Source organism: Granulicella cerasi (assembly GCF_025685575.1).
Classification (GTDB): Bacteria; Acidobacteriota; Terriglobia; order Terriglobales; family Acidobacteriaceae; genus Granulicella; species Granulicella cerasi.
Map to the genome: position 1 here is coordinate 288,358 of NZ_JAGSYD010000003.1, position 230,686 is coordinate 519,043.

Sequence of the window (230,686 nt, forward strand, 5' to 3'; positions counted from 1 at the left end):
GGAGCAGCCCTGGGCCGTCGCGTTTGAGCGAGAGATCTATCTCAAGGAGAACGCAGCGTGGCTCCTCGAGCAGGAACTGCGACGGTTCGACGGCAAGTATGAGATCGCGATCGGAACCGCAACCGATCCGTATCAGCCCATCGAGCAGCGCGTAGGCATCACGCGTTCGCTGCTGGAGGTACTTGCCAAGCGCGAAGGACTCGGCATCAGCATCGTGACCAAGTCGAGGCTGATTGAGCGCGACGTAGATCTGCTGCGCAAGATTTCAGAACGCAATCAGCTCACGGTTCACCTTACGATCACGACGACGGACACGTCACTCGCGAGGTTGCTGGAGCCGCGTGCGCCTCGGCCTGATCTGCGTTTTCTGGCGCTGCAGAACCTGCGCCGTGCGGGCATCCCCGCCGGCGTGCTCTGCTCGCCACTCATGTATGGCCTGAATGATTCGCAGGCATCTATCGACGCCGTCGCCGAGCGCGCCGCCGACGCTGGAGCCTGCTTTCTGCGGGGAGCCCCGCTGTTCCTCAAGTCGTGCTCGCGCCCTACGTATCTGAGCTTCGTTCGCGAGCACTTCCCGCAGCTTTCGGCAGAGTACGAACGCCGGTTTGCCACCATGGATTTCGCCGACCCGGCCTATCGCCGCCTGATGAGTCAACGCATCCAGTCAGCCTGCCGCCGTTACGGCCTGGAGCGCGCTGAAGAACTGGAGCGCCAGCGCAAGGGACCAAAGGCCGAGCGGTACGCCAAGAGCATGATGCAGACCGCCTAGCTCAGACCCTCCTCGCAACAAAGAAGATTTTCAGCCCCTCCCTTGGATGGGCTGTCTTTTGCTGTGTTCACTGCCAAATTTGCTGTAGAAATTACACTTCTACGATTTTCTTTGACAATCGTATAGCGATGCACATATTCTGGTGGCGGTCACCTTTGACCATTTTCTTGACGGAGGACATACCAATGCGCCCCGCTTTCTTGTTTGCTCTTGCTCTTGTAACACCCGCAGCCTTCTCCCAGACTCACGCCATGACGGTGAGCACGGACAAAGGCATCTCGCCGTCGATCCACGCTGCTGCTGCAGCCAATCCCGGCACAGCAGTCAGCCTGCCGCACAACGTTTTGCACCAGCACGTCAGCATCGTTGTCGATAAGGACTTCGCCAATCCGATGATGAATACGACCGGTGGCGATCTAAGCATCACCTTCGGCGCTCCGAACTCGCAGACCGCTCCTCGTCTTCAGACTCTCACCGGACTTTCGTTGACCCCGGCTCAGGTCGCGGCCGTTCCGCAGAAGAGCGAAGTGGATGTGCGAGTGCTCATCGATGAAGCTGGCCTCGCTGAGGCCCCTTCGGTTACGGCTTCAGCTGGCAAGACGATTGATGAAGCCGCTTTGCGCATGGTGCGTGACCTTCGCTTCGAGCCTGCAACGGTCGAGAGCAAGCGTGTCGGCGCGTACGCCACGCTGAAGATCACGGTCGAGAAGCAGTAAGACTTCGCACCGGACAAGACATAAAAGACAAGCGAGACAGAGAAGCTCGCGTTTGCTGCCAGATAAGGGCGCACCTCCGGGTGCGCCCTTGCTGCGTCGAGCGATTCAACTGGCGCAATAAAAAGCGGCCCACCATCACTGGCGGGCCGTTCTTTGCCTCCGAAGAGGCGGAAGTTATGCGACGACGTCGATGCCCATCGAGCGAGCGGTGCCGCGGATGGTCTTCGCTGCGGCTTCGATCGAAGCTGCGTTCATGTCCGGCATCTTCACCTTGGCGATCTCGATGATCTGAGCTTCGGTGACCTTGCCCTTCTTCTCCGAGTTCGGCTTGCCCGAACCCTTTTCGATGCCAGCGGCCTTCAGCAGGAGCACGGGAGCCGGCGGCGTCTTCGTGATGAACGAGAACGTGCGGTCCGCGTACACAGTGATCACGACCGGAACGGTCATGCCCTGAACTGCCGGGTCCTTGCTGGTGCGATCGTTGAACTGCTTGCAGAACTCCATGATGTTGACCTGAGCCTGACCGAGCGCGGGGCCGACGGGGGGTGCAGGAGTTGCCTTGCCTGCGACGATCTGGAGCTTGACGTAACCAGTGATCTTCTTCGGTGCCATGTTACTTACCTCATTGTGCGCGTCGTACGCGCGAATTTTGTGCTGCAGGGCCAGGAGTTAGAAGGTCCGGAGAAGCGTCCGGGCTGGTCTCCTGTGTGAAGGACAAGGGCAAATCAAAGTCTGCGAGTTAGCGTCGACAGGTTCTTTGGATTTGCATTTCGTCCCTCGAATCTCTTTGCTTACTCGACTGCCTTTTCGACATTCGAGAAGCTGACTTCGGTAGGAGTCGGACGGCCAAAGATCGAAACCATGACCTTGAGGGTCTGCTTGTCTTCGTTGATGTCGTCCACTGCACCGTTGAAGTTGGCAAACGGGCCTTCGGTGATGCGGACCGTCTCCCCCTTCTCAAACTTGAGCTTGAGACGCGGCTTCTCGCGCGTAACATCCTGGCGGTTCAGCATCGCGCTGACTTCCTGCTCGCTCAGGGCGTTCGGCTGGTCGCCGGTCTGCAAGAATCCCGTCACGCGCGGCGTGTTCTTCACTACGTGCCAGAGATCATTGTCGAGAGCCATCTCGACGAAAACATAACCCGGCAGGAACACACGATCAATCGTGTACTTCTTGCCGTTGCGCATCTCGGTGGTGGGTTCGGTCGGGATCTCGATACGACCGACCTTATCCTCGAGATGGTAAGCGCGAACGCGGCTTTCGAGCGATTCCTTCACCTTGCGCTCGAAGCCCGAGTACGCATGGATGATGTACCACTTGAAATTCTCGTTGTGCTCCGGAGCCGCTTCTTCAGCTGCTGCTTCTTCACCGGGCAGAGCGATGTGATCGCCCTCAACCTCACCGGCCATCAGCACTTCCGCTTCGAGATTCTCGTTGTTGTTGAACTCTTCTGCCATCTTGGGTTCTCTCTGAAAAGATCTCGTGAAGCTAGCGGGTAGCGTGAATGAAGAGCTTGTCGATCAGCTTGCCGATGCCAAGGTCTACGAGTTCGAAGTACGCGGCAAACACAAAAACCGTCGCGATCGTTACGATCGTTCCGTTCTTCACTTCTTCGCGGGTCGGGGTGGCGACCTTTTCCATTTCCGAGCGCGTGTCGCGCAGGAACTGCATAAAGCGCTGGGGCGCGGAAAGGTGCTGGTCGACTTCGACTTCGGTTTCGTGGGTTTCGACGACTGCGTTCGCCATGGTGCTCCTGAAACATGCGACGCTTCACTGCTGAAGACGTCCGGGGTGCGCTTAGAAAAGTTTGGCAGGGGAGCTCGGATTCGAACCGAGAAGTTCGGTTTTGGAGACCGACAGTTTAACCGTTGAGCTTACTCCCCTGTGGGAGAACGGACCGAAGCCCGTTCGCTCGCGCTTACAAGGAGTTTACTTCGTTTCCTTGTGATCGGTGTGCTTGCGGCACGTGTTGCAGAACTTCGAAAACTCGAGGCGACCGGTGGTCGTCTTCTTGTTCTTCGTGGTCGAGTAGTTCTTGTTCTTGCACTCGGGGCACTGCAGAGTGATGATTTCGCGCATGTTTTTAGACTCCTATCGTGGCCAACCGCTTCGGTTGGCTAGCAGCGTGGCCGGAGTAGCTCCAAACACGCCGCGACGCAGGGCTTGAGTCCCCTGCTGACCTTTGTACCTGAGTTTTACTGCTGGAACCGTGCGGTCAGGCTCACGCATGGCTTCATTCATTATCCACGAAAACCGCAAAAAACAAAAGAGGGCGATGAACGCCCCCTTTCGATGGGATTTTCCCGAGGCATTTGCGCTTTAGTGCGCCGTGGTGGAGAGCTTTACCGGCGTCTCCGCGTAGATGCGATCAAGCTTCGCCAGCACCGCCGGCGAGAGCCCGATGTCCGCCGCGGCGAGGTTCTCGGCAAGGTGCGCCGTCGACGACGTGCCGGGAATCAGCAGCATGTTTGGCGAGCGGTGCAGCAGCCAGGCCTGCGCCACCTGCATCGGCGTTGCGCCCATTTCGGCAGCGGCCTCGCTCAGCAAGCCCGACTGCAGCGGCGAGAAGCCGCCTAGCGGGAAGAACGGCACCCAGGCAATGCCCTGTGCGGCCATCGAGTCCAGCAGCGCGTCGTCGGCACGATGCGCGAGGTTATAGAAGTTCTGCACGCAGACGATCGGCGCAATTTTCTGCGCTGCGGCGATCTGCTCAGCGTTCGCATTGCTGATGCCAATGTGCTTCACCAGCCCCTGCTGCTGCAACTCGGCGATCGCCTCGATGCCGGGGCGGAAGTCGAAGCCTGCCTGCGGCGCATCGAGTCCGGCGCCGCGCACGTTCACGACATCGAGCGCATCGACGCCGAGGTTGCGAAGATTGTCATAGACAGTGCTGTGCAGCAATGCCTTGCTGTGGTCCTGAAACCACTCGCCCTTCATGCCGCGATACGCTCCAACCTTCGTGACGATCACGAGGTTCTTTGCGTAAGGATGCAGCGCTTCCTTGATGATCTGGTTGACCACATGCGGGCCGTAGAAGTCTGCCGTGTCGATGTGGTCCACGCCCGCGTCAACCGCGGCCTGCAACACACGCACGCACGCTGCTCGGTCCTTCGGCGGACCGAAGACATGCGGACCTGCCAGTTGCATGGCGCCGTAGCCCATGCGGTGCACCGTGAACTCTGTGCCGGGAAAGGTGAACTTCCCTGCCAACTTTGTAGCTTCTGCCATTTGCTTGCTCCTTTGCCGTCTGGTCGGCATCTGTATCGTTAGATGAAGAAAGCTTCAGGTTTGGAGTTCGCATTTGCCAGCACTCGTAGCCCCTCTCGAAAAGCAGCGTAAACAGCCGGTCCAGGCGCGTTCCACGGCCACGGTGGATGCGATCCTCGATGCATGCCTTCAGGTTTTGGTGCGGGTTGGCAAGGAGAAACTGACTACGACCCTGGTTGCGGCGCGCGCAGGAGTCTCCGTCGGAACGCTCTACCAATACTTCCCCAATAAGCGCTCGCTGCTGCAAGCGACGCTTCGTCTGCATCTGTCGCACGTCAGCCAACTCTTCGTTTCAGCATGTGCCGCGAATGAAGGACGGCCTCTCTGCGAGATGGTCACGAACGTGGCAACGATCTTCTTCGCCGCGAAGATGAAGCGACCGCAGCAAGGGCTGGCGTTGTACTCGGTGAGTGCGGACATCGACGGCATTCGACTCACCGAAGATCTCCGCGAGCGCAATGCACAGGCGTTTGAGGCCATGCTGCGCACCTCGCCGGAAAAGCTGAAGGTGGATGCCGCGCAAGCGGCCTTCATTCTGCAGTCCACGATGATCGGCATCAGCCGCCTTATCCTTGAGGCTCGTATGCCGGCGAGCGAACATGCGGCGATGCTGGAGCAATTACTCGTGATGCTCTGCGGCTATCTCGACGGTGTGCGTGTAGCGAAGTAAGCATCGCAAAGTAAAAGGCTGGCTGCGATCATTCGCAGCCAGCCTTTCGACTAGAGACTAGTGGTGTCCGCCACCACCGCCGCCCATGTGTCCGCCGCCGCCACCACCGGGGTGACCGCCGCCGGAGAAGCCTCCCATGTGCTCGCCACCAGCCGGGTGGCCAGCGTTGCCGATGTGACCGCGGCCATCGCGCGCCTCATTGCCCTGGAAGTGACCGAAGGGCTGAGCACCGCGATCCGGGAACGGACCATGGTAGCCGTAGTGCGGGTCGTAGCGGTTATCTACGTGGCCATAGAAGCCATGCGGGCCGTGGAACCACGGGCCAGCGCCAATGAAAACGCCACTGTTGAACCAGTCCGGACCATAATACCCATACGGAGCGCAGTTATACGGCGCGTAATCGTAGTAACCATAGGGGCATCCCGGTTCCACACCAATGCCGACCGAAATCTGTGCTTGTACAGGTGCTGCCGCCACAGACGCGACAAGCGCCGCGCTTACTACCGAAAGTTGTGCCAATCTTTTTACGAACATTTGCGAACCTCCGTTCACTGTTCATAGGAGTGAACACTGTTCGTACAAGGTTGTTTCGGAAGAAGCGATTACCGCTACCGCGTTCGCTTTGACGAGACCGCTACCTCTTGCGTGCGGCGCGCTTCTGCGCTTTCGCTACGGCTGCGGATTGAATGTTCAACGCATTCACGATCGCACCAATCAACCCAGGGTAAAGCGCATCCACTTCAACGCAGCGCGAGGTGTTTTGCACCTCCACGCCGCGGCGCTCGCTGCGAATCAACCCGGCTTCCCGCAGGATCTTGAAGTGCTGCGAGAGCGTGGACTTCGGAATCGGCTTCTGCAGCACATGCGCGAAGGACGAGCAGTTCTGCGAACACGTCTGCTCCGAGAGGTCCGCCAGAATCGCCACCCGGACGGGATCAGCGAGCGCATGCAGAATCGCTTCCACAGGCACATCGGCGATCTCGGGATGGAAGAGCGGACGCATCGTTCTCTTATCTTAGAGCTTTCAACGCACTGAAAGATTCTTTGTTCATTATTCCCGAACTATTGAATCTTGCACCGCGAGCGCCACATCACATTCCACGAACGCAGCAGAAAGCTCGCCGTTCGAGGAGAAGAGTCATGGGAAAGCTTGAAGGAAAAGTAGCCGTCATCACCGCCGCCACGTCAGGCATGGCGCTCGCCACCGCAAAGCGCTTCGTGGAAGAGGGCGCTTACGTCTTCATCACGGGCCGTCGGCAGGATGCGCTCGATAAGGCCGTCCAGGAGATTGGCCGCAACGTCACCGGTGTGCAGGGCGATGCCAGCAACCTCGCCGACCTCGACCGCCTCTATGCAACCGTGAAGAGTGAGAAGGGCCACATCGACGTTCTCTTTGCCAGCGCGGGACGCGGTGAGTTCAAGCTGCTGACCGACGTCACCGAAGAGCATTTCGACGAGACCTTCGACCTGAACGTACGCGGTACGCTCTTCACCGTGCAGAAGGCGCTTCCGCTCTTCCGCGACGGCGGATCCATCATCCTGAACGGCTCGATCGCCGGCATCAAGGGAACGCCACAGTTCGGCGTCTACAGCGCCACCAAGGCCGCAGTCCGATCCTTTGCACGCACCTGGTTGGTGGAATTGAAGGATCGCAACATTCGCGTCAACGTCCTGAGCCCCGGACCGATCGACACCGCCGCACTCTCCCCGCTCGGTGACGACTTCAAGGCCGCCATGGCCTCGCAGGTGCCGCTCGGCCGCCTCGGCAAGTCGGAAGAAATCGCCAGCGTCGCCCTCTTCCTCGGCTCGAACGAGTCCACCTTCGTCAACGGCATCGACCTCTTCGTCGACGGCGGCATGGCGCAGATCTAAAACCAGTAGCGCCTGAACCTGTAGCGCTTGAACCTGTAGCGCCTGGTGGCCGCCTTTCTGTGGCGGTCCATCAGGCGCGTACACTGGCGCAGTGAAGCCATCGACCAAGCTCCCCGATCCCCCACAGGAACGCACCGCGCAAGGCCGCGCCCATCGCAAGACCATTGCGCGACAACAGCTAACCGAGTGGGATCCCAAGCTACGGAAGCGCGAGCCGCTGTCGCTGCTGGACGCCGCGATGGAAGGCCGCGTTCCTTCCCTGCTCGCGCTCAAGAATCAACGCATGGCTGCGTCGCCCTTCAGCTTCTTCCGCGGCGCATTGCCGATCATGGCGTACGACCTCTCGCTGACGCCGCACACGATCATCGTGAACCAGATCTGCGGCGACGCGCATGTGCAAAATCTCGGCGCCTATGCGGGCGAAGACGGTCGCCTCATCTTCGACATCAACGACTTCGACGAAACCACGCGAGCGCCCTTCGAGTGGGACATCAAGCGCCTGGCTACGAGCATTCTGCTTGCAGGCGAGCAAGGCGGCGTGCGATCAGGCGCACGCTCGACTGCAGTGAGCGCGTTCCTGCGCGAGTACAGCACCTTGATCGTAACGCTCTCTCAATTGCCCGTCATGGAAGTGGCGCGCTACAAGGTGCATGGCATCGGTAGCGCTCAACCGATCTCCGACATTCTGCGCAAGGCGGAACGCTCGAACCCGCTGCACTCGATGGAACAGTTGCTCGAGCCGAAGACGACACGCTTTCGCTCGGAGCCTCCTGTACTGCGGCGCGTGATGGGTGCAGAGCGGCGCGCGGTGCTTGCGGCGCTGCCGATGTATCGCGAGAGTCTCGCGCCCGAACGACAACACTTCTTCGATCAGTTTCGACCGATTGACGTAGCCTTCAAGGTCGTCGGCACAGGCTCTGTCGGCCTGCGCGACTACTGCATCTTTATGGAAGGCAATGGCCCTGGTGATCCGCTTTTTCTGCAGATCAAGCAGGAGCACGCCTCGGCCTTCGCGCCGTACTTGCCGGTACCGCGCAAGCGCCTTCGTTCGGAGCTGCATCAGGGACAGCGCGTCGTAAATGGCCAGCGCAGCATGCAGTTCCAAAGCGATCCGCTGCTCGGCTGGACAAGCATCTCCGGCGAAGAGTATCTCGTGCGCCAGTTGAACGACCACAAGGCGACGCTCGATGTCACGACGCTCGACGCCGTAGGCCTGACGGAGTACGCGGAGGTCTGCGGACGCATCCTCGCGCATGGGCACGCTCGTTCCGGAGATGCCCAGCGCATCGCGGGCTACATCGGCAAGGGCAAAGCGTTCTGCAGCGCGATCTCCGAGTTCGCAGAAGCTTACGCAGACCAAAGCGTTGCTGACTGGAAGCTGTTGAAGCAGCGGCAGAAGAAGAAGTAAGTGGCGGCCTGCAAAATCTATCCCGCGATGCGTTACCCGCGCGATCAATCGACCTCCCAACACGCACGAAGGCCACCGATTTCTCGGTGGCCTTCGTGGTTTGCTGGGCCCTGGGCCCTAAGCCCTGGACCCTGCCGTTGCCTTACTTGATGATCTCGGAGATCGCACCAGCGCCGACGGTACGGCCACCTTCGCGGATCGCGAAGCGCAGGCCCTTCTCCATCGCCACCGGCGTGTGCAGCGTGACTTCCAGCGCGATGTTATCGCCAGGCATCACCATTTCGGTGCCTTCCGGCAGCTTCGCCGAACCGGTCACGTCCGTCGTACGGAAGTAGAACTGAGGACGGTAGCCGTTGAAGAACGGGGTGTGACGGCCGCCTTCTTCCTTCGACAACACGTACACTTCGCCCTTGAACACCGTGTGCGGCGTGATCGAACCAGGCTTCGCAAGCACCATGCCACGCTCCACATCGTCCTTCGCCGTACCGCGGAGCAACAGACCCGCGTTGTCGCCTGCAAGACCTTCGTCAAGCTGCTTCTTGAACATTTCAACGCCGGTTACCGTCGTCGACTGCGTGTCGCGGAAGCCCACGATCTGTGCCGCTTCGCCCACCTTGATCTTGCCACGCTCGATACGGCCCGTCACCACCGTGCCACGACCCGAGATCGAGAAGATGTCTTCGATCGGCATCAGGAACGGCAGGTCGACCAGACGGTCAGGCTGAGGAACGTTGTCGTCCACGGCCTGCATCAGCTCGTCGATCTTCTCTTCCCACTGTGCTTCGCCGTTCAGCGCGCCCAGAGCCGAACCACGGATCACGGGAACGTCGTCGCCCGGGAACTCGTACTTCGACAGCAGCTCGCGAACTTCCATCTCGACCAGGTCGATCAGTTCAGGATCTTCCACCGCATCGCACTTGTTCAGGAACACCACGATGTACGGCACGCCAACCTGGCGAGCCAGCAGAACGTGCTCCTTGGTCTGCGGCATCGGGCCGTCAGTGGCCGCCACCACGAGGATCGCGCCGTCCATCTGCGCTGCGCCCGTGATCATGTTCTTGATGTAATCGGCGTGGCCCGGGCAGTCAACGTGAGCATAGTGACGGTTCGCCGTCTCGTACTCCACGTGCGAGGTCGAGATCGTGATACCGCGCTCGCGCTCTTCCGGAGCGTTGTCAATCTGGTCAAACGACTTGAACGCGTTCTTCGGGTTGTGCTTCGAGAGAACCTTCGTAATCGCCGCCGTCAACGTCGTCTTGCCGTGATCGATGTGACCGATCGTGCCTACGTTTACGTGCGGTTTGCTACGGTCAAATTTTTCCTTCGCCATGTCTGTCTCCGTCTTTCATTCAACTGGCCGTTGCAAGGAAGCAACGGCCAGAGTGATATCTGAAAATTTTGCGCTGAGGACAACGCCTCAAGCAGAATAAACGGCTTTCGCCGTTCGCGCTCTAGTAGTACGCGTAAATCTTGAAGTACTTGTCGCGCAGATCGGTCGAGACCTTCTCGAGCGATGCGAGATAGTGCTCGCGGATCATGCCCTGGTCGCCATCGTTCAACTTGGCGTAGTTCGCTGCGGTGTCTGCGCCGAGCTTGCCAGCCTTCGCCACTACCTCGAACTCGCGGATGCGAAGTCCTGCCTTATCGAGCGACTTGAGATAAGCCTCAATGCCCTTGGCCGAGAAGTGCGAATCGATTGCGCCCTTGACGGCGCCAAACGTGGCTGCATCAGCCACCGGAATCAATGCCTGCTGAAACGTTGTGCTCAACGACTTGTCCTGTCTGTGGGAATGGGGCGGGCGAGATACTTGGAGCGGGAGACGGGAATCGAACCCGCGACCAACAGCTTGGAAGGCTGTGACTCTACCACTGAGTTACTCCCGCCTGTGAGCAGCCGCTAAGCGTCTAGCCGCCCTCGATTTGTTCTGGAGCTGATGGAGAGGATTGAACTCTCGACCTCTCCCTTACCAAGGGAGTGCTCTGCCACTGAGCTACATCAGCTTCCTTGTACAACTTTACCGCAAAACTCGTTTAACGCTTCCTACGCATTGCCAGCCAACCCATGATCACGCGGAAGGCGAAGAATGCAAGCAGCAACCAAACGACTTGCTGAAACTTGCCTGGCTCCATCGTTCGCCAGACAAGAACCGCCAGCAGTCCGAGAACTACCAGCGCAACGGCCAAACGGCCAGTGGAAGCAGGAGCCATACTCACTCGGCTAATGCCTCCGAAAAAGGAATGGTGCACAGGGAAGGATTCGAACCTTCGTAGCGACTAGCGCGGCAGATTTACAGTCTGCTGCCATTAACCACTCGGCCACCTGTGCCCAATTGTTCTTGAGATTCTGTCAGAACGACACTGCAAGGCAGGAACGACCGGACTTCTCTCGCTTCACGTGTGGGGTAGAAAACTGGAGCTGGCGAAGGGATTTGAACCCCCGACCGCCTGATTACAAATCAGGTGCTCTACCAGCTGAGCTACGCCAGCCCACACAGCAAAGCGCGCTGCACGAACTACCGCAGCGCTGTCTCTGACTGTACCACAGGCCGCCGCCAAATTTCTAACCGGTCGGTGGAGAACTCCGCAGAAACTACGGGCGCCTCCCCTCAGCCGGGCAAACTTTCCACGGCGCAGCGAAAGCGGTTCTGCGATACACTTCCGTTCATCCTCAGAACACCCATTTTCTTTTGTAGAGAAGGACCTTCCCATGCTCTTCCCCCGTCGCGCACTTGCGTGCGCGGTCTTCTGCATTTCCTCCGCTCTGGTCGCACAGTCCCCTGCACTCGATAACGCTGCCGTCGTAAAGCTTGCCAAGGCTGGTCTCGGTGAAGACCTCGTCGTGACGACGATCAATAACTCGCCCGGCCACTACGACCTCAGCGCCGACAACATGATCCAGCTCAAGAAGGACGGCATCACCGACAAGGAACTTGCCGCGATGCTGTCCAAGAACGTGAACCCGAACGGCCCTGCCCAAGCCTCTGTTGGTGCTGGTTCCACGCTTCCTGCGGGCGTGGATGAAGTCGGGGTCTACTACAAGGACATCACCGGCAAATGGACAGAGTTCGCGCCAGAGATCGTGAACTACAAGTCCGGCGGCGCACTGAAGAGCGGCTTCACCTATGGCATCGTGAAACAGGATAAGAATGGCCATATCCCCGGGAAAAAGTCGCCGACGGTGCTGACACGTCCGATCACAGTTCTTATTTACACGAGCGAAGGCACGGCCCCAAACGAGTATCAACTACTGAAATTACGTGAGAACTCGAACAATCGTGAGTTCCGGTCGGAGACCGGCGGCGTCATCCACAAATCCAGCGGCGCAGAACGTGATCGCAAGGACTTTACCTCCACCAAAATGGGGCCGCGCCTCTACACCTTCGAAGTAGGGATGGATGAAGCACCTGGCGAGTACGGCATCCTGCCTCCGGGTTCCATCACCTCCTCCAATGCAGCAAGCGCCGGAAAGATCTACAGCTTTTCCATCAAGGAATAGTTGCGACGCACAGTCGGGAAACGAGCGGAGCCGATCGCTGTTGCGATCGGCTTTCTCGTTTGCGCGCAATGCCTGCGGTGCTACCATCGTCTCCAACACGTCGCACGGCTCCCGGCCTCGGCGTTACGAGAGACTTTTGAGACACCCCACTCGCAAGCGCGGCATCGTCATCACGGTCGTCCTCCTCGTTCTGCTCGCCGCCATCGGCGCGGCTCTTCTCATTCGCGCAAAGGCCCCGCCTGAGGCCGCGCGCCTGCTGCCCGAGTCCGACGCCATCGTCTACTTCCAGCTCAAGACGCTGCGCACCGCCACGCACTTTGATCAACAACCGCTGACGCGCTCCGCCGACTTCGCGCACTTCATCGCAGCTACGGGCATCGAGCCGGAGCGTGACATCGACTATGCTGCGTTCGCGCTGCATCACATGTCCGATCCGCGTGGGCCGAACGGCCCCGTCGCGTACTCCGAGGTCTTCATCGGCCGCTTTGACGGAGAGCGCCTCGCAAACTACCTCGCATCCATGGCGACCGCCAAAGAGAACTATGCCGGGCACGATGTCTATACCGTGCCCGTGGAAGGCCGCGCGCTGCGCGTAGCGCAGCTCGGCTACGACACCGTCGTCGCCTCCAACATGCCTACCGCGGAGCAGATTCATTCGATGCTCGACCGCTGGCGCGCGTCCGCGCTTGGCACACCGGGTTCGTCGCTGCTCTCGCGTCGCTACAGCGACGTGCCTGTGCTGTCGCAGGCCTGGGGCATCGGCCACATCGGCTTGCCCTTTGCGGAGAACGGCAAGATCACGCTCCTCGGCCTGGAACTACCCGTGCCGTCGGACACCGAGCTCGTCGCCAGCGTGCGCTACGAGGGGAAAGTGCAGCTCCGCGTGAAGGAGTTCGCTCCCAGCGAGCAGGACGCCGCGACCACTGTCGAAGGCATGAACACCATGCTGAACCTCGCGAAGGGTCTCGCTGGCGCCACGCAGCAACAGGACGCCAGCGCTGTAGCCATGCGACAGATTCTCGACTCCGCGAAGGTCGAGCAGGACAAATCCTCCGCCGAACTCACGGCCTCCGCAAGCGTCGATCAACTGCGCGCGCTTACGACCTCAGCACCTTCAACCAAGTAGCTGCATCCAAGAGACCATGCGAACCCACACGATCGCCCTCGCACTCAGCTTTGCGACGCTTGCCACGGCCGCGCACTCGCAAACCGCTCCGGTTCTTACCGGTCAAGCGGCCTTCACCGACTACAGCAAAGAGAAGCCCGGCGTTCGTCGCCACTTGACCCTGGCAGACCTGCCCAAGCCGATGCCCGAAAGCTCGGTAACGAATCGACCGGAGCTCGTGCCGCGCCCCGAAGGTGCGTGGCCACAAGCTCCCGCAGGCTTCAAGGTGACCGAGTACGCGACCGGCGACTTCGTGATGCCGCGCCTCGTGCGCCCTGCGCCGAACGGCGACATCTTCCTGGCTGACTCCGGCGGCGGACGCGATGAAGACAACGGCCGCGTCATCGTGCTGCGCGGCGTCGGCGCAGACGGCAAAGCAGCTCAGCGCGAGGTCTTCGCCACGAACCTCGATCATCCCTTCGGCATCGCGTTCTTTCCTGCCGACAACCCGAAGTGGGTTTACGTCGCAAACACGACCTCGGTGGTGCGCTTCCCCTACAAGGCGGGCGACATGAAGGCGAGCGGCCCCGCTGAAGTTGTGGTGAGGGAGCTGCCCGGCTACGCCAAGCTCACCGGCGGCGGCCACTGGACGCGCGATGTTGTCTTCACCAAAGACGGCCAGCACATGCTCATCAGCGTGGGTTCTGCGTCGAACGTCGATGACAGCGATACGCATCCCACCGAGTTCCACCGCGCAGACGTGCTCGAATTCACGCCTGACGGCAAGTTCGAGAAGATCTATGCCGCCGGCATCCGCAACTGCGTTGGCGAAGCGATCAATCCGATCACCGGTGCGCTATGGTGCTCCACAAACGAGCGCGACGGCCTCGGCGACAACCTCGTGCCGGACTACATCACCAGCGTGCCCGAGGACAGCTTCTTTGGCTGGCCGTGGTGGTACATGGGCGGCCATCAGGACCCGCGTCACGCAGGCAAGCATCCTGAACTGAAGGACAAGGTTCGCACGCCGGATGTGATCCTCGAACCGCACTTCGCATCGCTGCAGATGTCGTTCTACCCGAACATCAATAAACGCGACGCGGATCATGCTGGCAACGATTTCCCTGTGGCCTTTGCTGGCGATGCCTTCGCCGCAGAGCATGGCTCGTGGAACCGCTCCAAGCGCACAGGCTATGAAGTGATCCGCGTGCCGATGAAGAACGGCAAAGCAACTGGTGAGTATGAAGACTTCCTCACCGGCTTCGTGACCGCAGATGGCAAAGTATGGGGCCGCCCTGTCGGCGTTACGGCGGCGAATGACGGCGCGCTCATCGTCACCGATGACGGCTCGAAGACCGTATGGCGCGTTGCTTACGTCGGCAAGAAGTAAGCTCTCGACAGACATGACGAAGGCCCGGATCACTCCGGGCCTTCGTCATGTCTGCGCTATGAGATGAGGTCTTCCGCGAGATGATCGAGCGTGCGTTGCGGATCGCTCGTCAGCCCCGTTCGCACCGGTGAAATCTGAATCATCGTGCTGCGCGGCGAGGTCAACCACTGAAAGCGTTCGCTCATCGAAAGCTTCGCGATCGGCCCACCATCAGCCGCGCCCTCGCAAATTTTCATCGCCGCATCGAGATGCTTGCAAATCGCCTCCATTGGCGTCTCCGGCCACAGCGAGCGCAGCTTCGCTTCGTTGACGCGCACACGCATGCCGAGGAACTTGTGCTGCTGCGAGTAGAGAATTACGCCCGCGTTCACAAACTCATCACGCTCCACGCGCGGCACCACGCGGATCACGGCGTAGTTATAGGCTCTGCGTTCGGACACGGCGAATCTCCTCTTCAAAGATAGCCGAGTGCTTCAATCGCTCCGCAAAAAATCGGGAGTACCCTTCGCGCTGATCAGCGACCGAAACGCCATCGTCCTCGGGCAAAAACTCGTCCGGAATCGCCGCGATCAGTTCGTCCAGAAACGAAGGCGTCAGCCGTTCATGCGCCCATGCCGAAGCCGCTTTTATCTCACTCGCGAACGGCAGCAGAATGTGCTGCGAGATCGGCGCGAACGCATCCACGGCCTTCTGCGGAGCGCTCGGCCAATGGAAGTGAAAGATCATCGACGCGCCATGATCGATGAGCCACAAACGCCCATCCTTCATCAGCAGATTCGCATTGCGCGGCGTGCGGTCTACGTTGCGCGTAAACGCATCGAGCCACACCACACGCGACGCCTCCTGCGCCGACACACGATCACCCGCGACAGGATCAAACACCGTCGACTGCGGCAGATACTCCAGACCAAGATTCAGCCCCGCCGAGCGCTGAAATAACTCGCGCACCTCAGGGTCAGGCTCGGACTTGCCGAACATCGCATCGAGCTCAATGCCCGCGAGATGCGGCACACGCAGCTCAAGCCGCCGGGCGATTTCGCCGACAAGAAACTCCGCCGCCAGCACGCGCGGCCCTTGCCCAGCGCCGCGCAGCTTCACCACATACTGGCGATCATCATCCGCGCCGAGCAGCGCAGGCATCGACCCGCCTTCACGCATCGAGAGCATGTAACGGTTCGCGTGTGTCCGCTCCAACATCATGGCTTCAGTGTAGCGTCAGCCCGCCTCAAGCATTCGCGCCTGCTTCTGTTTCAACTCACCCAAAAGACGCTCCACCTTTTCGTCCCGCTCTAGCACTGCGAAGCGATCTTCCAACGATTCATTCGAGAAGCTTTCGCTGGTCAGCATCTCGCGGCTTGCAGCGTTCTCGGCTTCCGCGTTTTGCAGCTTCGCCTTCAGGCGTTGCAGTGGCGACGTGCGCTTCGTCGCCGCATCGGCAGTCGCAGCCGTAGCCGCGTTCGCCTTGCTCACCATGCGCGCGCGACGTGCCTGCGCAGCCATCATCTCGCACTGCGCTTCGGTCTGCTTCAACTTCGCCTCAAGCTTCGTGTACGTCACGCGCAACGCATCTGCCTCTGCGGTTTGATCGACATACTGCTGCGCAAAGCCTTCGCCCATCTGCGTGTGCGAGAGAGAACGCTCCAACGCCGCGCGCGCCAGATCATCCTGCCCCTTGCCTACCGCAAGCTCGGCCTTACGGCTCCACTCACTCGCAAGATCGTCCTGCTCCTTGCGTTTCTTCTCCAGCAAATGCTGATCGGCAATCGCGATGGCGACCTGCGTCTTCACCTGCAACAACTGGTTCTCCATATCGAGCACCAACTGCCGCAGCATCTTCTCCGGATCTTCCGCGCGATCAATCAGGTCATTCACATTCGCGCGCATCAACATGGCAACACGTTCCATCAGGGCCATCGCAATCCTCCTTGCAAGCAGCGTGGCCGCGAAGCAGTTTCGCTTCGCGGCCACACGGGGTTAGCTTTCCTTCTTCTCGCCCTCGATCGTGGGCTTCACGCTGGTCGGCTTGTCCGTGGGACGCGTCGCCATCTCCTTCACGTTCGACATGAGATCGCTCATCTTCATGCCGCTCAGCGCCTCAAACAACGCAGGCACCTGTGCCGCAATCTCGGTGATCTCGCCGGTGAGCTTGTGCGCGCCCACCGTCTTGCCGTCGCCTGTCGAAACGATGGTGATCTTGTCCACGTTCGACAGCGGTTCCGCCATCGCACGTACGACTTCCGCCATGTTCGTCAGCAGCTTGTCGACAACCGCAGCCTGCGACCATTCCTGATACGCTTCGGCCTTCACGTTCATCGCCTTCGCTTCCGCCTCACCCTTCTGGAAGATGATCGAAGCTTCCGCTTCACCCTGCGTACGAATCGCCTGAGCACGACCTTCGGCCTCGGCAACGATACGAGCACGTTCAGCGTTTGCCATGTTCTCGATGCGCTGCTTCTCAATCTCCGAACGCTTCAAGACAGTCGCAATCAGCTCCTTCTCGTTACGCGCAATCTCGGCTTCCTGCACCTTGACCTGCGCTTCCTTCTCGACCTGCTGCACCTTCACCTGCTCGGCGATCACCTTCTGCTGCATCACATTCGTCTGCAGTTCGTAGGCTTTATCGGCCTGCGCTTCCTGGCGACGTGCAATCTCAGTGAACTGAGCCTTCTGCACATCCAGATCACGCTGCGCTTCGGCCTGCTTGGCCAACGACTGCGTCTCCGCAAGCACGCGCTCCTGGTCCGCAGCGGCCTTCGCTACAGCCGCTTCACGCAGCGCAATCGCGCGACGAATCGCCGTATCGCGCTCAGCTTCTGCAGCCGCAATCTCAGCGTCGCGACGAATACGAGCCACGTCCGGACGACCCATGTTCGTGATGTATTCATTCTTATCGCGCACCTCGCGAATCGTGAACGACACCACCTCAAGGCCCATCTTGCTCAAGTCATCCGAGCAGGTAGCGCGCATACGCTCGCCGACCATCTCCGGCTCTTTCACAATCTGCTCGACCGTGAGCTGACCGATGATGCCGCGCAGATGACCTTCCATCACGAGACGAATCAAGCCTTCGCGTTCCGCAGGCGACTTCGCCAGAAACTGCTCTGCGGCCGTCATGATGCTGGCGTTGTCCGAGCGCACCTTGATCTGCGCGACAGCTTCCACCGTCACCGCAACGCCTTGCCTCGTGTAGAGGTCCTGCGACGGAGCCACATCAAAGCTCATCAATTCGAGCGAAAGCAAGCGCGTATGCTGCACCACCGGGTACACCACCGCACCGTGGCCGATGATCACCTTCGGTCCGCCAAGACCATAGCGAATCAGCGCCTCGTTCGGGCCAGCCTTGCGATACATGCTCGCGGCAACGGCCATCAGGCCGACCAGTACCAACACACATAATCCAACAACGATCACAATCGTGTTCGACATTTACGTTCTGCCTCTCAATGCAGAGAACAACAAGAAAGTCGGTTCGGAAGCGCTGCATGTTTGCCTGCAACTGCTTCGGGTTATCGTTACGCAAGCGACCTCTGGTTCGCTCGCAGGACATCTCTATTCGCGCTCCACCGGCGTCGCTTCGCCTTCATCCATCAGGCCGTGCTGAAACTCATCCCAGCGACGTACCTGCGCGATGCCGCGCGCAAAACTCATCACAATCACCTCAGTGCCCTTCGCGATCTCGGCACCATCTACACTGCGCACGCCGACGGACCGCCGTGAGCCGTTCTGCGTGTAGAGCATCTCGCCCACGCCGCCTTCGCGCACCGGCTGCGAGATGCGTCCGAGCACGCCGACGATCTCCGTGTCCTCCGGCTCCAGCGTGCGCTCATGCTTCAACAACACGCCCGTAAGGAACCACAGCAGAATGCCCGCACCAGCAAGACCTGCAAGAATCGCGAAGCCCAGCACGACGATCGCCGTGAAGACATGCGCGCGGTGGAAGAGGTAGCCCGCGCCCCCAAACCAGCACAGAAAGCCTGTGATGGTGAACGCGTTCAGCCATGACATCGCATGGTGCTGATGCCCCGCGCCATGCCCATGACCGAAGTGAAAATGGCCAATGTGCATGTGCATCGAGCCCGAAACCACCGCGAGCAAACTGAACGCGAGTCCCAGCACAAAGCACGTCAGGTACAGCGTGTTCCAATCGAAACCGTTCATCGACTCACTCCTCTTTTTGTCGACTTCTTTGCAACGGACTTCTTCACAGCTCGTTTCACCGGAGCCGCGTCCAACGCAGCTTGCTGCGCCTTCGCCCGCTCTCCGGGATGCAGTACTTCCAGCAATCGCTCCGTCAGCCCGCCGGTCGCGAGAATGCACTCGAGCAGCAGCAAGCATTTGCGCGAGTCAGGATGATGCGAGATGGCCAACAGCGCTCGCCGCAACTCCGGGTCACGCCGAAAACGCTCGGCGCCGCCCACAAGCCAGATGTCGAGGGTGTCTTCCTGCAAGCGCACATCGCTCATCAACTCAGCGTGATAGCCGTCAGGATCATCCACGAGATAGCCGGGGTGCACCTTGAAGAACTTTGCCAGCAGCAGACGTGTGTTATTGGTCAGGTGGGGCCGCGCGCCGGACTCGATCTGCGAGAGATAGCTCTGGCTCAGCGCCTCGCGCGTTTCCGCAGCGATCGCCTTCACCAGCTCGCCCTGGGTCATGGCCCGACCCAGGCCACGCAGGCTGCCTTCCACCTCGCGCAGATAACGAATTTTGTCAGCCAACTTCATGGCTCGATCCGGCTCCATTGCGGATTGCAATCAATATATCGCAAATTGCGATATATTGCAAGATCTAGGAAAAGCCGCGCTCTGCAGCGCGGCTTCATCGTCTCTCTTAGCCTCCGGTGCCGGTGGCGCCGCCAAGTTGCGCCATCGTCGTCCGTAGATATTTATGCGGGTTCACGGCATTGCCGCGCACCTGTACTTCGTAGTGCAGATGGTTACCGGTCGTGCGCCCCGAGTGACCGACGAAGCCGATCACCTGCCCCTTCACCACCGTCTCGCCTGCCGAAACATTCCAGCCGGAGAGGTGACCGTACACGGTCTTGATGCCGTTGCCGTGGTCGATCTCGATCTCGCGACCATAGCCGTTGCCCATGCCTGCCTTCACCACGCGGCCTGGTGCTGGAGCGTGCACCGGAGTACCAAGCGGCGAACCGATGTCTACGCCCTTATGAAACTCACCCGTCCCCCCACCGATCACCGGATCTTCACGCTCGCCGAAGCCCGAGTTGATCGGGCCCATCACCGGCCACATATCGGGCGTGGCCGTGCCGGTCGCAAGATCAATCGCGCCGAGGCCGCTCAGGCCGCTGCGAATTCCGATGCTCATGTCCGGCGTGTTCGAAGGCATCAGCGCGCCGCTGGCGGCGGTGTTCTTCAGCGCGTAGAAGGTGTCCAGAGACTTGTAGTAGCTGTCGTCGGTGAAGCTCGCGGTGTCGTCCTTCAGCTTCGCATCGGCGACATTACCGACCGCATTCTTGCGACCGATGCGCAGGCCGTGGCCGAGCGGTAGCGTCAGCTTGCCCGCGGTGAGACCGTAGATCGCCGAGACCTCACTGGCCAGCGAACCAAGGCTCGCCACCTGGACGTCCTTGTCGTGCGTCTGCTTTTCGAGATGCGCGTAATCTTTGCGGCTGTTCGCGAGTTCGTCGCGGAGGTGGTTGATCGTCTCCGCTTTCGCCAACATGCGGCTGTAGGAGCCAGCCATGCCTGCGATCGTGAACATCCCCGTTATCGTCGCCGCGAGAAAAACGTAAACGTAGCGCATCGGGATGTTCACCTCTTCAGAGGTGCCATCCTCGTTCCGCGTCACGTAGACGAAATATCGCTTGCGCAATCGAATCCTGACCGGGCCGCCGAGCCGCCCTGCACCGCCAGGGGTGCACCTACTATGTTACCCCGCTGAGTTGTGACCGAACAACCAGCGGTCGATTCGCTTTCATCGCAAGCGCAGTCTCTTCAACCACATGCAACCGCCTTGCGCACGTTGGTATCCTGAGCACGATGCCGAAGCCTACCAGTACGCCCCGCGGCGAGTTCGCCCTGATCGAGCAGATCCGCCGCCGAACCGCTGGCGTGCGTTCGTCGGCAATCAGGCTTGGCATCGGCGACGACTGCGCCGTGATCGCGCCGCCCGCAGGCAGCGAGATCGTCGTCACCACGGACTTTTCGCTCGAAGGCAGGCACTTTACCCGCGATCGTCACACGCCGGAGTCTGTCGGCCATCGGCTGCTGGCACGCGGCGTTAGCGACCTTGCTGCGATGGGCGCAACGCCGCTCGCGGCCTTCCTTTCGCTCGCGCTGCCAAAGAGCCTCGCGAACAATCAGCGCTGGCTCGACGGTATGCTCAGCGGATTCGCCGCGCTGGCAAAGGACACAAGAACACCGCTGGCGGGCGGCGATACGTCACAGTCGCCCGATGACCTGATGCTCGCCGACATCATCCTGCTGGGCCACGTTCCGCAGGGCACGGCCCTTCTGCGTTCAGGCGCAAAAGCGGGCGACGCTATCTACGTCACAGGCGCTCTGGGTGGCGCAGCAGCGGAACTCGAAGCCACGCTCGCCGGCAAGCGACTGCGAGGCGACGCGCATCCGCATCTCTTCCCGCAACCTCGCTTGAAGGTTGGTGACACGTTACGCGCAAGGTCGCTGGCGACCGCGTGCATGGACATCTCCGACGGTCTCTCCAGCGACCTGCCACACCTCTGCGAACGTTCTGGCGTCAGCGCTGAAATCGAGCTTGCAAACCTTCCGCTGCACACGCTGACGGCCAAGCGCAAAGACGCTCTTGAACTCGCCCTGCATGGGGGCGAAGACTACGAACTACTCTTCACTGCGAAGCCATCGACGCGCATGCCGAGTTCGATCGCAGGCGTGTCGCTCACCCGCATCGGTACGATCACACGCCCCCGCAAGAACACACCACTCGTCACTGCGATCGCCGCTGACGGCACGCGCACCCCGCTCGAACGCGGTGGATGGGAGCACCTGCGATGACCGCTGAAGTTCACCTGACCTGGCCCGCAACCTGGAGCGCCAAGGTGCTGCGCACGCCGCCGCTCATCGCCCCCGCACGACAGTTCATGTACCCGCAGTACATTCCCGGCGAGGAAGACGCGATGACGCGCGGTGCCATGCTCGTTGAAGTGAAGCCGGCAAGCGGCGGCACGTTTCTCGCGACATGTGCGCGTGGCTTCGAATCGCCTTCTTTGCCGAGTGGTGTGTGGTCGTGCCCAAACGCCGATGCGATGCTTGCAGTTGCTGGCGGCTACGCGTACCTGATCCACATGATCGAGCCTGCGAAGTGCCTGCATGTAGAACAGCGCCCCGTCACCGAAGTGCTCGTCGCGCAGGACGCAGGCCTGATCCTCCTGGCGGGATTCCAGAACATTGTCGCGCTCAACGCCAGTGGCGTTGCGTGGACGAGCGCACGGCTCACCTGGGAGGGCATCACCCTGGGCGAAGTGCGCGATGGCTCGCTCCACGGCACGGGGTGGAACATGATGGATGACCGCGATGTGCCGTTCGTGCTCGATCTCGCCACGGGCCAACATACCGGCGGAGGCTTCTAAACAGCAGTCCGCAGGCGGTGAAGCATATCTCGCTTCTGAGGTATGTGTTTGCGGGATTCGCCTGCGGCTCTACTCCGCCGCTTCTTCCGCTACGCGATAAAAGCTCAACACCGCATCGCCTTGCTCGAGCAGTCGAAAACGCGACAGCGCGCCCACTCGCTCGGGCAAAGGCTTCTTGCGCGTATGCTCGGCGACCACGATCGCACCGGCGTTCAGCAGCACATCATGCTGACGCGCCAACGTGCGTAGCGTCGCGTCATACTCCTCGGCGGCTTCGTAGGGCGGATCGAGGAAAACGATGTCCGCGCCCTGTGCTCGTCCCAGCTTTGCTGCAGCCTTTGCCATGTTCTCCAACGCACGCGCTACGCTGCGCGTTTCAAGCTGCGTGCCTGCGGAGATCTTCAACATCGCTAGATTCTTGCGGAGTGCCGCCAGGGCTGGCGGCGCGTTCTCGGCGAAGATGCACGAGGCAGCGCCACGACTCATCGCCTCAATCCCCACCGCTCCCGAGCCGGCGTAGAGGTCTACAAAGTGCGCGTCCTGTACATACGGCGCGAGCACGTTGAAGAGCGTTTCACGCAGGCGATCACTGGTCGGCCGCGTGTCCATTCCCTTCGGCGCGTCCAGCAGGCGCGAGCGATACGTTCCAGCAATAACCCTCATCACGCATGAGGATACCGCAGATGCGAGGTCCGAACGCGAGACGCGAAGCTGCAAGCCGCCCCGCTCCTGGAGCAACTCATATCTGACCTCTCACCGACATCATCCCCCACCACCTACAATGAGAGATGATGTTTCGCTCGTCTATTCCGCTTGGCCGATTCTTTGGCGTGCATGTGCGTGTGCACCTTTCGTTCCTCCTGCTGCTCGCGCTCTTCGCGGGCTCCGCGCCTCTGCTCGGATACACGGTACTGCGCGGCCTCGGCCTGTGGCTCGCGCTGGTAGCTGCGGTCATCGTGCGCGAACTCGCGCGCGGCATCGCTGCAGCGTACGTCGGCATGGACCTGCGAGCGGTATTCCTCTTCCCCATCGGCGGCGTTATGGCGCTCGCGCAGGACGGCGCGCAAGCCGACAAGAAGAACCAGCGCATCATTGCCATGGCCGGGCCCGCAGCGAACGTCCTCGCCGTGCTCATCATGGTGGGCACGGCTTACGCCTTCCAGCCTGGCTTGCATCTACTCCAGCAGCCGTGGCTCACCTTCGCGCACATCCTTCGTGCGTTTGTGTGGATGCAGGTCGTCATCGCCATCACGGGTCTGTTGCCCTCCGCGCTGCCCAACCGCAAGCTGCTCGCGCGCCGCGGCGAAACCGATGCGCCGCGCAAGCCGATGGCCAGCACCACGCCACCGTTCCATCTCGGCTCGATGGTCGCGCTTGCCGTAGCACTCGCGGGCATCGCCATGATGAACCCGTGGATCATCGCCTTCGGCGGCGTTATCTTCCTCATCGCGCAGGTGAACTTCGCCAGCAAGCCGCAGAACATTCCGCCAGCCATCTCGCCGCTCGTGCACGAAGTGATGCTCACAGACATCAAGCTCATCAGCAGCTCCGACACGCTCGCGGGGGCGCTCAACGCTACCGTGCACTCCATGCAGGAAATCTTCCCCGTCGTGCGTGGTGAGCAGCTCGTCGGCTCCGTCACGCGCGACACCATCATCACGCAACTGCGCGTGCATGGCGACGGCTACGTGCAGGGCGTTATGAGCAAGACGCTGCACTTCGCCCAGCCCCAGGAAAAGCTCACCACCGCGCTCGAACGCTCTGCACAACTCGGCGCCAGCGAGTTCATCCCGGTCGTCGAAGAGGACGGTCGACTGCTCGGCATCCTCACCCCCGGCAGCCTCGCGCGTGCCGTGCAACTGGTGCGCGTAGCTACGCCCGAGCGCGGTGACGCCTGATGCAGCTTGAACCCAAACCCATCGCACCGGGGCTGTACCTCGTCGCCACGCCTATCGGCAACCTCGACGACATGACCCTGCGCGCGCTGAACGTGCTGACGAACGCCGACCGCATCGCCTGCGAAGACACGCGCCAGACCGCGAAGCTGCTCTCGCACTTCGGCATCTCGACGCCCACGGTCAGCTACCACGATCACAACGAGCTCTCCCGCTCTACGCAACTGCTCGAGCAGCTCAAACAGGGCGCGCGCATCGCCGTCGTCTCCGACGCCGGCACACCCGGGATCGCCGACCCCGGCGCGGTGCTCGCGGCTGACGCTATCGCGGCGGGAATCGCTGTCTTCCCTATCCCCGGCGCGAACGCCGCGATCAACGCATTGATCGCCAGCGGACTCTCTGCCGAGGCCTTCGCCTTCCACGGCTTCCTGGCCGCGAAAGAAGGCGCACGCCGCACGCAGCTTGAAGAGCTACGCACACAGCTCGCCGCCTCAAAGAGCGGCGCAACGCAGATCTTCTACGAGACGCCGCACCGCATCCTCGGTGCGCTCGAAGACGTGCGCCTCGTCTTCGGCCCCACGCACCGCATCGCCCTCGCACGCGAGCTCACGAAGCTGCATGAAGAGTTCCTCCGCGGCACGGTCGCCGAGCTCGAAGCAACGCTCTCCGCCCGCGAAAACATCCGCGGCGAAATGGTGCTGATGATCTCCGGCACGGTGCAGGAAGAAGCTGCCGTTACAGGTTCACTCGCAAAGGAAGTCGCCGCGCTCATCGCCTCCGGCGTCACCGAAAAAGACGCGCTAAAGCAAGTTGCCAAGGCACGAGGCCTTGGCAAGAGCGAAGCGTATCGCGAGTGGCAGCGCGTGAAGCGCTAGCCCATTGCATCTCTCATGAAAACGTCACCATGTTTGTCCAGCTTAGCGTGGACCATTTCCCGTTCTTCTTCTCAAGCGCGACCCACTCCCAGTTGCCGCAAAGCCCACCGCACCACATCCCTTGATGCACGAGCGCTAGCGTGTGCTGTGGATTGAAGTAGACCTCGGAAAATTCATGCAGCCCCGCAGCATCGGGAAACTCAACGACCTCGTTCTCCGCGTGGCGTCTGAATTGCTGCGCCTGATAACGCTTCTTCGCCGCTTCATCAAGAAGATGCACCGGAAGCACATCCCTAAATTTTCCACCATCCAGCGCAATGACGTCATGACAATGAGCATCGTAATCCGCCATCACCGCATCCCACTCAGCCTTGCGATCCTCCGGTGGACGAACCGCAGAATGTGGTCCGGCCCCGAGTAGTTTCTTGCCCTCATCGCAAGCGAAATTCATCGGCAGCGCGTAGGTCGTGGCCTCGAGTAACCATTGCTTGCGGGGAGCACTTCTCCCCTCAATGGGTCCCTGCTCAAGCAAGTACGAATAGATCACGTAGCTATCGTCCGACCGCTCCGAAGACATCACTTGAGCCTGTGCAAACTTGGGCTCCGCCTGCTTCGGAGCCTGCGCACGCCCGCGCAGCCAAAAAACACAGAGAACGACAGAGAGGAGCACCAGCTTTTTCATAAGAGAACTCCGAAAGATCTTCGCTACGGCAAAATCCTACAGATGCTCGCGCATATAGCAAGAAGAAGTTCCACCTCAAAGACAGAAACCCCGTTCATGCGCCAATCAGGCACATAAACGGGGTCTGCGAGATCTTCAGAAAAATCCTAAACGTGCTCACGCCCGCGCAGGCGATCGTACATGTACACATCGCTCGTCGTGCCCATCGCTTCGTTGTACAACACCAGCGCGCCTGCGGCTTCCTTCAGCTCTTCGCTGAACTGATGAATGGCCCGCAACTGGTCGGCCGTTGCCGGAATCTCCAGCTTCGACGTCTTCAAAAACTTCTGATACCCGCGATCGAGGATCAGAGCGATCTCGCCGTTCAGCACCCAGCCGCCCTTCACCAGCAGACGTACCGCAGCGCCCTTCTCTGCCGAAGGAGCGATCTCTGCCGCGCAGCCGTACTTCGACACGCGACGCGCGCCAGCCGAACGATTTGCACCCTCGGTCGCCGGCGAAACATCAAACTTCTCGTTGCCGAGCGTGGAAAGTACTTCATCGAACGTGGGTTGCGTCTTCGTCTTGGCCATCGGAAATCCTTTGCTCGGGGGCGAACCGTGGGTTCGCCTGTTTCAGCTACACTCAAACCACTGTCGCATAGATGGCACAGGCGCTTCAAACGATGACTGCAAACGACACCAAGACTCTCGGCTCCGCACTGCTCGAACGCGTAGGAAATACGCCCCTCATTCGCCTCGATCGCCTCACGGCTGATCTGCCAGGCGTCCAGATCCTCGGCAAAGCCGAGTGGGCCAACCCCGGCGGCAGCGTGAAGGACCGCGCGGCCTCGGCTATCGTCGCGGACGCGCAGGCCAAGGGCCAGCTCGCACCCGGCAAACATCTGCTCGACGCGACCTCCGGCAACACCGGCATCGCATACTCCATGCTCGGCGCCGCCATGGGCTTCCCGGTCACGCTCTGCGTGCCGTCGAACGTCAGCCCCGAGCGGAAGCATATCCTCGCAGCCTACGGCGCGAACATCGTGTGGACCGACCCCGCCGACGGCTCTGATGGTGCCATCCGCATGGCGCGCAAGCTCTTCGCCGAGCAGCCCGAGAAGTACTTCTACGCCAACCAGTACGGCAACGACAACAACTGGCGCGCGCACTACAACACCACCGCGAACGAGATTTGGCAGCAAACTGATGGCCGCGTGACGCACTTCGTCGCGGGCCTCGGCACCTCGGGCACCTTCGTCGGCACCACGCGCCGCCTCAAGGAACTGAACCCGAACATCCAGTGCTACTCCATGCAGCCCGACTCGCCGTTCAACGGCCTGGAAGGCCTCAAGCACATGGAGACGGCCATCGTTCCGCCGATCTACGACGCCATGCTCGCCGACCGTGACATCCCCATGGAGACCGAGCGCGCCTACAGGATGGCCAAGCGCCTGGGCCGCACACAGGGCCTGCTCGTCGGCGTCAGCGCGGCCGCCGCGGTCACCACGGCGCTCGATGTGGCCAAGGAAGAGGCCGCCGCCGGACGCGAGGCCGTTATCGTCACGATCCTCTGCGACTCCGCCGACAAGTACCTCAGCGAGCGCTTCTGGTCGGACCCGCGCTACGACGAGATTTCGTAGCAGTTACACTTTTCATCAAGACAAACGAACAAGGAACGACGTGAGCCTTCTCCTCTCCCAAGCCCTTTACGACGAACTTCGACAGCACGGCGTGGAAACCTATCCCTACGAATGCTGCGGCATCATGCTCGGCAAGGCCGTGGGCGAAGGCCTGCGTGTCGAGAGCCTCATCCGCGCCGGAAACACCCGCACCGACTCTGCGCACAACCGCTACAACATCGCGCCGCAGGAGCTCATCAAGGCCCAGCGCGAGGCCCGCACCGCCGGCCTCGACATCATCGGCTTCTACCACTCGCACCCTGACCACCCCGCGCAGTGGTCCCAGACCGACTTCGCCGAAGCCCACTGGTTCGGCTGCGCCTACGTCATCACGGCGGTCGACCACGGTCACCCCACGGCGACGAACAGCTTCCTGCTCAGCGGCACCAGCGAAGAGGACAAACAGTTCCTCCAGCAGCCCATCGCGGTCGAGTAAGCACCCGCACATTCCGCGCAAACCACAACGCCCGCCACGAATTTCGTGGCGGGCGTTGCATTTCCTAACCGACAGCCGCGTCTACGGACGCGCGCCGATCTTGTTCATTTTTGATGCCAGCGCCAGTGGCGCGACAACCGGCGTGCCGAGGCCGACATACATAACAATCGGGCCGGAGCTTGCGCCCATCACAGCCACCCACACGTTACCGGAGCCGTCGATCGCGATACTGTTCGGCGCGCCGATAGAGGTACTCACTGGTCCAGCCGTGCCTCCCGTCGTTCCCGCAGTGCCTGTGAATCCCGACGTCGGCGTCAAAGCAACACCGGCACTCGAGAATTTCGAGATCGAACCGCCTGTCGTGTTCGGCACCCAGGCATTGCCTGAGCCATCAATTGCGATGGTTCGCGGAGCCTTGAGTCCGCCACCGGTGTAGGGCGGTTGCATCGTGTACGAAGTTCCCGATCCTGTAAATTTCACCAGCGCGTTGTTCGCACTGTCGACGACCCACACACTGTTGCTGTGGTCGATCGCCAGCCCCGACGGTGTTCCAATGGAGTTCGTATGGAATCGAGCATACGTATTCGGGTTTGCCTGCGAAAACACCGCCACGCCCCCCGGATTGCCGCCATTGACCAGATCGATCCAGACATTGTTGTTTGAATCCACAGCAGCGTCCGGCCCAACCATATCTACAGGCAATCCATTCTGATAGTCCGTGTAGTCCCCTGAAAGGATCCTGAATCCCACACTGCTCGACAACGGTGTCGGGCCAAACGCGATCACTTCGGCACCGGCTTGAGAATTCAACGCGCACTCAGTGGTGTCGTTCTGATCGATAGCAAGGCTATAGCTATTCGAACAAAGGTCTTCGTTGTACGCCGAGGCGCCGTTGACAGGAAGCTGGTGAAGATAGGGCCCAAAGGTGTAGTCATAGTCAGTCATGTACACGTTGTGTTTGGAGTCCACGGCGACCGTAAGTAGATAGTCCCCGCCATACCCGTCCGCTACAGCCAACAAGCTCCCTGCATATCCGGCCTTGCTGCCAGCAAGGCGACCTGCTGATGTGTAATAGCTGTTGGAGAAGCGATAGAAACCTGCTTGACCAACCCATACGTCGCCGTTCCAGTCCGTTGCAAGCACATACGGATCTGCGGCTTTGCCGTAGTCATCCACAGGAAGCTGCAGGCTGATTGCAAGCGTAAAGTCGTTCGGCGCTGTCGCGAGCGTGGGCTGGAATGGAACCTGCGACGGCATATCGCTGTACAGCTTCGCTAGCGTCACCGGCGAGGTCGAGACACCCACGGGGTTATGGGCCAGATTCATCATGGCCGTCACGGTATCTGCCGTGGTCGGCGTACCCGTAAAGGCATACAGATCTGCGCAGGGCGTGCTCGTAACGCCTGAAGTCTGAATGCAGTCCGCCATGATGTCGGCAATGGTGTTGATTGTTGCCGTGGGAACGGTACCGTTGCCCGCAGGCGTTTTGGTGAGCGCCGTGCCCGAGCCTTCGCTCACGAGGTTGAATACGTTGGAGAAAGCATTCGCCATGCCTGTGACAGCCTGCGCCTGAGTCGTGTTGCCTGTCACACCTTCGTCGTCGGAGATGTGCGTGGAATCCGTCGCGAAACCCGCCACAGCATAGGCTGCGGCCACGGTAGACACCTCATTCACGTTCACAACCGTCGCCGACGTCACGGTCGAGCATTCGCCGAGCACCGCCATCACAGCCGCTGTTGCGTTCACACCGTTCACGCCGCCGCTCTTCGTCGGGTCGCCGCCCATCGTGTTGCCGCCCAGCGCGTAGACATACAGCTGCTGCCCCGTTGTACACGGGCCCCACTTGCCCGTCAGGACGAAGCTGCCATCGGCGCCGCTGGTGACGTAGTAGTTGCCGTTCGTGTCCACGCTCGTGCCCGTGGTGCTCTTGATCAGCGAGACAGACTTGTTCGTCGTAGCCGCTGCCAGCCCGGGACCTGCGTTGCCGGCAGTGCCTGCCGCAAACAGATACACCTTCGCGCCGTTGACCGGAATGTTGCCGCCGATCACCTTGCCGGAGATCGCAACGTTATGCGCATCAACGATGTCGCCGCTCGGCGCACTGAGGTTCGACATACCGCAGCCCGTCAGCGCCAAAACGCCCAACAAAGCCGCAGAAGCCAGTGAAAGGTTGAACCACCGCGAACGATGATTTTGCGGAGAGCCACTCGATGAAAAAACGCAGCAATTGAACATGAGGATCCTTGGGTTTTATGGGTAAGAGGACGTCTGAGGAAATTCAAATGCAAGCGTTTGCCTAAGTCAACGCAATTCCGTCGGAGAAAGATATTTCCGCAAAGCGCTCGCTGGTGCGGAGTAAGCCACCAATCAACTCGCGGGTGACAGGAGTTCACTTCCGACAAGCCGACTTCACGGTACATGTACCCGTCACTTCGCAAGGCACCTGATGAAAAAGGTAGATGTGGACTCCGACCTTAGTACAGCCTCAGCCGGACTCGTCTTGCGGTACGCTTCCAGAATGGCGAAGAAGAAAGATCTTCAGGGTGTCGCACACGATATTGCCCATCATGCAGGTAGCGGATTGAGCTATCTTTCACCGCATCTCGCCATGGCGATGAGAGAAGCATCCAGACAGACTGTCACAATCGATCTGTCACGTGAAATGCCCTACCCGCAAGATGTAGCTGAGGTAAAGCCCTTGCGGCTGGCCCTTAAAGCTCTCCATTTGAAAGCGTCAGAGATTCTCAAGGGGTATGGCTTTGAATTTCGTGACCTGAGTTGCCTCATCCTGTTTGTCACACCAGACGCCAGCGATCAAGCCGGGTACACACTTCACACCAGGACGGTCATCGTTTGTGAGAGCAAGCAGTTTGACTCGGGCTGGCTCTAGGCGTCTGCGCCATTCCATAACGTCGTTGGCGATGTGGCTTCGCGGACGGACAGATAGGTCCTGCTAAACGCCCTTGTAGGAAGAACAGGTGCTGACTCATCGGCGTGCGGCCTAGAAGCAGCTTGCACACAACATGAGAGAGCGCCGCTCCAATTTCGGCAAAGATGCGGCCCGGTCGTCGCTATGCGCCACCTGAGGATGAATCCTGACGCAATCCTCGCGCATCTCGTAGAATGGAAAACAAATGAAGATCCACATCCCCACACCGCTGCGCGCTTACACCGACAAGCAGGAAACTGTTTCCGTCGATGGCGCCACCGTGGCTGAAGGGCTTGAGGCGCTTACCGTCGCGTATCCCGCGATCAAGCAGCACCTCTTCTCCCCCGACGGCAAGCTGCGGAGCTTCGTCAACGTGTACCTTGACGACGAAGATGTCCGCTACCTCCCGGAAAAGGAAGCCACCACCGTAGCTCCCGAAGCCGAACTCACGATCATCCCTTCCATCGCTGGCGGCTGTTGTAGCCCGCTGGCTGCCGGCTGTTGTCGCTAGGCTAAGCTCCACCAGCCGCGAGAACCCGCAGCCCCGTTCCCCCTACAATCTGAACCAGCCTCTGCGTCGTGAGCCGTTGCTCGCGCTATCGCCTACACGAAGGAACCCGATGCCAGCCACCTTTGAAGCACCCACCGCCACCGAGCTGCCGAAGCTCTCTAACGAAGAAATCGCCCGCTACTCGCGGCACCTCATCCTGCCCGAAGTCGGCATGGAAGGCCAGCAGAAGCTGAAGGCCGCGAAGGTGCTCTGCGTCGGCACCGGCGGTCTGGGTGCGCCGCTGGCGCTCTACCTTGCCGCCGCGGGCATCGGCACCATCGGCCTCGTCGACTTCGACGTCGTCGATGAATCCAACCTGCAGCGCCAGATCATTCACTCGCAGTCCACCGTCGGCAAGCTCAAGGTCGACTCGGCCGAGATCATGCTCAAGGGCCTGAACAAGAACGTCAACGTCATCAAGCACAACACGATGTTGACCTCGGCCAACGCGCTCGAGATCTTCAAGGACTACGACGTCATCGCCGACGGCACCGACAACTTCCAGACGCGCTACCTCGTCAACGACGCCTGCGTGCTCACCGGCAAGCCCAACGCCTACGGCTCCATCTTCCGCTTCGAGGGCCAGGCATCGGTCTTCGCCACCGAGGAAGGCCCCTGCTACCGTTGCCTCTACCCCGAGCCGCCGCCCCCGGGCCTCGTCCCGAGCTGCGCTGAGGGTGGCGTGCTCGGCATTCTGCCCGGCCTCGTCGGCGTCATTCAGGCGACCGAGGTCATCAAGCTGATCCTCGGCATCGGCGAGCCGCTCGTCGGCCGTCTGCTGCTGGTGGACGCGCTGAACATGGGCTTCCGCACGCTGAAGCTGCGTAAGAACCCCGCCTGCCCGGCCTGCGGCACTCGCGAGATCAAGGAACTGATCGACTACGACCAGTTCTGCGGCATCGCTCCGCCGACCGAAACCGGCCCGCTGGAAGTGTCTTCCTTCGGTTCGGTCGCGGCCGCCAACGTCGTGGACGGCATCCCGCAGGTGACGGTCGAAGAGTACAAGGCGCGCCTCGATAAGGGCGACAAGCCCTTCCTGCTCGACGTCCGCGAGCCGCACGAGTACGCGATCGTCAACCTCGGCGCACCGCTCATCCCGGTGGGCCAGGTCGGTTCGCGCCTTGCGGACATCCCCGTTGGCAAGGACGAGGAAATCCTCGTGCACTGCAAATCTGGCGGACGCTCGCAGAAGGCCGCACTTGAGCTGAAGGCCGCAGGCTTCACCAACGTGAAGAACCTCGCCGGCGGCATCACAGCCTGGGCCGAGCGCGTCGACACCAGCCTGCCCAAGTACTAGTCCCCCGAAAGACGCATCCAACCTAGCGACTGCCGCGATACACTCAGGCAGTCGCTTTTACTTTCTCCGCCGGGGCCCGCGTGACGACGACCATCGCTTCATCTCCGCAACTCGGCATAGAATCCCTCGAAACGCTGCAGCGCATCCACATGGCACTGCTCGAGGACCACGACCCCGATACGCTCTGCCAGTCCATCTACGCGCCGCTGCATGAGCGCGCGGGCGTGGACGTCTACTTTCACTTCCTCACCGCGCCCGATGGCGCCCACCTCGAGCTGGTCTCCTCCGCTGGCAGCCAGGCCGTGCGCGCGATGCTTGGCACACGCCTGAACCTCGGCCAGGCGGTCTGCGGTTTCGTCGCCCAGCACCGCGAGCCGATGCGGCTGGAGAACATCGAATCCCGCAACGATGAGATGACCTCGATGGTGCGCGAGGCCGGTGTGCGCGCCTACGCCTGCTTTCCGCTCATCCGCCGCAATGAGGTGCTCGGCACCATCTCCTTCGGCAGCACGGTCTACTCCAATTTCACCGACGAGCAGTTCGAGCTGTTCGCGCTCATCGCCCACGGGATGGCCCTCGCCACCGAGCGCCGCCGCCAGACCGAGTATCTCCGCACCATCGAGCAGTTTGCCGCCGCCGGACGCATGAGCGCCATCCTCGCGCATGAGGTCAACAACCCGCTCGAGTCGCTCGCCTCCGTGCTCTATCTCCTGCAGGACGAGGTTCCCTCTCCGCACGGCCGCGAGTTGCTGGAGATGGCCAACTCGCAGGTGACGCGTCTGGCCGAAACCGCACGACGCATTCTCGAGACCTTCCGCGGCACCGGCGCCACGCCAAAGATCACCGACATCTCGGCGCTCACTCGCGAACTTGTTGCGGACATCTCCCTGCCCCGCGACGCGCACCTCGTCACGGAGATCACCGACGGCCTTTGCTGCAAGGTCATCGCTGGCGAAGTGCGCCAGGTGCTCTTCAATCTGCTGCTGAACGCCGCACAGTTTTCACCCCTCGGCGGCCGCGTGCGTCTCTCGGTACAGCCCTGCGACGGCTATGCGGAGATCCGCATCAGCGACGAAGGCGATGGCATCAGCGAAGCCAATCGTGGCAAGGTGTTCCAGCCGTTCTACACCACGCGGGCCAAGGGCGGCACCGGCATCGGCCTGTGGCTTTCGCATGAGCTCGTCGAACGCAACGGCGGCACACTGCGCTTCGAGTCTACGGCCACGCCCGGACACGGCACGACCTTCGTCGCACGCCTGCCGCTGGTGGACTAAGGCTTCGCGAGCGCAGCCTTCAACGGCCCCAGCTCGCCATCGGTCTTCCCCGGCTTCAACTGCAGAATTTTCGCCACGAAGCTATACACGTCGACGTTGTCAAAGCTCTCAATCTTGGTACCGGGCTTCACGTCAGGGCCTTCCGCGTAGAAGATCGCCTTCATCTCCGGCGTCGCCATCGCGTTGAAGCCGTGGCTGCCCACGTACGGGTGCCCCGAAGGCTTCCGCGGATGCCACATCACGCTGTACGGCGCGTTCGGCACGATCACCGGATCGCCCTCGCGATCGTTGTCACGGTAGTAGAGCTCCTTCGGCAGATCATGGCGGCGATAGACGCTGAAGCGCGGGTCGTTTTTCGCCTTCAACTCGCGATAGATGCGCTCTTTCTCTGCATCCGACTTGGGATACACGAACGGCCCTTCGGTGCGCGCTCCACGCAGATCGACCATGGTGTCCAACACTACCGGCGTTTCGTCGAGCTTGATCATGCCGTGGTCGGCGGTGACGATGAGGTCCACCGGCAGCCCCGTCGACTGGATGCCCTCACGCAACTCGCCGATCAACGCATCGACATGCTCGACCGCTTCCTTCGCCTCCGGCGACTCCGGCCCATAATGATGCCCCGCATCATCGGTGTTCGCGTAGTACAGCGTGAGGAAGTGCGGGCGCTCGGCCTCGGGCAGCTTCAGCCACGCGATGATCTGCTCCACGCGCTTGTCGTCGTCAAGCTTGCCGTCGAAGTGCAGATAGTACGAAGGCCGCTTGCCCGCGATTTCCGCCTCCGACCCCGGCCAGAAGAAGCACGCCGAGCGCATGCCCTGCTTCTCTGCCAGCGACCACAGCGGCACGCCGCGATACCAGCTTCCATCCGAGTTCGTCTTCGAGTCCGAGTAGAGATAGCGCTCGTGCCGCGCAGGGTCCCAGAACTCCATGCCGACTAGGCCGTTGTGCTCCGGTCGCAGACCGGTCACCAGCGCGTAGTGGTTCGGAAACGTGATCGACGGATACGAAGGCCTCATACCCTTGGGCGTGCTCGCGCCGTCTGCGGCCATCGCATCGAGATGCGGCGTCGCGTATAGGTGCGAGTAGTCGTAGCGGAAGCCGTCGAGCGACACCATCACCACGTAATGCTTGGCGAGCGTCGCGCTTGCGTTCGGTGGATTGTTGGCGTGGATGACCGGCGTGATGTCCTGCGCAAACAGGACGGACGCCGATGCCATCGCCGCACTCAAGAGCCACGAACGCAAACGCATACTCACCTCACAAAATTAGTCGGTCGCGTGATCGTCGCTGGTGAGAATCTGCAGCACCAGCGGCGCTTCGAGCATGTACTCCAACGCCGCGATCTCGGCCACAGCCCTTTCCAGCGTCGAACGCAGGCAAGGCTCGGTCGTCACCACGAACGGCAGCTTCTCCGCCGCGTATCCACGATGCTGTAGCAGCGAATCGATGTTCACGTTGTACTTCGCCAGCGCGCCTGCGATCGCCGCAACGATGCCCGGCTGGTCCGCCACCACGAAGCGAATGTAATGCGGCGCGGTCACGTCGCCGTCTACGCTCGAGGCCGTCGCCGGGAAGCGCACAGCCGCAGCGCCCGCTGCAATGCGCAGCACGTCGCTCGTCACCGCCACCGCCGTCGGATGACCGCCAGCACCGTGGCCCGAGAAGACCACGTCGCCGCCGAACTCACCGCTCGTGACGACCATGTTCTGCGTGTCATGCGACCACGCAATCGGCATCTCCTTCGGCACCAGCATCGGACCGACTCGCGCGTGAACCTTGCCGCCCGCAACCTCTGCGCGCGAGACCTGGCGCAGCGTGCAGCCGAGTTCCTTCGCGTACGCAAAATCAATCGCCGCCACCGTCGAGATCGTCTGCGCCGGAACCTCATCGGGGTTCAACTCCGCACGCAGCGCGAGGCGCGACAAAACACACAGCTTCGCGCGTGCGTCGAATCCATCGACGTCCGCCGACGGATTCGCTTCCGCATACCCGAGGCTCTGCGCGGTCTTCAGCACGTCGGCGTATTCTGCGCCCTTCTCCATCGCACTCAGAATGAAGTTGCAGGTGCCGTTCAGAATGCCCGAGATGCGCGTGATCTTGTCGCCGCTGAGGCCCTGCGTGATGCCCGGAATTACCGGCACGCCGCCAGCCACCGCAGCGTTGTAAAGCAGGTGGACCTTCTTCTCCGCAGCCAGCGCCAGCAGCGTCGCGCCGCGATACGCAATGAGCTGCTTGTTCGCCGTCACGATGTGCTTTCCAGCATGGATCGCCGTCGTCAGCCAGCCTTCGATCGGCTCAAGCCCACCGATGACCTCAACGACCACATCAACATCTTCCGCAGTCACCACTTCGGTTGCGTCCGAGGTCCACTTCACCTCTGCGCCGACAAACTTCGCGCGCTCGTGCGATTTCTTGCGCTCTACGTCGCGGTTAAAGATGCGTGTGATGCGAACATCTGCGCCCGTCGCTGCAAGCACCTCTGCAAACGAACTACCGACCGTGCCAAAACCCAAAAGACCAACGCGCAACGCCACTGCCTCCTGCATTTAGTACTCCACCTTGAAGGGACTCTTCTCCCAGGCCGCAAAGCTCTCCCACGCCTCGGCGGAGAGCAACGGCTTGATCGGCTTTTCGCGCTCCTCGTGCGGGCGCTTCAGTTCTTCGTAGAACGCCGCGTCGTCGAAGCCGACCTTCGCCGCATCTGCTGCACTGTTGCCGTAATAAATCGTGTCGATGCGCGCCCAGTAGATGGCCGCCAGGCACATGGGGCACGGCTCGCAGCTCGTGTAGATCTCGCAGCCGTTCAGCATGAACGTGCCCAGCGCGTTGCAGGCGTTGCGTATCGCGGTGACCTCGGCGTGCGCCGTAGGATCATTGCCCGCCGTCACGCAGTTCGCGCCCGTGGCAATCACTTCGCCGTCTTTCACGATCACAGCGCCAAACGGCCCACCATTGCCGCTGGTGACGTTGGTGGTTGCAAGCTCAATCGCCTGCTGCATGAAGCGCGGTTCTGCCTTGTGCTCACCCATCGATTACGTATTTCCGTTTCCGGCCTTCCGGAAGGAGTTTCAACGGCCCAGTCTGGAAGGCATAATCAGAAGTTAATGGTACACGCTATCCGCAGCCGCCGTGTGGTCACGCCCGAGGGCGTTCGTGATGCTGTCGTCGTCATCGACGGCGAATGCATCGTTGCCGTCAAGCCGTTTGCAGAGCTTGCCCCCGGCACGCCTGTCGAAGATCTCGGCGACGTCGCACTGCTCCCCGGCCTCATCGACGCACACACGCACATCAACGAACCCGGTCGCACCGAGTGGGAAGGCTTCGCCACGGCGACGCGCGCGGCCGCTGCCGGCGGTTTCACCACGCTCATCGACATGCCGCTCAACTGCCTGCCGGAGACGATCAACGTCGCCTCGCTCGAGATCAAGCGCGAGGCCGCCAAAGGGCAATGCCTGGTCGACTACGCGCTGTGGGGCGGCGCGGTCGATGGCAACGAGCATGAGCTCGAGCCGCTCGCCGTCGCCGGCGTGCCCGGCTACAAGTGCTTTCTCATCTACCCCGGCTGCGATGGCTTCACCTCCATCGATCGCGAGAACCTCGAACTCGCGCTGCCGCACATTGCGAAGACCAGGCTGCCGCTGCTCGTGCACGCAGAGCTCGCCGCCCCCATCGACGCAGCCGTCGCAGAACTCAACAGCAGCGGCGCAAACTGGCGCGAGTACAAGACCTATCTCGCCTCGCGCCCCGACGAAGCTGAACTGCAAGCGATCGAGATGCTGCTGGAGTTGCAGCGCAAGTACGGCTTCCGCCTGCACATCGTGCACCTCGCCACGGCGAAGGCGCTGCCCATGCTGCGCGCAGCGAAGGCGGAAGGCCTGGCGCTCACCGTCGAAACCTGCCCACACTACTTGCATCTTGTTGCTGAAGAGATCGCCGATGGCGCCACGCTCTTCAAGTGCGCGCCACCGATTCGTTCTGCTGCCAATCGCGATGAACTCTGGCAGGCCCTGCTCGACGGCACGCTCGACCTTATCGCCACCGACCACTCCCCTTGCCCGCCAGAGATGAAGCGCCTCACGGCGACCGAACCCGGCCAGGAGTGCGGCCGCTTCGACGAAGCCTGGGGCGGCATCGCCTCTCTCAGCACCGCGCTGCCTGTGTTGTGGACCGAATTTGCGCGCCGCGGCATCGGTCTTGAAAAACTCGCGCAGTGGATGTCACTCGCGCCCGCGCAGCTTGCAGGGCTCAGCGAATCCATCGGCTCCATCGAGCCCGGCAAGCACGCGAACTTCGTCGCGTTCGACACCGAAGCCAGCTTCACGCTCACCGAAGCCGATCTGCATTATCGCCACAAAGTCTCGCCGTATCTCGGCGAAACGCTGCAGGGCGTGGTGCGCGGCACCTGGCTGCGCGGCGCAAGACTCTACACCAACACCAGCGGCAGCGGTGTGTTCGCCGACACAGCGAACGGCCGCGAGTACGCACTATCCTGTGCTCTCGACTAATCTCGATCTATGTCTTTGAACTTCACTCCATCCTCGAACCCGATTCTGGAAGCATGGAACCGCACTGAGCAGGACACGGCCACGCAGACCATCCTGCCCTGCAATGGCTCGCGCGCGTGGGCCATCGGCGTTGTGAACGACTACCCTTACGACACGCCCGAGCAGCTCTTCGCTTCGGCCGACAAAGTCTGGTGGTCGCTCGACGCAGGCGCATGGCAAGAGGCCTTTGACTCGCATCCGCGCATCGGCGAAGCCAAGGCCAAAGCGGCCACCGAGAAGTCGCTCTCGTGGAGCGAAGGCGAGCAGGCAGCCGCAAACCCTGACGATCTGGTGAAGGCACAACTCGCCGCCGCCAACAAAGAGTACGAAGCAAAGTTCGGTCGCATCTTCATCGTCTGCGCGACAGGAAAATCTGCCGCAGAGATGCTCGCCATCCTTCAAAAGCGCATGAGCAACGACGCGGCCACCGAGCTCCGCGAAGCCGCTGAACAACAACGCCAGATCACACAGCTTCGCCTGCGCAAGTGGCTCGAACTCCCGCTCGATTATCCCGCTGCGCCTGCGATCAAGGAAGCAAAGTAATGGGTCTCTCCACACACATTCTCGACGTCAATCTCGGCAAGCCCGCAGCGGATGTTTCGCTCGTCCTGAGCTGCCTCAACGAAGATCAATGGGACGAGCTCGGTCGCGGCTCCACCGATGCCGATGGTCGTTGCCGCACGCTGCTCGGCGATCATCATCTCGAGGTCGGCACCTACAAGATCCGCTTCGCCACCAGCGAGTACTACGCCGCGCAACACATCACCGGCCTTTATCCTTACGTCGAAATCGTCTTCAACGTTCGCGAACCCGAGCAGCATTACCACATCCCGTTGCTGCTGACAGCGCACGGCTACTCGACGTATCGCGGCAGCTGACACCACTCCCCCGAGAAGCAGATCCACACGAAAGAGGAAACACATCGATGGCAATCGCAAAACTCGCTGACAACCGTTATGGCAAATCGCTCGTGCGCATCGTGCGCGTCACCAAGCACGAAGACCACCACGACCTCGACGAATGGACCGTGCAGATTCTGCTCACGGGCGACATGGAGACGGCGCACACCGAAGGCGACAACTCGAAGATTCTGCCAACGGACACGATGAAGAACACCTGCTACTTCGTCGCCAGCGAATCGAAAGCCACATCGATCGAGGAGTACGCGAAGGCGCTCATCGACTACGTCCTCACGCGCCAGTCGCACATCACCAGCGCCGAAGTCATCGTGAAGTCGCACCTCTGGAAGCGCCTCACCGTCGACGGCAAGCCATATCCCACGGCCTTCATGCGCGGCTCAGAAGAAGTCGCTACGACGCGCGTCGTGCGCCAGCAGGGCGGCGAGTTTGAAGTCGTCAGCGGCCTCGATGGACTCTTCGTGCTGAAGACCACGCAGAGCAGCTTCGTCGGCTACATCAAGGACCACCTCACCACGCTGCCCGAGACCACCGACCGCCTCTTCGGCACCGTCGTAAAGGCCGAGTGGACCTATACCGACGACGTCAATATCGCAGGCTTCGACTTCAACGCCACACGCGAACTCATCCGCGAGACGATGGTTCAGACCTTCGCCAAGCACGAATCGCTGAGCGTGCAGCAGACCCTCTTCCAGATGGGCGAAGACGCGCTCGCCGCGACCGACACCATCGAGAGCGTCTACATGCTGATGCCGAACAAGCACAACCTGCTGATCGACCTGAAGCGCTTCGGCCTCGAGAACCCGAACCACATCTTCGTCCCCACCGACGAGCCGCACGGCACGATCGAAGCCACAATCGTCCGCGCGTAAACACCACCTCCGAGTGCCCATCTCGCTCACCACGAACGGGTGCCCCAGGTCTCGCTTCTGAGACCTGGGTTCGCAGGATCCCTCCACCAGCAAGCTCTCTCCTCACCGAGAGAGCTTTGTTCTTTACTCACCACGAACGCCATCGCGCACCGTAGCGCCCTCCGCAGTTTCCTTTCCTTCCCCCGCCCCACACGCAACCACTACAATCCCCCCATGACCCCGAACGACCGCGCCGAACGCATCATCGCTCGTTGCCGCGAACTCGCACGCATCTCTGACGTCGAAGGCGAAACCACGCGCCTCTTTCTCTCGCCGAAGACCCGCGACGCGCACACATTGCTCTCCTGGTGGATGCGCGAGGCCGGGCTCGAGGCGCGCACCGACGACATCGGCAACCTGCGCGCCGTGCGTCGCTCGGCACACGACGACGCGCCCACGCTCGTGCTCTTCTCGCACATCGATACCGTGCCCAACGCTGGCGCCTTCGACGGCCCGCTCGGCGTCATTCTCGGCCTCGAAGCCATCGCCGCCCTCGCGCAAACGCCGCTCCCCTTCCATATCGAACTCATCGCCTTCAGCGAAGAAGAAGGCGTTCGCTTCGCGTTCCCGTTTCTCTCCTCACGCGCCGCAGTGGGCGAACTCACCGACGAACATCTCGCCCACACCGACAAAGACGGCATCACAGTCGCCGACGCACTCCGCAACTTCGACCTCGATCCGGCACGCATCGCCACGACCGCGCCCTTCGCATCGAACACCTTCGCGGCAATCGAGGTGCACATCGAGCAAGGCCCGGTGCTCGAAAGCGAGAACGCCTTCATCGCCGTCGTCGAAGCCATCGTAGGCCAATCGCGCCTCTCCTTCACCTTTGAAGGCCAGGCCAACCACGCAGGCACCACGCCCATGGCGCTACGGCATGATGCGCTTGTCGCCGCCGCGCACTTCATCATCGAGGTCGACAACTACGCGAGCAATCATCGCCAACTCGTCGCCACCGTCGGCCGCATCGAGGCCCTGCCCGGTGCGATGAACGTCGTGCCCGGCACCGTGACCTGCACGCTCGACGTGCGCCACCCGAAGGACGAGTCACGCCACGCTGCCGTTGCCCACCTCGTCACCAAGGCCCAGGCCGCAGGCGAGCATCGCGGCGTCAAGGTGAAGGCCACGCTGCTCAGCGAGCAACGTGCTGTGCCGATGGACCACGCGCTCACGCAGAAGCTCCACGCGGCGGCCGAGCGCGCGGGCCACGACGCACTGCAACTCTTCTCAGGCGCAGGCCATGACTCCATGATCGTCGCGTCGCATGTGCCGACGACGATGCTCTTCGTGCGCTCCCCCGGCGGCATCAGCCACAACCCCGCCGAGGACATACGCGCCGAAGACGTCGAAGCCGCGCTCGGCACCCTCGTTAACCTGCTGCTGCACCTGCATCCGCACCAGTGAGTCGCAGGTTCTAAGTTCTACGTTGTAAGTAGGACGTCGGCACCAGCCAAAACTTACAACATAGAACGTACAACTCAGAACCACTCCGGCTCCGCTATACTCACTCCACCTATGCATCATCTTGGACACACGACCAGCTCGAACAAGCGCGACCACCTTCTGCTCGCGCCCGACACCTTCATCCGCACGCCGATGCCCGGCATCACGAAGGGCTTCGCCATCGTGCATGTTGCGCCGCAAGCAGGCGCGGCGTTTACGCAGATGACCGTCGAGCTGGACGCCAACGGGACGCTCACGGAAGGCCCGACGCAGCGCCTCATCTACGTGCTCGAAGGCAAGCTGACACTGCAGGAGCCGAGCTCCAAGAAGCAGCACCAGCTCGCGCCCGGCAGCTACGCCTACCTGCCGACGGAGCATCCGCACACGATCACCGCGAAGACCAAGGCGCGCCTCGCCGTCATCGACAAGCCATACATGCCGCTCGAGACCGAGCCGAACCCGGAGTTCTTCATCGGCCGCGAGCAGGACCTGAAGCCCACCGCGCTCAACGGCGACCCCGACCTCGAAGTCCGCGCGCTCATGCCCGACTCACCGCAGTTCGACTTCGCCTGCAACACGATGACCTATCAGCCCGGCGCGTCGTTGCCACAGGTGGAGATCCACTACATGGAGCACGGCCTGCTGATGCTCGAAGGCGGCGGCATCTACCGCCTCGGCGACGCGTGGTACCCCACCCAGGCCGGCGACTTCATCTGGATGGCTCCGTACTGCCCGCAGTGGTTCGGCGCCATCGGCAAGAAGCCCGCAAAGTACCTCATCTACAAGGATTTCAATCGCCACACGCTGGCGTAGAGACGACCGATGACTCTCACCATCAACACCGACCGCCTCCTCGCCGAACTGCATCACCTCGCGCGCATCACCGACTGCCCGCCGACCACGGACACGTCTCTGCCCGCACCGACGCAAGCCGTCACGCGCATCGTCTTCACGCCGCGCGACCTCGAAGCGCGCGCATGGCTGAAGCAACTCGCCACCGACACGGGCTTCACCGTCCGCGAAGACGCCGTCGGCAACACCTTCCTGCGTTGGGAAGGCTCTGACCCGACGCTCGGCGCAGTCGGCACCGGTTCGCACACGGACGCCATCCCTCACGCGGGCATGTACGACGGCACCGTCGGCGTGCTCGGCGGACTCGAAGCGATGCGCTCGCTCAAAGAGTCCGGTTTCAAGCCGCGTCGCTCCATCGAGACGCTGATGTTCACCAGCGAAGAGCCCACGCGCTTCGGCATCGGATGCCTCGGCTCGCGGCTGCTCGGCGGCGTGCTCGATCCCGATGCGGCCGACGCACTCCCTGACCGCCTAAGCGAAACCGAAGCCGACGCGCCGAAGGGCCTCACGTTGCAGCAAGTGCGCGCGCAGGCCGGCTTCACCGGCTCACTCGCCAGCGTGAAGCTTGCCAGCGACTACTACGACTCCTGGGTCGAGCTGCACATCGAGCAAGGCCCGCTGCTCGAGCGCGAAGGCATTGACCTTGGCATCGTCACCAACATCGCCGCGCCTGCGAGCTATCGCTACACCGTCGAAGGCTTCGGCGGCCACGCCGGCGCGCTGCTCATGCCCGACCGCCGCGACGCGCTCACCGCCGCCAGCGAACTCATCCTCGCCATCGAACGCTTCACCCGCGAAGCCAACGCCCAATCCGCAGCCGCAGGCCAGACCGGCGTCGACTCCGTCGCGACCGTCGGCAAGGTAGATATCTTTCCCGGCGCGGTCAACTCTGTGCCTTCGCGCGTGCAGTTCATGCTCGACATTCGCGACACCGACGTCGCGCGACGCAACAACAGCATGACGCGCCTGCGCGCAGAGATCGACCGCGTGAGCCGTGAGCGCGGGGTGAAGATCACCGAAGAGGTCATCAACTCCGATGAGCCCGCGATCTCCGCGCCGAAGATCCTCGACGCGCTCGTGGCCTCTGCAAAAGCCGAGAACGCGAGCTATCGCATGATGGTTTCGCGTGCGTACCATGACTCCAACTTCATGGCCCGCGTCGCGCCCATGGCGATGCTCTTCATCCCCTGCCGCCACGGCGTCTCGCACAGGCCGGACGAGTACTCCACGCCAGAGCAGATCGCGCTCGGCACACGTGTGTTGGCTCGCACCCTGGCCGCGCTGGCATCGTAAAGCGCAGTAAACTGTTGGCACGATGGCAATTGAGTCTCGCAATCCCGCAACCGGCCAGCTCCTTCGCGCATACGACGCGCTGACTCCCGACGCGCTCGAGCAACGCCTCGCCCTTGCCCAGCAGGCCTTCCGCAACGGCACGCGCATGGAGGATCGCATCTTCTGGATGCGCCGACTCGCCTCGCTGCTCGACCAGGACCGCGACGAGATCGCAGCGCTGATGACCAGCGAGATGGGCAAGACCCTTGCCGCAGCCCAGGCCGAGGTGGAGAAGTGCGCCGTCTGCTGCCGCTTCTACGCCGAGCATGCCGAGAGCTTCCTCGCGCCGGAGATGATCGAGACTGAACGCAGCGCCAGCTTTGTGCGCTGGGACCCGCTCGGCGTCGTGCTCGCCATCATGCCGTGGAATTTTCCACTCTGGCAGGTCTTCCGCTTCCTCACGCCCGCGCTGATGGCCGGCAACGTGGGCCTGCTGAAGCATGCGAGCAACGTGCCGCAATGCGCGATCGCGATCGAAGCGCTCGTACGCCGCGCAGGCTTCCCGCGCGGCTGTTTCCAGACGCTGCTCGTCGAAGCGCGCCACGTCGAAACTATCCTCGCCGACGATCGCGTCGCCGCAGTCACCGTCACCGGTTCGGAAGCTGCAGGCCGCGCGGTCGCCGCACAGGCGGGTTGGCTCATCAAGAAGACCGTGCTCGAACTCGGCGGCTCCGATGCGTTCATCGTGATGCCCTCCGCCGATCTCGAAGCCGCCGTCACCAACGCCGTAAAGGCGCGCATGATCAACAACGGCCAGTCCTGCATCGCGGCCAAGCGCTTCCTCGTCCATGAGAAGATCTACGCCGAGTTCCAGAGCCGCTTCATCGCCGAATTCGAGAAGCTCAACGTCGGCGACCCGATGAAGCCGACGACCGACATCGGCCCGCTCGCTACCCCGAAGCTCGTCGATGATCTCGAAGCCCAGATCGAGGCCTGCAAGACTGCGGGAGGCCGCATCCTCAGCGGCGGCGAACGCATGGTCGGCAATGGCAACTACTTCGAGCCAACGTTGATCGCGGAAGTGCCACGCACCGCAGCCGTCGCCAAGGAAGAAACCTTCGGCCCGCTCGCATTGCTCTTCCGTGTGAAGGACCTCGACGATGCCATCGCACTCGCGAACGACACGCCGTTCGGCCTCGGCGCAAGCTGCTGGACGAACGATCCTCGCGAACAGGATGCCTTCGCGCAACGCCTCGAAGCAGGGAGCGTCTTCTTCAACGCGCCCGTCGCCAGTGACCCGCGCCTGCCGTTCGGCGGTGTGAAGAAGTCCGGCTACGGCCGCGAACTTGCTGCTGCAGGTATGCGCGAGTTCCTCAACGCGAAGACCGTCGTCAAGGCCTGAGCCTCGATCCAGAAACAACAGGGGCGCGATCCGTGTGGATCATGCCCTTGTCTGCATTGCGTTTCGCGCTAGAAGTTAAACGAAGCCTGCACGGAGATGCGCTGCAACGAGTTGTTGCCCGTGTACGTTCCGCCTGCCAACTGCGTGCTCTGGCCGAAGTTCGGCGAGCTGATGATGCCCACCGGCGACGAGTAGTCGTGGTTGTTGAACAGGTTCATCACCTGGAAGCCAACCGCGAGATTGTACTTCTGGCCGGTGCTTGCGCCACCGCCACCCATCATGCCGCCGGGGCCGCCACCGCGCGAACCACCACCGCCACGCGAGCCGCCACGGCCACCGCCCGGAGGCGGTCCACCTTGACCGGGACCACCATCGCCACCGCTCTGCACGTCGGTCTTGTTCTTCGATCCACCGAAGCCGAAGGTCTTCGTCACGCGGACGTTCGTGGTGAACTGTGCGGGTCCCGAGCAATCGTTGATCGGAGCAATCGACATCGTCGCCGCGTTCGCATTCGACGCCGTGCGCGAAAGGAACGAGCCGCAGCCTGCATACTTCACCGAGTTCGGCGTGCCGTCCGCTACGAGGTACGGGCGATCGTTGAAGACGCCGTCCTTGTTGACGTCCTGGCCTTCGAGGATGTTCACCGGGTTGCCGCTCTGCGCGATGATGAACGGCGAAACCGAGATGAACTTCGGCAGTGTGATGCTGCCCATCACGAACGCGCGCTGACGAACGTCATAGGTCGTGCGGCCGATGTCAGCATTCAAGTTGCCAGGTGTTGAAACGAACGAGCCCGCGCCTGAAGCGTTGCCGCGCGCCGAGTTCAGCATGTAGAAGCCGAAGATCGAGAGCCACTTCGTCGTCTGCACACGACCGTTCAGCATGAGCTGGTTCTGATGGAACGCGCCCTGGCTGAAGTACTGATCGTTGAGCGTGCCCGTCGTGCCGCAAGTCTGTCCCACGGCGAGGATGCCGCAGCTTGCGTTCTGAATCGCAAGCTGATGCAGGCCAAGCGAGTGAATGTAGTTCACCGACATTGTGCCGATCTTGCCGAGGTTGCGGTCCGCACCGAGTGCAAACTGCTGCACATACGCTGTGCGCAGGTTGCCTGCGGTGGAGTACTGCGTCGAACCGGTCGTCGACGATGCTGCGCAGTTGGTCGCCGAAATCGGCAGCGTCGGTGTGCAGTTTGTCGGGTTCGTCAGCGTGTAGATCTGCTGGTTCTGTCCGTTGTAGCGCAGCGTGTTCAGGATGTTCGACTGGCCGAAGCGATCGTAGAAGATGCCGTAGCCGCCACGCAGCACAACCACAGGCTTCTTCGGATCGCCCACACCATAAGCGAAGGACAAGCGCGGAGCCACGTTGTTCGAGCTGCTGAGGTGGTTCTGAATTTCGTAGCGAACGCCGTAGCTGATCGTCAAGTTGCTCATCGGCTTCCAGTCATCTTCCGCATACAGACCAACGTCCGCCAGGGTGAACTTCGTTACCGGTGTGTTGATCACCGTGCGCGAGAACTGGCTCAGCGTGGGCGTGGCACTCGCGTAGTTGCCGATGCTCGAGTACGTGAATGCGCCGTTCGAGCCCGCGTAGGAGCTGATGGCTTCACGCGTCGTGCGCAGACGCCCACCGAAGCGCAGGAAGTTCTTCTTCAACTGCACCGAGGTGTAGTTCTGCACTTCGAAGTGGTCCTGGTGATCGGAGCTGTACTGCCCCGTGTAGCCACCGGTGGTGAAAGCACCCGAAACCATAATATTTGCCGCCGTGGAGAAGGGCGTCGTCGCCGTATGCTCGCGCTCATACTCGAAACGCGTCTCGTTGATGACGTGCGCGCTAAGCGTCTGCGTGTCGCTGATCTGCACAATGTTGCTTTGGCTCGTCTCGTTGTAACCGGCAGACGGCAGGACGAAACCAGAGATGCCCTGGTTGTTCTGATCGTTCTGGTTGAACTGGTAGCGGATCGTCAGCACGTTGTTCGCGCCGAGCGCGAGATCCACACGCGGAGTGAAGTCCGTACGCGACTGCGGCGTCTTCGTCGCTACTGTCAGGCCGGTCGTGATGCAACCTGTTGCTCCCGGCGAGCACGGCGTGATCGAACCAGCAGCCGTCGTGTAGATCGTGCCGTTGGTGATGCCGAGGTCCTGGATGTCACGGTGCGAGCCGCCGATGGAGAACGACGCCCACTTGCTCAACGGTCCCGTGATGCTGCCGAATATGAAGAGCGTGTGGTACGGCGCCTGGTAGGTATTTGACGAGATCAGCGGGTTCGCCGTGTTGAACTGCGACGGGTTGTAGTTCGTCTGGAACTGACCATGCAGCTTGTCCGTGCCGGGCTTGGTGAAGACCTCGATGCGGCCGTAGCCGAGCTTGTCATACTGAGCCGAAAATGGGTTCTGGTTGATGCGGATTTCGCGGATCGACGACTTCGGCGGAAGCTGTCCGCCGGTGAAGCCGTCCACGTAAATCTGGCCGCCGTTCGGTCCTGCGGAAGGCCCGGCCAGCGCCGACAATTCGCTCGAAAGCTCATCGGGATCGTCCGACAGCGCGTCGAGGTCCTTGCCGCTGAGGATCATGGCGCTCGCGTTATTGTCCGGGTCCACGCTTACCTGCACCGCGCTCGCGTCCACATTGATGACCTGCGTCGTCTCGCCAACCTTCAGCTTCGCATCCAGCGTCGTCGCGGCCACGGCGGGAATCTTCACACCGGTCGCCGAGTAGGACGAGAACCCCTTCATGGACACCACGATCGTATACAGGCCCGGCGCCACCGACAACGAATACGAGCCGTCAGCGCCCGCCGTGGCCGAAATGCCATTACCCTTGCTGGGCGTCAGGTTTACCGTCGCGCCGGGGATCGGGTAGCCGTCCGGATCGCTAATGGTGCCGTGCACCTTGGTGCCGCCCAGTTGCGCCGACTGCGCACCGGTGCCCAAGGACTGAATCGGCGAGCTCACGGCCTCCGCCGGCGAAGGCTTCTGCGTCACCGTCACGGGTACCTGCTGTTGACCGGCCGTCGCGGGGACGTTCGCCGGGGTGGAGGTCTGGGCAGCGCTGATCAGCGGCAGGCAGACTGCCGCAGTACACACGACCGCGCTATACCATTTGTGGTGCAAAGGCATGGAATGCTCCTGAATGTTTTGCAAGAGGGACTGAAGGCTGGGTGAGCCCCTGCTCTTTTGGATTCCTACTGTGAAAGACGGGTGGGAGCGGAAAAAGCCGCCAGAAATAGTGGCAAACCCTCCCACCTATCGAAAGATAGTCAGCGGCATTCAACGAACTGCCGTCAGCGGCTACTGCACGCCGCCTGCGGCTTCGGCTCCGCTGGAGCCGCCAAGACCCCACGGCGAGAGCGTCATCGTATCGCCGCTCGGTGCCGTCAGAATCGCGTCCACGCCGACCAGCATGGTTACCGCGGAAGGCGTCGTCGAGTCCGCCGACGACTGTGTCGCCACGATCATCACGGCTTCACCGGTCTTCAAACCGCTGAGCGTTTCCGTCGGCAGACGCTGCATGATGCTGCTCAGGCCCGAGCCTTCACGCTGCGAACGAGCGCGGGCATCGCCGCCTTCGCCGCCACCGTTCCAGCCGCCCGCAGGACGACCGCCGGCAGCAGGAGAGCCCGCAGCTGCAGCACCCGAAGGTGCCCCAGCCGAAGCCTGTCCCTTCAAACGCATCGCAATCATCTGCGCCATCTGCGGCGGCAGACGGCGCACGTCGCTGTCCTTGGTCACCTCGACCTTTACGACTTTCTTGCTCGCGAGGTCCTTCAGCGTCACCGCGCCCGTCGCCGGATCAATCGCCGTCACCAGGCCCGAGAAGTTGCGGAAGGTACCCGCGACCATCTCATCCGCCGTCAGCGCCGTGCCGTCCGGAGACTTCGTGCCGCGTACGCGAATCTGGTCACCTACGCCGATCGAGCCCAGCGTGCTCACGGTCGCATCCGCAAAGCGCACAGACCCGCCCGAGTAGCGGCGCACGATCGTTGACGGCGTTGTCGAAACCGCGATCATTTTCTGGCCGCTCGCCACCATCAGCTTGCCCGTCGTGGGATCCACAGACTTCACAATGCCGCCGATGCCCTGCGTCCACGCAGCTTCTTCGGCAGCGTGCGCTGTTTCAATCGCCGCGGACTTCATGACGATCACGCGCAGCACCGACGGAGTCGCCGGAGCGGCCTCCGGGGTCGCCGTCACCAGCGCGCGGTCACCCACGGAGATGTCCGTAGCCGCACCCGGTATGGCCGACTTCAGGTCTTTGCTCCCCGGTGCAACCAGCAGAATTTTGGCCGCGTCCGGCAGCGTCAGCGCGACGTCACCGTTGGCAGAAGTGATCACCAGCGAGCCCGCACCTACAGACTTCACTGTGCCCGTGACCTTGAGCGAAGTAGCCGCAGCCGCTGGCGCAACCTGCGCGAAAGCTACGCTACCCAGCGAAATCGGACCGAGAGCTACCGCCGTTGCCAGAATCGCGGATCGAAAACGAATCATTGAATAAACTCCTTGGAAACCGTGCCGCACTGCAATGCCTCTATTGCACACATCAACGCTTAAGACGCGCTGAAGTTACCGTGCCGTACCAGATACGTTCCAGCCACGCGCAAAGTCGCAAACACATCCAAGGATACTGACAAATTTTCCTTACGGCAGAGTGACCGTATCCGGCACGTTTACATCGAGATGCGACGGATATCGCGCCGAGCCGAAGATCGTGATCGTCTGTTTCTGATACGCCTCCGCCGGAGCCGTCATGATGTTCGGCACCCAAGTCTGCGGATTGCGGTCATACAGCGGGAACCACGTTGACTGCACCTCGACGCGGATGCGATGGCCCTTCAGGAACGTGTGGTCCACGCCGTGCAGGCTCCACTTGTACTCGGCTACCTCTCCCGGCTTCACCGCTTCGGGCTTCTCGAAGCTCTTGCGATAGCGTCCGCGCAGGATCTCGCTTGCGACCATCAACTCATACCGCTGCGTCTTCGGCGCATCCTCTGCCGCGGTCGTCGGGAATCCCGTGCCATCGGGGTAGATGTCAATCAGCTTCACGATCCAATCACCATCGCTGCCGGTCGTCGCCGCGTACAAATCCGCCAGCACGTCGCCGGTCACCGTCACATCTTTGTCGAGAACCGGCGTGTCGAAGTTCGCCACATCCGCACGGTCTTCGACGAAGCTCTGATCTTCCACCAGCCACTGACGCCAGATCGAGTGATCACCATACGTCGACTGCACCGGACGATGACGATACGGCACCGGGTTCGCCGGATCGCTCACATAGCTGCCCGCGCGGCTCTCGACGGAGTTCTCCTTCACCTCGGCCGGCGCCTTACCCGTCAGCATGTGGTTCGCTTCCAGATAGAATTTCGCGGGCTTGAAACCCTGCACCGGCGGCCACGCCGCATAGCGATGCCATTGGTTCTCGCCCGTGCGGAAGCTTGCCGTGTCTTCCAGATCAAAGCCCTTGCGGTCCTTCAGATACCACTCAAAGAACGGCGCTTCAAACTGCGTGCGGTACTGTTGTCCTGTCGCTTCAACAAACTGCGCGCGGCCGAAGGTGTTGCCCAGCGAACTGCCCGGTCCGCGCGCCCAACCGCCGTGGTTCCACGGTCCCAGCACCATGAAGACCTTGTGCTTCGCGTCGCCGGCTTTCTCCTGCGCGCGCTGTGCGGTGTACTCCGCCTGCGGGCCAAACATGTCTTCCTGATCCCAGAAGCCACCGACCTGCAGCACCGCCACCTCGGGCGCGCGAAGCTGGCGCAGCTCGCTCTTGTCACGCCAAAGCTGCGTGTAGTTGGGGTTGGTCAGGAACAACTGCGCCGTCGGCAGGTTCGTCATGCCCGCGCTCGCAGCCGCATCGGCAAAGTTCGTGTGCTTCAGGAAGAAGTCGTACTGGTCTTCGCTCGAGTCCTGACGCTTGTCGGTCTTCTGCGCCTCAAGCTGCTGCACGTAGTCAAAGCCATACGTCTCGCGGAACGCGCCGTTATGGAAGAAGTCGTCGCCCAGCCACACATCGCCCATCGGCGCCTGCGGGCTCACAGCCTTCACCGCCGGATGCGCATGAAGCCCCGCCATCATCGCCAGAAATCCGGGATAGCTGATACCCCAGGCGCCGACGCGGCCGTTGTTGTTCGGCAGGTTCTTCAGCAGCCACTCAACCGTGTCATACGTGTCGGTCGTCTCGTCGATGTCCTGCTTCGTCTTGTGCTCTACGACCGGGCGCATCATCACAAACGTGCCGCCCGACTTGTAGCGTCCGCGAATGTCCTGAAAGACCCAGATGTAACCACTCGCGGCGAGCTCCGGCTTGCCGCCGGTGATCGTGATGGCCTCATAGCCGTCCACGCCATACGGCGTGCGCTGCATCATGATCGGCAGCTTCGGCCCGTTCGTCTCGCTCCCCTTCGGCCGCAGGATTACGGTATGCAACTCGACGCCATCGCGCGCCGGAATCATCACCTCAGTGCGCACATACTCCGGCATCACCACGCCTGCAGGCTGCGGATTGCGCTGCGCGGAAACCGAGGCTCCCGCAGAGAAGACGATGATCGCGAACACCCGCAGCACTCGATGCAATGAAGCCTCCTATGCGGCTCAGGGCCGCGTAAAAGTAGTGAGTGGTTAGTCGTTAGTCAGAGACTCCGCTCGCAAAGCGAGCGAAACCGCTGCCGACTAACCACTAACCACTTGTTTCTCTTTACTGCCCGGTCAGATTGCCTTCGGGCTTCGTGTTGCACTGCCATCCCTGACGCGCATGAGCGCCGTCGCAGAACGGACGCTTCTCGCTCAGGCCACAGCGGCAAAGGCTGACCGCAGGCTTGCCCGTCAGGTCCCACTCCGCGCCGTCGGCGTCCTTCAGTACGATGTGTCCTTCGACACGCAGCGGTCCGTTAGGACGAACCGTAATGTGAACTGCTTCATCTGCCATGTGTGTTGCCCTCCCAACCGGCTCAGAATAGCAGCCGTCGCCGTGGATGACGCGTCCGCTAGTCGAACTCGACCATCACCTCATCGACATAGCACCATCCCCAGCTCTCGCCGGGCTCCACGGAACGGATCGTCGGATGCTTCACCGCGTGGAAATGCTTGGTCGCATGTTTGTTCTTCGAGGAGTCACAACAGCCCACGTGCCCACACTCCAGACACTCGCGCAGATGCAGCCATCCATCGCCCATCGCGATGCACTCCGCGCAGCCCTTGGCGTGTGCGGCCTTCGCGCTGTCGTTGATCTCAATCGAATCGAAGTGATGACAAGCCATGCAGGACTCCTTTAGTTCGAGCTTTCGCCAACAACCTTGAACATCACGTGCGTACCGTCATCAAAGAGCAGTTCGTACTGACGCGAATACCAGCCCGCTTTCGACTCGTTGATCTTCAACTCGCGGCAGCGAAACTCTCCCGGATGCAACATCCCCGAGGCGTTTGTCTTCAGCTCATACTTCGTGCCGTCGATGATCGCCTCCACATGCAGCTCCGACGAACCGGCGCCTTCTGCCGCGCCCATCACCGGCACCAGGAACGCGTGCGTCACATGCGCAACCAGCGGGTACTGCAACTCCACGTCGCCTGAGGACGAGTAGCGCGACTTCTGCGCCGACGCCGCCAACGGCAGCATCATCCCCAACGCCAAAACACCCATCAACACTCGACGCATCGTTACACCGCCCTCTGCAAGCATTCCTGCTGCGCCTTCAACAACTGCTGAATTCCCGCTTCCGATACACGCAACATCTCATCCAGCTGCGCCCGCGAATAAGGCTCGCGCTCGGCCGTCGCCTGCGTCTCCACAAATCCGCCCGAGGCCGTCATCACCACGTTCATGTCAACCTCCGCACGAGCATCTTCCTCGTACGCAAGATCCAGCAACACGCGGCCGTCGACGATCCCCACCGAAGTCGCCGCCACCATCTCGCGCATCGGCGAAGCCTTCAGCGTGCCCGCAGAGACCAGCTTGTTCAGCGCAATCGCCAGAGCAGTCGCCGCACCGGTGATCGCCGCCGTACGCGTACCGCCGTCGGCTTGAATCACGTCGCAGTCCAGCACAATCGAACGTTCGCCCAACGCCTTCAGGTCCATGACCGAGCGCAGCGAACGACCGATCAGCCGCTGAATCTCATGCGTGCGCCCGCCAATCTTGCCGCGCTCGCTCTCGCGTGGTGTGCGCGTCAGCGTCGCGCGCGGCAACATCGAATACTCTGCCGTCACCCAGCCCTTGCCGGAGTTGCGCATCCACCCCGGCACCGTCGGCTCAATGCTCGCGTTGCACAGCACGCGCGTATGGCCAACCTCGATCAGTACCGATCCCTCGGCCGTCTGCACAAAGTTCGGCGTCATCTTCAGCGTGCGAGCCTGGTCGGCTGCACGGCCTTCACTACGAAAAAGTTCTTCCACTGCCATCCCGTAATCCTAGCCCACCCACTACCGTCGTCGCACCGCCCATGCACGGCGGTAACCGCCGCCAGTGCCCAGTGCCATCCCCCAAACCGGGAAACTTGCCAGTTCAGAACCACAGTGGTTACCTTTTCCCGCACCAAAACGATTCAGTAGGAAGATTTCACCACCGGAACGCGGGAAAATATTCCCAATACCGGAATAAAAACCAAATCGGGAATTCGCTCTTGCGGGAATTTCGCCCCATTTTCGTGCAACCGGTCGCGTCCAGCCCATATTGGGAAAATACGGCGATCATCATGCGTTACTCTCAAAATCGTAAGACATTCATTTCAGAACACTTGACCGCAATGTTCCACTTTGGCACGCAACGTGTAACCAAGGAATCACAACACCGGTAACCACATTTCCTACAACCCGGAGAACCCTATGCAGGCGCACTCGCTGAGCAACAGAGCCGCAAGCACCCCCCTCCCGTTCGCCGTCGCCGACACGTCGACCGCTCACGAAGTCACATCCTCCATCGCAGAAGGCGCAGGACTCGCGCACGACGCCAACAACCTTCTCGGAGCGCTCTCTCTTTATTGCGATCTGCTGGACGCGCCCGGCGTCCTTCAGCCCGAACACAAGCACTACATCGAAGAGCTTCGTCTGCTCTCGGCCCGTTCGAGCAGCCTGATGAATCGGCTCGTCGCCCTCTCCGACGACCGTGACCGCGTCGTGGAGAGGGTTCCCGGCGAAGCGCCGGTGACCCTGCCGACACAGCCCGTCGCCAGCGATGTCCTGCACGCGCTTCGCCCGCTGCTGGAGCCACTTGCTCGCCCCGCGCAGCTTCGCCTGACCACCCCCAGCCGCGCGACGCTGCCTGCCGCGCTTACAGCCGAGATGCTGGAGCGCATGGTCGTCAACCTCGTTCGCAACTCCGCCTCGGCGCTGCGGCGATCGCGGCGCCTCTCTCGCCACATCGACATCACGCTTACGGACTCCTGCGGCCGCTTGTGGCTTACCGTGGCCGACAACGGCCCCGGCATGGAGATGGTTACGGCTGCACGCTTCGCCGGTTCCACCGAGGACGCGAAGCCCGGCCCGCGCGGCGGCCTCGGCCATCGCATTCTGCAGGAGCTTGCCGCGGCCAGCGGCGCACGTATGGAACTCACCGTGCATCCCGGTCAGGGCACCATCTTCGTCTACTCCTGGGCGCGCACCGACCTCAGCGAGCAAGTCTGCCAGGTCATTTCCATCGAAAGGAAGTGCACCTCATGCTAAGTGGACGTCCCGCTCCGCGAGATGCTCGCCCCGAGGCCCCGCGCCGCACCCCGCTGACGCAAACCGCCGCGGAACGTGTCGCCGCCGCGGGCACGCCGCCCATGGAGGTGCTCGTCGTGGACGACGACGCCTCCGTGCGTCGCGCCTGCGCCGAGATCGCCCGCACTCTCGGCTTCCAAGTCACCGAAGCCGCTGACGCGCTGCAGGCCCGTGCGGCCCTGGCCGAGCGCGCTACCGACCTCCTGCTGCTTGACCTGCATATGCCCGGCGGCAGCGGACTCACGCTGCTCGACGAAGTCCGCACCGCACATCCATCGATGATCGTCGTCGTGATGACGGCGTACGCGTCGGTGAAGACCGCCGTAGAAGCCATGCGCATCGGTGCAGGCGATTACCTTACCAAGCCCTTCACGCTGGAGGAGCTGACCACTACGCTCGAACGCGCCGCACAACGCCGCACCTTCGACGCCGAAAGCCGCGCGCTGCGCGAGAAGCTGCGCACCGGCAACGGTCTCGGCATGTTGGTCGGCAAATCGCCCGTGATGGAGAAGCTGTATCGCATCCTGAGCAAGGTCGCCTACACCACACACCCTGTGCTCATCCTCGGCGAGTCCGGCACGGGCAAAGAGCTCATCGCACGCTCGATTCACCAGAACGGCCCCAACAAGTCACGGCCGTTTATCCCCGTGGACTGCGGTGCACTCGTACCCACGCTGATCGAGAGCGAACTCTTCGGGCACGTGAAAGGAGCGTTCACCGGAGCCAACCGCAGCAAGGTCGGTCTGCTGGCCGCCGCCGAGCGTGGCACCGTCTTCCTCGACGAGATCGGCGAGCTTCCTCTCGACCTGCAAGCGAAACTCCTGCGCGCGCTGCAGGAGCGTGAGGTGCGTCCGGTCGGCGCAACGCACTCGGTACCCATCTCGGCGCGCATCGTCGCGGCCACGAATCGCGATCTCGCACAGATGGTCGAGCAGGGCCGCTTCCGCAAAGACCTCTTCTTCCGCCTGAACGTCGTGAACATCCGCGTTCCGCCGCTACGCGAGCGTAAGAGCGATATTCCGCTGCTGGCCGCGCACGTGCTCGACCGCATGAGGCGCGAGAACAGCATGAACTACACCTTCGCCGATGATGCGATCTCGCTGCTGATGCAGTATGACTGGCCTGGCAACGTGCGCGAACTCGAGCACGCCATCGAGCGTGCCTGCGCGCTGTCGAGCGGCCCGGTGCTGCACCTCGGCGACTTCCCCACGCAGATGCAGGACCACCGTTTCCACCTCGCGGGCGGCCAGTCGCAGTACCTCGAGCCACACCACATGCCCACCGCCGTCCCGGGCATGACGATGGCCGCCAACGGCCAGCCCGTTGTGCAGTCCATCGCCGAGATGGAGAAGCAGGCGATCCTCAACACGATCCGTCAGCTTCGCGGCGACAAGCTGATGGCTGCCAAGCTACTCGGCATCGGCAAGACGACGCTCTACCGCAAGCTCAAGGAGTACGGCCTCGGCGATGACGCCGACCTCCGCTAACGCCACCAGAAAGGAACCGCCACGATGCCCTACCCCATCCTCATCGTTTCGCCCGAAGCCAGCGGCCGCCCTGTCGCCGACGCGCTGCGGCGCGAGCTTGATCGCGCGCTCGAGCTTGCGCCGAACCGTCGCGTCGGACTCGCGCAACTGCGGCGCAACGAGTACAGCGTGGTACTGCTTGACGAAGAGCTGACCGCGCCCGATCAGGAAGCCACCGACGCGCTCTATCAGAACGCAGGCGGCGCGATCGTGCTGGAGATGAGCTTCTCGCTCACCGGCGTGCCACGCATCGCGCGTCAGGTGAAAACCGCTCTGCGTCGCCGTGCGCATGATCAGCAGATCGCGCATCAGCAAGCGGCGATCGCGCTGCAAAACGAGTTGAACGCCTCGCTCACCGGCCTGCTGCTGGAGTCGCAACTCGCCCTGCGCGAAGCCACACCGGCGACCGCGCCGAAGCTGCGGCATCTCGTCGAACTCGCGGGCGATCTGCGCGACAGGCTGCGAGCACTATAGCGTCCGCGCATCGCACGAGTGCGCGATATTCGTGCGGTGCGCGGCGACTCCTCTCACTTTTGCTGTGTAAAATCCGCCTTGAGAGACACGCGCAGCAGAATGTGCGTCTCATCCAGCAGAGGAGAACGCATGATTACATTGACCCCCGGTAAGCTTGCAGGACTCAAGGCCGTTTCCGACGCGCGCGGCGTGATCGCTGCAGCCGCCATGGACCAGCGCGGCTCGTTGCAGAAGTCGATCGCCAAGGAGCGCGGCGGACAGTCAAGCAGCCACGATCTCGAAGTCTTCAAGACCAACGTCACCGACGTACTGACCAAGCACGCATCGGCCATCCTGCTGGACCCCGAGTACGGTCTGCCCGCTGCGCAGAACCTGAACGGCAAGGGCCTTCTGCTCGCCTACGAGAAGACCGGCTACGATGCAAACACGCCCGGCCGCTTGCCTGATTTGCTCCACGTCTGGAGCGTCCAGCGCCTTAAGGAAGCTGGCGCGGACTGCATCAAGATCCTGCTTTACTACACGCCCTTCGACACCAAGGAAGTGAACGAGTTCAAGCACGCATGGATCGAGCGCATCGGTGCAGAGTGCAAGGCTTTTGATATTCCCTTCTTCCTCGAGTTCGTCGGCTATGACGCCGAGGGCGGCGATGAGAAGACCGTCGAGTACGCAAAGAAGAAGCCATCCATCGTGCGTGGTGCCATGGAAGAGTTCTCCAAGCCCCGCTACGGTGTAGACGTGCTGAAGGTCGAAGTGCCGATCGTCATGGAGTTCGTGCAGGGCACGAAGGCCTTCAAGGGCGAAGCCGCTTACACGCGCGAAGAAGCGAAGGCGCTCTTCGTGGAAGTCGCTTCGGTCACCGAGCTTCCGTTCATCTATCTCTCGGCTGGCGTATCGAACCCGGTCTTCATCGAAACGCTCGAACTCGCAGGCGAATCTGGTGTGAAGTACAACGGCGTTCTCTGCGGTCGTGCAACGTGGAAGGACGGCATCTCGATCTATGCGAAGGACGGCGAAGCAGCCTTCCGCCAATGGCTCGAAACCACCGGCGTCGAGAACATCGAGAACGTGAACCGCGCGCTCGCCTCTGCAACGCCATGGACCGAGAAGGTCAACGCATAACTCCGAATCGTCTTCCTGAAAGGGTTCCACGACAACGAAAGAAAGCCCGCCATCACGGCGGGCTTTCTCTTTTCCGCATGATCCGCTACTGGATGTACCAGAGCCCGTACAGCCCCGCGTCAGCGTCATAGAGCACGTCGTAGTGATACAGCGCGCGAAGGCCCGTGTTGATGAATGTGCCGTGCGACGGATTCGCATAGCTCACGCTCGTCGGTGTTGCGCCACTCGTTCCGCCAACCGTGATGATGTAGTCATGCGTGCCGACGTACACGGTGATCTGCGTCCCGCTCGCCACCGTGCCACTCGAAGCCAACGACGAGTCCTCGATGATCATGTTCAGCAGGCCGGTATCAACGAGCGAAGTGCCGACCAACTCACTGCCCGTACCGATCGCAAAGCCACCCGTCGGCGTCACCCAATCGTTATGCGTACCCGAGGCTGGCGTACCCGCGCTGGTCAACTGCTGCGTGCCGAAGCTATCACCCACCGTTGATGGCGTGAGCCCGAGATACAGACCTGCGCGCTTGATCAGATAACCACGCCGCATCGTACCCGCAACCATCTCGGTCAGGTTCAGTGCTGCGTTATACGGAGGCGAAGTCGTCAACGTCGTGCCGCGGCCGAAGCCGATGCCCAGCATATGGGGAATCGCGCCGGTACAATTCGCCGAGTTCACACCAGTACCGAGGCACGTTCCGCTCGTTACGGCCAACACAGGAATCGTCGCTGTGGCTGCTACGCTGCTACCGCTCTCATTCGTGGAGTCCGGAAAACTCACCGTCACGGTGGACCACGTTCCCGTCAGCTTCAACCCGCTCGACGAATACGTGATGCTTCCCGCCGTGCCCGCAGGCAGGTTCGGGATCTCGCTCGCCGGCAGAATCATGCCGACCGATCCGGTGTCGACCGTGAACGAACTCACCGTGCCACCATTGGCCTGCGCATGAACCTTCAGCGTGCTTGTCAGGTTGGAGAAATCGGGCGAGCCGACAAACGGCACCTTATAAAACTGCGAGTAGTTGCTGTAGTACGTGCTCGCAACCGAGGGCGTCGCGATCTTCGTAATTCCACTGTTCGAGGCAAGGGGCCCAGCACCGCATCCTACGGTTGCCATCACTACCAAAGCGCTACAAATCGATGCCACCAACGACTTCTTCTGCATCAGGTATGTCCTCCGTGCGGCGAGTGTATGTCGACGCACGAAGGATCGCTGCATTACGAAAGGATGTCGTCTACTCTGGTCGCAAACCTGCGTAGCCACCATCAGCGTCGAAGAGATAGTCGAAGTGCCCCAGCGCGCGCAGGCCCGTGTTCATGAACGTGCCATGCGAAGCGCTGGCGTAGCTCACGCTCGTCGGCGTCTGCACGCCGCCGTCGGTCACCGCAAACGAGTAGTTCTGGTTGCCGATCGTCACACCCATCTTCGTGCCCTTACTCAGGGTTCCGCTCTGCGGCAGGCTTGCATCTTCGACGATCATGTTCAGCAAGCCGGTATCCAGCAGAATCGTTCCCGAGTAAGGCCCACCGCTGCCTACTGTAAAGCTGCCACTCACCGTCGTCCAATCATTCTTCGACCCCGAAGCGGGTGTGCCCGCGCTCGTGAGCTTCTGCATCGCGAAGCCGGACGCGCTCGTCGTCGTAATGCCGAGTGTGATGCCCGTGCGCGCAATCGAATATCCACGACGCATCGTGCCTGCGGTCATCTCCGCAAGGTTGAGGAACGCGTTATACGGCGGCGACGTCGTCAGGTCTGTGCCGCGGCCATAACCCACGCCCAGCATGTGCGGAATCGCGCCCGTGCAGTTCGCGGAGTTCACGCCGGAGCCGGTGCAAGTGCCACTCGTCACAGCAAGCACCGGTACGTTCGCCGTCGCGATACGCGATCCACCACCGGAGAAGGTCGCCGAGGGGAAGCTCACAGGCAGGGTCACCCAGGTGCCCGTCAACTTCAGGCCACTCGAGGAATACGTCAGGCTACCGACCGTGCCGTTGGACGGCAGATTCGGAATCTCGCTCGCAGGAACGACCACGCCCACCGAGCCGGTATCGACCGTATAGCTCGAGGTCGTGCCACCGTTCACCTGTACGCTCACCTTCAACGTCGTGGTGAGGTTGCTGAAGTCGGGCGAGCCCACATACGGCACCGTGTAAGTCTGCGAATAGCTGCCGTAGTTATCCGTATATGCGCCCATGGACGCGGTGTTTGAGTTCGACGAGCAGCCCGAAAGCGCTGCAATACATGCGACCGCAGAAAGTCGTGCAAGGGTAGAAATCATTTGTAGGAGCCTTGACCACAAGCATACCCAAATCAACCTCTCTGAACACGACGAGTTCGAGAGAGATATTCTGTGTGCAGCGATATCCGCACATGATCTCATCGTCCGACACAACACGCGCCGACATCAGCATCGTTATGGCCACGTGCTCGCGCGCACCGCAACTGCGCGAAGCGTTAGCGTCGCTGTTTGCGCAGCAGGACCTCGACGATGTGAAGATCGAGATGGTCATCGTCGATGATCAATCCACGGACAACACGGCCGAGATGCTCGCAGAACTCGCACAGCATGCACGCTTCCCTATGCGCTTGCTGCGCGGCGAAAAGCGCGGCGTGGCTGCAGCACGTAACCTGGCCGCGAGCAATGCTGCGGGCACCTGGCTTGCCAGTTTCGACGATGATGAAATCGCCGAGCCTGACTGGCTCGTACAGCTCTATCGCTGCGCGCTGCAGCATGATGCAGACTGCGTAGGTGGCTCAACGCTGCTTCGCTTGCCAGCACCGCACATCGCCGCACACTACGGCACGCGCGCGCGACGCCTGCTCGGCGAGACCCTCCCCGGCGGCAGCACGCGGATCTATCCGCAACGTCAACTCCCCGCCACCAACAACGCGCTCATGCGGCGCGAAATGTTTCTCTCACTCGGTGGTTACGATGAACGCTTCACCGAAGGTGGCGAGGACACCGACTTCTTTCTCCGCGCACGCAATGCTGATTTTTGCCTCTGGCTTGAACCCTCCGCCATCGCGCATCACGTTATTCCCGAGCGCCGCACCAGCATCGCCAGCATCGAGCAGACAGCCATGCGAATCGGCGTAGCCGAAGCGCGCATCACCGAACTGCGAGAGCCCGCCACGCGCGCGTGGGCCACGATCCTCTCGCGCAGCATGCTGGGCTTATTGCGTGATCTTCCTCAGCTCATCGCAGCCAGGATCACGCGAAGACAGTTGAACGCAACAGATGCGCGCCTGAGCCTGCTGTATACCCTCGGCTTCACGCGTGCGACCGTATCGCGCGGCGCTCGTCGCGATGCTCTACGCTCGCGTATGGACTTCCGCATGAGGCATGGCGAGCGCGACGATCCGACGCGACGCTAACGCACGCGCAACAACGACAACGTCTGCGCGCGATCGCTCGCATTCGCATACAGCGACTGCCCAACCACCTGGGAACGGTAGAAGCTCAACACCACATCGTTGTCTTCGAGGCGACCATCGCCCCACTCGGCCCACTGCGGGTACTGTGCCCAATCCCAGTCGATGTAGCAGAACGCCTTGATGCCACGTGAGGAACGCAACAAGCCGAAGTAAGGTGCGAACCACGCATCCACACTCGCTTGCCCACCACGCACGGAGGCCGCGCGCGGCGTTGATTCGCCAACCATCACCGGGAAGTGTGCTCGATCCGCATCGTCAAGGAACGCTCGTGTGACCGCCGCAGCAATCTCCTCCGGCTCGAAGAGATCGAGCGACCACCAATCCACCGACGCATCGCCGGGGTAGTATTGCTGCCAGCGCGCTCGAGCCGTAGCAGCGTCATCCCTGCCGCTTTGCGTATCCAACTCCGCGCGAGGTGACCAGTTCCACACCATCGCTATCTGCGGCGAGCAGCTATGCATCGCCGCAGCAATATGCATAAACGAGGCACGATACGCTGCCGCTTCGTAGCCATTCCACGCGCCGTTGAACTCGTATCCCACGCGTAAGAACACGGGCCGGTCCAGCGAACGAATCCCCGCACAGAGCGCCGCGAGACGAGTATCATCCACACCGCGTGCGGTCTCGGCTTCATAGTGCGTCGCCGCATTGCCTTTGTTCAGCGAGAGCCCGATCTGCGGCACGAGGAACTCATGATGAGCTTCCAGCTCCGTCTTTGTGCGAGCGAAGAATGCCGCAAGATCATCGCGCAGATCTACATACTTCATCGTCAACATCGGGCGCGCTGGGCTCAACGCCGCAGTGTAGTTGTTGAATGAGCCTTCATCGCTCTGCCCCGCGCCGTGCAGGATCACGTTCGAGCCCGGCTCCAGCCGGCGACCATAGAACGCACGCGGCACGGCCTTCGCCACCGCAAGACGCTCCGCTGCAGCCGCATCGCGCGAAGCATCGCGACGCGTGTGCCACAGCCACGCCGCAGCTACGAGCGCGAGGACCGCAAGCAGCACAAGCACACGCCGCATCACGGCTGCGCCTCCGCCGCATTTGCCTGCAACGAACGCTTCCACGCAGCATGAAGCAGCGCGTTCGGCATCATCGCGATGCCGATGAAGAAAGCCCACTCCAACATGCCCGGCGACGAAACCCGCATCTCGCGATAGATCGCACGCAACCCGCTCCAGTCGCCCGCCCGCTTCGCCTTCAACGCAACCTTCGTGCTGAGAAACGACGCCGCTGCGCGGCCCCCAATCCACGCACGATACTGCTGCAGCCATGCCAGCGAATCCTGCCAGTTCATGCGCCGCGAGCGTGAGACGCCTTCAGTGTCGATGTTGTAAAGCGCCAGCGTGTCCCACACGAACTCAACACGCGCGCCCGCGAGATGCCATGCTTCCAACAGCCACGCCCAATCCTCATGGTCGCGGTGAGAGGTAAACGGCACCTGCTGCACGAGGCTGCGATGCATCAGCATCGATTGCAGCGAAAGCACTCCAGGCCGCGACAGCAACCCTGGCCGCAGCAGAATGTAATCGGCCACATCTTCATCAGCGCCGATCGGTCGCTCCGGATGGATGTCATCGCGAACGCCGTGCCGATAGACAACGCGGCAAGCGATCATGCGCTTCGGTTGAGCACGATCTGCGAGGCGCATCTGATGCTCAATCTTCGTCGGCATCATCTCGTCATCATCGTCGAGGAACGCGATCCATTCCCCGCAACTCAGGCGTACCGCAACGTTGCGCGCTTCGGCAGGCCCGCTGTTCTGCGCCAACTCGTAATAGCGCAAACGCGAATCCATGCCTTCGAGGATCGCGCGAGTCTCCGCGTGAACACCATCGGAAACAACGATCACCTCAAGAGCGCGATACGTCTGCGCCAGCGCCGTCTCTACCGCGCGCAGTACCTCCTGCGGCCGCCGATACGTCGGGATCACCACAGACACCAGGCCCGCTTCCACGTCGGAACAGAACGGCGGCAACTCGGTGATGACGCTCATGCGCGACCTCCCGCCAGAAGCTTCGTCGCCTCTGCGTGTTGCTCGGCAGGCAGACGCTCCAGGTCCGCAGGCGTCAGCGTTGTGACGAACTCCTGTTCGCCCACAAAGGCATCCGCATCCTTCTCCGAACCTGCTACGAGACACATCTTCATCACGCACGCATAGGCCAACAATGTTGGCAGATACGCATCAATCGGCGCAGACTCCGTGAGTCCTTCCAACGCAAGCCAAGTGAGCAGCACAGCGATCAGCAGCGCGCCCGCATCGCGGCTCGCGCGATAACGCCGCCACGCCGCGGCACACGCCCACCACAAGACCATCGCATAGAAGAACGCGCCCACCACACCCAGCGAAAGCACCTGGTCGAGATAACTGTTGTGCGCATGAGGCACCGTCCAACCCTGGTCCGCAGAGATGCGCGCCACGCGGTCGGCGTTCCAGAACGCTTCATAGCCAAAGCCCAGCAAAGGCTTCTCCGCAATGCTTTCGCTCAGCTCCTGCCACAGCGGCATACGGTTAGAAAGGCTCGCAGTATTCTGCGTATCATCACGCCCCAGCATGAACGCCGTCTGCACCGCGCGACTCCCCTTGCTCACTGCCACATAAATCAGCGCGGGTAACACCACAGCCACAGCAGCGACCACGATCATCGCGCGAGACGCTGCCGACCAGCGCGTACGCGCATGGCGCACCAGCATGAAGAAGACCATCACCGTACCGAGCACAAAGCTCATACGCGATCGCGTCATGAACAGGAGCCCCCACGCGATCACAGCCATCGCGCTCAAACGCCCTGTCCATGAAGGTTTGCGGTCCATCAATGCGGCGATGCAGAAGAGCAACACGCAGAGACTCATCGCCTGAAAGTTCGCCGTCGTCACGCCTTGAAAGCGGTACTCCGCATTCGATGGCGAGAAGATGCGCTGCATCACGACATCACTGTAAACCGCGAGCGCTGCGACGCTGCCGGTGGCCATGAAGCCCATCAACGCCAGCTCCATCGTGGAGAAAACGCGCGCCACCATGTACGCGAAAAGAAGGTTCAGCAGAAAGACAACGATGCGCTTCGCTGAAAGCGCCGGGCTCTCGCTCCAAGCCACGCTCATCACGGCCCACACAATGTACGCGATGACGAAGTAGGCCATCCGGCCACCGACGCGGCCTCGCTTCGGTAGGCGCCACAACAGGAAAACTGAGAGCACTCCGACCAGTGGCATCGCAATCTGACGACTCAGATTGCCCGCCTGCGCATCGTTCGCTGCAGACGCTGCACGGTCCAACGAATTACCCGGTACGAACGGCAATACATACGGGACCGAGTACCAGAACGCGACAGCAAACGCGATCATACAAAGCAGCTTCAGCAAGCGCACGCGGAGCGCTGCACGCCCCAGCTCCACGCGCAGTCGCTCGCTGCCTGCGGCAGCCATCCATCCAGCCGCGACGCTCATGCGCGCCTCATTTCGCGGCTATAGAAAATTTGTCGCACGATCACAACCACTACGCTGCCGATCGCAAGCGCTGCGGCGGCGCCAGGCAAATGATAAGCGCGCACCAGCCAGAGGATCACCACCGCTTGCACCAACATGCCGATCACATTTGCATAGAAGGTCAGGCCTGCGCGATCGATCGCCGTCAACGCATAGCTCTGCGACATCGTCATCGCAAACGCGATGAAGTTCAACGCCAGCAGCACGAGAATGCTGCGCGCATTCGCCGGCGCACCCTTGAAGATGAACTCCGCCACCCAAGGCCCCAGCGCGACGATGCCCACGGAGAAGGCGACTGCGCCCAACAACAGCAGACGATCGAAGCGAGTCACCGCGCGACGCAAAGCGGCCTTGCCGCCCGCGTGATACTCCCGCGCGAGCACCGGTCCCAGCGTGTTCTGCAGACTCGTCAATGCCACGCGCGGGATGTTCACAACGCTCTCGCACTTCGTATACGCGCCCACACTCGCGCCGCCCATCACCGAACCGATCACCCACGGGTTGCACTGCGAACTCACCATAAAGACCATGTTCGATCCCAGCAACCAGCGTCCCAGCCGGAAGTTGTGCGCGAAGTCGGCCACTACTTCCTGCAGACGAACCGTGAATGACTTCCACTCCGTCGCGAGCCAGTACAGCGACACCACGATGGCTCCGAGCGACAACGCCCACAACGTATGCGGTACGTCGAGCGCATGGCGATAGTACAGCCACTCTACGCCTGCAATCTGCAACCCGACGGTGGCGACATCGGTCCAGAACGCAGCCTTGAAGCGCATGTACGAGAAGTACGCGCGCCGCGTGAACTCACGAAAGAGAATGCCAATGCTCGCCAGTGCCAACGGCGCAAAGGTGTCGCGATACAGCACGTGCGCCGACGCATTCGACCAGATGCCAAGCCCCCACAACAACAGCGCCGCCAGTACGCACGCGATCACCTGCTGCAGAATCAGGCTGCCGTAGTAGCGTGTTCTGCGCTCCTCTGCAGTGCCGGGCAGATGGAACGTGAACGGCGCCCAGAGGAACACGTTGCAGAGTTGAATCAATACATCCATGCTGCGTTGCGTGAGGATGTAAATTCCAAATTCGCGCGACGCCGTGTGACGGCTCAGCAGCGCGGCCACGACCATATTGCCGAAGCTATAGATGACCTGATCGCACAGCGCATATCCCGCTCGCGCTCCCGCCATCGCACGCAGCCGCTGCCACCCGCTCTGCGGAGCGGACAGCAAAACCTCATCGGCTTCAAGGCCGATGCCAGCTTCGGGCAGTTGCGTCATGCGCCCATGTTCTCACGTTGCGAAAGCTGGCGGTATAGCGCGTTGACGTAGTCACCGTTGCGCTTCCACAAAAAGTCTCGCGCGCGTTCGGTGGCGGCAAAACTCATCGCCAGCATTACCTCTGGCTGCTGATACAAGCGCTCCAACGCGTCTCGCCAGGCCTCCACAGCTTCGCGTGGGTTGCTCACCGCGATCTTGATGCCGCACGCCTGCGTGACGATATCGCCCACGCCCTGGTGGTCGAAGCACACGACCGGCACACCGGCGGCCAACGCCTCCAGCACCACGTTGCCGCTCGTGTCGCGCAGGCTCGTGAAGCAAAACACATCGGCCTGCTGCATCGCAGCGACGGCCTCCGCAAACGGCAAGCGCCCGCGAAAAAATACACGATCCTCCAGCTTCAGCTTTTGCGCTTCTGCTTCCCACAACGACCGCATCGGGCCGTCGCCAAGCACCGTCAACCGAAACGGCATATTCGTCTTCGCCAACGCACGCAGCAGGATCGGCAACGCCTTCCGTGTTTGCAACTCGCCACTCCACAGCAGCTCTAGCGGTCGAGCCTCTCCGGCAACACGCTGCGCAAAGCGCGCACGATCAGGCTCCTGCACCGCAGTGAGGCCCGTCTCCAGCAACAGCTCTACCGGCCGATGCCACGCGCGTTCATAGTCGCGCTGATTCGTCGAATTCGAGGCCAACACCACCTTCGCTCCATGCGCCGCCGCCAGCACACGCCGATTGCGGCGCAGCGTCCACTCGTTCACCACTCCGCGGAGGAACTCCTTCGCCGCTTCCTTCCACGGAAGCATCGACAGGAAGCTGCGCGGAAAGTTCTGCGAGCCGCCCACAGGTCCCCAGAGAAACGGCGCGTCCAGCTTCCAGCCGTAACCTGGCTCGCGAAACGTGTTCACCGTCACCTGATGCACGATGTCGAACCGCTGCTCCCAGTGCAACTGCACGATCAACTTCTGCGCGAGACGCTGCCAGTGGTGATACGCCGCATAGTCATAGGCGAACATGCCTGCGTGAGGATCTTTGCGCCGTAAGCGATCATCTGGCGGCGGTGTATGCAGACGCACATTCGCAGGCAGAAAGCCTTCACGCGTTGCTTGCTGCAGTGCCTTGAAGTTCTCTTCGCTCGTGACGACGTGCACCTCCGCTACGCGCGCAGCCTGTAGCAAACGACCCCAGCCCACGGCCCACTCGGAGCCGCGGTACGGACTGCACTCATACGCCATCAGCAGGATTTTCACGCTTGCGTTCTCTTCTCTACGGCAAAGCTTGCGGCGCGTATCGGCGCGCGTTGCATCAACGGACGATCGAATAGCCGTTCAACGGCTGCAGATACACGCCGAGATTCATCGTCTTCACAAAGCGGCCGATGCTCTCCAGATGATCATGCCCCACGAGGATCGCATCATCCGGCTGCAGCACCATATCGTTCTTTGCCATCGTCGTGCGGTCGTAGTGGCTTAGCTTCAACACATGCACTTCGCTCGTATCCGCGTTGATGCGGCGGAAGAGCACCACACGCCCCATCGCCGCGATCTCCTTCGGTCCGCCCGCAGCCATGATCGCCTGCATCGCCGTCGTCGGCTTGCGCAGATCCTGTCGCCCCGGCGTGTTCACTTCGCCGGCGATCGTCACATGTGGCCGATCGAAATCCTTCAACAGCACCGCCACATCCGGGTTCACCAGCTTCGAGGTCGAGCCATGCTCGATGTTCTGCTGCAACGCATTCAGCGTCAGTCCGGCCGCCTGAATCGGCCCGGTGCTCTTCAGCACCACGCGGCCATCAGGCCCCACCACAGCTTCGTCATTGAACTCAGGAGTGTAGCGGAAGACGACGTCGACCGTATCGCCTTCATGCAGCGTGTACTCCCCTGCACTCTCGGCTGGACTCGTCATCGCCGCAGTGTTGTGCACTCCCGTCAGCGCGCTGCCCGCTCCGCGCTGCTGCGCCAGCGTCGGCAAGCTTACGGAGACGAAGCACGCCACCAACCCGCGAAGAATCGAGAGAGTTCTCACCCGTCCAGCATCGCGCAGTGCCACGTTCGTGGAAAGAACCTACTTAGGCACACCTGTCTTGTGCGGGTCCAACAGACTAGCCGATCAGCCCGTAGATCCACCGCGGCACTGGATACGTCCGTCGCGTCAGTACCCAGCCCAGCAGCGGAGCCGTGATGCCGGTGAGCGCCGCGTTCATGCCCTCGATATTCTGCTTGCGCGCATAGCCCGCGCCCACCACCGCCACATAGCCGTCAATGGTGCGCGCCAGTTCAGGCGCCAGCGTCGAATCCTGCAGGCTCGGGCAGTCGATGAAGATGAAGTCGAACTCCCGACGCGCTTCGATCAGCATCGGCCGCAGACGCGACGAGAACGTCTTGTGCAGGCTCGTCGCGGCGGTCGTCTCTCCCGCACCAACGCTCAGCCCAGGTTCAGCGATGTCGAGCACCCAGAAACCGCGCTCCTCATCATGTCGAACAGCGAACGTCAGGTCCTCTTCCGTCTCAAACTTCCGCAGCAGGAGACGCGCGTCCAGAACGGCCACCTTGTGGAAGCGCTCACGGCTCGCCTCGCTGGCCAACTGCGTGGCCAGGTGCGAAGAACCCTCTCCGCGTAGCGCAGAAACGAACGCCACGCAGTACCCCGCCAGCGATCCGTCCTGCTCCGCCGCCGTGTGTCCGGAGCGCCCGCCGCCCTGCACATCCAGGCGAGACTCCAGCCCCTGCCGAATCGCCAGCAGAATCCGCTGGTACTCCAGCCGGTTCGCCTCGGAGACGCCACCGTCTTCCTCGGCCAGCGTGGCGATCGTCCGCATCCCCGTGCGCTGGTCCAACTGCGAAGGGTTATAGACCTGCTCACCCACCGTGTCCGCGTACAAAGCGGCCAGGATGCCCAGCAGCAACGCCGCCACCGTTCCCGCCGCCATATAAACGACCGGCTTCGGGCGCACCGGCAGACTTGAAGCCATCGGAGCCTCTGCCAGCGACACGTTGAACATCCGCGCCTTGTCGAGCGCTTCGGAGATGCGGGCCTCATCGCGACGCTGCGCATAGAGCGTGAAGTCCGCCTGCGCCTGCGCCAGCTGCCGCTTCAGCTCGTTGTACTCCGCCGTCGCCTGCTCCAACTCTTCCAGACGTCCTTGCGCCGACTTCATCTGCGCGCGAATCTCCGCCACCTGCGCGGATTCCGCACTTGCCTCGCCCTGCGAAAGCGCCACCGCGGAGCTCAGCTGCTGATACACCGGGTTGACATCCGTCGTCGTCTCCGCCGCCGGGTTCTCACCCGCCTGCGCGATCGCCGCACGCGTCGTTGCGATCTTCTCGTTGGCCTCAACAACCTGCCGGTCGGTTGGCGGATAGCGCTTCATCAGCTCCGTACGGCGGTTCTCCAGGTCCACAAGGCTCGTGCCCAGCCGCTCCTGCGAGTACTGGTTCGTCGCCGTGCGCTCCACCGTGCGCGAACGCGCCGGCGTCAGGCTCAACTCGCGCTTGTTCGCTGCCGTCCGGCTGCGCTGTGCGGCAAGCTGCGCCTCTGCCCCGCGCATCTGCGCCTGCAGACCGGAGATGCTTTCCACCTGCAGCTTCTTCTGCTCGTCCAGATCAGCGATGCCGTGGTCCACCTCGAACTGCGTCAACTTCTGCTGGTCATCGGCGATCTGCTGGTTCTTCGCTGCCGCCTGGCGATCGAAGAACCCCGCCGCGCCGCTCGAAATCCCGCTGCCGCCGCGCTCCTCGAAGTACGCGTTCAGCACCCGGCGCAAGGTGGCGGTCGCGTCAGCCGGGCTCTTGCCCACCATCTCCACATGGATCAGGTTCGTCTGGTGGACGGCGTCCACGGTCAGGTGCCGCTCCAGCGTCTGCGCGTCCTGCTCCTCGCTGCGCGACTGCGGCGCGGTCAGGCTCTGGCCCAGCGCCCGGCGGGCCACGCCCTGGCTTTGCAGCAGCGAGACCTCGCTATTGATCTCCTCGGGCGAAACCTGATTTGCTGCCACCAAACGATCCGTCGGCGTCGTCGTTAGCGGCCCGGTCGCTCGAACCGGCTGCACCATCAGGCGCGCCTCAGACACATATCGCTTTGGAATCGCGAAGCTCGCCAGCAGCGCCAAGCCGAAAACCACCAGAAAAACACGCCAAAACACCGTCTTCCGGCGGAAGACAGCTTCGGTAACCATCTGGCGCAACTTCGGCGGCGTGAGTCCGGTCATAAGAAAGTGCTGTGCCGCCTCTCCATGCGGCCTACCTGAGAATCAGTGGGGCTGTCCAGCCAAGTGTATCAACGTGGTTATTGCCTAGCGAGGAAATTACTCCAACAAAACCCTGCAAAAACAGGGAATAATACAGGACGATGGATCATTGACTACAATCACAACAGGGTAACCAAATCAACAAGTTACCAAAGGTCATGACCCCTTCGCGCTACGACACTCACCGGTTTGTACGATGAACTCGCCACCGAAACATGATGTTCTAACGTCACGATCGCTGTAAAAATCCAAGCAACCGAGCCGAAAGGCATTTGCTTGATGGAAATCAGGTGAGTTGAGTGCACGCGCAAACCACGTCTCCCATCACGATCCCCGCAGGCCTTGCCGCAGAACAAGCGGCCGCTTCGTCGTGGTCCTGGTACAGCCCTCAATCTCCGGCATCGCTGGTGCGTCGCATGTGTTCGTCTGCCGCCCGCGTTGCTGACCTTGCATCTCTCGCCATCGCCCTGATGCTGGCGCTACTGGCCTCTGACGCAGGCAATGCCTTCTCGTTTGCCCACCTCTTTCAGGTCCGTTTCTCGGTCGGCTCGCTCACCATCGCCGCCATGCTCTTCGCCGCCTGGAAGGCGGTCTTCTGGATGAGCGGCATGTATGAGCCGCGTCTCAATCGCACCCCCGGCGCATTTCTCTGGCGCGTTCCGATGGCGATGAGCTTCTGCGCTGTCGTCGCGCTCGCGGTCTTCCGCTTTGAACTGCACAGCTTCGTCGAGGCCGCTCGCTCCGCAGGCGTCTTCTGGTTCGCGGGCATGACGCTGATGTTTGCGGTGCGCATGGCCTACGTCACCTACGACGAGTACGTCCGCCCCTCGCGCCGCGAGCCGCGCAACCTGCTCGTCATCGGCACCGGTGGCCGCGCGCGCTCCATGACCATGGCGCTGGCCTCGCACCCCGAGTATCGCTACCAACTCACCGGCTTCGTGGACTCCGATCCGCAGCCCGGCTGCGCTGGCGTCGCTCCCGTTCTCGGCGGAGTCTCCGACCTCGAGCGCCTGCTGATGCAGCAGCCCATCGACGAAGTGCTGATCGCCCTGCCCGTCAAGAGCCGCTTCGATGAGATTCAGGAAGTCATCTCGATCTGCGGTCGCGCAGGCGTCACCACCCAGTACAACGCGGACTTCGTGAACACGACCGTGGCGAAGCATCAGACCTATGACCACGCGACCGGCTCGCAGGTCGTGGAGATGGTGCACGACGATCACCGCCTCTACCTGAAGGAAGCCTTCGACCGGTCCGCCGCAGCCATCGGCATCCTGCTGCTCGCGCCGGTCTTCGCGGTCGTCGCGCTTGCGATCCGTCTTGAGAGCAAGGGACCGGTCTTCTTCATCCAGAAACGCTACGGCCGCAACAAGCGCACCTTCGGCATGTTCAAGTTTCGCTCCATGGTCGTCGACGCAGAGGCGCAGATGGTGAACCTCGAAGCGAAGAACGAGAACGACGGCCCGATGTTCAAGATGCGCAACGATCCGCGCATCACTCGCGTTGGCCGCCTGCTGCGCCGTACTTCGCTGGACGAGTTGCCGCAGCTGCTCAACGTGCTCTTCGGCCACATGAGCCTCGTCGGTCCGCGCCCCCTGCCCAACCGCGACGTCGAACGCTTCAGCGAACTCGACGCCACGCGCCGCTTCTCGGTGAAGCCCGGCATCACCGGTCTGTGGCAGGTCTCGGGTCGTTCGAACACAAACTTCGAGCAGACCATCCAGCTCGATCTTCGCTACATCGACCGCTGGAGCCTTCTGCTCGACACGAAGATCCTCGCGCGCACGCTCAGCGCGGTGCTGCGCGGCTCGGGCGCGTACTAGGCTCGGCAGATCCCCCAACAACGGACACGGCTTCGGCCGTGTCCGTTGTCTTTTGCGGTGATACGAGTCGCAGGGACTACACTAAGAAAGCAATGGCCTTCTCGTTCTTCAACCGGCGCAAAGATGAGCCGGAAACTCCCGCAGCAGAGTCTTCCCCCGAAGCCAATGAGCCGCGTTCGCTTTTTGAGCGGATGCGCTCGGCCGTCACGCGTACCCGCGAGTCGCTCTCGACGACGCTCGGCACCGTCGTCGCGCTTACGCGCGAAGTGGACGACGCCTCGCTCGACGACCTCGAGTTCGCGCTGCTCGCCTCCGACATCGGCGCGCCAACGACTAACGAAATCATCGGTCGCCTCCGTGACCGTGCGCTGCGCCAGGGCATTGCCTCCGGCGCCGAACTGCGCGAACTGCTGAAGGCCGAAATCCTCCGCATCCTCACATCGGTCGCCAAGCCTGTTTACGCTCCGTCGAACCCGCCTGAAGTCGTCATGATGGTCGGCGTCAACGGCACCGGCAAGACGACGACCTCCGGCAAGCTCGCCGCGCTCTACCGCCGCGAGGGCCGCTCTGTGCTGCTCTGCGCCGCCGATACCTTCCGCGCCGCCGCCATCGAGCAACTCGAAGTCTGGAGCCAGCGTTCTGGCGTCGACCTCATCAAGACCAAGCAGGGCGGCGATCCCTCAGCCGCGCTCTTCGACGCGGCCAGCGCTGCGAAAGCACGCGCCACCGAAATTCTCCTCGTCGACACCGCGGGCCGCCTGCACACCAAGGCCGACCTGATGAAGGAGCTCGACAAGATGGTGCGTACTTCGGACAAGGTTGTCCCCGGCTCGCCGCACCAGACCCTGCTCGTCATCGACGCCACTACGGGCCAGAACGGCCTGCAGCAGGCCCGCCTGTTCACCGAGGCGGCCAAGGTCACCGGCATCGTGCTGACGAAGCTCGACGGCACCGCCAAGGGCGGCATCGTCGTCGCCATCGCGCACGAACTCGGCCTGCCGGTCCGCTATGTCGGCATCGGCGAAAAGATCGAGGACATCATCGAGTTCGACCCGGTCGCGTTTACCGAATCGTTACTTGGTTGAAACAACGTTCATCTGACACAAAAGCCCCATATCTGCCCCCGGTGGAGGCATCGCCAACTCTAGTTGGTGGCGTCTATCGTCATGTTGTGTCCTGCAGCGATGCACGAAGTCGCCAAAGGATGCAATTCTCCGATATAGTCCTGCGGGCGGTCAGATATCATGCATTTCCTCACCGTATTTTTCGCGTTTCTCTTCACCTTCGGCCATGCGCAGTCAGCACAGCGCTCTGCAGTGCACGACGAGTTCGTTCCGCCAGCTGAATACGCTGGGACCATCGAATACGCTGTGCCGTCGCATCAAGACATCCTCAACCGCACGTATGCTGTACAAGGATGCCCTGGCTGCCAGATGACGAACGCTTCCTACACCACGCGCTAACGCTCGCCGCGGACGCTGCTGCGTTCGCCTCACCGAACCCCGCCGTCGGCTGTGTGCTGACGACTGCCTCGGGACAGGTGCTTGGCGAAGGCGCACACCACTACGACCAACGCGACCACGCCGAGATCGCCGCGCTAAAGCAAGCTGCGGCTCTCGGGCGAAGCGTCCAGGGCGCCACCGCCTACGTCACCCTCGAACCTTGTTCCATCACCGGTCGTACTGGCCCCTGCGCGGATGCGCTCATCTCTGCAGGCATCGCTCGCTGCGTCATCGCGACCGCCGACCCGAACCCCGCCGTCCACGGCAACGGCATCGCGAAACTCCGTGCCGCTGGCATCGAAGTCGAAGTCGCCACCCCAACATCCCCACTAGGCCAGCAAGCCCGCCGCCTCAACGACGCATTCGCCTTCAGCATCGTTCACGGACGCCCCTTCGTGACGCTCAAAGCCGCGCTTTCCACCGACGGCAAGCTCGCTCCTCCGCCAGCAAGCCGCATGTCCACAGCGCCGCACTGGCTCACCGGCGAAGCCGCGCGAGCCGACGTCCAACAACTCCGCCACGCTTCCGACGCGATCCTGACCGGCATCGGCACCGTGCTCGCTGACAATCCTTCGCTCACCGACCGCACCGGCTTGCCGCGCCGCCGCCCGCTGCTTCGCATCGTGCTGGACTCGCAACTGCGCACGCCGCTCGACTCACAGCTCATCCGCACCGCGAGCGACGACCTGCTGCTCCTCGCCAGCCACGATGCCCCACAGGCCAACGAGCAGCAACTCCTCGCAGCCGGCGCGCAGATCTTCCGAGGCACCTTCGCCGAAGCCCTCCAACACCTCCACACGCTCGGCCTCCGCAGCCTTCTCATCGAGGCAGGGCCTACGGTCAATGGCGCGTTCCTGAATCTGCAACTCGCGGACAAGCTCGTCCTCTACTTCGCCGAAAGCGAACTCGGGCCGCAAGCCGTTCCCTTTGCCGCGAATGGCCTCTCACCCTTTGCGCTACAGGAAACGCTCACAAGCCCCACCCGCACCACCTTCCCCCACGGCAACGGCGAGGACATTCGCATCACCGGCTACCTGCACGATCCGTGGAAGTAAGAACGGTATCCCAGAGAAATCGATGGAAGCCCAGAGCGCTGGCAGTCGAACCTCCTCGCTCTCCCACCTCTCCAAAAATCGGGACGTGGGGCACCCGGCGTTTGTGGCTCTTCGACAAGGAAGCTCTCATGAATCGGAAGCGCATCCCACCGCGCATCCTCCATTGCTGCAAACCATCTAAACTAGAACCATGTTCACCGGCTTGATCGAAACCACCGGCACCGTTCTCTCGCTCTCCCCCGCAGCAGGCGGAGCCATGCGCCTCATCGTCGCCGCGCCCGCCCTTGCGGGCCGCTGGGAGACCGGCGACTCCATCGCGGTCAACGGCACCTGCCTCACCGCGATCCCCGTGCAGGACGCAGGCAACGAGCATCCTGGCCGCTTCGCCGCCGACCTCGCCGAAGAGACGATCCGGCGCACCACGCTCACGCGGCTTGTCCCGGGCTCGCTGGTCAACCTCGAGCTTCCTACACCGTCCGGTGCGCCCATGGGCGGACACGTTGTGCAGGGCCACGTCGATGGCGTCGGCACGCTCATCGCACTCGAGGCGCTGAACGCCGACCTCGACCGCACTGACTGGCGCATGACCGTGCAGGCCCCGCCAGCGCTCGCGCCCAGCATCGTGCAGCAAGGCTCCATCACCATCGACGGCATCTCGCTCACGGTCGCTAAGCTCCACCCGACCGCAGCCGACGGCAGCGCACGCCTCGAAATCGCGGTCATCCCGCACACCTACAAGTCGACCAATCTGCGCTCGCTGCTCTCTGGCGCCGAGGTGAACCTCGAAACCGACGTGCTCGCTCGCTACGCCGCACGCCAGGCCGAGTTCGCCGCGGTGCAAGCGCCCATGATCGACTACACCCTGCAACCCGCAGCCCCCAGGCCCGGCGGGCTCACCATCGCGTCGCTCATCGCGCGCGGCTACTAAGAAGCGTGGTAAGTGAAAAGTGAAAAGTCGTAAGTTCCTTGACTCGCTTCGCTCACCAAACCGCTTCTCGTAGCGAAGCAATCACTTACTACTTTCCACTGAAGACTTTCCACTTATCCTCTGCACTCTCCCAAGGACCTTACTCTTGAAACTGACCATTCCCCAAGGCGACTTCGACGCCTACCTCTTCGATTGCGACGGCACCATCGTCGACTCCATGCCGCTGCACTACGTGGCCTGGCACAAGATGCTCGCCGAGTACAACTGCCCCTTCCCGGAAGAGCAGTTCTACGCCTACGGCGGCCTTCCCGTGGAGACGATCCTCGAAATGCTCAACGAGCAGCACGGACTTTCCATGCCCGTGAAGCAGGTCGCGCACGAGAAGGAGCTCTACTACCAGGGCCTCGTACACACCATCGACGGCATCCCCATGACCATCGACCACATCCACGACAAGCACGGCAAGATTCCCTTTGCCGTCGTCAGCGGCTCGCCGCGCAAATCGGTCGTGGATAGCCTCGAAGCACTTGGACTCCTCGACAAGTTCGAGGTGCTCGTCTGCGCCGGCGAATACAGCAAGGGCAAACCACACCCCGAACCGTTCCTCAAGGCCGCCGAGTTGCTTGGCGTCGATCCGAAGCGCTGCCTCGTGTTTGAAGACGCCCAACCCGGCATCGACGCCGCAGAAGCCGCAGGCATGCAGTGGGTCCGCGTCCCGCTGCCGAAGGAACGCCTCGCCGCCGCAGAAGCCGCGCGCTAAATCATCTACAGCCAAAGGCAAGAGCCACTCCTACAGGAGTGGCTCTTCTTTTCTCCAACCACGAACGAGTGCCCCATGTCTCGCTTCTGAGACATGGGTTTGCAGGAAGTCTCCGCTCTCCGGCTCAACACTTCACCACAAATTTGTCATCCTGAGGGCAGTGAAGGATCAGTTTGTCGTTAGCGCAGGCAAGCCTCTTACCGAGGCGATCCACTCAGTCGTCAGCCTTCCCGACAACACACGTGTAGCGCAGGGAAATATGCGTCACATGCTTCTCTGCCGCCGCTTCAGGGTCCATTGCTATATAGCCATCAATATCCCAAGGCTTCGCCTCGGGCGTTCCTTCAAAGCTCGTAGCGTGGAAGCCGTCCGCACAATACGCATAGAAGGCAAACCCGCCTGTCAGCATGTACGACGCATAAGCCTGCCAAGGCGTCAGCTTTCGACCGTGGCTCTCAATCTGCGCATGAACAGGTTCGTCAGCGCCATAGTGAAAACGCATTGACACGACGTAACTCCGGATTCCCTTCGAGGGCTTCGCATGAGAATAATCAGGAAATACGGACTGCAGCTTACACTCACCTACAGGTTCAATCGACGCGACCTGTTGGTATAACTCTGCTGAGAAATACCCTGTCCCCGTAATCCCCAGCACACCCTTCGTCGTTACCCTGCAACCACGCAAGCGCTGCATCCGCTGAAGCTGGCGCCTAGCTGCCACCTCAGCGTCAGAAAATTTCGGCAAAAGCTGAATGACATCCTCACCACATACTTTGTGATCCAGCTTCAGCTCAAACCATCCACGTATGTCGTTATGGAAAGTAAGCTCGCCCTTGAGCTCACGAGAAATCGAGTTCGTCAGCGGCCCATCAGAATGGGCGACGGGACACTCTTGCCCACGCAGAGGCGCAACAGCGATCAACAACACAAGCACCAAGAGCCAACGCATGGCGCAACACTAGCACGCTTCGCGATCACCGTATAGAAACAAGAAGGGCGCAGGCCTCCGCGCCCACGCCCTTCTCTCCAGCCGAGCCCGCGATCTCTCGCGTTCCCGTATTCATCACTCCATTAGAGCGACGACATGTTGTGCAGGAACTCCTGGTTGTTCCTCGTCTTGCCGAGCTTGTCCGAAAGCAGTTCCATCGCTTCCACCGCCGAAAGCGGGTTCAGCACCTTGCGCAGAATCCACGTGCGCTGCAGGTCGTCCTTCGGGATGAGCAGCTCTTCCTTACGCGTGCCCGAGCGCTGGATGTCGATCGCCGGGAACACACGCTTGTCGACAAGCTTGCGGTCCAGGATCACTTCCATGTTGCCCGTGCCCTTGAACTCTTCGAAGATCACTTCGTCCATGCGCGAGCCAGTATCGACCAGCGCCGACGCGATGATCGTCAGCGAGCCGCCCTCTTCGATGTTGCGGGCCGCGCCGAAGAAGCGCTTCGGGCGCTGCAGCGCGTTGGAGTCCACACCACCCGAAAGCACCTTGCCGCTCGGCGGCACAATCGTGTTGTACGCACGTGCCAGACGCGTGATCGAGTCCAGCAGAATCACCACATCGCGCTTGTGCTCGACCAGGCGCTTCGCCTTCTCGATCACCATCTCCGCGACCTGTACGTGACGCGCTGCCGGCTCGTCGAAGGTCGAAGAAATCACTTCGCCCTTCACCGAACGCTGCATGTCCGTCACTTCTTCCGGACGCTCGTCGATGAGCAGAACGATCAGCACCACCTCAGGATGGTTCGCCGTGATCGAGTTCGCGATCGACTGCATCAGCACCGTCTTACCGGTACGCGGCGGAGCGACGATCAGACCACGCTGGCCCTTACCGATGGGGCAGAGCAAGTCGGTGACGCGGCCCGAGATGTTCTCGCGCACGGTCTCCATCTTGATGCGCTCTTGCGGATACAGCGGCGTCAGGTTGTCGAACAGAATCTTGTTGCGCGTCTCTTCGGGCGACTCAAAGTTGATCGCTTCGATCTTCACCAGCGCAAAGTACTTCTCACCCTCGTGCGGCGAGCGCACGTTGCCGGAGATCGTGTCGCCGGTCTTCAGATCGAACTTGCGGATCTGGCTGGGCGAGACGTAAATGTCATCCGGGCCGGGCAGGTAGTTGTAATCCGGCGAGCGAAGGAAGCCGTAGCCATCCGGCAGGATCTCGAGCACACCTTCAGCGAAGATGTGTCCTTCCTTCTCGCTCTGCGCTTGCAGAATCTTGAAGATCAGGTCCTGCTTGCGCAGACCGCTTGCGCCGGGGATGTCGAGACCGCGCGCGAGCTTACCCAGCTCCGCAATGCTCTTCTCCTTGAGTTCGGAGATGGTCATGTCCTTCGCGATCGCTTCGGGCTTTTCGGTTTTTTCGGTCTTGGGGGAGGTCGTTTCAGTAGGCATGTTTTTCCAGAAAGTAATTCAGGCGTGAGGTCGGGTGCACTGCGAAGAGGGGAAGCTTCGAGGTAGGACTGAAACCGCGCGCAGGCGGTCCGGAGGTGTTGCAGGGAAAAATGCGGAACAACTTCGAACTGCGGAGTAGATGGGTACAGCGTAGCAGAACGCTCGCCGTGGAAATCCGGGGTGAAACTCGGTTGGCCTTTCCAGCTTCGGGCGAAGTCTCGAAGGCCAACCGTAAAACTTGTTTAGGCGACGGTGAGTTCCTGGTCCACTTCCACGTTCATCGGAACCGTGTCCTTAAAGCGGTCAAGCACTTCGTTCGTCGTGTCCTGCAGACGCGTGTTCGGCTTGTGCAGCTTGCGGGTCGCCTTTGAGGCGAGTTGGCAAAGCTTGTAACGGTTCTGCACGTGCGTAAGGGCACCAAAAATCAGGTCAGAGCGCATCAGTTTTCTCCTTGGAGAGTTTGCGGCAAGGTGTCGGGTCGACTGATGGGCCGGTATTTCGGCGCTGCGTCGTTCCTGACATCCACCTGCGAGCGTTTGGAAACACGTCCACTGCGCGGGGCTCGCTTCCGGCAGGGTTTTTCTGCTAACTCATTACATTAGACGCACCAGCAATCCTATAAGGTGCATCGCTCTACGATTCTGCTCCATGCAACACAAATCACAGGGTTTAGCTGCGGTTTGCACCGTGGATTCGAAGCTGATCTGTCAGGATCGGGGAGGAATCCGGCGGCTCTAACGGCCACCCAGGAGAGAAACACAGAACTCAAGCCCGCCTCAAGGCCAAAACAGAAGCGTATAGCTGAGTTCTCTTTGCACCATAACGTGTGAAAACCCGAGGGTCAATAGTTTTTTCGTACCATGGGGCGCCACGCCAAATGTGCTTTCAGCTCGAGCAGCCACGGCAAAAGCTGCGCGCGATCCGGATGCTATGATTTGGCCTCAATGGCTCAACGTGAAACCCGCACCTGGCAGTGGCTCCTGCTCATACTGGGCGTGGCGGCCTTCCTGTGGACGGCGCGCTCTGAAGGCTCCTATGGAGATTTCATGCCCGTCTACGGCAGCACGCGCGCGGCAGCCGAGGCCCACAATCCCTATCTGACGCAAAATGCGGAACAGGCGCTGCTGCACAGCGGTGCAAAGCCAGAGTGGATGGCTCCTCCGTTCTGGCAGGAGCACTCTCTGGTATATCCGCCGGCGACGTACTACGCGCTACTGCCGCTCGGCTGGATGAGCTACAGCCATGCCACTGCGCTCTGGTTCACCGCACTGGCCATTGCCCTCGTCGGTGCGAGCATCCTTCTGCTGCTTCTGGCGCCGCCTCCGGCGAAGAGTTCCGTTGCGGTAGGGGTCATGCTGGTGCTGGCCACGAGCGGTGGTCTCCTTCGTCTTGGGCAAATCAGTGCGCTCGCCATCGGCCTCGCGGCTATCGGCGGCATGTTGATGGCCGTCGGACGAGCTCGCGTCTTCGGCTGCTTTTGTCTCGGGCTGGCAGCTATCTACAAGCCGCAAATCGGTGCGCCAATCCTGCTCTACTTCTGCTTTCCCCAAAGGACACGGAAGTTTGCCGCAGTTGCGTTGCTCTCGTTTGTTCTGCTGGAGGTGGCGGCCGGCATGGCGCTTTCGGGAGAGCTCCACACTACCGCCTGGAAAGCGGATCTTCACGACCAGCTGCAAGGCGGCTCCTCGCTCCATATCGTGCGCGGCGGAAAACCTGACACCGGCCTGATCGACGCCCATGCGCTCACGGTTGAGGTATTTCCGACTGACAGAAGTGCCGCGCTCGCAGCCGAACTCATAACGCTCGTCGGCGTCGGTCTGCTGGCGGTCGGGCTCACTCGGGCGGCCCCGCAGGATGGCACGACCCGGGATCTGATCGGGCTTGCTGCCGTCTCCGTCCTGCTACTGTTACCGGTCTATCACCGCAGCTACGACATGCGGATGCTGCTGCTCACGCTGCCGGCGCTTGGAGTGCTTTGGAGAATAGCGCCACGGTGGGCGGCGGCGATTTCCCTAGGCAGCGTCTTCCTGCTGTTCTCGACCGCGAAGATCATCCTCGACCATACGCACTTCAGCTTCGCCACGCAGCAGAGCGTACCGTTCAAGCTTCTGGTGGTGCATCAGCAACCGCTCTTCGTGCTGATCGTTGCCCTGCTTTGGGGCGGAGCCGCGCTCGCTCTCTCCAGATCCCACGACATCAAGTCTTCCAGCTAAGACCAGTAGCCACGATCCAGCGTGCGGTACTGGATCGCCTCAGCGATATGCGGCACTGCGATGGATTCCTGCCCTTCCATATCGGCGATCGTGCGCGCCACCTTCAGAATGCGGTCATGCGCTCGGGCGCTCAGACCTCGCTGCAGCATCGCGCGTTCGAGGATCCGCTCGGCCTCGCTGTTCAGTTCGCAATGCTGGCGGATATCACTCGTCGACATCTGCGCATTGGCAAAGACCTTTCGAGCTTTCGGGTTCGCTCCACGCTGCGCCAGACCGAACCGCTCGTGCTGCTTCTCACGCGCACGCAGCACGCGGTCACGGATCTCCGCAGAGCCTTCGCCGACCTGCCCGCTGCGAAGCTCCTTGTACTGCACCGCCGGCACCTCGATGTGGATGTCGATGCGGTCGAGCAGTGGTCCGCTCACCTTGCTCACGTACCGCTGAATCATCGGCGGCGTGCACATGCAGCGCTCTTTGTCCGGATAGTAGCCACAGGGGCAAGGGTTCATCGCCGCGGCGAGCATGAAGCGCGCCGGGAAAGTCATACTCATCGCCGCGCGCGCGATCGTGACATTGCCATCTTCGAGCGGCTGGCGCATCACCTCCAGCACGTTGCGCGGAAACTCCGGCAATTCATCGAGGAACAGCACTCCGTTGTGCGCCAGAGAGACCTCGCCTGGGCGCGGGTTCATCCCGCCACCAATCAAGCCCGCGTCCGAGATCGTATGGTGCGGCGAACGGAAGGGGCGATGCGTTACGAGGCCCTTGTCGCGGTTCAGCACGCCGGCGACGGAGTGGATTTTCGTCGTCTCCAACGCTTCTTCAAAACGCAGCGGCGCAAGGATCGACGGCAGTCGCTTCGCGAGCATTGTCTTGCCCGAGCCCGGCGGCCCGATCATCAGAATGTTGTGCCCACCGGCAGCCGCTACTTCCAACGCACGCTTGGCGACGTGCTGTCCGCGAACGTCCTTGAAGTCCGGCACGCCTTCTTCTGCATGAGCGAGCATCGCGCGCGAGTCCACCTGCAACGGCTGCAGCAAGGATGCCTGTCCGCCCTGCGCGAAACTGTTCAACAGCTCACGCACTTCAAGCAGCGAACGCACCGGCCAGATGTGGATGCCCTCGACCACCGCAGCTTCGCGCGCGTTCGATTCCGGAATCACCAGATGCTTCACGCCCGCAGCACGAGCAGCCATCGCCACCGGCAACATGCCCTGCACAGCGCGCAGTGTGCCATCCAGGCCCAACTCGCCAACGAGCACAACATCCTGCATCTCCATCGCGGCCAGCGCACCGTACGCGCCGAGGATGCCGATCGCAATCGGCAGATCGAAGCCGGAGCCTTCCTTCTTCAGGTCAGCGGGCGCAAGGTTGATCGTGATCTTCGTCGAGGGAATTTCAAAGCCGGAGTTTTTGATCGCTGCCTTTACGCGATCGCGGCTCTCACGCACAGCAGCATCGGGAAGCCCGACCACCGCAAACACTTCTCGCTCGAGCGGCACACCGAGGTAGTCCACCTCAACGTCGATAAGGTGCGCGTCGATCCCGTAGACCGCCGCGCTGCGCGTCTTGAACAGCATGGAGAGAACCGCCTGATGAAGCCAATGAGGCCGAAGAATTGTCGCCAGTCTAGCATTCACTTCGTACTCTTCCGAAGAGCAAGCATCCATTGCGTAACCTTCCGCCGTCCTATAACGCGGGCCTTCGTTCCAAACCACTACATACGCTCGAGAAGACACGACCATGCTGAAGCACTTGAAGTTCCCTGCCCTCGTTACCCTGACCCTCTCCGCAGGTATGGCGTTTGCAGCCCCTGCAAGCAAGCCGCAAGACAAGCCCGCAGCCGCGCAACAGGCCACACCGCCGGAAACGCCCGCCGAAAAGCAGATTCGCGCCTGGCACATCCTCACCGACGGTGTGCAGGACGCCAAGCATCCTGACATGCGCACGCAGGCGCTGTCGGCCCTCTCTGATCTCGGCTCCAACCCTAAAGCCAATGAGCTGATCGCAGCTGCGATGAAGGATCCCGACCTCGACGTGCGGTCCGCGGCCGCACTCGCCGCCGGCAAAACAAAATCGCGCACCCTCGTTCCTCCGCTGCGCAAACTGCTCGACGATCAGGAACCGCAGGTCGTCTTCACCGCCGCCAGCGTGCTGTGGAAAGAGTTCCATGACCACTCCGGCGAAGACATCCTCGACGCCATCGTGAGCGGCAAGCGCAAGGCGAATCCGACGCTGATCCATGGCGCGCAGCATCAGGCCTCGAAGACGCTGCATAACCCAGCAGCACTCGCGAAGCTCGGCGTTGAAAACGGCGCAGGCTTCTTCCTCGGGCCCTTCGGCTTCTCCATTACGGCCATCGAGTACATGCGCAAGAACGGCACGGATACCGCCCGTGTCACCGCGCTTGAGTTGCTCGCCGAAGACAAGTCACAGAACACGCGCGATGATCTGATGGATGCACTCACCGACAAGGACATCGGCGTTCGCGCCGCGGCCGCACGTCTGCTCGGCAAGTTCCATGAGCACCGCTACGCCACGGCCATCGCTCCTCTGCTCGATGACGAGAAGCTGCCCGTACGCCTCACCGCAGCGGCAGGCTACATCAACTGCAACGCAGCCGGTGGTGCGAAGAAGTAAAGCCAGAGCATCCAGCAACCAAGACCTCACTGACAGCAAGACCTCATTGACAGCTCATTGCCAAGCTTGAGGAGATACTTCTAACGCTCGCGCCTACAATAAAGGCCGCGAGCGTTTTCTTTTATGCAGACCAGCCTCTTCGAGCTTTTCAAAATCGGTATCGGCCCCTCGTCCTCTCACACCGTAGGACCGATGCGCGCTGCCGTGCGTTTTGGCCGCGACCTCAACGCGCAGGGACTACTGCCACGAACGCAACGCGTCTGCGTGGAGCTCTACGGCTCGCTCGCGCTCACCGGTATCGGCCACGCCACCGACCGTGCAGCGCTGCTCGGTCTTCTCGGTGAATCACCAGACACCGTCGCGCTCGCGCAGATCGACACGATGCTCGCGCGCATCCAGGTGGAGCACCGCCTGAATCTGCTTGGCGTCGCTGACATCGACTTCAATCCCGCGACCGATCTGCTGTGGCATCGCGATCAGATGTATCCCGATGCCAGCAATCCTGCGCATCCCAACGGCATGAAGCTTACCGCTTTCGACGCCGCAGGCAGCATACTGCTCAGCGAGACGTTCTACTCCGTCGGAGGCGGCTTTATCCTTTCAGCCGACGAGTTCGCGAACCAGGCGACGAAGCAGGAGCGCTCCGTGCCGTATCCGTTCTCCTCGGCGGACGAACTGCTCCGTCTCTCCGAAGAGCATCAGCTCTCGATCGCTGAGGTTGTGCTCGCAAACGAGATCTCGCTGCTCGCTGATCCGACGATCACGCGCCGCATCGATCGCATCGTCTCACCTGCGCGTCCCGACAACGAAGCCCCCATCGACCTCGCCGCGCTCACACCCCGCGAGCAGATCGAGGCCGCGGTGCTCACATTGTGGCAAGCGATGGCCGACTGCATCGAGCGCGGCATCCACACCGAAGGAACGCTGCCGGGTGGTCTCAACGTTCGCCGTCGTGCCCCCGGACTCGCCGCCCGTCTCGCGCGCCTCGAAAGCGAAGGCATGCCGCGCGACCCGCTCGCACCGCTCGACTCCGTCACACTTGTCGCGATGGCGGTCAATGAAGAGAACGCCGCCGGTGGCCGCGTCGTCACCGCGCCCACCAACGGAGCCGCGGGCGTGATCCCTGCGATCGCGCATTACTACCTGCACTTCGCGAGCGGAGACATCACCGAAGCCGAGAAGCGCGCAGGCCTGCTGCGTTACTTCTTCACTGCAGCAGCGATCGGCATTCTGTACAAAGAGAACGCCTCGATCTCCGGCGCAGAAGTCGGTTGTCAGGGCGAAGTCGGCGTCGCATGTTCGATGGCTGCAGGCGGACTCGTCGCTGCACTCGGCGGCAACAATGCTGCCGTCGAACACGCTGCAGAGATCGCGATGGAGCACAACCTCGGCATGACCTGCGACCCCATCGGCGGTCTCGTGCAGATCCCTTGCATCGAACGCAATGGCATGGGCGCGGTGAAAGCCGTGAACGCGGCGCGCCTCGCGCTGCATGATCCCGGCCCGCACAAACTCTCGCTCGATCAAGTCATCGACACGATGTATCGCACCGGCATGGACATGCAGTCGCGCTACAAAGAGACTTCGCTTGCAGGCCTCGCGTTGAACATCATCGAGTGCTGATCGACGAAGCGGAGCGTGATGCGGCGCGCATCATTCAACACTCACTCGCGTTCGCATGATGCCACCGCATGAGCCTCACAATGTGACGTGCACGATCTCTCAACATGAAGAGAAAAATCTCGCAAACAATTTGTACTTTTCGCTTGACTCTGTCTCACGCAAAATCTATACCTTCGTTAGTTGCTTCATTCATCATGAATGCGACGTCGATGTCCGCATCGAGTAATGGGAGCGCAGGCAAACGCAACCAGGCAAAGCAACACCCAAAGGCAACACATTCAGGGAGCGCATACGATGCGCTCCCTGAAGTGTTTTTAGCCAGTGTTCATGCACCTTTTGCGCGCACCGCTCTCAACACTCGCATCCACGCCTCGCATCTCGTATCTTCATTACATGACTCGTCGTCGCTTCATCGCAGACATCTTCACCGACACCACCGCATCGCTCACCGGCGAGCAAGCGCATCATCTTGCACGCGTGTTGCGCGCGCAGAGCGGCCAGCAATACGACGTCGTCGCCAACGGCTTCCTGCATCGCGCGACCATCACGCGCGTCTCCGACGAGGAAGTCACCTTCGACCTCGGCGAACAACTCGAGACTGACTCCGCATTGCCCGTGCATCTGCTGCTCGCCATCATCAAGTTCGATCATTATGAGTGGGGCCTCGAGAAGCTCACCGAACTCGGCGCCGCGCGCATCACGCCCGTCATCGCGCGCCGCACGGAGAAGCATCTCGCTGCATCGGCATCGAAGCGTGTCGAGCGCTGGCGGCGCATCGTGCTTGAATCGGCAAAGCAATCACGCCGCTCCGATCTCGTTGAGATCGACGAGCCGATGCCTCTCGCACAAGCGCTCAAGCTCGTCGACGCACCGCACAAACTTCTGCTCGCCGAAACCGAAGAAGACAACACACTGGCGAACGCACTGAAGCCTCAACACGAAGGCCCCGACGCCGAACACAATCGCGCACTCGCTTTCGCCGTTGGCCCCGAAGGCGGATGGACACAGGATGAGATGAAGCTCTTCACCGACAACGAGTGGAAGCCCATCACACTCGGCCCGCGCATCCTCCGCGCCGAGACCGCAGCGATCGCCGCACTCAGCGTCTGCAACGCGCTGCTGTAGTTATCTGAACTCTGGCAACTGGACGACTGCCCCTCTGCTGTGGACCACGAATCGCCTGACACACTGACATACTCGACAACTGACACATTGAATGGACCATAAGAAAAGAGGCCGCATCAGCGGCCTCTTTTTTTCTGCAAATGTCCTCACTTTACGAGAACATCTCCTTCATCTTGTCGAACAAGCCGCGCGAGTGCGGCGCGTTGTCCACGGCGAGCGTCTCGCTCAACTGCTTCATGAGCGCTTTCTGCTCCTTCGACAGCTTCGACGGCGTCTGCACGCGTACCTCGACGATCAGGTCGCCCTTGCCGTGCTGATTCAGGTGGGGCACCCCCTTGCCACGCAAGCGGAATTCCTTGCCACTCTGCGTGCCTTCAGGCACCTTGATCGTCTCTGCACCATGCAGCGTTTCGATCTCAAGCTCCGTGCCGAGCGCCGCTTGCGGGAAGCTGATCGGCATCACGCAGTGCAGGTCATCGCCATCGCGCTCGAAGAACTTGTGCTCGCGAATGTCGAGCATCACATAGAAGTCGCCGTTGGGGCCGCCGAAGCGACCTGCATCGCCTTCGCCACCGTAGCGAATGCGCGTGTCGCCTTCAACACCTGCTGGCACCTTCACCTTGATGGTGTGCTCCGCTGCCGTGCGGCCTTCGCCGCGGCAGGTCTTGCAAGGGTTCTTGATGACCGAACCTGTGCCCGAGCAAACCGGGCATGCACGCGCCACGGAGAAGAAGCCCTGCTGCGAACGTACCTGGCCGCGACCGCCGCACTGCTGGCATGTTTCGGGCTGCGAGCCCGCCTGCGCGCCGCTGCCTTTGCAGTCGCCGCAAGCATCAGCGCGGCGAATCTTCACTTCCTTTTCCGCACCAAAGACAGCCTCTTCAAACTCAAGCGTCAGCTCATAGCTGATGTCGCGTCCACGCTGCGCGCGCGATGCTCGACCACGGCCGCCCATGTTGAACATCTCGCCGAACAAGTCGCCGAAGATGTCGTTCAGGTCGCCCTGCTGGAAGCCACCGCCGCCGAACGGTCCGCCCGCACCGGGGCCGCCGTTGCCGACGCCAGCGTGGCCGTAGCGGTCGTACGCGGCGCGCTTGTCGGCGTCGCTCAGCACGCCGTACGCTTCGCTGCACTCCTTGAACTTTTCTTCCGCGGCCTTGTCGCCGGGATTGCGGTCTGGGTGCCACTTCATCGCGAGCTTACGGTAAGAGGTCTTAATCTCCCCTTCGCTCGCCGTGCGCTCGACTTCAAGAATCTCGTAGTAATCAGCCTTCATCGTCGCTGCTGCCATCTCTGATCTCTAATCTCTGTTCTCTTGCGTTTACGCTTCGTGCTGCGCGGAGTTCGTCGCGATCTTCACCAGCGCCGGACGCAGCAACTTGTCACGCAGCTTGTAGCCGCGGCGAATCTCTTCGATCACCTGATGGTCTGGCACGTCAGCGCGTTCTTCCGAACCCAACGCCTCATGCACACGCGGATCGAACTCCGCACCGACAGCCTCAACCGCCTGCACGTTCAGGTTGCGCAGCGCTTCTTCCATCTGCTTCAGGATCAACTCCACGCCCACGCGCAACTGCTCGGCCGAGCCCTGGGCCTTCAGCGCGAGCTGAAAGTTATCCATCACTCCAAGGAACGGCTCCACTGTCGCCTGCACGGCGTAGTCGCGCGCATCCTGGCGCTCCTTCACCTCGCGCTTGCGCGCATTGTCGAACTCCGCCTGCAGACGCGCCAGACGGTCCTTCAACGCATCACGCTCACCGCGTGCCTGCTCCAACTCCGCGCCCGCGTCCATCGGAATTACTTCACCTTCGAGCGGAGCTTCGTTCTGTTCTTCGTTGGCCGTGTAGTTCTCGTTCAGTTCCTGTTCACTCATCGTCGTCTTCCTTTGTTCCGTTTGCGCTTCCGCAGCAAACCAGTCTCTGATTCGCTTCATCGTCATGCGCTCTTTCTAAAGTCCTGTTGCATCTTCGCGACCGAGGTCCAGTACGCGATCAAAAAGGTTCGCGATGTAGCCCACCGCATTCATCGTGCTCTCGTAGTGCATACGCTTGCTGCCGAGCACGCCCACCGTGGCCAGACTATCTCCGACGCGCGCTGGCGCAGCGATCAACACAAGCCCTGCCATCTCCGGCGCCGTGCGCTCGAGGTCGAAGACCACGCGCACATTCTCCTGCCGCGAATCGACATACGCATTGAGCAGCTCGACCAGCCGCTCCTTGGCTTCGAGCGCGCCGAGCATCGCACGCAACCGTTCGCGATCTTCATCCGCACCCACTAGATTCGCAACGCCTTCGACAAACACCAGCGGCGTGCCTTCCACCGCGGGCAGCGCCTGCGACCAAAGCTCCTGCGCCGACGCCAGCATCTGCTGATACGCGGACCGCTCACGGTTCACGCGACGCGACAACTCCGCGCGCACCGCGTCGAGCGTCCATCCGCGGAAGTGTTCGTTGAGGAAGTTCGAAGCAATCTCCAACTCCGACATCGTCAGGTCGCGCTCCACCGCCAACATGCGATCGCGCACCATGCCACCGCGCGTCACGAGCACCGCCAACACGCGCTTTGAGGCCAGCCGCGAGAAGTGCACATGCTCCAGCATGTCGGTCGCCGGAGGCGCGCCGATCGCGAGGCCCACACCGCTCGAAAGCATCGCCAGCACCTGCGAGGTGCGCTCCAGCAAGGCATCGCCACCCGCAATACCGACGAAGCTCGAATCAATGCGCGAGTGTAGTTCCGCACGCGTCGGTCCGGGCAGGTTCGCCGCCGATCCGCGATGCAGCGCCTCCACATACATGCGGAACGCCGACGCCGAAGGCACACGACCCGCCGATGTATGCGGCTGTTCGAGCAATCCTGCATCGACCAGCGCAGCCATCTCGTTGCGAATCGTCGCCGGACTGGCGGCGGCCGAAGCGATCGCGCTCGAACGCGCAATCGACCCCGAACTCACAGGCTCGCCTGTGGCGATGTAGCTTTCTACAATCGCCATCAGCACATCGCGCTGTCTCGCCGTCAATGTCGGTTCGTTCGCCATCGCAACCTGATTAGATATCCGCACCGCCGCAAACGTCGCAACGGCGCCTTTGCTTAAAGAATCTCGAGCACGTCCTCAGACTGCGCCGCCGCTTCCTTCGCGCGCAACGCTACCTGCGCTGCAATCGCGCGGAACTCCTGCCCACGCTCGGAGTCTTCACCCGCCAGCGCTGCCGGCAAACCACGATCGCCGCTCTCACGTACCTGCGGATCAAGATCCACGGAGCCGAGGAACGGCAGGCCGAACTGCTTGGCCGTCTGCTCCGTCGAGCCCGCGCCGAAGACATCGATCACCGTACCGTCGGGAAGCACCATGCGGCTCATGTTCTCCACCAGTCCCAGCACTTCCACATTCACCTGGTGGAACATCTCGAGCGCCTTGCGGGCGTCTTCGAGAGCCACCGACGAGCCCGTGCTCACCACGACAGCGCCGGTCAACGGCACCGTCTGCACCAGCGAGATCACGACATCGCCCGTGCCCGGAGGCAGATCGACGAGCAGGAAGTCCAACTCGCCCCACTGCACCTGCTGCAGGAACTGGCGGATGACGCCATGCAACATCGGTCCGCGCATCACCATCGGCTTGTCGCCCGGCGAGATCAGTCCGATCGACATGAACTTCACGCCATGCGCCGTCAGCGGTTCAATCATGTTGCCCGGCAGGATCGCAGGCTGACGCGTCAGGCCAAGCATCGTCGGCACATTCGGCCCGTAGATGTCTGCGTCGATCAGGCCGACCTTGTAACCCAGCTTCGCAAGGCTCACTGCGGTGTTCACGGCCACGGTGGTCTTCCCCACGCCGCCCTTGCCCGAACCAATCGCCACTACATGCGCTACACCCGCCAGCGGCTGCGGCCCCTGCGGCATTCCCTGTCCACTATGTCCCATAACTCTCTTTCTACCTCGGCGCACAGCGCCAATCTCTGATTTCTAATCTCTGATCTCGAAGGCTTAAACGTGCCACTCCGGCGGCAACGTCGCGCGCAGTTCCTTCTTGCGCATCGTCTCGCTCGAACGCATCTCGCGACGCTTCAGCGCGTCTTCATAGCGACGCTTCTGGTGCTCCGTCTCCGGCACGACCTGCGGCACTTCGAGCTTGCCGCCGAGCACATCTACCGCAACATACGTCAGGTAGGCGGTCGCCACATGACGCATGCGGCCGTTGCCGAGCACATCCTCAACCATCGCTTTCACGCCGACTTCCATGCTCGTCTTGAACGCGCGGTTCACGCTCGCCTTCAGGATCAGCAACTCGCCCACCTTGACCGGCGAGACGAAGTCGAGCGTATCCATGCTCGCCGTCACCGTCACCGCACCCGCATGGCGCACACTCGCCACGGCGCCGACGAGGTCAATGAACTGCATCAGACGACCGCCGAAGAGATTGCCCAGCGGATTCACATCATTCGGGAAAACGATCTCATTGCGCTCGGCCATCGACTCGGCCACAGTGCGCGAAATCACACGTTCGCTCATACATTTCATTCTAAATGGAGCGTCAAATCCCCACTCACAACCCTGAACCGCAACCAAAGTTCGAATCGAACCAACGCCCGCAAATTCCCCGCCGCGTCTTTACAATCACTCCATGGACCGTATCGCAGCCCTCTCCGAAATCGTGCAGATGAACCCCGCCGACAGCTTTGCCCGCTACGGCCTCGCCATGGCCTATGCCGCCGAGGGCCGTAACGACGAAGCGCTCGCCGAGTACACCCAGACCACCGAGCACAACGCTGACTACGTTCCTGCTTATCAGATGTCCGCTCAGCTTCTGCTGAAGCTCGGCCGCACCGCTGAGGCGAAGGCCCGCGTCGAAGCCGGCCTGGCCGCCGCAGAGCGCACCCACAACGCCCACGCGCAGAGCGAACTCGGAGCGATGCTCGACGAACTCAGCTAGTTCGATAAAGCAGCAGCGTCCGCAGCCTTCTCCGCGTCCGACCGCACACGCATCGTCGGGAACGCCTCCGGAAACCGCTCGCGCACGAACGCGATCATCTTCTCGCGCACATCGCAGCGCAGGTCGAAGTTCTTGCTCGAGTCCGTCGAACTCATCAGGCAGCGAAGCTCCATCGTGCGCTCGCTCAGGTTCGTCACCTGCAACCCCAGCACCTTGCCGTCCCATAGCGGCGACGCCCTCACCACGCGTTCCAACTCCTCGCGCAGCGCATCGACCGATACCGTGTAATCCACGTAGAGAAACGCCGTGCCCATGATGTCCGAACTCTCGCGCGTCCAGTTCTGAAACGTGTTTTCGATGAAGTAGCTCAACGGCACGATCAGTCGCCGCAGGTCCCAGATCTTCACCACGACATACGTCGTCGTGATCTCTTCGATGCGCCCCCACTCACCTTGCACGATCACCACATCGTCCAGACGAATCGGCTCGGTCATCGCAATCTGCATGCCAGCGAGGAAGTTCGACGCCGTGGACTTCGCCGCCGTCGCCAGCAGCAACGAAGCCACACCGGCAGACGCCAGCAAACCGGATCCATACTGCCAGATGCGCGGATTCTTGAAGGTCCACAGCAGCGCTCCCGCCGTCAGCACAATGACCAGGCCGATGGCCGTGCGCCGAAACACCTGAAACTGCGTATGCATCCGCCGCGCGCGCACATTGTTCTGCGCATTCAGATCGAACTTCCGCAGGAATAGCCGTTCCAACACATAGACGCAACCCACCGCGAACCAGCCCACCGAAACAACCGTCGCCATCAGCAGCCCGTGGTGAATCGACGCCTCAATTTTGTCCGGCATCGCTGGGAGCAACGGCAGCGTGATCGAAACGCACGATAAAAGGAAGATCACACGCGCTGGTCGCCCAAGGTGCGTCTGTATCCCCAGCCCCAGGCCAACGCTCTGCGCTTCCTTGCGACGCAACAGCCGAAACAACACATAATGCACGACGTTCGCCAGCACGATCGCTGCGCAAAAAACGAACAGCACAAGAAACCAGCGGTGCTGGAAGTGGATTCCGAGCATCCACACCTCCCAAATTCATTGTTGTGTTTGGCCCCTGAAACACGCCGCCGGTCGCGCGCAACGCCCGCTCCTCTGCTTAGAGCCGAGAACCGCGCTATCGGCTGCCTGCGACCTTCGCCCGCGCGCGACATCTATACTTGTACCTATGTCGCAGACCGCACTCCCGACCACTCTCGGACAGCTCAAGGCCGATCCTCGCTTCACTCCCGAACGCGTCAACCGCAGCGTGAAAGACGAGATTCGCGACAACCTGATCGTGCGTCTGCGCGAGACCGCCACCGGCGGCCCGAAGGCCGGTGAGTCCCTCTTCCCCGGCATCGTCGGTTATGACGACACCGTCATCCCACATGTAGTGAACGCGCTGCTCTCGCGCCACAACTTCATCCTGCTCGGCCTGCGTGGTCAGGCGAAGACGCGCATCCTGCGCGGCGTCACCACGCTGCTCGATCCGCAGGTACCCTACGTCGCCGGCAGCGAACTGCGCGACAACCCCTACACGCCGCTGAGCAAGTTCTCGCGCGACCTCATCACCTCGCTCGGCGATGACACCCCGATCGCGTGGCTCACGCCGGAAGACCGCTACGTTGAAAAGCTCGCGACCCCGGACGTTACGGTAGCCGATCTCATCGGCGACGTCGATCCCATCAAGGCAGCACGTAGCGGCCACGAACTCGGCAGCGAGCTCACCATGCACTACGGGCTGCTCCCGCGCGCCAACCGCGGCATCTTCGCCATCAACGAAGTGCCCGACCTCGCCGGCAAGATTCAGGTCGCGCTCTTCAACATCATGCAAGAGGGCGACGTGCAGATTAAGGGCTATCCCGTCCGCCTGCAGCTCGACGTGGCGATTATGTTCTCCGCAAACCCCGAGGACTACACCGCGCGCGGCAAGATCGTTACGCCGCTCAAGGACCGTATCGGCAGCGAGATTCGGACGCACTACCCCGAGTCGCTCGAGGAAGCCATCAGCATCACCGAGCAGGAAGCCTGGACCGCACGCACCTACGCACCGGGTGAAGAGTCGATCTCCAACATCGAGATCCCCTTCTACATCCGTCAGGTCGTTGAAGGCATCGCCTTCGCCGCACGCGAAGACAAGAAGGTCGACAAGCGCTCGGGCGTCTCGCAGCGCCTGCCCATCAGCGTGATGGAGCTTGTCGTTTCGAACGCCGAACGCCGCGCACTCATTCACGGCGAGTCACTCGTCGTGCCGCGCATCGGCGACATCTTCACCGCACTGCCCGGCATCACCGGCAAGATCGAGCTCGAGTACGAAGGCGAACTCAAGGGCAGCGAACAGGTGATGCGCGAGATCATCCGCCAGTCGATCACCAGCGTCTACGACAGCTACTTCACCGACATGAACACACAGCAGATCGAGCAGTGGTTCAACCTCGGCGGACAGATCGAGCTGAACGAAAAGCAGTCCTCCGAAGCGATCCACAAATCGTTGCAACAGATTCAGGGCCTCTTCGAGCGCCTTGGCCCGCTGAAGCTGAAGCAGCGAGCGTCGAGTGAACAGCTCGTCTCCGCTGCAGAGTTCCTGCTCGAAGGCCTCACGGCGCACAAGAAAATCTCCCGCAGCGAAGCCCGCACCTTCACCGCCGGCGAGAAGAAGCGCCGCAACGAATCTGCCGCAGACTTCGGCGAACGCCAGCGCGAGAAGGAGAAGGAAAACTCCTTCAACCGCACGCGCCGCGGCTTCAACTAAACCGCAAGCAAGTAACGACGAGAGGCTCCTACGGGAGCCTCTTCTCTTTGTCTCAATTCTGGCACTCTGTTGCGTCACTCAAAGCTCGCCACCCAGAACTCATCACTCGAATCAGCACCACAGGCGTATGCTTCCCCCATGCGCCTCGCCGTTGCCACAGCACTTCTTCTCGCGACCACCACCGCCCACGCGCTCGACACCAAAGCCTCGCTCGTCGATGTGCCAAAGCAGTCCGCGATCATTGCGAAGAACGCCGCGCTTGCGCCCGTGCTCGCCAAGCTCTACCGCTGCTCTGCATCAACGCTCATCCCCGCACCCACCGGCCGCATGGAGATCCCACGCCACTACCTCAACGGCTCCAGCGGCCCCGTCAACCCCGCCGAGCATGAAGCTACCGAACTCTACGTCCACTTCGAAACCCGCGTCACCGCTGGCGCAAACCGCTTCCTCGCCACCGGCGACGATGCCGAAGCTCAATGCGCGATCGCACAGCTAGACGCATGGGCCAAAGGCAATACACTCACCGACTACGATCCGCGCGAGAGTTCGCAAGCCTGGTATCAGTCCGAGTGGACGCTCGCCTCCGCCGGCGTCGCGATGACCGTGCTCGTCAACGATCCGAAGCTCGATCCCGCCGCCACCGCGCGCATCATTGCATGGCTCGACAAAGCCGCGCACAAGCTCATCGATTTCGAGCGCCCCGGCCGCGACACGAACAACCATCACTACTGGCGTGCGCAGGCCGCGACCTCCATCGGCATCCTCGCCAACGATCGCAAGCTCTATAGCTTCGGCATCGACGCCTACAAGAACGCCATCGCCGAGATCGACCAGCGCGGCGCGTTCCCGCAGGAGATGGCGCGCCACGAGAACGCGATCCACTACCAAGCCTTCGCGCTGCAACCGTTGCTCATCATCGCGCAACTCGCATCACGCCAAGGCGATGATCTCTTCACCTACTCCGCGCATGGCCGCACAGTGCGCGATGCCATCGTCTTTCTCGGCAAGGCCGTAGACGATCCCACGCTCGTCAAGCCGTACACCGACGACGTGCAGAAGCTCGACATCAAGCCGGGCGATATGAGTGCCACCGCCTTCTTCGTGCAGCGATTTGGCACCGCAGGCTTGCCACCTGCTATCGCGCACGCAGCCACCACGCCGTCGTTCGTCACACGCGTCGGCGGCAACCTCCAACTTTTCACCGCAAAGTAGGTACGCCACGCTCTGGGGCAAGGACGACGTCAACCGCGACGCAAGCATCGCTAGTCTTCCGCGCAAAAAGGTGAAGCGGCTTATCGCCGCTTCGCCACCCACTCTACTGCGTGCTTCACCATGTCTTCATGACCCGGCGTCTGCTCGGGGTGCGGTGAGATCACGAACACGCGACCGCTGCCGAACTGCCCACTCGCCATCGCTGTGGTGCCGACCATCACGCCATGCGGCGCGCCCTTCAGCGCCACTTCGCTGTCGAACTGCGCGACCATCGTGTACGGCGGCAAGTCCTTCGCATCATCCGGCGCCAGCAGCGGCCCCTGGTGATACATCACGATTGGCTTGTTCTTCGTCTGGCCATCCTGCTCCATGCCCACGCGCGAATAGCCAAGCTCTACATCACCACGACCACGCGCCCAGTGTTCACGATCCACCACACGCGCGTTCAATATCTTCAGCTGATAATCCTTGTCCGACGCCGCGAGGTACGCGCCTGCGCAGATGCCCAGGTAACCACCGCCATTGCGCACGAACTCGCGAATCGCTTCGCGGCCTTCAGGCTGCAACTGCTCGGCCTGCGACTTCGATCCGCCGCCGCCCTGCACGATCACGTCAAAGTCCTTCAACGCACCCGCACGAATCTGTTCAGCGGTCACGTTCGCAAGCTGAAAGTGAATCGTGTCATCCCCGAAGACGCGTGCGAAATCACGCGGTGTACGTGGGCTCCCCTTGTCGTCGTAGACCGCTACGCGGATCGGTTTGGTCTCCGGCTTTGCGGCCTCCTGCGCCATAGACACGGTCGTAAAAGCGCTCAGCGCAAACAGTACGCCCCTGGTCCAATTCATCGACACACACCATCCTTGCTTCGGTTGATTGCCTCCTACTGTACGCGTAAGCGCTGCGGATGCGCTCATTGATACTGCTTATACTCACACCGCTATCCATACCGAACTCTTATACTCGCCTCATGGAACAGAATCGCTCATTCGACGTCTTCGAAGCCACAGCCGCCAACTACGATCGCGAGCGTATGAAGCTTATTCCCGGCCACCAGCGCCTGTACGCCGCCGCGCTCTCGCTGATCCCGCCCGCTGCGAAGACCATCGTGGATCTCGGCGCCGGCACCGGTCTTTTCTCCGCGATGGTGCACCGCGCGTTGCCGAACGCACAGCTCCACATGATCGACTTCTCGCCGCGCATGCTTGAGCAAGCCCGCGAACGTCTCGGCGATGCCGACAACCTGCGCTACATCACCGCAGACTATAGCGCCGATCCGCTACCTTCGTCCGCTTGCGCCGTCGTCTCCTCCATGTCGATCCACCACCTTGACGACGAGGCGAAGCAGAGGCTCTTCGCGCGCATTTACGAGACGCTCAAGCCCCATGGCGTCTTCATAAACGTCGACCACATCGCCGGCCACACGCCGGAGCTGGAAGCGATCTACCAGCAACGCTGGCTCACGGCCATCCGTGCCGAAGGCGCCACCGAGCAGCAGGTCAGCGACTCGCTGTATCGCCAGCAGGAAGACCGTCGCGTCTCCATTGCCACACAGCTTCAGTGGATGCGTGACGCAGGCTTTGCGCATGTAGACTGCTGGCACAAGGACAACTCCTTCGCGGTGCTATGCGGTACACGTCTCTAAAGTTCATCCTCTGCGGTGCGCTGCTGATGCCCTTGGCCAGCAGCGCGCAACAGCCACTTGCTCAAGGGCTGGGACGGCATGAGGGCACGGATGCCGAAAGCGGCATTCGTTATGTGCGCATATCCATGAACGGCGCGTTGACGAAACCGACAGATCCGCCCATCACCACACATCCGGCCGCTGAGCCCAACGAGCAGCTGCCGACGCTCGTCGGCGAATGCTCCGTAACGCCGCAGGGTAAGGCGCACTTCGATCTGTTCCTCAATGCGGGCGGTGTTGCAGATCCCGGCTTCGTCCCGCCGTGGAAACCGACCGCCGCACATCCTGTCCAGCCGCCTCCGCAAAAGACCATGCTGACGCTCGAATTTCTGGGCTATCGCAAGGTGAAGCCAGTTGCCCGACAGTTCGAGAAGCTACGCAGCGCTCCCGGCGAGTTCCGCTACCTGAGTCCGGGCATACACTCGGCGAACCTCGAAGAGATCAACTTTTACTTCCTCTACCTGAGGGCTCTGCCCACGCTGCGCGCCTCCAACCAGGACTTCGCCGTGGACTTTGCCGTCACCGACTGGCTGAACCAGCTTGCCAAAGAGCCGCTGTGCGGTAACTTTCATTTCTAGAGCATGTTGCATCGCGCAAAGACAGATTTCATCGCGTAGATTTTTCGGAAATCATTCATCACTCTTTGCTTGACGATCCACTCTGTGCGGGAGGAAGCTTGTGCGTCTTCCTAACAGCAACTTCCCCTGTACCGAGGTTTCACTTCATGCGTCTTTCCCTGCGCTCTCTCCTGCCGCTGGCACTTACAGCGACCGCTATCACTCTCACCGGCTGCTCTCTTGGCTCTATGCAACAGTCCGGCTCGCTCAGCACGCAGAGCGGCTCGATCCAGCTGACAGGCAGCGCCCACGGTGGCCAGCAGCCTATCTATAACGCAGTGGTGCGCCTCTACTCCGTAGGCTCGGGCGGTTACGGCACAGGGTCCACGCTGCTCGCGACCTCGGCGAACTCGGATAGCGCAGGCGGCTTCTCCTTCACGAAGCTCACGACCACAGGTGGCGTGATCAGCTCCGGTGCAACGCCAAGCTGGCAGTGCCCCGCTTCGGGCGATCCGCTGATCTACATCACCGCCGTCGGCGGCAACACGCAGGGAACGGGAACGACCTCGACTAACAACGCCGCCTCGGTCATGATGGCTGCCATCGGCGCCTGCTCGACGGTGAGCGCCAACACCTTCGTCTCCTTGAACGAGGTCAGCACGGTCGGCAGCGTCTTCGCACTCGGCCAGTACATCAACCCCGGCAGCAACACCACGCCGGGCAGCTTTACCGTAGGCGCACCGAGCGGCACGCAAGCCCAGCTTGGCCTGAAGAACGCTGCAGCCAGCATCGGTAACCTCGTCAACATCGCGGGCGGCCAGGCGATCACCTCGCAGACCTTTGGCTCTACCGGCGGCGTCGGCACCGGCACCGTCAGCGTGACGGCTACGCCTGAGTCCGCGAAGATCAACACGATCGCGAACATCCTCGCTGCGTGCATCAACACCACCAGCGCCAGCAGCGTGCAGTGCGTCGACCTCTTCAACAACGCACTCCCTGCGCAGCAGGCCAGCTACACCAGCCAGCCTTCGGCGACCTTCACCACGGCCATCGACACGCTGCAGGCCGCGTACTACATGGCGACTAACCCAGCGAGCCTCGGCACCTTTGTCTCCTGCGGCACGAACCCCTCGGCCACCACGACGATGGGCTGCCTCTACAGCCTCTCTTCGAGCACCCCGCCGTTCCAACCCGTTGTCTCCGCGCAGCCTTCGGACTGGACTCTCGGCGTCACTTACACCGCGAGCGGCTCTTGCTCCGCAGGTGGAGCCTTCTTCGCCGGCCCCACGAAGACCTCCATCGATGCGAGCGGCAATATCTGGATCATCAACGCAGTCTCGGCCGTGTCCGCCAGTGGCATCTATGCCAACCTGGTCGAGCTTTCGCCGACCGGCTCGCCGCTGCTCTGCCTTGGCTCGTCCACCAACGGCCGTGGTCTTACGATTGACCCCACCGGCAACGTCTGGGCGAGCTTCAACACGACCAACGGCATCTACGAGCTCCCCGCTGGCGGCTCTGCACTGGTGAACTGGAGCACCACCGCATCCAACGGCACAGCTTACGCACCGTACACCATCACCTCCGACGGTGTAGGCAACATCTACTTCACGAACATCGGAACCGGCGGCCAGCTCTTGCAGTTCGCGGCTCCGATGACGAACACCACACCGTACGCGGCAACCCTGCAGACCGCCGGAACCAGCGGCTTCAACAGCACGACCAGCACGACGACGAACTACAGCGCCATCGACCCGCAGAACCGCGTCTGGGTTCAGCAGAGCACGACTACGGCGACGTATCAGAGCACCTACACGGCCAGCAGCAACACCGCGACCGTCAGCTCTTACGCGGTTTCCTACACCGGCGGCCAGTACGCCACGGTCACCTTCCAGGCGCCGAACACCTTCACCGCAGGACAGCGCGTGGTGCTCTCAGGCCTCTCCACCTCCGGTGCCACCAGCGCTGGCTTGAACTCGGCTCTGCTCGTACTGCCCGGCGTCACCTCCACGAGCTTCCAGGCGCTCATCCCCTACACCGCGTCGATCGCCTCCACGACCGACACCGGCGTAGCCACAGCGCAGACCTACGGCTTCTTCAAATACACGCCTCCGACGACCGCCTACGGCCTGGCGCTGGACTCCAATAATTACGCCTACACCGGTACTACCTGCTGCGGCACCAGCACCACGTCCTATAAGGAACTGGTCAAGATCACCCCGACCGGCAGCACCAGCACGTCGGTTTCGGCTTCGACACAGTACCTCGGCGGTATGAACGGCATCCGCTCAGTCGCCCTCGACGGCGCCGCAAACGTCTGGGTCGGCAACGAGTTCTCCTCCACCGGCACCCAGACCTCGCTGGTGAACTTCCCCATCTCCGAGATCGCCACCGCAGGCAGCGGCACCACCGCGACCTTCACGGCGCTTTCGCCCACCGGCACCACCCTCGCAGCCAGCGCCTGCACGACCAGCGTCGGCTGCCCCACCGGCGGTGGCTTCATCAAGAATGACTTCCAGGAAGTCCGCGACATCGGCATCGATCCCTCCGGCAACGTCTGGGTGCTCAACACCGGCACGGAAGTCTCCGCGTACGCCGGCACCACCGTCACCGAGATCGTCGGTGCCGCAGTTCCGACCGTCACCCCGCTTTCCGTGGCCGCCGCTACGGGCAAGCTGGCCTCCAAACCCCAGTAACCTCAGACCTCGCACACGAAACCCCGCTTCGGCGGGGTTTCGCTTTTGCCGTGCGCATCGCATCTGCGGCACCGACATCTATATGCTTAACAACAGAGGGAGCCGCCACGCCATGAAACTGACCCGCTACACCCGCTTCACCGGCGATCTGTCCACGAGCTTCGCGCTCGACGACCTGATGCAGGCGCTCTCCGACTTCCTCCTCGACTCCGGCTTCCAGGACCCGTTCTCGCCCTTCTCCAACGACGGAGAGCAGACCATGGACAACCTGCGCGACGCCATCCGCCAGCAGCTCGACAGCGGCGAACTCCTCGACGAAGACTCGCAGGACAAGTACGACGAGCTGCCCGATGAAGGCAAAGAAGAGCTCGTCGACAAGATCATCCAGCGCATGAAGGACGAGGCCTACCTCACCGCCGAAGATCCTTCCGATGCGCAAGGCCAGGGCGAAACCGGCGAAGGGGAGTCTGCCACCTTTGAAGTCACCAGCAAAGGTATGGACTTCCTCGGCTACAACGCTTTGCGCGACCTGCTCGGTCCGCTCGGCAAGTCCTCCGCCGGTCGCCACTCCACGCTCTTCGAGGCCGCAGGCGTGGAAACCAACGGCTCCTCCAAGCCCTACGAGTTCGGCGATTCGCTGAACCTCGACATCACCACCACGCTCAATAGCGTCTTCGCCCGCGAAGGCATGAGCGCCGACGGCAAGCTCAACCTCGAGTACTCCGACCTGCACGTGCAACAGTCGGACTTCTACTCAAGCTGCGCCACCGTCGTGCTGCTTGACTGTTCGCACTCGATGATCCTGTACGGCGAAGACCGCTTCACCCCCGCAAAGCGCGTAGCGATGGCGCTTTCGCACCTCATCCGCACGCAGTACCCCGGCGATTCCATCGACCTCGTGCTCTTCCATGACTCCGCGGAACACATCCCGATCAGCGAGCTGCCGCGCGTCAAGGTCGGCCCGCACTACACGAACACCCGCGAAGGCCTCCGCGTCGCCCAACGCATCCTCAAGCGCTCGGCCAAGGACATGAAGCAGATCGTCATGATCACGGACGGCAAGCCCTCGGCACTGACGCTCGACGACGGTCGCATCTATAAGAACGCCTTTGGGCTCGACCCCATCGTCATCGCCGAAACGCTCGAAGAAGTCAGCCGCTGCAAGCGCGCGAACATCATGATCAACACCTTCATGCTCACGGATGACTTCCCGCTCGTCCAGTTCGTTCGCCAGGTTTCCGCCATGTGTCGCGGCAAGGCCTACTTCACGACGCCTCAGACGCTCGGCAACTATCTGCTCATGGACTTCATGAGCCGCCGTTCCAAACACGTCAACTAGTCGTTCTCCATTGAAATCCGAAAAGGCTCTCATAGGGTCGCTGGACAGCGAACTACATCGCGCGGCGACTCAATAAAATGAGAGCTTTTTTATTTTTCAGGATTTATTTCCGGCGTAAGGCGATATCTTACTCGCAACAAGCATCATATTTGTCACCAAGCATTTTTGTTCGCCGATGGATTTTCTGTCGGTGTGTCTGGGCTATTCAGAATTTTTCTCCTCAGGGGACCGTAATGACCTCTCTCTTGTCTCGTTCGCGTGTGCTGATGTTGGCTGGTCTAGCCGCATCGGCGTCTGTACTTCTCTCTGGCTGCGGCATGGGCAGCTCCACCACCGCTTCGAACTCCATCGCGAACGTGAGCGGCACCGTGCACGGCGGCCCGCAAGGCGACGCCAATGCGAGCATCACGCTGTACGCAACGACCACGGCAGCCTACGGCACCGGCGGAACCGTCCTCGCATCCACGACGACAGATCAATTCGGCTTCTTCAATTTCGGCAACTCCGCTGCGGTTTGCCCCACGGGCCAGCAGGCCTACATCGTCGTGACCGGCGGTAACCCCGGCCTCGGCGCAGGCCAGAGCAACCCGAACATCACGCTGATGGCCGCTCTCGGCGACTGCTCCGGCATCTCGACGGCAACCAGCATCTACATCAACGAAGCGACGACCGTTGCCGCTGGCTACGCGCTCAGCAACTTCATGAGCGTGGATACCGCAGGCGTTCACGTCTCTGCTCCGTCGACCAACAATGCACAGACCGGCACGTGCGTGGTCAACTCGACCACGGGCCTTTCGACCTGCACCGCAGCGGGTCTCCGTCACGCGTTCATGAACGCGCTGAACCTTGTGAACTCGGTTTCCGCCGATGGCTCGAGCACCCCGACAGGCATGGCTTACACCACCATTCCGGGCAACACGTCGTCGACGGTTCCGACGCTGCTGATCAACACCCTCAGCAACATTCTGATGTCCTGCGTAAACTCGACCGGTGGCGCGGCTGGAGACAGCACGAACTGCGGCAAGCTCTTCACCGCAACGACCCCTCCGACGACCTCGGCTGTTTCGCCGGTGACCCCGACGAACACGCTGCAGGCTGTTCTCAACCTTGCCAAGTACCCGACGCTTACTCCGGCAAACGTCTCGGCAACCTTTGCTCTGGCCAGCGGCTTCACCTACTACACGCCTAGCCTCGCAACGGTTCCCTCGGACTACTCGATGGCGATCGCCTACCAGGGTCCCGTAAGCGGCACCACCTATCAGTACGGCTTCTACACCGTAACGGACATCAACGACACCACCTACACGATGGCACAGACGGCAAGCAGCGGCGCAGGTAACACGCGCATCGATGCGTTGAGCCCCTACGGCGGCGCGAGCTACCAGGGTCCGATCATCTCTGCTATCGGTTGTGCAGCAGCCTCGCCTTGCGAAGCAGGCGTGGATACGGTTGGCAACATCTGGCTGGCGAACACGGTCTCCACCGCGAGCAACGTTTACCAGATCAGCACCTCCAATGGTTCGCTGGTGAACACCACCGCTGTCAGCACGGCAGCCAACTCTGCGGCCGTCGATAAGTACAACAACGTTTACGTCACCTCCGCTCTCGTGACCGGCCCCAATGTCTTCATGAAGGCTGCTGGCTCCTCCACGTTTGCGGCTGTCGCATCGGAAACTCAGGCGACCCCCGAGTACATCACGGTGGCGGCTGACGGCAGCGTGTGGAACGCCAACTACAACACCTCGAACGTGCAGGCTTCTTACATTCAGAACACCTCCACCGGCGCCACCCCGACGCTCGCTTCGCCGGTACTGGCAACGGGCGGCGCCACCAGCTCGGCTTACGGCATCTCCTTTGACGCTGCCGGCAACACGTGGGTAAATGGCTTGTCGACGCTCTACTCGATCGTTCCCGGTCAGACCACCGCAGCTGGCGTCTACGCCATCTCGGGCATCGGCGGAAGCGGTACGGGCGCGACAAAGGCTGCAACCAGCGCACGCTTCCATGCGCAGGACGGCGATGGCAACATCTTCCTTCCTGACAACGGCCAGAACGTGGTCTACCAGTACTTCCCCGGAACGCACAGCTTCGTGTACCTGGTTCCATGCACCGGCAACACCGGCACGGCCTGTCTCACGGCAGGTCAGCGTGTAGCGGCTTCGCGTAACGCTGAAGTCGATGCCACGGGCAGCATCTGGATTTCGAACCCCAGCGCAACCGTTGCGAACGGCAACATCGTTCAGATCATCGGCACCGCAGCTCCGGCATGGGGTCAGCGTTCGTACCAGAAGATCGGTTCGCGTCCCTAACTCTCAACCAGCAACAAAGAGAAACGCCCTGCTTCGGCAGGGCGTTTCTCTTTGCATTTCTGCGTCAGGGTTTGGAACATGAATCTAACCACGTTGCTCGCGCCACAAACGATACATCCCCCAGGCAGCGATCGAGCAGTTATCCATCACGCGACCGTCGAGAATCATTGCCTCGAAGTCGCTGACAGCAACGCGATGTACCGTCATGTCCCACTCCTCGGCGTCACGATCGGTCTCGCCCGGCACGAGCTCTTCGGCCAGATACACCGAGTGCAACTGCCGCATCGCGCCATAGGCGATCCAGTTCTTACCGATGAGCGTCATGCGCCCGGCTGACATCCCGGTCTCCTCGCGCAGTTCCCCTCGGGCAAGCTCCTCGGGGTCGATATCATCGGACTCCCAACCCCCTTGCGGCAACTCGAAGAACGAGGCTCCTACCGTGTAGCGGTACTGATGAACCAGCCACACATAGTCGCCATCCGCCGCATGCTCGATAGGCACGACGATGCAGGCCTGAGGCTTGTCCATCACGCCATAGATGCCGCGTGTGCCGTCAGGCCGTTCCGTCACATCCTCGCGCACCGTACACCAAGGGTTGCGATACACCTCACGACTGCTAATCGTCTTCAGCAAAGCGGCCTCCACGAGACAAGTATCTCAGGCCGGACGCGCTGCAACCTCGCGGTCTTCCACTTCTTCCGTCGAAGACTGCAGTACGATCAGTGACATCGGCGGGAGCACGATCCATCCGTTGTCCACAGCCAGTCCCTCGCGAGAGCTCAGCGCAAGATCTTCACCATCCAGCAACTGCAGATTCCACGGAGCGTTGCCCATGTTCACCATGATGCGAAACTCATCGCGCTGCATCATCAGCCAGAGGTTGACATCATCGGAGGAAACCCGCAGCCGATGCATATTGCCGTCGTTCAGGCAGACCGACGAGCGACGCAGCGCGATCAGCGACTTCGTCCACGCGAGCATCTCGGCATGTTTTCCTTCGCCAATCTCCTGCCAGCGCAGCTTGGAGTCGTTGAACGTGCTCATATCTTCAGGGTTCGGCACATCGCCGCCATAGCCGAAGTCGGCAAACTCGTTCTTGCGACCTTCTGCAACTGCGCGGCGCATGTCTTCATCTTCGTGGTCTGCGAAGTAGAGGAACGGCGCACTCGTCGCCCACTCTTCCCCCATGAAGAGCATCGGGATGTACGGCGCCATCAGCACGATACCGATGGCAACCTTTGCAGCGTCCATGCCGATGAGGTGCTCAATGCGCTCACCGAACGCACGGTTCCCCACCTGATCATGATTTTGATCGAAGTGCACGAAGTGGTGCGCACTCAGTGCCTCTACCGGGCGCCCATGACGACGCTGACGATAGCCCGAGTATCCACCGTCGTACACAAACGCATGCTTTAAGGCCTTGTGCAGATCTGCCATCGAGCCAAAGTCGCTGTAGTAGCCTGCTTCCTTTGGGTTCTGGTAGAGCAGCGTGAAGAGCGAGTGATGGAAGTCATCGCTCCATTGCGAGTCCATGCCGTAACCGTGTGCTTCCTTCGGACGGATGATCTTCGGATCATTCAAGTCGCTCTCTGCGATCAGGTAGAACTCGCGGCCCAGCGTCGCACCGAGACGTTCAACTTCCTCGGATACCTGCTCCAGAAAGTGCTCCGCAGAGTGATCGATGAAGGCATGAACAGCGTCCAGACGAAGGCCATCGATGTGGTAATCCTTCAGCCACATGAGCGCGTTATCGCAGAAGAAGCGCCGCACTTCATCCGAGCCTGCGCCGTCAAGATTCACCGCGTCTCCCCACGGAGTGCGATGGCGATCCGTCAAATAAGGCGCGAACTTCGTCGTGTAGTTGCCTACCGGGCCGAAGTGGTTATAGACGACATCCATGATCACGCTGAGGCCCTTTGCGTGTGCGGCGTCAACGAAGCGCTTCAGCCCATCGGGGCCGCCGTAAGACTCCTGCACGGCAAACAACGAGACACCGTCATAACCCCAGCCGCGATCTCCTGCGAACTGGTTCACGGGCAACAGCTCGAGATGGGTCACACCGAGATCGGCGAGGTAATCAAGATGCTTGATGGCTCCTGCAAAGGTGCCTTCTTCGCTAAAGGTTCCAATGTGCATCTCGTAGATGATCGCGCCAGACTTCGGCGATCCGCGCCACAACTGATCGTGCCACTCAAAACGGCTGTGATCGTACAGCTCCGACATGCCGTGCACGCCGTCTGGCTGACGCAGCGCTCGCGGATCAGGATATGGAGTCGTGTCGTCATCGATCAGATACGCGTATCGATCACCGCAATTGCAGTCCACTTCAAGCGTCCACCAACCACGACGATTCTGCCCCTGCATGGGAAGCGTCTGATCCCCAACGCGCACAGACATCTTCTGCGCCTTCGGCGCCCATACTCCAAACTTATGCATCCAAGGTCTCCTTCGTTCAGGCCTTTGATTCTTGCGTCAGCAACGCGACGGGAAACTTCGCGAACATATCTTCCATCCGCACTTTTGCACGCCAGGACTCATCCGTGAGAAGGTTGCGCCACGAACCTTCCGGCAAGGTCAACGATGTGTCACCCCAGGTACGCGACTGAGCATTACGCAGCGGAATCGCCGTGATCACATCGCCACCGCGCACAAACGCGAGCACACGTTCCGCTTGCGTCCCGCTCGCTTTCAGGGGCGTGTATTCACCCTCATCCGCGAAACTCTCAGGACGCTTCGCGCGCAGATGCAGTGCATGGTGTATCACCCAAAGCTTGGGTAGTCCTTCGTCGATGCGCGCCATCACATCGGATACATCCAGCTTCGGTAGTTCCTGCAAGAGAGCCTGACGCTGCTTGTAGTCCACAGGACGGCGATTGTCAGGATCGACGAGGGAGAAGTCCCACAGTTCCCCGCCCTGATAGAGATCCGGAACACCCGGAGCTGTGCACTTCACGAGCGTTTGCGAGAGCGAGTTCACACGGCCGGCAGGTTGCAGCTTATTCACGAAATTCTCTACCGAAGCCACGAGTTTCGCGTCCGCGAGAAGCTTGTCGATAAACTCCGCGACGGCGTTCTCATACTCCGCGTTGTTGTTGACCCAACTCGTGCGCTGCTTGGCCTCGCGCATTGCCTTCTGCATGTAGTTGCGCAGACGTTCCGCGTCGATAGGCCAGGCACCCACGAGCGTCTGATAGAGGAACCACTCCGTGCCAGGATCCACCTGGGGCGATCGATAAGCCGCAGTTAACTCCTGCCATGTGCGTGCTGCCTGCGCGAACTCGTCGGGTATCTCGCTCAACACCACGAGCCGCGCGCGCACATCGTCACTGCGCTTGGTGTCGTGAGTGCTCAACGTCGTCATCGTCGTCGGCGTGGATCGCTGCACTTCCAATTGGTATCCGTGGAATTCATCGAGCGAGAAGCCCGTGCAGGCAGGGTCGCCGCCCACTTCATTCATCGCGGTCAAACGATTCGAGCAGTAGAAGGCCGTGTCTTCCACGCCTTTCGCCATCACGGGGCTGGTGTACTGCTGGAATCGATAGACAAACTCCGACTCGTTCTTACCCTCGATCTCGAGCGTCAGAACCGCGCGCATGAAGTCAAACAAGGACGCGTCCACATCTTGCCGATTATCCTTCGCGCACTGAATCGCGCTCGCGATCCGCTCGCGATCTTCTTCGATGACTTCCTTGCGGTCCGGAATGACATACGTGCGATACACCGAGAAGCACGCAGCCACCTCACGCACCACGCGGCGGCACTCCGCGCGCGTGAAGTCGCGGTACTCGCGGTTCGATTCGCAGATGCGCACGAAGATGTCGGCGAGCCGGTTGACATCGCTGCCCAGCGCTTCCTGCCCCACGGCGATCTTCTTGTCGTGCGCGACGGTGGGGAACGGCGTCGTATCGCCAGTAAATACGCTGTAATGCTCACCCAGCTTTTTAAGCCCGTCCGAGTCGATCAGCGTACCCAGCATGAGGTTGAGGAAGTCGTATCCGCTGGTACCTTCGATCGGCCATTCCGAGCGCATCCACTCGCCGGGCTCGAGAATCTTCTCACCGACGATCCACGCATCCGGCGCATAGGACCGGAGACGCTCGAAGTATTGCTTCGGATCGCGAAGACCATCGGGATGATCAATGCGCACGCCGTCGAGCACACCGGCCTTCAACCACTTGATGATGAGCGCATGCGTCTCATCGAACACATGTTCGCGCTCAACGCGAAGGCCGATCAGCGTATTCACATCGAAGAAGCGGCGATAGCCGAGTTGCTGATCCGCGGCCTTCCAGAAGGCGAGTCGATAGTTCTGCGCGGCAAGGAACGCGTCGAGATCATCGGCGTTCGCGTTGAACTCCTTCACCGTGCGATCGATCGCCTGGCAGACGTTGTCTTCTTCCGCGCAGAGACGCTCCAGCAATTTCAAGAGCACATTGCGATCGCGGTGACGCGCCAGGATGAGACGACGGTCCCAGAACTCAGCTTGCGGCAAACGCGCAAAGCTCGCCGCGAGAAAGTTCAACATGTCGCTGCGAGCATAGTCGGCTGCGCGCGAAAGCAGCGGAGCCAGCGTTTGCGGCGCGACGGGAAGCTCCTGATCATAGACCATCACCGTGAAGCTCGCACCCATACGAACAATGCGAATGTCGCCCGACTTCAATACGCGGCCATACTGGTCGCCAAGGATTGGCACCAGAACCTTGTCGCGCAGGCGCTCTTCCGGCGAGTTCCAGTCCACGTCAAAGAAGCTGGCGTAGCGGCTGTTCGTGCCGTTCTCCAGAACGTCCCACCAATACTTGTTCTGACGGGCGAGACTCATGTGATTTGGAACGATGTCGAGCACCTGGCCGAGGCCAGCATCCTTCAGCGCGCTGCAGAAGCGCTCATGCCCTTCTTCGCCGCCGACCTCTTCATTCACGCGTCGATGATCGACAACATCATAGCCATGCATCGAGCCCGGAGCAGCCTGCAGATAAGGCGAGGCATAGAAATGCGATATACCAAGAGCGCGCAGATAATCAACGATCGCGATGGCATCGTCAAACGTGAAGTCTTTGTGAAACTGCACACGATACGTAGAAGTGGGAACGCGCGCCAAGGCACTCTCCTAAACAGTTGGTGCCGCGCATACGCACAGCTTTTGCTGGGAGCTGCATCAATAAGCAGCGAGTCGTTCTCTGTATGACGGCGCGAGAGCCGTCGCGGGTTGCTCCATTACTGCCGCGACAGCTCCACGTGCAGACTGTTCTCGTCCCACATGCCCTCTACTGCAAAGGCCGCGTGAGCCATCGCAATGTGAGAGAGCGCCTGCGGGAAATTGCCCAGCATTCGCTTCGCGAGTGGATCGTATTCTTCCGAAAGCAGACCCACGTCATTGCGCAGCGCAATCAATCTCTCGAACATCGCACGCGCTTCCTCTTTTTCTCCGATGAGGGACTTCGCAATCACCAACCAGAAGCTGCACGCGAGGAACACACCCTCGCCGCCTTCAAGCCCATCGGGAGACTTCTTCACGTCGTAGCGCTGCACCAGCCCGTTGTGCATGAGGTTCTTCTCAATCGCGCGCACCGTACCCAGGATGCGCGGATCATCGACAGGAAGAAATCCAATGAACGTGATGCGCAGCAGCGATGCATCCAGCGTGTCACCATCGTAGGTCTGCGTGAACGCGTTGAGCTTCTTGTTGAAGCCGCGCTTGCATATCTCTTCGTGCAGCATCTCGCGATTTTTGCGCCAGCGCTTCACGTCACCTTTGCCGTCGAAGCGGTCGTGATGCTTGATCGCCAGATCAAGTGCAAGCCACGCCATCATCTTCGAATGTACGAAGTGCTGGCGCTCGCCACGCACCTCCCAGATGCCGTCGTCCGGCTGGTCCCAGATCTTACAGACGTGATCGATAATCGCAGCCTGCAGCGCCGTCGCTGGCGTACGAAGGTCTCCCTGAATCAGCGGCAGACGGCTGAGTGCCATCGCCACTTCGCCGAAGACGTCCAGCTGAAATTGTTGCGCAGCTGCGTTGCCGACGCGTACAGGCGAGGAGTGTTCGTAGCCCGGAAGCCATGTGAGCTCGCGCTCCTGCAGGTCACGCTCCGCGTAAATACTGTAGAGCACCTGCAACTGATCAGGGGAGCCAGCCACCGCGCGCAGCAGCCATTCGCGCCAGCAGATGGCCTCTTCCGTGAATCCTGCATTCAGCAGCGTCATCAGCGTGAATGCAGTGTCGCGCAGCCAGCAGTATCGATAGTCCCAGTTGCGCCCGGTACCTATGCACTCCGGCAGACTTGTCGTCACAGCCGCGACCATGCCGCCCGTAGGCTTGTACGTGAGGCTCTTCAGCGTAATCATGCTGCGCTCAACCATCTCGCGGTACTGACCCTGATAAGCCAGAGGCTTGATCCACTCACCCCAGAACGCGCGCGTATCGTCTAGCGCCTGCTCGATGTTGATCGCAGGCGGCACCTCTTCATGCGAAGGCGCATACGTCATGCTGAAGCAGACTTTGTCGCCTTCTTTCACCGTGAATTCACTGACGGTGGAGAGTCCTTCGCCGTGCAGCTCTGCCGTGGCTCCCTTACTGCAAACAGTGCGAACCACCACGAGATTCGGTCCTGCAATCGCGCGTATCTCACGGTCAAAGTGAGTGACCCAGGGGATGGTGAGACCGTAGTCAAAGCGCAGGCGAAGATCCATCCGCATCTTCACCTTGCCGCGGACGCCACGAACAATGCGCACGACGTCGGAATACTTCTCGCGCGGTGGCATGAAGTCGATCAGTTCCACCTCGCCCTCTTCGGTGACGAAGCGGGTTACAAGGATCGTCGTGCCTTGCTCGTACTGACGTGTGCTGGAGACCTCTTTGCGCGACTCCGGGAAGATCTTCCAGAAGCCGTGTTCTGCCGTTCCGAGCAGCGCTGCAAAGCAGGCAGGGGACGAAAAATGCGGCCAGCAGAGCCAGTCGATCGAGCCTTCCTTGCTGACCATGGCAGCGGTCTGCAGGTCGCCAATGATGGCGTAATCCTCGATGCGTGCGCCGTGCAACGGCTCAGGCTTCGCTTTACCGAATCCAAACAAGACTGCCTCCCCTGAACCTTGGCCGTACGACACACACGTTCACCGATCTGCGGTAAAACGGAGGTGCGCTCTGGCTACGTTCTTCTGTGGGATGCGCTTTTGCAGCAGAAGGACGCACGCTCCCCACAGAAGCTGCATCCAAAGCCAGAGGATTACTCTGAAGGAAGAGGACGTTGTTGATGAAACCGAGTGAAGGCCGTCGTCGTGTCGTCATTGAAGCCGTAACGCCAAGCGTGAACGCTGGCCGCTATGCCGCAAAGCGTGTTGTAGGTGACGTGGTGAAGGTGCAGTGCGCGGCCTTTGCAGACGGGCACGACCACGTCTCAGCGCGTGTGCTCTACAAGCCGGCGAAGGACAAGAAGTGGCGCTCGGAGCCGCTACGCTCACTGCCGAATGATCTGTGGGAAGGCGAGTTCACCGTCGACAAGATGGGTTCATGGGTCTTCACGGTCGAAGCCTGGATCGACCACTTCGACACCTGGGTGCATGACCTCGACAAGCGCCTCGGTGCACAGGTCGACTCCCCGCAAGACATTCCGCTGGCGCTGCGCATCGGCGCCAACCATCTGGAAGCGGCAGCGAAGCGCGCCAAGGGCAAAGATGCTGCCAAGCTCAAGCTCACCGCAGAGCAATTGATCGCATTGGCGGAATCGAACCTTCCCTTCTACGAAAATCCGATCAAGCCCGACGTGCTCGCGCTGGCCGCACAGTACCCCGATCTCGCTTACGCAACCACCTTCGAGCCGCAGCTGCCGCTGTGGGTAGATCGCGAACGCGCGCGCTTCTCGGCCTGGTATGAGCTTTTCCCGCGCTCCTGCTCGCCGATCGAAGGCCGCCACGGAACGCTGAAGGATGTCGTGGAGCGTCTTCCCGAGATTGCACGCATGGGCTTCGACATCGTGTACATGCCGCCGATTCACCCCATCGGCGTGCAGTATCGCAAGGGCAAGAACAACTCCGTCACCGCCGAAGAGGGTGATGTAGGCAGTCCCTGGGCCGTGGGTGGCAAGGAAGGCGGACACACCGCAATCCTGCCGGAACTTGGCACGCTCGATGATTTCGCGGACCTCGTGAGCGCGGCGCAGATGAACGGCCTTGAGGTCGCGCTCGATATCGCCTTCCAGTGCGCGCCCGATCACCCCTGGGTGAAGGAACATCCAGACTGGTTCATCATCCGCCCGGATGGCACCATCCAGTACGCAGAGAATCCGCCGAAGAAGTATCAGGACATCTATCCGCTCAACTTCGAGTCGAAGGACTGGAAAGGCTTGTGGGATGCGCTCTACGGCGTCTTCAAGTTCTGGGTGGACCGCGGCGTCAAGGTCTTCCGCGTAGACAATCCGCACACCAAGGCGCTGCCCTTCTGGGAGTGGTGCATCGCAGAGGTGCTGGCGAAGAACCCGGACGTGATCTTCCTCGCCGAGGCCTTCACGCGTCCGCACGTCATGTATTCGCTCGCGAAGGGCGGCTACACGCAGGGCTACACCTACTTCACCTGGCGCAATACGAAGGCCGACCTCGAAGCGTACTTCACGGAGATCTGCAACGAGCCGGTGCGGGACTTCTTCCGTCCGAACGTGTGGCCGAACACGCCGGACATTCTGCATGAGCAGCTGCAGACCGGCAGCCCCGCGATGTTCAAGCTGCGCGCGACGCTCGCCGCTACGCTCAGCGCGAACTGGGGCATCTATGGCCCGGCGTACGAACTCTGCGAGGGCCGCCCCGCAAAGCCCTCGCCCGGCAAGACGAGCAGCGAAGAGTACCTCGACAGCGAGAAGTATCAGCTGCGCTCGTGGGACCGCAGCAACCCGATCTCGATCGCGCCGTACATCCGCAAGCTCAACGAAATTCGTCGCGCACATGAATCGCTGCAGCGCAACGAGAACCTCGTCTTCCACACCTCGCCGAACGAGCAGATCATCGCTTATTCGAAGCGCTCGGCGACGGGAGACGTCATTCTCACCATCGTGAACCTCGACCATCAGCACGAACAGAGCGCGTGGCTCGATCTGAACATGGAAGCGCTGGGACTGCCGTGGAGTGGCGCGTTTACGGTAGAGGACCTGCTGACCGGTACGCAGTACGACTGGAACAACCAGTGGAACTTCGTGGCGCTGAAGCCCGAGACCGCAGTCGCGCACGTCTTCCGCATCCGAGGATAGTCATCGAGTTGATTGCCTCGCGAGCCGCGTCGCTCACGAGGCAATCAACTTTGGACGAAACCGAATCGACGAACAGCGTTTTGGGCCCCACACGGCATCCAACCGAAGGAAGCCACGCACGAAAGGCCACCGCGAGTGAAAAAGCCCTGCAGCGCCACTGATCCACTTTGGTACAAAGACGCCGTCATCTATGAACTGCACGTCCGTGCGTTCTGTGACTCCAACGGCGACGGCATCGGTGACTTCCAGGGGCTCATCTCGAAGCTGGACTACCTGCAGGCGCTCGGCGTCACATGCCTCTGGTTGCTGCCGTTCTTCCCTTCGCCCCTGCGCGACGATGGCTACGACATTGCTGACTACAACTCGGTCAACCCCAGCTACGGCACCATCGAAGATTTTCAGCAGTTCCTCAACGAAGCGCATGACCGCGGCATGCAGGTGATGATCGAGTTGGTCATCAACCACAGCTCCGATCAGCATCCGTGGTTCCAAGCCGCACGGCTCGCGCCCAAGGGCTCGCCCGAACGCGAGATGTATGTGTGGAGCGATACGGATAAGCTCTACGACGGTGTGCGCATCATCTTCACCGACACGGAGAAATCGAACTGGACCTGGGATGAAGTTGCGCAACAGTACTACTGGCATCGTTTTTTCTCTCATCAGCCTGACCTGAACTTCGACAATCCACGCGTGATGGACGAAGTCCTCAACGCCATGCGTTTCTGGATGGACATGGGAGTGGACGGTCTTCGCCTCGACGCGATTCCGTACCTCGTGGAGCGCGACGGCACAAGCTGCGAAAACGTGCCCGAAACGCACGTCAAGATCAAAGAGATTCGCGCCGTCATCGACGCTGAATACGAGAACCGCTTAATCCTCGCCGAAGCGAATATGTGGCCAGCCGATGTGCGGCCCTACTTCGGCGACAGTGATGAGTGCCACATGGCATTCCACTTCCCCTTGATGCCGCGCATCTACATGGCGCTGCGCCAGGAAGATCGTCTTCCGATCACCGACATCATGGCGCAGACGCCGGAGATTCCGCCCGACTGTCAGTGGGGCCTGTTCCTGCGCAACCATGATGAGCTCACGCTCGAGATGGTGACCGACGACGAGCGCGACTACATGAATATGGCGTACGCGTCCGATCCGCGCATGCGCGTGAACGTCGGCATCCGTCGCCGTCTGGCTCCGCTGGTCGACAACAATCGTCGTCGCATCGAGCTGCTGAACTCGTTGCTCTTCAGCTTCCCCGGCACGCCCATCATGTACTACGGCGATGAGATCGGGATGGGCGACAACATCTATCTCGGCGATCGCAACGGCGTGCGTACACCGATGCAGTGGAACTCGGATCGCAACGCCGGCTTCTCGAAAGCCGTCCCCGCGAAGCTCTACTTCCCCGTCATTATGGACCCCATCTGGGGCTATCAGGCGATCAACGTCGAGGCGCAGGAGAGCGACCCTTCTTCGCTGCTGCACTGGACGCGCAACATGATTGCGCTGCGAAAACTCTTCCACGTATTCGGCCGTGGCTCCCTCGAATTCCTGCATCCGGAGAACCGCAAGGTGCTTGCCTACGTGCGCGCCTATGAAGACGAACGCGGATCAGAAACCGTTCTTTGCGTCGCCAACCTCTCGCGCTTTGCACAGCCGGTGCAACTCGACCTCAGCAAGTTTGCAGGCCGCCAGCCGGTAGAGATGCTCGGCTATGTGCCCTTCCCCACCATTGACGAGTCGCCTTATGCGCTGACGCTCGCACCCTACAGCTTCTTCTGGCTGGAGCTGCAACCCGCTCCCGCAGCGCGTCCGGCCGCAGCCGTGAAGTATGCGCCGACAGCAGCCGCACCAACGGAAGAAGCGATCACGCTTTCTCAGTTGATCGAGTCGCCTGAGAGGTTTGCTCTCTCGGAAATGTTGAAGCAATATCTGCCGCAACAACGCTGGTTTGGAAGCAAGTCGCGCGAGGTGCGCGAGGTACGAGTGCTCACATCCACGCCCGTGCCTCACACCGACGCGCTACTGACAGTGATTGATGTGGTGTATGCGGCGGGCGAAGACGAGCAGTATCAACTTCCGCTGGCGATCGCGCGCGGTGGGGAGGCTGAAGCGCTTCAGACGAACACGCCGAAGAACATCATTGGTTCCATCAAGGGCGAGCCTGCGGCGGTGCTCTACGATGCGGTTGCGAACGCTGCATTCCGTGATTCGTTGCTGCGCATCATCCTCGAATCCTCGCCGTCTACGCGCGAAACATCGGCCCCGGCACAGCATGATCAATCGCATTCGGTCTCGCTCGATGCCTCACGCTCGGCCTCGCTCGACGCCATGTCGCTGGCGAACGAAGTGTCGCGCCTCGGATCTGCGGAGCAGTCGAACACGTCGATCCTCTATGACCAAAAAGCCATTCTGAAGCTATTCCGCCGCGTGCGCGCAGGCGAGAACCCGGATGTGGAGATCACGCGATTCCTCACGGATGTAGCGCACTTCCCCAACATCCCGGCGTATCTCGGCGATCTGCATGTGAAGAAAGACCAGACGACGCTGGCCTTCCTGCAAAGCTTCGCCGCGAACGAAGGCGACGGCTGGCAGTGGGTGCTCGATGCGCTCGGTCGTCATCTTGCATCGGCGGGCGCTGATGAATCGCTCGATGCGATTCGACTGCTTGGAAAGCGCACCGCGGAGATGCATCTCGCGCTCGCAACGCCTACGGACGATCCCTCCTTCGCTGCGATTCCTTACAGCGAAAATGCGTTCGCCGAAGATCGCGCGCGCATCACCGCAGAGGTGACAAAGGCATTCGACGCGCTCGCGGCAAAGCAGCCCACGCTCGAAGGCCGCACGCGCGAGATGGCCGACGCTCTCCTCGCACAGCGCACGAAGTTGGCCCGCGCCTTGAATGCGCTCACCTTCCAGGCAGGAGCTTTCGGTCAGCGGATCCGCATTCACGGCGACTATCACCTTGGCCAGGTACTTCGCTCGGCGCAGGATTTTCTGATCGTTGATTTCGAAGGCGAGCCTGCTCGTACACTCGATCAACGTCGCGAGAAACAGTCGCCGCTCAAGGACGTTGCCGGCATGTTGCGTTCTTTGAGCTATGCAGCTCATACCGCATTACAGCAACAGCCAAACGCCTCACCGGAAGCCGCCAGGCAGTGGGAGCTCGCCGCTTCGAGCGCGTTCATGCAGGCGTATGATCTTGCCATTGCAGAGAATGCTACCTTGATTCCCGCGCGTTCTGTCGCTACGCGCCTGCTCGCAGCGTTGCAGCTTGAGAAGGCTTCTTACGAGCTTCTGTACGAATTGAATAATCGTCCGGCATGGCTGGCGATCCCGCTCGAGGGCTTGCTGGCTATCGCGGAGGGATGGGAGTAATCGAAGACTGACGAATCTATGGCGACCGCATCCCTTTCCCCAGAAACGATGAACGACACGACGAGCCGCGCGGCGACGGGCAAGATTCTTGTGTGCCTGCCGATGATGTCTACCGAGCAGACCACTGAGATCGTGCACTACCTGCTGCATGCTTTTGACGCGTCGCAACTGGTCTTTGCCGGCGCGCAGGAGAGCAGCGACTACCACTCCGTCTCTTATGCACCCGCGCGCACTCAGCTTCAATGGGTGCTCGGCGCGAGCGACTATCTCGCAGCCGCAGCGCTGAGCCAGCAGCAACAGGCAACCGCGGTGCTGCTGCTCGGCACTGACACCACCACGCTGCCTCTTGAAGGTCTGCGCTCGATGGTCGATACCGTCTCCAGCGGCATTGATCTCGTGGTGCCGATGTATCCGCTCGAACCGCACGACGCGCTGGTAACGAAGGCCATTATTTATCCGCTTACTCGCACGCTGTTCACTACGGACATCGAACTCGCGCTCCCTGCGGATGTAGCTCTCTCGCCACGCATGCTCGCACGACTCGCGCAGCTCGCGCGGCGCGCACAGAGTGCGGGTACAGAGTCGCTGATCTGGCCCGTGGCCGAGGCTGCGATCGCGGGCTATCAGGTGCGCCAGGTAGCGATGCCGCACCGCGTGCTGCCCGGACCTACGGAAGCCGACCTCAACGCGCTCTTGGCTGCCGTTGCGGGATCTCTCTTCGCCGACATTGAGGCCAAGGCAAGCTATTGGCAACGCGGCCGCGCGGTGCTCAACGAATCCACTCCGGGCACGACGGCGGACCAGACGTTTCCGGTGATTGACACAGATGAGATCGCGTCGATGCTCGACGCATTTCAGCTTGCGAGCAACAACCTGACGGAACTGTGGGCCATCGTGCTTCCGCCGCAGTCACTGCTGGCCGTGAAGAAGCTCTCTCGTTTGCCGGCAGCAGAGTTCTCCTTCGACGCGAGTCTCTGGGCGCGTGTCGTTTATGACTTCGTTTTGGCCTTCCATGCACGCACACTCAACCGCAGTCACCTGCTCGGCGCCATGACTCCGCTGTACCTCGCGTGGGTCGCGTCCTACATTCGCGCCGTAGGTGATGACCGCGAACGCGCTGCCCGACAAGCCGAAAATGTCGCCCAGGCTTTCGAGCGCGAGAAGCCGTATCTAGTAGCGCGTTGGCGTTGGCCAGATCGCTTCAACCCATAGCCTAAGCTCATCGCCCCAACGCTGCGCGACCGACGCATTGAATGAAAGGACCGACTCCCATGGGAGAGCAAATCGTTACCGCACTAAGCCAGTCGATGCACCGCGCCGTGGTGACGCTGGTAAACTTCCTGCCGGGTATCGCGGCGTTCCTCGTCGCCGTGCTCATCATCGGACTACTAGGCGTCGTAATCGCGATGCTCGTCAAGCGCGTACTCACCGCGCTGCGCTTCGACGAACGCTTCAGCAGCAGCACAGCCTCTGCCTGGACGCCCTCGACTTCACCGACGCTCATCGTCTCGCGCACGATCATGTGGCTTTGCCTGTTCATCGGCGTGCTCATTGGCCTCACTGCATTCTCTGAGGCGTTCTCCTCGAACACGAACGTCTCCTATCTGCTGCTGCCGTACTTCACGCACCTTATCGGCGCGACGATCATCCTCTTCTTCGGCTCGCTGGCGGCGCGCTTCCTCGCCCGCAGCGTTCTTGTCGGCGCAGTGAACGCGCAACTGCAATACGCGCGCTTCCTTTCGCTCGGCATCAAGTGGCTCGTGCTGGTGCTTGCCTCCGCAATGGCGCTCGATCATATCGGCGTAGGCGGCTCAATCATTGATCTGGCCTTCGGCATCCTCTTCGGCGGGATCGTGCTGACACTCTCGCTGGCCATTGGTCTCGGTTCGCGCGACCTCGTCACGCGGTCGATCGAAAAGACCATGGAAAAGCCGACGAACCCATCAACGGGAAGCGTATCTCCCATCAACGAATCTGATGCCTCACGCCCACGCCTCCGCCACTTCTAGCGGATAGCGACGGAACCCTTTCCAGCAGCGCACGATTGCGCTATTCTCTTTCGATACCTCCTAGGTTCCGAAGGCTGGATATGGCAGAGACGACTGGCGGCATTGGTGCTTCCCCGATTCGCAAAGAGGGCCGCTCCAAAGTCCTGGGCGAGGCCCGTTACATTGATGATCTTTCGTTGCCCGGCATGTGGTTCGGCGCAACGGTGCGCTCGACCATCGCGCGCGGACGGATTCGCAAGATCACCTTTGGCATTGGGGTGAACTGGGATGAGTACTGCATCGTTAGCGCGCGTGACATTCCCGGCGAAAACACCGTCATCCACCTCACTAAGGATCATCCCTGTCTTGCCGATGAGTATGTAAATCATCCGGAGGAGCCGATCCTGCTTCTCGCGCACCCCGAGAAGCACGCGCTTCTGCACGCGCTCAAAGCGATCCAAATCGACTACGAAGAGTTCCCAGGCGTCTTCACCATTGAAGAGAGCGAGCAGGCTGTAGCCGACGGTGACGTGGATCGCATCATCTGGGATGGTTCCAAGTGGAACGCATCGGCAAACTGTTTCAAGACGTACACGATGTACTCCGGCGAAGGCGCTGAGGTGGAAGCAGGACTCGCGGAAGCCTTCGACAACGCCGACTTCATCGTCACCGGGGAATATCACACCGGCGCGCAGGAGCAGCTCTACATCGAGAACAATGGCGTGATCGCCGAGTGCTTCCGCGACGCGGATGGGAACGTCGAAAGCGTCTGTGTGCAGGGCTCGATGCAATGCCCCTACTACCTGGTCCACGCACTGACGGAGGTCTTTCATCTTCCCGAAGAAAAGTGCCGCGTGATCCAGGTGGAAACCGGCGGAGCTTTCGGCGGCAAAGAAGACTTCCCCTCCGTCATCGGCTCTCATGCCGCGTTGCTCGCCATGAAGAGCGGCCATCCTGTGAAGATTACGTATGATCGCGCGGAGGATATGGCCGCTACCACGAAGCGGCATCCCTCGCGCACGCGTCTTCGCGTTGCGGTCACGAAGGAAGGCAAGCTGCTCGGTGCAGAGATCGACGTCGCCATCGACGGTGGCGCCTACTCCACACTCTCTCCTGTCGTTCTGTCGCGTGCGACCATCCACGCGCCTGGCCCCTACAAATGGCCGTTCATTCGCGTGAAATCGAAGGCGATGGCTACGAACATTCCGCCGCATGGAGCCTTTCGCGGCTTTGGTGCGCCGCAGTCCCTCTTCGGGCTCGAGCGCCACATGGACAAGATCGCAAAGACCATTGGCATCAGCCCTGAAGAGCTTCGCCGTCGCAACTTCCTCGGCACCGGCGATTGCACAGCGACCGGCCAGCCGCTCGTCGAAGAAGTCGACATGCAAAAGCTGCTGACGCGCGCGCTCGATGAAGCGGGTTATCACGAGAAGATCGCTCGCTATGCAGAGGAGAACAAGACTTCACCGATCAAACGCGGTGTGGGCTTCGCGACCTTCATGCACGGCACAGGCTTCACCGGCTCTGGCGAGCGCCGCCTTAACTCGCTCGTGCATCTCGACCTGCTGCCGGATGGAACGCCACAGATCCTCGTCTCCTCCACGGAATTCGGCCAAGGCACGAACACGATTCTCTGCCAGGCTGCGGCCTCCGCACTGCAGCTTCCGTATGACCAGATCAACATCGCTCGCCCCGACACGAGCGTCGTACCGAACAGCGGCCCTACCGTCGCAAGCCGCACCGCAATGATTGTCGGTAAACTCGTGCAGCGTGTGAGTGAGCAGATGTTGCATACGCTGCGCAGCTTCGCGAAGCTGCCTGAGAACCACACGCCAGAGCAGTTCCAGCAAGCTGCGCTTGCGTATCTCGCCGAGCATGGCCCGCTGCGCGAAAGCGCACGCTACGAACCACCGACGAAGATCTATTGGGACGACGCCCTCTATCGCGGCGACGCATATCCCGGCTACGCCTGGGCCGTCTATGTGGCGGAGGTCGCGCTGGACACCCGCACCTACACCGCGACCTGCACGCAGTTCGATGCGCTGCAGGAAGTGGGCCGCGTCATGCATCCTGTGCTCGCTAAGGGACAGGTGGAAGGCGGCGTCGCGCAAGGCATCGGCTACGCGCTGTATGAGAAGTGCGTCTGGAAAAACGGCCGCATGATGAACAATCAGATGACGAACTACATCATGCCGACATCGGCTGATCTGCCGCCGATCTACGTGCACTTCGAAGAGGTGCCGTCCATCCACGGCCCTAACGGGGCCAAGGGCATCGGCGAACTTCCGATGGATGGCCCCGCGCCTGCAATCCTCAACGCCATCGAGAACGCTACAGGCGTGAGCTTCAACACCATTCCCCTGTTGCCTGAAGACATTTACGAACGCTACATGTCGCTGGGACATCCACACGGCGGAACCGAAGATCTCGACCCTACAACGGACCGCGATACGCGCGTGGAAACCATCGCATGAGCCATACGAAGCCATCTTTGATTCAACTCACCATCAACGGCCAGACGCAGAGCCTAGAAGTGCCGCCGATGAAGCGTCTGCTTGATGTGCTGCGCGAAGACCTGCACCTGACTGGCACGAAAGAAGGCTGCGGCGAAGGCGAGTGCGGTGCCTGCGCTGTCATGATGAACGGCGAGCTCGTGAACTCCTGCCTGGTGCCTGCATTGCAGGTGCAAGGAGCGCAGCTCCGCACCATCGAAGGCGTGGCCACGGATGGACACCTTCATCCGATCCAGCAATGCTTCCTCGAACGCGGCGGAGCGCAGTGCGGCATCTGCACGCCGGGCATGATCCTCGCAACGCAACATCTGCTCGATAAGCATCCGAATCCGACGATGGAGCAGATTCAGGAAGGCCTCGGCGGTAATCTCTGCCGCTGCACCGGATACATGCGCATCTTCGAAAGCGTGCAACAGGCAGCGCAGTGCGCGCTCGCGGGCAAGGAGTAACCGATGCGCTCTGACGTGACGCAGTACGAACTCGCCGCACCGCCAACGCTTGATGCGATCCTCGCGAAGCTCGCCACAGAGCCCGGGCAGCATATGCCCATCGCTGGAGGCACAGAGTTGATGGTCGCGCTCGGCGTCGGCCGCCTACCGCATCATTCGCTGCTCTCGCTGCAACACCTCACAGAGTTGCGCTTCATCCGCGAAGAGGCTGACAGCATCGTCCTCGGCGCGAACACGACCTTCACCGACATCCGCCGGAGTGCGTTGATCGCAGCGAAACTTCCCTTGCTCGCGCAATCCGCCTCGTGGACCGGCGCCATCGCCAACCAGAATCGTGCCACGCTCGGTGGCAACATCGTGAACGCTTCCCCTGCCGCGGACAATCCGCCGGTGCTGCTGGTCTATGGCGCAACCATCACGCTCATCAGCCAGAGCGGCACGCGCACACTTCCCTATGCCGACTTCCATCTCGGCTACAAGAAGACTGCGTTGCGTCCCGACGAACTCGTACACAGCGTGACGATCCCCGCGCAGCAAGATAGCCATCGACCCTACATTCGCAAGGTAGGCACGCGCAACGCGCTGGCGATTTCCAAGATCGCACTCGCCGGTCTCGCAAGCGTTGAGAACAACATCCTTCAGGAGATTCGCCTCGGCGCAGCCTCGTTGGCCGATCGTCCCATTCGCTGCACTGCAGCGGAGTCTGCGCTTGCAGGAGCTTCACTCGCGCCGGACCAACTCGAGGAGACGGTTCGCATCGGACGAGCAGCGCTCGCGCTGGAAGCAAAGCCGATCGACGACATCCGCTCCACCGCGCGCTACCGCTCCACAGTGGCAGAGAACCTGCTCGAAGAATTCATTCGATCACTCGCCGTATAACGCGCGCGCCCGTTGCAGGTCTTCGGGCGTATCGATATCAAGCGCGAGTCCTTCGTCCTGCACCGCCTCAGCGTTGCGAATCAGCGCTCGCGCCCCCTGATCGCCATGCAGCGCCAGCAGATCCGTGAAGCGAGTATGCGGAAAATACGCAGGCACGGCAGTTCGCCCTTCATAACGACTGGCTTTGATGCGGGTGCGATCTTCCACGAGTGCCCTGACGTGCTCCACGGCGAGTCCCACCTGATCGCAGGCGAGTATCACCGCTCCGTCCACAACCAGTCCCTGCGCAGCGCCCAGGAACTGCACGCCGCAACGGATCGACGCGGCCATGCCCTCGCTTGCATTCGGGTTCACTACGACGCGCACGTTGTCGGCAAGAACGCCCTCAGCAACCGTCGCGTCCTGCACCACGACTACGACAGGCGACAGTCCTGCGCCCAGCGCAACCTTCACCGTAAGCTGCAGCAAGTTTGCTCCGCCTACCGTCACCAACTGCTTTGGCTGACCCAAACGGCGCGAGAAGCCTGCGGCCAAAATCACCGCTGCGACGTTCATAGAACGCACTGCGTCTGCAGATAGCGAGACGCCCCGCCCTTTTCGATTTGCTCTTCCACCATCGCAACACTGAGTCGGCGAGTGAGCGGCAGCTTGCCGTGAAGGCTCGCCTGAATTTCCGCGATCGTTGCCAACGCCACAGAGTCCGCGCCGTCTCCGCCGAGATCAAGCCCCATCGGCGAGTTCACGGCCTCGCATACACGCTCCAGCGGCCACTGCAGGGATGCTGCAGCTTCGGCCATCAGCAGCGCGCTTCGATGCCTCGCTCCGAGCAAGCCCAGGTAGCGCGGGGCTGCGGGAAGAATGCGTTCCAGAAAATCGCGGTCCTGCTCATAGCTATGTGTCATGATCGCGACCGCATCAGACGGGTTCAGCAGCAAGTCGTCAAGCGAGCATCCCACAGATTCCGCTTCAGGGAACCGCGCCCTCGTCGCCCATTGTGTGCGGCCATCCACCACGCTGATACGCCACCCCATCGAGGCAGCGGTGCTCGCCATTGCCTGTGCGTCATCACCCGCGCCACAAAGAATCAAACGCTGTGGGGGCAACAGCATCTCCTCGTACGTTCCTTCCGCAGGGACCGCACCCGCTTCGCCGAAGAGTCGTTCTCCTGCTTCGCTAAAGATCCAGCGTTGCAGCGGACGATTCTCTATCGGCAACGTCGTGAGAACGCGCCTCGTCTGACCATGCAGACAAGCTTCAAACGCTTCCATGAGCGCGACGCAGGCCGGTGTGTCGGTCGGTTCCAGAAGAAGGTCGACCGTCCCGCCGCAGCCAAGGCCAAAAGGAATCTCCGCGGTGTCGTCAAACAATGTGGAGTAGCGATCAACACAAGCGCCCTGACGAATCTTCCACTGAGCTTTCCGCAACACCTCTGCTTCGAGGCATCCTCCGGAAATGGCACCCGCATATTCGCCATTCGCAGCCAGCAGCAGCCGTGCGCCAGGCTTGCGATAGCTCGATCCTTCAACGCGCACGAGCGTCACCAGCGCGACAGCGCCGCCCTGCTTCCAAAGCTCGACGATTCGGATCATTTCGCGCATCGTGTCTTTCTTGGATGCTACCGCTCAGCAGAAGCATCACAAAAGCTATACCCTCGATTAAGCATGGCACGAGCGAAGAGTCCAGAAAAGCGCGCCGCGATCCTCGAGGCCGCCACACATGAAATTGCCGAGATAGGCCTGAGCGCCTCCACGGCTCGTATCGCCAAACGAGCTGGCGTCGCCGAAGGAACACTCTTCATCTACTTCTCGAATAAAGACGTTCTCTTCAACGAACTTTACGCCGAGCTGAAACGCGAAACCTACACAGCCCTTGGCAGGAATTTCCCGGTCGGCGGATCGCTCGAAGAGCGCGCCCGGTATGTGTGGAACAGCTATATCGATTGGAACTCTCGCCATCCAGCCAAAGGCAAGGCCTCTTCTCTGCTCCATCTGTGCGCGGCCATCGAACCAGAAACACGCGAGCTTTCGTCGGGAGCCAAGCCGGAGATCGAGCGCGTCCTCGCAGAACTCCGCAAAGCTCCAGCGTTTCGGTCGATGCCGAAGTCCTTTGTTTCCTCGTTGATGCGCTCCATGCAGGAAGCCGTCCTCGAGACCATTGCGCTGCATCCGCAGAATCGTAAGAAGTTGATCGACGCAGGCTTTGCCGCGTTCTGGCGTGCTGTAAACGAACAGACAAAATAAATGAGCAACCACTCACTCATTCATGCGTCTATGAATGCAGGAGAGAACACTCATGCCTAAAACCTGGCTCATTACCGGCGCTGGCAACGGCCTTGGCCACGATATTGCCGAAGCCGCCCTCGCAAGCGGAGACAACGTTGTTGCCACCGCTCGCCGCATTCACGAACTCGACTCCCTCGTGCAGCAGTATGGCACTCGCATCCTGCCCTTCACCCTTGAAGTCCGCGACCAGGACGCCGCCAAGGCTGCCGTACTCGCGGCCGTGGATACCTTCGGCACTCTCGACGTTCTTGTGAACAATGCCGGCTACGGCTTCTTCGCGCCGTTCGAACAGATGACCGACGAGCAGTTCAACGGCGTCTTCGACACCTGCTTCTGGGGCGTTGTCTACACCACACGCGCCGCCGTTCCCGTGATGCGCAAGCAACGCAGCGGCCATATTTTCCAGGTTTCCTCGATTGGAGGTCGCATTGCCATGCCCGGCAACACGCCCTATCACGCAGCGAAATGGGCCGTGGGTGGCCTTAGCGATTCCCTGGGCTTCGAGGTCGCGCCTTTTGGAGTCAAAGTCTGCACACTAGAACCGGGCGGCATTCGGACGAACTGGGCGCATCGCGCAGGCGAAGGTTCGCCTGAACTACTGCCTGAGTACGTCGACAGCGTTGGCGCCATCCTGAAATTGCTGGAAGCCGTGCGCGGCAATAGCGAAGGCGATCCCAGGCGCATCGCCGACGTCATCGTAAAGCTTGCTGCAAGCGACGACGTTCCCGCTCGCCTGATCCTTGGCGTGGATGCAGAGGCACGCGTCAAGCACGTTGAAAAAGCGCGGGCGGCAGAAGCGGTGAAGTGGGAAGCGACGACACACTCCACGGTCTTCCCCAACGCACCCAAAATTGACTATGGTCTGAAGGACTAAAAAAGCGCCCTTCCTCATGCAGGAAGGGCGCTTTTTCATTTCTCGCTAAGAGGCTTTCTCGCTGAAGGTGTGAATGCCACACTCGAGCTTCTTGCCGCCCCACCGTCCAGAGCGGGGATCAGCGCCAGCCTCAGGGATCTTCGTACAAGGCTCGCAGCCGATGGAGGTGTAGCCGAGGTCATAGAGCGAAAGCTTCGGGATGCCATGCTCATTCGCATAAGCTTCCACTCGCGCCCAATCCCAATCCGCGAGGATGCTGACCTTCTTGAGCATCTTCCCCGTCGGCAGCTTGTGGTCTTCCACCTTCTTCAGGCCCGCGCGCGTGGGCGACTGCTCACGACGCAACCCCGTAAACCACCATGAGTACGGCTCAAGAGAACGCATCAACGGCTCGACTTTACGCAGGTTGCAGCACTCCGTTGGTTGCACGATATGCAGCAGGCCGAACTGGCTCTCATGCTCCGCCAGCGTCTGCTTCGGCATCGCATTGACGAGGTTCAGCCGCCACTCGTTCACGAGCCGATCGCGATACTCGATCAGTGCCGGGAAGTGATAGCCGGTCTCGAGAAAGATCACCGGCACATCTGCCAGGTGCTTGCGCAGCAGATGCAGGACCACCATGTCTTCCGCCTGAAAGCTCGAGGTGAGGCACACGTGCTCGCCACCGCTGGCGCGCAGCACCTCTGCGACAAGCTCCTCTGCCGACAACGCCTCTACCGCTGCGTTGTCCTCCAGCACATTGCTCTCTGCCACACTCGACATGGTGTGCCCCTTCTCGTTCGCCTAGCGAACGAACCGCTCTTCGGCGGCCTCTGCTGATTCGATGAATGCATCACCCACAAGGTCGCGAAGCTTTGCAGTCGTGGCTTCGTCCAGCGAGCGCGAAGTGATCGCCACCACGCCAGCCAACTGCAGCGCACGCGCCACGGAGACGATAGAAGCCTCGTCGATCAACACATCGTCAATGATCACAGCCTGCTGGTGCTGCGATGCAAGGACTTCAGCAATACGCCTTGCGGCCGCGGCATCACCGCGCAGCGCGACGAACGCAAAACCCGTCGCAGCATCGTCGCTGCTCGCTTCCGTGGCTTCGATGATCATCGCCGCGCCCACAGTAGCGTTGCTTACAGGGTCGATGAGGATCAGAGAGCCCATGCCGCGCGACTCTGCATAGGCGTCGAAGAACAGCGGCAAGCTGGTCTCGAACTCAACCTCGGCGATGTCGTTCATCTGCAGCTCGGCCGCGTCGACATGCTCCGTCGTATTGACGTTCACGCGATAGCGAATCGCCTTCACGGTAGCGCGCACCGTGCGTGTCGTGTGCTTGGCGAGATACGTCTTGCCTACGCGCAGCGGCGTCTCGTGCATCCACACAATCATCGTGCGAAACGCCGTGCTCGCCGACGGCGCAACTTCGTTCTCTGCGATCAGCATTTCGCCGCGCGAGAGATCAATCTCGTCCTCGAGCTCGATGGTGATCGAGCGCGGCGACGCGGCGGACTTCAGCTCACCGTCGTACGTCACGATGCTCTTCACGCGCGTCGTGCGTCCGCTCGGCAAAGCCTTCACCTTCTGCCCTGCGCGCACTTCTCCACGCTCCACGCGACCAGCAAAGCCGCGGAAGTTCATGTCAGGGCGCACGACGAGCTGCACCGGAAAACGCAGCGGTTCTGTGGCTTCGTCAGTCACCTTGAGGGGCACCGTCTCGAGATACTCGAGCAATGTTTTTCCTGTGTACCAAGGCATGTTGGTGCTCGGGTCAACAACGTTGTCGCCCGCGAGCGCGCTCACCGGAACGATGTCCATGCTCTTGATGCCGAGCTTCGTCGCCAGCGCAGTGAACTGCTCCTTCACCTGCGCGTAGACCTCTTCCGAGTAGCCGACGAGGTCCATCTTATTCACGGCTGCCACGACGTGCGGAATGCGCAACAGCGAAGCGATGTAGGTGTGGCGGCGCGACTGCGGCAGCAGGCCACCGGCCTTAGCAAACGCATTCGCGTCGATGAGCACAATCGCCACATCAGCGGTCGAAGCACCGGTCGCCATGTTGCGCGTGTACTGCTCGTGGCCGGGGGTGTCCGCGATGATGAACTTGCGCTTCGAGGTCGAGAAGTAGCGATACGCCACGTCGATTGTGATGCCCTGCTCGCGCTCGGCCTTCAGGCCATCGGTCAACAGCGAAAGATCCACGCGGCCTTCGCCAGCGCGGTTTACGCGGCTCGCGCGGATCGTCGCAAGCTGATCTTCGTAGACGCTCTTGGTGTCGTGCAGCAGGCGACCGATCAGCGTCGACTTGCCATCGTCCACCGAGCCAGCAGTAGTGAAGCGCAGCATCTCCTGGTCGAGATGCGCGTCGAGAAAAGTGCGGAAGCGTTGCTCATGTTGAGCGTCGGTGAGGTTCAACGTAGTCGTCGACATTTAGAAGTAGCCCTCCCGCTTCTTCGTTTCCATGGAGCCTTCTTCGTCGTGGTCAATCGCGCGGTTTTCGCGCTCGGAACGACGGAAGGTGATCAGCTCTTCGATAATCTTCGGCAGCGTGTCTGCCTCACTGGCGATCGCGCCCGTGCAGGGCGAGCAGCCCAGCGAGCGCATGCGCACCATGCGCTTCTCCACGGTCTCATGCGGTAACAAACGCGTCGTGTGATCGACGATCGTCAACGTACCGCCACGCACCACGACATCACGCTCCTGCGCAAAGTACATCGGCACGATCGGAATCTGTTCCGAGTAGAGATAGAGCCAGATGTCGAGCTCCGTCCAGTTCGAAAGCGGGAACACGCGAATAGACTCACCCTTGCGCAGACGCGAGTTATACAGCGACCACAGCTCAGGACGCTGGTTCTTCGGGTCCCACTGGCCCGCCCCATCGCGGAACGAGTACACACGCTCTTTCGCGCGCGATTTCTCTTCATCACGACGAGCACCGCCGAACGCAGCGTCAAAGCCGCCTTCAGCAAGACCATCGAGCAGTGAACGCGTCTTCAAAGCACCGCAGCAGTTCTGCGTGCCGAGCTTCCACGGGCTCGCGCCGTCGGCAATCGCCTCTTCGTTGCGATGCACGATCAGCTCCGCGCCAATTTCCTTGGTGTACTTGTCGCGGAACTCGATCATCTCCGTGAACTTGTAGCTGGTGTCGACATGCAGCAGCGGGAAGGGAATCTTGCCAGGGAAGAACGCTTTCTGCGCAAGGCGCAACATGACGCTCGAGTCCTTGCCGATCGAGTACAGCATGACCGGCTTGGCGAACTCAGCCACGGCCTCGCGGAAGATGTAGAGGCTCTCGGCCTCCAGCGCCTGCAGGTGGTTCAGCCGCTCGTGATAAACCTCGCGAACCGAATCCGGCAGCGTATCGACGGGTGTAGACAAAGGTGGTGCCTCCGAAGAGTGATGTGCGGCGATCGACGACCGGCCGAGGCCGAATCAGGGATACGTCGCATAGATCTGGATGTGAAAGGGTGTTGCGAGCCTCAGCCGCGTGGGCCGGGTAGGGTCGATCGATCAGTGGCAACAACAGGCCGCGGGGGCCTGGTGACAACACATCGCAATCGCGCGCAAAACTCGCATGACTTCAGTGTAAGCGGCCTCGGCTCAGGCGGCAAATCCTGTCTGACAGCGCAGCTGCGCGACGCGTCGGAATTAGGGACGCGTATTCCACAAGCAAATCTTCAACCCCGTGTGGATAAAGCCTTTGCAGATGAACCATTCCAGTAAACTTCCTTCAGTTGTTTCCACTTTTATGCCGTTTTCCGTTGGATTTCGGGAGGTTCCTTGCTGCCCACGTTCCGCCTGCTTGCCCGCCGTTTTGCCGGTGTTGCCACGCTGCTCGTCTGCGGTATGGTCGCCGCGTCTATCCATGCGCAGGCTGCTAAGTCCGCGACGGACAACAAGGATTCGCGCGTCGATATTTACGGCGGCTACGCCTTCTGGCACCCTCTGAACTCCGGCATCGACGGCAAGCAGTATCAGGACATGTGGAACCCCAACGCCACCGCGAGCGTCAGCTATTACTTCAACCGCTACGTGGGCGTGCAGATGGAAGGCTCTTACTTCTCCGGGCAGAACGAGCACAAGCCGTACGATCCGAACTGCACGAAGACCATGTGCGATCAGCTCATCTACACCGCGGAAGCTGGTCCTGTTCTGCGTTATCCCATCGGGCACTGGGTACCGTTCATTCACGCTCTAGGCGGCGGCGAGCGCACGAATGGCCCCGTCGATCAGCATCTCTTCTGGGGCTGGGGCGTCACAGGCGGTGCGGGGCTGGATTACGTCTTCCCGTTCTGGAATCAGCGTCTCGCCGTGCGCCCGATCCAGGCGGACTGGCAATACTCGCAGGTCGTCTACGGCCCGCTCGTATTGCCCGCAGGAAACGTCGGTGGCTTCGGAGAGATCTCCGCGCTCAAGCTTTCGGGCGGCATCGTGCTTCGCTTCGGCGAGATTCATAACCCGCAACCGATTTCCATTGGCTGCAAGGTTGAACCTGGCTCGGTGCTCGCGGGTGAGCCGATCACCGCGACCGCAGAAACCATGGGCCTGAACCCCAAGCGCAAGGCCGTCTTCACCTGGAACACCAACGGCGGCCACCTCACCCCCAACGGCCCTACGGCTTCGGTGGACACCACCGGCCTGCTGCCGGGTGAGTACGTCGTCGGCGCGCGCCTTACGCAAGGCCCGCACGCCTATGAGATCGCGACCTGCGAGGCGCCGTTCACGGTCAAGAAGCTCGTTGAGCCGACTGCGGTCGCCGCCGCCCCCGATGCCTCAGGACCGCCCACGATCTCCTGCTCGGCCCTGCCAACCAGCGCGCCCTCGGGCACGACCATTGACATCACGGCAACGGCAGGGAGCCCCGGCAATCGTCCGTTGTCCTACTCGTATGCGGCCAGCGCAGGACAGATCACCGGCAACGGCAGCACCGCTCGCCTTACCACTGCAGGCATCGGCGACGGCCTCATCACTGTCACCTGCAACGTCGTGGACGATCAGGGCCAGCGTGCCTCTTCGACCGCTGCCGTTCAGATCGCGATGCCGATCGTTCCGGTCATCCCGCAGACGCGTCAGCTTTGCTCTATCAGCTTCGAACGCGATCGCCGCCGCCCGGCTCGCGTAGACAACGAAGCCAAGGCGTGCCTTGATGACATCGCGCTCACGCTCGGCTCGCAGACCGATGCGCATCTCGAGATGGTGGGCAATGCTCGCCCCAACGAGAACCCGCAGGAAGCGGCTGAGCGCGCTCTGAACGCTCGCCAGTACCTCGTGCAGGAGAAGGGCATCGATCCTTCGCGCATCGAAGTCCGCGTCGGCCAGACCTCTGGCCGCACGCTCGACAACGTGCTCGTGCCCACCGGATCCACGTACAACGACGGCAATACGCAGCTCTTCGACGAAGGTCAGATCCATCGCCACGGTGAAGCGTATGGCGTGCATCACGGCGCAGTTCGCTCAGGGGTCTCGCGACCGGGCGCAACGCGTGTACATCGCCGCACGGCGGTTCGTCGTTCCACAGCAAGTCGCGCAGTGGCACCTGCAGCGGCACCCACGACGAACAACAGCGGCTCGCCAGTAATTCCGCCGCTTCAGTAGCCATCGCTTCTCCGCACAGACAAAGCCCATCCGATCTGGATGGGCTTTGATCGTTGGGTATCTGCGATTGCCTGCCGAAATATCCTCAGCTACGCGCGGCTGCGGCTCCGTACAGCGGCAATCTCTGTTAGACTGAATAAGTCGTCAAGCGGCAAAGCTGTGTTCTCTCAAGAGCCTGCCCACGCCGCGATTCCCGCTAGACGATATCCGCAAAGGTTCGGGGCGTAGCGCAGTCTGGTAGCGCACCTGCTTCGGGAGCAGGGGGTCGTTGGTTCGAATCCAATCGCCCCGACCATCTCACTTTTTACATCTTGATCGCATCGCCTGGCATGAGTGATTGCCATGCCTGCATCCCTGCCGGTCGATCTGTCGTCGCGCGCATCCTCGCTTTCGTCGACCATGCCTATCACGTCGGCGCGTCGATGCGTAGCGCTCGTCTTCCTGCGATGCAGCAATGGCTACGCCGGTAGCGTAGCCATTGCAGTTGAAGCGGTTGAAGCGGTTGAAGCGTTAGTCCATCGAGCTGTGACGTACGTCCGAACCCTGCACCCAGAAGATGACATCTTCTGCGATGTTGGTCGCATGATCGCCGACGCGCTCCAGGTTGCGAGCGATGATCAGCACGTTCAGCGCCTGCGGCGTGAGCTCCGGCTGACGCGTGATGATCTCCGTCAGCGCGCCGTATGCTGCCTTGTTCATCGCGTCGACCTCGTCATCCATCGTCAGCACCGAGCGAGCCATTTCTGCATCGGCTTCGATGAACGACTGCAGCGATTTGCGCACCATCGCCTGCGCCAGCGAAGCCAGCTTAGGAATGTCTACCGGCAGATCAGGGTTCGCATGGGCGCCCATCTCCACGGCACGAGCAGCGATATTCACCGCCTGATCGCCCACACGCTCCACGTCTGCATTGATGCGAATGACCGCGAGGATGAAGCGCAGGTCGATCGCCATCGGCTGCTCGGTGGCGAGCAGTTCATAAGCGAGTTCGTCTATCTCACGCTCCATGCGATTGATCGCCGGCTCGGACTGGAACACCAGGTCCGCGAGCGAAAAGTCGCGAGTGCGATAGGCTTCCGTGGCGCGCTGAATGGCTTGCTCTGCAAGCCCGGCCATCACGAGCAGCCGTTCCTTCAAGCCATCGAGATTTTGGTGAAACTTTACGCGCATCAGCCGAACCTCCCCGTAATGTAATCTTCCGTGCGCTTGTCGCTCGGCTTGGTGAAAATTGTATTCGTTGGCGCAAACTCAACGAGATGGCCGTTGAGGAAGAAGCCGGTATTTTCCGCCACACGCGCAGCCTGCTGCATGTTGTGCGTCACGATCACGATCGTGTACTCGTCCTTCAACGTGAAGATCAGATCTTCAATCTTCGAGGTCGAAGCCGGATCGAGAGCGCTGGCCGGCTCGTCCATCAGCAACACTTCCGGATCAACCGCGAGAGCGCGGGCGATGCACAGACGCTGCTGCTGTCCGCCCGACAACGACGCACCGGACTTGCGCTTCAGGTCGTCCTTGACCTCGTTCCAAAGCGCAGCCTGACGCAGCGAGCGCTCGACAACTTCGTCCAGCACCTTGCGGTTGCGGAAACCGTTCAGCTTCAAGCCACTCGCCACGTTGTCATAGATCGACATCGTCGGGAACGGATTCGGACGCTGGAACACCATGCCTACGCGGCGGCGAATCTCCACCGGCGACGCTTCCTTGTACACATCGACTTCGCCTATGCGGACGTTGCCCTCCACGCGGGCGATCGGGTTCGTCTCATGCATGCGGTTCAGGCAGCGCACGAAGGTCGACTTGCCGCAGCCCGAAGGCCCGATCAAAGCCGTCGCCGAGTTCGCGGGCAGCTCGAGGTTGATTTCATGCAGCGTATGCGTCGAGCCGTACCATGCATTCAGGTTCTCGACTTGAATCCCAACACCCACAGTTAGTGCCCTCCCTTGAGTTGGCCGCGCGAGGTGACGTAACGCACGAGGCCAACAGAAACCATGATCAACGTAATCAGTACGAGCGAACCGGCCCACGCCAGGCGATGCCAATCGTCATACGGGCTCATCGCGTACGAGAAAATCTGCAGCGGCAGCGCGGCCATCGGCTGGTTGAGTCCTGAGGGCCAGAACTGCGAGCCGAACGCCGTGAACAGCAGCGGTGCGGTCTCGCCGGCGACGCGCGCAAACGCCAACATGCAGCCGGTGATGATGCCCGGAGCCGCAGTACGCAGCGAGATCGACATGACCATGCGCCAGCGCGGTACGCCCAGACCGTACGCGGCCTCGCGCAGCGCATACGGCACCGTGCGCAGCATCTCTTCGGTGGTGCGCGTCACCGTTGGGACCATCATGATCGCCAGCGTGATGCCCGCCGCGAACGCCGAGAAGTGTTTCTGGTGCACGACGATCAGCGAGTAGCCGGCGATGCCCATCACGATGGACGGTACACCGTTCAGCACGTCTGCGACGAAGCGGATCACCGTCCCCAGCGTCTTCCCTGCGCTGAACTCCGCAAGGTACACGCCACCGGCGATACCCACAGGAATACCCAGCAGGCTTGCGAGGAGAAGGATGATGCACGAACCCATGATGGAGTTCGCCATACCGCCACCGGTCTCGCCGACGGGCTTCGGAATGTGTGTGAAGAAGGCGACGTTGAGTGAGCTCGCGCCCTTGTAGATCAGGTACACAAGGATCGCGATGAGTGGTACCAGCACGACGATCGTGCCCAGCACGGAGATGCCGGTGACCATCGCGTTCTCGAACGCGCGGCGGTTGACGTTGGCTTTGGAGGCGCGTAGCTGGTTGGCCATCGTTATTGCCCCTGCACGGCATGGCCGCGCGTCACGGCCCACACCAGCAGCCGCGCAATCGTATTCACCACAATCGTCACCAGGAAGAGCGCCAGACCAATCTCAATCAACGCCGACAGATAGAGATCGCCCGTGGCCTCCGTAAATTCATTCGCAATCACGCTGGCCAGCGTATAGCCCGGCGCGAACAGACTGCGAGAGATGTCAGCGTGGTTGCCGATCACCATCGTCACGGCCATCGTCTCGCCCAGCGCGCGGCCGAAGCCCAGGATGATGCCGCCAACGATGCCGACGCGCGCATTGCGCAGCACCGCGATGCGAATCATCTCCCAACGAGTGGCACCGAGCGCCAGCACGCCTTCCTTCTGGCTCACAGGAACCGCCGACATGACTTCGCGGGTAATCGACGAGATCACAGGCAGGATCATGATCGAAAGCACGATGCTGGCGGTCAGCAGACCTTCGCCGAAGTTCGAGCCGCTGAACAGACCCGTCCAGCCAAAGAGCTTGACCAGCAGCGGCCCAAGCTTGTCGCGCATCAGCGGAACGAGCACAAAGACCGCCCACAGGCCGTAGACCACCGAAGGGATGGCAGCCAGCAACTCGGTCGTAAACGCCACCGGTCCACGCAGCGGGCCGGGGCAGATTTCCATGATGAAGATCGCCACGCAGAGCGCCAGAGGCACCGCGATGAGCAGCGCGAGGATCGAGGTGACCAGCGTGCCGTAGATGAATGGCAACGCGCCGAAATCGCCTGCGACCGGGTCCCACGCCGAGCGCAGGAAGAACTTGAAGCCGAACTCGTGCAGAGAAAGCTTCGACTGCTGCACCAGCATAACGACGATCAGCGCAACGATGGCAAGGATGCTGAGACCGCAGGCCAGCATGAGGCCGCGGAAGACGCTGTCCCCCACCTTGCCGCTGCTGCGCGCTCGCAGGAACTCGCGAACCGCCGCAGGAGCACGACCCACCGTCGTGCGACTCTCTTCTCTGGTGCTAATTTCGGCCATCGGCAAAAGGTACGTCCCCTAGAGATACCACTTCAACGTAGCAAAGGTATGTGAAGAGACTAGCTGCAAACTGTGAACGGACTGTGAACATCGCGCAAGATTTCGAAGTTCAACGACTTACCTGTCATGGAAAACGAAATCGCCCCGCAGCGGCAAGCGTTGCAGGGCGATTCATTACAGTACGGTGAAACCTACTTGAGGTAGTTGATCGCGCCGGAAACCTTCATCGCCACCGATGCGGGGAGCGGAGCGTACGACAGGGCCGCAGCTTCCGATTCGCCATGAGCAAGCATCCACTTCAGGAACTCCTTGAGGATCTCGCCCTTCTTCGCGTCCGACGACTGCAGAGGGATCAGCAGCCAGGTGAACGATGAGATCGGGTAGGACTCTGCACCCGGAGCGTTGGTGATCGAGACGCGGAAGTCATTCGGCATCGACTTCGCAGCACCCGCAGCCGCAGCGCTCACCGTCGCCGGCGAAGCCTTCACGAACTTGCCTGCGGGGTTCTTCACCACGCCGAAGTTCATGTTGTTCTGCACCGCGTAGATCAGTTCAACGTAGCCGAACGAGTACGGGCTGTTGCGCACCATGCCGGCAACGCCTTCGTTGCCCTTCTGGCCGATGCCCACCTGCCAGTGAACCGAGGTGTTCTTGCCAACCTTCGAGGCGAAGTCAGGCGAAGTCTTCGAGAGGAAGTCGGTAAAGATGTAGGTCGTGCCCGATCCGTCCGAACGATACACCGGCAGGATCTGGTGGTCGGGGAGGTTCACGCCGGGGTTGATCGCCTTGATGCGGCCATCGTTCCAGTTGGTGATCTTGCCGAGGTAGATGTCCGCGATGATGTCGCCCGAGAACTTCAGCTCAGCCGATACACCCGGGATGTTGTACGTCGGAACCACAGCACCGAGCACGGTCGGAATGTGGAAGAGCTTGACCTTCGCTTCCGACATCTGCTGGTCCGACATCGGACCGTCGGTTGCACCGAAGTCCACGATGCCCTGCGAAGCCTGACGGATGCCAGCGCCCGAGCCCACAGCCTGATAGTTGATCTGCACGCCGGGGTGCGACGCCGCGTACTCAGCAAACCACTTGGAATAGATCGGATTCGGGAAGGTAGCGCCTGCGCCGTTCAAATTCTGCGCCGCTGCGCTTACGCTCAAAACTGTGGTCATCGCTGCGACCACGCCCAACATTTTCAGCTTCATGCAACTCTCCTTGTTGACTCTCTCGGACTGCCAGGACTACCACCCAGCTGCAATGAGCATGCTAGTGCTCGCTCATTGCAGCTCGATGAATTTTGATGCATTTACGGCTGTTTACGGAATGTAGTAGCGCATTCCAACGTGGATCATGTTGTCCAGCGCGCGGGGGCCGGTCGGTGCATTCGGAACCGTGGTGCCAGCCACCGAACCCGACCAAAGGTTACGCTGAATGTACTGGTACGTCATCGAGTACTGCAGGCGGCCGATCTTCGGGCTGTCGACGATGCGATAGGTCCAACCGATCATGCCCTCCTGGATGTAGCGCGTGAGGCCAGCGCAGTTGGTCGCCGTATCCGTTGCGGCGTTTCCGCCCACTGCGGCAACCGCATAGCAGCCTGCGTTGTTGGCCGACGTCGCGCCGTAACCGAAGATGTTCGAGCCAATCTGGTACTGCGTGCGCTGGTTGTACTCACCGCCGTAGTAGGTGAAGACATCGAGCTTCTTGGTGGGGTGCGTTTCGAGCGAGAAGAGACCGCTGTAGTGGCGGATCGGCTCAAGCGTACCGTCGTTCTTCACGGTTACGTCCGAGAGAGTCGCCGAGCTGTAGCGAGCTACGCCCTGTCCAGCAAGGCCCTGCACTGCGAGCGTCACAAACTTGCCCGGGGTCACACGCACGCTGGCGAAAGCGCCGCCGCCGGTCTTCGTGTCCTTGAGCTGCTTGGTCGTGTCGTAGGTGTAGGTCGAGCTGTTGCCGCTCGTCAGAGGGTTGTACGTCGTGCGGAAGAAGCGAGCGAGGCCGCCGACTTCGATGTGCGCATGCGGATAATCCAACGTACCCTTCACGAGAACGTCAGGTGCGACGTTGTTCGAGTAGCTCGCGGTCGCGTTGTACAAACCGCCACCCACGCCAGCACCCTGGAAGAGATAGCCAGCCGGAGCCGTACCGTTCACACCAGCGCTGAGGGTCTGCGCCTGCTCGACCGCGATCGCTGCAGTGAAGAGACCGGTCTTGATGTCACCGAACTGCTGCTGCAGACGAACACCAGGCTGACGCGTCCAGTTGAAGCCCACCATGTACTGAGGATCGATCGTGTTCGGCAGCTTCTCCGTCGCGTTGTTCGTGCTCAGGCCCGTCTCCGTGATGAGCGACCACATCTGGCCACCGGTGATGGCGAAGCGGCTTGCCGTTTCAGCCTTGCCCCAGAACTGACGCTGACGCAGCGTGTAGGAGTTCGACTGGTTGTCATTCGAGGTCGTACCCGACGAGAGGAAGTCGGCTTCGAAGTAGCCCGAGAGCTTGAAGTTGCCCGCGTCGCCCGTGACAAGAGCGCCGATGCGGCTCTGGCGACCCGAGAAGTTCAACTCGCTCGTGTGGCCTTCGTTCGCACCCGGCAACGGAATCGTGTTGAACGGCGTGTTGATGTCCGAGTTCACCGAACGCTGACGCCACACACCTTCAAACGCGAAGAAGCCTACCGGCTTGATCGTCACGCCCTTGTAGTGCAGCGCGAGAGGGCTCTCGAGCTCCTGGCGCATCTGCGCCTGGTTCGCAACCACCGTCTCCTGCAGGCCCTGGTCGGTGGCCTTCATGTCGGTGACGGTCTGCTGGAGCGTGTTCACCTGCTGCTGCTGCGAGCTTGCGGCTGCCTGCGCTTCGCTGGCCTTCGCGGCTGCATCGGCGGCTGCCTGCTGCGCGCTGGTGGTGTTCTGCGTCGCGGTGCTGAGCTGCTGATCACGATCAGCAAGCTGGCCCTTCATCGTGTCCAGCTCCTGCTGTTGGCGACGCAGCTGCTCCTGCAACTGCTCGATCTGCGCTGCGGTTGTCGTCTTCGCAGGCTTCTTCTTCGGATGCTTCGGCTGGCTGGTCTGGGCCACCGCAGCGCTCGTCAGCACAAGTGCCGCGGCCACCTTCACAAGTTGCTTCATGGTCGTCCTCTCAATTTCGGATCTCGTCGCAGGTGTTGCTGTCGTTGACACAGAAGTTTCCTGGGAACTGCGTCTGCTTTGTACTGGATCCGTTGAGAGCATAGTTACAGGAGACTTTGAACGGCCTGCGAACAACGCATGAACAATCAGCTAACGCGTGATTACAAAACGATGAACGCCCGCAGAAACTTCTGCGGGCGTTCATGAATTAAGAAGACTTTGCGGATTGTTACGGTGCAGAGAATGAAGCCGCCAGCGGCAGCGTGAAGATAAACGTCGAGCCTGCGCCGAGGTCGCTCTCCACCCAGATCTTGCCGTTGTGTTCTTCGATGATGTGCTTCGCAATCGCAAGACCAAGGCCCGTTCCGCCAGTCTCACGCGATCGCGCTTTGTCCACGCGATAGAAGCGCTCGAAGATGCGCTGCAGATGCTCGCTTCCTATGCCGATGCCGTGATCGCGCACCGCGAATCGCACCATGTCGCCATCCTGCGTTGCGGAAACTTCCACCGCCGCAGGATCGCCATTACGAGTGCGCCCGTACCGCGTCGCGTTTTCGATCAGGTTCGAAAGCACCTGCACGATCTGGTCCGAGGAGGCCATCACCATCTGCTTGCTGAGTTCGCCTGTAGACAGCTTCGCGCCAGAGTCCACCACCAGACCACGCACCGAAGCGATAGCGTCCTGCACGATTCTGTCCGCCGCCAGCGGCACAGGGTTGGCGGCATCTTCCCTGTTTTCGACGCGCGCCAGTGCCAGCAGATCTTCGGTGAGGCGCGTCATGCGCGAAGCGTTCTTCAGAATGATGTCGAGGAAGCTGCGCGCCATCGGACTGAGCGACTCTTCATGATCGATCAGCGTTTCAACATATCCGCTGATCGAGGTGAGCGGCGTGCGCAGCTCATGCGAAACATTCGCGATGAACTCACGCTGCGTACGCTCGGCACGCTCGATCGGCGTAGCATCGCGCATCACGATCACCGCACCACCGCCGGAGATCGGTGCCGCAGTGACATCATGGATGTGACCGGGCAACAGCCCCGAGGTGCGACGCTCGGCCAGCACAGCATCGTCGAGCGCCACGCGCATGCAGAGCAGCACTTCAGGATCGCGGACCGCGTTCACCAGCGGCTTCCCGCTGCCGACTGCGCCATTCAGCGCTTGTCGTATCGGCTGGTTGGCCCACAGGATGTAGCCGCCGATATCGACCGCAACGACCCAGTCGCGCATGGAGTCCAGCATCGTCGCCAGCTTCGTGCGTTCCTCATCCAACAGGTTGACCGCGCGCTCCTGCTTCAAACGCACGGACTCCATCGAGTGAGCAATGTCTGGAAGTTGTGCGGCGAGTTCGCGATGTTCTACCGAACCTTCAGCCGGAAACGTACGCAGCGCGTGAGCGACAAGATCGAGCTCATGCTTGCGCTGTTTCACCAGCGCCGTAGCGACGCCGAACATGAAGAAGACCCACACGGCGAAGAACACGCCAGGTCCCCATGCAGGAGAGTGCGGTAGTTGATCAGCAAGCCCCGCGCCCGCAATGGACGCGGCCGCTGCTAACAAGAAAATGCGTACAGCCCATGAAATTCGCATAGGCCCTCTGCCTAGTTAGCCTTCGGCAGTTCAAAGCGATAACCCGCGCCGCGCATGGTCTTCAAGTAGCGCGGATTTTCCGGATCAGCTTCCACCTTCTCACGCACGCGGCGAACGTACACGTCCACCGAACGCGGCGTCACAAAGCGTGCATCGCCCCACACAGCATCGAGAAGCTGATCGCGGCTGAAGACACGGCCCGGATGGCGCGCAAGGTAATCCAGCAAGCGGAACTCCGTTGCGGTCGTCGCCTGCAGCTCACCGTTGACGCGCAACTGCATCGCAGCCTGATCAATCTCAATGGCATCGAACTGCAGCACGCTCGGCGACGTTGGACGCTCAAAGCGGCGCAGCACAGCCTTCACGCGCGCCAGCAACTCGCGCGTTCCAAACGGCTTGGTAATGTAGTCATCCGCACCCATCTCCAAACCGAGCACGCGGTCGTTCTCGCTTGCGCGCGCCGTCAGGAAAATGATGGGAACGCCAGCCAGCTTTGCGTTCGACCGCAAGCGGCGGCAGAGGTCCAGGCCATCGCCACCCGGCACCATAATGTCCAGCAGGAACAACGAAGGCGGCTCGCGTTCAGCGTCGGCAGCAACCTGCCCAGGCGTCGAATACGCCTTTACCGTGTAGCCAGCAGATTCAAGCTGGTACTGCACCAGTCGTTGAATATCGATCTCGTCCTCGAGCACTACAACCGTATGACTCACGCAATCGTCCTCGCACTTCAACTAGCGGAAGTATCGCACCGGCCGTTCGTGAACAATATTGCATTCGAGTGAAAATCCGCGCAAACGCAAAGAAAGCAAAAGCCGTTCACGATTTCGTAACAATCCCGCTGCAACAGGATTGGTGCATGAAAAAGCGGCCCCCACAAGGGAGGCCGCGCACCGCGAATGAGCCGATCGCGGCTAAAAATTAAGAGCCAGCGACATCTGAATCTGTCGCGGACTGCCGATGGTGTGTGTCGTCGTACCCACACCGTCGGCACAGTTGTAGAAGTAGTTGTTTGTGTTCGAAGCTGCCGTTGCACGGCCAGCCGCCGTAGAACAGGTCGCAGCGCTAGGAGCCACGTCCATCGCGTAGCTTCCCGCAGCGCCGGGGAACGAGTTATAGTTTGCGTTTTGATAAACCTGATTGCCCGGAATATCAAAGCTCGCCGAGTTCGTCAGGTTGTAAACATCGAGGCTGTAACGTAGCGAGTAGTGGTCCGTCAGCGACGTCTGCTTCACCAGCGAAGCATCCGCGCGCTTCTGGAACGACTGCCGGAAGATGTTGCGCTGCCCCTTGGTGAAGTTCGTTTCATACGGATCGCTCGCCGGAATCGCTCCGCCCATGGCACCCGGTGCAAGCGTCTGCACAACGAAGCATCCCGGCTTCAACGCTTCATCGCCGAATGCGCCGGAAAGGCCGGTCTTCGCGTTCTTCGGTGTGCAGCCAGGCGCCAGCGGCACTACGGCGTTGATGATGCCGTCGTTCGTCGAGTAGTACATGCTGCCCACCGCACCGGTGTAGTCGATGACGCTGTACGGCTGCCCACTCTCCAACACCGTCAGCCCCACCAGCGACCACCCGCTTGTCAGCTTGCCCTTCAGATCGCTCGTGCCGAACATCGACGGCAGATCAAAGCGGTAGTTGAAGTTGAGCACGTGCGTGCGATCGAAGTCTGAGGTCGCATACGAGTCACGCAGATTGTCTGGATTGTTCCCGTTGAAGAACAAACCCATGCCGCTATGCTCATCAAGAGCATGAGACCACGTATACGACACGCCCACCTGCAGGCCGTGCGTCAGGCGCTTGTCCACGCGCGCCTGCAGCGCGTTGTAGCTGTCGATGCCCACCGTGCGATAGGACACCGACTCTGCCGCGTAGCCCACATACGGCACGCGATGGTTTACGTTGCCGCCTTCGTAGTCAGCGAGGTACGCCGAGCCATCGGGCAGCGTCGCGCCGCTCACCGTGTAGCCGTAGGTGTAGTGCTGGCCGTTGACCGGCGATGAAGGTGAAGCGATCTTCGGCTGGTTCAGCGGAATCGGAATGACCTGATGGCGACCAACGTTGCCGACATAGCCAAGCTCAACGGCTACGTCGTTGCGTGGCTGCCACTGCAGATTCAGCGTGTAGTTGAAGGTGTACGGTAGCGTGTTGCGACGGTCGTACACACCGAGCGAGATCGGCTGACCTTCATGGATCGCATCACTTGCGTACGGGTTCTCGATCGAGTAGAGGTTTGGCAGATACTTCGCGAGGTCCGAAGCCTTCGGGTTCTGCGGAGCGGCCTGCTGCACGTTCGTGTACGGATGCGCGAGATTGCCCGTCGACGCGTTCGCATACTCCGGCGCGCCGTAAGGATCGTTCGCCGCATTGCCGCCGCATGTTGGGATGTAGCCGTTGTAGAGCGTGTTGTTGCGGCACTGCTGGTTGTTCACAAACGGTAGTTGCTGGTTCACGCCGAACGGACCACCGGTGACCGTACCGATCGCATACCCCGGCGAGAAGTAGCTGTAGAGCTCGCCACGATCGAAGTACATGCCGAAGCCCGAGCGCACGACCACCTTGTTACGAAACACCGCAGGCTGCCACGCCGCGCCCAGCCGCGGAGCGATGCCCCACTGGCGCCCGGTGAGCGTTGTCGGGCTCACACCAGCCGTGCCGTTCGTGTTGTTGCCCGCGATGATGAGGCCAGTGCCCGTGATCGTATCGCTCGTCTGGTCGTAGCCATAACGCGACGGATCAAAGTTAAACAGGCGACCGTACTTCTCCGTCAGACCGCCGCTCCAGTCATAACGAATTCCTGCGGTGAGCACGAACGTCGGCGTTACCTGGTACTTGTCCTGGAGGAACAGACCAAGCTGGTTCGCGCGATAGTAGCGCGACGCATCGCCTTGCAGAAACGACGAAACGAAAAACTGCGTCGCCGCGCCGCCGGGCGTTACAAAGCCTTGCGCAAATGCGCTGAGGTCATCAGTGGCGACCGTTCCCTTGCCCGTGCGGTTGTCGATCGTGTTGAGTTGCGTGTAGCTGTACTCGCTGCCGAAGTTCACCGTGTGCTTGCCCAGCAACCAGCTCGCGCTCGCCGTGGGGTTCACGCGGTTCTGATAGATGCCGAGCAGCGAGCCCTGCCCCGCCGCGTTCGGCCCGATGTTAAGAATGCTCGCCGCGGTGATGCCGTTGTTGGACGCTGCATTGCCAAGCACGCCGACGATCGAGACTCCCGGGAAGTAGTTCGAGCCAAAGGTATCGATCGACGCTGTTGCGCCGCCCACTGTCGGAATCGAAGAAGGTCCAAACGGCTGCTCGTTGTCCGTGTACATGCGCTCGCGCAGCCAGCCTACCGAGACCTGCGTGCTGAGATTCGGCTTCACCAGATACGTGTTCGTGACCGAAGCAAGCTGCGCCCCCGACTCAAGATGCTGCGTGAAGCCGGGCACATCAGAGAACGCATAAGGCGCGCGTGTGGGATCGTTCTGATAGAAGAACTTGAACGCCACAGTGTCCTTCGCCGTCGCATTCCAATCAACGTCTGCCACCGCAGTGTCCGCGTTGAAGCGCGCCGTTCCCGGCAGGAAAGCGTTGTACGGATGCCCCACGCTGATCGCGCCGGTCGTCTGGTTCGGGACCAGCCACTTGCCACTCTCGCCAGCCACCGACGGCACGTTGAACAGTGCCAGAGCCGTCGAGTCGATATTGCTCGCTGCAAGGCCTGTGCCGAATTGAGCGTTCACGAGGTTCGCAAAGCTGCCCGCATCGCGCGTCGTATCGCTCAGGCCATACGGCACCTGCAGGAATGACGCGCCAAGCTGCCCGTCCGATACGTGCAAATGCTGAAAGCCGACGAAGCCAAAGAGCTTGTTCTTCACGATCGGTCCGCCGAGCGTTCCACCAAGCACCCAGCGATGCAACTGCGGCTTGCGATACGCCTCGTCGATCGCAGGATCGTTCTTGAAGAAGAACGGCGCAGCGTTCAGCCAATCCGTCATGCGACGCCCATAGGCGCGGCCGTGAAACTGGTTTGTGCCGGACGCCGTCAACGCGTCAATATGCGCGCCGCTCGTGCTGCCCTGCTGCGCGTCATACATCGACGCGTTCACGCGCACCTCGGTGAGGAACTCCGGCGCTGGCGTGGGCAGAGAGTTGCCGATCGACAGATACACCGATGCGGTCGTCTGCACCACACCACCGCCACCGGAAAGATTGATCACGCCGGTCGAGCTCGTGAGGCGCGTGGAGTTCTGCGCGCTCGTACTCTTGCCATTAAAGAGCGTCGATGCATCCACGCCGTTGATCGTGAAGCTGTTCGACGTATCGCGCTGACCGTTCGCCCAGATCGGCATGTTGCCAAGGCCATCGCTCGCCCCTGAACCACTCGGCAGCTCCGAGTTCACGCCCGGCGTCAACACAGCCATCCCCGTGAACGAGCCCGTCGGCTGCGGAATATTCGCAATCTGCTCGCGGTCGAGCACGTATCCGTTCGTAGTATCCGTCGCGTTGAGCAGCGGGTTCGCATCCACCTGCACAGCCGTCGAGACCTCGCCCAGACTGAGGTTTGCGGGCAGCGTAATGGTGCGGTTCGACTGCACTTCAACGCTTGCGATACGAAGCGTCGCAAAACCCTCGCGCTTCACCGTAACGGCGTAGCGACCGATCGGCAGATCGGGCAGCGTGTATGCGCCCGCAGCGCTCGTCATCGCCGAACGCGTCAACTGCGTTCCCTGCGCTACAGCCTTCACCTCAGCGCCAGCCACCACTGCGCCACTTTGGTCCGTCACTGTGCCGACGATGGCACCTGTTGTTTGCTGAGCAGCAAGAGAGCTCGCGCAGACACACGTCGACGCTACGAGCGAATACGCGAAACCGCGCATGAAAAACGACACCGAATTCCTCCATCCTGAGAACGGATTTGGCTCTCAGCGCGCTGGCGTGTCCTCCGTTACTTGCGGGGTCGCTCGTCGTGCTAAGTCGTGAAACCAGGTCCGTCTGCTCGCCGAAGCGCATGCAGCTGCCACTCTGCTTCACAGGCCGTTGCGGTGCTGCCCCACCGCACGTCCGTTGTCCTTGGTGTCTCTAGGGTATCGAAGTATCCGGGAAAATCAAAGCTTTCCTGTTACTCGAGCAGATAAGCCAGCAGCGCCATACGCACGTACAGACCGTTCTTCGCCTGCTTGAAGTACGCCGCACGCAAATTGCGATCAACACCGGCCGGAAGCTCTTCCAGCCGCGGCAATGCATGAAGAATGATCGCTTCCTCCTTGAGCTGATCGGCAATCTCTTCGGTCAACACATACACCGACTTCACCGCTTCATATTCTTCTACCGAAGCAAACCGCTCCTGCTGCACGCGCGTCATGTAGACGACGTCCGCCTCGCCCAACGTAGTCACGCTGAACTCTTCGGTCTCATGCAGCACCACTCCACGCTCCTGCAACTCCGCGCAGATCTCCTGCGGCAAGCGCAGCGACGGCGGCGCAATCAACGTCACATGTAAGCCAGGAAACAAGCTCAAAAGCGGCAGCAACGAGTGCACCGTGCGGCCGTTCTTCAGGTCGCCCACCACGGCAACACGCAGCCCATGCAGACGATGAAGCTCCTTGCGAATCGTGTACGTATCCAGCAGCGCCTGCGTCGGATGCTCGCCCGCACCGTCGCCTGCGTTGATCACCGGCACAGGCGAGTTGCTCGCCGCCTCCCGCACAGCGCCTTTCTGGAAGTGACGCATCACGATCACGTCCGCATAGCCGCCGATGATGCGAGCCGTATCCGAGATCGACTCTCCCTTGGCCGATGACGAGTTATCGACCGCATTCTCCGCCGTCAACACGCCACCGCCGAGGCGCTGCATTGCGGCTTCAAACGAGAAGCGCGTGCGCGTTGAAGGCTCATAGAACATCGAAGCCATGATGCGCCCGCTCAGCCGCATACGCTGCTTGCGTTCCACCTCGTCGCGCTCGAACTCCCACGCGGTTTCGAAGAGGTCCTGCAACAACACCACGTCCATCAACTGCTTGACGCTCAACACATGCTGAAGCTTCTCAGCCATTCGCAAACACCTTTCCGCGCAGCACCGTCGCGCGCACGCTGCCGGGGAACGTGAATCCCTCAAACGGGCTCCACGCACACTTCGTCTTCACACTCTCGCGCGTCACCGCGTAAGGCGTCTTCAAATCAAGCACCGTCAGCGAACCCGTGTACCCCGGCGCAAGCTGACCAAATCCCTCGCCCAATTCCTTCGGCAGAAACTCGCGCACAAAGCGCCCGGGGTTCGATGCAAACACACGGCAGATCGTCTGCGCATCGTAGTTGTGTTCGGCCATCAACCACGTCGCAAACGCACCAAGCGTATCGAGGTGCGGCACACCGCTGTGGCCCACCAGCTTCTCTTCATGCGTGTGCGGCGCATGGTCCGTCGCCACGTAATCGATGTCGCCACGACGCAGCGCTTCAATCATCGCAAGCCGATCTTCCGGCGCACGCAGCGGAGGATTCATCTGCAGCCAAATGTGGTTCTCCGGCGTGATGTGCGAGATATCGAAGAAGAGATGATGCGGCGTAACCTCAGCCGTCACGCGCACACCGCGCTGCTTCGCCGCAAGAATCATCGGCAGCCCATCGCGCGTGGAGTAATGGCAAAGCTTGCCTTGCAACTCGTACTGCTCAATCAATCGCAACGCCAACGCCGTTGCCGAAACCTCCGCCTTCGCCGGCCGACGCTCTTCATGCGTCGGCTCGTTGCGATGCTCGTCCATGATGATTGGGTCTTCGCAATGGAAACTCACGTTCTTGCCGCGATAGCGCGCAATCGCCTGCTCAAGCTCCTCCGCATTCGTGAAGAAGAGATCGCCTACCGAAGGCCCCATGAACGCCTTATACGGCACATGCCGCGTGAGCGGTTGCGTCGTCGGGCCGATGCCCGCATAGAGCGTCACATGCACATCGCTCTTCCGCGTCAGCTCGCGCTTCTGCTCCCAAAGCTCATCATTCACCGGCGCGATCACGTTGTTCGGCATGTCCGCGACCTGCACCACTCCACCGTGTACCGCAGCTGCAGACGCCGTCGTGAAGTCTTCCTTGTACATCTGCTTGCCGCTCGCATCTTCGCGCGCGTGGATGTGAATATCGCCGAAGCCCGGGAAGATCAAGCACCCCGTCGTGTCGATATCGCTCTCGCCGCGCATTTCTTCTACTGCCGTGATGAGGCCCGTCGCATCATCGATGACGACCGCGCCCTGCCAAACCCTCTCTTCCGAAACCAGCGTGCCTTCAACGCGCATGCGTCACCTTCCGAGCTTCTTCAATCTCTTCGTACACAGACGTTGCGGCAGCATGCGGATCTTGCGCAAAGATGATGCCGCGCGAACTCGCGATCATCAGCCCACCACCGCGCGCATCCAGCCCTGCATCGACAACAGCCTTCACATCGCCACCCTGCGCGCCGATGCCCGGCACCAGCAGCGGCAACTCCGGCGCGACTGCGCGGATCGCACGCATCTCATCCGGCCACGTCGCGCCCACAACCAACGCACAGTTGCCGCGCGTGTTCCACGTCTCCGCCACCTGCCGCGCCATGTGCTTCCACAGCGGATCACCGTTCACCACCAGGTCCTGCAACTCGCCGGCTCCGGGGTTCGACGTGCGGCAGAGCACGATCGACAACTTGTCTTCGCGATCGAGAAAAGGCGAAAGCGCCTCGCTGCCGAGATACGGATGCAGCGTGATCGCATCGAAGCCCATCGCATCAAAGACCGACTCGACATATCCGCGGTTCGTGTTGCCAATGTCCGCACGCTTCGCATCGCAGATCGTCACCGCATCCGGCGCCACCGCGCGCAGATACTCCACCGTCTGCTCCATCTCACGCACGCCCTGCGCGCCACGAGCCTCATAGAACGCCGCGTTCAGCTTGTACGATCCCGCATACTCGCGCGTCGCATCGATCACATATCGGTTGAACGCCAACTGCGGCTCTGCCTGCGCGCGAAAACTCTCCGGCAAGGCCGCCAAATCAGGATCAAGTCCTACGCACAGCAACGATCCATTGCGCTCATACTTCGCCAGCACAGGGTTCATGCGCGCGCACTCCACGCACGCGGATTTTGCAGCCACTCCGTCACCGCAGCCGCGTCTTCCGCGTTCACGCGGTGTGCAGCTTTCGCCTCTTCCAGCACTTCCGCAAAGTTCGTCAGTGCATGCAGCTTCACGCCCGCCTCGCGGAACTTCTCTTCCGCTTCTGCGAAGCCATAGCTGATGATCGCGAAGCAATCGCTGCACTCCGCGCCTTCGGCACGCAGCATCTCGATCGCGGCCTGCGAACTCATGCCTGTCGTCACAAGGTCTTCGACGAGCACGACACGCTTGCCTGCAACGTCGCCGCCTTCAACCAGCTTCTTCGTACCATGGTCCTTCGCCTGCTTACGCACAAAGACACTCGGCTTACTCGTCGCAAAGCCCAACGCAGCCGAGTGCGGAATGCCCGCAGCCTCGACGCCCGCGATGACATCGCAAGCGATGCCCTCGCTGACGATCACCTTCGCGAAGCCTTCAATCACCAGCTTCCACTGCGCGGGCCAATAGGGAAAGCGGCGGTTGTCGCAGTACACCGGCGACACGATCCCGCTCTTGAAAGTGATCGGCGACTGCGCGCAGAAACCCGCCGCGCCAATCTCCAGAATTGCCTGAGCGATCTCTCTCACGCGCGGGCCTCCTCATTTTCATTCCAAATTTCTTCGGCCAGCGCAGGGTTCCACATCGCGCCCGTCGCCGACATCACCGCGTCTGCACCGGCTGCGCGATACGCCGCGTAGTCCTCCGCAACCGTCACACCACCGACGCCGCAGATCTCATAGCTCAGCCCAAGCTCGTCACGCAGACGCGCCAGCTTCTGCACCATCTCAAGACCAGCCCAGCGAATCGACGCACCGCACACGCCGCTCATCAGGCGACCTTCGCCCGGCAATGCTTGCTCACCATCGGCCTTGCGAACCTCAGCCGAGATCGTGTTGATCGACGAGATCGCCGACACATACGGCCCGATGTTGCGGATCAACTCACGCAGCTTCGTATCGTCCTTGAAGTACGCCACCTTGATCAGCAGGGGCGTTGCGCCAAGCTCTTCACGAATCGCCTCCACCACCACGCGCGAACGCTCGGTGTCGAAGCACAGCAGGTTCGCCGTGCCTTCATTCGGGCAACTGAAGTTGACTTCAACGGCCTTCACGCCAGTCTCGAGCATCAATCGCGCGCCGCGGCGGAAGTCTTCGATGTACTCCGTAACGCCACCACCGCGCTCGGGCAGCGTGCCCTGGTAGCTGCCGATCACGAGTTGTCCCGGCTTCGCGTAGCGCACGCAATCAGCCAGGTCCGGCTGCCACACGTCGGGCGGCATGGACGGCACACCGAACGAGTTCGTAATCGACAGCGGCTGCGTGTACTCCTCGCCCGCCGTCAGCTTCACGCCACCTGCAGGCAGGTCGCCCTCCACATGCACCGGCAACACGTTCGGCCATGGATGGCTCTTGTACGCATGTGTTCGAACAGTCTTGTAAACAGGAAGGTCAAAACCCGTGTCCAGCGCGGCTTTTACATACTTGCCGTTCACCAGCGGCCCGGCAGGAATACCGAACGGCTGCCAGACCTTCTCGCCAACAAAAGAAAAGCGCGGCTCGCCCGCGCGTTTCAAAACAGCTGGTTGTTGGAATTCTCCAAAGGGTCCGCGCTCGTAGTTTTCTTCATACGACAGCAGCGGGTTATACATTGGTTCGTCTAGCATCCACCACCCTTTACAAGCCTACCACTAGGGTGCGAGGACGCGCATCACCTTGCCGCCGCTGTGCGCGAGTACCGCATACGACGCGCCTGCCGGCAACACTACAGCCTTGCCCTTCGGCAGATGCATCTGCACATCGCCTTCTTGAGAACGAAGCGAGGCTCCCTCATCCAGCGCCACAAGGATCTGCAGCTTGTCCGAAAACTCCAGCTTCGTCTCACCATGCGTGTCGAGCTTAAGTTCGTCCACCGCGAAGTATTCGCACTCCACCAAACGCGTATACGTCGGGTGCTCGACCGGCTTCGTGAGTCCGGCCTCCGTGCCGGTCTTCGACACAGCCAAACCAGCCTCGAGATGTAGCTCTCGCGGACGCCCATAGTCGTACAGGCGATAGGTCACGTCGCTGTACTGCTGCGTTTCCAGCACCACCATACCGGGCCCAATCGCATGGATCGTACCCGCGTCGACAAACACCAGGTCACCCGCTTTCACCGGCACCATCTGCAGCTTGTCTTCCGCGCGACCCTCGGCAATGGCCGCCCGCAGGTCTTCGACACGCACACCCGGCTTCAGCCCCAACGCGACCTCTGCGCCCGCATCGGCCTGCATCACATACCAGCACTCCGTCTTGCCACGCGCTTCGTTGATTCGTTGTGCCTCCGCATCGTTCGGATGCACCTGCACCGAAAGCTTCTCCTTCGGCAGCAGCACCTTCATCAATAGCGGAAACTCCGGCATCAGCTCGCCTAGAGTCGTGCCCGCGGACTCCCCCTCAGCAATCGTGCATTCAAGCGCGGTGAGCCACACTTCGCCAATCGGCTTACCCGGTTCAGGTTGCGGATAGGGCGCGGGCAGCTCGCTCGCACCCCAAATCCGCTCCTTGAAAATCGGCTCCAAAACGAATGGCATCATGTTCGATAGACTCCCCGCGCGCAAATTGAAATCACAGAAAGCCTACTACGTCATTCGCAGGGAATCAGTAGCACTTCGTCGGCAGCCAGCGAGAGTTCCATGTCATCCTGCTGCGCACCCACGATCTTCGCGTAGCTCGCAGCATTCCCCATCAGCGGCTTGCCCAGCTTGCAACCCATCATCCAGGTGGAATCAATCGGCACAGTGCGCTTTTCCGCTGCACCACGGTGCAGCACTACCAGCATCTTCGCTGCGCCCTTGGCAGTGCCGCACGCGTCCGGGTTGGCCGCACGCGCGGTATCGCGGAAGTACACCAGCGTGTTGTCGTCGGACTCAAGAATCTGCTCCGCACCGCACGCCAACGCAGGCTCGCTCGTGTGCAGATGCGCTAGTTCGCTTGTAAACGCAAACATGCGCTGCTGCTCTTCGTTACGACCCTTCGCGGTGAATGCCGTCGCCGTGCTCGCAGGAAAGCCACCGGGAAAATCACGACGATTGTCCGGATCATCCTTGCCGCGCATCGCGATTTCGTCGCCCGAATAGAGCTGCGGCATACCGCGCGTGGTGAAGACATACGCCTGCGCCAAACGCATCGCCGCTTCACTCGGAGCCTCTTCGCGGAAGCGCGACGTGTCGTGGTTGCCAATGAACATCGGCAGCCGCTCCGGGTGCGGAAAGAGATTGTCGTAAGACAACACATCATTCAGCTTGCCCATCGGCTTGCCCTTTAGAAACACCTCGCGCACAGCAAAGTACGTCGGAAAATCAAACGGCGTATCCAGGCCGGTATCTGGTCCCACACGCGTAACGCCGCCAGCATACGAAGACGTGAATACCGGATCTGCCGAAAACGTCTCACCCACCGTAGTCAGGTGCGGAAAAATCTCACGCAATGTTGCATGGAAGTCATGCCAGAACGAACGCTCCACGTAGGGATACGTGTCGATGCGCAAACCATCCGCACTGGTCTTCTCCACCCACCAGATAGCGTTCTGTCGCAGGTACTGTGCCACTGCTGGGCTCGTCGTATTCAAGTCCGGCAACGCATTGGCGAACCACCCTTGCAGCGTCGCGCGCCTTTCACGTTCGCTGGCGTGAGGATTGATGAGCGCAGTGAAGTCGCTCTCCGCTTCCTCATGGTCCGCCTTCGTGCCGTGGAACCAGTCCGGCGCCGGAGGATCATTCAACCACGGATTCGCCGGCCCGACGTGGTTCGGCACCGTGTCCAGCACATACTTCATGTGGTGCTGATGCAGGGTCGCTACCAGGATCTGCAGGTCTTCCAGCGAGCCATAGTGCTCGTCCACGCGATACATGTCCGTCGCGCCATAGCCGTGATAGCTCATCGGACCATGGTTCTCATACACAGGCGTCGTCCACACCGTGGTCACGCCGAGCTTCTGCAAGTAATCAATATGCTGTTGCACGCCGCGCAGATCGCCGCCATGCCACCCACGCGACTTTGCGAGCTCTGCCTTCGCGTCCGCCGATGACACATCCGCATTTGCGTGCTCGCCATCGTTCTTCAGGTCACCGTCTGCAAATCGATCGGTCATGATGAGGTACATCACATCGTTCGAGTGGAATCCCGCAAAGCCCGCCGAGTCCGGCTTCTTCTCATCAAAGCGATACGACTTCTCTGCCTTGCCGCTGGCTCCGCTGGCGGTGATCGCCACCGTCTCTGGATGCGTGGGCGAAGTGCTCAACCACAGTTGAGCATAGTGACCATTCGCGCTCGGCACCACGCGCTCAATCCGCAGAGCCGGGTCGCTCAGCGTGAACTGCGCCTGCGCCAGCCCCTCGCCGTACACCAGCAACATCGGCTTCGGCATACTCGCCCACCAGTTCGGAGGATCGACCTTGTCAATCTTCACCTGCGCCTGCGCGCCCACAAAAGCAAACCCCACCAACGCCGCACTGAGCCAACGAAACATTGCTACAACTCCTGAAAACGATCTCTTACCCTTTGAAGAAAAAGCGGCACGACGGAAACCCGTCGTGCCGCTGTTGTTGAGGATGCGTTGTGAGTTAGAAGCTCAGACGGAAGCCAAGCTCCACTTCGCGCTGCGACTCGTAGCGGATACCGCTGATCGTGCCGAAGCCACCGACATTGTTGACTGAAGAGACCACATAGTTCGCGCCAGAAGTCGCTCCATCATGAATGGTCGCGTCCGGGTTGCTGAACTGCGGGTGGTTGAACAGGTTGAACGCCTGCGCACGGAACTCCGCATTCACGCGCTGCGTGATGTGGAAGCCTTTGAACGCCGACAGGTCGAGATCGTTGTACCCCGGACCGTAGTACTTGTTGCGCGAGATGTTACCCACACGAGCGTATCCACCAGCAGCCGATGTCGGCGGCGTCGTGAACGTTCCGGTGAAGTACACCAGGTTGGTGGTGGCAGAGCTCGAACCGCCGAGGCGATGACGAGCCGCCGGCTGATACGAGAGCACATCAGGACGATTGTCCGAGAGGTTATTGGCTCCAGAGGTCGAGAAGTCAAACGGAGATCCGCTCTGCAGGGTGTACAGCGGGTTGACCTGCCATCCGCCGATAATCTCGTCGATGTACCAGGGAACGTTCGCACCGAACTTCTGGCCGCGGCCGAAAGGCAGTTTGTACGTTGCGCTGGCAACGAAAGAGTGACGGATGTCCTGCTCCGAGTTTCCGTAATTGTCGCGGAAGTCAGGCTGACCATTCGAGTTGATTTGAATACGACCCGAGCCGTTGCCCGAACCATTGGAGTTGTCCAGAGTATGCGACCACGTGTAGGCGCCGGTCAGCGTCAGACCGTTCGGCATGTTACGCGTTACACCCATCTGCAGACCGCTGTAGTTGGACGACCCGCAAGCACAAGCCTCGGTGATCGTTCCACGAGTCGGGTAGTAGGCTCCACCGACGGTGCTTGCCTGACCATTACCGCCAAGGTACGGATTGTTCGCGTTGAACCAGGTCATCAGATGCTGCGAGGTGGTGCCCACATACGACGCCGTTACCGACGTGTAGCGGTCAACCGCCTGCTGAACCTGCAGATTGAACTGCTGAATCTGGCTGTTCTGGTTGTTCGGTAGAACAGCGATCACCGTCGCCGTTCCAGGGTTCGCCAGCAGCGCAGCGGAAGGCTGTGCCGACGGCAAGGGAAGTGCCGATTGAGCAGCGCTCGAGTTATTCGTGTTTTGAGCTACCTGGCCCGTCAGCGTCACACGATAGCCCTGTGTTGCCAAGTAGCTATAGGTTCCGTTGTAGCCGGGGTTGTTCGAGAGCTGGTTGCCTACACCACCGCGATCGAGGAAGTAGAAGATGCCGTAGCCACCACGAATTGCGGTCTTGCCGTTGCCGAAAACGTCATAAGCAAATCCGATACGCGGTGCAACATTGTTCTTGTCCGTGTTGACCAGCGAACGGGAGTGCCCGTTCTGGCCAGCTGCGAACAATGTGCCTGACGCGATGTCGTAGTTCGCCTGATTGTTATTCGACTCATACGGTGACGTGTAGATGTCATACCGCACTCCGATGTTCAGCGTCAGGCGCGGAGTGATCTTCCAGTCGTCCTGAACATAGAAGCCATCTTCGATGCTCTTCGTGTAGAAGAAGTTCGATGCCGGCCCGATGACATAGTCCGTGAAGCCCGAGACCAGTTCCGAGGTCTCATAGCCGGTGAAGCGGCCAGTGCCAGGATAGTTGGGTCCGCCAATCTGGAAGAAGCCCTTTCCATCGTTGCCCTGAAAGAAGTCCACTTCACGGTTGATGAAGTTGACACCGAACTTGATGGTGTGGCTCTTGTGGATCCACGTCAGCGAGTCTGCAAACTGCATCGTGTGCTGCGGTACGGTGTAGGGACCGCCATCACCGGTGTATTCGATCTCCGAGGAGCTGCCACCAATCAGAGCGCCGCCACTGGTGAGAGCATTGCGGTTTGCATTGACGATGCCGAGAGCTGACGATACGTTCGTCCCAAAGAAGGGCGGAATGTATCCGTAGATATCCTTGTTGTAACCGAAGCGAAATTCGTTGACCAGATTCGAAGTGAAGACGCGGGTATAACCGAATGCACCGCCGCGAGGACGCGTCACATTGTTACCCGAGCCGTATCCAGCAGGCAGCTTCGAAAATTCACTGTTGATCGGATTGTCGTCCTGCGCATAGCTGAAACGGACAAAGAACGCGTCCTTTGCAGTTGCGTGGTAGTCAATACGAGCGTCGAAGTCGTTATAGTTCAGCAGCGAGCTACGCACGGTGTAGAAATTCTGCAGAACGCCCGCGCGAGTGGGAAGGTCATAGGCGTTGAAATAGTTAATCGCCGCCGTGTTCTGGCGGTTCGCCGGAATGACGTTCGGTGCAGCAACGGTTCCGAACTGGGCGCACGTTGCGGGATCAAAGATCGCACCGTTATCCACGCTGGCATTCAACTGAGCCTGTGTCGTGACTGTAAGACCGTGCACTGTCGTGTACGCGCCGCACCCGGTCAGCGAAGAGGTCGGCAACGTGGTCGTCCCCAATCCGAGGAGTTCGCCGAAATCTCCGGTCCTCATCCTTGCGGTGGGAACCGTGACAAAACCAGCAGACTGAGGAAGCTTCGCGCGCTGCCCCTGATAGTCAGCGAAGAAGAAGAGCTTGTCCTTGAAGATCGGGAATCCGATGCTACCGCCAAAAGTCTTCTTTTGAAACGCAGGCTTCGCGGAAGTCGGCGAGAAGTAGCTGGGGTTCGCATCGAACGCCGCTGAACGGTATAGACCGAAAGCGGAACCGTGAATCTGGTTCGTTCCCGACTTGATCGACGTGTTCACAATCGCACCACCGGCGCGGCCAAATTCTGCCGGAGCGACCGATGTATTGACACGGAACTCCTGCACCGCTTCAGGCGGAGCGAAGAAGATGATCGTGTTCACCAATGCGTCGTTGTTGTCCACGCCGTCGAGCAGGAAGTTGTTCGCCTGCTGGCGGAGGCCGTTCACCGAAAGCGCCGCACCGCCAGAATCCTTATAGCGGAAGGTTTCGACCGAGCCACCCTGGCCCGACGCGCCCGAACCCGGAGCGCCGCGAGTCACGCCCGGCATGAGCGTTGCGAACTGGGTGAAGTTACGACCGTTCACCGGGAGGTCCACTACCTGCTTGCCCTCGATGACGCCACCGGTCGAGGACGTGGAGGTGTCCACCACGGGGGCTGCGTCGGTCACATCAACGGTCGTGGTCGAGCCGCCGGTGACCAGCTTGAAGGAAACCGTCTGAACCTGCTGCACCTGCAGTTCGAACGCCTGCTTCTGCGCCGTGAAGCCGGGCATCTCGATCTGGATCGAGTAATGACCGCGCATCTCTGCCGGGAAGGTGAATTCACCGGCGGAACCGGTGGTGCGCGTTTCCTTGGCGCCCGTCTCAACATTCAGGAGCGTGACGGTCGCGCCCGGGAGCAAAGCACCGGTAGTGTCGGTCGCCGTTCCCACGATGCGGCCCGTGTCGCTCTGCGCGTGCAGGAGTCCGGCTCCCGCAACGCTGAGCGTGGCTGCCAGCGCGAGACGACCAGCGGTCGTCAGCATCCGGCTCTTGGAAAAAAGAGATTGCATTTTGTTGCCTCCAAAATAGGGCTGCAAAGAAGTGCGTCTCCGGTCTCTCGTCCCCTTCATCTAACTGAGGGGTACGGACTGAGTCCTCTCTGCAACGGGAGCAACCTTCCGTGTTCTTGCAAGATCAGCGCAACCCACAGAGGCGCGTTTTTGTTTCAATTTTTCATCAACAGATAAGTCATTTCTTTTCAACTATTTATATGTTGACTTTCTGCGCGCTTCGCCTCCAAAAGGCGAAGTGTTATCGTTGTGGCTGCGGAATTGCCGCCCCTTTGCCATGCCACATTCGCAGGACAACTCGCGACTCAGCTTCGGACTTTTCGAGGTCGACCTCTCCAGTGGAGAGCTGTGGAAGGCGGGTTTTCGCATCAAGCTTCAAAGCCAACCCTTCAAAGTACTGACCTGTTTGCTGGAGCGTCCGGGCCAAGTGGTGACCCGGGAAGAGTTACAGGAACGCCTCTGGGGTAAGGATACGGTCGTTGACTTCGACCATTCGCTTGGCACGGCGGTCAATAAGATCCGCGAAGCACTGGGTGATTCCGCAGACAATCCGCGCTTTGTGGAGACTCTGGCGCGGCGCGGCTATCGTTTCGTGGCGCCGGTGACGCGGATCAACATGCCGGTGCCGGCGATCGCAGAGGAGCCGGTCACAGACTTCACCTTGATCGAGCAAACTCTTTCTCCTCAAGAAGTTAGCCACTCCGTAGCGGGACCGATGGAGACATCCCAAGCGGCTGTGACCGTCCTGGAAGCGCCAGTCGTTGAAGTCGCTCAGGCGCGACAATCCATCGATTTTCTGCCCTGGATCGCCGCAACCTTCGTCGTGGTGCTCGCGCTTTTCAGCGGATATATCGTGGGGCGCGGACATGGGTCTTCAGCGCCTCCGCATATCGTGCAAATCACGCACAGCGGCCACTTAGCACCCCTTGATAAGTCCACGGAGAACTTTTCGGCTGCGGTAACGGACGGGCCGTATTTGTATGCCCCGATGCTGGAAAGTGGTCGTTTTGGGCTCGCTGCGATTGAAATCGCGGGGGGAAACAGCATTCCTTTGCAGATTCCGTCGGATGTTCCCGGGCCTACGCTCGGCGACATCTCCCCGGACGGCTCGCACCTGCTGGTACGCGACCATCTGTCGCCGGATTCCGAGCAGCCACTCTGGATCGTGCCCCCGATCGGTGGCTCCGCGCAGCGGGTTGGAAGCGTCCTGGCCCATGACGCTACGTGGATGCCGGACGGTGTGAACATCCTTTATGCGAACGGGAATGACCTTTACACCGCGCGCATCAACGGCGGCGCGCCGCAGAAGTTCGCTTCCCTGCCCGGCCGGGCCTACTGGATGCGTTGGAGCCCCGGCGGAAAGCTGCTGCGCTTCACGGTCATCGATACGCTGTCGCACACCGTGGGCATCTACGAGCTATCTCAGGCCGACCATACCGCTAAGCGCATTTTGACGGGTTTCTCGCAGCCATCGAGCGAATGCTGCGGCGTTTGGATGGCTGACGGCTCCTCGTACATTTTTCAGAGCAGCCACGGCGGCAGCGAAAACCTCTGGCAACTTGCTGGAAACAATACAACTTCTCCCCGCCAGATTACAGACGGGCCGCTTCAGTTCCAATCGCCGGTAGCCTCGCGGACCGGGCATACTATCTATTTTCAAGGCGTGGATGCCCGCTCGGAGATGCTGCGCGTCTCGGCGTCAGGCGATCTGGTCCCGGAAAGCTCGTTCCTCGCAAATGCTGTACGCGTGGACTACTCGCGCGACGGAAACTGGGTCGCCTGGGTGGACATCAATGGCCTGCTCTGGCGGGCGAGGACGAATGGCAGCGAGCGACTGCAGCTCTCGCCGGACGGCACCTTTGTCTTTATGGCGCGTTGGTCGCCGGATGGGAACCGTCTTGCCCTGATGGCGCGCGAGCCCGGTAAAGCCTGGAAAATCTATGTGATGCCAGCGGCGGGCGGTGAATTCCAGCCGCTGCTGAATGAAGATCGCAACGAGGCAGACCCGACCTGGCTACCGGATGGGAAGACGCTCGTGTTCGGGCGCCTGAATGATCTGCTCGGTAAAGAGAGTGCCGAGCGCGGCCTCTACCTGCTGCACGTGGATACACGTCAGGTTGAGCAACTCCCTGATTCTGCCGGCCTGTTCAGCCCTCGCACCTCGCCGGATGGCCGTTACATCGCGGCGATGACGCTGAATCAAAAAGAGTTGCGTATCTTTGATCTGGGTCAGCGCACCTGGAAGACGTTGGCGACCAACTCCGCAGCCGACCCTTTCTGGGCACCGGACAGCAAGTCGGTTTACGTACATGCATCGCTTGACCCGAGTCAGCCGATCGAACGCATCTCCGTTCCGGATGGCACGATCAAGGTGCTAGTGCGGTTGTCGGACTCGCGTGCGCAGGGCGCGGTCGATTTCATCTTCGGAGGGGTGACTCCCGATGGAATCCCGCTTGTACGCTCCCGGGTCTTCACGGGAAACCTCTTCTCGCTGGACCTCGATAAGTAGATTGGCTGGCCGCAAGTAACTGTCAGCAATACATTTAACTGTTGACAACTAATTGATGCACGAAAGGCGACCGCTGCATTGCGATGATGCTGCAGCTTTAGGCCTCTTGGAGTGGTTATGCGATATTTTGGTGCACTTTCTCTCGCCCTCGCTTCGGGCGCCTTCTCGGTCGCCCTGCTGGGCGCTCCGCTGGTCGCGCAGACTGCGCCCGCTTCTTCGGCTCACACCGCCTCCGGTTTGGAGGTGTCCGGTCCGCAATTGACGCTCCGCGTAGACGCACTGCGCGACGATGTGGTGCGCGTGAGGATGTTCCCGAACGGCCATCCGGCGGAGGATGCATCCTGGGCGGTGCTGCCCACGGCACGCACAGCACGGGTGAAGGTCACCGCGACCCCGGAAGGCTTCCAGACGAGTAAGCTGCGTGTTTCTCTCGGCGCGGACCAGAAACTGACCGTCAGTGACCTTGCCGGGAACGTGCTGCAGCAGGACGTTCTGCCGGTGCAGTGGACCGAGGACGGCTTCCGCGTCTTCAAGCAGAAGACGGAGGACGATCACTTCTTCGGACTCGGCGACAAGATGGGGCCGCTCGACCGTGCGGGTGAAGCGTTCACCATGTGGAACACCGACATGTTCGGTTTCCAGGAGTCGACCGACCCGATCTACAAGTCGGTTCCCTTCTTCCTGGAGATGCACGGCGGTCGCACCATTGGCGTGCTCTTCGACAACACCTTCCGCACGTTCTTCGACTTTGGCCGCGAGCGCAATGACCGGTACGTCTTCTCCGCGCCGAAGGGCCCGCTGGACTACTACGTGATGTACGGCCCGGAGCCGAAGCAGGTGGTCGAAGACTATGCGTGGCTGACCGGCCCGACGCCGCTTCCGCCGCTCTGGTCGCTGGGCTTCCAGCAGTCGCGCTACTCGTACTATCCGCAGTCGATGGTGGAAGACGTGGCCGCGCATCTGCGCCGGGACAAGATTCCCACCGACGTGCTCTGGCTCGACATCGACTTCCAATACAAGAACCGTCCGTTCACGGTCGACACGACGCAGTTTCCGGACATGAAGGGCCTGCTGACCGGACTTGAGAAGAACGGCTTCAAGACGATCCTGATCACCGATCTACACATTGCGCACGTCACCGACGGCAGCTATGCGCCGTACACGACCGGCCACGCGGCGGACGCGTTCGTGAAGGAGAAGGGTGCGGAGTATGTCGGCCCCGTCTGGCCCGGCCCGGCGGTCTTCCCGGACTTCACGCAGGCTGCCTCGCGTAAGTGGTGGGGCACGAACTTCAAGGAATTCCTCGACGACGGCGCGGCTGGGTTCTGGAACGATATGAACGAGCCGGCGGTCTTCCGCTATCCGTCGAAGACGATGCCCGATGATGTGGAGCACCGCATCGGCGGCAACGAAGCGCAGGGATTTTCGACGCGCACGGCGATGCATCCGGAGATCCACAACGTCTACGGCATGGAGAACTCGCGCGCAACGATGGAAGGCCTGCTGACGCTGCGCCCCAACCTCCGCACCTTCGTGATGACGCGCGCGTCTTATGCGGGCGGCCAGCGTTATGCGGTGACCTGGACCGGCGACAACTCCTCGACGTGGAACCACCTGCGCGAGACGACGCCGCAGTTGCTGAACCTGGGGCTTTCGGGCTTTGCGATGAGCGGTGCGGACGTCGGCGGCTTTGCCGGCTCGCCCTCGGCGGACCTGCTGACCAAGTGGCTGATGGTGGCGGCGTTCCAGCCGATTGACCGCGACCACTCGGCGAAGGGCACGAACCTGCACGAACCGTGGGTGGACGGCCCCGAGCACGAGGCGATCCGCAAGCGTTACATCGAAGAGCGCTACAAGCTGATGCCGTACCTCTACACGACTGCGGAGGAGATGTCGCGCACCGGCCTGCCGATCACGCGTCCGCTCTTCCTCGAGTTTCCGCACGCGACCACGGACAACCATCCGCTGGATAACGACGGCCCGGGCGAGTTCATGTTCGGACCGAAGGTGCTGGTGGCGTTCAGCCCGTCGCCGGAAGAGGTCGCGCCCTACGTTGTGCACCTGCCCTCGGGCCTCTGGTACGACTACTGGACCGGCAAGAGCATCGACCGTCGTGGACCGATGGGCGCGGCGGACCATGAGATTCGCGATGCGAAGAGCGAGCTGCCGCCGATCCTCGCCCAGCCGAAGCTCGATGAACTGCCGGTTTATGTGAAGGGCGGATCGATTGTTCCGATGGCTCCTCTGGTGCAGTCCACCAGCGAAAAGCCGAACGGCCCGCTGACGCTGCGCATCTTCCCGCCGGCCCCCGGCGAGGCGTGCGATGGCGACGTCTACACGGACGACGGCCTCACCTTCAACTTCCGCAAGGGCGAGTTCTTCCGCCAGCACTTCACTTGCTCGGTGACGCCAGAGGGCGCGCTGACGGTGTCTTTGCAGGAAGCCGAGGGCCGCTACAAGCCGTGGTGGACCGAGCTTCGCCTCGAGGTTGTCGGCTCCAAGGCGGCAGCGGCAACCGAGGGCAGCAAGTCGCTCGCGCTTGAAAGCACGTCCCTGGGCAAGGCCGTGAGCCTCAAGGCCACGAACAAGCTCCGAACCGTTGTACTGCGCTAGCCTCCAGCGGCCGCGAGAGTCTTCGCGGCCGTCTTCTTTTGTCAAGAGATACACGTACCATGTACCCTCATAGGCGTAGAACCAACGCAGTGTTCAAGGCAGTTTGAAGGAGTCTCTCCCCTTGGCAGTTCCTCTCCGCAATCCCAGCGCGCCCGGCTACGGCGAAGATTACAACTCACGGACAGATTTTCGTGCCATGAGCATGGCGACCACGCTCATGTTTATGGTGGGCTTTCTCACCTGTCTGAATGACGTCATCATCCCGCATCTGAAGTCGATCTTCGAACTCAGCTATACGGAAGCGATGCTCGTACAGTTCGCGTTCTTTACCTCGTACTTCGTCTTCAGCTACCCCGGTGGCATGCTGGTGGACAAGTATGGGTACAAGAAGACGATGGTCGCGGGCCTGCTCGTGATGGCTGCAGGTGCAGCGGGCTTCGTGCCTGCTTCGTACTTCGCGGTGTACATCATCTTCCTCGGCGCACTCATCATTCTCGCCGCCGGTATGACGATCGTGCAGGTTTCAGTGAATCCCTACGTCACTGTCATCGGCCCGGCGAACACCGCATCGAGCCGCCTCGTGCTCGCGCAGGCGTTCAACTCGGTCGGCACCTTCATCGCTCCGATCATCGGCGCACGCTTCATTCTGCGCGGCATCGGCCAGATGGAGCCGAACAAGCTTCACTCGCTGAGCGCGGCTGCGCTGCAGAGCTATCGCGAAGTGCAGGCTTCGTCTGTGCGTATGCCTTATATCGGCATGGCGGCGGTGCTTGTGCTGCTGGCTGCGGCCCTTGCGGCGATCAAGCTGAAGACCACTACAGGCGTTTCGCAGCATACCCAGGACTTCCGTCCGGGTGCGTTTGCGGAAGCTCTCGACACGTCGCAAAGCATCTGGTCGAAGCCGTGGTTGATCGGCGGCGCGCTTGGCATCTTCACCTACGTGGGTGCAGAGGTTTCGATCGGCTCCCTGCTCGTGAACTACATGGGCGAGAAGAGTATTGCGAACCTTCCTGAGAACCAGGCGGCGCAGTACCTGATGGTGTATTGGGGCGGCGCGATGCTCGGTCGTTTCGTAGGCTCGGCGCTGCTGCAGAAGATCAAGACCGGCCTGCTGCTCGGCATTGTGGCGATCGTCGCTCTTGGACTCGTCATCACCAGCATGAACTCGCACTCGTTCACGGGCGTCTACGGCACAACGAAGATCTTCGGCTATGTCGGCGGTCTCGCGGAGACGCTGGTTCCGCATTCGCTCGCGATGTGGGCCCTGCTGGCTGTCGGCTTCTGCAACTCGGTCATGTTCCCGTCGATCTTCACGATGGGCATTCAGGACCTTGGTTCGCTGACGAGCAAGGGTTCGAGCCTGATGATCGCCGCGATCGTCGGCGGTGCCATCATCCCGCTCGCTGTCGGCAAGCTGGCCGACCTACATGGACCGCAGCACGCACTCATCCTGCCGATCCTCTGCTACATCTACATCGGGTTCTATGGCCTGGCGAACCTTCGCCGTCCGCCGGCACACGATGGCCTGGTGGCGCTGTCGCAGGAGTAACGCGGACCGCAACACAACCAGCGGCGCAGAGAGCTTTCTCTGCGCCGCTTCTCTTTGCCTAAGGTGACTTCACCAATGAGAGCGAGACGAAGCCGTTCGTTCCACTGCTGACGGCGATGTTCGTCGTGGCGGCCGTGTTCGCGATCGCAAGAGGGATGAGAACCGACTGGCCGTTGCTGTCCGTTACGGCACTCGTCTGCGTGCTGGCAAGTATCGGCGCGGCCGCGCAGCGTCCCTGCGATGGGCAAGGCCCTGCCCAGGCCGTGACCGTCTGTGCGATCGCGATCGGTGCGCCTGCTAAGGGGTGTCCTGAACGATCGACCACACTGAGTGTCACGGGCGCGAAAGCCGCGCTCGTCGCCATGTTCTGCCCTGCTCCGCTGACGATCACCGGTGTCCATTGGCTTGCGTCTACGGCGGTGAGCGTCCAGACCGCGCAGGTACTCGTCCACGCGCAGCCGACGACCTGGGCCGTACCTGCGGCGAGTCCATTCGTGCCCACGCTGAGGTTCGCAGCGCCGCTGTTGCTGGTTATCGAGGCCGACGCGCTCAGCAGCAGGCCGGCGGTCGCGCTCCATTGAACAGAGACTCCCGTTGCGGCGACGCTATCCTGCACCGCATTCAGCGCGATCGGCAGCGTAACGCTCGCGCCCGCAGCGATCCACGCGCTCTGCGGAGTCAGCACAACAGCGCGCACCGGGTCGAGGTCTGTGAGCGTGACCTGCACGCTCGCGCCGCCGGAGAGCTCCGTCGCCGTGAGCGTCACCGCTCCCGCAGCAGTGCCTGCCACGGCGCTCTGCACCACGCCGGTGCTGTCTGAGGTCAAGCTGCAGGCGCTTGCCGCACCGCAGGCCACCAAGGAGGCTCCGCCGGCGGTCACAGCGAGCCTGACGTTCGCGCCTGCGATCGCTGTGACGCCATCTGCGGCGACCACGCGCAGCGCGAATGGCGTGGACGCGGTGATGCCCGTCTCCAGCGATGCGGGTGCGGAGATCTTCAATAGACCGAAGCTCCCCACGCCCGCATACACCAGCGCGCCTGCGATCGCCGTCGTCGCTCCGGTGGTGAGGTCCGCGACCGCAACCTCCACCGGAATCGCAGCGGTCGCCTTCGCCGCGCTGAGGCTCGGAGCGGTCGCGACGATCGTGTTCGCGCTCCAGCTTGTCACCTTTGCCACCACGCCGTTCACCGTGACACGGTTGCCACTGGAGAAGCCCGTGCCGGTGATCGTGATCTGCCCGCCGCTTGCGCTTACGGACGCGGGTGTCACGGCGTCGGCGTACATCAAGCGCGCTTTGTACAGATAATCCGGTCGACCGTCGCCGTAGTAATCCGCAAGCGTCAATCGATAGACGCCGTCGCTTGCTGTGGCTGATACCTTCATCTGCGTCAGCCCGGCGATCGCGCCGTTTTGCGGGACAGGCGCGGTGGCGACGGTGGGTAGCGTGCCGGTTGCATCGCTGCTACGCCATGCGCCCAGCACGATCTGCGCCTTCGCCGCAGAGACAGCGCCCGTCTGGTCTAGCGCGAGCGATTCGTAGGTCCAGCTGTGGCCGCCACGAATCGTCGGCGTGAGCTTCCATGCCGGATAATTCGCTCCGCACAACACATCGCTCCACCAACCTGTGGCGTCGAGCAGCGGTGGTGCGTTCTCCGCGCCATTCGTCGAGGAGTAGCAGGTGGGCAAGCTGTCGAAGAGCTGCAGACCATATTGCTGGTACGGCGCAGAAGTGATCGACCAGTTGTTGATCAACGCGTTGCCCGGCGTCGCAGGAGGACGCTGCATATCGCCGAGAGCGTAGCTGCCGGTGTAGAGAGGATTGACCGCCTCCGTGCGGAGGTTGTTGCCGGACATCGACGCAAGCCCCGGAATGCGGTACAGCGTGAAGAACCCTTGCATGCCAGCATCGCTCGCGCCGGCCAGCAGCGCGGGGCTGGGCGCGCCGGTTACGGGATTGCCCTGGTTCTGCTGGAAGCGAAAGCCCGTGATGCTGGAGACGCTCACGTAGTCTGCGATCGCGGCTCCGACGATCGGTTGCATCGCGAGGTTCACGGCCTCGGCTCCGGTGCCGCCGGAGTCGTGGCCATAGAGCGAGCCGGTAATCTGCACGGCATCGTTCATGCTCGCCAACTTGCCGAGCAACGCATTCGTCGACGCCACGGGATACAACATGCTCAAGGTGCTGAGATCGTCTGCGCGCAGCGTGAACGGGTTCTGCATGCACAGATAGGTATAGGTGCCGCAGAGAACATCGATGGGGTGCATGACCGGCCAGTGCGCCATCTGCGTTGCGGTTGGCGCAGGTGAACCGGTGAAGACATTGTCGTTCGCCTGCGACCAGCCAAGCCCCAGCACACGACCAAAGGCGCGCATCGCCATGTACTGCATCTGCTTCAGCGAGTCTGTGGAAGCGTTGAAGCAGTTGCCGTTGATGAGCATCATCGCGTGCGTGATGTTGCCCGCTGCGCTGAAGCCATCGACGCTTTCGACAACGCCGTTCTGCCGACAGCTGGATGCCACGCTGGCGCCTGCGCCCAGCAGCAGGTTGATCAGCGAGCCGTCCGCGTCGTAGACCACGGCGATGGGCTTAGCCGCAAAGTTCGTCGGCTGCAGGTCCGCAGGAAACACCACGCTCGTGCCGTCGAAGTAAGTGTTCGCACTGCTGACATCTTCGTTCAGCACGCCGCCCTGCGCGAGAGTGAGACTCGCGACAGGAACGTTCCATGTGGCTGCGGCCGCAGCGATGACCGCGTCCGCCTGCGCATGAGTGATCACGCTGTTGAGGTTGCCGGGGTCTGTGAAGTACGCGATGTTCGTGACGCCGAAGGCCATCGGCACTCCCGGCGTCGCGTAGTTCGTCCCCGTCACGAAGCGCGGGTTGCCGGCGCGGGCCTGCAGGGAGACGAGCATGAGCAGCAGCGCCGCGAGGTATTTATTGCGCATCTGCGACTCCTCGCAACGCACGCGGACTGATTGGGATCAACGGCGCGCCTTCGGGCAGATCGAAGAGTACCGGACGCCGCACAATCGGGACTGGAAGCTTGTGCGGCTCCTGCCAGTGAGGGTCGCGGGAACCGCGTACGACCGCGGTAACTTCGTCGAGGGATGCGTACTCGCCCAGCGTGGCGAGAGCAGTGCCTTCCGCTCGCTGCACGCGCGTGGCGAGCCTGCGGACGTCGAGCAGCGGAGCAGAGCTATCAGCCTGCAGGAGCACCGGCACAACGCCTTCGGCTCCATCCACCGGCGTGGAGAGCCCCGCCTCGCTGGGCGCAGCGGCGAAGACCATTGCGCGATCGCCAACGTGATAGCGCTGCATCCCGGGCGGCCAAAGCCCGGCCCACTCGCGCAGTATGTAGCCATCGCCAGAGGACACACCGGTAACGGTGGTGTCCACGCGGAACGCGACCTCCACCACGCCACTTTTGCGCGTGATGGAGATAACCTGACCGACGAAGACGAGTTGCGCGCGGTTCGCGAGGCTGCGCAACGCACCGCCCACGCTGGTGTCCGCGCCTGTATCGGCGCTCTGGCTTGCAAGCTGCGCTCGCAGGGGCAGCGTGAGCAGGCAGCACAGTGCGAGGAGCACGCGCGGCATTCTTCGGTGAAGCATCAGGACACCTCCACCACCTTCTTCGTCGGAAGAACGAGAAGGCTGGTGGAGTGTCGCAGTGCGGCACAGGAGTGGCCGCGCGGGTTACTACGAAATCTGCGGGTAGAACTCGAAGAACGCTTCGGTGCTGTGGCGCAGTTGCGCTTCGATCTGCTCGCGCGTGCCGGAAAGCACGTGCATTGTGACGCGCTCGCTGTTGCCGTTCTTCAGCGCCACCTGCGCCGCTTCCACTGCCTCAACTTCATCTGCGGGCAGCAGCTTCATGCCGTAAATCAAAACCAAGTCAGCCATACGTCGATGCTACGCCTCCGCTCCCGCATTCCGCCGCTCTGAACCCTTTTGCGGGCAGCTACAATCAAAGAGTTATGTCAGAAATCGTTCGCGACACCGTCATCCTTGGTTCTGGCTGCTCCGGCCTCACGGCAGCCATCTACGCCGCCCGCGCTAACCTCAAGCCGCTCGTTCTCGAAGGCCATGAGCCTGGCGGGCAGCTCTCGATCACCACGCTCGTGGAAAACTTCCCCGGCTGGCCCGAGGGCGTGCAAGGCCCGGAACTGATTGAAAACATGAAGAAGCAGGCGACGCGCTTTGGCGCCGAGCTGAAGATGGCGCACCTCACGAGCGCCAACCTGCTCACCTCGCCGTTCGAGTTGCAGGTCGGCAAGGACATCATCAAGACGCGCACGCTGATCATCGCGTCCGGTGCGTCGGCGCGCTGGCTCGGTCTGCCGAGCGAGAAGGCGCTTGTCGGCTTCGGCGTCTCCTCCTGCGCGACCTGCGACGGCTTCTTCGCTTCGGGCAAGGAGATCGCTGTGATCGGCGGCGGTGACTCGGCGATGGAAGAGGCTCTCTTCCTCACGCGTTTCGCCAGCAAGGTCACGCTGATCAACCGCTCGGAGAACTTCAAGGCTTCGCGCATCATGCTTGAGCGCGCTATCGCTCATCCGCAGATCGAGTTCCTTCACAACACCGTCGTGGAAGAGTGCCTCGGTGTGGAAGAGAAGGACCTGAAGGGCCTGAAGCTGCACAACACCAAGACGGACGAGCGCTGGACGCTGCCCGTGCAGTTCATGTTCCTCGGCATCGGTCACGAGCCGAATGCAACGATGTTTTCCGGCCAGATCGACCTCGACGCCGACGGCTATGTGAAGACCGAGCACAACGTCTTCACCACGCGCCAGGGCGTACAGCTTCATGGCGTGTACGCTTGCGGCGACGTGCAGGACCGTCGTTATCGCCAGGCGATCACCGCTGCAGGCACCGGTTGCATGGCTGCGCTCGAAGTCGAAAAGTACCTCGAAGAACTCGGCCGCTAACCGGCGAAGACAAACACGAGGGGCGCACGATGCAGATCGTGCGCCCCTCGTGTTTTTGTGTCGCTTGGCTTAGGACTTCGCGTTCTCCAACGCGGCGATGCGCGCCTGCGCAAGTCGATAACCTGCGGTCGGGCTCATGTAGGTGGAGAGCGAGAACTGGTTCGGCACCACGTGGTGATACGCTCCCAGCGCCGCCTCTCGCTCGCCGTACTGCTCGTAGATGAGCCCCAACGCCAGCCAGACTTCGGAGTTTGGGGTCGTCTGATTCACGGCGGCCATTGCCTTCGCGACGTTATCACGAGCTTCAGCCACGCGTCCCTGCATGGCATAGACACATGCCAACGTATGAAGCTCCGGGAAAGCGGGAGCCTTGGTCAGTTGCACGGCCTGCTGCGCAGCCTTCAAGTCCGCAGCAGTGACGTTCCCCGAGACGACTCCAAGCCATGCCAGGCCGTTCCAGTCGCGGGCCTCTGCCTTGTCGCTGGCTGTGATCTGCTGCATCACCTTGCACGCATCTGCCCAACGCTTTTGATGTTCGAGCGCAAAGGAAAGCTCGCGCAGCAAGACAATATTGTCGGGCTTCTTCTCCAGCCTCGCGCGCAGCAATTTCTCCAACTCAGCGCCTTCGTTCTGGAGCAGGTACGACCGGCAGTACAGACGCAGTGCGGTGTCGGAGTCCGGCTCCGCCGCCAGCAGACGCTCCGCAGCCGGACGCAACACCGCAGCATCTTCCGCTCCAGAAGCCGCCTCCGCCAGAAGCAGGTCGAGGTCCTCCTGACGCGCTCCAGTCGCCTTCTCGCGTGCAGCGGAGACTTCTGCAAGATAGGGCTTGGCGTCGACCGAGCTTGCGATCAGCGAGATCGCAGCCAGTCGCATCGATGCGGTCGAGTTCGCGCCTTCCTTCGTGCTTCCAACGGTCCAGAAACGAGGCAGCAGCGAGCCGCTCAGCACATCGTCGCCACCACCGCGATGCGTCAGATCACGCAGCCAGTCAAGCATCGCGATGGCGCCCTTCGTATCGCCGTGCTCGATCCTTTTCATCACCGCGTTACCGCAGAAGACTTTGTCCTTGTCCTCGCACACCACACGATATGCGTAGCCTTCGTGCGCGACGAACATGTGCGAAGGCTCAGAGCCGCTGATCTGCACGATCACCTTCCAGCCCGTCGCGTCATCGCCCGTAGATTTGAAGGTCACATTGTTTTCGATCAGATCGGCCATCACGCCGGGGGCCATCGAAGACTGGCGCGCAAAGATGCGGATCATGTCCGCGCTGTACATGGACTTGTCGACGTCGAGCGAAAACTCACGATCCGAAACGTATCCGTCACGACTGGTCAACTGCTCCACGTCGGAGCGATTCGCGTTGCCGCGGAACATCAGCGTCATCAACCGCGCCACGGGATAAGCCGGCTCGGACGGCTTCAACGGCTCCGCATCGACGTGCTTGACGTGACGATAGAGCTCGACCTGCCGCCCCAGCGTCGCTGCGTTTGCATCGCCTTCAATCCCTGCGTTGAGGACCTCGGCGGCCTCCGCGTAGTGGGTCGTCTGCGTGAGCAGTGAGCTCGCCGAGCGCAAACTCTGTAGTCGCTCGCGCGTGCCATCGTTCGCACGAGCAGTAGACTCAAGCCCCGCACGCACACCCTTCTCTGAAACCGCAGATGCGATGGCCAGCGAACGGCGCGTGGCATTCGATGGCAGCTTCGCCAACTCTGCGTTCAACTCCTGGAAGCGGCCCGCGAAGTACAACGCGTACAGCATGTTGTCGATCGTCGAGGCGGCAGCTTTCTCTTTGTCTTTATCGATGGTGGCGCGATAGGTTGTCACTGCGCTCGCGAGGTCTGCATCCTTCGCATAGCGGATACCACGAGCGTTGAACTCGTACAGCACAGCGAGATCGAACCGGAAATCATCATTCTCAGGATCGAGTTCAACAGCTTTCTTCATGGCCTGCAGCGCTGCGGGCCGATCAAAGCTGCCGCCGAAGCGCACGCCCATGCTGTCGCGCTCAAGCGCATAGGCCAACACCACTTGGCAGATCGCTTCATTCGGCGCAAGCTCGACAGCCTTGCGTGCCTGTGCCTGGCTCTCTTCGACCAGGCCCAACTCCATGAGCGTGTTCGCCAAACGCGCGTGAGCCAGAGCTTCCGCGGGATGTTCTGTGAGCATCTTGCGCTGCGCTGCGAGCTCGGCTTTCACATCGCCTGCGGCCTTTGCACGCTCGCCCGGAGCATCGAAAAAGAGCGCGATGTAGTCACGCTTCTCCAGCTCAAGCACAGCAGAACGCATGGCCAGAGCTTCCTCGGTCGTCAGTGTTCCGGGGCCGCTGTCGAAGCGAAGTACCGCGTCGATCACATTCGGCTGCGGGCTCTTGTACTCTTCTGTCAGCGTGGCTTTGCCGAGCTGCGTGGTCTTGTTCGGCAGCAAGGTACGTGCGACAAATCCTTCAGGCGCAACTACGTGAACGCGGCGCTCATCGCGGAACGGCATGAAGGAGTAAGTCTTCAAGCGGCTCGCGGTCGCCAGCGTGTAGTCCTTCTTTGCTTCCGCACTCGCGTCGGGGCTCAGCTTTTCGGGCTTAGTGCGGAACCAGCGCGGTAGACGTTGTGTAGCGTAGTTCGCATAGGCCACCGCACCGGAGTCGGTCAGCCCGCTGAGTCCGCGAGACGCCTTCTCCATGTCGAGCGTCAGGGCGAATGGCTGCTGCATATTCATAGCATCGCCGTGCGAAACGCGCTTAAGCTTCTTCGCGAGATACGTATTGTTGGCGTAACGCTCCAATTGCGTATGCAACTCGCCCACGTCCTCACCGGCATAGTCGGAGCGGTACTGTGCATCAATGAAGCCGGTGGTCTGCGAGACCTCCATCACGTGCGATGGACCGTACTGCGGCAGCTCGAAATCGCGCGACTCCACCAGCACGGAGTCCGCGGGGACAGCCACAGGAATCAGCGTCAAAGCCTTCGTATCCGGCGCAATGATCAACGCTTTGCGACCGTGATCGGACCACGGCAGGTTCCCTAACGCGTTGTACTCGGCGGTGGCATCGATCCAGAACGCGGGCTCCTTGCCCGCCGCAGGCACGTACACGATCGCGTGATCGAACTGGGTCAGCCCGGGCTGGTCCTCCTGCACATCCTCGCCACCTTCTACACTCAGCAACGCCAGGTGAGCAGGCACGCCTACAGCGCGCAGCATCGCAACGAGCATGGTGGACTTATCTTTGCAGTCACCGTAGTGACGCTTCAAGGTCTCCGCAGGGCGCTGTGGCGTCAGCTTCGCGCTACCAAACTCCACGCCGGTGTAGCGCACTGACTTATGCAATGCAGCCAGCACGGCGGCGATCTTCGCCGTGCGCTCGGTGGGCAGCGATGCCGGCAGAGCCGACTTCACGTCCTCAAGCACGATCTGCGGCTCGGACAGCGCAGCGTATCCCACGGCCATCGCTTCCCACGAGGCTCCAGTCGAGAAGAAGATGTGCGGACGCACCGACTCATTCGAGTTGAGGTTGATGTCACTGTTGAAGGTCGCCGCCAGCGCGGTCGCCTCATACGTCATGCGATGAATGCCGGCAACGTCTTCGCTCGCCGCACTCACTTTCACATCCGCAGGCAGCTTCACCTGGATGTGCTTGCCGACGGGCGCTTCCACGATCAAACGCGAAGTGGCCACGGGAATTCCCAAGCGGACGGAAAACTGATAATTCCCGCCGGGAGCGAAGTACGGGACCTTCTCTTCTGAGGTCTCGACCTCTTCAACGATCGTGCCCACGCTGATCGCAGGCAGCGGTGCGCGACGAACATGCTCGGAGGAGAAGGTTTCGCTGTCGTCAGCTTTGACCGGCGCGTCGGTGATCGTCTTTTGATCGAGCTCGATAAACCTGCCGTCCGGGGTGAGCACGCGAGCGCGCAACTGCGAAGGCTTCTCGAACCACGGGTCCCACTCCTGCGAAATCTCAGACCAGCCCTTCACCGCCTCCTGGGCGTCGATGCGGAAGACCCTGCGGTGCTCAGTCACACGTGTGCCATCTGCGGCGAAGCGATATCTCGATTCTTCCAACAGGATCTGTGCGTCCCAGTCTGGCGTTACGGCAGCGGCAGCAGAAGCCGCGCGCAACTCCGCCACGGTCGCACTGAAAACGGGGCCGCCCAGCTTGGCGGACGGAGTGCTTTGCGCCTGCAGAACAAGGCAAGAGGAAGACAGCAGCGCAACCGCTGCAACCGGATAGAAACGCAACATCGGAGACCTTCAAAAAATGGAGTGTGCCACCAACATATCAAGCCTTGGCTGCCTATGCGGTGCGCGCACAAACATCTTTTCGTCGCAAACCCCCATCCTGAGCAAGCTGCGGTGCGTCTTATCCATAGAGGTTTTTATGCGCCCATTTCTCGCCGCCGTGTTCTCTGCCGCTCTTGCTTTCTCGACCGTCGCCTGCAACGCACAAATCACGCACGCGCCGCTTCCTGCTGCGAAGCTCGATGACTCGCTCGCAGCCAAGCCGGGTCGCGCTACTGCTGTCTTTGCAGGCGGATGCTTCTGGGGAACGCAGGCCGTCTTCGAGCATGTGAAGGGCGTGATCAAAGTGACGGCCGGATACGCAGGTGGATCGGCTTCGACCGCGACCTACTCGCAGGTGACCACCGAGACGACGAACCACGCGGAGTCGGTCGAGATAGTCTACGATCCGTCAAAGCTCACCTTCGGCCAACTGCTGCGCGTCTTCTTCACCGTGCATGATCCGACGACGCTGAACCGTCAGGGCAACGATGTGGGCACCAGCTATCGCTCGGCGGTCTTCTACACCTCGCCCGAGCAGTTCAAGTTGGCGAAGGCGTACATCGAACAGCTGGCAGCGGCGAAGTCATGGCCGAGCAAGATCGTCACCGAAGTCACTCCGCTCAAGGGTTTCTATGCGGGTGAAGATTATCACCAGGACTACGCGCTGAAGAACCCGAACAATCCTTATATCCTCGTCTGCGATCGCCCGAAGATTGCGACACTCAAGGCGGACTATCCGGAGCTCTATGTCGCGTACAAGGGTGAGTAGCTAGGCTTCCGCTTCTGCGGCGATCGCGGGCGGCTTCGAGGCCTTCGCAGTGGTGACGAGAATCACGCTGCCAAGCACGAAGACGCCGCCGATCAGCGTGCGGATGCTCCATGGCTCGCCGCCGACGAAGTGACCGAGTATGACGGCAACCATGGGGTTCACGTAGGCATAGGTCCCGACCTTCGTCGGGCTTTCACGCGCGAGGAGCCACACGTACGCGGTGAAGCCCGCGATGGATCCCGCGAAGACAAGATACGCCCACCACCACAGCACATTTGCGGGCAGTGCGAAGAGTGAGAAACCGCGCAGGTTTCCCAGCGCGGCGGCGATCAACAATTGAACACTCCCCCCCACAAGCATCTGCGCGCCGCTGCTCACGCCTTTCGATGCGGGTAGCGTGACCTTGCGCGAGACGATGCTGCCCAAAGCGAAACATAGCGCAGAGCCGAGCAGAGCGCAGGCGCCGATGAAGGTGATCGGCGCTTCACCCGGTGCTCCCAAGCGCAGCGAGAGTACGGCGACACCGGTGAGTCCTAGCAGCAGCGCGGTCAGGAGTTTCGCGGTCAAACGTCGTGTCTGCAGGATGAAGACTTCGCCCATCGCGATGAAGAGCGCGATGGTGGAGATGACGACGCTCGCCAGCCCTGAAGGTACGCGCGCCTCTGCCCAGAAGAGCAAGCCGTAGTTGCCGACGAAGATGATGAGCGCCACGATCGTGATGCCCTGCCATTCCTTCGCGGTCGGCCACTTGGCACCGCGCAGCATCTGCCACGCGAAGAGCAGGACACCTGCGGCGAAGAAGCGCATCGCCGCGAAGAGGATCGGCGGTACAGCGAGCACGCCCACGCGGATTGCGTAGAACGTCGAACCCCAGATGAAGTAGATTGCCGCAAACGCCAGCAGCGTCCTCCAAAGCGGTGCGTGCTCGTGTTGCGCGTTAGACATATTGCGATCCTACCTGCAGGCCTTTGCGACGCACGATACGATCGCAGTGCTCGCTCAGGCCGACGAGCTCGAAGCTCTTCCCTTCGGCACGATACTTCCTGGCGACACCGTCGATCGCTTCCAAAGCAGACGCATCCATCACGCGCGCATTTTCGAAGACGAGCACCACGCGCTGCGGATCAGTCTTCGGCGCAAACATGCGCGTGAACTGCGTGGCCGACGCGAAGAACAAGGTGCCGTCGAGATAATAAACCTTGCGATCTTCGTTCTCTTCTGTCGTGATCTCGAGGTCCTTCGCGTGGTCCCACGCGAAGACCAGTGCCGAGATGACGATGCCGGCCACCACTGCAACAGCGAGGTTCGTGAGCACCGTGACGAGCGTGACGACGATCATCACAAGCGTGTCATGCCCCGGCACCTTGCGCAGAGTGGTGAGGCTCTTCCAGTTGAACGTCTCGAAGCTCACCACAAACATCACGCCGACGAGCGCCGCGAGTGGAATGCGCTCGATCCAATGCGAGCCCCACAGGATGAACGACAGCAGGAAGAGGCCCGCCGCGATGCCCGACCAGCGCTTACGTCCACCCGCGTTGAGGTTGATGATGCTCTGCCCGATCATGGCGCAACCGCCCATGCCACCGAAGAGCGCACCGACGGCGTTGCCGAATCCCTGCGACATCGACTCACGATTTGGTCGGCCTCCGGTCTCGGTGATCTCGTCGATGAGGTTCAACGTGAGCAGTGTTTCTACGAGGCCGATCGTTGCGAGCACGAGCGCATACGGCAGACAGATCTTCAACGTCGCGAAGGTATACGGCACCGCCGGGATGTGAAAGCTCGGCAAGGAGCCGTGGATGGAGGCGAGGTCGCCGACCGTGCGTGTGTGAACGTGTAGCGCGAAGGCCACAGCCGTTGCAGCGAGAATGCCCGCAAGCGCTGAGGGGATCGCCTTCGTCAGCTTCGGCAGCAACACCGTCACGAGCGCGGTGACGGCGATCAAGCCAAGCATCGTCAGCAGCGGCGCGGTCGGTAGCCAATGGCCGCCTTCATGCAGATGCTGCAACTGCGCCGAGCCGATGATGATGGCGAGACCGTTGACGAAGCCGAGCATCACCGAGTGCGGAACCATGCGAATGAGTTTGCCAAGGCGAAACCATGCGAAGGCCATCTGGAGGATGCCTGTGAGGACGATCGTGGCGAAGAGATACTCGACGCCGTGCTGCATGACGAGTCCTGCGCTTACGACCGCCATCGAGCCTGCTGCGCCGGAGATCATACCGGGGCGTCCACCGAGGATGGCCGCGGCGAGGCAGATGATGAATGCGGCGTAGAGACCTGTTAGCGGGTTCACATGCGCGACCAGTGCAAAGCCCACGACCTCCGGCACCAGCGATAGCGCGGAGGTGAGGCCGGCCAACACTTCGCGCTGCACCACACCCCAACTCACCGAGTTGTTTTCAGACACTTGGTTTGTGTTCCTCTCTTCGTCTGTGGGTAGGCGTTGGCGCGCTGGCCCTGTGGGTTCCATCAGCGTGCATGCGGCTACCGCGTGTGATCAGATCAGGAACGGCTGCAATCGCCGTCCCCCGCTGCGGCTTCTTAGGCCGCCATCTTTTTGCGGGCGAACGCCTCTGCGTGCTGCGGCGCAACATGCGCGCATCTTCAACGCAGACGAGACTCGCCTGAATGTCGTTACTTTGATTGTCGCCGATCTTTCGGAGCAGACGCAAAAAACGCGGCCCTTGCGAGCCGCGTTTCTCTATGCCGTAAAGCTGCGTCCTAGCCCCATCGCCGCAAGCCCCTTGCGGTAGGCGAGCGAACTGCGGTCCGCCGGGAAGTGTGCCTCGGCATGCAGGTCGAGCGGCAGGTCCTCGGGATACTGCTGCTCGACGATCTCCTGGTCTTCCGCGAAGACCTGATGATTGAAGTCGAGCGTTGCCTGCAACGGTGAGTCCTTGTCAAAGTTGCGGCAGATCGGCACGAAGAGACGCGTCTTGCGCGCTGATACCGGCGAAGCGAGATTCAGGATGTGCAACTGTCCGTTGGGGAAGAAGACCGTGAGCTTCGCCGCGAAGGGCAAGTACGTTTCAAAGCGGCGATGCCAGAGGAAGCCCGGCGGACCGAGGTGCTTGTATCCATGAGCGTAGTTACTGACCGTGCTGATGTAGTCGGCGATAAAGCCGTCGGGCTTCGTCGTCACGTTGTACTCGGGCACGAAGGCGTTGTCCTCTTCGCCAAAGGACTCCTTGTGGATGAACGAGAAGTGGGCGACGTCGAGGAAGCCTTCGATCTGTCGGCCGGATGCGGCGGCGATGTCGACGGCGTCCGGCAGCACCTGGATGTAATCGGGATCGTTCCACTCATCGAGCACGGGCAGCTTCGCCGTCGCATCTTCGACGAGCTGCACCCAGATGAGACCATAGGCTTCCTGTGCGCCCAGCATGTGCAGACGCAGACGCGGTGAGATCGCTCCGCCAGGATGCGCGGGGATGCACACGCACTGCCCCGCATCGTTGTATCGAAGACCGTGATACGCGCAGATGATCTCGTCGCCTTCCACCGAGCCCATACTCATGGGCGCGCCGCGATGAAAGCAGATGTCTTTCGCCGCACGCACGCTGCCGTCGGAGATGCGATACACCACGACGCGTTCGTCGAGCAGACAAGCAGCGAAGGGCTTGTCCATTACCTCGGAGGCGAAGGCTACCGGATACCAATGCGTCGCCAGCGCGCGCCAGTCGGATTCAGCAAAAGTGCAGTTGCGAGGCAGCGCCAACGCCGCGCGAGACGCAGCATCGACCACGCTTGAAGCGGGAATAAATGCAGTGGAGGTAGCCATGTACCATCTTCGCGCGAATCAGGCGGCGCTACAAATCGATTCGTATAAATTCGATATCAGCATTTTTGATAGAAAAAAGCGGCGACCCATGGGCCGCCGCTTCTCTGTTGCTGATGACGTTGCAGTTTAGTGGATGTCGAACTGCTCGGGGTGCAGGCTGGGATCGCTCTTGACGATGATCGTCTTGCCGCTGATCTCTTCCATCTCCTGCAACCACTTGCCGCTGTTCAGCTTGAGCTGCTTGGTGACTTCGGGGTTCACGCGGAGCATCACGTCGCCCTTGTCGAGATGCTTGTGCATCTTGCGCAGCTCGATGTAGATCTCGTTGCAGACCGTCACCGGCGACTTCACCATGCCCGTACCAGCGCAGATGTTGCAGGTAGTGGAGAGCGTGCGCTCGAGCGACTGCTTGACGCGCTTACGCGTGATCGCGACGAGGCCGAAGTCGTTGAACTGCAGCACCTTCGACGGTGCGCGGTCCTTCTTCAACTCCTCTTCGAGAGCGGCGAGCACCTTGTGGCGGTTCTTGCGCTCGTCCATGTCGATGAAGTCGATGACGATGATGCCGCCGAGATCGCGGAGGCGAATCTGGCGAACGATCTCGGGGATCGCGTCGAGGTTCGTCTTCACGATGGTGTCTTCAAGGCGAGCAGTCTTGCCGACGTACTTGCCGGTGTTGATGTCGATCGCGACGAGCGCTTCGGTCTGGTTGATCACGATGGAGCCACCGGACTTCAGCCACACCTTCGAACGCAGCGCCTTGTTGATCTCTTCGGTGATGCCGAACTGTTCAAACAGCGGCGTCTCCTTGGAGTACAGCTTGACGCGGCGGATGAGGCTCGGCTGGAAGCGCTGCAGGAAGCGCAGGACGCGCTCGTACTCGGCTTCCGTGTCGACCCAGATCGCCGAGAAGTTGTCGGTGACCTGGTCACGCAGCACGCGCTCCACGAGGTTGAGATCGTGGTAGATCAGCGCAGGCGACTTCGACGACTCCGAGCGCGACTTGATGTCGGCCCAGAGGTTCAGCAGGAAGCGGAGATCGCTGCGGAGCTCTTCTTCGCTCGCGCCAGCAGCAGCCGTGCGGACGATGAATCCACCGGAGGCTTCGCCGCGCTCGCTGATGAGAATTTCCTTGAGGCGGCGGCGTTCACCGTCCGACTCGATCTTGCGCGAGACGCCGACGTGGGAGACGGTCGGCATAAAGACGAGGAAGCGGCCCGGCAGCGCGATGTGCGAGGTGATGCGCGCGCCCTTCTTCGCGATGGGCTCCTTCGCAATCTGTACGAGGACTTCCTGGCCGGGCTTCAGCAGATCGCTGATCGCCGGCATGTCGGTGAGCTGTGCGGAGGAACGCGACATGCGTCCGCCACGCGAGTTTGCCATGCCGCGACGATCGCGACGACCACCGCTGCGCTCGCGGTCTTCCCCGTCACGCTCTTCGCTCTTGCGCTCGCGACGCGGCTGCTCTTCTTCTGTAGCCTGCGGCTCAGCAGCTTCGGCTGCAACCGGCGTGCGCTCGCGATCACGATTGCGTCCACCGCGGCGGCCACGGCCACCACGACGACCGCGCTCGCGACGCTCGCTGCCTTCAGCAGAGGACGCTTCGCCTTCGCGCGGCTCTTCGTCGAGCCCTTCACCATCGGCGAAGGCTACCTCTTCGGTTTCGCCTTCATCGTTGGCGTATTCGCCATCGGAAACGAGTTCGTCTTCTTCGAGATCATCGTCTTCGAAGTCAATCTCTTCATCGTCGGTGCTCTCGAGAGCGATCGCGTCGAGCGACATGTCGTCGAGGATCGCGCCGAACTCCGGAACGTCGTGAATGACTTCTTCTTCGGTGTCGTCATCGAAGGCACTGGCGTGAAGGGCAACGGAGTCGTCTTCGTCGTCGAGAAGCTCTTCCTCAAGCTGGCCTTCGCCCGGGGCAAACGCCTGCGGCGCCGCCATCGGCGTGCCTTCGCTTTCGTCGAGGTGCGTGCCCTGCACCGCGCGCTCGTGCTCGATCGGCGCAGCGTCGTCGAGCAACTCTTCTTCGACGATCTGCTCGGAGATCATTTCGCCGGTCGCCTGCACCGAGGTGAATTCGTGTTCCGCAGCGATGCGGTCGCCCTCAGCCTCTTCGGCGAGGAACTTGTCGCCAGCAGCGTCATCCACATCGGGCGCGTTCTGGCGGAACTCGCGCGTGTCGCCGGTGTCGATGCGGAACGATGCCGAAGCATTCTCTTCCGGCTCGTACTCGCTGACGGTCTCGTGGAACTCTTCGACAGCCTCTGCGACTTCGGCAGGCTCTTCGGCTGCGGGTGCGGCTTCGGTCGTCGTCTCGTAAGCGGGATCAACTTCATCCAGCTGCTCGGCGGCTTCGAGGCGCTGCGCGATGAACTCCGCGTGCGCGTTGTCCTGCTCGTGCTCCATGCGCTCTTCGGTCTCGGCGACTTCATACGCGGGCGCGTCGTCGGAGAGCGGGAGCACGGTCGGCTCGATCTCATGCTGCGAGGTCACCGCCGGCTGAACAGCCTCGGCGGGATCGATGTTGCGGTCGCGGCGGCCACGGCGTGCATCGCGATCGCGACGGCGGTCGTTGCCTGCCTCATCACCACGCTCAGCGCGCGCGTAGCGGCGAATGTCTTCTTCAGTGGCGTCGTCGGACTTGCTGGGAGCAGCACTCGGAGCGCCGGTGCGCGTACGCAGCGTTTCGCCCGGCAGTACAGCGCCGCCATCCCATCCTGAAACCACAAACTCCGGTGCAGGCTTGGGCGCTTCAGCCTTCGCGGCCTCCGCTTCCACTTCGCCCTCTGCTTTGGGGCGATACTTGGAGAGCGACTCACCCGGCAGGATGAACGGCTCGGCCGATGCGCTCAGATCGAAGCCCTGATCTTCTGCACCGTACTCTCGGCGCGGCTTCGACGGACGCTCGCCGCGGTCGCGGTTGGTGCGGCCACGACGGCGGCTCTCGCGCTCCTTGCGGATCTCACGCTCTTCCTCGGTCTCCGGCTCTTCGCTGGCGAAGGCTTCCGGCTCAGCGGTCGCAGAGGTTTCGTCCTCGTCCCAACCGCCTTCGACCACTACCTGCGGCTCTGTCGACGTGGACTCCTGCTGCTCCGCCGGACGCTCGCCGTTGCGACCACCACGACGGCGACCACGACGACCGCGCCAACGGCGGCTGCCGTCTGCGCCGGGTGCGCCTTCGCCTACATCTTCACCCTCGCTCGAACGCTCGGGAGCGGATTCCTCGCCGAGTTCGATGGGCTGATACTCGGCCTCGTCCGTGTTTTCGGTGCTGGCCGGTTTGGGTCCGCGATCACGATCGCGTCCACCGCGACGGCCACGGTCGTTGCGGTCACGACGTCCACCGCCATTGCCGCCGTTGTTCGACGAGCGATCGCCGCCTTCGAAGTCGGCAGAGTCGCCGGCTTCTTCCATGAAGTCTGTGATGTAGAGGAAGGCATCGCGCTCAAGGCCGATGTCGACAAAGCTCGACTGCATGCCCGGAAGCACGCGCGTGACTTTGCCGTTGTAGATGGAGCCAGCGAGCGTGTACTCGTTCTCGCGCTCGTAATAGATTTCGTTGAGTTCGTTGTTCTCAACAATCGCCAGCCGCGTCTCTTGCGGCGTGCTGGAGATATAAATTTCCTTCGACATATTGTCGTCCCGCTTTCTGCTCGTGGGTCACACGAGCGCCGGGAACAGACAGTCCGAAAGAACCCGCAGCCTAAGCCGCGAGAACCACCTCGGCGGATGCGGACAGGATTTGATGTGCGGAGTGAACGGGGTGTGTGCTCGACAGCAGAAGCCAGCCCGCCCCCGGTACGGAACCGGAGAGCAGACCTTCGAGTTGTGCCTTGATGTTCGTGTGGAAACCGCGTGCGCTGTTGCGCGAAATGCAGGAAACGGAGTTTGTGACCAACACTGCCTCAACGAGAGGCGGGGCCGTTAGCGGTCCGTTTCCTTGCATTCTCAAAACCTGTCCGGCCCGCAAAAAGTGAAATCGGGTGCCTGGCCGGCCTTCTATTCCAAAACTTTGTGTCTCGGCCTCGGCGGGAAATCGTCGTCCGCGCGAAACCGGCTTCTATCGGTCGCCGTCCGGGCCCAGGGCCGGGAGAGCTTCTGTGAATAGTATGCAACAGATTTCCGCGGGTGGGGAGAATTCATTCCGGTCGAGGCGGCGGCACAACGCCGGAGATTCCTCGGTTGGGAAAAAGCTTATGTAATGCAGCAAATATCACAGCAGGCGTGCCGATCAGAAAGATCGGTAGCGAGACGGCACCAACCGCGAACACCCCAAGGCCGATCTGGCCGTCATGGGGATATTTGTGCGCCCAATAGGTTCCGCTAAGCTGCATGGCTAGCCGTGTGAGCAGGAATCCGCTGGGAAACCCGAGTACGCACGCCAACAGGGCACGCCAACCACCTGGCCGCATCGTTATGCCTCCGCGTAGAGACCCAGCCTAATTCACAAAACGCCGCATCCGCACATTCATCACAATCCCCAGCGCGAGGAACGTGAAGATAATCGACGAGCCGCCATAGCTCATCAGCGGTAGCGGGATGCCCGTCACCGGCATAAGGCCGATGCACATGCCGATATTGATGCCGATCTGGAAGAGCATAATGCCCACCAACCCCATGATCAGCAGCGTCCCGGGCGGGTCGCTGGCCGTCTGCGCGTTCTGGATCAGCCGCACCAGGATGAGGAAGTAGAGCACCAGCACCAGCGTCGCGCCCACAAAGCCATGCTCTTCGCAGAAGGCCGCGAAGATGAAGTCCGTATACGGAATCGGCAGGAAGTCGCCCTGCGTCTGCGAGCCCTGGTTGGCGCCCTTGCCCCACACGCCGCCAGAACCAACCGCGATCAGCGACTGCTTGATCTGGTAGCCCGAACCCTTGGGATCGGAGTCCGGGTTGATGAACGCGTCGATGCGCTTCTGCTGATACGGTTTGAGGCGCTTGCCCGCCGCGAAGCCGATGCCCCCCAGCACCAGCAATCCCAGCAGAATGATGCCCGCCTGCCGCGCTCTCATGCCGCCGAGGAACATGCCTACGACCAGCACGGGGAAGTACGTCAGGCCCGTGCCGAGATCCGGCTGCTTGAGCACCAGCGCCATCGGCACCAGTACCAGCGCGCAGGCTTTGCCGACGTCCTTCCAGCTCAGCTCTTTGCCCTCACCGGCTCGCCCCCATAAGAAGCGGGCCATCGCGATGATGAGCACCAGCTTTACCCACTCCGACGGCTGGAAATGCACGCCGCCGCCGAAGTTGATCCATCGCCGTGCGCCAAGCACCTTTTGCCCGATGTGCGGGATGAGCACGGCGACGAGTGAGACGATGCTGACGCCGTAGGCGATGTACGCAATGTCGAGCAGGCGGTGGTAATCCACCATGGACGCGACGAACATGAGCGCGATGCCGACCAGCAGGAAGAGGATCTGCTTGGTGTGGAAGCCGTGAAATTTGGTCATCGCCGTGGCCGAGCGGATCTCAAGCACGCTGATGAGGCTGAGCGTCAGCACAAAACCGAGCAGCGTCCAGTCGAAGTCGCGGTAGCGTATACGGGCCATGGATTACTCGTTGTCCTTCTTCGCAGGCGAATGCGCGGCATCGGGATCGGCCGGCGTGGTCGTCGCGGAGTTCGCGTCTGCGGCGGGAGCAGCATCGCCGAGCCCGACCTGCGGCTTCACGGCGGCAACCTTTACGAGATTGCCCGCCTTCTCGCGCTGCTTGTTCACGAACGCGGTGATGACCTGCGCGGCGAGCTTCGCCGAGTTGTTGCCCCAGTAACCATGCTCCCACAGCACAGCGACGACGATGTCCGGGTTGCGGCGGGGCGTCATGCCGACGAACCATGCATTCGGAATCGTATTGCGATTGTGGTCGCCCTTCTTGCGGCCACTCACAACGTCGGCGGTACCGGTCTTGCCGACGAAGTCGACGCCTTCGAGATGCGCTTCTGCGGCAGTGCCGATCGGTCCGGTGACGCCGGCCATGTCGTCGGTGATGATCTGCCAGTTCTCGGGCGTCAGCGGAATCGTCTTCTCGCCCGAGCCGGGGAAGGTCTGCTTCACCGCCGAAAGTTCGTCCGCCGAAAGCTCCTTGTCCATAACGAGATGCGGCCGGCGCAGCACACCGCCCGACGCAATGCCCGACAGCGCGCGCGCCATCTGCAGCGGCGTCGCCTGGATAGCACCCTGGCCGATGCCGACCGAGATCGTCTCGCCCGCGTACCACTTGTCGTGCATCACCTTCATCTTCCACTGCTCGCTGGGCATGGTGCCTGCGGCTTCTTCCGGAAGATCGACGCCGGTCTTCACGCCCACGCCGACAGAGTTCGCATAGCGCGCCATGGTGTCGATGCCGAGCCGGTTCGCCAGCGTGTAGTAATACGTGTCGCAGGAGTACGGCAGAGCGTTGTGGATGTCCACGAAACCGTGATGGCGATCGCAACCGAAGAAGTGTCCGTAGAAGGTGGCCCCACCGTTGCAGCTCACCGTCAGGTTCTGCGCGACGTTCTCCTGCAGGCCGGCCATCGTCATGATGACCTTGAAGGTCGAGCCCGGCGCAACCTGCGCCTGGATCGCCTTATTTAGCAGCGGATGGTCGGGGTTATCGAGAATCGACTGCCAGTACGCCTTCGACAAACGTACAGCGAACTGGTTCGGATCGAAGGTCGGACGCGAGGCCATCGCGAGAATCTCGCCGGTGTGCGGGTCCATCGCCACGATCGCGCCGGTCTTGCCTTCGAGCGCGCGCTCGGCGGCCTTCTGCAGGTCGAGATCGATGGTGAGGTAGAGGTCGCGGCCCGGCTTGGCAAGCTCCTGCCCCATCAGACCGACTTCCTTGCCGTGCGAGTTCACGATGACGTCGCGCGAGCCGTCCTGTCCGCGCAGCTCTTCGTCGTAGCTCTCCTCGATACCGCTCTTCCCCACCACGTCACCGGGTGAGTAGAAGGCGTAACGCGTCTGCTTCAAATCGTTCTCGCTGACTTCGCCGACGTAGCCGATCACGTGCGCCATGAAGCCATCGCGCGGGTACAGACGCCGCTGTTCATCGAGGGTCTGCAACTCGGGAAGCTCTGTGCGATGCGCTTCAATAAACGCCTGCTCGTCGGGCGTGATGTCCTGCTTCAGCGGAAGCGGCTGATACTTCGGCGCGTAGGCGTAACGCTTGAGGATCGCCTGAATCTGGTCGACCGTCATGTGCAGGCCTTCGGCGATGCGTGGCATGTCGGCGTCGAGGTTCTTCGTCTGCTCGCGCAGCAGGTAGCAGCTTACCGAAGGGTAGTTGTCGACGATGATGCGGCCTTCGCGGTCGAAGATCTTGCCGCGCGGTGCGAGCACCGGCACCTTGCGCACGCGGTTCTGCTCGGCGAGTACGCGATAGCTGTCGGCGCCGAGCACGGAGAGCCGCCACATGCCCGCGACCAGCGCCAGCAGAACAGCCGCGACGACGTACTGTGCTATCGCCAGCTTCTGCGGCGGCAGCTTTTCTTCGCGGCGAAAATTCTCGAGTTCCATGGCAGGCAGCGCGGCAGGGCCGCAGGGTTCTTCTTCGATTGTAGCGAGGAGTGAGCGCCCCGCTCCTGCGCTGTTTCATGGCGCATAAGTGGGCCTTGGCGAATCTTTGCCCCGCAAAACTACTCTCGCTGCTTGAACCGGTCGAGCAGAAAGAAGAGCGGGATCGCAATCGCCGTGTTCACCGCGGCGCGGATCAACTCATGCAGCGGCCAGCCGTAGGCAGGCAGAAAACGCACGGTGAGGTCGCCGAGCAGGAAGCGCTCGATCAGGAATGTGATCGCCGACTGGATGAGGCTGGCAACAAAGGTAAGCACCGAGCGGTTGACGATGTTGTCCATGTCCACCGCGAAGCCCACGCTTGCAGCGAGATAGCCCACGACCGACTTCGCGATGCCCCACACCCCGAACGGATGGCTGGTGAGGCCATCCTGGAAGAGGCCGATGAACATACCGGTGAACGCGCCCGAGATCGGCGAGCGGCGCGCCACGGAGAAGAAGATCACGGCGATCAGCGGCAGGTCGAAGATCGCCACGCGCGGAAACGCCTTGGGCAGCACGGTCTGCAACAGCAGCAGCACGAGCGGCGCCAGCACCGTGACGACCGGGTGGAAGTAATACTGGTCGAGCTCCTGCCGCGAGGTGTAACTATGTTCGGCCATTAGTGGTCACCCGCCTTCGAATCGGTGTCCGACTTCGGCGCCGGAGCGCCGGGCTGCATCTCGCTGGCGGGGGCCGACGAGTTCGGCGAGTAGCGGTCCGGATGCACTACCGGCTTCGGCCGTGGGATGACCGCCGTAGGCGCAGCGGCGTTCGTCGGGTCCGCAGGCTTGTTCGGATCTTCCGGGGCCTTCTCATCATGGATCGACGGCAGCTTCTCAGCGACCATATCCGCCGCGCGCTTGTTCGCATCGGCGAGCGCTTCGGCCTGCGCGGCGTCGGCCGCGAGCTCCGGCGTCACGCCCTGCTGTGTGCCGGTGATGACGAGCACTTCTTCGAGCCGCGAGAGGTTTGCGTTCGTCTTGATGGTGATCGCCATGTACGGCTGGTGCGTAGGATCCGGCGCGATGGACTGAATAACGCCCACCGGCAGGCCGCGCGGGAAGACACCGTCGCCACCAGAGGTGAGCACCTGCTCGCCCGGCTTGATGCGCGAGTCTTCGGTAAGGTTGACGATCTGCACGCTACCGTTCGATGTTCCGCGCAGGATGCCGCGAATGCGCGTCGAGGCAAGGATCACGCCCGCACCCGCGCTCGGATCGCTGAGCAGCAGAAGCTGTGAGGTGTGCGCCGAAACCTCGCGCAGCTTGCCGACGACGCCATCCGGCGTCATCACGGCCATGTCGGACTTCAGCCCGTCTTCGGAGCCCTTGTTCAACGTCAGCAGCCGCGAGCGGTCGTAACCGCTGGTGCCGATTACCTGCGCGAGCACCGTGGACGAGATGTAGGTCTGCTTGAACTGCAGCAGAGCGGCCAGGCGGCGGCCCTCGCGCGCGTCCTCGGCAAACTCAGCTTCTTCGGTGCGCAAACGGGCGAGTTCCTGCTGCAGCGCGCGGTTCTGATCGCGCGTGTGGCGCAGGTCGATGTAGTTCGACCATGCATGACGCACGCCGCTGCTGGAGGCGTAGACGCCACGCTCGAACGGCGTTACCACCGCGAGCGTCCATCGCCGCAGTAGTGTCACCTTGCGTCCGTCGCGCTGGCCAAGGCCATCGGGCGCGGGCTTCTGCACCTGCACAGCAAGCGCAAATACCTGCAACAGCACGAGAGCCATCAGGGTCAGCGGATTTCGGAAGCGGGTGAAAAATGAGTCCATCGGGCATGGCTATTATTTCATCCCGGAGAGGCGGTACGTGGAGTCGTAAGTGGATAGTCATAAGTAAAAAGTGTGCGAAGAACCAAGCGAGCGCAGCGATACTTGCCGACTTCTCACTTCACACTTATGACTCCAACACAAGCCTCATCCGCAGCCCGCACTGCTATCCTCAACCGCGTGGCCCTCGAGTTCTCCACGCCGGTAAAGTTCCTGAAGCGCGTGGGCGAACGTGTGGCTGCGGGGCTCGCCGAGCGCGGCGTGCACACCGTCGAGGACCTGCTCTACCACCTGCCCTTTCGCTATGAAGACCGCCTGCACCCCAAGCCGCTTTCGAGCTATCGAGCGGGAGACATGGCCTCGCTCATCGGCGAGGTGCGCGCCACCAGCATGGTCCGCACACGCAACGCGCCCATCTTCGAGCTGACCGTCGCACTGACGCCGCCGAAGGCTGACTCCGAAGCCGCTATGGCGGGCCTGCTGGCCGCGCCGCCGGCGATTCTCGAAAGCGTGAAGTGCCTCTGGTTCCACGGCAAATATCTGCAAGACAAGTTCCGCATCGGCCAGCAAATCGCGCTTTACGGCAAGCTGGAGCCATCGCGCTCCGGCTCCGCGCCCCACGCCGCGCCGGGCGCCATCAAGTACAAGATGGTGCAGCCAACCTTTGAGATCCTGCCCGACGCGAATGTGACTGGCGACGACGCTGAGTTCACGATGCTCGAGATGGGCCGCATCGTGCCGGTGTATGAGTCGCTCGGCGGCAAGACGCCGTGGGGAGCGAAGCTTACCTCCCGCTGGCTGCGCCGCGTGGTGTGGGCCGTCTTCAAAGACCTCGCCGAGACCAACACTGAAGCCGATGAAACGCTGCCCCGCGCGCTGATCGAGCGCCTCGGCCTGCCCTCGCGCATGGAAGCGCTGCGCACGCTGCACTTCCCGCCCGCAGGCACAGACATCGCCGAGCTGCAGGCCGCGCGCACGGCGGCGCATCGCCGACTCATCTTCGAGGAGCTCTGGTACCTCGAGCTTGGCCTTGAACTCAAACGCAAACGCCTACGCGAGCGCTCGGGCACGGCCTTTCACACCGACGAGAAGGTGCGCGAGGCGTTGAAGCAGGTACTTCCCTTCAAGCCGACGAAGGCGCAGAAGCGCGTGCTCGGCGAGATCGTCGCAGACATGCGCACTCCACAGCCGATGCGCCGTTTGCTGCAGGGCGATGTCGGCTCGGGCAAAACGATCGTCGCACTCGAAGCCGCGCTCGTCGCCATTGAGAACGGCTATCAGGTCGCCATGATGGCGCCCACAGAAATCCTCGCGACACAACACTTCCTTGCCGCGCGCAAGCTGCTCGCCGACGCCAAATCTCCCAGCACCGGCAAGCCGTATCGCGTCACGCTGCTCACCGGCTCACTCGATACACGCAGCAAGAAGGAAGCGCGTGGCCGCATCTTCCGCGGCGAAGCGGACCTCGCCATCGGCACACACGCGCTCGTCGAAGAGAAGGTGGAGTTTGCGAACCTCGGCCTCGTCGTCGTCGACGAACAACATCGTTTTGGCGTGCAGCAGCGCTTCCGCCTGATGCGCAAGCCCGGTGCGGACGGTCACGCGAGCGAGCCCGACGTGCTCGTGATGACCGCGACGCCGATCCCGCGCACGCTGGCGCTCACGATGTACGGTGACCTTGAAGCCAGCGTGCTCGACGAGCTGCCGCCGGGACGTACGCCCATCACCACGCGACGCCTCGACGGCAAGCGCGCCGCAGAAGCATGGGAGTTCGTACGCAAGCAGGTGGAGCAAGGGCGGCAGGCGTACATCGTCTATCCCGTTATCGAAGGCGAGCGCGACGATCAAGCGGAACTTGACTTCGCTCAGGATGAACTCGCGCTGCCCGAAGAAGAAGCCAAGCCGAAGAAGAAGCCCGCCAAGCAAGCCAAGCTCATCGCGACAGAAGACAAGCCGGCTAAGCGGACGAGCAAACCCAAGCTGCGCTCGGCAACAGAAGCCTTTGACGAGTTGAGCAACGGCCCGCTATCAGGCATGAAGCTCGGTCTGCTGCATGGACGCATGTCCGCGGACGACAAGGAAGTGACGATGGCGCGCTTCAAGCGCGGCGAGCTCGACGTGCTCGTCTCCACCACGGTCATTGAAGTCGGTGTCGATGTGCCGAACTCCACCATCATGGTCATCGAGCACGCCGAGCGCTTCGGCCTTGCGCAGCTTCATCAGCTGCGCGGACGCGTTGGCCGTGGCGCCGCGAAGAGCTACTGTGTGCTGCTCACCGGACCGAAGATCACACCCGAGGCCGAGCAACGACTCGACGCCATGGTGCGCACGCAGAACGGCTTTGAGCTTGCCGAGTTCGACCTCGCGCTGCGCGGGCCCGGCGAGTTCTTCGGCACGCGCCAGGCAGGTTTGCCGGAGTTTCGCGTGGCAAACATCGTGCGCGACCGCGACTTGCTCGAGCTTGCCAAGCTCGAGGCGACGCGCTTCATCGAAGCGCAGGACGCAAAGATTACGCGCGAAGACAAAGAGGCCGTATGGGCGCGCCTGAAACAACAGTGGCAACGCCGATACGGCCTGGTTGAAGCTTGAGAACGACTTAGAAGCTAACCCAACGGAAGCGGATCAGCGTAGTGCGTCGACCAACGCACACGCGACTGGTCGAGCCAGCGAATCTCACCTTCGCGCGCATCCGCTTCAAAGACCATGTACGAGTGTTCGTCATAGCGCGTGGAGCCCACGACCGTGTGCTGCGGGCCATAGGTGTGCGCGAAGTCGATCCACTTGTGCCAGTGGCCCGCGATGACGATCTGAATGTCACCACGATAGCGACGCAACAGCGGATGCAGACCGAAGTCCTTCATCTCCACCGGCGCCACGCTCCATAGTGGATAGTGAATGAAGATCACCGATGGCCTGCGCTCTGCAAGCTGCGCTTCAAGCCACTGCAACTGCTCTTCGCCGAGCGAGCCGTAGTCGCGATGATAGGAGGGCGAGGTCGGATCACACGTCACGCCGAGGAAGTTGTTGAGCATGATGAAGCGGAAGCCCTTGTGTTCCATCGACCAGTACGGCTTGGTCTTGAACTTCGCCTCGAACAAACGATGCGACATCTCGCGCGAGATGTGTCCGATGTCGTAATCGTGATTGCCCCAACCCACATGCACCGGTGCATCGAAGCCGCTCAGCAGCTTGTTCGCAATGTCCAACCGCGTCTCGTTCTTGAAGTAAAAGTCGTAGTCGGTGGAGGGGTAGTTGTGAAACACATCGCCGGGTACGAAGACCTGTTCGATGCGGCTGCCGTCGGCGAAGCGCAGCTTGTTGAGCGCGGTCCGCGCGGTGATGAGATGATCGTTCGCCTGAAGAATCGTTGTGTTGTCTTCGACACCGTTCTCTGAGCCAGGCTTGTAGAACGTGTCGATGATGTGCGTGTCCGAGACCACCGCAAAATGAAAGCGATGCGAATCCTCCAACGCGGGACGCGCATCATGGAGTGCATCGGGCTGCTGCGGTTCTACGTTCTTCTGTGGCTCTGCGACGGAACGCATGGGAGAGAGCGCCGCTCCGAGTGAAGCGGCGCCCATCTGTGCAAAGGTTCTGCGTGTAATCTGCACGGTTCTCCTTGGTTTGAGTTAGAAGATGACCTTCGCCGCAAGCTGAAGCTGACGTGCCGGGAAAGCTGAGGTGATCGCGCCGAAGCTCGAGCTGCCGACGCCGAAGGTCGTCGACGGCGCACCATAGTTCACCTTGTTGAGGACGTTGAACGCTTCGGCGCGGAAGTCGAACTTCGACGTCTCGTTCCAGAGCGGGAACTGCTTGTGCAGGCCAAGGTCAGCGTTGTAGTAAGCGTCCGAGCGGAACGCGTTGCGGCTCAAGTTACCCACGCCGTAGGTCGTAGGCAGCGCGAAAGCATTCACGTTCAAAGCGCCAGAGAGCGTGGAGCTGCTCGTCTTGCGACGTGCGGACTTCGCAGCGATGGGGTTCTGCCCCAGCACGCGGTCCGGACGATAGTTGATGAAGCTTGAGGTGTAGAGCCCCGAGGAGGTCGAGAGCGAGTAGGTGATGTTCAGCGTCTGGCCGCTGGTCATCGTGTTGATGAGGTTCACCTGCCATCCACCGAGAACTGCGTCCATCAGGCGACCCGAGTTCGCGCCGAACTTGCGTCCGCGACCGTAGGGCAGATCGTAGACCACCGAGAAGGTGTCGTTCAGCGGCTGATCGTACGCCGACGGGCCATAGGAAGCGCTCGGTCGGTAGTAGTCCACACGCGACGTATCGCCGGCGCCGGTTTCGAGATGCCCGGAGGAGAGATCGAAGGTGCGGCCGTAGGTGAAGGAGTTCAGCAGATAGAGACCCATGTTCGTTCGGCGCTCGATGCGGAACTGCACTGCGTTGTAGTTGGAGGTGCCGATGTTCTCAGCGATTTCGATCTGACCGAAGGTCGTGATCGGACGGCGGGCAGTGTACGACGCGCAACCGGTGGTCGCAGCGCAGCTCACGGCCTGGTTGTAGTCAGCGAGCGTCTGCAGATGCGTGCCCTTGTTGCCCACGTAGCTGAGATCGAAGAGCCACTTGCCGACCTGCTGCTGCGTGCCCAGGAAGTACTGCTGCACATAGCCGGTGGGGTTGTTCTTCGGGATGTAGCGCGAGGTGGCGATGAGCGGGTTGAAGTTCGCCGCCGAGGTCAGCACGTTCGAGTAACCCTGCTGCGTCTGACGGAAGCAGCCCGACTGCAACTGCGTGTCGTTGACGCAGAGACCCTGCGAAGGCGTCTGCGTGATGCTGGCGTTCACCACGTTCGGTCCGTTGTAGGTGAGGTTATTCTCGCCACCTGCGCGGTTCCACTGCGTGTAGACCATGCCGTAACCACCACGCACGGTCATGTTCGGCGTTGCCTGATAGCTGAAGCCGAAGCGCGGCGCGAAGTTGTTGTAGTTCACGTTGACCTGCGCACGGTCATTGATGCTCGTACCGTGTGCCTGCACCAGCGTGTTCGTCGAAGGATCAAAGTTCGCCAGCTTGTTGTCGGCTTCCCACTGCGGCGTGACGATCTCGTAACGCAGACCGGCGTTCACCGTCAGGTTCGGCAGCAGCTTCACATCGTCCTGCAGGTACATGAAGGTGTAGCGCTGACGAAGGTTCACCACCGCATAGTTCGTGATGGAGTACTGGTTGCGATTGCCGAAGTAGAAGTCAGCAAGGTTCTGCGCCTGCTGCAGCATCGTGGTCTGCGCCGTGGTGGCCGTGCCCGTGATCGCTGCCGGATTGCCGTTGGCCGAGAACATGCCGCCGTAGGTGTCCGAACCGTAGCTGGGGTTGAAGTCGTTCACCTGCGTGTGGACAGCCTGGAACTCGTAGCCAGCCTTCAGCGTGTTGCGACCATGCACCCAGGTGTAGTTGACCTTCGGGTTGAAGATGATGGGGTTCTGGAACTGCGGGTTGGAGTTCTGCGCACCGAGCTGCGTGAAGCCGGTGATCGCCTGCGTGTTGAGGTCGCGCGTCGAAGCGACGGGCAGACCATCGGTGATGCCGTTCTCCGTCAGCAGCGATGTGTCGCCGAAGCCGATCGGAGTCTTCTTACCTACGTTCTGCGACCAGCCGAAACGAGCGTCGAAGAGCTGCGTCGGGGTTACAGCATAGGTCACGCCGGCAGCTACATTCTTGTTCTGGATATAGGTGTTGCCGTTCGAGTTGCCGCCTGCACGGCCAGGGATGCCTGGAGGGTCAAAGTAATAGCCCGAGTGCTGGCTGTACACACCAAAGACCGAGAGCTTCTGGTTGAAGGTGTGGTCGATGCGGACATCACCCTTGTCGTCGTTGATCGTTCCGCGCGGCGAGTAGGAGAAGTTGTTCGTCAGGCCTGCCGAAGTGTTCGCCGGAAGCGCGGCGATGACCGCACGTGCAAACGGCGTCATGTCCGCAAGAGGAATCTGACCCAGGTAGGTCGTACCCGTGATCGGGTTCTTCAACGGGATCGCATTCGCGGCGCTCGAGTTGTCATCGTTCAGGTAGAAGAGACCTGCGCGCTGATTCACCGTCGGCAGCGAAGAGACCGTCTGCGTGTTGTTGAAGATCTGGCGCACGCCTTCGTAGTCCATGAAGAAGAAGGTGTGGTTCTTCCAGATCGGGCCACCGAAGGTTGCGCCGAACTGATTACGGATGAACTTCGGGTTGCCGCCTGTGGGCAAGAAAGGCCCGATGGCGTTGAAGTCCGTGTTGCGGTTGTAGTCCCAGACGCGGCCGTGGAACTTGTTGCCACCGCTGCGCAGCGATACGTTGATCACCGCACCGGGGTTGCGACCATACTCTGCCGAGTAGTTGTCGGTGTCCACGCGGAACTCGCTTACAGCATCCGGCGAAGGAGCAATGTTCTCGTTCGCGAAACCCTGGTTCGAGGTGCCGTAGTTGTTGTTGTCCAAACCGTCGAGCATGAAGTTGTTGAATGCCGAACGCTGACCGTTGACGTTGAACGAACCTTCGCGGCTCGAGGTGGAGCTGGCTCCGGTGTTCAGCAGCGACTTGCGCACGCCCGGCGAGAGCAGCGTGAGGTCAGCGTAGGAACGGCCGTTGAGCGGCATGTTCTCCACCTGCTTGGTGGCGATGATCTGGCCACGCGAGCTGGTTTCCGTTTCAAGGAGCGTCGGTGCAGCTTCTACCTCAACGGTCGTCTGCGAACCGGCAGCGCCCATCTTGAGGTCATAAAGCTGGTGAGCGCTGACGGTCAACGCAAAGGTCGGGGTCTCGGTGTGGCTGAAGCCCGCGGCATCGCTGGTCAGGCGGTACTGACCGATCGGCACGCTCGGAAAGTTGAAGCGACCGGAATCATCGCTGGTGAGCTCACGCGTTACGCCGGTGGTGACGTTGGTGAGGACAACGCGGCTGTGAGGAACAGCGGCGCCGGAGGCATCGCGGGTCGTACCGATGACAGAGGCAGCATCAAATTGCGCAACAGCCGAGCCAATACCAGCAGCAAACATCAAAGCCAGAGTCGCTGTACCGCGACGCCAGTCTCGGAAGAAGTAAGACATTCGGTCTCCTTGAATCGTACTGATCCAAGGGTCATGCCAGAGGGTTACAGTTCCGCAACGCTTGCGTGACAGCACCATTGCAGGACGACCAACACTTCGCAACTGCTCGATAACCGCTGAGGAAATCCGCGCCCAAAAGCAAACGCTCCTCATGTGAGGAGCGTCGCGTCATTCAAATCTTATGGAGCACCGGGCGGGGATCGAACCCGCGAATACTGGTTTTGCAGACCAGCGCGTTAGCCACTTCGCCACCGGTGCTCGTCTCTGAGGATTTAGGGTACAGGGTTTAGGGTGTAGTCGACAAATCGCAGCAGCGAATATCGTCTTCCTATCCCCTGAACCCAGTCCCTGGGCCCTCGTTACTTAGGCTGCGCGGTTGTGCGCAGGTACGGCTTCACCGTCTTGAAGCCCGGGAACTTCACAGCCGCTTCTTCGTTCGACACAGCGCCGGTGATGATCACGTCATCGCCCTGCTGCCAGTTCGCCGGCGTTGCCACCTTGTGCTTGGTGGTCAGCTGGATCGAATCGAGCGTGCGCAGAATCTCGTGGAAGTTGCGGCCCGTCGTCATCGGGTAGGTCAGGTTCAGCTTGATCTTCTTGTCCGGTCCGATCACGAACACGGTACGCACAGGAGCGTTGTCCGCAGGCGTGCGGCCTTCGCAGCTATCGCCTTCATCAGCCGCGAGCATGTTGTAGAGCTTCGCGATCTTCAGTTCCGGGTCGCCGATGATCGGGTACTTTACCTTGTGGCCGGAGACCTCTTCGATGTCCTTCTCCCAGCCGTGGTGCGAGTCGACCGGATCGACCGACAGGCCGATCACCTTGGCGCCGCGCGCCTCAAACTCATGCTGCAGGCCAGCCATGGCGCCCAGCTCCGTGGTGCAAACCGGGGTGAAGTCCTTCGGGTGCGAGAACAGAACAGCCCAGCCGTCGCCGATCCACTCGTGGAAGTGGATGGTGCCCTGCGTGGTCTCTGCGGTGAAGTCGGGAGCTACGTCGTTGATGCGGAGTGACATGATGTTTCGCGTTTCCTCTCGTTCGAGTTTCAGAATGGTCGCGCCCAGTAGAAAACCCACCCGGCGCTGGCCTTGGGTGGGTCGGTTGCAGTTCGTTTCGAGACTCTAAGGTCGCTTACGAAGTCGCCAGACTCACACCCGCGCGGGGCCACAGCAACAGCAGCGGCAGCAGCAGGTAGTGGTCGAGTTGGAGACGTTGGTCTGCATCAATCTTTAGAACCGCCGCCTTGCGCTCGTTGCGAGCTCGGCACAGAGCAGTTGCGCCCCATTGCGGTATCTCCAAATTACGACTCGCACCGCAGGCTGTCAAACCGGTTACAGCATTTTCATGCGCGATACTCATCCCATGAGCACTCCTCGCACGCTGGAATACACCGTTCTCGACGTCTTCGCCGAAGCCCCGCTCGCGGGCAACCCCCTCGCCGTCTTTCACGATGCGCGCGGACTTTCGACCGAGGAGATGCAGTCGCTCGCGCGCGAGACGAACCTTTCCGAGACGACCTTCGTCCTGCCTTCCGACGACGAGTCGCAGGGTGTGCGCGTGCGTATCTTCACCACGGAAGAAGAGCTCCCCTTCGCCGGGCACCCTACGCTCGGCACCGCGACCTGGCTTCATCTCAACCACCCAACGCTGCGAGGCGCGGAAGAGATCAAGCTGCACCTGAACGTCGGAACGATCCCCGTGCGCTTCACACAGCGCGAAGGCGCAGGCTACTTCGGCACCATGCGCCAGAACGATCCTGTCTTCGGCGCGCGGTTTGACGCCGCCGAGGTCGCTAGCGTGATCGGAGTCCCCGAAGCCGCCATCGACGCACGCTATGCGCCGCAGAGCGTCTCCACCGGCAACGCATTCTGCGTCGTCCTGCTCCGCGACACCGAGGCGTTTACGAACCTCGCGATCGACCAACGAGCCTCTGCGGTCTGGCTGCGCGAGCGCGGCATCCGCTGGTTCTACGTTCTTCTGGCGACCGAGGATCCTCTCCGCTTCCGCGCCCGGATGCAGTTCAACGGAACCGAAGACCCCGCCACCGGTTCGGCTGCTGGCCCAGCAATCTCCTGGCTCGTGGCCCAGGGCATCGTGCCACCGGATGTCGAAGTGGTCTTCGAGCAGGGTGTCGAAATGCTCCGACCCTCCCGACTTTATGTGCAGGCTTCGAAATGTGAACAAGGCGTTCACGAGGTCAAAGTTTCGGGGCGCACCATTCCCGTTGCAATGGGACGCTATTTCCTGCCCTGATCTCGTCCTTTTCCACAAGGGGATGAACCACAAACGTCAATATCGACGCGTAGTCCCCAGTTTCCGGTGGAACCCCCTGCGGGAAAGCCCCACTTCTTCGCCTTACTTTCGCTATTGTCACCCGAGGTTCACACGGGTAACGTAAGCAAATCGCAGCAAGGCAGCAAACGTGCCGACCGCGAGAATATTTAGAGTTTTCCAGCATTTTTCACACAATTTAGCGTGATAGTCCGGCCCGGAGATGACCAGCGGGCGCCATGTTCAGGGACGCATTCTTCCCTGACGGGCACACCGTCTCTCAGCCTCCGATTCATCGGACTGTCACAACCGCAGCGCTCTGGGGAGGCGCATTTTGGCCCCCTCGGACGATCTGCCGGTCACCTTCCGCGCAAAAAGGAGTTGCGGATGGGGCGGGATTCTTACGCCTTTTCCACAACTCCCACAGCAAGGCACAGGCTCCGCCAGAACTGTGGATCCGCAGGCTCGAAACCTCAGGGCAGGCGGTCGTGGCGGAGCTTTGCCTCAAAGCGGCTCCTCCCCGGCCAAATGCCGAACGGCAACACCCTCAGCAGCACCGAATCGGTGAGAAAGACAGCACACCACATGCGCCCTCGTAAGTCCATCCTCTGCGTCGAAGACAATGAACAGATCCTCAGCGTCCGCAAGTTCCTGCTCGAAACGCGTGGCTACCGCGTGATTCCGATGACCACCGCTGCGGAGGCCATCGAATTCCTCAAGGACGCACCGCAGGGTTCGATCGACCTGCTGCTCTCGGACCTCATTCTGCCGCAGATGGACGGCAACGAGCTGATCCGCCGCGCCAAGCAGATGCACCCCGCACTGCCTGCTCTGCTGGTCTCGGGCACGATCTCGAACTTCGAGCGCGCCACCGCCGCAGACGCCTTCCTGCCTAAGGGCGCTTGCAACCCGGCCGAGCTGCTCGACCGTATCCGCATCCTGGTGGCCCGCAAGCGCGGTCCCAAGAAGCAGCCGATGCCGGTGCGCGAGATCGAGACGGCGATGCCGCTGCTCGCACAGGCCAGCTAAGAGTTCTCCCAAGGAAACATGAAGGGCGCGGCTGATGGCCGCGCCCTTCGTGTTGCATCACGATTCGTCCAGGCGTCTCGGATCTCTCGCTCATGGCAGAGACGCAGGTACTCGTTCGCTCCTACGCCAGCGCGTTGCGGCGGATGACTTCCTTGTAGAAATCCGCACTGAGCTTCGGCGTGCGCTTCTGAGTCTTGAAGTCCACGTAGATGATGCCGAAGCGCTTGGCGTATCCGTCGGCCCACTCGAAGTTGTCGAGCAAGCTCCAGAGGAAGTAGCCCTTCACCGGCACGCCTTCTGCGACCGCGCGCTGCAGGTGGCCAAGGTAGTTGCGCAGATACATGACGCGGTCCATGTCGTAGACGTGGCCATCGCCGTTCACCGTATCGGCCGACGAGGCTCCGTTCTCTGTGATGAACAACGCCTTCGGCTTCCAGAGATCGTTCACTAGCTTCGGCACCCAGTAGAGAGCTTCTGGGCCGATGTTCAGCCACGGGCTAAGCATGTGTGGGTATGACTTCGGCATCGGCACATGGGCGTAGCCGAGTTCATTGTCGGCAGCGCGCACGTACGAAGCCGTGTAGACATTCACACCTACGAAGTCCATCGGCGTGCTGATCGCCCTAAGGTCTTCCGCCGTGAACTGCGGTGCGTCTGCGCCAAGCTTCTGCAGGTAGTGGTCGGTGTAGTTGCCGTCAAGGATCACCCCGAGGTACATCGTGTTGTCCTCGCGCATCGCCTTGCGCGCGGCCTCGATGTGTTCAGGCGCTTCGATAGCCGGCGTGATGGATGACACGTTCTCGGCGAGACCAACGAGTGTGCCCTTCTGCGCATGCGCGCGAACAGCCTGCACGCCGAGACCGTGGCCGAGCACGACATGATGCGTGAGCTGCGCAAGGTCTTTGCGACCGAGCTTCAACCCCGGCGCATGGCGGCCGGACTGGTAGCCAACTTCGACGAAGGTGCGCATTTCGTTCATCGTCATGAAGTGCTTGACGCGGTCAGAGAGCTTGCCAGCGGTGTAGCCCGCGTACTCGGCAAAAGCCTTGGCGGTATCGCGGTTCTGCCAGCCGCCCTTGTCCTGCAACGTCTGCGGCAGGTCCCAGTGATACAGCGTCGCGTAAGGCTCAATGCCAGCGGCAAGCAGCGCGTCCGCGAGCCTGCGATAGAAGTCGATGCCCGCCTGGTTCGGCTGGCCGGTGCCGTTCGGGAAGATGCGCGGCCACGCGATGGAGAAGCGGCAGGTCTTCAGGCCGAGCTCCTTCATCAGCGCGATGTCTTGCGGAAAGCGATGGTAGAAGTCGTCAGCGACATCGCCGGTATCGCCGCTGTCCACCTTGCCGGGAGTGTGCGCGAAGGTGTCCCAGATGCTGACGCCGCGGCCGCCCTCTTTCACGGCTCCCTCCACCTGGTAGGACGCCGTTGCCGAGCCCCAGAGGAAGCCTTCGGGAAAGCTGCGGCCCGCGTGGTTCGCCACGGCTTTCGGGGCTTCTGCTTCGAGCGTGGGCACAGTGCTTGCAATCGCAGCGCTGCCCAGCAGCTTGCCCAGATCGCGTCTAGAAATCGCCATTCGTCATCTCCTCTTACTGTTCAACAAAGTAAGCGTACGCACGCGGACGTGTCACGCGGGTGGTCAGCGGCGGGTACTCTTGTGTACAACCAAGTACATGCTCACTGAAGTTTCGATCGAGCCCTGGGGTACGTCCCTTCGCTACAGCAAGCCCGTGCACCGCATCACGCTGCGCAACAGTGCGCTGACCGTGGTGCTGACAGACCTCGGCGCGCGCATCGTCTCCGTGCTTGCGCCCGACCGCGACGGCAACATCGCCGACATTGCGCTCGGATACGATACCGCCGAAGCCTACGACCGCGATCCGCTCTTTCTCGGCGCAGTCTGCGGACGCTTCTGCAACCGCATCGCCGGTGGCAGCTTCGAGCTCGATGGCGAACGCTTTCAGATTCCGCAGAACAATGGACCGAACGCGCTGCACGGAGGTCCCGAGGGCTTCGATAAACAGGTGTGGAACGCGAAGGCGATCGAGGGCGGCGTAGAGCTTTCGCTGATTTCGCCCGATGGCGATCAGGGCTTCCCCGGGCAGATGGAGGTACGCGTCACCTATCGGCTCTCCGGCAGTTCGTTGAAGCTGAACTACCACGCGACCAGCTCCGAGCCGACCGTGGTGAACCTGACCAACCATGTCTACTTCAACCTCACCGGCGACATGACGCGCAACATCCTGGGGCATGAGGTGCAGATTCACGCGAGCCGCTGCACGCCGGTGGATGCCACGATGATTCCGACCGGCGAGATCGCTTCCGTCGAAGGCACACCGCTCGACTTCCGCATGCCGCGCCTCATCGGCGATCGCATCGACGATGGCTTCGAACAGATACAACTCGCGCGCGGCTATGACCATAACTTCGTGCTCGACGGCGCACCCGTCGCAGCGATTGCGTACGAGCCGAGCACCGGACGCACGGTGGAAGTCTCGACGACCCAGTCGGGCGTGCAGTTCTACAGCGGCAACTACCTTGACCCGGCGGTACTGGGCAAAGGCGGCGTTCCGTGTGCGCGACGCACAGGCTTCTGCCTGGAGACACAGCACTTCCCGGACTCGCCGAATCATCCGCACTTCCCCACCACCACGTTGCTGCCGGGTGACAGCTTCGTCTCTGCGACGAGCTTCACCTTCGGCACGCGCTAACGCTTGTACTTCGGCGCGCTGCGGAAGGCTTCGGCCACCGCACGCGTCGCGAGCTTCGCGTTGCCCTCCGAGTCAAAAAGCAGCGGACGAATCGACTTGCCCTTCGACGCACCGACACCTGCCTCTGCGCCGATCTCACGCACCGCGTCGAAGACTCCCCACGCGATCACGGTGTTCACGCAACCGGTGCTCAACACCGTGTCGAGATAATTGCTGTACGCCTCGGCCACTTGCACATCGCGGGAGTGCAGGTCGGAAGCGGCGACCTTCGTGTCATCGACGTCCAGCTCTGTCACCCAGCACTCCAGGCCCATGTGGTGTAGTTCGTGCAGCAGATCGGTTACGCCGTTGCCGAAGTGCTCGTTGGTGCCCGCGCGCAGATGCGACTGCAACCCTACAGCTCCAACAGGCACACCGCTCTTCTTCAGGCTGCGCATCAGGTCGAGCACATCGCCACGACGTGCTTCGTCAGAGTGGTTCTCATACTCCATGCCGTAGTCGTTGTACGCCAGCACGGCCTTCGGATCGGCGTCATGCGCGGCCCCGAAAGCGATCTCGAAGTACTCCTGCCCGAGCATCTGGTACCAGAACGAATTGCGGTAATTGTGCGTGAGATTGTCCTGCGGCTGGAAGGCTTCGTTCACCACATCCCACGAATCCACCCGGCCTTTGTAGCGCTTCACTACGGTCGTGATGTGGTCGATCAGCACCTTACGCGCGGAGGCCTTGTCGGTTGCGACGCGCTGCACCCAAGGTGGCAGCGCGCGGTGCCACACGAAGGTGTGTCCGTGCACGCGGATCCTGTTCTTCAGCGCGAAGTCGACGATCTCGTCCGAAGGGCCGAAGTTGTAATCGTCCGGCTGCGTGTGGATGCCTTCCCACTTCATGGTGTTTTCAGGCGTCACAATGCTGCACTCGCGTGCGAGGATGTCGCGATATTTCGCGGTGTCTTCGAGCCGGTGTACGTTCACGGCCATGCCGAACGCAATTCCCTTCGCAGCCGCGATTTCGCGCAAGGGAGCAAGCGGCGCCTCGTCTTTGCCACGCATCGCGAACGACGGACGCGCGGCCAGCGCGATGCTGCCTGCAGCGAGTTGGCCCAAGATGGTACGGCGTGAAACAAGACCCACGGTTCGATCTCCTCGAGGCGATTCCTCGTTTGCCCTAGCAGCGTACACCGCCCAGGCAAGCTTCGGGAAGCTCCGCTAAAAGGTTTTAGCCGCGGGCATTCAAAATGCTATAGGGACAGGAGTATGCTGGACAGCATTGTGCCCCGCAAGCCCGAGCCCAAACCGAGCGGCCCTGCGCCCGCTGACGGAAAACGCGTCAGCCTGAAAGTGCTGGGCGAATATCTCGGGCTTTCACCCGCGACCATTTCGCTGGTACTGAACAACTCTCCGGTCGCACAGTCCATTCCGCCAGCAACGCGTCAGCGCGTACTCGCCGCGGCGGAGAAATTCAACTACCGCCCGAACCCGCTGGCACGCTCGCTGCGCATGAATCGCACGCACACCGTCGGCATCATTGCACCAGAGCACTCGGAAGGCTACTTCACCGGGCTGATGATGGCGATCGAAAGCTATCTCATCCAAGCGGGCTATCTATACTTCACGGTCTCGCATCTCGGCCGGAAAGAACTGCTCAGCGAGTACACGCGCATGTTGGTCAACCGTCAGGTGGACGGCGTGCTGCTCATCAACACGCGTCTGCCCGAAGCGTTGCCGATCCCGACCGTCGCGATATCCTCGCACTCGTTGCACAAGAACGTCATCGATGTCCTGCTCGATCACGACGCTGCGGCGCAGGAGACGATGCAGCATCTCTACGATCTTGGTCACAGGCGCATCGCCTTCATGCGCGGCCAGCCGGAAGCGCTCGATTCGCAGTACCGCTGGGAAGCGACACTGCGCGCGGCCAAAGCGCTCGGGCTCACCGTCGACGAGTCGCTCTGCATCGCGATCGCGCACAACTCCTGGTCGCCGGACCTCGGCTACGAACCGGTGTTGAACCTGCTCGATCGCACGCGCGACTTCACCGCGCTCGTCTGCTTCAACGATCTCGCAGCCATCGGAGCCTTCCGTGCTGTCGCTGATCGCGGCCTAAGCTGCCCACAAGACCTTTCCATCATCGGCTTCGACGACATCGCGGCTGCGGGCTATTCGATCCCGCGCCTGAGCACGGTGCGCCAGCCTTTGCAGCAGATGGGCGAAGCCGCCGCGCGCGTGCTGATCGAAGCCATCGAGAGCAAACCGCATGAGCAGGAACTCTGCTTCGCGCCGGAACTGATCGAGCGCGATTCGACAGCGGCACGCTCAACGCCGCTCCGCAAAGTTTCCGCGAAAAAGTCCGCTCGAAGCTAAACGCGACATCTCTTTGGGCGACTGATCGCGTTGACAAAATCGACGCATTTCACACATTTTTCCTTTACTAAAAGCATTTAGCTTTACAACCGTGTTTTGCGGTGGCTATATTGCGTGAGTTTGAAGAATCAGCAGAGGTTCCTCCGTGAGCAATCCACGGCGGTGTGCGCTATGGCGTTCTCTGCACTTTTTCTGGAGACCACGATGAACCGCTTCCGCACCTACTCTCTCCTGAGCTCCTCGCTCGCGGCCCTGATGCTTTCGGGCTGCGGCATGGGCACGAGCAACCTGCTCTCCAACACGCAGGCCACCACTACGACCGCGAAGCTGCAGGGCAAGATCTTCGGCGGACAGCAGCCGGTCTTCAACGCCAGCATCGTCATGATGCAGGCGGGCAACACCGGATACGGCACAGGCGCGACCAGCATCATGAACTCCGGCGCCACCGTGTACAGCGCTGCGGATGGAAGTTTCAATCTGACCGGCAAGTACACCTGCCCCACCACCGGCAGCAATCAGGTCTACCTCGTGGCCACCGGCGGCGACCCCACAGGCCAGGCGAGCACGTCGATCAACAACACGGCGTCCGTCATGGTGGCTGCGCTCGGTCCGTGCTCGGTTCTCAATGCCAACACGGTGATCCAGGTGAACGAAGTAACGACCGTGGGCGCAGCGTTCGCGCTCGGCCAGTTCGTTGGAAACTTCGGCGCAGCGGGCGTGCAGATCGGTGCACCGACGTCGAACCAGGTCGGCCTCACCAATGCCTTTGCCACCGCGCACAACCTCGTGAATACGTCGACCGGCAACGCTGCTCCGCAGACCGCAGATACCGGCACCAACTTCTTCATGACGGCGATCGACCAGCGCAAGCTCTATACGATGGCGAACATTCTCGCTTCGTGCGTGAACCAGACTTCGGCGGCTGCGTCGAACTGCACGACGCTCTTCTCGGGCGTCGCGCCGACGTATGCGCCGAGCTACTTCCCGAACAACACGCAAACCGCTGCGACCTTGCCCACCGATACCTTCCAGGCAGCGGCATACATGTCGTTGAACTCCACGAGCACGAATGCCACGGCATCGAGCACCAACCTGGGCAACCTCTTCAACCTGCAGTCCGCCTTCATGCCCTACAGCTACTCGCTGTCGGTGGCTCCGGTGGACTGGACGCTCGCACTCAACTATTCAGGCAACGGCATCAACTATCTCTCGAGCGCAGCCGTCGACGGTAACGGTGATGTCTGGTTCTCGAACGCCAACGCCACGGGCGGCGTGGTTGTGATCAACGGCGGCACCGGCGTTGCGGGCGGCACGGCCGGCGTTACCGGCGGCGTGATCGGCTTCTACTCCACGGGAAGCTACAACGGCACGACCGTCACTGCGAATGGCACGCGCCAGGTCGCCATCGACCAGAACAATAAAGCGTGGTTCCCCAACTACACAGCAGGAAGCGACGGCCGCTTCTACCTGCTGCGCGCGGTCGCAGGCGCGGGGGTTGACGCTACGCTGCAGATCCCCGCAGGCCCGACACTGCCCTATGCCGTCGCCGTGGACGCCGCGAATACGGTCTTCGCCACCACTGCATCCACGCAGATCGTGAGCGCTTCCGCCACAGCGGCTACGGGCACCTCGGCCACCTCCACCAGTGGCCTCGAGTCCGGAGGTGCGGCGTCTATTGCGATCACGCCGAGCAATGTAGGTTATGCGCCGACCAACGGCAGCACATCGGTGAAGTACTTCTCCACTACCGGGCTGACGAGCACCGGCACGGCGACCACGACGGGCTTCGCCAACTACGGATCGGCAGTGGATGGCAATGGCTATGTGTGGATCGCCAATCATGCGACCTCAAACCCTGCTCTGGGCTACCTCAACGGCAGCGCGCTCACCAGCGCTTCCACCAGCAGCTGCATGAACAACCCGACGATGCTCGCCATCGACGGCAACAACAATGTGTGGGTGACGAACGGGACCCAGACGACCACTACGGCCAATGGCTCGGCCGTGACGATCGGCACAGTTTGCGAGTTCAGCAATAACGGCACGCTGATTTCAAGCGCCGTAGGCTATGGCTCGCACAACATCGGCTCGGGACGCGGCATTGCGATCGACCAGTCAGGCAACGTCTGGGTGACCAGCTACGCGACCGCAAGCTCGTTCGTGACGCAGATCATCGGAGCCGCAGCTCCTGCCGTGGCACCGCTCGCGGTGGCGGTGAAGAACAACACCTTCGGCCGACGTCCCTAGCGCACAGATCAGTGCGCCGCTGCCTTGAAAGCAGCGGCGCATTTTTACGGCTCAGATTCAGCAGTATTTGTAATTCTGGAGAGGCTCGCAACATGCGATTGCTACAAAAATTCCTTCTCGGCACATCTGCCATCGCCGCACTTTTCACCGCGTCCGCAACGCAGGCCGCGGTTCCTGCGGTGGTGATGAGCAACCATCAAACGCTGTACTCGTCGTTGACCAATGGCACCGAGCGCGTGTCGGCAAACGCACGCGGCGATGTGTTCTTCCATGACTCCGCCGGCCATCAGCTTCTCGAGCTGCCTGCTGGTTCCACGACACCGGTCGTGATCATCAAGAACACCAACACGACGACCTCCACCAGCGGTCCGAGCTCGGTCGACATCGACACTCTCGGCAACCTGTACTTCAACAACACCTACGGCGGTCGCGTCATCAAGGTGCCGTTTGCCAATGGTACGTACGCGACGAACATCGATGCTACCGACGCCACGCTGAAGGCGAACACCTGCACCGTGGGCGCGACGGCTCCGTGCGTGCTGCAGACGCTAGGTGTGCTGACCGGCTACTACGCGCAGACCTCGGACACCGCACAGGACGGCGCGCAGGATGGCACCGGCAACTTCTACTTCGTCGATGTGAACGATAACGTCTCCGCAGGCAAGTACAACCGCATCGTAAAGCTGACGCCGAGCGGCACGGTGACGGTGTTGATCGACAGCCTCACCACCGCCTCGAACGCGCAGCTCGCGTCGGACGCGGCAGGCAATCTCTGGTATGCGAATGGCGTCGGCCTCTACTATGCGGCTGCAGGTGCGTCGGCGTTCACGCAGGTGAACACGACGACCGTGTCGAAGCCGACGGGCGTGACCTTCGACAAGGCCGGGAACCTCATCGTCACCGATACCGGCAACAACCGCATCGTCGTGCTGCCTTATGAGAACGGCGCAGTGAACGCCGCCGATCAATATCTGCTCGCACCCTACTACTCGGCGAACTCGGTGGGCATTGATGCAAGCGGCACGATCTACTACAGCGGAGCTTCAGGTGGAGCTTCCTCCATCTCGCAACTGCATAGCTCGACCTACAACGCTGCGGCCCTTGCGGTGAACTCCACGACAACCTCCGCGCTGGTGTATGCCGCCTTCAACAGCAGCATCACCTTCCAGACGATCTACCAGAAGACCGTCGGCGCGAACATGATCGCGTCGGTGAACACCTGCGTGCTCGGAACGACCTACACCGCAGGCAAGAGCTGCGCGCTGAACGTGCAGGTGAAGCCGGTGCGCGTCGGCCCCACGACCGCACTCGTCGGTGTGACGGACGCGAGCGGTGTTGTGCAAGGCCAGTTCGCCTTCACCATCACCGGCACGGGCTCCGCAGTGAACATCGATCCCGGCACGCAGTCGACGATCACTTCCACGCTGGGCACGCCTTCCGGCGTTGCCGTTGACCGCCTCGGCACCACGTATGTGGTCGACACCGCGAACAACACGGTGCTCGCCTACGCCAGCGGATCGACGACCTCGACCGCATATGGCACGGGCCTCAACAAGCCGACCAGCGTCTCTGTCGACGCGAATGGCGACCTCTTCATCGCCGATAGCGGCAACAACCGCGTCGTGGAGATTCCTTCGATCGGTGCGGCTCTGCAGTCTACTGCGCAGGTCGTCGTGGCCAGCGGTTTGACGCAGCCGATCGCGGTGACCTCGGGCTTGCTCGATTCCCTCTTCATCGCGCAGGGTGGATCGCTCGATCAGTACGCCGTGCGTTCGATTCCCGCAACGAAGACCAGCACGCTCTCCACCGCTTACGCGCAGCCGCTGGCGTTGGCTACGGATCCCACCGGCAACCTCTATCTCGCCGACGGTGCAACAGGCACCGTCGTGGAACTCACCGCTCCTGGCTTCAGGACCGCGACCAACATTGCAACGGGGCTCACAACTCCTTCAGGACTTTCGACCGATGCGGCTGGCGATCTTTTCGTCGTCGATGCTGGCACGGCGAAGGCCATCGTGATCCCAAACACCAACGGCACGCTGAGCTACGCCAATGCAGCTTCGGTAGGCTCTTTCGCTTCGCCTTACGGCATCGCGGCAGACTATAACGGCAATCTCTACGTCAGCGACACCGGCGCGAAGTCTCTCTTCAAGGTGGTGCGCACGGCCGGCGCGATCAACTTCGGCGCAGTGAACCAGAACACGACCAGCGCCACGCAGACCGCGACGATTCTGTCCTCGGGCAATACGTCGCTGACGCTCGGCTCGCCGCTCTACACCGCGACGGGCGACACCGCACGCTTCAACATCCTCGCCAGCAGCACCTGCTCGGCAGGCGCATCGCTCGCGGCGGGCGCGACCTGCACGCTCGCTTCGACCTACACCCCGACGGCGAAGACCACCAACACTGCAACCTACGCGCTAAGCGCCGCTCCGACGGTGGCTCCTGGCTCGTTCTCGCTGGTGCTCACCGGCACGGGCACCTTCCTGGCACCGACAACGCTTGCTGTAACGGTCTCGCCCTCAACGCTGACCTATGCACAGGCTGCGACCCTGACCGCGACGCTGACGCCTTCGCAGTTCAACGTGGCTGCAGCAACGGGTACGGTGACCTTCTACATCAACGGCGTTGCGCAGAAGCCGGTGACGCTCACCAATAACGTAGCAACGCTGCAGACCACAGCTCTGCTCGGCGGCACGAACACGGTCTACGCCGTGTACTCCGGCGACATCAACTACGCCACCAGCACCGCGACTACCGTGAACGTGGGCGTAGCGACGGCGAGCACCTCGACGACGCTGACGATCACCGCACCCTACGCGAACCCCACCAGCGCTCCCGTAGGCAACGCCGTGACGCTTGCCGCAACGGTGACGCCGAGCGTTGCAGGATCGCTTGCAGGCTCGAGCATCAACTTCGTCAGTGGCACGACAACCGTCGCCTCGGCTGCACTCACTGCGAACACCAACGGTACGTACTCGGCCACGGTGACCACGACCAGCATCCCGGCGGGAAGCTACAGCGTGGCTGCGGTCTTCTCAGGCAACGCGAACTATAGTGGCTCGCAGTCCGCCGCGCAGACGTTGATCATCTCCGCACAGGGCATCGACATGAGCGCAGCTCCGACGTCGATCACCTCGACAGCATCGACGCCCGGCAGCACCACGCTGACGGTGCGTTCGGTTGCGGGACTCGGCACTGGAACGGCCGCACCTGTGGTCTTCTCCTGCGCAGGCCTGCCTGCGAACGCGGTCTGCCGCTTCACACCTGCTTACATCTCGCTGCCTGCTTCACCCGCGACCGCACCTGTGGCAGCAACGCAGGTGAACCTGAGCATCGAGGTCTCCGTTGACCCCGGCACGAAGACCACCGGCGCCTCGTTGCGCACCGTTGGCACAGGCGTTGCGTTCGCCTTCCTCTTCGCTCCGCTCCTGTTCAAGCGTCGCCGCAAGCTCGCGTCGCTGGCTTGTGCAGCGTTCGCACTGATCGCCTTCGCGGGCTTCACCGGATGCTCTTCCGGCAGCACGCCGAAGACGACGGCCGCAGGCACTTACACCGTAACCGTGACGGCGCAGGCAAGCGCTGGTGTCACCGCATCCCTTCCCCTCACCCTGACGGTGCGCTAAGAGGCCTTCGATGAATAGCAAGATGATTCGCTCGCTCGTAATTTTCATGATGACGCTCGTCGCAGCTTGCACGCCGGGGCTGCTTGCGCAGACCACGGGTGCCACGCTGTCGGGCATCGTGGCGGACTCCACCGGAGCACGCATCCCCGATGCGCAGATCACGCTGACGCTCGGCGCCTCCGGCTCCAAGCGCACGGCCACCTCCAACGCTGAGGGCGTCTACAGCTTCAACGCACTCGAGCCTGGCATCTACACGATGCACACCGAGCGCGACGGCTTCGCTATCAACAACGCTCGCAACATCACGCTGCATCCTGCGGACGTCCGCACCATGAACATCATGCTGCAGATCGGCGCGAACACCGAGACCATCGAAGTCGATGCCGCCGATGAGCCGCCGACCAGCGGTGAGCGCACAGCGCTGATCTCGGCCGACGATATCCAGCACCTCAGCGTGCAGGGCCGCGACGTTTCAGAACTCGTGAAGACGCAGCCCGGCTTCGCCATCATTCCGCCGCAGGGCCTCACGAACGGCACCTACGATCCAGGCCAGGTAACGGTCGGCGGCGGTCTCGGAAACTTCTCCGCGAACGGCGCACCGAACGGCGGCATCAGCATCAGCGCGAACGGCGCGGACATCACCGACCCCACGACGTCAAACTCGACGACGCAGAACATCAACCAGGAGATGGTCTCCGAGGTGCAGATCTCGACCTCGGCCTTCGGTGCCGATCAGGCGAAAGGCCCCATCAACATCAACGTAGCGACGAAGGCCGGCACACGTCTCTTCCACGGCTCGGCGTACACCTACTTCCGCTCGCACTCGCTGAACACGGAGAACTGGTTCTCGAAGAATCAGGGCCTACCCGACGCGCAGGACCGCTACCTCTATCCGGGCGCACAGATCTCCGGCCCGATTCTCGTGCCCGGCACCAGCTTCAACCGCTCCAAGAAGCTGACCTTTTTCGTCGGCGCAGAAGACTATGTGCAGCGCGGAACCTATGCATACGGCAACGCGCTGCAGTCGTCGATCCTCGCGCTGGTGCCTACCGCGAACATGCGTAACGGCAACTTCACGGCAGCGGAACTTGCGAACTATCTCGGCACGGACGCTGGAACGATCACCTCATCGTGCGGCACCGGCGCGCTCGCCAACTACATCCACCTTTGCGGCGTGCCGACCGGCACCACGAACTCCGGGGTCGTGGTGACCAACGGCAACCTCGGCGTTGCAGGCATGGACCCCAATGCGCGCATCCTGATGAACACGATGCCGCTGCCGAACCGCCCTACGACCGGCGGCTACAACTACGTCACCACGAACTTCACGAACAATGATCTGTGGCAGATCGTCTCCCGCGTAGATGCGAACGTGAGCGACCGCTTCAAGATGTACTTCACGTACTCGGCCGAGCGCGGACGCAATACAGGCATCCCGGAAGCGCAGTATTACTCGCCTGCAAACGGTGGCCCGCTGATGGGTGGTGTGGACACGCCGGGCAAGAGCACGGCGCGCGTCTTCACGCAGTCGGCCAGCATCAACACGACATGGATCCTCAACTCGCACATGACGAACGAGGCATACATCTCGTCGGCGCTGAACCGTAACGACTTCGCACTCGCGCATCCCGAGCAGCTCTACAGCTCCACGCTCGGCTACACCTACTCGGGCATCTACCCGAACGCGACGAAGATCATCCCGTCGTTCGCGGACTACAACGCAGACGGCCTTCCCATCGCGCTGTACCCCGACACCTCGAACGGTCCTTACTTCACGCACACCTTCACGCCGACCTTCGGTGACAACTTCTCCGACGTGTGGCGCACGCATACCTTCAAGATCGGTGTCTACGTGCAGCGCGCGGTGTCGAACGTGAACACGAACATCACGGCTGACCAGGTTCCGACGGCGGTCAACGGACTCATCACGCAGTACTACCTGCCGAACGGCTCGTCGATCACCAACCCGGACGGCACCACCAGCCGCACGCTGAGCGGTAACAACTATCTTGCGGACTTCGCCATCGGCGACATCACGCAGTTCTTCCAGACCAACCAGCAGCGCAACCTGAACCTCTACTACTGGAACACGGACTTCTTCGCGACCGATACGTGGAAGGTGACGAATCGCCTGACGCTAACCCTCGGTCTGCGCTTCGATCACCTGGGCGCGTGGCAGGATACGCACGGCAACGGCATCGCCGTCTTCAGCGATAAGTACTACAACAACCCCGTCATCCAGAGCTTCCCTGGCCTCTCGTGGCACGGCATCGATCCGTCCTTGCCGAACTCCGGCACGCCGGGCCGCATGTTCTTCTACTCGCCGCGTGCGGGCCTTGCCTACGATCTCTACGGCAACGGCAAGACCGTGCTGCGTGGTGGCTTCGGTCTCTATCGTTCGCATGATCCTTCCAGCAGCTACGCAAATGCGGCGGCCACCGCAGCGGGAACCTACAGCTCCACGGCTGGCGGCGCAGGCATCAACCTCGGCAAGCTGACGCTGGGCACTACCTCGGCGGCCGACTGCACCAACCGCACCATCTCGCAGCTGAACTCGAAGTGCCCGTCGCTGAACTCCGTGGTGTACGGCCTCAGCAGCAGCGACGACCAGCAGCCGCTCACCTACACCTATAACTTCACCGTGACGCAGGCCGTCGCGAAGAAGACGGTCTTCCAGATCGGCTACGCAGGCTCGCGCTCGCAGCACCTGCTGCTGCAGGGCGGCCTGCAGAACGTCAACGCTCTGCCCATCGGCGCGCTCTTCGCTCCGAACCCGATCACCGGTGTGGTGAAGCTGCCCACTGCGCTCTCCATCGCGGAGCAGGGCGACTTCCGCCGCTATAAGCCGTATCAGGCTGTGGAAGTGCCGCGCCACCTTGGCTACTCCAACTACAACGCGCTGCAGATCGGCCTGAACCGCACCGCAGGTCATCTGCGTGTGGGCGTCAACTACACATGGTCGAAGTCGCTCGGCATCCGCACCATCAGCGGACAGCCCGGTGACCCGATCTATCTGCGCAACAACTACGGTCCGCTCAACGCTGATCGCTCGGGCATCTTCAACGCGACGTACACGGCGGATTTCGGCACGCATCACTTCGCCGGCAAGCGCCTGCTGGGTGGCGTGACGAACGGCTGGGAAGCTTCGGGCATCACCGGCTATCAGGCGGGCCCGAACATCCAGGCGAACTACAGCTTCAGCTTCAAGGCCAAGGGCGTCCTGACGCAGACGCTTCCCGGCGGCACTACGCAGACGGTCAACGTGAACAACACGACCTTCCTCGGCACGCCGGAAGTGAGCCTGCAGCCGCTGCTCACCTGCGACCCGCGCACCGGCCTGAAGGACAAGCAGTACGTTCGCGGCGATTGCTTCCAGCTGCCGGGCATCGGCACGAAGAACGGACCGTTCAACTACCCATACATCCACGGACCGGCATACTTCTCGACCGACCTCACCGTCGTGAAGCACTTCCGCATGGGCGGACAGAAAGACCTGCAGTTCCGCTTTGCAGCCTTCAACTTCCTCAACCACCCGATCACCAGCTACTCCGCGCGTTTCCCGAACGAGTCGAACCTGATCTACACGGGCTCGACCACGAACCCTGTACTGAGCAACCCCGACACCGGCAACTGCTCGGTCATCGGTTCGCAGTGCTTCGGCTACGCGGGCTACAAGCAGGGGCGTCGCGTGGTGGAAGTCGCCGCCAAGTACTCCTTCTAACCAACAAGTCCCCTGCTTGCCGCAGAGCGAGCAGGGGACGCATTTTCCCTCCACAACCCTCTACAAACCCGGAACCCCATGCTCAACTCTCTCCGCAAGGTCGCCTCCACCATCGCTCTCGGCATCGCGCTCTCTGGCGCAGGCCTGGTCACGCTCGCACCCCTCAGCGGTTGCTCGAGCTCTTCGCAAAGCGCGTCGGACTCGTCGCTTGCTCTCACCATTTCGTCTGCGTCGCTGACCATGAACCAGAGCAGCACCTCTGCCTCGATCTCAGCAACGCTCGCGCGCGGCGCGGCGAACCAGAGCTCCGTGACCCTCTCCGTCAGCGGCCTGCCCAGCGGCGTCACCGCCAACATCACGAGCCCGGCCTACGGCAACTACGGGTCGCTCACGCTGACGACCGGCAGCAACGTCACTGCAGGCACTTACGCGCTCACCGTTACGGCGAGTGACGGCGCACACAACGCCGCGCAGGCGCTGAGCCTCACGGTCTATCCGGCGAGCGCCGTCACCATCACGCCCTCCAGCACATCGCTGACGCTCTACCAGCAGACCGCCACGTCGATCCCCTTCACCATCACGCGCTCGACCGGCAATACAAACTCCGTCAGCGTCAGCGCGGCCGGCGCGCCCACGAATTTCGGTGTCGCCTTCTCGCAGCCCGGTGGTGGTAACGCCGGCGTGGTCTCGCTGACCGCAGGCTCCAGCACCGCGGTGCCCACCCCCGGCACCTACACGATCACGCTGACAGCGACCGACGGCACGGTGAGCTCCACTGCGAACATCACCGTCCTCGTCGGCGTAGCGATCACCGTGGCGAACTCCACGAACACCGCGCAGGGCATCAGCGGTAAGCTGCAGGAGTTCATGTCGACCGGCTTCCAGCCGCAGCTCTACACCAACAGCTTCTTCGTCAGCGCGCCTTCGACCGCGAGCCTGTCCGCACTCGGCGGGCAGCATCTTCGCCTGCAGCCGACACACTATGATCTGCCGTGGGTCGCGAACTCCTCGCCAGCAGCCGCAAGCGACTGGAGCTTTACGCTGATGGACCAGACAGTGCAGCCTGTACTGTCAGTCGGCGACAACTCGCCGATCTTCCAGATCGCGCAGGCGCCGAACTTCCTCGACGACGCCAACGGCAATTTCATCTTCAACACGACGAACCTCGCTCTCTTCGCGCAGTACGCCGCGAACCTTGTGCGCTACTACAACAAGGGCGGCTTCGACGCGGGTGGCAAGCACTTCCAGTCCACCAGCTCGCACCCCATCACCTGGTGGGCGATCTACAACGAGCCGAACCTGCACAGCATGACAACGGCGCAGTACGTCCAGCTCTACAACACGCTGGTGCCAGCGATGCAGGCGGTGGATCCGACGCTGAAGTTCATCGCGCTGGAGCTTTCCGGCTACTCAGGACAAGCGCAGCTCTGGATGCCGAGCCTCGTCGCAACTTCGGGCCTCACCGCTCAGGTGGACGCCTTCGCCACGCACTACTACCCCACTTGCAAGCAGACCGATACCGACTCCACGCTCTTCACCAAGGTCAGTACCTTCGTGACGGACATGACCTACATCCGCACGCAGTTGAAGGGCGCAACGCGCTTTGCGAATACGCCTGTGTGGGTGACAGAAAACAACGTCAATTCGGACTATCAGCTCACCGGCAACATCAGCTCCTGCAACGGCGGCACCTTCGTGTCGGACGCGCGCGGCTCCAGCGGATTCTTCACCGCCTGGCGTCCGCTGATCTTTTCGCAGCTCGGCAAGGCGGGCAACCAGTCGCTGTATCACTTCCTCTTCAACGGCAGCAATCAGTACGGCGAAGTGAACAACGACTCCGGCGCCTCAAAGCTGCTCTCGTACTGGACCGATTACGAGCTCGCGCATCTCTTCCCGTGGGATGGCACGGCGGCCACCGGCGGAACGATTCTTACGACAACCACCAGCGAGATCACCCCGACGGTAGAGCCGCTGATCGTACGCAACGCCGATGGCTCCTACACCGTGATGGTGACGGACTACGCCGTTGCCAGCACCACTGACGACAACGGCAGTGGCGCGGCGCGCACGGTCAAGCTCGACCTCACCGCTCTTGGCAGCTTCACCTCGGGCACGCGCGTCGACCTCAACTCTGCGACGAGCCTTACCGCAGGGCCCACGTCAACCAGCTTCACACCCACCGCCACGATGACGTTGAACTTCACCGGCTACGGCACCACCTTCCTCACGCTCAAACCCTGATCACCTCTCGCGAGGCGGAGCATCGCCGCCTCGCATCCTCACTTGCTGGAGCTTTCTCATGTCGTCCCTCTTTTCTCGTCGTCAACTCGGCCGCTTCGCTCTCGGCACCGCAGCTGCGGCTGCTGTGCCCGGCAAGCTGTTGCCAGCGGTCCAAGCCGCTTCCCCCCAAACGCACTTCGCGCCTTCGTCGCAGCAATTCCCTTCGGAGTTCCTCTGGGGAACCGCAACCGCGTCCTACCAGGTAGAAGGCGCGTGGAATGTGGACGGGCGCGGCGTTAGCATCTGGGACACGTTTTCGCATAAGCCCGGGCAGATTCCGAACAACGACAACGGCGACATCGCCGATGACGAGTTCCACCGCTACAAGAGCGACATTGCCATGCTGCGCGAGCTCGGCGTGAAGGCGTATCGCTTCTCCGTTTCCTGGCCGCGCGTGATGCCGAACGGCACGGGCGCGGTGAACCAGAAGGGCCTCGATTACTACAAGCGCCTTGTGGCCGCGCTGCATGAAGCAGGCATCGAGCCGTACTGCACGCTCTACCATTGGGACCTGCCACAGGTGCTCCAGGACAAGGGTGGCTGGCAGAACCGTGACACCGCCGAGCACCTCGCCGCCTATGCCGCCGTGACCTCGCGTGCAATGGCCGATGCAGGCGTGCACCGCTTCATGACCGTCAACGAACTTCGCACCTTCACCGAGAACGGCTACAAGACCGGCACACACGCGCCCGGTCTCAAGCTCGACCGCAAGGCGATGGCGCAGTTGAACCACTACGCGGTGCTTGGCCACGGTCTTTCGCTCGCCGCAGTTCGCGCCAACGTGCCGCATGACGCTCTCGTCGGCCTGGCCGACAACCCCAACGCGGCGACGCCCGTCATCAACGATGCCGAGCACATCGAAGCCGCACGCATCGGCTTCCGCGAGGAGAACGCCCAATACCTCACCGCAATCATGGAAGGCCGCTATACCGACCTCTACCTGCGTAAGCTCGGTGCGGACGCCCCGCACTTCACCGACGCCGAGATGAAGGCCATCGGCGCACCGGTCGACTTCGTCGGCCTCAACATCTACCAGCCGACGTACGTGACGCCCGACGCCGCATCCGGCTACAAGGTCATCCCGCAAGGACCGACCTTCCCACGCATGCTCAGCCCGTGGCTGACCATCGGCCCGGAGTGCCTCTACTGGGCGCCGACCTTCACCGCGCAGATCTGGGGCGTGAAGTCGATCTACATCACCGAAAACGGAGCTTCCGCGGAGGACCGACTCGACGCCAGCGGTCAGGTAATGGACGTGGATCGCGTCATGTACATCCGCAACTACCTCTCGCAGTTGCAGCGGGCCATCGCGGACGGGGCCCCCGTAAGGGGCTACTTTGTTTGGAGCCTGATGGACAATTACGAGTGGAATGACGGCTACAGCAAGCGTTTCGGGCTGGTCTACGTGGACTTCGCCACGCAAAAACGCATCCCGAAACTTTCTGCCCGTTTTTACAGATCCGTCGTGAAGGAAAATCGAGTGATCTGATCCGTGTCGGGTATAATCAGACACACGCAGGACAGTTGGCCGAGAGGCTGAAGGCGGCGGTTTGCTAAACCGTTATAGGACCAAAAGTTCTATCGGGGGTTCGAATCCCCCACTGTCCGCCAGATTGATCCGAAGGCTAAATTCTTCGGCCTGAGGAAGTAGAAAAGCCCGCGAAAGCGGGCTTTTCTACGTTTAAAGTTCTGGCTTCAGAAGCCTCTGGGAAAAATTCGAGATGCGTTGCTTTCTGGAGAAGCAACCGACCGACCACGTCATGGAGACTTGGAATCATCTTTCGTTCGGCACATTCTGCCAATGGTAAGTTTTTCTTGAACAGAGACAGAATATTCTGCCGTCTGCAGTTTTGCTCGCTCCGCAGTCCATCAGATGGATGTCCAATATGCCAAAGAGCCTACAAGGAACGTTTGCCCATACCGCACCTGATTCCCCGCAAGAACAATGGGAGCCTCTGCATGTTCATCTGCACGAAGTTGCAAAACTGGCTGAAGCATTCGCGTCAGCCTTTCATGCAGGCTCATGGGGCAACGCTCTCGGTCTACTCCACGATCTAGGCAAAGCATCCGACGAATTTCAAAGATACCTGCGACACTCCTCAGGCATAGCAGCTCAGGACGCATCAGAAAATGAGACATCACCAGGTCGCGTCAATCACTCAACCTTTGGGGCCCGGCACGCGGCGCAGGTATTTCCAGATGCGATCGGGAGGATACTTGCGTTCTGCATCGCAGGCCATCATGCCGGACTTCCTGACGCATTCGCCGAAGAGGATGTGAAGGGACGCGCAACCATGAACGAGCGCCTCGATCCGCAGCAGCAGTGGATCCCATCAGTCGATGCGGATCTGCCCCATGTAGATACCCCAACATTCCCTAAGCTGCAATGCGAATCGCCCAGAGAGCAGGCATTCACCATGGGCTTCTTTACGCGCATGCTTTTCTCTTGCCTCATCGATGCGGACCGCACCTGCACCGAAGCATTCTGCTCTCCGGAAAGGGCGGAAGAGCGCGCGTTGCCACAACCATCACTCGCCGATCTGCGTGAGCAGTTGGATCGCTACCTGCACGAGAAACAGCATGCTGCGGAAGCGACGCCTGTAAACCTGCTGCGTCGCTCCATCCTCGATCAATGCCTGAATGCGGCCAAGGGACGCCCCGGTGTCTACTCACTTCAAGTTCCAACCGGCGGGGGCAAGACGTTATCCTCTCTTGCATTCGCACTGCACCATGCGTCCGACAAGACGCGGCGCGTAGTCATGGCGATTCCCTTCACGAGCATCATCGAACAAACTGCCGACGAGTATCGCAAAGCACTTGGCATTCATGCCGAACGTGGGCTGGTGGAACACCACACGAACATCGCACCCCAGAAAGATACACGCGCCAACCAGATGGCTGCCGAAAACTGGGATGCGCCGCTGATCGTCACAACGAATGTGCAGTTGCTTGAAAGTTTGTTCGCCGCTCGCACGCGCGCTTGCCGCAAGCTGCATCGATTGGCCAACAGCATCATCGTGCTGGATGAAGCACAGACACTGCCCGTCGACTTGCTCGCGCCCACGCTACGAGCACTGCATGAGCTCGTGGAGAACTATGGATGCACTATCGTGTTGTGTACAGCAACGCAACCCGCGCTGGAGTATCGCGCAGAAGAATTCCCGATCGGCTTACAGCAGGTGAAGCCGATCATGGAAGCGCCTGAGATACTCTTTGCTCAGATGCGACGTGCAGAGGTCGACCATGTTGGCAAACTCACGGATGAGGATTTATCGCGCCGCCTGGCTGCTGAGGAACAGGTGCTCTGCATCGTCAGCACGCGTCGCGACGCGGCCAGCCTCTTCACGCTGCTGCGTGGACGTTGCCATGCCGATAGCGTATTTCACCTGAGCACACTGATGTGTGGCGCGCACCGCAGAGAAGTATTGGAAAAAATTCGTAAGCGTTTGAGGCCAGAGACCGGCTCACCTCTACCGACACGCATTGTCAGCACATCGCTGATTGAAGCGGGCGTGGATATTGATCTGCCCGTGGTTTACCGCGCCGACGCAGGCTTCGATTCCATCGCGCAAGCCGCAGGCCGCTGCAATCGAGAAGGGCGTCTCGCCATGGGGAGCGTCCATGTTTTCACCCCCGAGCGTGCTCTGCCGAGAGGTCAACAACAGGCCGCAGCGAACACCGCAAAAGAACTCCGTCCGCAATTTGCCGATCCGCTCACGCCTGAAGCAATCCGTGAATACTTCCGTCTCACCTACTGGAAGCGAACCGCTGATTGGGACAAGCATCGCGTGCTCGAATGTATGAAGGTTGGCTCACGCTCGGAGGAGCTGTTCTTTCAATTCCGCACCATGGAAGAGAGATACGTTCTGATTCGGGAAAAGTCGGTACCGATATTGGTTCCTTACGATATAGGAGCAAAGGCTCTGGCGCGCGATTTACAGAATCCCCATATAGACTTTGTCTCACAACGCAGATTGCAACCCTATCTTGTCTCCGTGCCGGAGTATGCGGCAAAGGAACTTGAACATGCCGGTGCCCTTCTCCAACATGAGTCGGGCGTCTGCATTCTTCTTCGCGAAGATCTTTATTCGGACGACAAGGGATTGCAATGTACGGACATCAAGCTCGACTCGATGTTGTGGAGTGTCTGAACTGGCATGGCTGAGGAGTAACGGTTTATGGCCTTTGGTGTAAGGATTCACTGCTGGGGAGAGTGGGCTTGTTTTTCCCGGCCCGAAATGAAAGTGGAACGAGTCAGCTATGACGCGATGACTCCCTCAGCCGCACGTGGCGTACTCGAAGCAATCTATTGGAAGCCTGAGATCCGTTGGGTTATCGATCGCATCACGGTGCTGAAGCCGATTCGCTTCACCTCACTGCGGCGCAACGAAGTGAAGGACAAAATTAGCGAGGCGACCGCGCGACGCGTGATGAATGCAGGCAGCGGAGAGCTCGGCATGGACGCCTCCGATTCCGAGGTACGACAGCAACGTGCTGCGCTTCTGCTACGCGATGTGGGCTACATCATCGAAGCCCACTTTGAGATTGAAAGCGGTCCAGAAAACGCAGCGAAGCATCTGGATCAGTTCAATCGCAGAGCCAGACGTGGCGCATGCTTCACGCGCCCTTATCTAGGCTGTCGCGAGTTTGCCGCCTACTTTGAGTTGTTGGAAGGCGATGATGTGCCTGTCGTGAATGAAGCGCTTCTCGGCGAGCGCGACCTCGGATGGATGTTGCACGACATCGACTTTGCGCATGGCAAGGAAGCAAAATTCTTCCGCGCGACGATGCGTGATGGCGTCATTCACGTACCGCCGTTTGCAGGAGCCATCGCATGATCCTGCAACGACTCGCAGAGCATTACGATCGCATGATCGCGAGCGGTGATACCTACCTCCCGCTTCACGGATCGTCTCAGCAGAAGATGAGCTTCTGCATCGTGCTCAACCCCGATGGCACACTCAATCAGTTCGAGTCGATGCTGCAGCAGGAGGGAAAGAGGCTTATCGCGCAATCGCTGATTGTGCCCGGCCAGAGCAAGCCCACGGGACAAGGCATCAATCCTTGCCTGCTGTGGGACAACGCTGCATACCTGCTGGGCTATACGGCTCTGCCTGAAAATCAGGAAAGAGCCAAACAGACGTTTCGGGCCTCACGCGAAAAGCATCTTGCGCTTGAAGACGCGGTTCATCATCCGTCTTACTCCGCCGTCTGTCGCTTCATGGAAGCCTGGTCGCCAGAGCTTGCCGGCGAGCATCCAGAGTTGGCGGAGAGCACGACAAACTTCGGCGTCTTCCGCATCGCAGGCGCCACGCGCTTCGTGCATCAAGAAGTGAACTTGCCTGATACAGAAAGCAAGAGTGAAAGCAGCGAAGAAGAGAGTGCGTTTTGCCTGGTGAGTGGCGAGCGTGCTCCCGCAGCACGCTTGCATGAGCCAAAGATCAAGGGTGTAGCCGGAGCGCAAAGCTCAGGAGCGCTTCTTGTATCGTTCAATGCCTCAGCGTTTACGTCCTATGGCAAAGACCAAAGCTTCAATGCTCCGGTCAGCACAAGCACTGTCTTCAAATATGCCAACGCGCTGAACCGCCTGCTACAGACGCGCAGCGTGCGCCTTGGTGATATGACCTTTGTTTATTGGGCCGATCACAGCTCTGTGGTTGAGAACCTCTTCGGCCTGACTTTCACCGGCACACGCGAAGAGCAGTCGACCAAAGAAGATGAAGCTCGCGTCAAGGAAGCAAAGCTTCTTCTCTCACAAGTTCGCAGCGGCACGCAGAACAGCAAACTCGACCTCACAGAAGGCCCGACCAAGTTCTACATTCTAGGTCTCTCTCCAAACGCATCACGGCTTTCGGTTCGTATCTGGATCGAGGCCGATGCCGAAGAGATTTTCCGCAGACTTCGCGCGCATGTGGATGACTTTGCGTTGAAGGGTGGAAGCGATGAATTACCGCCGCCGTTATGGCTCGTAGCTGTAGCAACCGGTCGTGCAGAGCATGATGCAAATGGCCGGTTGAAGAGCTATGACAGCGACTCAGTCTCGCCGCTGCTTGCAGGCGAACTTGCGCGCTCCGTGCTTACAGGCGCTCCGTATCCGCAATCGCTCTTGGCAGCCATGGTCAGGCGCATTCAGGCTGACGGCGAAATCAGCTCCGTCCGCGTGCGCGCGATCAAGGCGTGCCTCATTCGCAACACCCAACATACCGCTACCCCATTGAGGATTCCCATGGAACTCGACACCGACTACGCTGACATCCCTTATCGCTGCGGAAGATTGTTTGCCATTCTCGAAAAGGCCCAAAGCGATAGCCTGGGTGGCGACCTGAACTCCACAATCAAAGACCGCTACTTCTCCTCGGCAAGCGTCACCCCGGGGTTCATTCTCCCTCGACTCTTCCGGTTGAACGTACATCATCTGAACAAACTCGAAAGACCCAGCAAAATTTTCTACGAGCGTCTGATCGGCTCGATCATGTCCGGCTCCTTCGACTTCCCGAAGCGACAGTCACTCGCTGAGCAAGGCCGCTTCGTGATCGGTTATTTTCAGCAGCGCCAAGACCTCTACACCAAGAAACAAGAGAAAGCCGAGGAGAACTAATGAGCACCCCCGTCGCGCACCGCTATGATTTTGTCTACTTCTTCGAAGTCACCGATGGCAACCCAAACGGTGATCCCGACGCAGGCAATCTGCCGCGTGTTGATCCTGAAACGAATCAAGGTCTGGTCACGGATGTCTGCCTCAAGCGCAAGGTTCGCAACTACGTTGCCGAAGTAAAAGCAAATGAACCGGGCTACAAGATCTACGTGCGCGAGAAGGCTGTCCTGAATCACCAGCATGACCTCGCGTACAAAGCACTGGACCTGAAGCCAGAGTCGAAGAAGCTCCCAAAGGACGAAGCAAAAGCCCGCGAAATCACTTCATGGATGTGCGCGAACTTTTTCGACATCCGCACCTTTGGCGCGGTGATGACCACAGAAGTGAATAGCGGTCAGGTGCGCGGCCCGATCCAGCTCACCTTCTCTCGCAGCCTCGACCCTGTAGTCTCTGCTGAGTTCGCCATCACTCGCTGCGCGGTCACCAACGAGAAAGAAGCCGATAAGGAGCGCACGATTGGTCGCAAGTTCAACGTGCCCTACGGACTCTATCGCTGCCACGGCTTCCTCAACGCTTCGCTCGCGGGCGATACCAGCTTCACGGAGGACGATCTCGAACTCTTTAAGGAAGCGCTGAACAACATGTTCGAGACCGACCGCTCCGCAGCGCGTGGCATGATGGCTCCAGTCCGCTGCTACGCCTTCAGGCACGAGAAAAAGACGGGCAACGCACGCGCGGATCAACTCTTCAACCATGTGAAGGCTGCACTGCGTCCTGAGGTCGTTGCCGAGAACCGCCCGCCACGCTCACGCGCTGACTACGATATCCATATCGAAGGCACTCTGCCCGAGGGTGTCACTCTCGAAGAGTGGGTGACCGCCTGATATGACACCAGGGCCGCAGATCGCAACGCTCGTCGACGACAGCCTGCCGATCAGCGGCCTGCAACATCTCGCGTTCTGCCCGCGGCAGTGGGCGCTGATACATCTCGAGCAGGTGTGGAGCGAAAACCGTTTGACCGCAGAAGGTCGCCTGCTACATGAGCAGGCTGACCTTCCCGGCCAGACGCGTCGTCGCGAACTGCGCACCGTGCGCGGCATGATGATCGAAAGCCGCAAGCTACGTCTTACGGGACGAGCCGACATCGTCGAGTTCCGTCCACAACCCTATCCTGTCGAGTACAAGCGCGGAAAGCGCAAGCCGAACGACTGCGATCTCGTCCAACTTTGCGCTCAGGCTCTGTGTCTTGAAGAAATGCTCGAAACAGCAGTTCCAGAAGGCGCTATCTTCTATGGCGATCCGCGTCGTCGTCTGGAAGTGAGCTTCACCGAAGAACTACGCGCACGCACACGACATTTAGCGGAGCAAATGCATCGGCTCTACGCCAACGGCACAACACCCGCAGCACAGCCCGGCAAGCACTGCCGCAACTGTTCACTGGTAGACCGGTGCCTGCCTGAGGCCACTGAGCACAACGATGTTCTGAAGCGCTGGAGTACAGCTCAAATCCGCGCACTAAAAGCTGAGGATAAGCATGCGGAAGCTGCTCAACACGCTGCACGTCATGACGCAAGGCGCCTATCTGCACCGCGATGGTGAAACCGTCGCCGTAAAGATCGGACAGGAGCAGAAGATGCGTATCCCCGTTCACACGCTTGAGGGCCTGGTGTGCTGGGGACAAGTCCAGTGTTCGCCACCGGTGTTGGCCATGTGTTGCGAGAAAGGTGTCGGGGTTTCGTTTCTTTCGGAGCAGGGTCGTTTTCTAGCGCGCGTACAGGGTCCCGTATCGGGCAATGTATTGCTGCGCCGACAGCAATACAAGCGATGCGATGGAGGCGAACAAGCACTTCCCACCGTGCGGATGATCATCACCGCGAAGATCGCAAACAGCCGCACCGTACTGCTGCGCGCGGCGCGAGAGTCCGCTTCAACTCACGATGCAGAACAGCTTCGGGCTGCAGCACAAAGGCTACAGTGGATCGGCCTCGACGTTCCGCAAGCGCCCAACATCGAAGCCGCGCGCGGACATGAAGGTCTGGCCGCGCAGGAGTATTTCTCCGTCTTCAAATGCATGGTAGGCGGCGACAGAGAGGCCTTCGCCTTCCAGGGAAGATCACGCCGTCCCCCCTGGACCGCTGCAACGCTCTACTGAGCTTCGCCTACGCCTTGCTGCGTCACGATATCGAGTCTGCGCTCGAAAGCGTGGGACTTGATCCTGCGGTGGGCTTCCTGCACGCCGATCGCCCCGGCAGGCCCAGCCTGGCCTTGGACATGATGGAGGAGCTGCGTTCGCCGCTTGCGGACAGGCTTGTGCTGTCCCTTATCAACCGACGCCAACTGCAGGCCAGAGATTTTCTCGTGCAGGACGGCGCCGGTGTCCACATGGAGGACGAGGCTCGCAAACAGGTCATAACCGCCTGGCAGGTGAGGAAGCAGGAAGAGATCCTGCATCCCTTTCTGGGCGAGCGCATTGAGTTGGGCTTGATTCCCTACGTCCAGGCGCTGCTTCTGGCTCGCTATATTCGCGGCGGCCTGGATGCGTACCCAGCATTCCTCTGGAGATGAACCAAAGTGCTTGTCTTGGTCAGCTACGACGTGAGTACGCGCGATGATGCCGGACGCAAACGCCTGCGACGGATAGCGCGGTTATGTGAAGACCGCGGGCAGCGCGTGCAGAACTCCGTTTTTGAGTGCGACGTGGACGCTGCACAATGGGTCACGTTCCGCGCTACACTGCTGGCAGAAATGTCTCCTGAGGAAGACAGCTTGCGCTTCTATTTTTTGGGCAACGAATGGAAGCGCCGCGTCGAGCATATGGGCACCAAGCCGTCCTACGACCCGCAGGGCCCGCTCATCCTGTAGAGTTCTCCCGCGGAGAACGGGGTGTACGCGCACCTGAAGCGCGCACGAAAACCCTGGCAGGTTCGCGTAAGGGCTAAACAACGCATAATTCGGTACTTGGCACTCATGCTCGGAGCCAGAGGCTACTTAGTCCTCGCATCTGGACGGAGGTTCGCGGAAATGCGAAGCTAAAGCTGACGAGTCCCAGCGTTACGAGGCTCGGAGTCGCTGCCCCCACGGGCAGCGTGGATTGAAACACGCTGCCTCCCGGTGTGCGCGGTTGCGGTTGTGTCGCTGCCCCCACGGGCAGCGTGGATTGAAACCAATGCACCGGCGGATCGCCGAGAGGACCGGTCGGGTCGCTGCCCCCACGGGCAGCGTGGATTGAAACCTCATGGGCACGGGCACAGCCAACGGCACCAGGGCGTCGCTGCCCCCACGGGCAGCGTGGATTGAAACAGGGTTACGATCACGTCATCGATGGCTCGGCTGTTGTCGCTGCCCCCACGGGCAGCGTGGATTGAAACTGGCCGAGCTTCGCCCCGCAGTCGAAGCACACTTGCGTCGCTGCCCCCACGGGCAGCGTGGATTGAAACGCGTCACGAGCTGGAGCGAGGACGAGGACGGCGTGCTGTCGCTGCCCCCACGGGCAGCGTGGATTGAAACTACGGTGGCAACACCACGGTGGCCGTGGATCATGTCGCTGCCCCCACGGGCAGCGTGGATTGAAACTATCACCGTCCACGATCTCAAGATCACCTAACCAGTCGCTGCCCCCACGGGCAGCGTGGATTGAAACACCCAGGCAACGCAGGGAGCGATGTCGCGGAGAAAGTCGCTGCCCCCACGGGCAGCGTGGATTGAAACGCCTCGACGACCTGCTTTACGATCTGGTCCCTCGGGTCGCTGCCCCCACGGGCAGCGTGGATTGAAACACATCGGCAGCATCGCGCGTGGCGGTGGCGGCTTGTCGCTGCCCCCACGGGCAGCGTGGATTGAAACAGGCTGTACCCTCGCAAATCGTCGCCGCTGTACGTCGCTGCCCCCACGGGCAGCGTGGATTGAAACAATTGCCCTCCAACGGCGCCGCGGTCGGCGCGGGTCGCTGCCCCCACGGGCAGCGTGGATTGAAACAAGGGTGGCGACCAGCGCCAGAAGGAGGTTTGTGAGTCGCTGCCCCCACGGGCAGCGTGGATTGAAACGTGGAGTGGCTGATGGGATGGCCTATCCGCTGGAGTCGCTGCCCCCACGGGCAGCGTGGATTGAAACTGCCGGAGCGTATCGCCCTCCGGCGTGGCCTGCGTCGCTGCCCCCACGGGCAGCGTGGATTGAAACGCAGGCGACTGCGGCGGTGATGACGGCAAAGGACGGTCGCTGCCCCCACGGGCAGCGTGGATTGAAACGCTGATTTGGAGTTGATCGCTGATCTCGGCATTGTCGCTGCCCCCACGGGCAGCGTGGATTGAAACAGCGAAGGCATATTTGCGAACCGAGCGGATCTCGTCGCTGCCCCCACGGGCAGCGTGGATTGAAACATCGTCACTCTTGGAACCGGCAAGTTCGGCTCGGGTCGCTGCCCCCACGGGCAGCGTGGATTGAAACGACGAATTACGCGATGCTGCCTCACTCCCTTTAGTCGCTGCCCCCACGGGCAGCGTGGATTGAAACAGATGAGGCACACTCGCAGAGGTCGCGAAGGCGGTCGCTGCCCCCACGGGCAGCGTGGATTGAAACTCCGCTGCACCACTGGTACTGTCGCGCTGGTCCGTCGCTGCCCCCACGGGCAGCGTGGATTGAAACACCTCGTCTGCATACACCTTCACGCAAGGCACCGTCGCTGCCCCCACGGGCAGCGTGGATTGAAACAAAAAAGTTACGAACTGCCGAAGCTGCAATCAGGTCGCTGCCCCCACGGGCAGCGTGGATTGAAACCACCACCGCCGCTGCCACCGCCGCCGGCATGTCGTCGCTGCCCCCACGGGCAGCGTGGATTGAAACACGGGCGTATCGGTAGGGCGGTTGAATATAATCGTCGCTGCCCCCACGGGCAGCGTGGATTGAAACACTTGGCCGCCGAACACGATCGCAGGAGTGAACGTCGCTGCCCCCACGGCAGCGTGGATTGAAACGTGTTGTACATGATGGGACCCGGCGAGTTGCGCCGTCGCTGCCCCCACGGGCAGCGTGGATTGAAACACCACGCCGCCGACCACGCGTAACGGCTCCCTCAAGTCGCTGCCCCCACGGGCAGCGTGGATTGAAACGCCGTTGCCAACGGCGAGATCGCTGCCAACTCCGTCGCTGCCCCCACGGGCAGCGTGGATTGAAACTTCGCGCGCTATATCTTTTGCGCGGCGATCGCGGCCGTCGCTGCCCCCACGGGCAGCGTGGATTGAAACCAGGTAGCCCCCGAAGTCGCAGGGGTCGAAACTGTCGCTGCCCCCACGGGCAGCGTGGATTGAAACCAGGTAGCCCCCGAAGTCGCAGGGGTCGAAACTGTCGCTGCCCCCACGGGCAGCGTGGATTGAAACCCGCCATCGTGCCAGCCACACCACACAGCGCCACGTCGCTGCCCCCACGGGCAGCGTGGATTGAAACGTTGCCGGCGTGATGCGAGTACCTTGCACAGTCCGTCGCTGCCCCCACGGGCAGCGTGGATTGAAACATGCAACCAAGCATCGTGAATGCAACCACGAAGAAGTCGCTGCCCCCACGGGCAGCGTGGATTGAAACAGGTCGACATCATCTGCCCCAACGGCATCTTCTGTCGCTGCCCCCACGGGCAGCGTGGATTGAAACAGCCGATTGATGGAGGGCTGATGGAAGCCGTAGCGTCGCTGCCCCCACGGGCAGCGTGGATTGAAACCAGCGCGCAGCGGAGACCGCGAGGCTGCAGGCCGGTCGCTGCCCCCACGGGCAGCGTGGATTGAAACTCCTCAAGTGCCGCAGGTCGCTGCTGTTGATCTCGTCGCTGCCCCCACGGGCAGCGTGGATTGAAACGGCTGATAGGTGTCGAGGTTGAGCTCAGCATCCGGGTCGCTGCCCCCACGGGCAGCGTGGATTGAAACACCAGTGGTGGGGCCACGCTTACGCGAGCACTCTAGTCGCTGCCCCCACGGGCAGCGTGGATTGAAACTCCAGACCTGCGAATCCCAAAGAGACACCGGGGATGTCGCTGCCCCCACGGGCAGCGTGGATTGAAACGTTGCGTCGGGGTGACGGAAACGAATCATATGCTGTCGCTGCCCCCACGGGCAGCGTGGATTGAAACTGCAGGGGCAGCGGATGACCCGCATAGGGTAGCAGTCGCTGCCCCCACGGGCAGCGTGGATTGAAACCAACACTTCGCCGAGCTGTGCCTCGTCCATCTCGTCGCTGCCCCCACGGGCAGCGTGGATTGAAACGTACTGGAGCACCAGCAGCGGATGCGTGTGGAACGTCGCTGCCCACACGGGCAGCGTGCATCGAATCGGCTTCCGGCTCACGCGCGCAGCGCTCATGAATCCATTGGAAGGTTTACAACCGCAGCCCGCTCCTGACGAGCGCGCTCTCTTCGAAATGTTCCAGCAAATCGGCGATGCCGTCATAGACTTCAACGCAACCTGCGTCCATCAGTTCTTGCTTCGACCATCCGCCAGTCGTCAGTCCGATCGTTCGTACGCCAGCGAGACCTGCGGCTTCAGCGTCGTAGGGTGTATCGCCTAGAGCGATGCAGTGCTTTGCCTGCAGCTTGAGTCGATGCACCGTCGCACTAAAAATATCCGGGTGCGGCTTTGCCTTGGACGCGTCATCGGCAGAAGTTTGCTCCTCCACCAAATCATCGATGTTTGCAATCTTGCGATAGTCATCGATCTCCTGCCGGTTGGCGGAGGTTGCCAGAGCGAATCGGATGTCCGCCGCTTGCACACGCTGGACGAACTCTCGTACCAGAGGGAACGGTCGCACTTGTGGCAGATAGTCCTGCCTGAAGACGAAGGAACGATAGGCCTTCAGTGACTCTTCGACATGTTTGCGTTTCCACCAGGGTACAAACACCGGAATCAATTCATCCCCGCCTTTGCCTATTTGACGGCGAACATCTTCCAGCTCCAAGTCAATCCCCATCTCAGCAAAGGCCACTTGCCAAGCCTGCGCATGAAGCCAGTTGCTCTCTACGAGGGTTCCATCGATATCGCACAACAGCGCTTCCACCATGCAAGATGAGATGCCTTCTTCGTCATTCGTGAAATCTGCATCCTACGTAGTCAGTCGGAGAATTCATGAAGAGCCTAACGTCTGAGAAAGAATGGCTGGAGGCTCTCGCGGCTATTCCGGCATTCGTCGCCCCTGTCGCGAGAGTGGTCTTCGTCGCGCCTCATCCTGACGACGAGACCCTGGCAGCTGGTGGCTTACTCGCGGCGCTCGCTCAGGCGGGGGTTCCTGTGACGATCGTTGCGGTGACCGACGGCGATGCCGCTTATTCCCCCGAAGGAGACGCAGAGCTTGCAGCCCTCCGAATCCGGGAACAGATTGCAGCGCTCGCAGTTCTGGGTATCCCCGAGTCTTCGATCATTCGACTTGGTTATCCGGACCGCTGCGTGAATGAGCACGAGACTGCGTTAGCAGAACATCTGGTCAACCTCATCCGACCCGATACGACGCTCATCGCTCCCTGGTCAAAGGACTTCCATTCAGATCACGAAGCTGCCGGGCGCGCGGCAGAAGTCGCCGCAGAGAGAACGGGAGTTCGCTTAGTGCGGTGGTTCTGGTGGAGTTGGCATCAACACACCCCTGCGGAACTCGAGTCACTATCGCTCACGAAATTCGCTCTCGACGAAGGCGGGTTACAACGCAAGCTGCGAGCGCTCTCGGAACACCGTTCTCAACTTGGTGACGATGCCATTCTTCCCGACGATCTCTTAGCTCCAGCACACCGCTCTTTCGAGGTCTTCGGATGAATGAGCCCATCACTCCTTCCTCACGCGCGTTCTTTGAAGAGATGTACGCCGCAAACCCTGATCCGTGGAACTTCGCATGTAGCGCGTACGAATTGTCCCGTTATGACGCGCTCATTTCCACTCTCCAAGGCCAGCGGTTCAAGAACGCTTTCGAGCCTGGATGCTCTATCGGTGTGCTGACACAACGTCTGGCTCCGCATTGCGATTCGCTGTTCGCCATGGATTTGTCACTCAACGCAGTTGAGCGAGCACGTCAGCGTTGTGCCAGGTTTCCCCATGTTCAAGTCGAACAGGGTTCCGCCCTTGAGGCAGCTCCTGGTTCCATTGATTTGTTGGTCCTCAGCGAAATTGGCTATTACTTCTCCGCCGATGTACTGAGCGAGTGGTCAGATCGTCTCATCGCCAGCATGGTTGCGGACAGCACGATCCTTGTGGCGCATTGGCTAGGCGACTCCAGCGACCATCAGCTAGGCGGCGACGAGGTTCATGCCATCATCGGCGAGCGAGCTCGCCATCACCGTTACGACATCGCACTCTCACAGCGAAATGAAGACTTCCGTCTTGATCTTTGGAAACGCTGAGGCCCCTGACGTCTATGCATATCGAACCGTATCCATGGCACATCGCAGTTCTTATCCCGGCGCGCAATGAAGAGTTCCTGCTCTCGCGCTGTCTACGATCGGTGCAAGCCGCACGGGCAGCTCTTCCTCCCGGCGTCACGAGCGATGTGGTTTTCATCGCCGACTGCTGTTCGGACAACACACTTTCATTGGCGAAGGAGATGCTGGGGGCAAGCGGTGTTGCAGCAAGCTCACAATGCGGAAGCGTTGGCCTTGCTCGCCGTCTGGCCGCACGCATTGCTCTCAAGCGTTGCGCAGGACCGCTCCGGCATTGCTGGCTGGCGAACACAGATGCGGATTGCGAGGTCCCTGAAACCTGGTTGATCGATCAAATCTCACTCGCGGAGCAAGGAGCCGAAGCGATCGCAGGAGTTGTGAGCGTCGATTCTTTTGAAGAGCATCCTCCGTACGTTGCGACACGCTTTCGCGACAGCTACCTTCTCAACCCGGACGGCACGCATCCCCACGTTCACGGCGCAAATCTCGGTGTACGCGCCGATGTGTATCTCGCCGCTGGCGGTTGGAGCGGCCTATCCACTGCGGAGGACCATGATCTCTGGAACCGCGTGATGGCCCATGGAAGAGACTGCCGTTCCTTGACAAGGCTGGAAGTCATCACGAGTGGCCGCGTTCGAGGGAGAGCGCCCAACGGATTTGCGGCTGCGCTCGCAGCGCATGGCAGCACTCATCCTGAGGTCGCAGCATGACCCTCATGGAGCAACTTCGCTCGCTGCCGCCACTGCCCTTTATTGGCCGAGGACAGAGTTCCACGTATTTGCTTTCACTGGCGGAGATTGCGCGCAAGAACCTCTCGCTCGCTCGAGTCGCGGAGGCGCACTTCGATGCCCTCTCGATTCTTGCGGAAGCCGGACGAGCCCCTGTTCCAGGAGCGCTGTATGGCGTATGGGCCTCCGAAATTCCCGGACAATCTGTCTCACTTTCCGATGGCAAGTTATTCGGGCGGAAACGTTTTTGCACGGGCGCTGGCCTGCTCAATCGAGCGCTAGTAACCGTGACGGAGCCAGAGCCGATCCTTCTCGATATCGATCTTGAAAGCTCGCCTCTCAAGATCGACACCAGCGAATGGATTACCTCAGCTTTCGCCGACACATCCACCGGGACCGTAACGTTTGATGGAACCCTTGTTTCCGAACATGACCAGATTGGAAGCGCTAATTGGTATCTCACGCGCCCCGGCTTCTGGGCTGGAGCTCTGTCGCCTGCAGCCTGTTGGGCGGGAGGCGCGTTAGGACTCGTGGACTGGGCACTGAAGCAGAAGCGCGATGATCCTCACACTCGCTCTCACTTAGGGGCAATGACAGCGGCGGCATGGAACCTTCGTAGTGCTCTGGCACAAGCTGGCGAACAAGTGGACACTCATCCGAAGGACGTTGCGGCGAATCATGAACTTGCTTTGAAGCTGAGGCACGTCATAGAGCAGTGCTGCGCCGATATTCTCACCCGTATCGGTCGCGCTTATGGACCGCATCCGCTAGCTCTCGATGCAAATGCTCATCGTCGTTACGCGGAGGTAGAGCTATACATTCGCCAATCGCATGCGGAACGCGATCTGGAAAGCTTGGGCAATCTTGTGTATCGCAGCGCTAACGCATGAAAGGACCGCGCTACGAGAGCGCGGCCCCCACGGTTAGTTCTTGGGCTGCTTCTGTACGTCTTTACCAGGGTTCTTCGCGTCCACCAGTTCCGGTGTGGATACAGCACGTAGCGTCATCTCTTGCGTGCTCGGATCGATCCGTCGCGAACGTGTGAAAGGCTCGAGAGCAACAAGCTTGCCGGTTTCGAGAGCTTTCATAATCCCCTCGAGTACACGAACATCTGCGAAGCCCTCTTCGCCATCAGGCTCTGGGGCAATATCGTTGAGGATGCAAGCGGAGAAATACTTCAACTCACCACCGAAGTGATCCGTGTTTTTGAAGGTCTTCGAGCTCTTGTCGTCACCGATAGACACTGTCTGCACAAGGCCTTTGCCAAACATATAGGCGGGCTCGAGCTGAACGCTTCCCTTGTCCCCGATCGCGATGAAGCTGCTCGTAGCATTGCCGAAATAAGACATGTTGAACTGCGCAAGCCGGTCCTCCGGGAACCGCAGCGTCACCGCGATCGTGTCATCGAAGTCCTGATCGAGGCCTGACTCAGGATGTCTCGTACCTACCGCAGAGACGACCTCGATAGGCTCATCCTCAAAGATGTATCGAGCAGCGTTCACAGGGTACGGCCCCATATCAAGCACCGGGCCAGCGAGCGCCCCCGAATGGGCGCGGTGATTTGTTGTGTCCACCATCTGAGCGAAGTTAGAGGAGAAGAAGCGCACGCGGCCTAACTCTCCTGACCGGATACGTTCGATGGTGTTCAACGTCGCCGGCTCGAAGTGCAAGCGATAGGCCACCATGAGCTTCGCCTGGGATACCTTCTCTGCAGCCAGAATTTCTTTGCACTTCTCGGTCGAAACCTCCAGAGGTTTTTCAGTCAGCACGTGAATCCCCGCTTGCAGCGCGGGAATGATGAACTCCGCATGACGCCAATTCGGCGTCGCCAAATAGATGGCATCGAAGTTCCCGGATCGTAGTGCCGACTCAAACTGCTCATAGGAGTAGGTGAACTCCACGTCGTATTTCGAGCTGAGCTCCTCCGCTTTCTTCGGGTCGGAGGTGATCAGTGCGGTGATCTCCGAGTTCCCTGTGTGCGCCACACCAGGCATC

Annotated in this window: 179 protein-coding genes, 8 tRNA genes, 2 pseudogenes and 2 CRISPR repeat arrays (2 of these 191 running past the window's edge); of the genes and pseudogenes, 86 read left to right on the forward strand and 103 right to left on the reverse strand. The window is 61.2% G+C overall.

The annotated features are described in order from the left end of the window. Both OHL11_RS10770 and OHL11_RS10775 read left to right on the forward strand, forming a co-directional pair. Window positions 1–769: the 3' portion of an SPL family radical SAM protein gene (locus OHL11_RS10770; protein WP_263371514.1), read on the forward strand. 326 nt of this gene lie to the left of the window's left edge; the window shows 769 of its 1,095 coding nt (coding positions 327–1,095); its start codon lies off the left edge, out of view; the stop codon is at window positions 767–769. Between the two features lie 185 nt (window positions 770–954). Beyond that, on the forward strand, window positions 955–1,485 hold the full coding sequence (locus OHL11_RS10775) for an energy transducer TonB (protein WP_263371515.1): 531 nt from the start codon (window positions 955–957) through the stop codon (window positions 1,483–1,485). A gap of 174 nt (window positions 1,486–1,659) precedes the next feature. On the opposite strand, the gene rplK is transcribed toward OHL11_RS10775, so the two are convergent. From rplK to OHL11_RS10805, 6 genes are all read right to left on the reverse strand, one after another. Beyond that, window positions 1,660–2,097 (reverse strand): 50S ribosomal protein L11, encoded by a 438-nt coding sequence (rplK, locus tag OHL11_RS10780; RefSeq protein WP_263371516.1) that lies wholly within the window; start codon window positions 2,095–2,097, stop codon window positions 1,660–1,662. Between the two features lie 179 nt (window positions 2,098–2,276). After that, the gene (nusG, locus tag OHL11_RS10785) at window positions 2,277–2,942 is read right to left on the reverse strand and encodes a transcription termination/antitermination protein NusG (RefSeq protein ID WP_263371517.1); all 666 of its coding nucleotides are present in this window, start codon (window positions 2,940–2,942) and stop codon (window positions 2,277–2,279) included. 31 nt (window positions 2,943–2,973) lie between these two features. Beyond that, window positions 2,974–3,231, reverse strand: coding sequence for a preprotein translocase subunit SecE (gene secE, locus OHL11_RS10790; RefSeq protein ID WP_263371518.1), 258 nt, complete (start codon window positions 3,229–3,231; stop codon window positions 2,974–2,976). Window positions 3,232–3,293: 62 nt separating this feature from the next. After that, window positions 3,294–3,369 (reverse strand) — tRNA-Trp (locus OHL11_RS10795). Window positions 3,370–3,414: 45 nt separating this feature from the next. Continuing rightward, window positions 3,415–3,564: a 50S ribosomal protein L33 gene (gene rpmG, locus OHL11_RS10800; protein ID WP_263371519.1), complete on the reverse strand. Its 150-nt coding sequence runs from the start codon at window positions 3,562–3,564 to the stop codon at window positions 3,415–3,417. A gap of 240 nt (window positions 3,565–3,804) precedes the next feature. Next, window positions 3,805–4,713, reverse strand: coding sequence for an oxidoreductase (locus OHL11_RS10805; RefSeq protein ID WP_263371520.1), 909 nt, complete (start codon window positions 4,711–4,713; stop codon window positions 3,805–3,807). A gap of 73 nt (window positions 4,714–4,786) precedes the next feature. Between OHL11_RS10805 and OHL11_RS10810 the strand changes: the two genes are divergently transcribed. Next, window positions 4,787–5,422, forward strand: coding sequence for a TetR/AcrR family transcriptional regulator (locus OHL11_RS10810; RefSeq protein WP_263371521.1), 636 nt, complete (start codon window positions 4,787–4,789; stop codon window positions 5,420–5,422). 57 nt (window positions 5,423–5,479) lie between these two features. On the opposite strand, the gene OHL11_RS10815 is transcribed toward OHL11_RS10810, so the two are convergent. Both OHL11_RS10815 and OHL11_RS10820 read right to left on the reverse strand, forming a co-directional pair. Continuing rightward, window positions 5,480–5,956 (reverse strand): hypothetical protein, encoded by a 477-nt coding sequence (locus OHL11_RS10815; protein ID WP_263371522.1) that lies wholly within the window; start codon window positions 5,954–5,956, stop codon window positions 5,480–5,482. A 100-nt stretch (window positions 5,957–6,056) separates the two neighbouring features. Continuing rightward, window positions 6,057–6,425, reverse strand: coding sequence for an ArsR/SmtB family transcription factor (locus OHL11_RS10820; RefSeq protein WP_263371523.1), 369 nt, complete (start codon window positions 6,423–6,425; stop codon window positions 6,057–6,059). A 137-nt stretch (window positions 6,426–6,562) separates the two neighbouring features. Here OHL11_RS10820 and OHL11_RS10825 point away from each other — a divergent pair, with 137 nt between their 5' ends. Beyond that, window positions 6,563–7,294: an SDR family NAD(P)-dependent oxidoreductase gene (locus tag OHL11_RS10825; RefSeq protein WP_263371524.1), complete on the forward strand. Its 732-nt coding sequence runs from the start codon at window positions 6,563–6,565 to the stop codon at window positions 7,292–7,294. 91 nt (window positions 7,295–7,385) lie between these two features. Beyond that, window positions 7,386–8,702 carry a DUF2252 domain-containing protein gene (locus OHL11_RS10830; RefSeq protein WP_263371525.1) on the forward strand — a complete coding sequence of 439 codons (1,317 nt, stop codon included), beginning with the start codon at window positions 7,386–7,388 and terminating at the stop codon, window positions 8,700–8,702. A gap of 142 nt (window positions 8,703–8,844) precedes the next feature. On the opposite strand, the gene tuf is transcribed toward OHL11_RS10830, so the two are convergent. The 6 genes from tuf to OHL11_RS10860 form a co-directional block, all read right to left on the reverse strand. Next, window positions 8,845–10,032: an elongation factor Tu gene (gene tuf / locus OHL11_RS10835; protein ID WP_263371526.1), complete on the reverse strand. Its 1,188-nt coding sequence runs from the start codon at window positions 10,030–10,032 to the stop codon at window positions 8,845–8,847. A 121-nt stretch (window positions 10,033–10,153) separates the two neighbouring features. Further along, a complete protein-coding gene (locus OHL11_RS10840; protein ID WP_263371527.1) occupies window positions 10,154–10,471 on the reverse strand; it encodes a hypothetical protein in 318 nt (105 codons plus the stop codon). Window positions 10,472–10,511: 40 nt separating this feature from the next. Further along, a tRNA-Gly gene (locus tag OHL11_RS10845) sits at window positions 10,512–10,586 on the reverse strand. Between the two features lie 42 nt (window positions 10,587–10,628). Then, a tRNA-Thr gene (locus tag OHL11_RS10850) sits at window positions 10,629–10,703 on the reverse strand. 238 nt (window positions 10,704–10,941) lie between these two features. Beyond that, a tRNA-Tyr gene (locus OHL11_RS10855) sits at window positions 10,942–11,028 on the reverse strand. A gap of 85 nt (window positions 11,029–11,113) precedes the next feature. Further along, a tRNA-Thr gene (locus tag OHL11_RS10860) sits at window positions 11,114–11,189 on the reverse strand. Between the two features lie 220 nt (window positions 11,190–11,409). Between OHL11_RS10860 and OHL11_RS10865 the strand changes: the two genes are divergently transcribed. From OHL11_RS10865 to OHL11_RS10875, 3 genes are all read left to right on the forward strand, one after another. Further along, window positions 11,410–12,198: a hypothetical protein gene (locus OHL11_RS10865; protein WP_263371528.1), complete on the forward strand. Its 789-nt coding sequence runs from the start codon at window positions 11,410–11,412 to the stop codon at window positions 12,196–12,198. A gap of 136 nt (window positions 12,199–12,334) precedes the next feature. Then, window positions 12,335–13,324, forward strand: coding sequence for a hypothetical protein (locus tag OHL11_RS10870; RefSeq protein ID WP_263371529.1), 990 nt, complete (start codon window positions 12,335–12,337; stop codon window positions 13,322–13,324). A 16-nt stretch (window positions 13,325–13,340) separates the two neighbouring features. Continuing rightward, the gene (locus OHL11_RS10875) at window positions 13,341–14,693 is read left to right on the forward strand and encodes a PQQ-dependent sugar dehydrogenase (protein ID WP_263371530.1); all 1,353 of its coding nucleotides are present in this window, start codon (window positions 13,341–13,343) and stop codon (window positions 14,691–14,693) included. Window positions 14,694–14,749: 56 nt separating this feature from the next. On the opposite strand, the gene OHL11_RS10880 is transcribed toward OHL11_RS10875, so the two are convergent. The 7 genes from OHL11_RS10880 to OHL11_RS10910 all read right to left on the reverse strand — a co-directional run bounded on the left by OHL11_RS10880 (window position 14,750) and on the right by OHL11_RS10910 (window position 20,528). Next, window positions 14,750–15,133, reverse strand: coding sequence for a DUF3037 domain-containing protein (locus OHL11_RS10880; protein ID WP_263371531.1), 384 nt, complete (start codon window positions 15,131–15,133; stop codon window positions 14,750–14,752). Then, entirely contained in the window at window positions 15,111–15,893 is a 783-nt protein-coding gene (locus OHL11_RS10885; RefSeq protein WP_263371532.1) for a HipA family kinase, read from the reverse strand. The genes OHL11_RS10880 and OHL11_RS10885 overlap by 23 nt, the downstream gene beginning before the upstream one ends. A gap of 15 nt (window positions 15,894–15,908) precedes the next feature. After that, window positions 15,909–16,607 (reverse strand): PspA/IM30 family protein, encoded by a 699-nt coding sequence (locus OHL11_RS10890; RefSeq protein ID WP_263371533.1) that lies wholly within the window; start codon window positions 16,605–16,607, stop codon window positions 15,909–15,911. A 60-nt stretch (window positions 16,608–16,667) separates the two neighbouring features. Further along, window positions 16,668–18,119: a flotillin family protein gene (locus OHL11_RS10895; protein WP_263371534.1), complete on the reverse strand. Its 1,452-nt coding sequence runs from the start codon at window positions 18,117–18,119 to the stop codon at window positions 16,668–16,670. 123 nt (window positions 18,120–18,242) lie between these two features. Next, window positions 18,243–18,851 (reverse strand): NfeD family protein, encoded by a 609-nt coding sequence (locus OHL11_RS10900; RefSeq protein WP_263371535.1) that lies wholly within the window; start codon window positions 18,849–18,851, stop codon window positions 18,243–18,245. Then, window positions 18,848–19,417, reverse strand: a complete 570-nt coding sequence (locus tag OHL11_RS10905) for a helix-turn-helix domain-containing protein (protein WP_263371536.1) — start codon at window positions 19,415–19,417, stop codon at window positions 18,848–18,850. Before OHL11_RS10905 ends, OHL11_RS10900 begins: the two co-directional genes overlap by 4 nt. Window positions 19,418–19,523: 106 nt before the next feature. Next, a complete protein-coding gene (locus OHL11_RS10910; protein ID WP_263371537.1) occupies window positions 19,524–20,528 on the reverse strand; it encodes a M23 family metallopeptidase in 1,005 nt (334 codons plus the stop codon). A gap of 167 nt (window positions 20,529–20,695) precedes the next feature. Here OHL11_RS10910 and thiL point away from each other — a divergent pair, with 167 nt between their 5' ends. Then, window positions 20,696–21,688 (forward strand): thiamine-phosphate kinase, encoded by a 993-nt coding sequence (gene thiL / locus OHL11_RS10915; RefSeq protein ID WP_263371538.1) that lies wholly within the window; start codon window positions 20,696–20,698, stop codon window positions 21,686–21,688. Further along, window positions 21,685–22,263, forward strand: a complete 579-nt coding sequence (locus tag OHL11_RS10920; RefSeq protein ID WP_263371539.1) for a hypothetical protein — start codon at window positions 21,685–21,687, stop codon at window positions 22,261–22,263. Before thiL ends, OHL11_RS10920 begins: the two co-directional genes overlap by 4 nt. A 69-nt stretch (window positions 22,264–22,332) precedes the next feature. Here OHL11_RS10920 and rsmD read toward each other — a convergent pair whose 3' ends face one another. Further along, on the reverse strand, window positions 22,333–22,980 hold the full coding sequence (gene rsmD / locus OHL11_RS10925) for a 16S rRNA (guanine(966)-N(2))-methyltransferase RsmD (protein WP_317890646.1): 648 nt from the start codon (window positions 22,978–22,980) through the stop codon (window positions 22,333–22,335). 74 nt (window positions 22,981–23,054) lie between these two features. Between rsmD and OHL11_RS10930 the strand changes: the two genes are divergently transcribed. Further along, a complete protein-coding gene (locus OHL11_RS10930; protein WP_263371540.1) occupies window positions 23,055–24,161 on the forward strand; it encodes a CBS domain-containing protein in 1,107 nt (368 codons plus the stop codon). Then, window positions 24,161–25,033, forward strand: a complete 873-nt coding sequence (gene rsmI / locus OHL11_RS10935; protein WP_263371541.1) for a 16S rRNA (cytidine(1402)-2'-O)-methyltransferase — start codon at window positions 24,161–24,163, stop codon at window positions 25,031–25,033. The genes OHL11_RS10930 and rsmI overlap by 1 nt, the downstream gene beginning before the upstream one ends. 13 nt (window positions 25,034–25,046) lie before the next feature. Here rsmI and OHL11_RS10940 read toward each other — a convergent pair whose 3' ends face one another. Together OHL11_RS10940 and OHL11_RS10945 are read right to left on the reverse strand one after the other, a co-directional pair. Then, on the reverse strand, window positions 25,047–25,715 hold the full coding sequence (locus OHL11_RS10940) for a hypothetical protein (RefSeq protein WP_263371542.1): 669 nt from the start codon (window positions 25,713–25,715) through the stop codon (window positions 25,047–25,049). Between the two features lie 146 nt (window positions 25,716–25,861). Continuing rightward, complete coding sequence (locus OHL11_RS10945) at window positions 25,862–26,287, reverse strand: hypothetical protein (RefSeq protein WP_263371543.1); 426 nt, start codon at window positions 26,285–26,287, stop codon at window positions 25,862–25,864. Between the two features lie 92 nt (window positions 26,288–26,379). Here OHL11_RS10945 and OHL11_RS10950 point away from each other — a divergent pair, with 92 nt between their 5' ends. Next, window positions 26,380–27,336 carry a PLP-dependent cysteine synthase family protein gene (locus OHL11_RS10950; RefSeq protein ID WP_263371544.1) on the forward strand — a complete coding sequence of 319 codons (957 nt, stop codon included), beginning with the start codon at window positions 26,380–26,382 and terminating at the stop codon, window positions 27,334–27,336. A 40-nt stretch (window positions 27,337–27,376) separates the two neighbouring features. Further along, window positions 27,377–27,811: a M67 family metallopeptidase gene (locus tag OHL11_RS10955; protein WP_263371545.1), complete on the forward strand. Its 435-nt coding sequence runs from the start codon at window positions 27,377–27,379 to the stop codon at window positions 27,809–27,811. Window positions 27,812–27,892: 81 nt separating this feature from the next. On the opposite strand, the gene OHL11_RS10960 is transcribed toward OHL11_RS10955, so the two are convergent. After that, window positions 27,893–29,926, reverse strand: coding sequence for a Vgb family protein (locus tag OHL11_RS10960; RefSeq protein WP_263371546.1), 2,034 nt, complete (start codon window positions 29,924–29,926; stop codon window positions 27,893–27,895). A 403-nt stretch (window positions 29,927–30,329) separates the two neighbouring features. Between OHL11_RS10960 and OHL11_RS10965 the strand changes: the two genes are divergently transcribed. The 4 genes from OHL11_RS10965 to OHL11_RS10980 all read left to right on the forward strand — a co-directional run bounded on the left by OHL11_RS10965 (window position 30,330) and on the right by OHL11_RS10980 (window position 33,861). After that, window positions 30,330–30,701, forward strand: a complete 372-nt coding sequence (locus tag OHL11_RS10965; protein ID WP_263371547.1) for a hypothetical protein — start codon at window positions 30,330–30,332, stop codon at window positions 30,699–30,701. A 244-nt stretch (window positions 30,702–30,945) separates the two neighbouring features. Further along, window positions 30,946–31,251, forward strand: a complete 306-nt coding sequence (locus tag OHL11_RS10970; protein ID WP_263371548.1) for a MoaD/ThiS family protein — start codon at window positions 30,946–30,948, stop codon at window positions 31,249–31,251. Between the two features lie 109 nt (window positions 31,252–31,360). Next, entirely contained in the window at window positions 31,361–32,587 is a 1,227-nt protein-coding gene (gene moeB / locus OHL11_RS10975) for a molybdopterin-synthase adenylyltransferase MoeB (protein ID WP_263371549.1), read from the forward strand. An 80-nt stretch (window positions 32,588–32,667) separates the two neighbouring features. Next, entirely contained in the window at window positions 32,668–33,861 is a 1,194-nt protein-coding gene (locus tag OHL11_RS10980; protein WP_263371550.1) for a sensor histidine kinase, read from the forward strand. On the opposite strand, the gene OHL11_RS10985 is transcribed toward OHL11_RS10980, so the two are convergent. The 3 genes from OHL11_RS10985 to OHL11_RS10995 are packed head-to-tail and all read right to left on the reverse strand — an operon-like array spanning window position 33,858 to window position 36,893. Next, window positions 33,858–35,114 carry an alkaline phosphatase family protein gene (locus OHL11_RS10985; protein ID WP_263371551.1) on the reverse strand — a complete coding sequence of 419 codons (1,257 nt, stop codon included), beginning with the start codon at window positions 35,112–35,114 and terminating at the stop codon, window positions 33,858–33,860. The two genes, OHL11_RS10980 and OHL11_RS10985, sit on opposite strands and share 4 nt — an antisense overlap. Before the next feature lie 15 nt (window positions 35,115–35,129). Further along, the gene (locus OHL11_RS10990) at window positions 35,130–36,410 is read right to left on the reverse strand and encodes a homoserine dehydrogenase (RefSeq protein WP_263371552.1); all 1,281 of its coding nucleotides are present in this window, start codon (window positions 36,408–36,410) and stop codon (window positions 35,130–35,132) included. Further along, the gene (locus tag OHL11_RS10995; protein WP_263371553.1) at window positions 36,411–36,893 is read right to left on the reverse strand and encodes a nucleoside deaminase; all 483 of its coding nucleotides are present in this window, start codon (window positions 36,891–36,893) and stop codon (window positions 36,411–36,413) included. A 75-nt stretch (window positions 36,894–36,968) separates the two neighbouring features. On the opposite strand from OHL11_RS10995, the gene allB reads away from it, so the two are divergent. The 8 genes from allB (at window position 36,969) to OHL11_RS11035 (ending at window position 45,205) form a co-directional block, all read left to right on the forward strand. Further along, on the forward strand, window positions 36,969–38,369 hold the full coding sequence (allB, locus tag OHL11_RS11000; protein ID WP_263371554.1) for an allantoinase AllB: 1,401 nt from the start codon (window positions 36,969–36,971) through the stop codon (window positions 38,367–38,369). A gap of 9 nt (window positions 38,370–38,378) precedes the next feature. After that, window positions 38,379–38,951, forward strand: coding sequence for a 2-oxo-4-hydroxy-4-carboxy-5-ureidoimidazoline decarboxylase (uraD, locus tag OHL11_RS11005; RefSeq protein WP_263371555.1), 573 nt, complete (start codon window positions 38,379–38,381; stop codon window positions 38,949–38,951). After that, on the forward strand, window positions 38,951–39,286 hold the full coding sequence (gene uraH / locus OHL11_RS11010) for a hydroxyisourate hydrolase (RefSeq protein ID WP_263371556.1): 336 nt from the start codon (window positions 38,951–38,953) through the stop codon (window positions 39,284–39,286). The genes uraD and uraH overlap by 1 nt, the downstream gene beginning before the upstream one ends. Before the next feature lie 47 nt (window positions 39,287–39,333). Next, entirely contained in the window at window positions 39,334–40,197 is an 864-nt protein-coding gene (pucL, locus tag OHL11_RS11015) for a factor-independent urate hydroxylase (protein WP_263371557.1), read from the forward strand. A gap of 213 nt (window positions 40,198–40,410) precedes the next feature. Further along, window positions 40,411–41,640, forward strand: coding sequence for an allantoate amidohydrolase (locus tag OHL11_RS11020; protein ID WP_263371558.1), 1,230 nt, complete (start codon window positions 40,411–40,413; stop codon window positions 41,638–41,640). Window positions 41,641–41,751: 111 nt separating this feature from the next. After that, window positions 41,752–42,492 carry a (S)-ureidoglycine aminohydrolase gene (gene allE / locus OHL11_RS11025; protein ID WP_263371559.1) on the forward strand — a complete coding sequence of 247 codons (741 nt, stop codon included), beginning with the start codon at window positions 41,752–41,754 and terminating at the stop codon, window positions 42,490–42,492. Between the two features lie 9 nt (window positions 42,493–42,501). After that, window positions 42,502–43,824 carry a M20 family metallo-hydrolase gene (locus tag OHL11_RS11030; protein ID WP_263371560.1) on the forward strand — a complete coding sequence of 441 codons (1,323 nt, stop codon included), beginning with the start codon at window positions 42,502–42,504 and terminating at the stop codon, window positions 43,822–43,824. A 22-nt stretch (window positions 43,825–43,846) separates the two neighbouring features. Further along, entirely contained in the window at window positions 43,847–45,205 is a 1,359-nt protein-coding gene (locus OHL11_RS11035; protein WP_263371561.1) for an NAD-dependent succinate-semialdehyde dehydrogenase, read from the forward strand. Between the two features lie 68 nt (window positions 45,206–45,273). Here OHL11_RS11035 and OHL11_RS11040 read toward each other — a convergent pair whose 3' ends face one another. From OHL11_RS11040 to rph, 7 genes are all read right to left on the reverse strand, one after another. Then, the gene (locus tag OHL11_RS11040) at window positions 45,274–48,321 is read right to left on the reverse strand and encodes a TonB-dependent receptor (protein WP_263371562.1); all 3,048 of its coding nucleotides are present in this window, start codon (window positions 48,319–48,321) and stop codon (window positions 45,274–45,276) included. A 171-nt stretch (window positions 48,322–48,492) separates the two neighbouring features. Next, window positions 48,493–49,689 (reverse strand): hypothetical protein, encoded by a 1,197-nt coding sequence (locus OHL11_RS11045; protein WP_263371563.1) that lies wholly within the window; start codon window positions 49,687–49,689, stop codon window positions 48,493–48,495. Window positions 49,690–49,839: 150 nt separating this feature from the next. Continuing rightward, a complete protein-coding gene (locus OHL11_RS11050) occupies window positions 49,840–51,762 on the reverse strand; it encodes a CocE/NonD family hydrolase (RefSeq protein ID WP_263372065.1) in 1,923 nt (640 codons plus the stop codon). 130 nt (window positions 51,763–51,892) lie between these two features. Further along, window positions 51,893–52,123, reverse strand: coding sequence for a CDGSH iron-sulfur domain-containing protein (locus OHL11_RS11055; RefSeq protein WP_263371564.1), 231 nt, complete (start codon window positions 52,121–52,123; stop codon window positions 51,893–51,895). Between the two features lie 58 nt (window positions 52,124–52,181). Next, window positions 52,182–52,454: a UBP-type zinc finger domain-containing protein gene (locus OHL11_RS11060; protein ID WP_263371565.1), complete on the reverse strand. Its 273-nt coding sequence runs from the start codon at window positions 52,452–52,454 to the stop codon at window positions 52,182–52,184. Between the two features lie 11 nt (window positions 52,455–52,465). Next, window positions 52,466–52,849 carry a hypothetical protein gene (locus OHL11_RS11065; RefSeq protein ID WP_263371566.1) on the reverse strand — a complete coding sequence of 128 codons (384 nt, stop codon included), beginning with the start codon at window positions 52,847–52,849 and terminating at the stop codon, window positions 52,466–52,468. Between the two features lie 2 nt (window positions 52,850–52,851). Then, a complete protein-coding gene (rph, locus tag OHL11_RS11070; RefSeq protein WP_263371567.1) occupies window positions 52,852–53,592 on the reverse strand; it encodes a ribonuclease PH in 741 nt (246 codons plus the stop codon). 423 nt (window positions 53,593–54,015) lie between these two features. Between rph and OHL11_RS11075 the strand changes: the two genes are divergently transcribed. From OHL11_RS11075 to OHL11_RS11090, 4 genes are all read left to right on the forward strand, one after another. Beyond that, entirely contained in the window at window positions 54,016–54,852 is an 837-nt protein-coding gene (locus OHL11_RS11075; RefSeq protein ID WP_263371568.1) for a sensor histidine kinase, read from the forward strand. Next, the gene (locus OHL11_RS11080) at window positions 54,846–56,378 is read left to right on the forward strand and encodes a sigma-54-dependent transcriptional regulator (RefSeq protein WP_263371569.1); all 1,533 of its coding nucleotides are present in this window, start codon (window positions 54,846–54,848) and stop codon (window positions 56,376–56,378) included. Before OHL11_RS11075 ends, OHL11_RS11080 begins: the two co-directional genes overlap by 7 nt. 24 nt (window positions 56,379–56,402) lie before the next feature. Beyond that, window positions 56,403–56,891, forward strand: coding sequence for a hypothetical protein (locus OHL11_RS11085; protein WP_263371570.1), 489 nt, complete (start codon window positions 56,403–56,405; stop codon window positions 56,889–56,891). 132 nt (window positions 56,892–57,023) lie between these two features. Beyond that, window positions 57,024–58,010: a tagatose 1,6-diphosphate aldolase gene (locus OHL11_RS11090; protein ID WP_317890654.1), complete on the forward strand. Its 987-nt coding sequence runs from the start codon at window positions 57,024–57,026 to the stop codon at window positions 58,008–58,010. Between the two features lie 85 nt (window positions 58,011–58,095). Here OHL11_RS11090 and OHL11_RS11095 read toward each other — a convergent pair whose 3' ends face one another. Next, window positions 58,096–59,124, reverse strand: a complete 1,029-nt coding sequence (locus tag OHL11_RS11095; protein ID WP_263371572.1) for a hypothetical protein — start codon at window positions 59,122–59,124, stop codon at window positions 58,096–58,098. 118 nt (window positions 59,125–59,242) lie between these two features. Then, window positions 59,243–60,286, reverse strand: a complete 1,044-nt coding sequence (locus OHL11_RS11100; protein WP_263371573.1) for a hypothetical protein — start codon at window positions 60,284–60,286, stop codon at window positions 59,243–59,245. A gap of 92 nt (window positions 60,287–60,378) precedes the next feature. On the opposite strand from OHL11_RS11100, the gene OHL11_RS11105 reads away from it, so the two are divergent. Continuing rightward, window positions 60,379–61,383, forward strand: coding sequence for a glycosyltransferase family 2 protein (locus OHL11_RS11105; protein ID WP_263371574.1), 1,005 nt, complete (start codon window positions 60,379–60,381; stop codon window positions 61,381–61,383). Here the strand turns inward: OHL11_RS11105 and OHL11_RS11110 are convergent. The 7 genes from OHL11_RS11110 to OHL11_RS11140 form a co-directional block, all read right to left on the reverse strand. Next, on the reverse strand, window positions 61,380–62,465 hold the full coding sequence (locus OHL11_RS11110; RefSeq protein WP_263371575.1) for a glycoside hydrolase family 26 protein: 1,086 nt from the start codon (window positions 62,463–62,465) through the stop codon (window positions 61,380–61,382). The two genes, OHL11_RS11105 and OHL11_RS11110, sit on opposite strands and share 4 nt — an antisense overlap. After that, window positions 62,465–63,439, reverse strand: a complete 975-nt coding sequence (locus OHL11_RS11115) for a glycosyltransferase family 2 protein (RefSeq protein WP_263371576.1) — start codon at window positions 63,437–63,439, stop codon at window positions 62,465–62,467. The genes OHL11_RS11110 and OHL11_RS11115 overlap by 1 nt, the downstream gene beginning before the upstream one ends. Beyond that, entirely contained in the window at window positions 63,436–64,890 is a 1,455-nt protein-coding gene (locus OHL11_RS11120; RefSeq protein WP_263371577.1) for an O-antigen ligase family protein, read from the reverse strand. Before OHL11_RS11120 ends, OHL11_RS11115 begins: the two co-directional genes overlap by 4 nt. Further along, on the reverse strand, window positions 64,887–66,209 hold the full coding sequence (locus OHL11_RS11125; RefSeq protein WP_263371578.1) for a lipopolysaccharide biosynthesis protein: 1,323 nt from the start codon (window positions 66,207–66,209) through the stop codon (window positions 64,887–64,889). The genes OHL11_RS11120 and OHL11_RS11125 overlap by 4 nt, the downstream gene beginning before the upstream one ends. Next, window positions 66,206–67,459: a glycosyltransferase family 4 protein gene (locus OHL11_RS17235; protein ID WP_317890647.1), complete on the reverse strand. Its 1,254-nt coding sequence runs from the start codon at window positions 67,457–67,459 to the stop codon at window positions 66,206–66,208. Before OHL11_RS17235 ends, OHL11_RS11125 begins: the two co-directional genes overlap by 4 nt. Window positions 67,460–67,514: 55 nt before the next feature. Continuing rightward, a complete protein-coding gene (locus OHL11_RS11135) occupies window positions 67,515–68,234 on the reverse strand; it encodes a polysaccharide biosynthesis/export family protein (protein WP_263371579.1) in 720 nt (239 codons plus the stop codon). A gap of 76 nt (window positions 68,235–68,310) precedes the next feature. Further along, entirely contained in the window at window positions 68,311–70,416 is a 2,106-nt protein-coding gene (locus OHL11_RS11140; protein WP_263371580.1) for an exopolysaccharide transport family protein, read from the reverse strand. Window positions 70,417–70,754: 338 nt separating this feature from the next. Between OHL11_RS11140 and OHL11_RS11145 the strand changes: the two genes are divergently transcribed. The 5 genes from OHL11_RS11145 (at window position 70,755) to OHL11_RS11165 (ending at window position 76,520) form a co-directional block, all read left to right on the forward strand. Continuing rightward, on the forward strand, window positions 70,755–72,275 hold the full coding sequence (locus OHL11_RS11145) for a sugar transferase (protein ID WP_263371581.1): 1,521 nt from the start codon (window positions 70,755–70,757) through the stop codon (window positions 72,273–72,275). A gap of 92 nt (window positions 72,276–72,367) precedes the next feature. Beyond that, on the forward strand, window positions 72,368–73,360 hold the full coding sequence (gene ftsY / locus OHL11_RS11150; protein WP_263371582.1) for a signal recognition particle-docking protein FtsY: 993 nt from the start codon (window positions 72,368–72,370) through the stop codon (window positions 73,358–73,360). A gap of 332 nt (window positions 73,361–73,692) precedes the next feature. Continuing rightward, entirely contained in the window at window positions 73,693–74,832 is a 1,140-nt protein-coding gene (gene ribD, locus OHL11_RS11155) for a bifunctional diaminohydroxyphosphoribosylaminopyrimidine deaminase/5-amino-6-(5-phosphoribosylamino)uracil reductase RibD (RefSeq protein ID WP_263371583.1), read from the forward strand. 190 nt (window positions 74,833–75,022) lie between these two features. Then, the gene (locus OHL11_RS11160; protein WP_263371584.1) at window positions 75,023–75,760 is read left to right on the forward strand and encodes a riboflavin synthase; all 738 of its coding nucleotides are present in this window, start codon (window positions 75,023–75,025) and stop codon (window positions 75,758–75,760) included. Between the two features lie 145 nt (window positions 75,761–75,905). After that, complete coding sequence (locus OHL11_RS11165) at window positions 75,906–76,520, forward strand: HAD family hydrolase (protein WP_263371585.1); 615 nt, start codon at window positions 75,906–75,908, stop codon at window positions 76,518–76,520. A gap of 214 nt (window positions 76,521–76,734) precedes the next feature. On the opposite strand, the gene OHL11_RS11170 is transcribed toward OHL11_RS11165, so the two are convergent. The 3 genes from OHL11_RS11170 to OHL11_RS11180 all read right to left on the reverse strand — a co-directional run bounded on the left by OHL11_RS11170 (window position 76,735) and on the right by OHL11_RS11180 (window position 79,348). Then, on the reverse strand, window positions 76,735–77,469 hold the full coding sequence (locus tag OHL11_RS11170; RefSeq protein ID WP_263371586.1) for a hypothetical protein: 735 nt from the start codon (window positions 77,467–77,469) through the stop codon (window positions 76,735–76,737). A gap of 122 nt (window positions 77,470–77,591) precedes the next feature. Beyond that, on the reverse strand, window positions 77,592–78,842 hold the full coding sequence (rho, locus tag OHL11_RS11175; protein WP_263372067.1) for a transcription termination factor Rho: 1,251 nt from the start codon (window positions 78,840–78,842) through the stop codon (window positions 77,592–77,594). Window positions 78,843–79,150: 308 nt separating this feature from the next. Beyond that, window positions 79,151–79,348 (reverse strand): DNA-directed RNA polymerase subunit omega, encoded by a 198-nt coding sequence (locus OHL11_RS11180; protein WP_263371587.1) that lies wholly within the window; start codon window positions 79,346–79,348, stop codon window positions 79,151–79,153. A gap of 504 nt (window positions 79,349–79,852) precedes the next feature. Here OHL11_RS11180 and OHL11_RS11185 point away from each other — a divergent pair. Further along, window positions 79,853–81,121 (forward strand): glycosyltransferase family 87 protein, encoded by a 1,269-nt coding sequence (locus OHL11_RS11185; RefSeq protein WP_263371588.1) that lies wholly within the window; start codon window positions 79,853–79,855, stop codon window positions 81,119–81,121. Here the strand turns inward: OHL11_RS11185 and OHL11_RS11190 are convergent. After that, a complete protein-coding gene (locus OHL11_RS11190; RefSeq protein ID WP_263371589.1) occupies window positions 81,118–82,701 on the reverse strand; it encodes a YifB family Mg chelatase-like AAA ATPase in 1,584 nt (527 codons plus the stop codon). The genes OHL11_RS11185 and OHL11_RS11190 overlap by 4 nt on opposite strands. A gap of 163 nt (window positions 82,702–82,864) precedes the next feature. Here OHL11_RS11190 and OHL11_RS11195 point away from each other — a divergent pair, with 163 nt between their 5' ends. From OHL11_RS11195 to OHL11_RS11205, 3 genes are all read left to right on the forward strand, one after another. Then, on the forward strand, window positions 82,865–83,761 hold the full coding sequence (locus tag OHL11_RS11195) for a HEAT repeat domain-containing protein (protein ID WP_263371590.1): 897 nt from the start codon (window positions 82,865–82,867) through the stop codon (window positions 83,759–83,761). Window positions 83,762–83,884: 123 nt separating this feature from the next. After that, a complete protein-coding gene (locus OHL11_RS11200; protein ID WP_263371591.1) occupies window positions 83,885–85,384 on the forward strand; it encodes an L-serine ammonia-lyase in 1,500 nt (499 codons plus the stop codon). A gap of 327 nt (window positions 85,385–85,711) precedes the next feature. Continuing rightward, window positions 85,712–86,509 (forward strand): RsmE family RNA methyltransferase, encoded by a 798-nt coding sequence (locus OHL11_RS11205; protein ID WP_317890648.1) that lies wholly within the window; start codon window positions 85,712–85,714, stop codon window positions 86,507–86,509. A 151-nt stretch (window positions 86,510–86,660) separates the two neighbouring features. Here OHL11_RS11205 and dnaJ read toward each other — a convergent pair whose 3' ends face one another. From dnaJ to OHL11_RS11230, 5 genes are all read right to left on the reverse strand, one after another. Continuing rightward, window positions 86,661–87,800: a molecular chaperone DnaJ gene (dnaJ, locus tag OHL11_RS11210; RefSeq protein ID WP_263371592.1), complete on the reverse strand. Its 1,140-nt coding sequence runs from the start codon at window positions 87,798–87,800 to the stop codon at window positions 86,661–86,663. A gap of 30 nt (window positions 87,801–87,830) precedes the next feature. Continuing rightward, the gene (locus OHL11_RS11215; protein ID WP_263371593.1) at window positions 87,831–88,382 is read right to left on the reverse strand and encodes a nucleotide exchange factor GrpE; all 552 of its coding nucleotides are present in this window, start codon (window positions 88,380–88,382) and stop codon (window positions 87,831–87,833) included. Between the two features lie 75 nt (window positions 88,383–88,457). Next, window positions 88,458–89,543 (reverse strand): heat-inducible transcriptional repressor HrcA, encoded by a 1,086-nt coding sequence (hrcA, locus tag OHL11_RS11220; protein ID WP_263371594.1) that lies wholly within the window; start codon window positions 89,541–89,543, stop codon window positions 88,458–88,460. Between the two features lie 53 nt (window positions 89,544–89,596). Next, window positions 89,597–90,430, reverse strand: coding sequence for an Mrp/NBP35 family ATP-binding protein (locus OHL11_RS11225; protein ID WP_263371595.1), 834 nt, complete (start codon window positions 90,428–90,430; stop codon window positions 89,597–89,599). 63 nt (window positions 90,431–90,493) lie between these two features. After that, the gene (locus OHL11_RS11230) at window positions 90,494–91,018 is read right to left on the reverse strand and encodes an acyl-CoA thioesterase (RefSeq protein WP_263371596.1); all 525 of its coding nucleotides are present in this window, start codon (window positions 91,016–91,018) and stop codon (window positions 90,494–90,496) included. Between the two features lie 112 nt (window positions 91,019–91,130). On the opposite strand from OHL11_RS11230, the gene OHL11_RS11235 reads away from it, so the two are divergent. Next, on the forward strand, window positions 91,131–91,439 hold the full coding sequence (locus OHL11_RS11235; protein ID WP_263371597.1) for a tetratricopeptide repeat protein: 309 nt from the start codon (window positions 91,131–91,133) through the stop codon (window positions 91,437–91,439). Here OHL11_RS11235 and OHL11_RS11240 read toward each other — a convergent pair. Continuing rightward, window positions 91,436–92,521, reverse strand: a complete 1,086-nt coding sequence (locus OHL11_RS11240) for a mechanosensitive ion channel family protein (RefSeq protein WP_263371598.1) — start codon at window positions 92,519–92,521, stop codon at window positions 91,436–91,438. The genes OHL11_RS11235 and OHL11_RS11240 overlap by 4 nt on opposite strands. Before the next feature lie 145 nt (window positions 92,522–92,666). On the opposite strand from OHL11_RS11240, the gene OHL11_RS11245 reads away from it, so the two are divergent. Both OHL11_RS11245 and OHL11_RS11250 read left to right on the forward strand, forming a co-directional pair. After that, a complete protein-coding gene (locus OHL11_RS11245) occupies window positions 92,667–94,232 on the forward strand; it encodes a sigma 54-interacting transcriptional regulator (protein WP_263371599.1) in 1,566 nt (521 codons plus the stop codon). Between the two features lie 138 nt (window positions 94,233–94,370). Further along, window positions 94,371–95,444 carry an alginate lyase family protein gene (locus tag OHL11_RS11250; RefSeq protein WP_263371600.1) on the forward strand — a complete coding sequence of 358 codons (1,074 nt, stop codon included), beginning with the start codon at window positions 94,371–94,373 and terminating at the stop codon, window positions 95,442–95,444. An 80-nt stretch (window positions 95,445–95,524) separates the two neighbouring features. Here OHL11_RS11250 and OHL11_RS11255 read toward each other — a convergent pair whose 3' ends face one another. Then, window positions 95,525–96,289, reverse strand: coding sequence for a BPL-N domain-containing protein (locus OHL11_RS11255; protein ID WP_263371601.1), 765 nt, complete (start codon window positions 96,287–96,289; stop codon window positions 95,525–95,527). 122 nt (window positions 96,290–96,411) lie between these two features. Between OHL11_RS11255 and OHL11_RS11260 the strand changes: the two genes are divergently transcribed. From OHL11_RS11260 to OHL11_RS11280, 5 genes are all read left to right on the forward strand, one after another. Further along, window positions 96,412–97,086 carry a class I SAM-dependent methyltransferase gene (locus OHL11_RS11260; RefSeq protein WP_263371602.1) on the forward strand — a complete coding sequence of 225 codons (675 nt, stop codon included), beginning with the start codon at window positions 96,412–96,414 and terminating at the stop codon, window positions 97,084–97,086. 26 nt (window positions 97,087–97,112) lie between these two features. Continuing rightward, window positions 97,113–97,703 (forward strand): hypothetical protein, encoded by a 591-nt coding sequence (locus OHL11_RS11265; protein ID WP_263371603.1) that lies wholly within the window; start codon window positions 97,113–97,115, stop codon window positions 97,701–97,703. Window positions 97,704–97,849: 146 nt separating this feature from the next. After that, window positions 97,850–100,375: an NHL repeat-containing protein gene (locus tag OHL11_RS11270; RefSeq protein ID WP_263371604.1), complete on the forward strand. Its 2,526-nt coding sequence runs from the start codon at window positions 97,850–97,852 to the stop codon at window positions 100,373–100,375. Window positions 100,376–100,487: 112 nt separating this feature from the next. After that, window positions 100,488–101,714 (forward strand): vWA domain-containing protein, encoded by a 1,227-nt coding sequence (locus OHL11_RS11275; RefSeq protein ID WP_263371605.1) that lies wholly within the window; start codon window positions 100,488–100,490, stop codon window positions 101,712–101,714. Window positions 101,715–101,959: 245 nt separating this feature from the next. Beyond that, entirely contained in the window at window positions 101,960–104,023 is a 2,064-nt protein-coding gene (locus tag OHL11_RS11280) for a hypothetical protein (protein WP_263371606.1), read from the forward strand. 84 nt (window positions 104,024–104,107) lie between these two features. On the opposite strand, the gene OHL11_RS11285 is transcribed toward OHL11_RS11280, so the two are convergent. The 4 genes from OHL11_RS11285 to OHL11_RS11300 form a co-directional block, all read right to left on the reverse strand. Next, entirely contained in the window at window positions 104,108–104,656 is a 549-nt protein-coding gene (locus tag OHL11_RS11285) for an NUDIX domain-containing protein (RefSeq protein WP_263371607.1), read from the reverse strand. 24 nt (window positions 104,657–104,680) lie between these two features. Then, on the reverse strand, window positions 104,681–106,459 hold the full coding sequence (gene treZ, locus OHL11_RS11290; protein WP_263371608.1) for a malto-oligosyltrehalose trehalohydrolase: 1,779 nt from the start codon (window positions 106,457–106,459) through the stop codon (window positions 104,681–104,683). 16 nt (window positions 106,460–106,475) lie between these two features. Continuing rightward, window positions 106,476–109,121, reverse strand: a complete 2,646-nt coding sequence (gene treY / locus OHL11_RS11295; protein ID WP_263371609.1) for a malto-oligosyltrehalose synthase — start codon at window positions 109,119–109,121, stop codon at window positions 106,476–106,478. Window positions 109,122–109,237: 116 nt separating this feature from the next. Beyond that, the gene (locus tag OHL11_RS11300; protein WP_263371610.1) at window positions 109,238–111,094 is read right to left on the reverse strand and encodes a glycoside hydrolase family 15 protein; all 1,857 of its coding nucleotides are present in this window, start codon (window positions 111,092–111,094) and stop codon (window positions 109,238–109,240) included. Between the two features lie 179 nt (window positions 111,095–111,273). Between OHL11_RS11300 and OHL11_RS11305 the strand changes: the two genes are divergently transcribed. From OHL11_RS11305 to OHL11_RS11335, 7 genes are all read left to right on the forward strand, one after another. Further along, window positions 111,274–113,256, forward strand: a complete 1,983-nt coding sequence (locus OHL11_RS11305) for an alpha-1,4-glucan--maltose-1-phosphate maltosyltransferase (protein WP_263371611.1) — start codon at window positions 111,274–111,276, stop codon at window positions 113,254–113,256. Between the two features lie 135 nt (window positions 113,257–113,391). Beyond that, the gene (gene treS, locus OHL11_RS11310) at window positions 113,392–116,631 is read left to right on the forward strand and encodes a maltose alpha-D-glucosyltransferase (protein ID WP_263371612.1); all 3,240 of its coding nucleotides are present in this window, start codon (window positions 113,392–113,394) and stop codon (window positions 116,629–116,631) included. Window positions 116,632–116,649: 18 nt separating this feature from the next. Beyond that, window positions 116,650–117,843 carry a hypothetical protein gene (locus OHL11_RS11315; protein ID WP_263371613.1) on the forward strand — a complete coding sequence of 398 codons (1,194 nt, stop codon included), beginning with the start codon at window positions 116,650–116,652 and terminating at the stop codon, window positions 117,841–117,843. Between the two features lie 59 nt (window positions 117,844–117,902). Then, window positions 117,903–118,640 carry a hypothetical protein gene (locus OHL11_RS11320; protein ID WP_263371614.1) on the forward strand — a complete coding sequence of 246 codons (738 nt, stop codon included), beginning with the start codon at window positions 117,903–117,905 and terminating at the stop codon, window positions 118,638–118,640. Between the two features lie 80 nt (window positions 118,641–118,720). After that, window positions 118,721–121,093: a xanthine dehydrogenase family protein molybdopterin-binding subunit gene (locus tag OHL11_RS11325; RefSeq protein WP_263371615.1), complete on the forward strand. Its 2,373-nt coding sequence runs from the start codon at window positions 118,721–118,723 to the stop codon at window positions 121,091–121,093. Beyond that, window positions 121,090–121,581, forward strand: coding sequence for a (2Fe-2S)-binding protein (locus OHL11_RS11330; protein WP_263371616.1), 492 nt, complete (start codon window positions 121,090–121,092; stop codon window positions 121,579–121,581). The genes OHL11_RS11325 and OHL11_RS11330 overlap by 4 nt, the downstream gene beginning before the upstream one ends. A gap of 3 nt (window positions 121,582–121,584) precedes the next feature. Next, complete coding sequence (locus OHL11_RS11335; protein WP_263371617.1) at window positions 121,585–122,460, forward strand: FAD binding domain-containing protein; 876 nt, start codon at window positions 121,585–121,587, stop codon at window positions 122,458–122,460. On the opposite strand, the gene OHL11_RS11340 is transcribed toward OHL11_RS11335, so the two are convergent. From OHL11_RS11340 to OHL11_RS11350, 3 genes and pseudogenes are all read right to left on the reverse strand, one after another. Continuing rightward, a complete protein-coding gene (locus OHL11_RS11340) occupies window positions 122,446–123,015 on the reverse strand; it encodes a nucleotidyltransferase family protein (protein ID WP_263371618.1) in 570 nt (189 codons plus the stop codon). The genes OHL11_RS11335 and OHL11_RS11340 overlap by 15 nt on opposite strands. Next, window positions 123,012–123,569 carry an XdhC family protein gene (locus tag OHL11_RS11345; RefSeq protein WP_263372069.1) on the reverse strand — a complete coding sequence of 186 codons (558 nt, stop codon included), beginning with the start codon at window positions 123,567–123,569 and terminating at the stop codon, window positions 123,012–123,014. The genes OHL11_RS11340 and OHL11_RS11345 overlap by 4 nt, the downstream gene beginning before the upstream one ends. 336 nt (window positions 123,570–123,905) lie before the next feature. Then, window positions 123,906–124,058, reverse strand: a pseudogene (locus OHL11_RS11350) (XdhC family protein); the annotation flags it as partial. 63 nt (window positions 124,059–124,121) lie between these two features. Here OHL11_RS11350 and OHL11_RS11355 point away from each other — a divergent pair. Both OHL11_RS11355 and OHL11_RS11360 read left to right on the forward strand, forming a co-directional pair. After that, the gene (locus OHL11_RS11355; RefSeq protein ID WP_263371619.1) at window positions 124,122–124,700 is read left to right on the forward strand and encodes a TetR/AcrR family transcriptional regulator; all 579 of its coding nucleotides are present in this window, start codon (window positions 124,122–124,124) and stop codon (window positions 124,698–124,700) included. 52 nt (window positions 124,701–124,752) lie between these two features. Next, a complete protein-coding gene (locus tag OHL11_RS11360; protein ID WP_263371620.1) occupies window positions 124,753–125,616 on the forward strand; it encodes an SDR family NAD(P)-dependent oxidoreductase in 864 nt (287 codons plus the stop codon). Window positions 125,617–125,661: 45 nt separating this feature from the next. Here OHL11_RS11360 and OHL11_RS11365 read toward each other — a convergent pair whose 3' ends face one another. From OHL11_RS11365 to cysD, 3 genes are read right to left on the reverse strand one after another with little or no spacing between them, the layout of a single operon-like run. Continuing rightward, window positions 125,662–126,378, reverse strand: a complete 717-nt coding sequence (locus OHL11_RS11365) for a phosphoadenylyl-sulfate reductase (RefSeq protein WP_263371621.1) — start codon at window positions 126,376–126,378, stop codon at window positions 125,662–125,664. Window positions 126,379–126,399: 21 nt separating this feature from the next. Further along, window positions 126,400–128,034, reverse strand: coding sequence for a sulfate adenylyltransferase subunit CysN (gene cysN, locus OHL11_RS11370; RefSeq protein ID WP_263371622.1), 1,635 nt, complete (start codon window positions 128,032–128,034; stop codon window positions 126,400–126,402). Further along, window positions 128,035–128,982 carry a sulfate adenylyltransferase subunit CysD gene (gene cysD / locus OHL11_RS11375; protein ID WP_263371623.1) on the reverse strand — a complete coding sequence of 316 codons (948 nt, stop codon included), beginning with the start codon at window positions 128,980–128,982 and terminating at the stop codon, window positions 128,035–128,037. Between the two features lie 402 nt (window positions 128,983–129,384). On the opposite strand from cysD, the gene OHL11_RS11380 reads away from it, so the two are divergent. Both OHL11_RS11380 and OHL11_RS11385 read left to right on the forward strand, forming a co-directional pair. Further along, a complete protein-coding gene (locus tag OHL11_RS11380) occupies window positions 129,385–131,199 on the forward strand; it encodes an outer membrane beta-barrel protein (RefSeq protein ID WP_263371624.1) in 1,815 nt (604 codons plus the stop codon). A gap of 218 nt (window positions 131,200–131,417) precedes the next feature. Continuing rightward, window positions 131,418–131,494: transfer RNA gene (locus tag OHL11_RS11385), tRNA-Pro, on the forward strand. Between the two features lie 215 nt (window positions 131,495–131,709). Here the strand turns inward: OHL11_RS11385 and phoU are convergent. From phoU to OHL11_RS11470, 17 genes are all read right to left on the reverse strand, one after another. Continuing rightward, window positions 131,710–132,369, reverse strand: coding sequence for a phosphate signaling complex protein PhoU (gene phoU / locus OHL11_RS11390; RefSeq protein ID WP_263371625.1), 660 nt, complete (start codon window positions 132,367–132,369; stop codon window positions 131,710–131,712). Then, window positions 132,369–133,127, reverse strand: a complete 759-nt coding sequence (pstB, locus tag OHL11_RS11395; RefSeq protein ID WP_263371626.1) for a phosphate ABC transporter ATP-binding protein PstB — start codon at window positions 133,125–133,127, stop codon at window positions 132,369–132,371. The genes phoU and pstB overlap by 1 nt, the downstream gene beginning before the upstream one ends. 2 nt (window positions 133,128–133,129) lie before the next feature. After that, window positions 133,130–134,005: a phosphate ABC transporter permease PstA gene (pstA, locus tag OHL11_RS11400; protein ID WP_263371627.1), complete on the reverse strand. Its 876-nt coding sequence runs from the start codon at window positions 134,003–134,005 to the stop codon at window positions 133,130–133,132. Window positions 134,006–134,007: 2 nt separating this feature from the next. Then, window positions 134,008–134,976, reverse strand: a complete 969-nt coding sequence (gene pstC / locus OHL11_RS11405) for a phosphate ABC transporter permease subunit PstC (RefSeq protein WP_263371628.1) — start codon at window positions 134,974–134,976, stop codon at window positions 134,008–134,010. Between the two features lie 230 nt (window positions 134,977–135,206). Beyond that, a complete protein-coding gene (pstS, locus tag OHL11_RS11410; RefSeq protein ID WP_263371629.1) occupies window positions 135,207–136,220 on the reverse strand; it encodes a phosphate ABC transporter substrate-binding protein PstS in 1,014 nt (337 codons plus the stop codon). A 111-nt stretch (window positions 136,221–136,331) separates the two neighbouring features. Beyond that, complete coding sequence (locus OHL11_RS11415) at window positions 136,332–138,143, reverse strand: hypothetical protein (protein WP_263371630.1); 1,812 nt, start codon at window positions 138,141–138,143, stop codon at window positions 136,332–136,334. A 229-nt stretch (window positions 138,144–138,372) separates the two neighbouring features. Next, window positions 138,373–139,731 (reverse strand): sensor histidine kinase, encoded by a 1,359-nt coding sequence (locus OHL11_RS11420; RefSeq protein WP_263371631.1) that lies wholly within the window; start codon window positions 139,729–139,731, stop codon window positions 138,373–138,375. Between the two features lie 11 nt (window positions 139,732–139,742). Beyond that, window positions 139,743–140,441, reverse strand: coding sequence for a winged helix-turn-helix domain-containing protein (locus OHL11_RS11425; RefSeq protein ID WP_263371632.1), 699 nt, complete (start codon window positions 140,439–140,441; stop codon window positions 139,743–139,745). Window positions 140,442–140,642: 201 nt separating this feature from the next. Beyond that, window positions 140,643–144,605 carry a TonB-dependent receptor gene (locus tag OHL11_RS11430; protein ID WP_263371633.1) on the reverse strand — a complete coding sequence of 1,321 codons (3,963 nt, stop codon included), beginning with the start codon at window positions 144,603–144,605 and terminating at the stop codon, window positions 140,643–140,645. A gap of 230 nt (window positions 144,606–144,835) precedes the next feature. Continuing rightward, window positions 144,836–145,768: an aspartate carbamoyltransferase gene (gene pyrB, locus OHL11_RS11435; RefSeq protein ID WP_263371634.1), complete on the reverse strand. Its 933-nt coding sequence runs from the start codon at window positions 145,766–145,768 to the stop codon at window positions 144,836–144,838. Continuing rightward, the gene (locus OHL11_RS11440; protein WP_263371635.1) at window positions 145,761–146,999 is read right to left on the reverse strand and encodes an amidohydrolase family protein; all 1,239 of its coding nucleotides are present in this window, start codon (window positions 146,997–146,999) and stop codon (window positions 145,761–145,763) included. The genes pyrB and OHL11_RS11440 overlap by 8 nt, the downstream gene beginning before the upstream one ends. After that, on the reverse strand, window positions 146,989–147,795 hold the full coding sequence (gene pyrF / locus OHL11_RS11445) for an orotidine-5'-phosphate decarboxylase (RefSeq protein WP_263371636.1): 807 nt from the start codon (window positions 147,793–147,795) through the stop codon (window positions 146,989–146,991). The genes OHL11_RS11440 and pyrF overlap by 11 nt, the downstream gene beginning before the upstream one ends. Then, window positions 147,792–148,418, reverse strand: a complete 627-nt coding sequence (pyrE, locus tag OHL11_RS11450; RefSeq protein WP_263371637.1) for an orotate phosphoribosyltransferase — start codon at window positions 148,416–148,418, stop codon at window positions 147,792–147,794. The genes pyrF and pyrE overlap by 4 nt, the downstream gene beginning before the upstream one ends. Continuing rightward, a complete protein-coding gene (locus OHL11_RS11455; RefSeq protein WP_263371638.1) occupies window positions 148,415–149,494 on the reverse strand; it encodes a beta/alpha barrel domain-containing protein in 1,080 nt (359 codons plus the stop codon). Before OHL11_RS11455 ends, pyrE begins: the two co-directional genes overlap by 4 nt. A gap of 24 nt (window positions 149,495–149,518) precedes the next feature. Further along, the gene (locus OHL11_RS11460) at window positions 149,519–150,403 is read right to left on the reverse strand and encodes a type I phosphomannose isomerase catalytic subunit (RefSeq protein WP_263371639.1); all 885 of its coding nucleotides are present in this window, start codon (window positions 150,401–150,403) and stop codon (window positions 149,519–149,521) included. A gap of 50 nt (window positions 150,404–150,453) precedes the next feature. Then, window positions 150,454–152,337: an alpha-amylase family glycosyl hydrolase gene (locus tag OHL11_RS11465; RefSeq protein ID WP_263371640.1), complete on the reverse strand. Its 1,884-nt coding sequence runs from the start codon at window positions 152,335–152,337 to the stop codon at window positions 150,454–150,456. Between the two features lie 94 nt (window positions 152,338–152,431). Then, a complete protein-coding gene (locus tag OHL11_RS11470; RefSeq protein ID WP_263371641.1) occupies window positions 152,432–155,962 on the reverse strand; it encodes a TonB-dependent receptor in 3,531 nt (1,176 codons plus the stop codon). A 277-nt stretch (window positions 155,963–156,239) separates the two neighbouring features. Between OHL11_RS11470 and OHL11_RS11475 the strand changes: the two genes are divergently transcribed. The 3 genes from OHL11_RS11475 to OHL11_RS11485 all read left to right on the forward strand — a co-directional run bounded on the left by OHL11_RS11475 (window position 156,240) and on the right by OHL11_RS11485 (window position 162,633). Further along, window positions 156,240–158,471 (forward strand): winged helix-turn-helix domain-containing protein, encoded by a 2,232-nt coding sequence (locus OHL11_RS11475; RefSeq protein WP_263371642.1) that lies wholly within the window; start codon window positions 156,240–156,242, stop codon window positions 158,469–158,471. Between the two features lie 117 nt (window positions 158,472–158,588). Beyond that, window positions 158,589–161,084, forward strand: a complete 2,496-nt coding sequence (locus OHL11_RS11480) for a glycoside hydrolase family 31 protein (RefSeq protein ID WP_263371643.1) — start codon at window positions 158,589–158,591, stop codon at window positions 161,082–161,084. Window positions 161,085–161,205: 121 nt separating this feature from the next. Beyond that, entirely contained in the window at window positions 161,206–162,633 is a 1,428-nt protein-coding gene (locus tag OHL11_RS11485; RefSeq protein WP_263371644.1) for a sugar MFS transporter, read from the forward strand. Between the two features lie 58 nt (window positions 162,634–162,691). Here OHL11_RS11485 and OHL11_RS11490 read toward each other — a convergent pair whose 3' ends face one another. From OHL11_RS11490 to OHL11_RS11500, 3 genes are all read right to left on the reverse strand, one after another. Then, on the reverse strand, window positions 162,692–165,577 hold the full coding sequence (locus OHL11_RS11490) for an IPT/TIG domain-containing protein (protein ID WP_263371645.1): 2,886 nt from the start codon (window positions 165,575–165,577) through the stop codon (window positions 162,692–162,694). Beyond that, window positions 165,567–166,220 (reverse strand): hypothetical protein, encoded by a 654-nt coding sequence (locus tag OHL11_RS11495; protein WP_263371646.1) that lies wholly within the window; start codon window positions 166,218–166,220, stop codon window positions 165,567–165,569. The genes OHL11_RS11490 and OHL11_RS11495 overlap by 11 nt, the downstream gene beginning before the upstream one ends. A 111-nt stretch (window positions 166,221–166,331) precedes the next feature. Beyond that, a complete protein-coding gene (locus tag OHL11_RS11500; RefSeq protein ID WP_263371647.1) occupies window positions 166,332–166,535 on the reverse strand; it encodes an allantoinase in 204 nt (67 codons plus the stop codon). A gap of 74 nt (window positions 166,536–166,609) precedes the next feature. Between OHL11_RS11500 and trxB the strand changes: the two genes are divergently transcribed. Next, on the forward strand, window positions 166,610–167,560 hold the full coding sequence (trxB, locus tag OHL11_RS11505) for a thioredoxin-disulfide reductase (protein WP_263371648.1): 951 nt from the start codon (window positions 166,610–166,612) through the stop codon (window positions 167,558–167,560). 69 nt (window positions 167,561–167,629) lie between these two features. Here trxB and OHL11_RS11510 read toward each other — a convergent pair whose 3' ends face one another. Then, window positions 167,630–171,802: a DUF3857 domain-containing protein gene (locus OHL11_RS11510; protein ID WP_263371649.1), complete on the reverse strand. Its 4,173-nt coding sequence runs from the start codon at window positions 171,800–171,802 to the stop codon at window positions 167,630–167,632. Window positions 171,803–171,938: 136 nt separating this feature from the next. Here OHL11_RS11510 and msrA point away from each other — a divergent pair, with 136 nt between their 5' ends. After that, on the forward strand, window positions 171,939–172,610 hold the full coding sequence (gene msrA, locus OHL11_RS11515) for a peptide-methionine (S)-S-oxide reductase MsrA (RefSeq protein WP_263371650.1): 672 nt from the start codon (window positions 171,939–171,941) through the stop codon (window positions 172,608–172,610). On the opposite strand, the gene OHL11_RS11520 is transcribed toward msrA, so the two are convergent. The 8 genes from OHL11_RS11520 to mreC form a co-directional block, all read right to left on the reverse strand. Next, complete coding sequence (locus OHL11_RS11520) at window positions 172,611–173,555, reverse strand: EamA family transporter (RefSeq protein ID WP_263371651.1); 945 nt, start codon at window positions 173,553–173,555, stop codon at window positions 172,611–172,613. After that, complete coding sequence (locus OHL11_RS11525; protein WP_263371652.1) at window positions 173,548–175,020, reverse strand: SulP family inorganic anion transporter; 1,473 nt, start codon at window positions 175,018–175,020, stop codon at window positions 173,548–173,550. Before OHL11_RS11525 ends, OHL11_RS11520 begins: the two co-directional genes overlap by 8 nt. A 294-nt stretch (window positions 175,021–175,314) precedes the next feature. After that, complete coding sequence (locus OHL11_RS11530; protein ID WP_263371653.1) at window positions 175,315–176,394, reverse strand: aromatic ring-hydroxylating oxygenase subunit alpha; 1,080 nt, start codon at window positions 176,392–176,394, stop codon at window positions 175,315–175,317. Window positions 176,395–176,520: 126 nt separating this feature from the next. Continuing rightward, window positions 176,521–180,030 carry an Rne/Rng family ribonuclease gene (locus tag OHL11_RS11535; protein ID WP_263371654.1) on the reverse strand — a complete coding sequence of 1,170 codons (3,510 nt, stop codon included), beginning with the start codon at window positions 180,028–180,030 and terminating at the stop codon, window positions 176,521–176,523. 806 nt (window positions 180,031–180,836) lie between these two features. Beyond that, window positions 180,837–181,946: a rod shape-determining protein RodA gene (rodA, locus tag OHL11_RS11540; protein WP_263371655.1), complete on the reverse strand. Its 1,110-nt coding sequence runs from the start codon at window positions 181,944–181,946 to the stop codon at window positions 180,837–180,839. A gap of 3 nt (window positions 181,947–181,949) precedes the next feature. After that, complete coding sequence (gene mrdA, locus OHL11_RS11545) at window positions 181,950–183,899, reverse strand: penicillin-binding protein 2 (RefSeq protein ID WP_263371656.1); 1,950 nt, start codon at window positions 183,897–183,899, stop codon at window positions 181,950–181,952. Window positions 183,900–184,018: 119 nt separating this feature from the next. Further along, window positions 184,019–184,558 carry a rod shape-determining protein MreD gene (mreD, locus tag OHL11_RS11550; RefSeq protein ID WP_263371657.1) on the reverse strand — a complete coding sequence of 180 codons (540 nt, stop codon included), beginning with the start codon at window positions 184,556–184,558 and terminating at the stop codon, window positions 184,019–184,021. Further along, window positions 184,558–185,712, reverse strand: coding sequence for a rod shape-determining protein MreC (gene mreC, locus OHL11_RS11555; protein ID WP_263371658.1), 1,155 nt, complete (start codon window positions 185,710–185,712; stop codon window positions 184,558–184,560). Before mreC ends, mreD begins: the two co-directional genes overlap by 1 nt. A gap of 126 nt (window positions 185,713–185,838) precedes the next feature. Between mreC and recG the strand changes: the two genes are divergently transcribed. Further along, window positions 185,839–188,298, forward strand: a complete 2,460-nt coding sequence (gene recG / locus OHL11_RS11560; RefSeq protein WP_263371659.1) for an ATP-dependent DNA helicase RecG — start codon at window positions 185,839–185,841, stop codon at window positions 188,296–188,298. A gap of 14 nt (window positions 188,299–188,312) precedes the next feature. On the opposite strand, the gene OHL11_RS11565 is transcribed toward recG, so the two are convergent. The 5 genes from OHL11_RS11565 to OHL11_RS11585 all read right to left on the reverse strand — a co-directional run bounded on the left by OHL11_RS11565 (window position 188,313) and on the right by OHL11_RS11585 (window position 194,093). Further along, window positions 188,313–189,254 (reverse strand): metallophosphoesterase family protein, encoded by a 942-nt coding sequence (locus OHL11_RS11565; RefSeq protein WP_263371660.1) that lies wholly within the window; start codon window positions 189,252–189,254, stop codon window positions 188,313–188,315. An 84-nt stretch (window positions 189,255–189,338) separates the two neighbouring features. After that, on the reverse strand, window positions 189,339–192,734 hold the full coding sequence (locus tag OHL11_RS11570) for a TonB-dependent receptor (RefSeq protein WP_263371661.1): 3,396 nt from the start codon (window positions 192,732–192,734) through the stop codon (window positions 189,339–189,341). A 182-nt stretch (window positions 192,735–192,916) separates the two neighbouring features. Next, window positions 192,917–192,992, reverse strand: a tRNA-Cys gene (locus tag OHL11_RS11575). 101 nt (window positions 192,993–193,093) lie between these two features. After that, a complete protein-coding gene (locus OHL11_RS11580) occupies window positions 193,094–193,750 on the reverse strand; it encodes a peroxiredoxin (RefSeq protein WP_263371662.1) in 657 nt (218 codons plus the stop codon). A 115-nt stretch (window positions 193,751–193,865) separates the two neighbouring features. Continuing rightward, window positions 193,866–194,093 carry a hypothetical protein gene (locus tag OHL11_RS11585; RefSeq protein WP_263371663.1) on the reverse strand — a complete coding sequence of 76 codons (228 nt, stop codon included), beginning with the start codon at window positions 194,091–194,093 and terminating at the stop codon, window positions 193,866–193,868. A 3-nt stretch (window positions 194,094–194,096) separates the two neighbouring features. On the opposite strand from OHL11_RS11585, the gene OHL11_RS11590 reads away from it, so the two are divergent. Together OHL11_RS11590 and OHL11_RS11595 are read left to right on the forward strand one after the other, a co-directional pair. Beyond that, window positions 194,097–194,987 carry a PhzF family phenazine biosynthesis protein gene (locus OHL11_RS11590; RefSeq protein ID WP_263371664.1) on the forward strand — a complete coding sequence of 297 codons (891 nt, stop codon included), beginning with the start codon at window positions 194,097–194,099 and terminating at the stop codon, window positions 194,985–194,987. Between the two features lie 603 nt (window positions 194,988–195,590). Continuing rightward, the gene (locus OHL11_RS11595) at window positions 195,591–196,034 is read left to right on the forward strand and encodes a response regulator (protein WP_263371665.1); all 444 of its coding nucleotides are present in this window, start codon (window positions 195,591–195,593) and stop codon (window positions 196,032–196,034) included. A 121-nt stretch (window positions 196,035–196,155) separates the two neighbouring features. On the opposite strand, the gene OHL11_RS11600 is transcribed toward OHL11_RS11595, so the two are convergent. Continuing rightward, the gene (locus OHL11_RS11600) at window positions 196,156–197,604 is read right to left on the reverse strand and encodes a GH1 family beta-glucosidase (protein ID WP_263371666.1); all 1,449 of its coding nucleotides are present in this window, start codon (window positions 197,602–197,604) and stop codon (window positions 196,156–196,158) included. Between the two features lie 97 nt (window positions 197,605–197,701). Here OHL11_RS11600 and OHL11_RS11605 point away from each other — a divergent pair, with 97 nt between their 5' ends. Further along, the gene (locus tag OHL11_RS11605; RefSeq protein WP_263371667.1) at window positions 197,702–198,739 is read left to right on the forward strand and encodes an aldose epimerase family protein; all 1,038 of its coding nucleotides are present in this window, start codon (window positions 197,702–197,704) and stop codon (window positions 198,737–198,739) included. Here the strand turns inward: OHL11_RS11605 and OHL11_RS11610 are convergent. Next, entirely contained in the window at window positions 198,736–199,869 is a 1,134-nt protein-coding gene (locus OHL11_RS11610) for an endo-1,4-beta-xylanase (protein ID WP_263371668.1), read from the reverse strand. The genes OHL11_RS11605 and OHL11_RS11610 overlap by 4 nt on opposite strands. Before the next feature lie 123 nt (window positions 199,870–199,992). Between OHL11_RS11610 and OHL11_RS11615 the strand changes: the two genes are divergently transcribed. The 14 genes and pseudogenes from OHL11_RS11615 (at window position 199,993) to cas2 (ending at window position 222,430) form a co-directional block, all read left to right on the forward strand. After that, entirely contained in the window at window positions 199,993–201,099 is a 1,107-nt protein-coding gene (locus tag OHL11_RS11615; protein ID WP_263371669.1) for a LacI family DNA-binding transcriptional regulator, read from the forward strand. Between the two features lie 204 nt (window positions 201,100–201,303). Further along, window positions 201,304–203,346, forward strand: coding sequence for an NHL repeat-containing protein (locus OHL11_RS11620; protein ID WP_263371670.1), 2,043 nt, complete (start codon window positions 201,304–201,306; stop codon window positions 203,344–203,346). A gap of 92 nt (window positions 203,347–203,438) precedes the next feature. Next, window positions 203,439–206,972: an Ig-like domain repeat protein gene (locus tag OHL11_RS11625; protein ID WP_263371671.1), complete on the forward strand. Its 3,534-nt coding sequence runs from the start codon at window positions 203,439–203,441 to the stop codon at window positions 206,970–206,972. A gap of 10 nt (window positions 206,973–206,982) precedes the next feature. Then, window positions 206,983–210,693 carry a TonB-dependent receptor gene (locus OHL11_RS11630; RefSeq protein ID WP_263371672.1) on the forward strand — a complete coding sequence of 1,237 codons (3,711 nt, stop codon included), beginning with the start codon at window positions 206,983–206,985 and terminating at the stop codon, window positions 210,691–210,693. Window positions 210,694–210,771: 78 nt separating this feature from the next. Next, entirely contained in the window at window positions 210,772–212,934 is a 2,163-nt protein-coding gene (locus OHL11_RS11635) for a GH39 family glycosyl hydrolase (RefSeq protein ID WP_263371673.1), read from the forward strand. 58 nt (window positions 212,935–212,992) lie between these two features. Then, complete coding sequence (locus tag OHL11_RS11640) at window positions 212,993–214,462, forward strand: GH1 family beta-glucosidase (RefSeq protein ID WP_263371674.1); 1,470 nt, start codon at window positions 212,993–212,995, stop codon at window positions 214,460–214,462. A 29-nt stretch (window positions 214,463–214,491) separates the two neighbouring features. After that, window positions 214,492–214,584: transfer RNA gene (locus OHL11_RS11645), tRNA-Ser, on the forward strand. A 275-nt stretch (window positions 214,585–214,859) separates the two neighbouring features. Continuing rightward, complete coding sequence (locus OHL11_RS11650; protein WP_263371675.1) at window positions 214,860–217,124, forward strand: CRISPR-associated endonuclease Cas3''; 2,265 nt, start codon at window positions 214,860–214,862, stop codon at window positions 217,122–217,124. Window positions 217,125–217,151: 27 nt separating this feature from the next. Beyond that, a complete protein-coding gene (gene cas5c, locus OHL11_RS11655; protein WP_263371676.1) occupies window positions 217,152–217,811 on the forward strand; it encodes a type I-C CRISPR-associated protein Cas5c in 660 nt (219 codons plus the stop codon). Further along, window positions 217,808–219,571: a type I-C CRISPR-associated protein Cas8c/Csd1 gene (gene cas8c / locus OHL11_RS11660; RefSeq protein WP_263371677.1), complete on the forward strand. Its 1,764-nt coding sequence runs from the start codon at window positions 217,808–217,810 to the stop codon at window positions 219,569–219,571. Before cas5c ends, cas8c begins: the two co-directional genes overlap by 4 nt. Then, window positions 219,571–220,452, forward strand: coding sequence for a type I-C CRISPR-associated protein Cas7/Csd2 (gene cas7c, locus OHL11_RS11665; protein ID WP_263371678.1), 882 nt, complete (start codon window positions 219,571–219,573; stop codon window positions 220,450–220,452). Before cas8c ends, cas7c begins: the two co-directional genes overlap by 1 nt. A gap of 1 nt (window position 220,453) precedes the next feature. Then, entirely contained in the window at window positions 220,454–221,167 is a 714-nt protein-coding gene (gene cas4, locus OHL11_RS11670) for a CRISPR-associated protein Cas4 (RefSeq protein ID WP_263371679.1), read from the forward strand. Beyond that, window positions 221,133–222,133: pseudogene (cas1c, locus tag OHL11_RS11675) on the forward strand (type I-C CRISPR-associated endonuclease Cas1c). The gene cas4 and the pseudogene cas1c overlap by 35 nt, the downstream one beginning before the upstream one ends. A 6-nt stretch (window positions 222,134–222,139) precedes the next feature. Beyond that, window positions 222,140–222,430, forward strand: coding sequence for a CRISPR-associated endonuclease Cas2 (gene cas2, locus OHL11_RS11680; RefSeq protein ID WP_263371680.1), 291 nt, complete (start codon window positions 222,140–222,142; stop codon window positions 222,428–222,430). Between the two features lie 203 nt (window positions 222,431–222,633). Next, a CRISPR array of direct repeats spans window positions 222,634–224,474; the repeat unit is 33 nt; unit sequence GTCGCTGCCCCCACGGGCAGCGTGGATTGAAAC. Between the two features lie 98 nt (window positions 224,475–224,572). Next, window positions 224,573–225,880: a CRISPR direct-repeat array (repeat unit 33 nt; unit sequence GTCGCTGCCCCCACGGGCAGCGTGGATTGAAAC). A gap of 45 nt (window positions 225,881–225,925) precedes the next feature. Here the strand turns inward: cas2 and OHL11_RS11685 are convergent. After that, window positions 225,926–226,603, reverse strand: coding sequence for an HAD family hydrolase (locus OHL11_RS11685; protein WP_263371681.1), 678 nt, complete (start codon window positions 226,601–226,603; stop codon window positions 225,926–225,928). Window positions 226,604–226,668: 65 nt separating this feature from the next. Between OHL11_RS11685 and OHL11_RS11690 the strand changes: the two genes are divergently transcribed. The 4 genes from OHL11_RS11690 to OHL11_RS11705 are packed head-to-tail and all read left to right on the forward strand — an operon-like array spanning window position 226,669 to window position 229,581. Then, window positions 226,669–227,346 carry a PIG-L deacetylase family protein gene (locus tag OHL11_RS11690; RefSeq protein ID WP_263371682.1) on the forward strand — a complete coding sequence of 226 codons (678 nt, stop codon included), beginning with the start codon at window positions 226,669–226,671 and terminating at the stop codon, window positions 227,344–227,346. After that, the gene (locus OHL11_RS11695; protein WP_263371683.1) at window positions 227,343–227,927 is read left to right on the forward strand and encodes a nodulation S family protein; all 585 of its coding nucleotides are present in this window, start codon (window positions 227,343–227,345) and stop codon (window positions 227,925–227,927) included. The genes OHL11_RS11690 and OHL11_RS11695 overlap by 4 nt, the downstream gene beginning before the upstream one ends. 14 nt (window positions 227,928–227,941) lie before the next feature. Next, the gene (locus OHL11_RS11700; RefSeq protein WP_263371684.1) at window positions 227,942–228,673 is read left to right on the forward strand and encodes a glycosyltransferase; all 732 of its coding nucleotides are present in this window, start codon (window positions 227,942–227,944) and stop codon (window positions 228,671–228,673) included. 5 nt (window positions 228,674–228,678) lie between these two features. Beyond that, window positions 228,679–229,581, forward strand: coding sequence for an acyl-CoA dehydrogenase family protein (locus OHL11_RS11705; protein WP_263371685.1), 903 nt, complete (start codon window positions 228,679–228,681; stop codon window positions 229,579–229,581). 33 nt (window positions 229,582–229,614) lie between these two features. Here OHL11_RS11705 and OHL11_RS11710 read toward each other — a convergent pair whose 3' ends face one another. Next, window positions 229,615–230,686 carry the 3' portion of a Gfo/Idh/MocA family protein gene (locus tag OHL11_RS11710; RefSeq protein ID WP_263371686.1) on the reverse strand. 89 nt of this gene lie beyond the right edge of the window, so the window shows 1,072 of its 1,161 coding nt (coding positions 90–1,161); its start codon lies off the right edge, out of view — the gene reads right to left on this strand; the stop codon is at window positions 229,615–229,617.

What these genes read in the sequence shown, in the direction of transcription:
- OHL11_RS11190 (WP_263371589.1), bottom strand. Translation starts at nt 82,701, where the DNA reads ATGCTGTTCAAGACGCGCAGCGCGGCGGTCTACGGGATCGACGCGCAC.
- treZ (WP_263371608.1), bottom strand. Translation starts at nt 106,459, where the DNA reads ATGCATAAGTTTGGAGTATGGGCGCCGAAGGCGCAGAAGATGTCTGTG.
- OHL11_RS11695 (WP_263371683.1), top strand. Translation starts at nt 227,343, where the DNA reads ATGAATGAGCCCATCACTCCTTCCTCACGCGCGTTCTTTGAAGAGATG.
- uraD (WP_263371555.1), top strand. Translation starts at nt 38,379, where the DNA reads ATGTCTTTGAACTTCACTCCATCCTCGAACCCGATTCTGGAAGCATGG.
- OHL11_RS10825 (WP_263371524.1), top strand. Translation starts at nt 6,563, where the DNA reads ATGGGAAAGCTTGAAGGAAAAGTAGCCGTCATCACCGCCGCCACGTCA.
- OHL11_RS11110 (WP_263371575.1), bottom strand. Translation starts at nt 62,465, where the DNA reads ATGCGGCGTGTGCTTGTGCTGCTTGCGGTCCTCGCGCTCGTAGCTGCG.
- OHL11_RS11635 (WP_263371673.1), top strand. Translation starts at nt 210,772, where the DNA reads ATGCTCAACTCTCTCCGCAAGGTCGCCTCCACCATCGCTCTCGGCATC.
- OHL11_RS10820 (WP_263371523.1), bottom strand. Translation starts at nt 6,425, where the DNA reads ATGCGTCCGCTCTTCCATCCCGAGATCGCCGATGTGCCTGTGGAAGCG.
- OHL11_RS11355 (WP_263371619.1), top strand. Translation starts at nt 124,122, where the DNA reads ATGGCACGAGCGAAGAGTCCAGAAAAGCGCGCCGCGATCCTCGAGGCC.
- OHL11_RS10950 (WP_263371544.1), top strand. Translation starts at nt 26,380, where the DNA reads ATGACTGCAAACGACACCAAGACTCTCGGCTCCGCACTGCTCGAACGC.
- OHL11_RS11100 (WP_263371573.1), bottom strand. Translation starts at nt 60,286, where the DNA reads ATGATTTCTACCCTTGCACGACTTTCTGCGGTCGCATGTATTGCAGCG.
- rplK (WP_263371516.1), bottom strand. Translation starts at nt 2,097, where the DNA reads ATGGCACCGAAGAAGATCACTGGTTACGTCAAGCTCCAGATCGTCGCA.
- pstS (WP_263371629.1), bottom strand. Translation starts at nt 136,220, where the DNA reads ATGAAGCTGAAAATGTTGGGCGTGGTCGCAGCGATGACCACAGTTTTG.
- OHL11_RS11140 (WP_263371580.1), bottom strand. Translation starts at nt 70,416, where the DNA reads ATGACCGGACTCACGCCGCCGAAGTTGCGCCAGATGGTTACCGAAGCT.
- OHL11_RS11060 (WP_263371565.1), bottom strand. Translation starts at nt 52,454, where the DNA reads ATGGCTTGTCATCACTTCGATTCGATTGAGATCAACGACAGCGCGAAG.
- OHL11_RS11630 (WP_263371672.1), top strand. Translation starts at nt 206,983, where the DNA reads ATGAATAGCAAGATGATTCGCTCGCTCGTAATTTTCATGATGACGCTC.
- OHL11_RS10890 (WP_263371533.1), bottom strand. Translation starts at nt 16,607, where the DNA reads ATGGCCCTGATGGAACGTGTTGCCATGTTGATGCGCGCGAATGTGAAT.
- OHL11_RS10970 (WP_263371548.1), top strand. Translation starts at nt 30,946, where the DNA reads ATGAAGATCCACATCCCCACACCGCTGCGCGCTTACACCGACAAGCAG.
- rodA (WP_263371655.1), bottom strand. Translation starts at nt 181,946, where the DNA reads ATGGCCCGTATACGCTACCGCGACTTCGACTGGACGCTGCTCGGTTTT.
- OHL11_RS11420 (WP_263371631.1), bottom strand. Translation starts at nt 139,731, where the DNA reads ATGCGAATTTCATGGGCTGTACGCATTTTCTTGTTAGCAGCGGCCGCG.
- rph (WP_263371567.1), bottom strand. Translation starts at nt 53,592, where the DNA reads ATGGCAGTGGAAGAACTTTTTCGTAGTGAAGGCCGTGCAGCCGACCAG.
- OHL11_RS11345 (WP_263372069.1), bottom strand. Translation starts at nt 123,569, where the DNA reads ATGCTGTTGCCCCCACAGCGTTTGATTCTTTGTGGCGCGGGTGATGAC.
- OHL11_RS11215 (WP_263371593.1), bottom strand. Translation starts at nt 88,382, where the DNA reads ATGAGTGAACAGGAACTGAACGAGAACTACACGGCCAACGAAGAACAG.
- phoU (WP_263371625.1), bottom strand. Translation starts at nt 132,369, where the DNA reads ATGCGCGTAAAGTTTCACCAAAATCTCGATGGCTTGAAGGAACGGCTG.
- OHL11_RS10905 (WP_263371536.1), bottom strand. Translation starts at nt 19,417, where the DNA reads ATGAAGTTGGCTGACAAAATTCGTTATCTGCGCGAGGTGGAAGGCAGC.
- OHL11_RS10775 (WP_263371515.1), top strand. Translation starts at nt 955, where the DNA reads ATGCGCCCCGCTTTCTTGTTTGCTCTTGCTCTTGTAACACCCGCAGCC.
- OHL11_RS11115 (WP_263371576.1), bottom strand. Translation starts at nt 63,439, where the DNA reads ATGAGCGTCATCACCGAGTTGCCGCCGTTCTGTTCCGACGTGGAAGCG.
- pyrF (WP_263371636.1), bottom strand. Translation starts at nt 147,795, where the DNA reads ATGAACCCTGTGCTGGCGAAGTATGAGCGCAATGGATCGTTGCTGTGC.
- OHL11_RS10805 (WP_263371520.1), bottom strand. Translation starts at nt 4,713, where the DNA reads ATGGCAGAAGCTACAAAGTTGGCAGGGAAGTTCACCTTTCCCGGCACA.
- OHL11_RS11520 (WP_263371651.1), bottom strand. Translation starts at nt 173,555, where the DNA reads ATGTCTAACGCGCAACACGAGCACGCACCGCTTTGGAGGACGCTGCTG.
- OHL11_RS10865 (WP_263371528.1), top strand. Translation starts at nt 11,410, where the DNA reads ATGCTCTTCCCCCGTCGCGCACTTGCGTGCGCGGTCTTCTGCATTTCC.
- OHL11_RS11075 (WP_263371568.1), top strand. Translation starts at nt 54,016, where the DNA reads ATGCAGGCGCACTCGCTGAGCAACAGAGCCGCAAGCACCCCCCTCCCG.
- OHL11_RS11315 (WP_263371613.1), top strand. Translation starts at nt 116,650, where the DNA reads ATGGCGACCGCATCCCTTTCCCCAGAAACGATGAACGACACGACGAGC.
- OHL11_RS11580 (WP_263371662.1), bottom strand. Translation starts at nt 193,750, where the DNA reads ATGTCACTCCGCATCAACGACGTAGCTCCCGACTTCACCGCAGAGACC.
- OHL11_RS10940 (WP_263371542.1), bottom strand. Translation starts at nt 25,715, where the DNA reads ATGAAAAAGCTGGTGCTCCTCTCTGTCGTTCTCTGTGTTTTTTGGCTG.
- pstA (WP_263371627.1), bottom strand. Translation starts at nt 134,005, where the DNA reads ATGGCCAACCAGCTACGCGCCTCCAAAGCCAACGTCAACCGCCGCGCG.
- OHL11_RS11335 (WP_263371617.1), top strand. Translation starts at nt 121,585, where the DNA reads ATGCGCTCTGACGTGACGCAGTACGAACTCGCCGCACCGCCAACGCTT.
- allB (WP_263371554.1), top strand. Translation starts at nt 36,969, where the DNA reads ATGGTACACGCTATCCGCAGCCGCCGTGTGGTCACGCCCGAGGGCGTT.
- OHL11_RS10875 (WP_263371530.1), top strand. Translation starts at nt 13,341, where the DNA reads ATGCGAACCCACACGATCGCCCTCGCACTCAGCTTTGCGACGCTTGCC.
- OHL11_RS11565 (WP_263371660.1), bottom strand. Translation starts at nt 189,254, where the DNA reads ATGCGTTCCGTCGCAGAGCCACAGAAGAACGTAGAACCGCAGCAGCCC.
- OHL11_RS11080 (WP_263371569.1), top strand. Translation starts at nt 54,846, where the DNA reads ATGCTAAGTGGACGTCCCGCTCCGCGAGATGCTCGCCCCGAGGCCCCG.
- OHL11_RS11530 (WP_263371653.1), bottom strand. Translation starts at nt 176,394, where the DNA reads ATGGCTACCTCCACTGCATTTATTCCCGCTTCAAGCGTGGTCGATGCT.
- OHL11_RS11320 (WP_263371614.1), top strand. Translation starts at nt 117,903, where the DNA reads ATGGGAGAGCAAATCGTTACCGCACTAAGCCAGTCGATGCACCGCGCC.
- rho (WP_263372067.1), bottom strand. Translation starts at nt 78,842, where the DNA reads ATGACCATCTCCGAACTCAAGGAGAAGAGCATTGCGGAGCTGGGTAAG.
- dnaJ (WP_263371592.1), bottom strand. Translation starts at nt 87,800, where the DNA reads ATGGCAGCAGCGACGATGAAGGCTGATTACTACGAGATTCTTGAAGTC.
- secE (WP_263371518.1), bottom strand. Translation starts at nt 3,231, where the DNA reads ATGGCGAACGCAGTCGTCGAAACCCACGAAACCGAAGTCGAAGTCGAC.
- OHL11_RS11620 (WP_263371670.1), top strand. Translation starts at nt 201,304, where the DNA reads ATGAACCGCTTCCGCACCTACTCTCTCCTGAGCTCCTCGCTCGCGGCC.
- moeB (WP_263371549.1), top strand. Translation starts at nt 31,361, where the DNA reads ATGCCAGCCACCTTTGAAGCACCCACCGCCACCGAGCTGCCGAAGCTC.
- pyrB (WP_263371634.1), bottom strand. Translation starts at nt 145,768, where the DNA reads ATGGCTGAGAAGCTTCAGCATGTGTTGAGCGTCAAGCAGTTGATGGAC.
- OHL11_RS11305 (WP_263371611.1), top strand. Translation starts at nt 111,274, where the DNA reads ATGAAACCGAGTGAAGGCCGTCGTCGTGTCGTCATTGAAGCCGTAACG.
- OHL11_RS11705 (WP_263371685.1), top strand. Translation starts at nt 228,679, where the DNA reads ATGGAGCAACTTCGCTCGCTGCCGCCACTGCCCTTTATTGGCCGAGGA.
- OHL11_RS11500 (WP_263371647.1), bottom strand. Translation starts at nt 166,535, where the DNA reads ATGGCTGACTTGGTTTTGATTTACGGCATGAAGCTGCTGCCCGCAGAT.
- OHL11_RS11055 (WP_263371564.1), bottom strand. Translation starts at nt 52,123, where the DNA reads ATGGCAGATGAAGCAGTTCACATTACGGTTCGTCCTAACGGACCGCTG.
- ftsY (WP_263371582.1), top strand. Translation starts at nt 72,368, where the DNA reads ATGGCCTTCTCGTTCTTCAACCGGCGCAAAGATGAGCCGGAAACTCCC.
- OHL11_RS11640 (WP_263371674.1), top strand. Translation starts at nt 212,993, where the DNA reads ATGTCGTCCCTCTTTTCTCGTCGTCAACTCGGCCGCTTCGCTCTCGGC.
- pucL (WP_263371557.1), top strand. Translation starts at nt 39,334, where the DNA reads ATGGCAATCGCAAAACTCGCTGACAACCGTTATGGCAAATCGCTCGTG.
- OHL11_RS11255 (WP_263371601.1), bottom strand. Translation starts at nt 96,289, where the DNA reads ATGAATTGGACCAGGGGCGTACTGTTTGCGCTGAGCGCTTTTACGACC.
- OHL11_RS11535 (WP_263371654.1), bottom strand. Translation starts at nt 180,030, where the DNA reads ATGTCGAAGGAAATTTATATCTCCAGCACGCCGCAAGAGACGCGGCTG.
- cysN (WP_263371622.1), bottom strand. Translation starts at nt 128,034, where the DNA reads ATGTCGACGACTACGTTGAACCTCACCGACGCTCAACATGAGCAACGC.
- OHL11_RS11245 (WP_263371599.1), top strand. Translation starts at nt 92,667, where the DNA reads ATGTCGCAGACCGCACTCCCGACCACTCTCGGACAGCTCAAGGCCGAT.
- trxB (WP_263371648.1), top strand. Translation starts at nt 166,610, where the DNA reads ATGTCAGAAATCGTTCGCGACACCGTCATCCTTGGTTCTGGCTGCTCC.
- OHL11_RS11170 (WP_263371586.1), bottom strand. Translation starts at nt 77,469, where the DNA reads ATGCGTTGGCTCTTGGTGCTTGTGTTGTTGATCGCTGTTGCGCCTCTG.
- OHL11_RS11600 (WP_263371666.1), bottom strand. Translation starts at nt 197,604, where the DNA reads ATGGCGATTTCTAGACGCGATCTGGGCAAGCTGCTGGGCAGCGCTGCG.
- OHL11_RS11120 (WP_263371577.1), bottom strand. Translation starts at nt 64,890, where the DNA reads ATGAGCGTCGCGGCTGGATGGATGGCTGCCGCAGGCAGCGAGCGACTG.
- OHL11_RS11330 (WP_263371616.1), top strand. Translation starts at nt 121,090, where the DNA reads ATGAGCCATACGAAGCCATCTTTGATTCAACTCACCATCAACGGCCAG.
- OHL11_RS11235 (WP_263371597.1), top strand. Translation starts at nt 91,131, where the DNA reads ATGGACCGTATCGCAGCCCTCTCCGAAATCGTGCAGATGAACCCCGCC.
- OHL11_RS11415 (WP_263371630.1), bottom strand. Translation starts at nt 138,143, where the DNA reads ATGAAGCAACTTGTGAAGGTGGCCGCGGCACTTGTGCTGACGAGCGCT.
- OHL11_RS11465 (WP_263371640.1), bottom strand. Translation starts at nt 152,337, where the DNA reads ATGTTTCGTTGGCTCAGTGCGGCGTTGGTGGGGTTTGCTTTTGTGGGC.
- OHL11_RS11035 (WP_263371561.1), top strand. Translation starts at nt 43,847, where the DNA reads ATGGCAATTGAGTCTCGCAATCCCGCAACCGGCCAGCTCCTTCGCGCA.
- OHL11_RS11650 (WP_263371675.1), top strand. Translation starts at nt 214,860, where the DNA reads ATGCCAAAGAGCCTACAAGGAACGTTTGCCCATACCGCACCTGATTCC.
- OHL11_RS10990 (WP_263371552.1), bottom strand. Translation starts at nt 36,410, where the DNA reads ATGCAGGAGGCAGTGGCGTTGCGCGTTGGTCTTTTGGGTTTTGGCACG.
- OHL11_RS11605 (WP_263371667.1), top strand. Translation starts at nt 197,702, where the DNA reads ATGCTCACTGAAGTTTCGATCGAGCCCTGGGGTACGTCCCTTCGCTAC.
- OHL11_RS11595 (WP_263371665.1), top strand. Translation starts at nt 195,591, where the DNA reads ATGCGCCCTCGTAAGTCCATCCTCTGCGTCGAAGACAATGAACAGATC.
- OHL11_RS11460 (WP_263371639.1), bottom strand. Translation starts at nt 150,403, where the DNA reads ATGATGCCATTCGTTTTGGAGCCGATTTTCAAGGAGCGGATTTGGGGT.
- recG (WP_263371659.1), top strand. Translation starts at nt 185,839, where the DNA reads ATGACTCCAACACAAGCCTCATCCGCAGCCCGCACTGCTATCCTCAAC.
- ribD (WP_263371583.1), top strand. Translation starts at nt 73,693, where the DNA reads ATGCCCTGGCTGCCAGATGACGAACGCTTCCTACACCACGCGCTAACG.
- OHL11_RS11040 (WP_263371562.1), bottom strand. Translation starts at nt 48,321, where the DNA reads ATGCCTTTGCACCACAAATGGTATAGCGCGGTCGTGTGTACTGCGGCA.
- OHL11_RS11240 (WP_263371598.1), bottom strand. Translation starts at nt 92,521, where the DNA reads ATGCTCGGAATCCACTTCCAGCACCGCTGGTTTCTTGTGCTGTTCGTT.
- uraH (WP_263371556.1), top strand. Translation starts at nt 38,951, where the DNA reads ATGGGTCTCTCCACACACATTCTCGACGTCAATCTCGGCAAGCCCGCA.
- hrcA (WP_263371594.1), bottom strand. Translation starts at nt 89,543, where the DNA reads ATGGCGAACGAACCGACATTGACGGCGAGACAGCGCGATGTGCTGATG.
- OHL11_RS10885 (WP_263371532.1), bottom strand. Translation starts at nt 15,893, where the DNA reads ATGATGTTGGAGCGGACACACGCGAACCGTTACATGCTCTCGATGCGT.
- OHL11_RS11205 (WP_317890648.1), top strand. Translation starts at nt 85,712, where the DNA reads ATGCACCTTTTGCGCGCACCGCTCTCAACACTCGCATCCACGCCTCGC.
- cas8c (WP_263371677.1), top strand. Translation starts at nt 217,808, where the DNA reads ATGATCCTGCAACGACTCGCAGAGCATTACGATCGCATGATCGCGAGC.
- tuf (WP_263371526.1), bottom strand. Translation starts at nt 10,032, where the DNA reads ATGGCGAAGGAAAAATTTGACCGTAGCAAACCGCACGTAAACGTAGGC.
- mreD (WP_263371657.1), bottom strand. Translation starts at nt 184,558, where the DNA reads ATGGCCGAACATAGTTACACCTCGCGGCAGGAGCTCGACCAGTATTAC.
- OHL11_RS10895 (WP_263371534.1), bottom strand. Translation starts at nt 18,119, where the DNA reads ATGTCGAACACGATTGTGATCGTTGTTGGATTATGTGTGTTGGTACTG.
- OHL11_RS11270 (WP_263371604.1), top strand. Translation starts at nt 97,850, where the DNA reads ATGCGTCTTTCCCTGCGCTCTCTCCTGCCGCTGGCACTTACAGCGACC.
- mrdA (WP_263371656.1), bottom strand. Translation starts at nt 183,899, where the DNA reads ATGGAACTCGAGAATTTTCGCCGCGAAGAAAAGCTGCCGCCGCAGAAG.
- OHL11_RS11265 (WP_263371603.1), top strand. Translation starts at nt 97,113, where the DNA reads ATGCCCTTGGCCAGCAGCGCGCAACAGCCACTTGCTCAAGGGCTGGGA.
- OHL11_RS11250 (WP_263371600.1), top strand. Translation starts at nt 94,371, where the DNA reads ATGCGCCTCGCCGTTGCCACAGCACTTCTTCTCGCGACCACCACCGCC.
- OHL11_RS11020 (WP_263371558.1), top strand. Translation starts at nt 40,411, where the DNA reads ATGACCCCGAACGACCGCGCCGAACGCATCATCGCTCGTTGCCGCGAA.
- cas5c (WP_263371676.1), top strand. Translation starts at nt 217,152, where the DNA reads ATGGCCTTTGGTGTAAGGATTCACTGCTGGGGAGAGTGGGCTTGTTTT.
- OHL11_RS10960 (WP_263371546.1), bottom strand. Translation starts at nt 29,926, where the DNA reads ATGTCGAACCTCAGTGCGCCGAGCGGCGACATCGTTGATGCGCATAAC.
- rsmI (WP_263371541.1), top strand. Translation starts at nt 24,161, where the DNA reads ATGCAGCTTGAACCCAAACCCATCGCACCGGGGCTGTACCTCGTCGCC.
- OHL11_RS11125 (WP_263371578.1), bottom strand. Translation starts at nt 66,209, where the DNA reads ATGACGCAACTGCCCGAAGCTGGCATCGGCCTTGAAGCCGATGAGGTT.
- OHL11_RS11480 (WP_263371643.1), top strand. Translation starts at nt 158,589, where the DNA reads ATGCGATATTTTGGTGCACTTTCTCTCGCCCTCGCTTCGGGCGCCTTC.
- OHL11_RS11185 (WP_263371588.1), top strand. Translation starts at nt 79,853, where the DNA reads ATGGCTCAACGTGAAACCCGCACCTGGCAGTGGCTCCTGCTCATACTG.
- OHL11_RS11225 (WP_263371595.1), bottom strand. Translation starts at nt 90,430, where the DNA reads ATGGGACATAGTGGACAGGGAATGCCGCAGGGGCCGCAGCCGCTGGCG.
- OHL11_RS11625 (WP_263371671.1), top strand. Translation starts at nt 203,439, where the DNA reads ATGCGATTGCTACAAAAATTCCTTCTCGGCACATCTGCCATCGCCGCA.
- OHL11_RS11275 (WP_263371605.1), top strand. Translation starts at nt 100,488, where the DNA reads ATGAAACTGACCCGCTACACCCGCTTCACCGGCGATCTGTCCACGAGC.
- OHL11_RS10965 (WP_263371547.1), top strand. Translation starts at nt 30,330, where the DNA reads ATGGCGAAGAAGAAAGATCTTCAGGGTGTCGCACACGATATTGCCCAT.
- OHL11_RS11095 (WP_263371572.1), bottom strand. Translation starts at nt 59,124, where the DNA reads ATGGCAACCGTAGGATGCGGTGCTGGGCCCCTTGCCTCGAACAGTGGA.
- OHL11_RS10995 (WP_263371553.1), bottom strand. Translation starts at nt 36,893, where the DNA reads ATGGGTGAGCACAAGGCAGAACCGCGCTTCATGCAGCAGGCGATTGAG.
- OHL11_RS11360 (WP_263371620.1), top strand. Translation starts at nt 124,753, where the DNA reads ATGCCTAAAACCTGGCTCATTACCGGCGCTGGCAACGGCCTTGGCCAC.
- OHL11_RS10920 (WP_263371539.1), top strand. Translation starts at nt 21,685, where the DNA reads ATGACCGCTGAAGTTCACCTGACCTGGCCCGCAACCTGGAGCGCCAAG.
- OHL11_RS11440 (WP_263371635.1), bottom strand. Translation starts at nt 146,999, where the DNA reads ATGCGCGTTGAAGGCACGCTGGTTTCGGAAGAGAGGGTTTGGCAGGGC.
- allE (WP_263371559.1), top strand. Translation starts at nt 41,752, where the DNA reads ATGCATCATCTTGGACACACGACCAGCTCGAACAAGCGCGACCACCTT.
- OHL11_RS11365 (WP_263371621.1), bottom strand. Translation starts at nt 126,378, where the DNA reads ATGTCGAGTGTGGCAGAGAGCAATGTGCTGGAGGACAACGCAGCGGTA.
- nusG (WP_263371517.1), bottom strand. Translation starts at nt 2,942, where the DNA reads ATGGCAGAAGAGTTCAACAACAACGAGAATCTCGAAGCGGAAGTGCTG.
- OHL11_RS11045 (WP_263371563.1), bottom strand. Translation starts at nt 49,689, where the DNA reads ATGATTCGTTTTCGATCCGCGATTCTGGCAACGGCGGTAGCTCTCGGT.
- OHL11_RS11470 (WP_263371641.1), bottom strand. Translation starts at nt 155,962, where the DNA reads ATGCAATCTCTTTTTTCCAAGAGCCGGATGCTGACGACCGCTGGTCGT.
- OHL11_RS11030 (WP_263371560.1), top strand. Translation starts at nt 42,502, where the DNA reads ATGACTCTCACCATCAACACCGACCGCCTCCTCGCCGAACTGCATCAC.
- OHL11_RS11455 (WP_263371638.1), bottom strand. Translation starts at nt 149,494, where the DNA reads ATGCTAGACGAACCAATGTATAACCCGCTGCTGTCGTATGAAGAAAAC.
- OHL11_RS11195 (WP_263371590.1), top strand. Translation starts at nt 82,865, where the DNA reads ATGCTGAAGCACTTGAAGTTCCCTGCCCTCGTTACCCTGACCCTCTCC.
- mreC (WP_263371658.1), bottom strand. Translation starts at nt 185,712, where the DNA reads ATGGACTCATTTTTCACCCGCTTCCGAAATCCGCTGACCCTGATGGCT.
- OHL11_RS11685 (WP_263371681.1), bottom strand. Translation starts at nt 226,603, where the DNA reads ATGGTGGAAGCGCTGTTGTGCGATATCGATGGAACCCTCGTAGAGAGC.
- OHL11_RS11490 (WP_263371645.1), bottom strand. Translation starts at nt 165,577, where the DNA reads ATGCGCAATAAATACCTCGCGGCGCTGCTGCTCATGCTCGTCTCCCTG.
- OHL11_RS11475 (WP_263371642.1), top strand. Translation starts at nt 156,240, where the DNA reads ATGCCACATTCGCAGGACAACTCGCGACTCAGCTTCGGACTTTTCGAG.
- OHL11_RS11260 (WP_263371602.1), top strand. Translation starts at nt 96,412, where the DNA reads ATGGAACAGAATCGCTCATTCGACGTCTTCGAAGCCACAGCCGCCAAC.
- OHL11_RS11570 (WP_263371661.1), bottom strand. Translation starts at nt 192,734, where the DNA reads ATGTCTTACTTCTTCCGAGACTGGCGTCGCGGTACAGCGACTCTGGCT.
- OHL11_RS10900 (WP_263371535.1), bottom strand. Translation starts at nt 18,851, where the DNA reads ATGAACGGTTTCGATTGGAACACGCTGTACCTGACGTGCTTTGTGCTG.
- OHL11_RS10930 (WP_263371540.1), top strand. Translation starts at nt 23,055, where the DNA reads ATGTTTCGCTCGTCTATTCCGCTTGGCCGATTCTTTGGCGTGCATGTG.
- OHL11_RS11510 (WP_263371649.1), bottom strand. Translation starts at nt 171,802, where the DNA reads ATGTTGCGTTTCTATCCGGTTGCAGCGGTTGCGCTGCTGTCTTCCTCT.
- OHL11_RS11200 (WP_263371591.1), top strand. Translation starts at nt 83,885, where the DNA reads ATGCAGACCAGCCTCTTCGAGCTTTTCAAAATCGGTATCGGCCCCTCG.
- OHL11_RS11180 (WP_263371587.1), bottom strand. Translation starts at nt 79,348, where the DNA reads ATGCGCTCTGACCTGATTTTTGGTGCCCTTACGCACGTGCAGAACCGT.
- OHL11_RS11065 (WP_263371566.1), bottom strand. Translation starts at nt 52,849, where the DNA reads ATGCGTCGAGTGTTGATGGGTGTTTTGGCGTTGGGGATGATGCTGCCG.
- rpmG (WP_263371519.1), bottom strand. Translation starts at nt 3,564, where the DNA reads ATGCGCGAAATCATCACTCTGCAGTGCCCCGAGTGCAAGAACAAGAAC.
- OHL11_RS11325 (WP_263371615.1), top strand. Translation starts at nt 118,721, where the DNA reads ATGGCAGAGACGACTGGCGGCATTGGTGCTTCCCCGATTCGCAAAGAG.
- OHL11_RS11340 (WP_263371618.1), bottom strand. Translation starts at nt 123,015, where the DNA reads ATGAACGTCGCAGCGGTGATTTTGGCCGCAGGCTTCTCGCGCCGTTTG.
- OHL11_RS11230 (WP_263371596.1), bottom strand. Translation starts at nt 91,018, where the DNA reads ATGAGCGAACGTGTGATTTCGCGCACTGTGGCCGAGTCGATGGCCGAG.
- OHL11_RS11085 (WP_263371570.1), top strand. Translation starts at nt 56,403, where the DNA reads ATGCCCTACCCCATCCTCATCGTTTCGCCCGAAGCCAGCGGCCGCCCT.
- OHL11_RS11590 (WP_263371664.1), top strand. Translation starts at nt 194,097, where the DNA reads ATGAGCACTCCTCGCACGCTGGAATACACCGTTCTCGACGTCTTCGCC.
- OHL11_RS11615 (WP_263371669.1), top strand. Translation starts at nt 199,993, where the DNA reads ATGCTGGACAGCATTGTGCCCCGCAAGCCCGAGCCCAAACCGAGCGGC.
- OHL11_RS10985 (WP_263371551.1), bottom strand. Translation starts at nt 35,114, where the DNA reads ATGCGTTTGCGTTCGTGGCTCTTGAGTGCGGCGATGGCATCGGCGTCC.
- OHL11_RS11690 (WP_263371682.1), top strand. Translation starts at nt 226,669, where the DNA reads ATGAAGAGCCTAACGTCTGAGAAAGAATGGCTGGAGGCTCTCGCGGCT.
- OHL11_RS11700 (WP_263371684.1), top strand. Translation starts at nt 227,942, where the DNA reads ATGCATATCGAACCGTATCCATGGCACATCGCAGTTCTTATCCCGGCG.
- cas7c (WP_263371678.1), top strand. Translation starts at nt 219,571, where the DNA reads ATGAGCACCCCCGTCGCGCACCGCTATGATTTTGTCTACTTCTTCGAA.
- thiL (WP_263371538.1), top strand. Translation starts at nt 20,696, where the DNA reads ATGCCGAAGCCTACCAGTACGCCCCGCGGCGAGTTCGCCCTGATCGAG.
- OHL11_RS10815 (WP_263371522.1), bottom strand. Translation starts at nt 5,956, where the DNA reads ATGTTCGTAAAAAGATTGGCACAACTTTCGGTAGTAAGCGCGGCGCTT.
- OHL11_RS11585 (WP_263371663.1), bottom strand. Translation starts at nt 194,093, where the DNA reads ATGAGTATCGCGCATGAAAATGCTGTAACCGGTTTGACAGCCTGCGGT.
- cas4 (WP_263371679.1), top strand. Translation starts at nt 220,454, where the DNA reads ATGACACCAGGGCCGCAGATCGCAACGCTCGTCGACGACAGCCTGCCG.
- OHL11_RS11105 (WP_263371574.1), top strand. Translation starts at nt 60,379, where the DNA reads ATGATCTCATCGTCCGACACAACACGCGCCGACATCAGCATCGTTATG.
- msrA (WP_263371650.1), top strand. Translation starts at nt 171,939, where the DNA reads ATGCGCCCATTTCTCGCCGCCGTGTTCTCTGCCGCTCTTGCTTTCTCG.
- OHL11_RS11160 (WP_263371584.1), top strand. Translation starts at nt 75,023, where the DNA reads ATGTTCACCGGCTTGATCGAAACCACCGGCACCGTTCTCTCGCTCTCC.
- OHL11_RS10945 (WP_263371543.1), bottom strand. Translation starts at nt 26,287, where the DNA reads ATGGCCAAGACGAAGACGCAACCCACGTTCGATGAAGTACTTTCCACG.